The organism is Yeosuana sp. (genome assembly GCF_057126245.1).
Genome location: NZ_DBNGMQ010000077.1, coordinates 1 through 186,430, shown reverse-complemented (window position 1 = coordinate 186,430; position 186,430 = coordinate 1). Strand labels below are relative to the sequence as shown.

Below are 186,430 nucleotides of genomic sequence, written 5' to 3'. Positions count from 1 at the left end.
CTGAATGTCGCCGGTTCGAACCCGGTCTCCCGCTCTTTTTTAAAGCCGGTGTAGCTCAGGGGTAGAGCGTTTCCTTGGTAAGGAAGAGGTCACGGGTTCAATTCCCGTCATTGGCTCTATCAAAGTTAGAAACGTACACACTAATATTATTATATAACTAAGATTAAATAAATTAAACATGGCAAAGGCAAATTTTGATCGTTCAAAACCACATTTAAATATTGGTACAATTGGACACGTAGATCACGGTAAAACAACTTTAACTGCTGCTATTACTTCTGTATTAGCAAATGCAGGATTGTCTGAAATGAGAAGTTTCGATTCAATCGATAATGCTCCTGAAGAAAAAGAAAGAGGTATTACAATTAATACGTCTCACGTTGAGTATTCAACTGCAAATCGTCACTATGCGCACGTTGACTGTCCAGGTCACGCGGATTACGTAAAGAACATGGTAACGGGTGCTGCTCAAATGGATGGTGCAATTTTAGTGGTTGCTGCAACTGATGGTCCTATGCCTCAAACGCGTGAGCATATCTTATTAGGTCGTCAGGTAGGTATTCCTCGTATTGTTGTATTCATGAATAAAGTGGATATGGTTGATGATGAAGAGTTACTAGAATTAGTAGATATGGAAATTAGAGATCTATTATCGTTCTATGAGTATGATGGAGATAACGGGCCTGTAATTGCCGGTTCTGCCTTAGGTGCACTTAACGGTGAGCAAAAATGGGTTGATTCTGTAATGGAGCTTATGGAAGCTGTTGATACTTGGATAGAAGAACCATTAAGAGAAGTTGATAAGCCATTTTTAATGCCTATTGAAGATGTATTCTCTATCACTGGTCGTGGAACTGTTGCTACTGGTCGTATTGAAACTGGTATTGCAAATACTGGAGATCCTGTAGAAATTATTGGTATGGGTGCTGAGAAGTTAACTTCTACTATTACAGGTATTGAAATGTTCCGTCAAATTCTTGATAGAGGTGAAGCTGGAGATAATGCTGGTATCTTATTAAGAGGTATTGAGAAAACTCAAATCTCTAGAGGTATGGTAATTACTAAGCCAGGTTCTGTAACTCCACATGCTAAATTTAAAGCTGAGGTTTATATCTTGAAAAAAGAAGAAGGTGGACGTCACACGCCATTCCATAATAACTACCGTCCACAGTTTTACGTTCGTACAACTGACGTAACTGGAAACATTGTGCTTCCTGATGGAGTTGAGATGGTTATGCCTGGAGACAACTTAACTATCACTGTTGATTTAATTCAGAAAATTGCAATGAATGTAGGTTTACGTTTTGCGATTCGTGAAGGTGGTAGAACAGTTGGTGCTGGTCAGGTTACTGAGATTTTAGACTAATTAAGTATAATTATATAATAAGCTAAGGTATTCCATTTTTATGGAATGCCTTGACTTATATTTACGGGTTTAGCTCAGTTGGTAGAGCACTGGTCTCCAAAACCAGGTGTCGGGAGTTCGAGTCTCTCAACCCGTGCTTGGAAATAAAAAGTGCTTTTGAAAATAATCAAAAGATAATGCGAGATGAATGTATGATATTTTAATAATATTGAATCTCGTAAAATAAAATAAAATATAAATGGCTGGAATTGTAAATTATGTAAAAGAATCATTTGGAGAACTTAAAAATAATGTAAGTTGGACGCCATGGGCAGAAGCTCAAAGTTTAACTGTTTTAGTCGCGGTTTTTTCAATTGTATTTTCTTTAGCAATTTGGGGCGTTGATACCGTATTCAGCAGAGTGATTGCGTTTTACTTTCAATTAATTAGTTAACAGTAAAAATTCAATTCTATGTCTGAAGTAAGCAGTAAAAAATGGTATGTTGTTAGAGCAGTAAGTGGTCAGGAAAACAAAATCAAGACTTATATTGAGAATGAAATAGCTCGTTTAGGTCTTCAAGATTATGTAGATCAGGTGTTAGTTCCTACAGAAAGAGTTATTCAAATACGTAACGGAAAAAAAATTCATAAGGAAAAGGTTTTCTTCCCGGGATATATAATGATTCAGGCAAATTTAGCTGGTGAAGTTCCTCATATAATTAGATCGGTCACTAACGTTATTGGTTTTTTAGGAGAAACTAAAGGTGGAGACCCTGTGCCATTAAGACAATCTGAAGTTAACAGAATGTTAGGTAAGGTTGATGAATTATCAGTAGAGGAAAATGCTAATGTTGCAATTCCTTTTACAAAAGGAGAAACAGTAAAAGTTATCGATGGACCGTTTAATGGATTTGATGGTACGATTGAAAAAATAAATGAAGAAAAGCGTAAGCTTGAAGTAATGGTTAAAATCTTTGGAAGAAAAACACCATTGGAGTTAAGCTATATGCAAGTTGAAAAAGTATAATAATTGTTACACTATATAAAGAGATGCGGTTTTTGCTTCCAAATAAAAAACGTATCAAACTAAATTATTAAAAATGGCAAAAGAATTAGGTAAAGTAGTTAAGTTACAAGTTCGGGGAGGTGCTGCGAATCCATCGCCACCGGTTGGACCCGCTTTAGGTGCTGCTGGAGTTAACATTATGGAGTTCTGTAAGCAATTTAATGCGAGAACTCAAGATAAGCCTGGTAAAGTATTACCAGTTGTTATCTCTGTTTACAAAGACAAATCATTTGACTTTGTAATCAAAACTCCTCCAGCTGCAGTACAATTATTAGAAGCGGCCAAAGTGAAAAAAGGTTCAGGAGAACCAAACCGAAAAAAAGTAGCTAAAGTGTCTTGGGACCAGGTTAAAACTATTGCAGAAGACAAAATGGTAGATTTAAATGCATTTACTACGGAGTCTGCTATGAAAATGGTTGCTGGTACGGCAAGATCAATGGGAATAACTGTAACAGGAAAATTTCCATCTTAATCGATTAAAGACATTATAAAATGGCAAGATTAACAAAAAAGCAAAAAGAGGCTTTAGCAAAAATAGAAAAAGGGAAAATTTATTCTCTTGATGAAGCATCTTCATTAGTAAAAGAAATTACTAGTACAAAATTTGATGCATCTGTAGATATTGCGGTTCGTTTAGGAGTTGATCCTCGTAAAGCAAATCAAATGGTAAGAGGAGTTGTTTCACTTCCTCATGGTACAGGTAAAGACATGAAAGTATTAGCATTAGTAACACCAGATAAAGAAGCCGAGGCTAAAGAAGCCGGAGCAGATTACGTAGGTTTAGACGAGTATCTTGATAAAATTAAGAATGGTTGGACCGACGTTGATGTTATTATTACGATGCCAAGTGTAATGGGTAAATTGGGTCCTTTAGGACGTGTATTAGGTCCTCGTGGTTTAATGCCAAACCCAAAAACAGGCACAGTAACTATGGATGTTGCAAAAGCAGTTGCGGAAGTGAAAGCTGGGAAAATTGACTTTAAAGTTGATAAAACTGGTATTGTTCATGCTCCAATTGGAAAAGCATCATTTAGCGCTGATAAAATTGCAGGCAATGCAAATGAATTATTACAAACATTAATTAAATTAAAACCAACTGCTTCAAAAGGCACTTATGTTAAGAGCATTTATATGTCTTCTACAATGAGTCCTAGTATTGCCGTTGATTCAAAAATTGGTTAATAAGTTAAAACTTTTATTATGACAAGAGAAGAAAAATCAAAAGTAATTGAGGAATTAACTGCAGAATTAGCCAATAATGCAAATATTTATTTAACAGATATTTCAGGATTAAACGCAAATACTACCTCAAATTTACGTCGCGCTTGTTTTAAAGCCAACGTAAAATTAGCAGTTGTTAAAAATACATTACTAGAAAAGGCAATGGAAGCTTCAGATAGAGATTTTGGAGATCTTGCTACTGTCTTAAAAGGAAATACATCTGTGATGTATTCTGAAACTGGTAATGTGCCAGCTAAGCTAATAAAAACCTTCCGTAAAAAATCAGATAAACCTTTATTAAAAGGCGCATTTATTGAGGAAGCAGTTTATATTGGCGATAACCAATTAGACATGTTAGTAGATATCAAGTCTAAAGAAGAGTTAATAGGAGATATTATTGGATTATTACAATCTCCTGCTAAAAACGTTGTTTCAGCACTTAAATCAAGTGGTGGAAAACTAGCTGGAATTATTAAAACACTATCTGAAAAAGAAGGATAGTATTATCAAGTACGCACTTTATTACAATTATATTAAAATTAAAAAATTATTAAAACGATAGAAAAATGGCAGATTTAAAAGATTTCGCAGAACAATTAGTTAACTTAACAGTAAAAGAAGTAAACGAGTTAGCTACTATATTAAAAGATGAGTATGGTATCGAGCCTGCTGCTGCTGCTGCAGTTGCTGTTGCTGGTCCTGCTGCTGGTGGTGAAGAAGCCGCTGAAGCTCAAACTGAATTTGATGTGATATTAAAAGCAGCTGGAGCATCTAAATTAGCAGTTGTTAAATTAGTAAAAGAATTAACTGGTCTTGGCTTAAAAGAAGCTAAAGGTTTAGTTGATGAAGCACCAAGCCCAATTAAAGAAGCAGTTTCTAAAGACGAAGCTGAAGCATTAAAAGCATCTTTAGAAGAAGCTGGAGCAGAGGTTGAGCTTAAATAAGCTTACCTAACCAAGAACATAAAGGTTTAGGTCTGGAGGTTAACTCCAAGACCTAAACCATTTTGCGTATATAATCATTACATACGCCACAATTATTTTTTTTTAATCAAAACTCCGTCCATTGATGTTATCAACACAAGCTGAAAGATTAAATTTCTCCTCTATTGTAAATAGAACAGAGTATCCAGATTTCTTGGATATTCAGATAAAATCCTTCCAGGATTTTTTCCAATTAGAGACAAAATCAGAAGAAAGAGGAGATGAAGGTCTTTATAATACCTTCATGGAAAACTTTCCTATAACAGATTCTCGTAATCAATTCGTTTTAGAATTTTTAGATTACTTTGTAGATCCACCAAGATATGCTATTGATGAGTGTATTGAAAGAGGGCTTACCTATAGCGTTCCTTTAAAGGCGAGGCTAAAACTTTATTGTACAGATCCTGAACATGAAGATTTTGAAACTATTGTGCAAGATGTTTACTTAGGGACAATACCTTACATGACACCAAGTGGTACATTTGTAATTAATGGTGCAGAGCGAGTAGTTGTATCCCAATTACACAGATCTCCCGGTGTTTTCTTTGGACAGTCATTTCATGCAAATGGAACTAAATTATATTCAGCTAGGGTTATTCCTTTCAAAGGTTCTTGGATTGAATTTGCTACAGATATTAATCAGGTAATGTATGCCTACATTGATAGAAAGAAAAAATTACCTGTTACAACATTGTTCAGGGCTATAGGCTTTGAACGAGATAAAGACATTTTAGAGATTTTTGATCTTGCTGAAGAAGTAAAAGTATCAAAATCTGGATTAAAAAAATACTTAGGAAGAAAATTAGCAGCACGTGTTTTAAATACATGGCATGAGGATTTTGTTGATGAAGATACAGGAGAAGTTGTATCTATTGAGCGTAACGAAATTATTCTTGATCGTGATACAGTTTTAGATAAAGAGAATATAGAAGAAATTCTTGAGGCTGACGTTAAAACGATTCTTTTACACAAAGAAAGTGCTGAGCAAGGTGATTATGCAATTATTCATAATACATTACAGAAAGATCCAACAAACTCTGAAAAAGAGGCTGTTGAACATATATACAGACAACTGCGTAATGCTGAACCGCCAGATGAGGAAACAGCACGTGGTATTATAGATAAATTATTCTTTAGTGACCAACGTTATTCTTTGGGAGAAGTTGGGCGTTACAGAATGAATAAAAAATTAGGTCTTGATATTGGAATGGATAAGCAAGTGCTTACTAAAGAAGATATCATAACTATTATAAAATACTTAATAGAGTTAATCAATTCTAAAGCAGAGATTGATGATATTGATCACTTATCTAACCGTCGTGTTCGTACAGTAGGTGAACAATTATCTTCTCAATTTGGTGTTGGTTTAGCACGTATGGCACGTACGATTCGTGAACGTATGAACGTTCGTGATAACGAGGTGTTTACTCCTATAGATTTAATTAATGCTAAGACTTTATCGTCTGTTATTAATTCATTCTTCGGAACGAATCAGTTATCTCAGTTTATGGATCAAACAAATCCATTAGCTGAAATCACTCACAAACGTCGTTTATCAGCTTTAGGACCAGGAGGTTTATCTAGAGAAAGAGCAGGTTTCGAGGTTCGTGATGTTCACTATACACACTACGGACGTCTATGTCCAATTGAAACACCGGAAGGACCAAACATTGGTTTGATTTCTTCTCTGTCAGTATTTGCTAAGGTTAATTCAATGGGATTCATTGAAACTCCTTATAGAAAAGTAACTGATGGTGTCGTTGATATTAAAAATGCCCCCATTTATTTAAGTGCAGAAGAGGAAGAGGAAAAATTAATTGCGCAAGCAACCGTTAAAGTTGATGATGATGGTAAGATTTTACACGATAAAGTAATTGCTAGAATGGAAGGAGATTTCCCTGTGATTGATCCTAAAAGTCTTGATTACACAGACGTAGCGCCAAATCAAATCTCATCTATTTCGGCTTCTTTAATTCCGTTCTTAGAGCATGATGATGCAAACCGTGCCTTAATGGGATCTAACATGATGCGTCAGGCAGTTCCATTATTACTACCTCAAGCACCTATTGTTGGAACAGGCTTAGAGCGCCAAGTCGCTTCAGATTCTCGTGTACTTATCAATGCAGAAGGTAATGGTGTTGTTCAATATGTTGATGCCACCCAAATCGTTATTAAGTATGATCGTACCGAAGATGAGGCCAAAGTAAGTTTTGATAGTGATGTTAAGACATACCCCCTCGTAAAATTCAGAAAAACAAACCAAGGAACTTCTATCAATCTTAAACCAATTGTAATAAAAGGTGATAAGGTTACTAAAGGTCAAGTTTTATGTGAAGGTTATGCTACACAAAAAGGCGAATTAGCACTTGGTAGAAATATGAAAGTGGCCTTTATGCCTTGGAAAGGATATAATTTTGAGGATGCGATTGTGATCTCAGAAAAAGTTGTAAGAGAAGATATTTTTACTTCTATTCATATTGATGAGTATTCTTTAGAAGTTAGAGATACGAAGTTGGGTAACGAAGAATTAACCAATGATATTCCAAACGTTTCAGAAGAAGCTACTAAAGATTTGGATGAAAATGGAATGATTCGTATTGGAGCAGATGTGAAACCTGGTGATATTCTTATTGGAAAAATCACGCCAAAAGGTGAAAGTGATCCAACTCCTGAAGAAAAATTATTACGAGCTATCTTTGGTGACAAAGCAGGTGATGTTAAAGATGCCTCTTTAAAGGCGTCTCCATCCTTAAATGGTGTAGTAATAGATAAAAAATTATTTGCTCGTGCCGTTAAAGATAAACGCAAAAGAGCTCAAGATAAGGACGATATTGCTCAGTTAGAAGGTGTTTATGATGCTAAATTTGAAGATTTAAAAAATGTTTTAATCGAAAAATTATTCAACATCGTAAATGGTAAAACGGCTCAAGGTATTTATAATGATTTAGGCGAAGAAGTATTACCAAAAGGTAAAAAATTCACACTTAAAATGTTAAATGCAGTTGATGATTATGCGCATTTAGTGTCTGGAAAATGGACAACCGATGATCATACAAATCAATTAGTAGCAGATTTAATTCATAACTACAAAATTAAAGAAAACGATTTACAAGGGTCTTTAAGACGTGAGAAGTTTACAATTTCTGTAGGAGACGAACTTCCTGCCGGTATAATAAAACTTGCAAAAGTTTATATTGCTAAGAAACGTAAACTTAAGGTTGGTGATAAAATGGCAGGACGTCACGGTAACAAAGGTATTGTGGCTCGTATTGTTCGTCAAGAAGATATGCCTTTCTTAGAAGATGGAACGCCTGTTGACATCGTATTAAATCCGCTTGGTGTACCGTCTCGTATGAACATTGGTCAGATTTATGAAACTGTACTTGGTTGGGCTGGACAAAAATTAGGACGCACTTATGCGACGCCTATTTTTGATGGTGCTACCTTAGATCAGATTAACGAATTAACAGACGAAGCTGAAATTCCAAGATTTGGTCATACCTATCTGTATGATGGTGGAACAGGTCAACGTTTTGATCAACCTGCAACCGTTGGAGTTATCTATATGTTAAAATTAGGACATATGGTTGATGATAAAATGCACGCACGTTCAATAGGACCTTACTCATTAATTACGCAACAACCGCTTGGTGGTAAAGCACAATTTGGTGGACAGCGTTTTGGTGAGATGGAGGTATGGGCACTTGAAGCTTATGGCGCTTCTTCAACGCTACGTGAAATCTTAACCGTAAAATCTGATGATGTTATTGGTAGAGCAAAAACGTATGAAGCCATTGTTAAAGGCGAACCAATGCCAGAACCGGGACTACCAGAATCTTTCAATGTATTAATGCATGAGTTGAAAGGTCTTGGATTAGACATAAGATTAGAGGAATAATATATTGCACATCACTTGAAAAAGTGATGTGCTAAAAGTTTACAAATAATTGGATATCACCATATATTATGGCAAGAAAACAAGATAAGAATACAGTACAGAGATTTAATAAGATCTCAATTGGTTTAGCGTCACCAGAATCTATTTTAGCAGAATCTAAAGGTGAAGTTTTAAAACCAGAAACTATCAATTATCGAACTCACAAACCAGAGAGAGATGGTTTGTTCTGTGAGCGTATTTTTGGTCCTGTAAAAGACTACGAATGTGCTTGTGGAAAATATAAACGTATACGTTATAAAGGAATTGTATGTGATAGATGTGGGGTTGAAGTAACTGAGAAGAAAGTGCGTCGTGATAGAGTAGGACACATCAATCTTGTTGTTCCTGTAGCTCACATTTGGTATTTCCGTTCTTTACCGAACAAAATAGGTTATTTATTAGGCTTACCATCTAAGAAATTAGATATGATTATTTACTATGAACGTTATGTAGTAATTCAACCTGGTAATGCAAAGAATATTGATGGAGAGCCATTGCAAAAAATGGATTTCTTAACGGAGGAAGAATATTTAAATGTTCTTGAATCACTTCCACAAGACAACCAATATTTAGAAGATACAGATCCAAATAAGTTCCTTGCAAAAATGGGAGCCGAATGTTTAATTGAATTATTATCAAGAATTGATTTAGAAGCCTTGTCTTATGAATTGCGTCATAAAGCAAACACAGAAACTTCTAAACAACGTAAAACAGAAGCATTAAAGCGTTTACAAGTTGTAGAATCTTTACGTGAGTCTAACCAAAATAGAGAGAATCGTCCAGAATGGATGATCATGAAAGTGGTTCCTGTAATTCCACCAGAATTACGTCCGTTAGTACCGTTAGATGGTGGTCGTTTTGCAACGTCTGATTTAAATGATTTATATAGAAGAGTAATTATTAGAAATAATCGTTTAAAGCGATTAGTTGAAATTAAGGCCCCTGAAGTAATTTTACGGAATGAAAAACGTATGCTTCAAGAATCTGTAGATTCATTATTTGATAATACACGTAAGTCTTCTGCAGTTAAAACAGATTCTAATAGACCATTAAAATCATTATCGGATTCATTAAAAGGTAAACAAGGACGTTTCCGTCAAAACTTATTGGGTAAACGTGTTGATTATTCTGCACGTTCTGTGATTGTGGTTGGACCAGAATTAAAATTATTCGAATGTGGTTTACCAAAAAATATGGCGGCAGAACTTTACAAGCCTTTTGTTATTAGAAAACTGATAGAAAGAGGTATTGTTAAAACAGTTAAGTCAGCTAAAAAAATTATTGATAAAAGAGAGCCAGTGGTTTGGGATATCTTGGAAAATGTCCTTAAAGGACATCCGGTATTACTAAACCGTGCGCCAACTTTACATAGATTAGGTATTCAAGCATTTCAACCAAAACTTATTGAAGGTAAAGCAATTCAGTTGCATCCATTAGTATGTACTGCGTTTAACGCGGATTTTGATGGTGACCAAATGGCTGTTCATTTACCTTTAGGACCAGAAGCTATTTTAGAATGTCAATTATTAATGTTGGCATCTCATAATATCTTGAATCCGGCTAATGGATCTCCAGTAACCGTTCCTTCACAGGATATGGTTTTAGGGTTATATTATATGACTAAATTGCGTAAATCTACGCCTGAAGCACCTGTTCAAGGAGAAGGTTTAACTTTTTATGCGCCTGAGGAAGTTGAGATAGCTTTTAATGAAAAGAAAGTTGATTTAAATGCTGCTATTAAAGTAAGAACCTTAGATATTAATGCAGATGGGAAATTAGAGCCAATGATTATTGAAACAACGGTTGGACGTGTTTTATTTAATCAAAAAGTGCCTCAAGCTGCCGGTTACATAAATGAGGTCCTTACCAAAAAGTCTTTAAGAGATATTATTGGTAATATTCTTAAATTCACGTCTGTTCCTGAAACAGCTGAATTTCTCGATGAAATTAGAACTTTAGGATTTAAGTTCGCATTCCAAGGAGGTTTGTCATTTAGTTTAGGTGATATTATTATTCCACCAGAAAAAGTAGATATGATTTCTGCTGCAAATAAGCAAGTTGATGGTATAATGGGTAACTATAATATGGGACTTATTACTAACAACGAGCGTTATAACCAAGTAATTGATATTTGGACATCAACTAATGCAGCGTTAACTGAGTTGTCTATGAAACGTATTCGTGAAGATCAACAAGGGTTTAACTCTGTGTTTATGATGCTTGATTCTGGGGCTCGTGGATCTAAAGAACAGATTCGTCAGCTTACAGGTATGCGTGGATTGATGGCAAAACCTAAAAAATCTAATGCAGGTGGTGGAGAGATTATTGAAAATCCAATTCTTTCTAACTTTAAAGAAGGACTTTCAATTTTAGAATACTTTATTTCTACGCACGGTGCTCGTAAGGGTCTTGCCGATACAGCTCTTAAAACCGCTGATGCTGGTTATTTAACTCGTAGATTAGTTGATGTATCTCAAGATGTTATTATTAATACTGAAGATTGTGGTACACTAAGAGGAGTAGAAGTTGAGCCATTAAAGAAAAACGATGAAGTGGTTGAAACACTTGAAGAGAGAATCGTTGGACGTGTTTCTTTAAATGATGTTTATGATCCTATTACTGAAGAATTATTGGTGTCATCAGGTCAATTAATTGAAGATGATATCGCTAAAGCTATAGAAAAGTCACCAATTGAAAGTTTAGAAGTACGTTCCGCATTAACATGTGAAGCCAAAAAAGGAATTTGTGCTAAATGTTACGGACGTAACTTAGCAACAGGTAAAATGGTTCAACGAGGAGAAGCTGTTGGTGTAGTTGCCGCACAATCTATTGGAGAACCAGGTACGCAGTTAACACTTCGTACATTCCACGTAGGTGGTATTGCAGGAAATATCTCAGAAGAAAATAAACTTGCTGTTAAATTTGATGGTATTGCTGAGATAGAGGATCTTAAAACAGTGAAAGGCGAAGATAACGAAGGAAATATAGTTGATATTGTAATTTCTCGTACGTCAGAATTGAAATTGATTGATAAAAAATCAGGTATTACTTTAAGCACAAATAATATTCCTTACGGATCAAGTGTTTTTGTTAAGAGTGGTGATACGTTGAAAAAAGGTGATGTAGTATGTTCATGGGATCCATATAATGGTGTAATCATATCAGAATTTGCAGGTCAGGTTAAATATGAAAATATTGAACAGGGTATTACATATCAGGTAGAAATTGATGAGCAAACAGGATTCCAAGAAAAAGTTATTTCAGAATCTAGAAATAAAAAGTTAATTCCAACACTTCATGTTGAAGATGGAAAAGGAAATGTTTTACGTTCATACAATTTACCAGTTGGAGCGCATTTAATGATTGAAGACGGTGAAAAAATTAAAGTTGGTAAGATTTTAGTTAAAATACCACGTAAGTCCGCAAAATCAGGTGATATTACAGGAGGTTTACCACGTGTAACGGAATTATTTGAAGCACGTAATCCATCTAATCCTGCTGTTGTTAGTGAAATTGATGGTGTGGTTTCTTTTGGAAAAATAAAGAGAGGTAATCGCGAGATTATAGTAGAATCAAAATTAGGTGAAGTAAAAAAATACTTAGTAAAATTATCTAGTCAAATTCTTGTTCAAGAAAATGATTACGTTAAAGCTGGTATGCCACTTTCTGATGGTTCTGTAACGCCTAATGATATTTTAAATATAAAAGGGCCTTCTGCGGTACAACAATACTTAGTAAATGAAGTACAAGAAGTGTATCGTTTACAAGGTGTGAAAATTAATGATAAACACTTTGAGGTTGTTGTAAGACAAATGATGCGTAAAGTTAGAATTATAGATTCTGGTGATACTCTATTTTTAGAAGATCAATTAGTTCATAAATCAGATTTTATTGAGCAAAATGATGAAATATTTGGTCTTAAAGTTGTTGAGGATCCTGGAGAATCTCAAACTGTTAAAGCTGGTCAAATTATTTCAGCATTTCAGTTAAGAGATGAAAATTCTATTCTACGAAGAGAAGACAAAAACCTAATAGTTGCAAGAGATGCACAATCTGCAACAGCAACACCAATTTTACAAGGTATAACAAGAGCTTCACTTCAGACTAAGTCATTTATATCAGCAGCTTCTTTCCAAGAAACAACAAAAGTTCTTAATGAAGCAGCAGTAGCTGGTAAAATTGATGATTTAGAAGGACTAAAAGAAAATGTTATTGTAGGACATAGAATACCAGCTGGTACAGGAATGCCTAAATATACTAACATCATAGTTGGTTCTAAAGAGGAGTTTGATGAAATGATGCAGGCTAGAAAAGAAGTAAATTATAATTAAAAAAAGATTCCCACAATTGTGGGAATCTTTTTTATAAATATTTAATCCATGGCAGAAGATAAAAAGGAACCCAAGCAAGGACAAATTAATATTGAGTTAGATGAAGCGGTAGCTGAAGGAACGTATTCTAATTTGGCTATTATTAATCATTCGGTATCTGAGTTTGTTGTTGATTTTGTTAATATTATGCCTGGTGTTCCAAAAAATAAAGTAAAGTCTAGAATTATTTTAACGCCACAACATGCTAAGCGATTGCTCAAAGCGTTAGGAGAGAATATTGCAAGGTTTGAAAATGCTCATGGTGAGATTAAAGATTATGAGCAACCACCAATACCTTTAAATTTTGGACCAACCGGACAGGCTTAAAATAAAAAAATCCCTTTAAAATATTTAGAGGGATTTTTTATAATTTATTAATAACGCTAACAGCTTTAACTCGCTTTCTTTTTTTTATTCTTTCTGTATTTTAATGCACCAGAAGGACATCGCTTTATTTGATTAATTATTTTATTAGTTTCTGAATTGTCTAAGTTAATCCATGGGATTATAGATGTTCTAAATACAGATGACAACTCTTTGGCACATTTTTCAGCATGAATGCAAATACGAGGTTCAAAGGTTACGGTAATATCAGAATTACTAAATTCGTTTTCAAAAGAATCCATAAAGTTTATATTTGGGGTTATGAATTATTAATTTGATAATATTAATATATTATTTTAATAATAAATCATTGTTATTATTCAAAAATTGCGAATACTTAATTTATTTCAAAATTATTTCGTTAACAAGTTAGAATTCTGAGGTAAAGTGAAATTTTATACTAGGGTATTTCTGTTGGGTCATTTGTAATGAAAACGCTGAATCTGCCAAAAACACTAATTGGTTTTGTTTGTCTTTAGCCAAAAACCGCTGTTTTACTCTAATGAATTCTTTATACTCATCACTCTTTGAGTTTTTTGGGTCAACCCAACAAGCTTTATACACATTCAAATTTTCATACGTACATTTCGCTCCATACTCATGTTCAAGTCTATATTGTATGACTTCATATTGTAAAGCACCAACCGTTCCAATGACTTTTCTGCCGTTTAATTCCAATGTAAATAGCTGGGCAACACCTTCATCCATTAATTGGTCAATTCCTTTAAAAAGTTGTTTCGATTTTAATGGATCTGCATTGTTTATATATCTAAAATGTTCAGGTGAAAAACTAGGAACCCCTTTATAGTTTAATATTTCTCCTTCTGTTAGCGTATCTCCAATTTTAAAAGTACCAGTGTCTTGTAGTCCGACAATATCACCAGGAAATGATATATCTACAATTTCTTTCTTTTCAGCAAAAAAAGCATTTGGGCTAGAGAATTTTACTTTTTTGTTATGTCTTACATGTAGATATGGTGCATTGCGTTTAAATTCACCGGATACAATTTTAATAAACGCTAAACGGTTTCTATGATTAGGATCCATATTGGCGTGTATTTTAAATACAAAACCAGTAAATTTATCTTCATCAGGTTTTACTAAACGTTCTTCACTTTGTTTAGGTCTTGGCTTGGGTGCAATTTCAACGAAACAATCTAATAACTCTCTAACTCCAAAGTTGTTTAATGCAGACCCAAAGAAAACAGGCTGTAGATGTCCGTTTAAATACTCATCTTTATTAAACGTTGGATATATGCCGTCAACAAGTTCTATTTCTTCTCTTAAAGTATTTGCCGCTTTATTACCAATCAATTTGTCCAATTCCGGAGATGATAAATCTGAAATTTCGATGGTTTCTTCAATATCTTTTCTGCTATCACCACTAAAAAGATTGACATTTTTCTCCCAAATATTATAGATTCCTCTAAAGTCATACCCCATACCAATAGGGAAACTTAAGGGTATTACTTTTAATCCTAATTTTTGCTCAACTTCATCTAATAAATCAAAGGCATCTTTTCCTTCTCTATCCATCTTGTTTATAAAAACAATCATGGGGATGTTACGCATTCTACAAACTTCAACTAATTTTTCTGTTTGTTCCTCGACACCTTTGGCAACGTCAATGACTACAATAACGCTGTCAACAGCGGTAAGCGTTCTAAAGGTGTCTTCAGCAAAATCCTTATGCCCTGGCGTGTCTAAAATATTAATTTTGATACCTTTATATTCAAACGCCAATACAGAAGTTGCAACAGAAATACCACGTTGACGCTCAATTTCCATAAAATCACTAGTAGCCCCTTTTTTAATTTTATTGCTCTTAACGGCTCCAGCCTCTTGAATAGCCCCTCCAAAAAGGAGTAATTTTTCTGTTAACGTTGTTTTTCCCGCATCTGGATGCGATATAATCCCAAAAGTTCGCCTTCTATTTATTTCCTTAATAAAACTCATATTCTCTATAACAAATCGGTAGCAAAGATACTATTATTAGCGTCAATAAGAATAATTGATAAGCAGGCTTTTTAAATTTATCATAAGATTGATGTTTTTATCATTTTACTTGGTATTTTTGTTCTATTATGAAAGAAGAAAACGTAATTTTAGTTAATGAAAACGATGAGCCAATTGGACTTATGCCTAAAATGGAAGCTCATAAAAAGGCGCTTTTACATCGAGCATTTTCGGTATTTATTTTTAATAAAAAAAATGAATTGATGCTTCAGCAACGTGCTTTAGATAAATATCATTCACCAGGATTATGGACTAATACGTGCTGTAGTCATCAGCGAGAAGGAGAAACCAATATTCAAGCTGGTAGACGCCGTTTAAAAGAAGAAATGGGGTTTGTTGTAGAACTGCAAGAGTCAATTTCTTTTATTTATAAAGCACCGTTTGATAATGGTTTGACTGAACATGAGTATGACCATATTGTGATAGGTAAATATGATGGATATCCAAAAATAAACCCAGAGGAAGTAGCAGATTGGAAATGGATGTCTTTAGAAGATATTAAAAATGACATGGATAAAAATCCACAATTATATACTGAATGGTTTAAAATTATTTTTGAAAATTTTTATCAACATATAAATATATTAGGCAATGAAAGTAACAGTTAGTAGAAGAGCTCATTTTAATGCTGCCCATAGATTGTATAGAAAAGATTGGAGTTTTGTAAAAAATGATGAAGTATTCGGCTTATGCAATAATCCTAATTATCATGGACATAATTACGAATTAATAGCTAATGTTACGGGTGAAATTGACCAAGAAACGGGTTTTGTGATTGATGTTAAAATTTTAAAGAACATTATAAAGTCTGAAATAGAAGATGCTTTTGATCATAAAAATTTAAATTTAGATGTCCCCGAGTTTAAAGACTTAAACCCAACTGCAGAAAATATAGTTGTAATCATTTATAATAAGATAAAGGCTAAATTGGAAGATAAATTTGATTTAGAGGTGGTTCTTTATGAAACCCCTAGAAATTTTGTGACCTATTCTGGACAATAATTAGCAGCAATTCTAAGGAATTAAATTCTCATCGAAATTAATGCACTATTACAAGTTAATGTGTAATTTTGCAACAAATAAAATTATTAAATATGGCAAATGTTAGAGACCTAAAAAAGGATATTAATTATGTTTTAGGCGATATTATTGAAGCAGTTTATGTTTGGGAATATTCAAACACAGATAAAGACACAAAAAAAAGTGAAGAAATTATAGATGAAGCTATTGGCACCTTTGACACTTTAATTGCTAAGGTAAACGATAGAAAAGTTGAAAACAAAAAAGCACATTTTAAAGCAGTTAGTTCTGAACTTGAAGAAAAAGGAAGAGCACTTATTGAAAAAATCAATAAACTAGGGTAAATATTTATCGAACCTATTGCAAATATAATTTTTGAGATTATATTTGCATCCGTTTAAAAGGCCGATGTAGCTCAGCTGGCTAGAGCAGCTGATTTGTAATCAGCAGGTCGTGGGTTCGAGTCCCTCTATCGGCTCGTTAAAAAGTTCAGTTACATACTGAATTTTTTTATTATAATATATTTTGGTATCACACATTGGTTTAAAGTTTTACTTTAGACATATCAATCTTTATTGCCTTTAAGCCATGAAAAAAAGCCTTTCTTCTTTTTAAAAGTTTTTTTCTTCGAATCGGTACTAAAAAGGCGTTTAAAGAAGCCATCTTTTTTTGCTAACTCACAATCTAAATCTTCTATTACGTCAATTGAAGGTTTCTCAAAAGTAGCCTTAGTAATGGCGTTGTATTTTTGATCCTTATTTAATAGTTGTAAGTAGTTTGCGAAAATTGGAAGTGCAGAATTAGCACCTTGACCAATAGATGTATTACTAAAACCAATTTGCTGATTATCATTTCCTACCCAAGTTATAGTCACTAAATTTGGCATGATTCCAACAAACCATCCATCTTTATTGTCCTGGGTCGTTCCTGTTTTACCTGCAATATCATTATTAAAGCCATAAGAGCTTCTTAGCCGTTGTGCAGTACCATTATTGACAGTTGCCTTTAAAAACTCCAACATAACCTGTCTGGTGTAGTCACTAAAAGCCTTTTTAGTTGGTTGTTTCGTGTTCAGATCATTGAATGACGCAATAGTATGACCTTCTTTATCTTCAATTTTTGTGATAAAAACAGGAGAGGTCACTTTACTATCATTGACAAAACACGTATAGGCTTTAACCAGCTCTATTAAACTTAAATTTGAGGTGCCAAGGGCAATTGAAGGAACCTCTTCTATGTTACTAGAAATCCCCATATCTTTTGCCTGTGCAATTACATTATCGATACCGGTTTCATGCAGTACCTTTACAGCAATGGTATTTATTGAGTTACTCAATGCCTTTTCTAACGAATAATTCATATCATCATCTTCTGTGTCTGAGGCATTTATTGGTGTCCAATCGTCGTAATCAGTATATGTGATTGCTTTAGAAGAAAAATACGCACAAGGTTTCATGCCAGATTCTAAAGCAGCTGTATAAACAATTGGTTTAAAGGTTGAACCCACCTGACGTTTGCTTTGTGATACATGATCATATTGAAAAAAATGATAGTCAATACCCCCAACATAAGCTCTTATAGCACCCGATGTGGGATCTATCGATACGAGTCCAGAATTTAAAAATTTCATATAGTATTCTAGGCTATCTAAAGTTGAAACGGATTTTATTATATTTCCATCCCATGAGAATAACTCTTTTTCTTGATGTATTTTTAAAGAGTCTTCAATATCGGTTTCTGTTATGTTTAAAGCTTTTAAGGTCTTGTATTTTTTTAAACGTTTTTTAGAGGCTAAAAAAGCAGGTTTCTTTTTTAGCCATGGAGCATGTTGTCCATAAGCTTTTTCATAAACACTTTGTAATTTAGCCATGTGTTCCCGCATTGCAATTTCAGCATAGCGTTGCATGGTATAGTCTAATGTCGTGTGAATTTTAAGCCCATCTTGAAAAATGTTATAAGTTTCACCATTTGGTTTTTTAAACTTATCTTGTTGAAGTAAGCTGTCTAATTGTTTTTTTATTTCAGCTCTAAAATAAGGAGCTATGCCTTCATTAGGAGCATAATATTGATAATCCAATACCATATCAATAGCTATACTTTTTGTAATTTCGTCTGGACTTAAGTACCCATATCTTTCCATTTGTGTTATAACTACATCTCTTCTTGAACGGGATTTTTCAGGGAATAATCTTGGGTTATAGCTATTATTTGCCTTTAATGACCCTATTAAGGTTGCGGCTTGAGAGATATTTAGTTGTTTTGTGTGAACGTTGAAAAATTTAAGAGAGGCACTTTCGATGCCATAGGTGTTATCAGGAAAAGGTACCGTGTTTAGATAAAACGTAAGAATATCTTCCTTTGAATAGATGTCTTCTATTCTTGAGGCAACAATACTTTCTTTTATTTTATTTATAACAATACTTAATGGCCCGAAATCTCTTCTACCAAACAAATTTTTAGCCAATTGCAAGGTAATGGTACTTCCTCCTCCAGAAGATGTATCGCCTGATAAAATGGTTTTAAAAAATACGCGGAACAGACTTTTGGTATCAATACCATGATGTTTATAAAATCGAGCGTCTTCAGTAGCTATTAGAGCGTCGATGAGATGTTGAGGAAAATTAATATATGAAATGGATTGTCTATCATAAAAATAGTATTTTCCAATAAGCGTATTATTGACATCTAAAACTTGCGAGGCTTGACTTTGTTTAAGGTCTTTTAGTTGATTTATAGAAGGTACTTTTCCCCAAAAGCCAACATATATACTTGCTATAAACACTACATTTAAAACGATTAAAGCTAATAAGCCTTTAACTACGTATTTAAACCATTTGTTTTTTAATAGTTTATTTAATAACATATATTTATTAAAAAAATAGAAGTTACAATGAAGCCAATTTTTAATTTACTTTCAAATAATAATAAGGACTATAACCTTTAGTAAGTATATAAAAAAAAGAATAATGTTATTTAAGGTTGCTCTGTGTTTTTTATAGACTCAATGAATGATTGCAGCTCTTTTCCATATCTAGAGGCTTTAACCTTTGGTGCTAACGAGTTATTAATAGTGTCTAAGTATTTAACTTGAGCATTATATAATTCAGAAAGTGCTAAATAAGGGGCAACTTCACTGTCTTTATTGTTTAAGGCGAAATTTACAGTGTATAAGTATTTTCTTTTTAATAAACTTTCAGACACTTTTTGAATGCTATCAAATTTGGTTGTATCACCATTTTGTTGAGCTTCAAAATTTTCCTTTATAAGATTAAGATTTCGTTCATTAAAGCGAGACATCATTAGTTTATAGTCCTCCCAAGTTTTTTGTTGAACTGAGCCGTTTATTTTTGCATCAAAAACAAAGTTTTTTAGGCTTGTGTTTATTTCTGTAACTCCTTTAGCTGCAAAAAACGGAATCCTGTCGTTTTCACTACTATTTTTATCTAAATATAAAAAGAAGACTTCGGGAGATTCTAAATCACTATATAGTTCAAATTCAGAAACACCATTTACAGCAAACGAGTCAACTGTTATTAAAGCTGTATCGTTTACTTTTTTAAGATAAACAGTTCCTTTTTTTAATCCTTTAATGTTTGTTTTAACCGTTAAATCATGCTGTTTTTCACCACATGAAAATATTATTAATAAGACGAATAAAATAGATAGTTTTTTTATTAACATAAATATGATTTAGAAAGCAAATATCCTATAATTATAGATTTAAAAAAAATTAAGTGATGACAATATTTACAATTAGCTTATAGATGCTAACTCTAATAAAATAGTACATAAAATTGCGCCAACTGTTCCAATGGCATAGCCGCAAACAGCCAATAAAACACCTACAGTTGCTAATGATGGATGAAAAGCTGAAGCAACAATAGGAGCAGAGGCTGCACCACCAACATTAGCTTGACTACCAACAGCTAAAAAGAAGTAGGGTGCTTTAATGAGTTTGGCAACTAAAATTAATAAACCAGCATGAATGGTCATCCAGACAATTCCAATAAAAATTAATCCAGCATTATCAAATATTTGTGTTAAATCCATTTTCATTCCTATGGATGCTACGAGAATATAGATAAATACACTTCCAAATTTACTTGCGCCTGCACCTTCATAATTTTTGGCTTTTGTAAATGATAATAGGATGGCAATTAAAGTTGAGATACTTATCATCCAAAAGAACTCAGACCCTAAAAAGGTAAAAATATTTCTGGTTGTTGCAGATTCAATTCCTACTATAAGACTTTCAAAATAAGGAGCTAAATAACCAGCAAAAAAATGTGAAAAACTTACAGCACCAAACGCAATGGCAGCCATAATCATTAAATCTGTTAACGAAGGGTTTCGTTTTACTTTATTACTGAAGGTTGATACTTTTTCTTTTAGGGCTTCTATAGCGGTATTATCAGCATTTAACCATTTATCAATACGGTCTGATTTTCCAATTCCTATTAATAATATGGCCATCCAGATATTTGCAACAACGATATCAACAAATACCATACCTCCATATAGTTTTTGATTATAGCCATAAATTTCAAGCATCGCTGTTTGGTTTGCACCACCACCAATCCAACTTCCTGCAAGCGTCGATAAACCTCTCCAGACGGCATCTGGTCCTGCGCCACCAACCGTTTCTGGTGATACCATAGAGATTAGTAATATGGCTATTGGGCCACCAATGATTATACCTAATGTACCTGTAAAAAACATGATTAAAGCTTTCCATCCTAAATTAAAAACGGCTTTTAAATCGATACTTATAGTCATTAATACTAAAGCTGCGGGTAATAAATATCTACTAGAAACATAATATAAATTTGTACTATGTTTTATAGTCTCTCCAGAAGCGTTGATTGTTTCCCATTCTGGAGCTATTAGTCCCACCGTTGTAAATAAAGAGGGTATCATATAGGCTACAAATAAACCAGGAACTATCTTGTAGAATTTATGCCAAAATCCAGATGTTTTAGACTCTGTATAAAAAATGAACCCTAAACCAAGCATTAATAAGCCAAATACAACAGTGTCGTTTGTAAAAAGTGGAGAATTACCCATTATTTTTTTTTGATAAAAATACCAAAATATTATTACTAAAATAATATTAAGCTATTGTTTTGGCACAGTCATTGTACTAATAGAAGTAATTACATTAAATATTTAAAAGTTTATTGAGTGGTTACTTTAAACTTAAGGCATGTAATTATAATTTTGGTTGGTTAGTAAAAAAGCATCTCTTAAGGATGCTTTTTTTGTATTTTTATTTGATAAAACTTATTATTGTTTCTATCAGAGTCGGTGATATTTTTCTCATAACTTCATTATATGATTTTGAGTTTTCTAAATTATCACCCTCTATGGTTACTAAAACATGATTCATGTTTTCAATTAATTTTAGAGTTGAATTAGCTGCTGATTCATTAAGTAAGTTGGCTTCTTTAACATCTACTTGTAAATCCTTTGATCCATTAATTATTAAAATGGGTATTTGAAGGTTTTTAATTTCTTCTTGTGGATTGTATTTCATCCAATTCATCATAAAAGATTGGATGTCTATATTGAATACAGATGCTAACTCTGGAGGATAATTATCAGTTTTTTTACCTTTTTTTAAAATATTAAATATTCGTTTAGTATCATTTAAAAAAATAGGATATGTTTTTTCTATTTGTTCAATCACAATATTATCAATTGATTGTCCTGCACCAGAGATAGAAATAAATCCATCTACCATGTTTTCTTCAGCGGCTAACATACCAACTAAGCTTCCTTGGCTGTGCCCTAATACATATATATGATTATAGGCTTTATTATTAAAATATTTTATAACTGAACTAGCATCTTTAACAAAATCATCAAACATAATGTCGCGATCTACGCTACCAGTTTTTAATTGCTTTACTACACGTTTATCGTATCTAAAAGTTGCTATGTTATTATTAGAAAGTGCTTCGGCTAATTTTTTTAATGAATTATTTTTTAAAAAACTTTGATTTCCGTTTCTGTCCGTAGGACCAGAGCCACCAATAATAATAACTAAATTTGGTTTTTCAATTTCTTTAGGAAGTAAAAGTGTACCATCAATTAAGTAATTAACTGAAATATCTTGAGATGTAAAGTTGCTATCCTGGGAAAATGTTCTTAAAAAACCAAAAAGTAGAATAATAAATATCTTTGTTTTCATTTTTAATAACTTAATTATAGTTTATGTCGTTATAAACTGCGTAATCATTTAGTTTATTATTTGATGGTCTAAAAATATATTAAAATTAAGTATTGACTATGATTATTTTTAATAATTATAATCATTTTTTGATGATGTACTTTGTCAATAAACAGACGTTTTTATCTACAAATGTTAAAATAACATGTATTTCGTCGAATAAAAATACATTTAAACGTTTTTATTTAAATTTAATTATACATTTGATGTGTACTAAGAATTAAACTTTTTAGTTCAATGGATTAATTAATTAATATTTGCATTATGTAATAGATATAGAAACCCTAAATCTATCTTCATAATAAAAAGCAGATTAATGGAAAACCGAGATTGAGGGATCTCGGTTTTTTTATGCTTAAATTTTTTATGCTTTTAAAAATATTTCACTCTTCTTTGAATTTGAATAATTACCTTTTTATCTACAAACGTTAAAATAATATGCATTTCATCGAAAAAATATACAGTTAATCGTTTTATTTTAATTTTAATTATACATTTGACGTGTACTAAGAATTAAACTTTTTAGTTCAATGGATTAATTAATTAATATTTGCATTTTGTAGTAGTTATAGAGACCCTAAATCTATCTTCAAAATAAAAAAGCAAATAGACGAAAAACCAAGATTGAGGGATCTTGGTTTTTTTTTATGCAATAATTCTAAAAGTTAAATTAATTCGTTTTCCTATCTCTTTTTGGGTTTTAGGAAGTTGATGCAGCCAATGGGTTTGAGTAAGTCCTTTCATTATTAATAAACTACCGTGATTTAGAAATAGCTTAGCTTTAAGACTAGGTTGGTGTTTATGTTTAAAATGGAAAATACGTTCTGCTCCAAACGTAACAGACGCTATAATAGGTTGCTTTCCCAATTCTTTTTCATTATCTGCATGCCAACCATTACTGTCTTGTCCGTTTCTATATAAATTTGCCAAACAACTTGTAAAGCTTGTTTGAGTTTCTGTCTCTATTTGTTCTTTAATTTGGTTGAGTTCCTTTGTGAATGCTTTTGGGTAAAGGGTTAAATTCGAATAAGAGTATGGGTTTTTATTATTCGCATATAACGCAGTTAACCTAGGTTGTAAATAGGTTTTTCCAAACACTTTAATAGTGTCTTTTTGCCATTCAATATCTTTTAATAATGTTTTAAAATAAAAATCTGATAATTCTTGGCTAAAGAAATTTTTGTAGTACACTACGTCAGCATCTTTCATATTTAATTTAACGGCATCGTTGTAAAACATTTTAGCTATAATATTTGTTTCATGATATTAATTTCTTGCGTTTAAATTTACGTATATATTATATCCGAAAATTAATTTTTTCTAATTTAGCGCAAATGGATGTTTTTATGAAATCTAGATTGTTTTTGTTAGTCTTTGTTATATCTTTTAATGCATTTCCACAATTACCTGATGGTTTCGTTTATGTAGAGGATGTGATACCAGATATAACTGTTGAATTAAAATATTATACGTCAAATAATTTTGTTGGTAAAACCATTAACGGATATCAATCAAATACGCTTATTTTAAGTAAGGAAACAGCGGATGCATTAAGGAAAGTTCAGGAAGAATTAGAAGAACAAAACTTATGTTTAAAGGTATATGATGGTTATCGGCCTCAAAGAGCTGTGAATCATTTTATGACTTGGGCTAATGATTTAAATGATACTATAAATAAACACCTGTTTTATCCCGATGTTAATAAAAAAGATTTATTTATTGAAGGCTATATTGCAAAACGATCAGGGCATAGTAAAGGAAGTACTCTCGATTTGACTATTATTGATGGCAATACAGGAGAACCCCTAGATATGGGGAGTCCGTATGATTTTTTCGGACAAAAATCTTGGCTAAATTTTGAGGGGATTACAGAAAAACAAAAAGCGAATAGGAAATTATTACAACAAGTAATGCGAAAACATGGTTTTAGAAATTACCTAAAAGAATGGTGGCATTTTACATTAAATCAAGAACCATTTCCAGAAACGTATTTTGATTTTATTATAAAATAAAAAAACTGCTTTTAAAAAAGCAGTTTTTTTAAGTTAGTTTGATAATTAACTTATTCTTTATCTAAATTCTTGGTCATATTAAAGCCTATATATAGACCAACACCAGCCATTAAAAATATAGTAGCAGGATATACTGAGTCTGAGTCTAAATTTGAATAGGTATCTAATATTGAAGCAATAAAAGTTCCAACACCTATTCCCATTAATAATAAGGCAAGGTTTAAGATTAATACTTTCCAAATTGGTGCGGTATGACCTTTTCCTTTCATAAAAATACTTGCATCTGCGCCTTTTTCTATAAGTGCTAAACGTTCTTTGTTTCGAGTAGAAAGGTATAAGTAAAATATACCAAAGACAGCCGCAAACATAATCGGTACTATAATTAATTCTGATCCCATAATTGTTTGTTTTTAATTGTTTGTTTTTAATTGATTATTTTTAATGTGTTCATAGCTTATGACGACGCTAAATATATTTAGGTTACATTTTTTTATAAAAAATATTTTTATTTGATGTAACCTTAGGTCTGAATAAGTCGTCTTATTATTAAAATGACCACCAACGATCAACATTACATCAATTTAATTCTTAAGGGTGATGCGAATGCATTCTCCGTAATAGTAGATCGTTATAAAGATTTAGTATTTACATTAACCATAAGAATGCTAAAGAATAGGGAAGAAGCAGAAGAAGTTTCTCAGGATACATTTATAAAAGTATTTAAGTCGTTAAATAGGTTTAAAGGTGATTCAAAATTTTCAACTTGGATTTATAAGATAGCTTATAATACGAGTTTAGATAGATTGAAAAAAAATAAAAAGCATTCAAACGATGTGGCTATAGATGAATTTACGGAGCATGAACTAAATACAATAGATAATGCTTTAGTTAACTTAGAAAATAAAGAACGAGAAAAGACTATTCAAGATTGTATAGCATTATTGCCAAGTGATGATAGTTTTTTAATAACTTTATATTACTTTGAGGATCAATCCTTGGAAGAGATGTCTCAAGCTATGGGGCTTACACCTAACAACGTAAAAGTAAAATTGTTTAGAAGCAGAAAAAAGTTAGCATTTATTTTGAAACAAAAATTAGAACCAGAAATAATTGAACACTATGAAAGAGGCAGATAAGCATTTAGAGAAATTAACAGAGAAAGTATTAAAAAATGCACCATTAGAAAGGCCATCTTTTCATTTTACTACATCTGTAATGTCTAAAATTGAAACTTTAAATAATAGTGTAACGGCATATAAACCATTAATATCAAAAACAGGATGGTTTTTTATTATTGCATCCCTATTATCACTTACAATCTATTTGATTTTTTCGACAGAAACAGCATCACCAAGTTTAATAAGTTCAATGGACTTTAGTGTAATTTTTAATAATAAAATCCCTAATGCATTAACAAACTTTACATTATCTAAAACATTTACTTATGCAATTGCTCTATTTGGTTTGATGCTCTGTGTGCAAATTCCGTTTTTAAAACATCATTTTAACCAACGTTTGGAACGTTAAAAGATTAATACCAGCGCTTCTTTTTCTTCTTACTAGCTTCGCTTTTTCGCCCTTTTTTATATTTACTCTTTCCAGGAGTTTTATGAATTTCTTTTTTTGCTTTTGGGTCTAAAGGATATGGATGGTCTTCAACCACATCTAGTTGCATTTGAATAAGTTGTTGAATGGTGGTTACATATGTTTTTTCATCAGCAGAACAAAAAGAGTATGACGTTCCCGTGTTTCCTGCTCTTGCAGTTCTGCCTATTCTATGAACATAGGTTTCTGGTACATTTGGTAAATCAAAATTAATAACAGCATCTAAATGGTCAATATCAATACCACGAGCTGCAACATCGGTAGCTATTAAAATATTTACTTGTTTGCTTTTAAGTTGTTTTAAAGCAGTTTGTCTATCATTTTGATTTTTATCTCCATGCAAGCTTGTTACTTTATAACCATTTTTTAAAAGGGTTTGTTCTAGTTTCTCAACACCAAATTTTGTGCGTCTAAAAATAAGAATACTTCCTTTTATTGTATTTCGTAGTAAGTGCAAGCACAATTCTATTTTATTGCGTTTTGGCACATAATACAACACTTGATTGACGTTTTTTGAAGTAGATGAATTTGGAGTTACTTCAACGCGTTCTGGGTTATTTAAAAGTGTATTAGCTAATTGTTCCACTTTAAATGGAATAGTAGCTGAAAATAATAGAATCTGTTTTTCATTTGAGCAAAGACGCTCAATTTTTTTAACATCGTCAATAAAACCCATGTCTAGCATCAAATCGGCTTCGTCCAAAACTAAGATTTCAACATAATCTAAATTTACAATGTCTTGTTTGTGTAAATCAAGTAAACGTCCAGGGGTAGCAATTAAAATGTCAACGCCCTTTTTTAAAATATCTATTTGTGGTTCAATAGAAATACCTCCAAAAACAACTGTCGTTCTTAAATTAGTATAGGTGCTGTACGCTTTGAAGTTAGCTTCAATTTGTGAGGCCAATTCGCGAGTAGGACTTACCACCAAAGCTTTTATTTTTTTACTTTTTTTTGATGTATCTTGCTTATTAAATAATTGTTGTAAAATTGGCAAAGCAAAAGCTGCCGTTTTACCAGTACCTGTTTGAGCAGATACAATAACATCTTTTTTGTCTAATACAAAAGGAATGGTTTTTTCTTGAACCAACGTTGGATTATCATAGCCAGCTTCGGCAATTGCTCTTAAAATAGGTTTATTAAGTTGTAAGTCTTTAAATGACATGAAAAGTTATTTCGTACAAAGATAGTTTAAAATAAAAACTACATATTATATGTTATTAAAAAGTAACCAAATGGATAGTGCTTACTTTAAATGCTTTTTATAACCAATGATTAATGTTTTAAAAGGAGTTTCCTTTACGATGGGTTTTGTTATATAATCTACACAACCTATTTTATAACATTTCTCCTTTTTATCTGGTATAGCATACGCTGTTTGTATGATGACTTTCGCTTTCGGATTAATTTTTTTATATGATTAAATTTGTCTTCCAAATTTTTAATTAATTTGGAAAGGTGACATTCCCCAATAATCGGTTTAAGACTATTCGATTGGATTTTAGAAATATCAACTAAGTTATCTATAAAATTTAAAAGTTTTTTTGAGTTTGATTCAATAATTTCAATATAAAATTTTCTCTCTTGAATGGTAAGATTCTCGTTCTTTAAAAACTCTTTAAAACCAATTATACTATTTAAATTTGTCCTTATTTTGTGACTTATATTAATTAGTACTCTTAATTTAAAGGTATAATCTTATTTTATTAATGGATGACAATATTTGTTAGTTTAATTTATTAAATAAATATGCTTGTTTTTTATTTTTATATTAAACTATTTAGTTAAAAGAATTGCTAATTTTTTTCTCTTTTTTAAAGGAATAGCCTCATTGATAATGACTCTTTCTATTAGATTTTTATCTTTTTCTTTTGAAAACAGTAGGTTAAAAAATTGAAATGTCGTTAAGCTGTTTTGTGCTTGATCAATAAGCAGAAACTCATCACCATTTTTTACAAAGCCTTCTTTTAATACACGCACGTAAGTGCCAGACAAACCATTATCTATAAATTGTTTAAGCACAGATTGACTGCCAAATTTATATGCAAATTTAAAACAGGGTTCTCTGGGTTGCGTAATTTGAACTAATGCATCGCCAATTTTATATATATTCCCAATGATTAATTTCGTTTCATCAAGATTAGAAACAGTTAGGTTTTCTCCAAACATTCCATAATTCCAATCTAGATTAGGATATAATGTCTTCCAATATTCATAATGATTTTCAGAAAACAAATAGCAAGCTTTAAATTCACCGCCATGAACTTTTTTATCTGAGATTTCATCACCTTTTACACTATCTTTATGCAAATAAATTGGTTTTTTTGTGGGTGTTTTATAGATGCCTGTAATTACCTTTTCATTATTCCAGATAATGGTAGTTGGTTTTGCTATGTTTGTAGAGATAATTTGCATACCTTAAATGTAACAAAAAAACCACCTTGTTTTTTCAAGGTGGTTTTTTAACTAGATTTATTGAGTTTTTTAATCTAGAACGGTTACTAAATCTTCTTTACTTTTTCTTACTTTAGAAAGGTGACCCAACCAATCATTTTCACTATCTCCATAGCTAACGGGAAGCATGACACAACTTCTAAGTTCTTTTACCTTTAGATATTTCAGTTAATTTATATTCATCAAATTTACTAGAACTCCTTTAGGTTATAAATGTTGAATTTATCGGGTTTGTAATTGCGACAGCAGCAAATTCCAATGGATTATTATAGTCAATTATTGTACCTGTAATATTTTGAGACCAATGAATCGTATAACGCAGCATTAATAGAAGCAAGAACCCTTTACAAATAATATAATTGGTTCGTTACTATGTATTAAAATTTAAGTATTTAAGCCGTTTGGAGTTAAATTATAATATAGAGTTATCGCTCTTATTTTCCTCTTTCTAATCTTAATGTTAAAAAGAAGAAAATAAGAGCGATTAGAAATTTTTCTAATCTAAAATAATTTTGAAATAGTTTTGATTAACGATATCTTGAATTAAAATGCTCCAGAATCACAGTACCATCTAATTTGAGTTCCATCACCATCTATAATCATATAATAATCGGTTGTTATTTTTTTGCCTTTTTGGGTAATATTAAAAACTCTCTTCTCATTTTCATAAGGATTATAAGGTAGATTGTGTCTCCATATTTCCTTGATTACATAATTTTCTCCAGTGGTTTCTCCAACGGCATCTACCTTCATATTTGAATGGTAGAACTTTTTATTTATAACCTCATGCCATGCATAAGTCAATATTAACTCTTCCCCTGCACATGGACAGTAAAAAGAACCTTCACCATAATCAACTTGAGAAGAATTTCCTTGAGCATTTACATTTGTTGTTATAAAAAAACAAGAAACAACAAGACTTGCCATTAATAATTTTAAATTTTTCATCATATTTTAATTTTAAATTTGTGTAATAAAATTAAACAGAATAACGGATTGAAATGTATCAACTCTGCTGCAAAAACTTATACGTTTTGATGTAATTGTTGTAATTATGAAGTATTTAACTATTTTAAAAGATAAGAAAAGATTTATCTATAATTTTTGCATAGACAATCAAATCTTTATAGTTTCTGAAATCAAAATGATAAAAAGCTGTTTCAGAATATACTAAAACAGCTTATACTAATTTTAATAATTAATCAAAATTTTATGGGTTAACTTGAATATTTCCATTTACGATATTATCCATTGGAGCACCTGGCCAATCACCGCAGTAGTAAAAATCAAAATTCCAATAACCTGAAAATTGATCAATGGAGGATGTGCCTTCGCCATTATCCCTTACCTTAAACCATATTTCCGTTCCAACTGGAATATCACCAAACACACTTCCACTTGCAACTTGTGTCATATACCCAGCCATCGCTGCTGTATTATCATCAATAAAAATCAAGCAATCAATAGTACCGTGTGTTCTTAATTCTGACCCTGGGGCATGCGCTTCATAAGAACCGAAAACATTACCGTCGGCATCTTTTATTGCATGAAAGGCAAAACTTTCGAAACTCCCATTCCAAATTAATCCGGCCTGTCCGCTTGCAAATGAAACTTTCTTTTTTGAAAATGTTTTTTCAAGGATTGTTTTACTTACTTCCTCATTTTGAGGTATGTTTAAGTCGTCCTGTGAGCAGCTGTTAAAAGTAAAAATCATTGCAATTGCCAGCGCATAAAAGCACAATTTGTAAAGTTTAGTTTTCATAACTATAATATTTAAAGTTTATACATTAAAATTAAATAGAATAGCTTCTTGCAAAGTATTAACTGTGCAGCAAAACCTTATGCTTTTTGATATAAAAATTATAATTAAAAAGCATTTAATTATTTAAAATGGGAGAGAAAAGGGTTAATCTTTAAAATTAGTGTCAAAAGGTTTCATAAGGAAATTAGTATTCATTGTTACCCCTGTTTTATTTACCAGTCGTTTAAATCTGGGTTCTATATGTAGGCTTTTGAACTCAGGTCTAAATAACATTGTAGGTAAATATTCAAAGTGATAATTATAAGCAATTTCCAGATATTCTAAGGCTTCTTCTTTTTCATCCATAAGCATGTGCACTTGTGCCGTTAAAATAGGGTAGGAGCAATACTTTGGATTACTCGTCTTGACATTAGAAAGCCAGAACCTAAAAACATTCTCCATGGGTTCTTCATTATAGGCTTTTACCATTTCATAGTTACCCCGAATTTCTTGTAACTTTATGAAGGAGTTCTTCGAATCATTTCTTTGCCCGTTGAGATATTGAACGAATCCTAATTCACTTAAAACGCTTCCATAATTTGGGAAAATTTCCAGCACTTTGTGGAATTGTCTTATGGATCTTTCATAGTCGTTGGCCATACTATAAATGACACCAACCCAAGTTCCTATATATGGATTCATTGGATCGAGTTTTTCAGCAACTAATGCTTCCTTTATGGCCATATCAAAATTATTATTCAACAAATAATAATCAGATAACAACTTATGTCCATAAGCATTGTTGGGGTCTAGTTTAAGGCCTTTTTCCACCAAATTTTTCATTTCCTCCCAATTCCAGTCACATTTCCCTAAGATATTCCCTTTGGTAATATAAGCTGCTGCTAAGTTATTATCCAGTTCTAATGCTTTTTTGATGGCGTTCCTACTTTTTTCTCTGTTTAGAGGCTTTTCTTCGTTATTGTTTATGAATTTATTTAAAGTTAGATAGGCCTCTGCTAGTGTTACATGGGCAGGTGCAAAGCTTGAATCCAGCGCGATCGATTTTTGCAAGTTCTCTATGCAACTAATCATAGTTTTATCAGATTGTTGATTCCATAAATGAAGGCCTTTTAAGTAATAGGTGTAAGATTCCATATTAACTTTATAAATATTAGGAACTATATCTATTGGCGAAACTTTTGCGTTGATCTCTTTCGAAATTTGGTTTGAAACGCTACTAACAAGTTGTAAAATATTTTCGAACTTCTGATGGTAACTTTCTTGCCAGATGTGTTTTTCTTCAGGGAAAGGCTTTATAAGTTGAACGATTACTTTTATGCTGTCTCCACCAAATAAAACGGAACCCTCTAATAAATAATCTACATTAAGCTCATTCGCTATGTCACTGGAAAGTTTAACACCTCCCTTATAACTCATCGAAGAAGTTCTTGATATAACCCTTAAAGCGTCAAATTTTGATAACTCTAATGTTATGGCTTCCGTAATTCCATCTACAAAGTACTCTTGGTTGTTATTATCTGATAGATTTAAAAATGGCAGTATGGCAATTGAAGCTGACTGAAATTTTGTTTCTTTTAGTTGGTTAATTGAATTGCTATATAAGAAGTAACCAACAACAGCAATAATAATTACGGGTATCGTATAAAATAATTGACTTAATTTATTTTGATGAACTTTTTGGGTAACCTCGACCTTTGTTATACTTTTAATTATATCGCTGCCTTGATTTTTAAATTCTCCAGGAGTAAAACCAAAACGATTAAGGAAACACTTACTAAAATAAGAGGGGCTGCTAAATCCTACCAGATACGATATTTCAGACGCCGTATAATTAGAATTCTTAAGCAGTTGGGCCGCTTCTTCCAAGCGTATTTCCCGAATTAAATGATTGGCGGATTTACCTGTTAAGGATTTAATTTTTCGCAATAATTGTGACCTGCTCAAACCTATTTCAGAGGCTAACTGGCTAACACTAAATTTTTCCTCTTTAATATGTTTCAGTATGGATTGCCGGATATTATTTAGAAAAATATCATCCATCACTAAAATAAAAACTAATTCAATTTAGTTTATAGGAATCAATTTACAAAAAAATAATTGGACCTTAGTGGATTGCGAGTTTAAAATTACATTGTATAATAGGAATTCTATGAACTTATAAATAATTTATTTCTTTAGGATTACTATAAGACTCAAATATTGTAGTATTGACGTTAGAATAAAATACTTGTTTATTCTTTTATATAAGTAAGCAATCGATTCTTGCAGGTTAAAAATAAAAAAACCACCATGATTAAAGGCGGTGGTTAATTCAATGGCTGTTAAAATTTTCTGCGATACAAATTATCTTATCAATTGTTAATTAGGTTTCAAAACCATGTTATTTAGTATATGAATTACCTATCAATTTTAAAATTGTCAAGATTTATATCATCCATACCAACATTATCAAAAGGATATTCTAATTGATTTTGAATATTGTAAAGAGATATTAGAATAAATTCTGTAATTAAAACAATAAAATAAGCAATCCATGGGGAATTATTTGAGCCAATGCTATAGATAATAGTTGGTGCATAAATAAAAGGGAATATATAAATAAAAATTTGACAATAGGCTTTTAAGCTTATAGGTGTTCTGTGGGTATGTATAGCATATACATTTTCAATAGATTCATGCAGATCTTTCAAAAACCTAAAGACTTTATCACGTAAATTTCTGGTCATGAATTCTTTTTTATTTACAGTAAACAGATATACTTTATCAACAATGTCGTCAAGATCTTTAATAGTGCAATCTTTATTTCTTAAATGAGCTAAAGTATCCTGATTTATCTCAAGTAAAATTTTCTGAATTTCATTTTTATCTTCTATTGATAAACGTTCATGTCCCATAAAAAAATAATGCAAAGTTTTAAGTGAACTTCTAAAATCACTCAAATGTTCTAAGGCATTTTCCCGACGTCTAAATGATCCTCTAATGGTAAAAACCAACGGGAATATAATGGCAATACTTAAGAGCGTCAAATCTAAATTAAAGCTAATATTGAACATAAAGAAACAATATGTTGCAACAAAAGCAATTATCAAGGCTAGATAAGTTCTGAAATTTATTATGGATAAATATTGTCTGATAGGCTATTTTTAAATTGTTATATTTGATAAAGTTAAGGTATTAATATGAAAAAGCAAATAGCTTATCTCTTCGTTTTAATAACTGTGTTACTTTTTAATGATGCTTATTCTCAAGATGCTTTAAAAAGTGAGGCTTCTAATGTAAATTCAGGAATCTTTTCAGAAGATAATATTTTGCACATAAAATTATCTTATTCCATGAATCAGCTTAAAAAGGAATCGAATGATTCTACATATATAGATTCTAATCTGTCTTATCAACTTAATGATAGTTCTTGGTTAAGCCTGCCTGTAAAGTTAAGAGCAAGAGGAAATTATAGACTGAAAAACTGTTATTTTACACCTTTAAAAATTAAAATAAAAAAATCTGTTTCAAATAACACACCCTTTGAAGGAAATAAATCTTTAAAAGTAGTATTACCCTGTTTGCTTAAAAGTGATAATGATGATAATGTGATAAAAGAATATTTAGTATATAAATTATTTGAGGCTATTTCTCCATATCACTTTAAAACTAGATTAGTTGATGTTGATTTTGAACAAATAAAAAATAATAAAACCAGAGCTCATCACTTAAAGGGATTTTTTATTGAAGATGATAAAACCTTAGGCAAAAGAATTGAAGGAAGGATTTATGATAGGTTTGTACATCCCTTAAATCAAGATGATTTAACATCGGTACGTAATGCGTTTTTTCAGTTTATGATTGGTAATACCGATTTTTCACAAGCGTATCTCCATAATGTTAAACTCTTTTTTATCAATAAAAAAATGACTCCCGTACCTTATGATTTTGATATGGCGGGTTTTGTAAATGCTAGTTACGCTGTAGTGTCTCAGATAAATGGAGAAAGTTTGGGTACCTCATCAGTTAGAGACCGGAAATATAGAGGGTTTGTTAGAGATGAAACTATTTTTGAAATGGTAAGACAAGAGTTTATTTCAAAAAGACAAGAATTGTTGTCGGTTTTAGACGATAATAAGAATTATTTTGAAGACCCTACGGCTTTTTATGTTGCCAAAGACTATATCCTTAGTTTTTTTGATATCATGATTAATGATATTAGATATAAAAAAGAAGTTTTAGACCAAGCCAGAAAAGAGTAGAATTTAATTTGAAATTTTGGTTGATTAGTCCAGTTGAATTATTTCTCCATTCATAGTATGGCGATAATACTTTCCATTTTCAATAAAAAGCATTTCCCCATAAAGACCGTTTTTGATACTAGAATCGACCGCCAATATTTTTTTGTGAAATAAAGATTTAATCTCTTTTTGTGATGTATGCCCAATAATAATGTGTTTTACATCAAGTTTTCTCAAAAGTTTATTTATGTCTCTTTTTCTAAAATCTGCACTAAAATATCCACGATACCAAATAGGGCCATTATTGTCAAAATATTTGTCATATAATGCATGCCACACAGGTTCATTGTCGTCATCAAATAATGATTGTCTTATTTTTTGATTCGTTTCTTCTAAGTTAAATCCTTTAGAAATAAATACTTCTGAAATACCTGCATGTAAAAATAAATTGTTATTTATGTTTAATATTGTGTTTTTTGATCGCAACCACCTTCCAAGTGCTGTTTCCTTTCCATAAAGTTCATTATAAGGTGTATTTAATAGTTTAGCAGTCAACCAATATTTTTTATTAATATATCTTAAATCATTTTGCATCACCATAAACTCATGATTGCCCAAAATAAAGTGTACTTTTCCACCATTCTGTTCGGCCTTTTTTTCAAGATTAAATACAAACCATAATAATTCAGTTACTTTAGGGCCTCTGTCAAAAATATCGCCAACAATAACTAATTGTCCTTTTCCGAATACCCAATTTAATTTTTCGTCAATAATATGGTTGTTTTTTAAAATTTTTACAGTCAAATCATACTGTCCGTGAACATCACTTATAACAGCAATTTTTGCCACATTATGGTAAATAAATGGTTCAGATTCAAATTCAGTATTTATTGTATTTGACGTTAATATTTTAGTCTCTACATTACCATTGACAATTTTTTTTTCAATTATTTTGTCTTTATCTATGAATATATATGGGCCGTCATTATGCTTTAGACTATCAACAATACGATTGGTCTCAATGTTCTCATTTATACTATCAGATTTTACATTTAAATTTGTTTGCGAAACCAACATAAGGCTGACAAAAAAAAGGCATATAAAAGAAAGGCGTTTCATCATTTTTTAAAGTTACTTGGAATATAAATTCGTTGCATAAATTATTCCAAACTAGTTTTACGAAGTTACTATTATTTTATACTAAAATAAAAAAACCACCTTTTAAAGGTGGTTTTTTAGTATAATAGATTGCTGAAACAATTCAGCGTGACAACTTATTTTATCATGTCGTAACTACGTTTGATAAAGTTTGTTAGTTCTTCTCCTTTTAATAAACCTTGAGATAACCGTGCCAAATCTAAACTTTGGTTTATAAGGCGTTCTTGTTTCTTCTTGGTTTTTGTATTTAAAATTTCATTAACCAATTCTGAGTTTGTATTAACAACAAGATTGTACATTTCTGGCATATTACCCATGCCAAACATACCGCCGCCGCCAGTTGCCTGCATTTCTTTCATACGACGCATAAACTCTGGTTGTGTGATAATAAACGGTGATGCATTACTATCCATAGCTTCTAATTGAACCATAAATTTTTCAGAAGGAATAACCTCTTTTAATAATTCATCTAAAGTTTTTTTCTGGTCTTCATCTAATTTAGAAATTGTTGTTTCATCTTTTTTGATCAGGTTATCAATATGATCACCATCAACACGCGCAAAAGAGATGTTTTCTTTTGTGCTTTCTAATTTCTGAATTAAATGAGATACAATAGGAGAATCTAGTAACAACACTTCATAATTCTTTGCTTTTGCAGCTTCGATATAACTGTGTTGTTCATCTTTATTAGAAGCATATAAAATAACTAGCTTATCATCTTTATCTGTTTGATTTGCTTTTATTTTATTAAATAGTTCTTCGTAGGTATAATACGTGCCATCAACTGTTGGGTATAATGCAAACGCATCTGCTTTTTCAAAGAATTTTTCTTCAGAAAGCATACCATATTCAATCACGATTTTAATATCATTCCATTTTGCTTCAAAATCTTCACGATTAGAATTAAATAATGATTTTAATTTATCGGCTACTTTACGTGTGATATAAGATGATATTTTTTTAACAGCGCCATCGGCTTGTAAATACGAACGCGATACATTTAACGGAATGTCCGGTGAATCTATAACACCGCGAAGCATGGTTAAAAATTCTGGAACAATACCTTCAACGTTATCTGTTACATAAACTTGATTTTGGTAAAGCTGAATTTTATCCTTCTGAATTTGCATGTCGTTAGACATTTTTGGAAAGTATAAAATCCCTGTTAAATTAAAAGGATAATCAACATTTAAATGAATGTGGAACAACGGCTCTTCAAATTGCATTGGGTACAACTCTCTGTAAAAGTCTTTGTAATCCTCATCTTTTAAATCGGTTGGCTGTTTTGTCCAAGCAGGATTAGGATTGTTAATTATGTCATCAACCGTAATTTTTTTATGAGGCTCAGTCGTTTCTTTGCCATCTTTGTCTTTTGTAGTTTCAGGCGTAAAGTCTGGATCGTTGATTTCCTTAGTTCCAAATTTAATTGGAATAGGCATAAACTTATTATATTTTGTAAGAAGTTCACGAATTCTTGCTTCTTCTAAAAATTCTTCAGAATCATCAGCAATATGAAGGATGATTTCTGTTCCTCTTTCTTTCTTTTTTGCCTCAGTAAGACTAAATTCCGGACTTCCATCGCAAGTCCAGTGCGCAGCAGGTTCATCTTTAAATGATTTGGTGATAATTTCTACTTTTTTAGCAACCATAAAGGCGGAATAAAAACCGAGACCAAAATGACCAATAATTCCAGAATCTTTAGCTGAATCTTTGTATTTATCTAAAAATTCTTCAGCGCCAGAAAATGCAATTTGGTTGATGTATTTTTCAACTTCTTCAGCTGTCATGCCTAATCCTTGGTCGATAATATGTAATTTTTTTCCTTTCTTATCTACCTTAACTTCAATTTGAGGATTGCCATATTCTACTTTAGTGTCTCCTAAAGTTGATAAATGTTTTAGTTTTAAAGTCGCATCTGTAGCATTACTAATAAGTTCACGTAAAAAGATTTCGTGATCACTATACAGGAATTTTTTTATGAGTGGAAAAATATTTTCTACTGATACATTAATATTTCCTTTTGTCATGTTATATATGTTTTAATTATATTTATTAATACAATGGCTTAAAGACAAAAAAAGTACCAAGTATGAAAATATGACAAACTGACACTATCTAAAATAGTTTTAACATATAAAAGCTATTTTAATCGTTGTATTTTAAACTTTAAATTTTGTACTTTGCTTAAACAAATTAAACAGGTTATGTACAATTCAAAGATTACAGGTTTAGGAAAATATGTGCCAGATAATGTGGTTACAAATGGTGATTTATCTAAATTAATGGATACCAGTGATGAATGGATTCAAGAGCGCACTGGCATTAAGGAAAGACGGTGGATTCCTGAAGGAAGTGAGGATACATCCGCTACTATGGGAGCTAAAGCAGCTATAATAGCTATTGAAAGAGCCGGATTAACAAAGGATGATATAGATTTTATTGTTTTTGCAACCCTAAGTCCTGATTATTATTTTCCTGGATGTGGTGTGCAAATCCAAGATTTGTTAGAGATGCGAACCGTAGGAGCCTTAGATGTTAGAAATCAATGTTCTGGATTTGTGTATGCCTTATCTGTAGCAGATCAATTTATTAAAACAGGCATGTATAAAAATGTTTTAGTAATAGGCGCAGAATATCACAGTAATGGTTTAGATAAAACAACAAGGGGTCGAGGCGTTACTGTTATTTTTGGTGACGGAGCAGGGGCGTGTGTGCTTTCTAGAGAAGAAGATAATTCAAAAGGAATTTTGTCTACACATTTGCATAGCGAAGGAAAGTATGCAGATAAATTAATTGTTGCCTCACCTAGTATTAAGCATTGGGTTCCTGAAATTATTGAATCAGGTGAAGATGACATTTCTTATTATCCATATATGGATGGCACGTTTGTTTTTAAACATGCTGTGGTACGATTTAGTGAAGTGGTTATGGAAGGATTGACAAAAAATAATCTGACGAAAGAAGATATCGACATGTTTATTCCGCATCAAGCTAATTTAAGAATCGCTCAATTTATACAAAAGAAGTTTAGATTAAGAGATGATCAAGTTTTTAATAATATTATGAAATATGGTAATACTACGGCCGCTTCTGTTATTATTGCGTTAACTGAAGCCTGGGAAGAAGGTAAAATTAAAGAAGGTGATAATGTAGTATTAGCTGCTTTTGGTAGCGGATTTACTTGGGCAAGCGCTATTATTAAATGGTAATTCTACTAATAAAAAATCCGAAACTTTATGAGTTTCGGATTTTTTTCAGCTATTAATCAACTTCTTCTAACACTACTACGGAAGTCTATTAATCACTATGACGTTAAAAGGATTAATTTATTGCATGTTTTTAAAGATTTAACACGTTTTTAACGTATACTATAAAAACAAAAAAACTCGAAAAAAAAGATATTTCGAGTTTTAAGAGAAATTTTTTAATAATACTAACTATATTAACGTTTAAGGAAATTTTTATAGCTGACTAATTCTAAATAAAATTATAAAACTACGTTATAATATAGATGGTATTACATTTTTTAACGTAGGGATTTTATTTTTATTGTATAAAATTTTAATTTTAACATATTTGGTTATGTTTTTTTATAAAAGAAAGCTCAAAGTTTTTACACTTTGAGCTTTTGTATTTAATAACCTAACATTACACTAACCATCAACTATTATGAAGGTTATTAAATAATTATACTATAGAAAACCACCACCAGATTTTACATTGTTGTCGCGCTGTTTTCTTGACTTGGCTCTGTATTTTCCACCTCCAAAACGATAGTTTAAGCCAATATTCCAAGTATTGCTTTCCCAATTAAACTCAAGATTTTGCTTAAATGGTCGGTTTGCTTCCCCTGCAAATTTCATTGTATTGAAAATATCATTATAGCTAAAACTAAATGTAGCTTTGTTGTTAAGGAAGTTATATCTCATTCCTAGGTTAACAAAATACATTGGGTCTACATCAAATTGAATACTTTTATTTTTTCCTCTATAAAATCCAAATGCGGTGAGAGTTAAACTTTTACTTACACTAAAATTGTTAAATACTCTGAAGTTATAAGCGACATTATCAACTTTAAATGTTTCTAAAATAATATCACTTTCCGTTGCCACCTCAGGTGATACCGTTAATAATTCACTAATACTTTTTTGTGTTTGAGAGTACAAGTCAAAGCTGCCATTTAGGCTCCACCATTTTGCTGGGCGATAATTAGTTGATAATTCAAAACCATATGATGAGGTTTTATTAAAGTTGTCATCTGTTAATATGAGTCTATTGTAATCGGCTCTATCAACTTTTACTACCGTTGAAATTTCATCCTTTATTATTCTGTAAAATACTCCGGCAGTAATACTTCCTTTTTTTAATTTTCTTGTGTAATTTGATTCAAAAGAATTAGTGAATTGTGGAACTAATTCTTGATTTCCAAATTTAGAAATCAAAGGAGTGTTAAATTCTGGTAATGGGTTAACTTGACCAACTCCCGGTCTGTCTACACGTCTGCTATAACTTAACTGATACGAATTTTTATCAGAGGCTTCGTATGTTATAAACGCCGAAGGATAAACTTCAAAATAGTCATTGTCAAATGGTATGTTAGTCGTTATATCTGTCGTTAAATCAGTTTCTTTTGCCAATGTCGCTACATTTACGCTTTCGGCGCGCAATCCAGCTTGAAAATTCCATTTGTCTATTTTTTTATTATAATTTACATAGGCAGAATAAATATCCCTACTATAATCAAACATTGTTTCAGAAGGAATATATTCACCAGCCGTATTTTGAGAGCGTCCATTAGATTCATAATTTATGGCGTTGTTAAAAAGTCTCGCTTGTAACCCTAATTCTAATTTTGAATCCTCATTTAAGGGATCGACATAATCTAAATTTATAGTTGTTCTGTCTCGTTGAGAATCATTAATTTCAAAAAAGTTAGATCTGTTATTCGCATTTCCCGAAAACAAATTTTCTGTTCTTGAATTGCCACTATATTCATTGTAATCTATTTCGAGTTCAATATTTTGTCCCTCTTTATTGAAGTCTAACTTATAGTCGAAGTTATATTGATTTGACGAATTAGTATCATCATTCAAAAAACGCTGATTTTGAACACTGCTATCACTATAAAATATGTTTGTTCCACCACCCATGCCTCCGTTATATGAGTTTTGATTTGTAAAAATTGATATGGTATTCTTATCATTAAGATAAAAGTCTAAACCAACTTTGTAAACATAAGCTTTTGAATTATTTAGGATATCTACTGTTTGCAGTGTGTTTTGTTCAAATCTATCAACGAAACCGTAATTTACATTTTTAGAAATATTAGTACTACCACTACCGTACAAATTAAATTTACCATTTCGGTAATTCATGTTTAAAGAACTATTGAATTTTGGTTCTAATTCGTAGCTCATTCCAACACTCGTACTACCATTAAAACCTACCATGGTGTTTTTGTGTAATACAATATTTATGATACCACTCATACCTTCTGGATCGTATTTAGCAGAAGGATTGGTGATTAATTCAATTGATTTTATTGAGGTTGATGGTATTTGCTTTAGTAATTGAGCGGTTGGAATATTAGAGAGTTTTCCGTCTACCATAACACGAACATTTGAATTGCCTCTCATGCTAATATCTCCAGTTTGGGCATCTATACTAACAGAAGGTATACCTACCATGATATCTGAAGCCGAACCACTGGCTGCTAAATCTTTTCCTATTGTAATAACTTTTCTATCAACTCTTTGTTGAATGGTAGAGACTTCGGCTACTACCGTAACTTCGTCTAAACCCTCAGCTTCCTCTTCTAAATTAATATTGCCTAGGTTTATCCTACGACTCCCTTTTTCTAAACTAATTTCTTTGGTGATGGTTTTAAATCCTATGTATTGAATGCTTACAAAATATTTGCCATCTGGTATATCAACAATTTTGAATTCACCTTGTTCATCCGTAATTCCACCTGTAACAATATTACCACTTTCGTTTTTAATAATTACATTTACATAAGGTAGCGGAGTGCTCAAACTTAAATCTATTACTCTACCTGTGATAGTACCATCTATATCATTATCAGTTATTAAATTTGATGCTTGTGATTCTATAATAGTGAGAATAGAAAGAAAACATACTAAAAGTATTTTTTTCATTTTTTGATTGATTATTATTTTGATTTGTTTTTTTAAAAAGAACTGATTAGGTTCTTAGTGGATAGACGACTAATGTGGTAGTATGTTACTTGTAATAATTGTCTTAACATTTTTTTAACATTATGAAACAGAAAAAAACTTTGGTTTTAGGAGCTTCTTTAAAACCTCATAGATATTCTCATTTAACGGTGCAAAAGCTTGTGAATCATAAATTTGAAGTTGTTGCTTTTGGGTTTAAATCGGGTATAATTGAAGGTGTTAATATTGATACAGAATTGTTGCCATATGAAAATGTCCATACGGTAACTTTGTATTTAAATCCTAAAAGACAAAAAGAGTATTATGATTATATTGTTGCTTTAAAACCTGAACGCGTCATTTTTAATCCTGGAACTGAAAACCCTGAATTTTATAAAATTTTAAATGAAAACAATATGTTTTATGAAGTGGCTTGCTCTTTAGTATTGCTTTCTACGAATCAGTATTAATCCTAAAAAAGTTAAAAATCCATTTAATATTAAAACGAAAAACCCAAATTCAAATCCAAACCAATTATAGCTATTTACACTAATAAAATAAGATATAAAAGGAGAAAGTATGGCTATTATTGGGACCAATTTATCTATTACCTGTAGTTTAGTAAAGAGCCCAAAAGCATATAAACCAAGTAATGGGCCATATGTATAGCCTGCAAAAACAAATAATTTAGCAATAACGCTTTCGTCTTTAATAAGGTATTTAAACGTTATAATAGTCAAAATTAAAATTACTGAAATTAGGATATGTATTGTCTTTCTAGTAGAAACTTGTTTGTTAATACTATATTTTTTTTCAATATCTAAAATATCTAAGCTAAAAGAGGTTGTAAGTGAAGTTAAAGCACTGTCAGCACTGCTATAGGCAGCAGCAATTAAGCCTAAAATAAAAAAGGAAAGGATACCAAAGCCCAAATGACTTTTTGCTAAGATTGGAAATAGATTATCTTTATGGGCGTCAATACTATGTTGTTCGGCGTAAACGGTTAAAAGTAATCCTAGACTTAAAACCAAAAAATTTACAATAGTAAGAATAATCGTAAACCAAAACATATTTTTTTGAGCATCTTTAAGGGATTTACATGTCAGGTTTTTTTGCATATTATCTTGATCTAAACCTGTCATAACAATAGCAATAAAAGCACCAGAAATAAATTGTTTCCAAAAATAGTTTCCTGCTTTATAGTCATCAAAAAAAAAGGTTTTAGATAGATCATTATCTAAAATATAACCCAGTAAATTTCCATTATGTATTCCAAGGTCACTACTAACAAAGTATATAGTAATGCCGATAGCTATTAACATAAATAATGTCTGCAAGGTATCGGTCCATATAATTGTTTTCATTCCCGATCTAAAGGTGTATACCCAAATGAGTAGCACGGTAATACAAACTGTTTGCCAAAAGGTAATTCCAAGGTCATTAAAAATAATGGTTTGAAGTACGTTGGCCACTAAGTACAATCGAAAACTAGCTATAACTATTCTGGAAATTAAGAAAAATGAGGCGCCAGTTTTATAGGAAAACGTTCCAAACCTTTGCTCTAGATAGGTGTATATAGATGTTAGGTTCAGTTTATAATAAAGCGGTAATAAAATAGTTCCAATAACGATATATCCAATAATATAGCCTAAAACGACCTGCATATAACTAAATTGAGAGGCTTCTACCCAGCCTGGAACTGATATAAAAGTAACTCCTGAAAGTGAAGCACCAATCATACCAAAGGCTACAATATACCAGGGAGCTTGCTTATTAGCATTAAAAAAAGTATTGTTGTCTGATTTTTTTCCTGTAAAATAGGATATTAAAATTAGCAAGCTAAAATAAGCAGCTATTAAAAATATAATTGTGTTTGAAGACATCTACTCTTTAATTATGTCCGAAATTAATTCTTTTATATTATAAATTTTAAAAAAACACTTTTTAATTTACCATAAGTAAAAGCATTTTTTTAAAATTAAGTACCTTCGCATTCATGGAATTTTCTTCAAAATTATTAGAACGAGCGGTAAATGAGATGTCTCAACTTCCTGGCATAGGAAAACGTACTGCCTTGCGTTTAGTTCTTCATATGTTAAAGCAGCCTAAAGAGCAGATAATAGCGTTATCTGAGTCTTTGCAGACCATGAGAAATGATATTAAGTTTTGTAAGTCTTGCCACAATATAAGTGATGTAGAGCTTTGTGAAATTTGTTCAAACCTTAACAGGAATAAAGAGATTATTTGTGTTGTTGAGGATATTAGAGATGTGATGGCTATCGAAAACACTAGTTCGTTTAAGGGTTTGTACCATGTTTTAGGAGGAAAAATTTCACCTATGGATGGTATTGGTCCTCATGATTTAAACATAGAGTCACTTGTTAATAAAGTAAAACAGGGACATATTAAAGAACTTATTTTTGCCTTAAGTTCTACTATGGAAGGTGATACCACTAATTTTTATATATTTAAACAAATACAAGACTACAAAGTAACGACATCAACTATTGCTAGAGGAATTTCAGTAGGTGATGAATTAGAATATGCAGATGAAATTACTTTAGGACGCAGTATTTTGAATAGGATTCCTTTTGAAAACACTTTAAAACTTTAATCTCTCATTTGAAATTATTTAAATTCAAATAAAAAAGTATGTAATTTTTTAATAAATAATGATTTCAATTTGTATTCCAATTTATAATTTTGATGTTACAAGCCTTGTAAAGTCTTTGACTTTCCAGGCACAATTATTAGATGTGCCCTCTGAAATCATCATTATTGATGATTGTTCTGATAATTCTTTTAAAATGCTAAATGAATATTATTGCAAAAAAGAAATTTATATTCAATTACATAAAAACATAGGGAGATCAGCTATTAGAAATAAGTTTCTTGAATATGCAAAATATGATAAGCTTCTTTTTTTAGATTGTGATTCTACTATTCAAAAAGACAACTATTTATCTAATTATATTGACGCAATTAAACTACATCCAAATCAATTGATTTGTGGAGGTAGAAATTACCCTAAATCATGTCATGAATGGTCTAAGAAGCTTAGGTGGAAATATGGAATAATTAAAGAAAGTAAACCTTTTGAGATTAGAAATAAAAATCCAAATAAGTCATTTATGACAAATAATTTTGTAATTAGCAAGGAAATATTAGATATAATAAAATTTGATGAAAGGCTCGTTAATTATGGACATGAGGACACCCTATTTGGTTACCAATTAAAAAAAAGAAATATTACTATTCTTCATATTGATAATCCTGTATTGAATGGAGGCCTTGATGACAATGCAAAATATATATCTGATACAGAAAAAGCAATTAGTAACTTGATACAGATACTAAAATTTATAAACTACGATGAAGTTTTTATTCAAGATGTTGCGCTTTTACAAATCTATTATAAGTTCTTTAAATTTAGGAAATTGATTTTATTGGTATTTATTATTTTTAAACCAATAATCAAGTTTTTATTATCTAAAGGATTTGTTAATCTTTACTTATTTGATTTTTATAAATTAGGCACATTAGCTTTGAAGATGAATAAAAGGCATTAATATGAAAGTTATCACCTTAAATCGAGAGGCTTTTTTAAAAAAAAGTGTTGATTTAATTTCTAAATTGGATTTCGAGCCTCAACTTGTAATAGGAGTTTTAAATGGAGGGGGTTTTTTAATTGAAGAATTAAGAAATCATAATTATTTTAAATCTATGAATTTTGAGTTGGTTAAACTTCAAAGAGATCATAAAATAAAAAAATTTAAATTCGTTCAGTTTCTTCTAAAATTTCTGCCTTATAAAATTTCTAACTGGTTGAGAAATATAGAATCTAAAAAGGTGAGAAAATCTATTAAAAGTTTCCATTTAATGGAGATATCAAGTCAAGAAATTGAATTGGAATTTTGTTCAAATTTAGTAAAGCCAATTCATGATATTTTGATTGTTGATGATGCAATAGATACAGGTAAAACAATGTTTGTTGTTAAAAACAATGTAAGTAAGTTGTTTCCAAATGCCAATATTATAATAGCAGTTATATCATGGACATTAGAAACGTCTATTGTAAAACCAGATTATTATATTTTTAAAAATGTATTGGTTAGGTTTCCATGGTCTAAAGATTATAAAGGAAAAGATACATTTTGAATAAAAAAGTTTTAGTTGTCGATTTAGATGGGACATTGTATACAATAAATACGTTTCATTATTTTATAAAGTATTTGCTGCTTTTTTGTATTAAAAATTTAAATTTAGTTTTGTTAGTAAAAGTTGGAATTACACTTTTTTTTAGGATGCTAAAATTATGTTCGCATGCTAGAATGAAATATGATATTTTAAACTTAATATCTTCAAGAACTGATATAGATTATCAAAAATTTGTAAATAGTATTTCATCAAAAAAACGGGACATCACAAAAGTAAATGATGCTACTTTTGATATTAAGATATTAGCGACCGCAGCGCCATCATGCTATGCTAATATTATCGCAGAAAATGATCAATTTCAAGTTTGTTTGGGAACCAATTTTTCTGCGTCAAGTTTCAATAAAGAATTTGAAAATATTAGAGACATGAAAAAGAATAATGTTATGGCTTATCTAATGAGTAAAGGTATTACTGAAATTGATACGCTTATAACAGATCATATAGACGATTTACCCTTAATGAAGCTAGCTAATAGGAATATAATTATAGAACCAAATGAATTATTTCTAAAGCAATTAAATCAAAATCTAATTACCTTTGAAATAATTAAATAAAGGAATCATTGAAATAAAAGCATAATATGGTGCATAAAACTTTAAAATTATGAGAATAGTTAATATAAATAGCTTCTTTTTAAGTAATTTTGCAATCGGAAATAAAAAAATGAGTATTACATTATAGATATGGCAAGATTTGAACTGAAGTTACCAAAAATGGGAGAGAGTGTTGCAGAAGCAACAATCACATCATGGTTAAAAGAAGTTGGAGATACTATTGAACTCGATGAGGCCGTTCTTGAGATAGCCACAGATAAGGTTGATAGTGAAGTGCCAAGTGAAGTTGATGGCATTTTAGTTGAAAAATATTTTAATGTTGATGATGTTGTTCAAGTAGGGGCAGTATTGGCTGTGATTGAAACCGATGATATAGATTCAATAGTGACGGCATCTGAAAAAACAGATGAAACTGAAGATGTTTCTGCTGAAGTAATTTCAAAAGTTGAAGAAACTGTAGTTTCTGCTCAAGATACAATAGCACCAATATCTTCAAGTGAAAATCGTTTTTATTCGCCTTTAGTAAAAAATATTGCGAAGCAAGAAGGGGTTTCTCAAGCAGAATTAGATGGTATTAAAGGAACAGGAAAAGATGGAAGAGTTACAAAAGACGACATTCTTAATTATATAGAAAATAAAGGAGTAAGTACACCGGTTGCTCAGGAAGTAAGTGGTTCTGCTATGAAAGAAGAACCTAAAAAATCTGTTGAACCAGTTGAGGTTCCAAAAGTTGAAAAAGCAACAGTGGTATCTAGTGGGAGTGATGAAATTATTGAAATGACCAGAATGGGTAAACTTATTGCTCATCATATGGTAGAGTCGGTTCAAACATCTGCACATGTCCAAAGTTTTATAGAAGCAGATGTGACTAATATATGGAATTGGAGAAAAAAAGTTAAAGATAGTTTTGCCAAGCGTGAAGGTGAAAACTTAACATTTACACCGATTTTTATGGAAACTATTGCGAAAGCACTTCGTGATTATCCTATGATGAATATATCTGTTCAAGGTGATGCCATTATAAAAAAGAAAAATATTAATTTGGGAATGGCAGCCTCGCTAGCAGATGGAAATTTAATAGTGCCTGTTATTAAAAATGCAGACCAACTTAATTTGGTTGGTATGACTAAACAAGTTAATGATTTGGCAAACAGAGCAAGAACAAACAAATTAAAACCAGATGAGATTCAAGGTGGTACATATACAGTAACTAATGTGGGTACTTTTGGAAGTATTATGGGAACACCAATTATTAATCAACCTCAAGTTGGTATTTTAGCACTTGGAGCCATACGAAAAGTCCCTGCTGTTATTGAAACACCAGAAGGAGATTTTATTGGTATTCGTTACAAAATGTTTTTATCGCATTCTTACGACCATCGTGTGGTTAATGGTGCGCTAGGAGGGCAGTTTGTAAAGGCTGTTAAGGATTATTTGGAAGCCTGGGATAATAATAGAGAAATATAAAACAAAAATTAACTATATAATCAAAACCTAACCTTAAACTGGTTAGGTTTTTGTTATTTTTGTAAATAACAACTTTAAAATATAAAGATAATAGCTGCATGAATCTTAATCTTTCAAAACCTATTTGTTTTTTTGATCTCGAAACAACAGGTGTAAATATTTCTAAAGATCGAATTGTGGAAATTTCTATACTAAAAGTATTTCCTGACGGAAAAGAAGAAACTAAAACTTGGTTAGTTAATCCAGAAATGTCAATCCCGAAAGAAGTTATCGCTATTCATGGTATTACAGATGCAGATGTAGCAGATAAGCCAACATTTAAAGAGGTTGCCAAAGAGATTTATAATATGATTAAGGATTCAGATTTAGGAGGCTTTAACTCCAACAGATTTGATATTCCACTTTTAGCTGAAGAAATGTTACGTGCTGAGGTTGATTTTGATATGAAGAATAGGTTAGCGATAGATGTACAGACTATTTTTCATAAAATGGAACAACGTACATTAAGTGCTGCATATCAGTTTTATTGTAAAAAAGAGTTAGAGGGAGCGCATGGTGCTGAAGCAGATACTAAAGCAACGTTTGAAGTATTAAAGGCTCAAATTTCAAAATATGATGATATTGAAAATGACACCAAGTTTTTAGCAGAATTTAGTTCAAGAAAAAAGTTTGCTGATTTCGCTGGTTTTATAGCATATAATAAAAAAGGGGAGGAATGTTTTTCATTTGGAAAGCATAAAGGAAAACTAGTAACGGAAGTTTTAGAATCTGAGCCTGGTTATTTTGGTTGGTTACTTAATGCCGATTTTCCTTTGTATACAAAAAAGGTGTTAACCGCAATTAAATTGAGAAATTTTAATAATAAAATTTAACAGAAATAAGAATCAAGAAGAAAGAGAAAAGACTTAAAATGTCTTGTTTCTTGCAGAGAAACGGTCTTTGTTCTTTTATCTAGAAGATAATGAAACTCATTTGTATTGGTAGAAATTATACAGATCATATTAAAGAACTTGAGAATGAAAAACCAACAGATCCTGTTGTGTTTTTAAAACCAGATACAGCTATTTTACTTAAAAAACAGCCATTTTTTATTCCGGATTATTCAGATGATGTGCATCACGAAGTAGAAGTTTTAGTTAAGATTAATAAAGTAGGTAAACATATAAACAAAAAATTTGCACATAAATATTATAATGAGATTGGTTTAGGAATTGATTTTACGGCTCGAGATTTACAAAAGCAATTAAAGGATAAAGGCTTGCCTTGGGAAAAAGCAAAAAGCTTTGATGGGGCGGCAGTTATTGGAAGCTGGATATCGGTTAAAGAGGTTAATAATGTAAACGCTATTGAATTTTCCTTAAAAAAGAATGATAATATTGTACAATTAGGAAATACAAGTCATATGTTATGGAAAATTGATGAATTAATAGAATATGTGTCAAAATATTTCACATTAAAGATAGGAGATATTATATTTACGGGAACTCCAGCGGGAGTAGGCAGAGTAATTGCAAATGATAAATTAAAAGGTTTTATAGAAGACAAAGAAATGTTTTCAATAACAGTAAAATAAATGGAACAGCACTACAAACTATTTAGAGTAAGGGAATTAGCTGATAACGATGAAGATTTCATTGCAGCTTTGGCGCAAGCATTTTTAGAAGAAGTCCCAGAAGATGCAGAAAAGCTAAAAAAAGCCGTTCAAGAAGAAAACTATATGGCGGCATATCAATCAGCTCATAAAATGAAACCTACAATAGATTTGTTTGAGTTAGGGGTTCTAGATACCTTAATAGAAGTTCAAGATTGGGGTAAGTTTGAAAAGAGAGATTTAGATATTAAAGACCAATTGGAAGTTGTTTTAAATGCAGTTGATAAAGCAACAAATGAAATACGATCAGACTTTAATTTATAATGCTTGCAGAGATAATCACCATTGGAGATGAACTACTTATAGGTCAGGTTGTAGATACTAATTCTGCTTTTATAGCCAAAGAACTAAACAAGATTGGTGTATCTGTCTACCAAATCACATCGGTTCAAGATGACAAATCGCATATATTAAAGGCATTTGAAGATGCAGAAAGTCGGGTTGAAATTATTATTATTACTGGTGGTTTAGGCCCTACAAAAGATGATATCACAAAAAAAACAATCGCTGAATATTTTAATGATACTCTAGTTTTAAACCAGTCAGTATTAAGCAATATAGAAAATATATGGAAACAATATGTAAGGCAAACGCTTTTACAAGTTAATAAAGACCAAGCATTAGTTCCTTCAAAAGCTAAGGTTCTAATGAATACCATTGGTACTGCGCCTGGGATGTGGATTGAAAAAGGCAAAAAAGTATTCATATCCCTTCCTGGAGTTCCTTTTGAGATGAAAGGACTTGTTCAAAATGAAGTCATACCAAAACTCACAGAAAAATTTCACTTACCGTTTATAATTCACAGAACTTTAATGGTATATGGTTTAGGAGAAAGCACATTGGCTGCAAGAATTGAATCATGGGAAGATGCGTTGCCAGATTTTATAAAATTGGCTTATTTACCAGACTTAGGAAGGGTTCGTTTAAGATTATCGGCAAAAGGATTTGATAAAGAAAAAATCCTAGCAGGTGTTCAAAAACAAGTAGATGCTGTTTTACCATTAATTAAGGATGAGTTTTATGGCTTTGAAGATGATGAAGGTATTGTAGAATCTATTGTGGCAAAACAACTAACTAAATTAAAACAAACAGTTGCAGTTGCAGAAAGTTGTACGGGAGGAAAAATAGCAGAACGCTTTACTGTACATCCGGGAGCTTCAAATTATTTTAAAGGAAGTGTTGTTTGTTATGCTACAGAATCAAAGACTAGCGTTTTAGGCATACCAAAAGAATTGATAAACACCTATTCTGTAGTGAGTTATCAAGTAGCTGAAGCGATGTCTAAACAAGTTTTAACATTGTTTAATTCAGATTTTGCAATAGCAACAACAGGAAATGCTGGACCAACTAAAGGTGATTCTGATGCAGAAGTAGGGACTGTTTTTATAGCTATAGCAACGAGAAATTCAGTATATTCAGAAAAATTTATACTAGGAAATCACCGTTCAAAAGTGATTAATAAAGCCGTAAATAAAGCCTTTGAAATGCTTTTAAAAGAAATTTTTAAAAATTGATAAAAATTAAATTGTCATAAATTAAAGATTTTGTATATTTGCACCTCGTTTTTAAACAACAAAAATTTAAAGTTAGAAAATAATGTCAAGAGTTTGTGAACTTACAGGTAAAAAGGCAATGGTTGGAAACAACGTGTCTCACTCATTAAACAGAACTAAACGTAAATTTAATGCTAATTTATTAAAGAAACGTTTTTACATTCCTGAGGAAGATAGCTGGGTAACTTTAAAGGTTTCAACATCTGCTTTAAAAACTATCAATAAAATAGGTATTTCTGCAGCTATAAAAGATGCTAAACAAAAAGGGTTTTTAAAATAATAGCTGTATTTAATAAGTAAAAGAAATGGCAAAGAAAGGTAATAGAATACAAGTAATTTTAGAATGTACTGAACATAAAGAATCTGGACAACCAGGAACTTCAAGATACATTACAACTAAAAACAAAAAGAATACGCCTGATAGAATGGAGATAAAGAAATTTAATCCAATCTTAAAACGTATGACAGTTCACAAAGAAATTAAATAATTAGAGATTTTTACGTAAAGTAAGAATGTCAAATAACTTATAAGTCATGGCAAAGAAATCAGTAGCATCATTACAAACAGGTTCAAAAAGATTATCAAAAGCGATAAAAATGGTTAAGTCTCCAAAAACAGGAGCTTACATGTTTGTTGAATCAATTATGTCACCAGAACTAGTAGACGATTTCTTGAATAAGAAATAAGCATTACTTTTTATATAAAATATTAAAGCCACTTTATTTAAAGTGGCTTTTGTTTTATATTTACATTCTGTTTTAATGACATATTTTCAGCATTGTAATAAAGGCAAGAAAATTGTTAATACGGATTTAAAGATGTAGCTTTTCCGAATTATATAATTCCAAAATGCTAAGTAGAATAAATAACCAACGAATAGTATTGTAATAAAATGAGCTTTTTTAAAAAGATATTTTCTTCTGACAAAAAAGAAACCCTTGATAAAGGGTTAGAAAAAACAAAATCTAGTTTTTTTGGTAAGTTATCAAAAGCAGTCGCAGGAAAGTCTAAAGTAGATGATGAGGTTTTAGATAACCTTGAAGAAATATTGGTGTCTAGTGATGTAGGTGTAAACACAACTTTAAAAATTATAGAGCGTATTGAAGAACGAGTTTCTAAAGACAAATACCTCGGGACAGAAGAGTTAAACCAAATTCTAAGAGAAGAAATAGCCAGTTTATTATCTGAAACTAGCAGTGGTGAAGAAACAGAATTTACTGTACCTAAAGATAAAAAACCTTATGTCATCATGGTTGTTGGTGTTAATGGTGTCGGTAAAACAACAACTATTGGTAAGTTAGCCTATCAATTTAATAAACAAGGCTTAAAAGTAGTCCTTGGTGCTGCAGATACCTTTAGAGCAGCCGCTATCGATCAGTTGCAAGTTTGGGCAGACAGAGTTGGAGTTCCTTTAGTAAAACAATCTATGGGAAGCGATCCAGCTTCGGTAGCCTTCGATACCTTAAAAAGTGCGGTTTCTCAAGATGCCGATGTGGTTATAATTGATACGGCTGGAAGACTTCACAATAAAGTAAACTTAATGAACGAACTTACCAAAGTAAAACGAGTCATGAAGAAGGTTATTGATGATGCCCCGCATGACGTTTTATTGGTATTAGACGGTTCTACAGGTCAAAATGCTTTTGAACAGGCAAAACAGTTTACCGCAGCAACGGAAGTAACATCTTTAGCTGTCACAAAATTAGACGGAACTGCCAAAGGTGGTGTCGTAATTGGTATCTCAGACCAATTTAAAATACCTGTTAAATATATTGGAGTAGGCGAGGGTATTGAGCATCTTCAGGTGTTTAATAAATATGAATTTGTTGATTCCTTTTTTAAATAGGTAGTTTCTTAGTTAATTTTTTTAGAAAAAAAACAGCAATGAAACGATTTATTTTATGTTTGACTTTGTTTAGTATTTGTTCGTGTAAAAATACAACGGTAGTTAATCCAGTAACATCAGCAAATTCTGATACGATTACCGTAAAAGATTTTAGAGAATTTAAAGTGCTAGATTCTAAATATATTGATGTTTCCTATCTTTGGAAACCCTTTAACCATGCTTTAGAAAATTTTACAGAAGACGAATATAATCGTTTAAAACCTCTTGTTTTAGAGCAAGATATTCCAACATTACAAAAAAATATTATTGAAGGTAAACTTTCTTATGAGACCTTGACAAAATTCTATTTATTCCGAATTCGAAAGTTTGATAGAGAAAACAGCTTGTCGTTAAATGCTGTTATAGCTTTGAATCCTAATGTTATTGAAGAGGCTAAAGAAAAAGACAGAGGACTTTTAAATAGAAAATTAAAGCATCCAATTTTCGGAATGCCAATCTTGCTAAAGGATAATATTAATGCGCAAGGAATGCCAACAACCGCTGGAGCTGTTATTTTAAATAATAATAATACAGATGATGCTTTTATCGTTTCAAGATTAAAAGAGCAAGGTGCCCTAATATTAGGTAAAACTAATTTAAGTGAATGGGCATACTTTTTTTGTGGTGATTGTCCAAGTGGTTATAGTGCTGTTGGCGGTCAAACCCTTAATCCATATGGCCGAAGAGCTATCGATACAGGAGGTTCCAGCTCGGGAAGTGGTGTTGCCGTAGCGGCAAATTTTTCCGTGGCAGCGGTTGGTAGTGAAACATCAGGCTCCATTTTATCACCGTCGAGTGCAAATTCTGTTGTAGGTTTAAAACCAACCATCGGGGTATTAAGTAGAAGTGGTATTGTGCCAATTTCTTCAACCTTAGACACACCTGGACCAATGACTAAAAGCGTAATAGATAATACCATTATGTTAGAGGCTATGGCTGGTAAAGATGAAAATGATGAAAAATCAATAAAGCCTTATTTTATAAACGGAATGTATTCTGAAATTTCGAATGTTAACGATTTGAGCGGAAAACGATTTGGAGCCTTTAAACGATTAATGGAAGACTCCTTATACCTCGACGCTATTGCCGTATTAAAAACGAAAGGTGCTGAAATTATCGAGATTGATGAAGAAGATGTAGACTTGCCTAATTTTAGAAGATTACTAAATTTAGATATGAAAAAGGGTTTACCTTCGTATCTTTCATCGTATGCAGATGCCTCAATTACAATTTCTTCAGTAGAAGATGTTATTGAATTTAATAATGAAGACTCATTAAAAAGGGCGCCATACGGACAAAAATTATTTAAAGGAATAGTCACAGACAGCAACAGCGAAGACGATTTTAAAGCGATAAAAGATACGCTTAAAACCAATGGAAGATTATTTTTTGATAAACCAATGAGCGCGTATCAGTTAAACGGATTTTTATCAATAAATAATTATCATGCGGGATTTGCCGCTGTGGCCGAATACCCTGCCATTACGGTGCCTATGGGATATCGCGAAAATGGTCAGCCACGAGGTTTAACTTTTATTTCAAAACCACTTTCTGAAACAGAATTATTATCTTGGGCATACGTTTATGAACAAGCATCAAAAATGCGAAAAGCTCCAGGAAATTATAATTAATTAATCAAAGTATTAATTTTTCTCCATAAATCATTATCAAAATTAGATGAAGCAAAGGTTGGGTTGCTGGTGTCAGCAACTTCTCCCATTCTAACAATCACTAATTTTTTACTAGGAACTACATAGATTTTCTGATCATTTTTCCCTAAATCTGCAAACATATCATCTGGAGCATTCGGAATTAAATTTCCATTAAACTCTAATTGGGTTTGGGGTAAATGATAACTCGATTTTCCGTTTAGCCACCATAAATAACCATAGGCTTGGTTAATATTTTGAGACGAATTTGTAGCTTTTTGTAAAAAAGATTCTTGTACAATTTGAGTGCTTTCCCATTTTTCATTAGCGTAAATCATAAGTCCGAAGCGCCATACTTCTCGTGTTACTAGCATAAACACTTAAGCCACCTAAATTTAGCCAGTTTCCAGACATACCAAGGTTATCTCGTAATTTAGAGTTAAAATAATGAATCCAAGTTTGATTACTCGCCGTAGCCACCACCTCTTGCATTTTTACATACACGTTGTGATAGGCCCATCGCGTTCCTGCATCGGCTACATACTGTAAATTTTCAGGAGACACATCATCTCCCAAAGCATCATCTAATCCGCTATCCATCGACAATAGATTTTTACAAGTAATCAGGTTTTCTTTTTCAAGTGAAACACTCGTCCAACCAGTTCCTAAATAATCAGATACTTTGTTATTTATATTAATCAAACCTTCATCCTTAGCAATTCCCGAAACAGCAGTAGTTAATGTTTTTCCTGCGCTAGCCCAATACCAATTTGAATTTTCTGTATGCCCATTTAGATAGTTTTCAGTGCCTTCAACAATTTTTCCGTTGTAAAGAATCATGAATCCTTTGGTGTTTTTTTCTTCTATAAAATCAATCAATGGTTGAAGTTCACTGCTATTCCATCCCAAATCTGAAATTGAAATAGTTTCCCAAGTTTCAGGATTTAAGGGTGGAAAATATATGTTTTCAATAGTTACGATTGGGTCAATGGGATTTTTATCAGAGGAACAACTAATAAATGATATCATACTTAGGAGCAGTAAATATTTTAATGTTTTAATAACGTAGATTTTTTAAGTAGGATAATCAAATATATAAAAGGTTTAATAATAATTAATATTCGGCATTTGTTAATCGTTGTTCTACATTAGTAAATCCACAATCATTATGTATCTTTGCACCCTTATTTAAAGAAGGTATGCGCACAAAATCAATAAAGAAAAATAGAATTAACGTAGTTACACTGGGCTGTAGTAAAAATGTTTACGATAGCGAAGTATTAATGGGGCAATTAAAAGCTAGTGGTAAAGACGTGGTTCATGAAAAGGAAGGTAATATTGTGGTTATTAATACTTGCGGATTTATTAACAATGCTAAAGAAGAAAGTGTGAATACCATTCTTGAGTTTATGCAAAAGAAGGAAGATGGTGACGTTGATAAGGTGTTTGTGACAGGCTGTCTTTCTGAGCGTTATAAGCCCGATTTAGAAAAGGAAATCCCGAATGTTGATGCCTATTTTGGAACGACAGAATTACCAAGTTTACTTAAAGCCTTGGGGGCAGATTATAAACATGAATTAATAGGTGAACGTTTAACGACTACTCCAAAAAATTATGCCTATTTAAAAATTGCTGAAGGCTGTGACAGGCCTTGCAGTTTTTGTGCTATTCCTTTAATGCGTGGAAAACATAAAAGCACACCTATTGAAGATTTAGTTACAGAAGCTGAAAAATTAGCCGCTAAAGGCGTTAAAGAATTGATTTTAATTGCACAAGATTTAACCTATTATGGGTTAGATATCTATAAAAAAAGAAATCTGGGAGAATTGCTTGAAGCGCTGGTTCAGGTTGATGGGATTGAGTGGATTCGATTGCATTATGCTTTTCCAACCGGATTTCCAATGGATGTTTTAGATGTAATGAATCGTGAACAAAAAATCTGTAATTATTTAGATATTCCATTACAACATATTTCAGATAGTATCCTTAAAAGTATGCGCAGGGGAACTACTAAAGAAAAAACAACGAAATTACTAAAACAGTTTAGAGTAGCGGTTCCAGATATGACCATCAGAACGACTTTAATTGTTGGTTATCCGGGAGAAACCGAAGAAGATTATCAAACGCTTAAGCAATGGGTTCAAGAGATGCGTTTTGAGCGTTTGGGATGTTTTACCTATAGCCATGAAGAAAATACCCATGCATACAACTTAGAAGATGATGTACCTGAAGAAATAAAACAAGAGCGCGCCAATGAAATTATGGAAATTCAATCGCAGATTTCTTGGGAATTAAATCAGGAAAAAATAGGGAAGATCTTTAAGGTAGTGATTGATAGAAAGGAAGGGAACTATTTTGTAGGTAGAACAGAATTTGATTCGCCAGATGTAGATAACGAAGTTCTCATTGATGCTACGAAAATGTATTTAAAAACGGGTGAGTTTACTACTGTTAAAATTACAGATGCTGCTGATTTTGACTTATATGCGGAAGTTATATTAAGTTAAGCTCATTATTTGTGAATTTGACTATATAAAAAGAATTTTTATATCATGCGGTTTAAATCGTAGGAAAATTTTAAATCAGCATAATTCTACCAAACATCATTTACTAACCATTGGGCAGCTTCTTCAATATAAGGAGCGTAATTACAAGGTTCAAAATGGTTTAAGCCGGGTGCTATAACAAATGTAATATCAGAACCAGCTGATATTGTTGCATTAACCCAATCTTGAGTTAGTTGCAGAGGGAAATAGTCGTCATCTTCTCCATGAATTACATAAAAAGGAATTTCCATTAACCTTGATACACCGCCGGTTGTTGTATTATAAGAACTTGAAATAGGTATTGCGGCAGAAAAAACATTCGGTTGAGATTCTCCTAAAAACCAACTTCCATTCCCTCCAGCACTATATCCAGTGATAACTATTTTTGAGGCATCTACTGGTAAATAGGTAACGGCTAAATCAACTAACGATAAAATTTGTTCTTGATTAATAAGATCTTCCCATAGATTATTACCAGCATTTGGGCTAATTATTATGCCATCTAAACTTGAAAATCCTGTTTGAATATAGCAACTTGTAGTTTTATGAGCATCAGTATTATCTCCCGAAAAACCGTGTAAATCAATAATTAATGGTCTTTTATTATTAGTGAAATCAACATTAGGTATATTTACTCTAAACGACCATAAAAAATTATTTACACTTAATAAAGTGACATCATTTACGCCTTCATTGAATACTAAACTGCTAAAATCTGAACGAACATCATTATAAGTTCTTTGGTTATAAGGACTATCTTCTTTAGTGCTGCATGAAAATGAAAATAATAAAAGAATCAGGAAGTATTGTATAGATTTCATAGCAAGAAGAATTGTTTAGATTAGATAGTTTTTTCTAAAATAAGTAAAAATTTTAATAATTGAAATTAAATACTTTAAATAGTAATTAGTTAAAAACTAACATAATATAAATATTTAGTATCAAAAAGTTTGTTAATCAAAATTTTCTTTGCGCTATTTGAGATGTTAGATGAAGCTAGTTTAAACATATTTAAATAACTTAATGAGATATCAAATAGTTTTAGTTTTTAATAGATAAAAAAGATACTTACTTTTAGCTATAGTTTAAAAATTCAATAATTATGAAGTACCGAATATTAGGAAAAACAGGCTTTAATATTTCAGAGGTAAGTTTAGGAACGTGGCAAGTTGGTGGCAAATGGGGACAACCGTTTAGTCATAAAAATGCCGATTCTATTTTAAATACGGCCATTGATAATGGTGTGAATTTTATTGATACGGCTGATGTTTATAGTAATGGAGAAAGCGAAAAAGCGGTAGGTAGATTACTTAAAAACCGAAGTGAGCGTGTTTATGTGGCTACAAAATGTGGGAGACAGTTAAATATACATACCAGCGAAGCTTATACACCAAAGGCTTTAAGAAAGTTTGTTGAAGCTAGTTTGAATAATATGCAATTGGAATGCTTGGATTTAATTCAGTTGCATTGTCCACCTGCGGAGGTGTTTTACAGACCTGAAATTTTTGGTTTGTTTAAGGATTTAAAAAAAGAAGGTAAAATTTTAAACCTAGGGGTAAGTGTTGAAAAAGTCGAGCAGGCTATAAAAGCAATTGAATTTGATAATGTAACAACTATTCAAATTATTTATAACATGTTTAGGCAGCGCCCAAACGAATTATTTTTCAAGCTAGCAAAACAAAACAATGTGGGTATAATTGCTCGTGTGCCTTTGGCTAGTGGATTACTTACTGGGAAATTTTTAGAACATTCTATCTTTTCAAAAGACGACCATCGCTTTTTTAATAGAAACGGAGAGCTATTTGATAAAGGAGAAACCTTTTCAGGTATAGATTATGCTGCTGGAATACAAGCAGTTAATGCTTTAAAACAAGCTTTTCCTGATAAGAATTTGACTTTGTTAGCATTAAAATGGATTTTAATGTTTAATGAAGTGAGCTGCGTTATTCCTGGCGCCTCAAGAGTTGAGCAAATACAATCTAATCTTCAAGTTGACGGCATATCCGCCTTGACCGATGGAGATATGGAGACTATAACATCTATCTATTCTAATTTTATAAAGCCACAGGTTCACCAATTATGGTAAATAATCTAACTTTCAGGGCGTTCTAGTTTTTTGTTTATTTTTTTAATCGCTGCTTCTATAGATTTTTCTGGCTCAATGATATTGTATTCACCCCAAAATTCAGGATCAGCAAAACCAGAGGCCTTGTCTGTTAAAATCACAGAAGGTTTTAGCTTTTCGCCTTTTGAATTAGTTTCTTCACTTAGTTTCCAGTCTGTAATAGCCATTTCGCTACTTAAGGTATAAACATTATTAAATAGTTTATTTTTCCAGTTAACTTTAAACGTTAACTGGATATTCCCATAACCGTAATGCCATTTTCCATTTCTAGTTCTATAATCAACTCTGTATGAGGCTTCTGTAGGATATACTCTAACTCTTCTGGGTTTCTTTCTAACAAACATTTCACTAGCCAAGGTTTTGTCTTTAACATTTAAATTATATACGGCGCTAGTTAATGCCAATGTTTCTGCATCGATATAAAGTTTTCCGTAATACAAAGGAGCGTTATTATCGATGCTCTGTTTAAAGTTAACTACATATACTGGTCTGTCATTGATTTGTGTAGAAGCATCAAAACTGAATACATAATCTGATAAATTATCTCTATTAAAAATATATTCAGGATATTTAACCATATCTGTATATAATGTGCTAAAAGGACCGCCTTGTAATTTTAAAGCAATCGTATCTAGCTTAGAATAGTCGGTATTTTTTCTTGATTTTAAAAGCGTGACATCGTCACGTTTTGAATTTGAATAAGGCTGTTTGTTAATTTGTATAATAGCTTCAGATAAAGAGGCATTTCGATTACGTTTTTTTATAGTTTCTCTATAAAAAGCGGTCATAACCGTATTCTCATTGTAGTAACTTTTATTTTTTCTGTTTAATGCGGCACGAACTAAAGATACTGCATCTTTTGAGCCGTAAATACTAATAAAGTTTAATTCGGTTAAAGATTCTCTTAGTAGTATTTTAAAGTTTTCTTTTTTAAATTCTGATAATGGAATTTCTTTTTTCTCATAACCCAAAAGTGATACAACAACATGTTTATCTAAATATTTATTAGGAACTTTTAACAGAAATTCACCTTCATTATTAGTTATGGTCCCAATATTAGTTCCAAGAACATTAATATCAACATAAGATAAAGGGTCTTTAGTTTTACTGTCAAGTATAACGCCTTTAAATTCATTGATTGTTTTAGTACTTTGATTGACTTGTTCTTGAAAGAAAGTGCTAGCTTGTGTATTAAAAACAAATCCGGTTAGAAGGAAAAACAGCATAGAAATCCGCATCAATGTTGTGCTTTTATAAGATTTTTTCTTTTTCATAATTAGAACACTTAAATTGTTACAAATAAACACATTAAGTTACTGAAATAGCATCAAAAAGGCAAGGGTTTTTAGTTAAAAAAAGTGTTAAAACTTTATGAATAGTTGTTTTTTAGTTATTAAAGAAAATAGCATTAGCCAAAAACAGTTTTCCATTTTCCCAAAAACTCCTGTACAAGATATCATCTACCAAATAAATGATGTTTCCTTTTCCTAATCGTTCTTCACCAAACACTAAGGTGTTTTTTAATTTACTAAAGGTTTTACTACCCGAAAATCCAGCAACTGGTGTAGTGTCATCTTCTAAATAAGCTACATTATAATTAGCTTCTCCCAAAAGGTCATAGCTGGCGCTTGTGTCTTTTAAAGAATAGTAGGTATTTGAATACCCAAAAGCCAATGGATGTGTATTGTCAACCTTAACTTTATAAATCGCTCCTAAAACTTCAGATTTAACACTATTGCGTTTTCTATCAGCATATGGAATTAAATGACTGTTGTTTTTATTTTCTTGTTTTTTTAACATCAAAGAGTCTCTTTTTTGTGTTGTTTTTAGTTTAAACTCTTTTTTATCGCTAAAAATCTTTAACGCATTACCAAAGGCAATAACTTTTCCACCGGATTTAATCCAAGATTGTAATTTTTCTAGCACTTTTTCATTGAATATACTTTTATAATTCCCATCAGGAATAATGAGCGTGTTGTATTTATTTAAATTAATAGTACTAATATTGCATTCAGGTAATGAGGTAAGAGGATAATATAGTTGAGTTTCAAAGAAATGCCATAGTTCTCCATAATTTAGTGAGGATGTTTTATCTCCAAATAATATGGCAACTTTAGGTTGATGTATTAATTTGACACTATCAGACCCTAAGTCTGGGCCACTTGTTGAAAAGCCAGACATGACAGGGTTTAGCCTTCTATTAAACTTTTTAGCAGATTTAAGTAGGGTATTGTCAAAGTCTTTATTGGTAATGTTGTCACCTCTGTATATGATGAGTGAGCCTCTGTTATACGCTATATCCTCTGTTGTTAATGGTTTTTCGGTAAATCTAACTTTAATTTTTTGTTGTAATAGATCAGCCAAAAATACAGCATCTTTTAAGTTATCCCATTTTACAATATACCCAACAGCATTTGTGCTCATTGTATTTGCAATAATTGTTGTTATTTTTGGTTTTGAGGCGATTAATTTTTCACTGGCTATGGTCTCTAATCCGTAAGCATACGGTAGGCTCCAAGCGGTAATGTCATAGGTTAAGGAATCTGTTAATTTAGTATGGGGTTCAAAAAGTACATGCACTAAAGCGCCTTTTGGTTGATTAGTGCTAACGACCAGATCATTTAATGTTGAGTTTATAGCTCCATTGGATTTTTTAAAATAATCATATCCAGAAATTTTTCCACGAATATCACTATAACCGTAGTTTATTTCGTGTTTATCAAGCAACTCTTTTAGAGCCTCAATTTTATCTGAATTACCTTGAAGCACATAACTTTTATATTTTAAATTAGAGGTACTACTAAAGAATATTTTAAACTCACTATTTAACTTTTCTGCATTTTGCGAACTGACTTCAACAGTTGATATTCCCGCTGTATAATGATGCTCTATTCTGTCTAGAAGCGTAAGTTCCTCTCCTTCATCATTTATAACACTTAAACCTCCTTTTTCACTTCCAGATTGCTCAAAAGTCATTCCAATAGCCCCCAAATAGGTTGGGTAGGTATCTCCATAACTTGGATAAAGTAAATCGAAATATTCCTTTGTAAAATATAGCCATCCCTCTTTATCAAAATACTTAGCATTATTTTTCCCAATTTGAGTTTGAAAATCTCGCTGCCAATCAGTGATTATTTCGTGAAAGGGTTCTGCTGCCGGTGCAAAATAATAGTGGTCGTTAATACCTTGTTCATGAAAATCAACATGCACGTGTGGTAACCATTTGTTATAAATTTTTAATCGATATTGGCTTTCTTTTTGTGTTGCCCATGCCCAATCTCTGTTCAAATCAAATAGATAATGATTTGCCCTTCCACCAGGCCATGGTTCATAATGTTCACTTGCTTGTTGATCGTTGTTATATGGGGCGCTTGCTGTTCTATTATACCAATTAACATATCGGTCACGTCCATCGGGATTTAGGCAAGGATCAATAATAACAACCGTGTTTTCAAGTAAGTCTCGCTTTTTAGTGAGTAATGCATATAACGTTTTCATTGACGCTTCAGAACTTGAAGCTTCGTTACCATGCACATTATAACTCAACCATACAAAAGCTGTATTGTTTGATGTAGAATTTCCTTTTAACAGTCCCGCGTTTTTTAGATTATTTTGCCTTATAACTTCAAGGTTTTGTATGTTTTGTTTTGAAGAAATATAGACTACGTATAAAGGTCTTCTTTCATAAGTCTCACCATATTGTTCTAATTTAACATGATTGGGCATTTGGGAAGCAACATATTTGAAATAGTCAACAACTTCATGGTGTCTGGAAAACTGAGTGCCCAACTCATAACCTAAAAACTCAGAAGGAGATACTACATTTTGTGATGAAATTTGAATAGATATTAAAAATAAATATAAAAAATTAAAGATATATGTAGATTGTCGCATAATATGTTTTTAAAAATTTCAAAGCTAATTTACTTAAATATCTTGCATAAGAACTCTTTAACGTATTTTTTAGAATTTAAAAATTGAATAACCGTATATTTACGTTTAAAATTGGACTCAATTAATATGCCTTCGGAAACCATATCATTTAAAAAAACAGGGTACTTCTCATCGCTTATTTGTGATTATTTAGATGAAAAACCAGAACTACAACAGTTTTATAATCAGTTTCCAAAACTTAAAAATTTCAAAGTACAAATTGATGAAAAGCAGAAATCTTTTTTAATAGATATAAGAACAACATTGGTGTCTGTTTTAAAAAGGCAATATCAAAATATAAGTACATCTCAGTTAACTTTAAGCCATATTGAAAGTTTAAAAGCGGAAAACACATTTACCGTAACAACAGGGCATCAGTTAAATCTGTTTACAGGGCCTCTTTATTTTTTATATAAAATTGTTTCTACGATAAATCTTTGTAACGAATTAAAACAGGCATATCCCGATTCTAATTTTGTTCCCATATACTGGATGGCAACAGAAGATCACGACTTTGAAGAAATAAATTATTTCAATTATAAAGGAAAAAAAATACAATGGAATAGAGAATCCGGGGGCGCCGTAGGTGAATTATCAACAGAAGGACTAGAAAAGGTTTTTGAACACTTTTCTAAAGATTTAGGATTAGGTAAGAATGCGGATGAGTTACGACACTTGTTTTATGAAGCCTATTTAAAGTATAAGAACCTTGCAGATGCCACACGCTATGTAGCTAATGCTATTTTTAAAGCGTATGGATTGGTTATTTTAGATGCTAATGAAGCTGATTTAAAAAAACAATTTATTCCTTATATAAAAGATGAGTTGCAAAATGAAACCTCATTTAAATCGGTTTCTGAAACTAGCAACAAGATAAATGAATTACCTGAGAACTATAAGATACAAGTAAATCCACGCGAGATTAATTTGTTTTATTTAAACCGAAATTTACGTGAGCGCATTGTTTTTGAAGATGAAATATATGGTGTTGTAGATACCGATATTACATGGACAAAGGAAGAAATTTTAAAAGAGGTAGATTCTAATCCAGAACGTTTTAGTCCAAATGTAATTATGCGTCCGCTATATCAAGAGCTTATTTTGCCAAACCTATGTTATATTGGTGGTGGTGGTGAATTAGCCTATTGGTTTCAGTTAAAGGATTTTTTTAATAAAGTTGCCGTTCCATTTCCAATGTTGTTATTGCGAAATTCAGTATTGATTCAATCAGAACAACAACAACAAAAACTTCAAAAATTACATATAACAAAGGAGGACATCTTTTTAAAGCAGGATACCCTTATCAATAATAAAGTAAGAGAAATTTCAGATATTGATATTAATTTTTCATCTCAAAAAGAACATTTAAAAAAACAGTTTGAAGATTTATATAAACTCGCAAATCAAACTGATAAATCGTTTTTCGGAGCGGTTAAAGCCCAAGAAGCAAAACAATTAAAGGGATTAGATAATCTTGAGAAACGGTTATTAAAGGCTCAAAAAAGAAAACTATCAGATTCCGTTTATAGAATGACAAACATTCAAAACGAGCTCTTTCCAAACCAAAGTTTACAAGAGAGAAATTCTAATTTTTCTGAGTTTTATCTAGAATATGGAGAGCAATTAATTCATGAATTAGTAAAAAACTTAAAACCTCTTAATACTGAGTTTTTAATTTTAACACTTTAACAACATGCATAAAATAGATATTGATTTAGTTAATATGACATTAGATGTCATGAAGTATGCTATTGATAGAATATCAGAAACTGAACCTAAAATAGGAATTCCTAAAAAGGCCGAAGAATTAAAAGCGTTGGTAGGAGAAACCGTGACTGAAAAGGGAATTGGAGGCGAAGTAGCTTTCAACTTATGGAAAGATCATTTAGTGAAAGCTAATGTTTCTATAGACCATCCAAGACATTTAGCATTTGTGCCTGCGTCACCAACCAGAGCAGCTATCATGTTCGATTTAGTGACATCAGCCTCCAGTATTCATGGAGCATATTGGATGGAAGGTGCTGGTGGTATTTTTTGTGAAAACGAAGCCATGAAATGGATTGTGTCTCTCACAGGATTGCCCGATGGTGCATTTGGGGTTTTTACTAGTGGCGGAACAGCAGCAAATTTGTCGGCAATAGTTACTGCCAGGGAGTATTGGCGTAGTTTAAATGACCAAAATAAAGTAGAAAAAGGCATAATTATTACTTCTATCGGAGCTCATTCTTCAGTAAAGGCTATGGCTAAAGTAGTTGATGTTGATGTGTTTTTAGTGGATACTGAAAATAGATTAGAAGCAGATGCTTTGCAAGAAACCATTGATGGATTACCCAAACATCAAAGACAACGTTTATTCGCAGTAGTAGGAACAGGAGGAACGACTAATGCGGGTATTATTGATGATTTGGCTGGAATAGCAACAATTTGTGAAAATGAGTATTTGTGGTTTCATGTTGATGCTGCTTATGGGGGAGGCGCTTTAGCAGCAGACTCTGTTCGTCATTTATTTAATGGGATAGAAAGAGCAGATAGTATTACTATCGATCCTCATAAATGGATGTTCTCACCTTACGATTGTGGAGCGGTTATTTATAAAAACCCAGAATTAGCCAAGAAAGCCCATTCGCAACAAGGGTCTTATCTAGATATTTTTAAGGATGAAGGTGCTCATGGTTTTAACCCAACCGATTATCAAATACAGTTAACAAGGAGGGTTAGAGGGTTGCCTTTGTGGTTTTCTTTAGCCATGCATGGTACAGATAGATATAAAGAAGCTGTAGAACGCGGATTAGAACTGGCACAAATAGCTGGGAGATTAATTGAAGAAAAACCTTTTGTAGAGTTGGTAAGAGAACCTAGTTTGTCATGTGTTTTATACCGAAGAATAGGTTGGAAGCCTGACGATTATACAGATTGGACCTATAAGAATCATAGAAATGGCTTAGCTCTTGTGACACCTACAAAATGGAAAAAAGGGGATAGTTTTGAAACGGTTTCACGTTTTTGTTTTATAAATCCTGATACTACTGAAAATGATATTGAAATGATTTTGAATTCGATGTCTTAAAAATTAATAAAAAAAATATTAGTCGTAATTCGTCATTCTAAAATCAATTCCTATTTTTGCGCATGCAACACAACAAGGTACTTATTTTAGATTTCGGGTCACAATACACTCAGCTTATTGCCCGTAGAGTTAGAGAACTCAATATTTATTGCGAAATCCATCCGTATAATAAAAAACTATCAAACATTGCAGAATACAATGCTGTTGTGCTTTCTGGTAGTCCGTTTTCTGTGAGAGGAGATGATGCGCCGCACCCAGATTTAACTGAAATACGAGGTAAAAAACCAATACTAGCGGTTTGTTATGGTGCTCAATATCTAGCGCACTTTTCTGGTGGAGAAGTTGCTCCATCAAATACCAGAGAATATGGTAGGGCAAAGTTATCGTTTATTAAAAAAGAGGACTCGTTTTTTGAAGGGATACAAGAAGGTAGTCAGGTTTGGATGAGTCATAGCGATACTATTAAGCATTTACCAACCAATGCGGTACTTTTAGCAAGTACTCACGATGTAGAAAATGCCGCTTATAAAATTGAGGGCGAAGAAACCTATGCCATTCAATTTCACCCTGAAGTTTATCATACAACCGATGGAAAACGATTACTAGAGAACTTTTTAGTAAATATTGCAGGCGTTCATCAAGATTGGACACCACAATCTTTTGTTGAAGAAACGGTTGAAGAGCTTCAAAACAAAATTGGAAATGATAAAGTCGTATTAGGACTTTCTGGTGGCGTTGATTCCTCAGTAGCGGCTGTTTTACTTCACAAAGCGATAGGAAAAAATTTATATTGCATCTTTGTAAATAACGGGTTGCTTCGTAAAAACGAATTTGAAAGTGTTCTAAATCAATACGAAGGTATGGGGCTTAATGTAAAAGGTGTTGATGCTTCCAAAAGGTTTTTAGATGCTTTGGCAGGTATTGAAGAACCAGAAAAAAAACGAAAAGCTATTGGAAATTCGTTTATCGAGGTGTTTGATGATGAGGCGCATCAAATAGAAGATGTAACATGGTTAGCTCAAGGCACTATTTATCCTGATGTTATTGAAAGTGTATCGGCTACCGGCGGACCATCGGCAACCATAAAAAGTCATCATAATGTTGGAGGCCTGCCAGACTTCATGAAACTTAAAATTGTAGAACCACTAAAATCCTTATTTAAAGATGAGGTTCGAAGAGTAGGAGCGACTTTGGGTATTGATCCTTTGCTGTTAGGTCGTCATCCGTTTCCTGGTCCTGGTCTAGGTATTCGTATTTTGGGCGATATTACAGCTGAAAAAGTGCGTATTCTCCAAGAAGTAGATGCTATTTTTATAAATGGTTTGCGCGAATGGGGGTTGTATGACAAAGTGTGGCAAGCAGGTGCCATGCTATTACCAGTCAACAGTGTTGGTGTTATGGGCGATGAGCGTACTTACGAAAAATGTGTTGCACTAAGAGCTGTAGAAAGTACTGATGGTATGACTGCCGATTGGGTAAACTTACCGTATGAGTTCTTACAAAAAACATCAAACGACATAATAAATAAAGTAAAAGGCGTTAATAGAGTAGTATATGATATTAGCTCAAAACCACCTGCAACTATAGAATGGGAATAAATAATAAGGTGGGCTTTTGGTTTTTTTGAGTCATAGTATATGTCAATAAGTTGAGCGTTACAATATTTTTAAACTATTTTTATACTTTTAGGGTGGTCTTAAAAAATCAAAATATCGTATATACTTAAGAGCTTTAAAAATAAATATTGTCAGGCTGTTCGCTGAATCTTTTATTTTTTGGCATGCTATATGATTTATATCAAAAATAAAAGGATGTTGCTGCCATCCTTAACGCAATTTTAAAATTTAGATTACATGATTAAATTCTTTTCTATTGTTTGTTTCGTATTTCTTTTTAGTATTAACGCGTTAACAGCACAAAATTATACAACTCATAAAGTAAAACAAGGAGAGACTATCGAAAGTATATCTACTAAGTATTTAGTGACACCTTTTGATATTTATGCATTAAATCCAGACGCAAAAGAGGGTTTAAAATTAAACTCAGTTTTAATTATTCCAAAGTCAAAAGTAAGTATTGAACCTAAAGTCACTATTGTAAAAGAGTTAAAAGGTTTTAAAAAACACAGAACGGGTAAAAAAGAAACATTATACAGTCTTGCTAAAGCGTATAATGTTACAGAAGACGATATTAAAAAATATAATACGTTTTTATATTCTAATGTTTTAAGAAAAGGGGATAAGCTACAAATACCTATTTTTAAAATAACCGAAGTTGTAGAGACCATCGAGTTAACAAGACCCTATACAGTTTTACCTAAAGAAGGCAAATGGCGCATTGCTTATAAATTTGGAATTACACTTTCTGAATTACAAGCGCTAAACCCCGAGATGAGTGAGGTTTTGCAAGAAGGTGAAATCATTAATGTACCTAATATTAACGAGACAGACGAAAAAATAATTGATGAGCAATACAGTTACTATAAAGTATTACCAAAAGAAGGTTTTTTTAGATTAAAACTTAAATTAGGTTTAGATGAAGAACAATTAGAAACATTAAACCCAAATCTTAAAGAAACTGGTTTAAAAAACGGGATGATTTTAAAAATACCCTTTGATAGAAATTTAGAAAATTTGCAAAATGCAACAAGCGCTACTAATTTATTAAGTAAAATTAGAGATTATGAGACCAAGCATATTGCGGTGCTGTTACCTTTTCGTTTAGATCGAGTAAATTTTGACTCTATTTCAGGTACTAAGGAAAGTATTATAAAAGACCCTTATTTAAATGCATCTTTAGATTTTCATACAGGTATTTTGGTAGCGGTTGATTCTTTAAAAAAGTTAGGAATCTCTCTTAAGGTAGATGTTTATGATACTAAATATCAGGTTAGTGAAGTTAGTAGAATTATTGAAAATAATAATTTTGAAGATGTAGATGCTGTCATAGGTCCATTAACACCAAATAATTTTGACAGAGCAGCATCAGAGTTAAGAAGAAATAACATTCCAATAGTATCTCCTATTGGAGAAAATTTAAACTTGTATGATAATGTATTTCAAACGAGACCTTCATCAGAGCTATTACGTAGCAAGATTGTGAGTTATGTGAAAACAATGCCGGAAGAAAAGAATATTATCATCATTTCTGACAGTAAAAACACGACTATTGCCAATGAGATTAAACAAGAGTTTACATTTGCTCGACAAGTAGGATCTAGGAAAAACAAAGAAGGTAAAGATGAAAATTATGTTTTACTTGATGATATTTCTGGTGTTTTAAAACCAGGATTAAATATGGTGTTTTTAGAAACTCAAAATGAAGGTTTTGCTTCTAACGTGACTAGTATTTTAAATTCACTGATTCAAGAAGAAAATATTGAAGAGAAAAAACAGCAAATTGATATAATTTTATTAACTACCAATGAAAATGCAGCTTTTGAGGGTGATGAAATATCGAATGAGCATTTATCAAATTTACAATTTACGTTCGCTACCATGTCTAAAAGTATTGCCAGTGACAGTAATAATTCCTTTATAAAAAGATATCTAAAAACCTATCATATAACACCAAACAAAAGAGCTATTCGCGGTTTTGATTTAACCATGGATGTTGTTTTACGTTTAGTAACTTCTGATGATTTGTATATGTCGGTTAAAGAAAGCCCAATGACCGAGTATGTCGAAACTAAATTTGAATATAAAAAGAAACTATTTGGTGGCTTTTATAATGATACAGCTTATTTAGTAAAATATAATGATTTAAGAATTGTTGAGGTTGATTTAGTAAATGAAAGTCCTTCTGAGAAGTTAGGCGGTTTTTAAGTATTTTGTTTTTTAATTAGTCTTATTGATAACAAATGTGTCCTTATGATTATATAAACAAAATTACGTAATTAACTATTAATTTTCTATTAAACTGATGCATCAACTTAAACCCGATAAAAATTTTCTAATTACATTAGCGCATACCAAAATGCCATTTGGAAAATATAAAGATCGTTATCTAATAGATTTACCTGAATATTATGTGGTATGGTATCATAATAAAGGATTTCCTAAGGGTAAGTTAGGCGATATGCTGCAAACAGTTTATGAACTCAAATTAAATGGTTTGGAAGATTTAATTAGGAACATTAAAAGGCAGTATCCTAAGTAGTTTTTTTGATTTTGTTAAATGTGTTTGTGAGTAATTAATTATATTTTGTGAGTCTATCGTTAATATTTTAGCTCATATCAAATTAATTGTAATAATTCATTTATTGACTCTCTTATCTGTAAAAGATAATTTTTATCTATAGACAATACTCCAAAAGTATCTTTGCATTCAGCGAGGAGTTCAGGATAATGTTTTTTAAACAGTTCAGGATTTACGTTTTTAACTAAACTAAAGTGTGGTTTATACTCAACAATAAATCCTATTTTTTTCGCAGCACTGGACCAATCTGATAATGATATTTATGGTCTATTATAGCATCCGTGTTTTCGTATTGTTTGTACTGATAATCAAAAAGATTAATCAGTAATGCTTTTATTTCTTTTGATTGGAGTAAGTCCATTCCATTGTTAGAAACGATTAGGTTGTAAATTCCAGTCTTAGGAAAAAAACTCATTACACCTATCATAATTTCTTCAGCTAAACTATCTAGGTTTTTTTCATCAAATTCAATGTGTTCTTGAATTGAATCATTTAATATTAAGTTTCTTATCGTCTCTACGCTTTTTGTTTGTAATGTAATTATTTGTTGAACCTCAGCAGAATCTTGTCACAGTGAAGTCAATAAATTCTTATAGACATCATTGCCATTATTTTAGATTTCCTATTTTCATTCCAATGATTAATTGACAGTGCAATTAAAATTCCAATAACAACAAGTACAATTTCACCAATGGCATATTTAAAGTATTTTCATGTTTTATTCCCCCCCATTAAATCGTAACGGATTTTTCTAAAAAACTTTATCATGTGTCAGCGGTTGGTCGCAATGAAGGCTAATTTTAATGACATTGAATAGTTTTAATATTTTCTAAAATAATTGTCTCGTAATCCTATTCTAAACTAAAGCTTAATTACATTCTTGATGTGTTACTTGGCCATCAGTAATTACTAGACATACATGTGTTAAATATTCAAATGGATCTCCATCAAAAATTACAATGTCTGCATCTTTTCCTTTTTCAATGGAACCAATTCTATTTTCTTGTCCTATAATTTTAGCGGCATTAATAGTTATAGATTTTAAGCCATCATTAAATGACAATCCATTGGCAACTGCTATAGCCGCTTCATACAATATAACTCTTGTTTTTGGCACATACGATTCATAACCACTTTGAATAGCGACGGGTATTCCAGCATCGGTTAATTTTGAGGCAGTTTCCCAGGACATATTTTTCATATCGCTATAAGACCTGGCTTTCGTTGGATGTAAAATAATTTCGGCCTTAGATTTCTTTATTTCATCAATTAATAAATAAGACTCTGCCCCTCCATCAATTACTAATTTTAAATTAAACTCGTTAGCTAGACGAATTGAAGTCATTATTAAATTGGCAGAATTAACAGTAACAAGGGCTTTGGTTTTTCCTTCTAATAATTCAACCAAAGCTTCCATTTTAAGATTTCTACTTGGTTGTTTACCCTTTTCGGCATTTACCATTTTCTTTTGATATTCTTGAGCTTTTAATAGCTCTGTACGTAGCATGGCAATTTCTTTAGCCGAAGTTCCTGGGCTTTTAAAATTACTTCTAACACTAGGGCCAATAGTTATTGCTAACATGGTAGCATCATCTATTTTTGCCTCATCAACTGTCTCTCCATGCGTTTTTGCAATAAAAGTCTGACCACTTATAACGGCGCCAGGACCATGCCCCGTATGCACTGTAGTTACTCCTTTTGTATTTAAATAGGAGACAAGTTCTTCTCTTGGGTTATAAGCATCAATAGCTCTTAATTCTGGTTGTATTGGAGATGATTTTTCTAATTGCATTTGATCTTCAGGTTTATTATAAATTCCTGAAAAACCAACAGTAGCATGAGCATCTATTAGTCCGGGTGTTATAACCTTTCCTTCATAAATTTTAAAATTATTCGGAATTTTAACCTTGGAAGCCTCGCCTACTTTTGTAATTTTCCCTTTTTCTATCAGGATAACGCCATTTTTAATAGGATCACCAGAAACGGTATAAATTGTTTCTCCTTTTACTGCAATTTGTGCAGTAGACCATTGAACGACCAGAATTAACTGGATAATTACTAATATATTCTTAATCATATCTTTTTTATTAATCATGTACATGTGTTGTAGCTTCAGGATATACATTATATCCTCCAACGGCATATAATTTATCTTTTTCATTCGATCTGTCAAATACTTTTGCGCCTTCTATCCATGTTTGCTCAACATGAGTATAAACACTCATTGGGTCTCCAGAAAGGATAATAAAATCTGCATCTTTTCCTTTTTCGAGAGAACCAATTCTATCATCTAATTCTAGCATCCTAGCTCCAGCAAGTGTTAAGCCTTCTAGGGCTTTTGGTTTTGACATACCTTCTCTAACTGCTATTGCAGCAGAACGCATAAAAAGTCTAGAATCCGTAATTGGGTCATCTGTATGAAAAGCAACATCGACTCCAGCTTTTTCTAATACAACACCACTTTTAGGGTCTAGGTCTACAGCTTCCATTTTTCCGCCAGGAGAATCAATAAGAATCATTGAAACTGGAACTTTAGCTTTTGCAATTTCGTCAGCTACTTTCCAAGCTTCGCTAACATGATGTAACACAATTTTAAATCCAAATTCCTTTGAAATCCTGATAGCAGTTAGCACATCATCGTGTCTATGCGTATGAAAGTGTACAATTCTTTTACCATCTAAAACCTCAATAAGTCCTTCCATTTTCAAATCTCGTTCCGGAGCCTCTGAAGGTTTAGCTTTAGTGTTTATTAATTTTTTCTGATACTCTTGAGCCTTAATAAATTGCTCACGAACCATTGCAGCAGATTTGGCTCGAGTTCCTGGAAAAGGAGTATCCTTTATTGAGTTTGTTCCATTTGCCATTTTCATTCCACCACAAATTTCTGAAGAAACATTTTTGCAAATTGTGAGGTCCTCAATAGTCTTACCTTTTTTTGTTTTTATATATACAGTTTGGCCACTCATGAGGTGCCCTGAACCCGGCATAATATTAACGGTTGTTAGGCCACCAGATCGCGCTTTCATTAAATTAACAGCCATAGGGTCTAGAGCATCTAACAGACGAACATCAGGGTGTAGAGCGCTTGACCTGTCGCCACCAGACCCATTACCTAAATGAGAATGTGTATCAACAAGACCAGGCATAATAACTTTTCCTTTAACATTAATGATTATTGAGTTTTTTGGAATTTTTATATCCGTTCCAACTGCTAAAATTTTTCCGTTTTGTATAATCAATGTTCCGTTTTCTAATGGATCACCATTAATCGTATAAATGAGTGCGCCTGTATAAGCGGTTGGTGTTTCTTGCGAGAATGAAACAAATGAGTTCAAAACAAAAAGCAAGACAAGAGTTATTTTCGTTGGCATAAGCAATATTTATGTTAAAGATTTTTTTTAAATATAAGTAAATTATGTTAGTTTAATTTAGCTGGTTTAGAAAAAGGAGGAGGTGTCATATCAGGTTCCTTTATGTTTTTTAATTGCTTTAATAATTCTTCCACAGCACGTTCTAGTTGAGGGTCTTTCCCTTCGTTTAAAGATTTAGCATCTTGCCTTACTTCAATATCTGGAGAAATACCTTTGTTTTCACCGATCCATTCTTTTTCAATGGGGTCAAAAACGGCGTTGTCAGGTGCGGTCATCCTTCCTCCGTCTATAAATAAATAGTGTGTTGATGATTTTACTAACCCACCCCAAGTAGTTTGTCCAATTAATTTTCCAGCATTTTGATGTCTAAACACCCATGGGAAATAATCACCACCAGATCCAGCAAGTTCGTTTATTAGTAAAACTTTAGGACCGTGAATTCCCGCAGGTAGTTTAAATGCCTTTCCATTTGGAACTTCATTCGTTATAGCTGCTCGTAAGTCTCGGGTAAGCAAATCCACCATGTAATCATCAAGTAGACCACCACCATTAAACCGCTCGTCAATCACAGCTCCTAATTTATCTTGCTGAGCAAATAAATACCTATTGAAATAGGTGAATCCAGGACCACCAGTATTAGGTACCCAAACATATGCTAATTTTCCACCAGATAAATTATCAACTTTTCTACGATTGTCTTCTATCCACGCCCGTTGACGGAGTCCATTTTCGCTTCTTATAGGTTCTACTATTTCTTTCCAAGATCCTTCAAAATCGGGAGATTTATTAATATATAAAACGGTTTGAACTCCTTGAGTTCCTTGCAATGCTTTAAATATATTATCGGTTGATTTAAGTTCTTTACCATTTACACCAACAATGTAATAACCTTCTTCTACCTTAATTCCAGGTCTGCTTAACGGGCTAGATAAGTTCGGATTCCATGATTCAGTTGTGAAAATACGTTCAATACTCCAGCGATTGTTTTTAGCTATTAGATTGGCCCCTAATAATCCTGTTGGGTATTGTTTTGTATCAGGAAAATCACCGCCACTTACAAAACTATGTCCTACAGAAAGTTCACCGTTCATTTGATCAAGAATATAATTTAATGATGACCTGTGTTTTACATAGGGTAGAAGAGGAACATATCGCTTATAAACTTTGTTCCAGTCTCTCCCATGCATGTTAGGGTCATAGAAATAGTCTCTTTGATAACGCCAAGCTTCTTCAAAAATTTGTTTCCATTCAGCTTGTCTGTTTAAATGCATATGAAGAATCACTTTTAGTGCCTCCCCTTTGTCTTCATCTTTAGAAGTTTTATATGTTTTCCATGCACTACCAACTCTGGCAATGGCTTTATTACCATCTGCTGATACTGAAAATTGATTCACACCATCTGCAAATATTTTAGACTCTCTGTCTTCTAATTTAAATTTATTGACTTTAGATCCAGGGTTGCTTTCAGTATATTGTACAATAAAAACAGATCCTTTTGGGCCTGGTACCGTATAGCCATAGCGACCTTGAGGTATTGGTAATGCAATTGTACGCTGCTCAATACCATCAAAATCTATTTTTATGTTTTTATCATCTTTCTCCTTCTTTTTGTCTTTGTCTTTGTTTTTATCTTTTTTACTATCTTCTTCAGTTTTATTTTCTTCTTTTTTAATTCCTTCTTCATCACTTCTAAGTTCAAAAGGAGATGGATCTTCTTTTGAAAGATTTACGACATAAGCATTAAATTCGGGATCTGACATCATAGAACTGGTATTTGCCCACCCCGAGCCTAAAGCTAAATTAGTAGTTGAAATAAAATAAAGATGCTTACCGTCTAGATCCCAAGAAGGAGAAACACTATGAGCTAATTCATTGGTAATAGGTTGTGTTTTATTTGTATCTAACGACCAGATATAGATGCGTTTAAAATTATTTGGTGAAGTTTTTGAATAACTTAACCACTTAGAGTCTGGAGACCAACTTAATCCTAAGTTACCTCGCTCTATATTTACCCCACCTACGTCAATGGTGTTAATTTTTTCTGTTTCAATATTAAGAACTCTAATTCTAACATCGTCATCATTAAATGCAATATATTTGCCATCTGGTGACCAAGTTGGTTCCCATCCTAATTTTGATTCTCCAATAGATATATCTTTAATATCTGATAATCCATCCTGATTAGCAATTCTCAATACATATCCTTTGCCAGAGGCGTCTGTAAACCATGCAATTTTATTTCCTATAGGAGACCATACTGGAGATCTATCTGCAACACCTGAACTATTGGTAATATTTCTAGAATCTCCGTGTTCGATTGGGACCGTAAAGATTTCTCCACGCGATTCCATAATAGCTCTTTTTCCTGATGAAGAAAGAGATACATTACGAACTGTTTTGCTTACATCTTCCCATTGTTTCTCTGCCCATGGGAAATCACCTGTAACCTTTATTTTTAATTGTTCAGATGTTTTAGTTTCCAAATTAAATAAGTGAAATGATCCCTCTCTTTCATAAATAAGCTCATTTTTGTTTCCTTCTAATGATTTAATATCGGAACCTCTAAAAGAAGTAAGCTGTTCAAGTTTAGTATTTGAAGTTGAATAACTCCAGATATTCATGGTTGAGTCTCTATCTGAAAGAAAGTAAATATGGTCTTTAATCCATATTGGGTTTACATCTGTTGTTTTATTATGAGGTAATAATGTTTCACTTTTATCGGTCAAATTTAAAATAGAGATTGGTGTGTTTTGACCACCACGATAGACACGCCATTCCTTATCCCACTTTCTAATTCTATCTACGACCATCTTAGTTCCGTCAGGTGAATATGAAGCATCTGCGGCCCATTGCAAGGTTAATCCAGTTTCCGGCCCACCATCTTTAGAGACTTTCCATAACCTATGAAAACCTGTAGGTGATGTTTCTCTTGATGACGCGTAAAAAATAAACGAACCATCATTTGACCAGCCTCTAACATATGATCCTGAAGGATGATATGTTAATTGTGTTGGATTACCTCCATCAGTTCCGACAATATAAACGTTTGGGGTACCAGTTCTGTTGGATGTAAAAGCAATCATTTTTCCATCAGGTGAAAGGTGAGGGTCACTTTCAACAGCCGAGGTGCTTGTAATTCTTTTAGCCTCATTTTCGTCAATTCCAACGACCCATATGTCACCTGCATAAACAAAAGTGATATGGGTTTCATTTAAATCAGGCTGTTCTATTAGTAAGGTGGCATCTTCTTGAGAAAATAATGATATACTAAGTATTGAAAATAAAAAGAGAAATAATTTATTCATTTTGATTGATTTTGATTTTTTGAAAGATAGAAAAAATATTGATAAATTAGTTGATAAAATTATTGATGTATTATAACTTCTTTTTTTTGAAATGAAATAAATTTGTTTAATCAATAAAACTATAATAGATTAAATGTTTTGATTTACTTTTCTCTTAATTCTATTGTTAATAAGCCCTAATAAATTATCTAAAAACTTATTCGCTAATAACTGTTTTAATTTTGTAAATTTGCCTGCGTTTATAAGCGCAACATGACAAAAACAACCAAATACATATTTGTAACCGGAGGCGTTACCTCATCTTTAGGAAAAGGAATTATAGCGGCTTCTCTGGCCAAATTACTTCAAGCACAAGGATATAGAGTAACTATTCAAAAATTAGACCCATACATTAATGTTGACCCAGGAACCTTAAACCCTTATGAGCATGGCGAATGCTATGTGACTGCAGATGGTGCTGAAACTGATTTAGATTTAGGTCATTATGAGCGTTTTTTAAATGTACCAACAAGTCAAGCAAACAATGTTACTACAGGTAGAATTTATCAAAGTGTGATTGAAAAAGAAAGACGTGGTGAGTTTTTAGGTAAAACGGTTCAAGTGGTTCCGCATATTACAGATGAGATAAAAGACAGAATTCAAATTTTAGGGAATTCTGGTGATTATGATATTGTAATTACTGAAATAGGTGGAACGGTTGGTGATATTGAGTCACTACCATATATTGAAGCTGTAAGACAACTGCGTTGGGATTTAGGTGAACATAATGGAATTGTGATTCATTTAACCTTGGTGCCATATCTATCGGCTGCTGGTGAACTTAAAACCAAACCGACTCAACACAGTGTAAAAACACTTATGGAAAGTGGAATTCAAGCTGATGTTTTAGTTTGTAGAACGGAGCATGATTTACCTATTGAGTTACGTAAAAAATTAGCATTGTTCTGTAATGTTCGTGAAGAAGCGGTTATTCAATCTATTGATGCTTCAACTATTTATGACGTACCTAATTTAATGTTAGAACAACGTTTAGATAAGGTTGTCCTTAAAAAATTAAATTTGTCAAGTATCAAACCAGATATGGCAAAATGGAACCAATTTATAACGAAGCTTAAAAATCCAAAGACTGAAGTTACTATTGGTTTAATTGGGAAATATGTAGAGTTACAAGATTCGTATAAGTCCATTTTAGAATCTTTTATTCATGCCGGAGCAGCGAATGAGGTTAAAGTGAATTTAGAATCGATTCATTCTGAATATTTAAATGATGATAATATCAAATTAAAATTATCTCATTTAGATGGTATTTTAGTAGCACCAGGTTTTGGTGAGCGTGGGATTGAAGGAAAAATTGTGGCCGTGAAATATGTACGAGAAAATGACATGCCATTTTTCGGGATTTGTTTAGGGATGCAAATGGCGGTTATTGAATTTGCTCGTCATGTGTTAAATTTACCGGAAGCAGATTCTACAGAAATGAATCCTAAAACCCCAGATCCTGTAATTGATTTGATGGAAGAACAAAAATCTATCACAGACAAAGGAGGTACTATGCGTTTAGGTGCTTGGGATTGCGACTTGAAAATTGGTAGCAAGGTAAGTGATATTTATAAAGCTAAAAATATAAAAGAGCGTCATAGACATCGTTACGAATTTAATAGTGATTATAAAGAACAAATCGAAGCGGCAGGAATGTTAGCTACTGGATTAAACCCAGATACAGGATTAGTTGAAATTATTGAAATACCAACACATCCATTTTTTATTGGTGTTCAATACCATCCTGAATATAGTAGTACCGTTGCTAGTCCACACCCCTTGTTCGTGGCATTTGTAAAAGCAGCCTTAAAATTTAAAAATAGTAAGAAAGGTGCCAGTGTGTCACAAAATTAAAATTGGATAGTTTTTTGATTAATACAGTTGTCCTCGCCAGAAAGTAGGATTAATATATAACCAATGGAAGAAAAAAAATTAGATATTAATTCGGTAATAGGTTTTGTCCTCATTTTCGGAATATTAATGTATATGCTTTGGCAAAATCAACCAACGCCAGAGGAACTTGAAGCTCAAGAAAAAGCAAAACAAGAACAAATTGTTACCGAAGAAAAAGCCAGTACACAAGATGATGTATTGCAAACCACAGCGGAAGATTTTTCTGTAGCGACGGTTACAGATTCAGTTGGGTTACAAACTTTAAAAAATAAGCTTGGCGCGTTTGCATATTCTTCTACACTATCTTCGGCAGATTCTAGCAAAGAAACGCTTGTAGAGAATGATGTGTTAGCCTTAAGATTTAGCAGTAAAGGTGGTTATCTTTCTGAAGTAAGATTGAAGAATTTTGTGAATTATGATTCGATTCCTATCTATTTAGTAAAAGACAATAATGCTGATTTTAATATTAATTTTGGAACGACAGATAGTCGTATTTTAAACACAAAAGATTTATATTTTCAACCTACAATTACTCAAAACGGAGATAATACGGTTGTTTCTATGAAGCTTAAAGTTTCAGAAACTAAGTTTCTAGAATATAGATACGAGATTAAGAAAGATGATTATATGATGGATTTCACTATCAAATCTCAGGGTCTTGATAATATTATAAATAGTTCCCAAGCCATTAATTTAGATTGGAAAATAAAAACGTATCGTCATGCAAAAAGTGTTTCTTATGAAAATCGTTATACTGAATTAATTTATGAATATGAAGACGGTAAAGATGATTATCTAGGCCAAAGTGAACTTTCTGAGGACACAGCTGATGATGTTACTTATGTAGCCTTTAAGCAACATTTTTTTACGTCTATACTATTATCAGATTCTCCATTTAAAACAGCAGATTTAAAATCTAGTAATTTAATTAAAGACGAAGAAATTGATACGGTTTATACAAAATCATTCGTTGCTAAATTGCCATTAGAACTTACTGGTGGAGAGCTTAATAAAACCATGGATTTATATTTTGGTCCATCTGATTATAAAATATTAAATGCATATAACAGAAATTTAGATGAGGTCGTACCACTTGGTTGGGGAATTTTTGGATGGATTAACCGATATGTATTCATTCCAACATTTGGGTTTTTAAGTTCATTTTTGCCTTTCGGATTTGCGATTATAGTAATGACTATTTTGGTAAGAATCGTCATGTCTCCTGTAACCTATAAATCATATGTGTCTCAAGCTAAAATGAAGGTGTTAAAGCCAGAAATAGCTGAGATTACTGAAAAGTACAAGGATAATGCTATGAAAAAGCAGCAAGAGACTATGGCATTGTATAGTAAGGCTGGAGCAAGTCCCATGGCTGGTTGTTTACCTGCTTTGGTGCAATTACCAGTTTTTTACGCATTGTTTCAGTTCTTTCCATCGGCTTTTGATTTAAGGCAAAAAAGTTTTCTTTGGGCGGAAGATTTGTCTTCATATGATACCATAGCAGAACTACCATTTCATATACCATTTTATGGTGATCATGTAAGTTTGTTCCCCATATTAGCTTCAGTTGCTATTTTCTTCTATATGCAAATGACGACAGGGCAACAAATGGCATCTCAACCTACGCAAGAAGGTATGCCAGACATGAGTAAGATGATGAAATATATGATGTATTTTTCACCATTAATGATGTTATTCTTCTTTAATAATTATGCTTCCGGATTGAGTTTGTATTATTTTGTTTCCAACTTAATTACCATCGGTATTATGCTTGTGATTAAGAAATATATTATTGATGAAGATAAAATTCATGCTAAAATTCAAGAAAACAAAAAGAAGCCTAAGAAGCAAAATAAATTTCAACAGAAAATGAAGGATATGATGGAGCAGGCAGAAAAACAAAAACAATCACAAAAACGTAAATAAAAAAAAGCTGCCATTTGGCAGCTTTTTTTTTTACACAATTTTCATAGTTACTAATCGTTAATTAAAATATGAAAAACGCGGTCATATTATTTTTTTTATTTTTTTTTAATCTACTAGTATCTCAAAGTATTAATCAATTAGATGCTGAAGGAAAGCGTCATGGTATTTGGAAAAAGTATTACGACGACACTACCGTTTTGAGATATGAAGGTGTGTTTAATCATGGTAAAGAAATGGGGTTGTTTAAGTATTATAAAAATGTTGATAAGAAAGCATCATTAGCGGCAACAAAACAATTTAATCAAGCAGATAATAAAGCTTATGCTACCTTTTACACTTCTAATGGAAAAGTGATTAGTGAAGGAGAAATGGATGGTAAAATTTATATAGGTGTATGGAAGTATTACCAAAAAAACTCTACTCAATTATTAACTTTAGAAAACTATGACAATCAAGGTCTTCTTGATGGCGAACGTATTGTGTATTATGAAAATGGTCAAGTAGCTGAACAACAATTTTATAGTCATGGTAAACTTGAAGGGCCTTCAATTTGGTATTCAGAAAAGGGTGTTATTTTAAAGGAGTTTTATTATGTAAACGGGGAGTTGCATGGTTTATCAAAATTTTATAACCCAAAAGGAGAATTACTCATTGAGGGATTTTATAAACAAGGCAAAAAGCATGGCATTTGGAAATATTATGAATACGGCGAGTTGCTTGAAGAAAAAGATTTTTCATTTAAACCAAAACGAAAATCACCTAACTAAAAACAAAAAGGCCCTTTAAATTAATAAAGGACCCTTACATTTATTTAGACCTAGACATTTAATCGGTCTAAATCAAACAAACCAAACTAAAACTTAATTAGTTCTTATTATATTGTTGGTATTGCTACCTTATTAATTACGTGTATAACACCATTTCCAGCTTGAACATCAACTTTTATAATACCTATATCAGATGCTCCAGAACCATCAGTCATGTTGGCAATATTGTTAGCAGTTCCAGGTAAAGTTATAGTAAGGTTATCACCCTCTAAACTCGGTGCTACTGTATCTCCATCAGGATTTAAATCTCCAGATGTTACATTAAGATCACCGATTACATGGTGTAATAATATACTCGTTACGACAGATTCGTCAGAAGGAACTGTAATTGCAGCGAATGCATCATCAGTTGGAGCAAAAACAGTAAAAATAGCGTCCGGGTCAGATAAAGTCGTTACAAAATCTGTTGCAGGAGTTAATGTTGTTAATGCTGCAACTAGCGTAGAGAACGTAGAATCTGCAGTAGCAAAAGTTACAACAGTCGGTATTCCTATTACTGCATCAACCGCATGTATAATTCCGTTTGTAGTTACAACATCTGCAGAGGCAACTGAAGAAACACCATTAAATCTAACACCCTCTGTACTGTTAAAATATAAACTTAAATTATTAGCACTAGGACCTGTAGCTAATGTATTTGTATAGCCAGCACCTAAACCAACTAAATCAGAAGAGGTTACAACACTTCCTAATACATGATTTAATAAAATATTAGCTAGAGCATCAGTTGGAACATCCGTTAAAGAGGCACCATTTAAAAATGTTGTGAAAGCATCATTGTCTGGAGCAAGCACAGTAAACGTACCTTCTCCACTTAAAACACTAACTAAATCTCCATCAGCAGCACTTAAAGCACTAACTAAAGCAGAAAATTCGCGATTCGCTAAAGCATGGTCAACTATAGTTGGAAGTCCAATTACAGCATCAACTACATGAATAATGCCATTAGTTGCATCTACATCTGGTATAATAACATCTGAGACACCATTTAGAGTTACACCTGCAGAAGTATCTATAAACATACTTAGGTTTAAATCTGAATTAGCTTGAGTAGCTAATGTACTAACGTAGCTAGTTGATAAACTAGTTGAAGGAAATTCTCCAACCACTACATGGTTTAAAAGAATTTGAGTAAGATCAGCATCAGACACATCATCTAAAGATGCACCATTTAAAAATGTAGTGAAAGCATCATTTGTTGGAGCGAATACGGTGTAAGACCCAGCCTGATTTAAAGTAGCGGCTAAATCAACTCTTACTAAGGCATCAACTAAAATACTTAATTCTGGAGTAGCAATGGCTAATTCAGTAATAGTCTCCGGTTGCATAACAGGAGTTGGATTATCGTCATTGTCACATGATAATGTCACTAACGATACAATTGCAATAAATGCAAGGTTTCTAAGGTTTTTGAATAATTTCATATTTTTATTGGTTTAAATGTTTAACAAATTTATAAAATAATTAAACAAAATACGTAATGTTTAAAAATTTTAACAAAACTTTAAACAAAATATTTCTTTGTCGAATTTCAAACTTCCATTCACTGTAGTTTTTCGCTATTAGTTGTAACTTTGCATATAAAAAAAGATATTCTATATATGAAAAGAGTCGTTGTTGGTCTTTCAGGTGGTGTAGATTCTAGTGTAGCTGCTTTTTTATTAAAACAACAAGGCTATGAGGTTATTGGTTTGTTTATGAAAAACTGGCATGATGATTCTGTAACTATCTCTAATGAATGCCCTTGGTTAGATGATAGTAATGACGCTATGTTGGTTGCAAATAAGTTAGGAATTCCGTTTCAGACTGTAGACTTGAGCGAACAGTATAAAGAGCGCATTGTTGATTATATGTTCAAGGAATATGAAAGCGGAAGAACACCAAACCCGGATGTGCTATGTAATCGAGAGATAAAGTTCGATGTCTTTATGAAAATTGCTTTGGAGCTTGGTGCCGATTTTGTTGCTACGGGTCATTATTGTAGAAAATCTGTCATTAATAAGGAAGGTAAAGAAATATATCAACTTTTAGTAGGCGAAGATGTTAATAAAGATCAGTCATATTTTTTATGTCAGTTATCACAAGAACAATTATCCAAATCCTTATTTCCAATTGGTGAATTAACAAAACCAGAAGTACGTGAAATAGCGTCAAAATTAGATTTAGTAACTGCAGAAAAAAAGGATTCTCAAGGGCTTTGTTTTATTGGAAAGGTTAAATTACCAGATTTTCTTCAACAGCAATTAAAACCTAAAGAAGGACAAATTGTTGAAATTCCAAAAGATAGTGCCATTTACGCTTTAACTGAACCAAAATTTAATAATGAAGAAGAACGACTCGAATTTCTATCTCGTAAACTTGAATATCATATAGAAGATGGTAACATTATTGGTAAGCATCAAGGAGCTCATTATTTTACTAAAGGGCAGCGTAAAGGATTAGCAGTTGGAGGTCATGTGGAACCATTATTTGTTATTGAAACCGATGTCAAGTTTAATGTCATTTACACAGGTGAAGGAAAGGAACATCCTGGTTTATATAAAACAGCCTTATTTATTAAAGAAGAGGAATTGCATTGGATACGTGAAGATTTATCTTTAAACACAAATGAAAGTATGCCAGTTATGGCTAGAATTAGATACCGTCAGCCTTTGCAAAAAGCAAAGCTTTATAAAGTAGATTCAGGGCTTTATGTAGAGTTTGAAAGTCCACAATCTGCTATTACAGAAGGTCAATTTGCTGCTTGGTATATTAAGGATGAATTAGTTGGTTCTGGAGTAATTTCTTAACTTGTAGTACCCTAAATGTATTGTTATGAGATTTAATATATTATTAATTGTGAGCATATTTTTTTCATTTTCTTGTTTTTCACAACAAGAAGATGCATGGATATATCTGGAAGATAAACAAAACGTTACAGCCTCTATAGAGAATCCTACCACCATTCTTTCACAAAAAGCCGTTGATAGGAAATATGCGCATTCCGTTGTTATTGATGCCCGTGATGTACCCGTTAACGAAGATTATATTTCACAACTTAAAAGTCAAACAGGCATTACTGTTTTGGCAAAATCAAAATGGTTAAATGCTGTTCACGTAAGAGGAACTGAAACCAATATTAATGCTCTAGAAAGTTTAATGTTTGTTAACTCAATAGATTTTGCCGATAAAAGTTTAAACACATTAAAGATAGAACAGGTAAAGAAAGTTTCGAAATTTCAAGAAACGTTTACAACATTTAATTATGGTAATGCTCTTAATCAAATACAGATGTTTAAGGGAGATCAGTTGCACTTGTCAGACTATACAGGAGATGGCATGACTGTAGCGGTGCTTGACGCCGGATTTCCAAATGTAAATACGATGTCTTCGTTTCAAAGATTAATAGGTGCTGGTAAGGTTTTAGGCCATTATGATTTTGTAAATAGAGAGGAAAACGTTTATACAAACACAGAGAGCAATCATGGTACGTTAGTTTTAAGTACTATGGCAGGCTATGTTGAAAATGATTACGTGGGAACTGCACCAGATGCATCCTATTATCTATTTATAACTGAAGATGGGCCAAATGAAAATCCTGTTGAAGAAAGTTATTGGGTAGAAGCAGCAGAAAGAGCTGATAGCTTGGGCGTTGATGTGATTAATTCATCTTTAGGGTATGGTAGTTTTTATGATAAAACATCGTACAATTATCATCCTTTAGATTTTGATGGGCAAACAACTTATATAACAAGAGGAGCTAATATAGCTTTTGAAAAAGGGCTTTTAATTGTAAACTCAGCAGGAAATGAAGGTTTAGATGGAATCAATGCGCCTGCAGATTCAGCAGATGTTTTATCAATAGGAGCCGTAAATTCAATAGGCGAATATGTGACATTCAGTTCTGTTGGAAGTTCAATTCAACCAACTCGAAAACCAGATGTTGTTGCGCAAGGATTAGCAAGTGTGGTTATTAATGAATCTGATGGGATAGGTACCGCAAATGGTACTTCCTTTAGTTCTCCCATTATGGCTGGTGGTATTGTTTGTTTATGGCAAGCATTACCCTACAAAACAAACGCTGAAATTATGCAATTAGTAAGAGAATCTGCTTCACAATTTAACAGTCCGGATTATTTTTTGGGCTATGGAATTCCTAATTTACAATTGGCTTTGAATAATGCATTATCAATGAAGGATTCTGAAGGAAATAATTTAGACATAAAAATATTTCCAAATCCGATTTCAAATATTTTAAACATAGCAGTACCTTCAAATGATAATGAATCAAAAGGTATATTTTATAATATTCTTGGGAAAAAGGTTCTAGAAATAGATTTAGATAAAAATAAAAGTCAATTGAACCTTTCTTTTTTAAGTAGCGGATTGTATATGTTAAAAATAGAGTCTCAAACTTTTTCACAAACATTCAAAATTGTAAAGAACTAAACATGCCTAATAGAGTTACAGAATTATTCAAAATAAAATATCCTATAATACAGGCTGGTATGGTTTGGAATAGTGGTTGGAAATTGGCATCGGCGGCGAGTAATGCAGGTATTTTAGGTTTAATAGGAGCAGGATCCATGTATCCAGAAGTATTGCGCGAACATATTCAGAAATGTAAAAAGGCTACTAGCCATCCCTTTGGCGTCAATGTTCCCATGTTATATCCTAATATCCAGGAAATCATGGATATTATTGTTGAAGAAAAGGTTGAAATAGTGTTTACTTCTGCAGGAAACCCAAAAACATGGACTACTTGGTTAAAAGAACGAGGTATTACGGTGGTTCATGTAGTAAGTAGCGTAAAGTTCGCATTAAAAGCGCAGGAAGCTGGTGTGGATGCTATAGTGGCTGAAGGATTTGAGGCTGGCGGACATAATGGTAGAGATGAAACAACTACTTTCACCTTAATTCCTATGGTCAAAGAACAAATTCATATTCCCTTAATTGCTGCTGGTGGCATTGCAACTGGCAGAGGGATGTTGGCGGCTATGGTTTTAGGAGCTGATGCTGTTCAAATAGGCAGTCGTTTTGTAGCAAGTGAAGAATCATCTGCCCATCAAGCATTTAAGAAATTAGTGGTCGATTCAAAAGAAGGAGACACGCAGTTAACCTTAAAAGAATTAGCGCCGGTGCGCGTGATAAAAAATAAATTTTACAATGATGTTCAAGAATTATATAAAACATCACCAACTTTTGAAGCATTGAAAACCTTACTTGGAAGAGGAAGAGCTAAACGAGGGATGTTTGAAGGTGATTTAGAAGATGGCGAATTGGAAATAGGTCAAATTTCAGGCTTGATTCATGATATAAAACCGGTTTCTGAGATTGTTGAAGATATCATTCTTGAGTTTAATGACGCAAAAAAACAAGTAGGGCATTTTCTAATTTAATAGGAATGCAAAGCAGGAAATTTTGTTTCTCTTATTTTCAATTGAAACCTTGAGTTTATAATTTAGTAATTCCCTTAAAATAAAACATTGTTGATTATTAGGTTGTGCCAAATTATTAACTAAATTTTAAATATTGTTAATTCTACATTAAGAAAATAGGCAAAAGCAACGCCTAAGGGTTACATTTGCAAAATGTTTTTAAAAAATTACACAAAAGAATTTAAATATAATTGGCAACTAGCAGCTCCTGTGATGTTAGGAATGCTAGGGCATTCTTTTGTTAGTTTTGTTGATAATATAATGGTTGGTCAATTAGGTACTGCAGAATTAGCAGCCGTTTCTTTAGGTAATAGCTTTATGTTTATTGCGATGTCATTAGGGATTGGTTTTTCAACAGCCATTACCCCTTTAATTGCAGAAGCTGATGCCGAACAGAATTTCATAAAAGGTAAGTCTTCTTTTAAACATGGTTTATTTTTATGCACTGTTTTAGGAATCACTATGTTTTTAATGGTATTTTATCTAAAGCCACTGATGTTCTTTATGAAACAACCGGTTGAAGTGGTGACTTTGGCGATACCATATTTAAATTTAGTAGCATTCTCTCTAATTCCTCTCATTGTTTTTCAGGCTTTTAAACAATTTAGTGATGGGCTATCTATGACAAGATATCCCATGTATGCAACCCTTTTAGGGAATATTGTGAATATCGTTTTAAACTATCTGTTGATTTTTGGAAAATTCGGTTTCCCAGAATTAGGTATTGTTGGGGCTGCATATGGAACCTTAGCTTCACGATTTATAATGGTCGCCCACCTGTGGTATTTACTTAAAGGAAAAGAAAAGTCTAAAGCTTTTGTAACCAATATTAAGTTTTTTGTTTTAGATATGTTAATGCTTAAAAAAATCATAAACTTGGGTGCACCAAGTGCCATGCAAATGTTTTTTGAAGTGGCTATTTTTACAGCGGCTATTTGGTTAAGTGGCACTCTAGGTAAAAATCCTCAAGCAGCTAATCAAATAGCTTTAAATTTATCTTCTATGACCTTTATGGTCGCTATGGGATTAAGTGTTGCAGCAATGATTAGAGTTGGAAATCAAAAAGGATTGCAAAATTATTATGAATTGCGTCGTATCGCTTTCTCAATATTCCTTTTTGGCATTCTTTTAGCTTTTGTGTTTGCCGTCTTATTTTTTAGCTTTCATAATTTATTACCTAAAATTTATGTTGATTTTGATGATGCTAAAAATTTATTAGATAATATCGAGGTTCTTGGAATTGCCTCTAAACTTCTAATAGCCGCGGCTATTTTTCAAATAAGTGATAGTATTCAGGTGATTGTTTTAGGAGCATTAAGAGGGCTTCAAGATGTTAAAATCCCAACGCTAATAACCTTCGTGGCATATTGGGTGATTGGATTTCCGGTGAGTTGGTTTTTAGGTAAAGAAGATGCCTACGGAAGTTTCGGTATTTGGTTAGGACTGCTAGCAGGATTAACCTCGGCAGCAATTTTATTGTATTTTAGATTTAATTATCTAACCAAAAAGCTAATTTTGTCGAACAGTTAAAAAAACAAAAAACATCATGGAGCTTCCAAAATTTATATTAGGCGATAATACCGATTATCCTAACGCTATTTTTGTAATTCATACAGAATTTCCTCGATTTATTATTAACCTTGAAAATGATGAGGTAGAATGGTTTGAAGATTTTGATCAAGATGATGAAAACGAATTAGCGTCAGAAACAGAAAATGCTATAAAATTAGCTACCGAGTTTTATGATAGAGAAGTTTCTTTATACGAAGAGTAATGATTGAACAACTTTTAGAATACGATACCACACTTTTTTTATATTTAAATAATTTAGGATCTTCTGCTTGGGATAATTTATGGCTTATTATTACCTATAAGTTTACATTTATTCCCTTGTATGCTTTCTTATTATTTCTTATTTACAAGAAATATGGTTTAAAATCACTTTTAATTTTTGTGGTTGTTATCGTTTTAATGATAACATTTACAGATCAAATAACGAATATTTTTAAACGTGGTTTTGAAAGACCACGGCCATGTGGCGAAGAGAGTCTAACTGATCAAATGCGTTTTATTGCAGTGCGTTGTGGTAAATATGGTTTTTTCTCTGGGCATTCTTCTAATTCTATGGCTGCGGCTGTTTTCGCCGGTTTATTGTTAAGGCCATTTTATAAAAATTTAATTTTTATTTTGCTATTTTGGAGTGCTGTAGTCGCCTATAGTAGAATATATGTTGGAGTTCATTACCCGTTGGATATTGTTTGTGGTTTAACATTTGGTGCTTTATCAGGTTTCGTTTTTTATAAACTAGGAAAGTTTCTAGTAAGTAAGTTTAACTAAAATATATTACCTGTTTCTATATCGGGTTATGCAATTACAGTTAATGCCTTTACTGATATTGATATAGTTATAGTATTTGTTTCAAGTAAATGATATTCGCCATCAATTTGCATTTTAAAATGATTGATACCTCCTCTGCTAAGAGACATGTTTTTTGTTTGAAATCTTTTTACTTCTTTTATCAGATGATGCTTTTTAAAAACCATTAAAAAACTAAATAAGACTATTTTAAAAGCATTTAACTTAGAGACTATTAGGATATCTAATAGCCCATCTTCTAAAGACGCTTTAGGTGTAAGACTAACTTTATAACCCAACTCATTAGAATTAGAAATAAAAATCATAAAAGGTTTTAAACGAAACGCTTCTTGGTTAACATTCACTTCAATTTCGCGTGTATTATTGATGCTTTTTAAAGCTTTAAAAAATGCTTTTATGTAGCTTAAAAGTTTTCTGCTATTCGATTCTTCATAATTTTTAATAACATAGGCATCAAACCCAACACCTGTATTACTGAAAAAATATTTATTATTTAAACGACCAACGTCTATTGTTTTAGTTTGTTGACTTTTAATTATAGCAATAGCCTTATTTATTTTTTTTGGTATTTTAAGGTTCGAGGCCAAGCCATTTCCCGAACCCAATGGGATAATTCCAAGCAAAATAGGTTTATCGATTATGCAAGATGCAACTTCGTTAATGGTCCCATCCCCACCGCAAGCAACAATAATATCTGGATTTTGAGCAACAGATTCAAGCGTTAACTGAGTTGTATGATTTTTATATACAGAAAACTTAACCGTTACATTGTAAAAGGCTTTATCAAAAAAGGATTCTAGGAACTCTTGATTAATATTATGATTGCCAGATCCAGCAATTGGGTTTATAATAAAGTGTATATGTATCAAATGGTTTATTTTATTTTAAGGCCGTTATTTCTATATAAATTATCGGCTACTTGGTAATATGAAATCGTTTCATTTAAAAATGAATCGTCAGTTGGTATTTCGGTTAAGCTGTTATCAGTTGTATTCCATTTATAAAAACTTGATTGATTTTGTTCATTCAGTACCATTATGTTTTCACCTTTTAAAAGCCCTAATTTTCTATAGTTACCTATAAAAGCCCGTTCATCGTCAGGCGACATTTTTAAAACGTCTTCACCAAAAAAATTACTGGTATAATCCCAATGAAGTAATCCGAAAATAGTTGGGAATAAGTCAATTTGAGAGCACAGTTTATCAACTTTTTGAGGTGCAATAATTTGAGAGTTGTAAATAATACAAGGAATACGATAATTTTGAACATCGAGTTCCCAACGTCCTGAGCTACTGGCGCAATGATCTGCCATAATAACAAAAATGGTATTTTCAAACCATGGTTTTGTTTTAGCATTTTTAATAAATTGACCAATGGCATAATCGGTATATTTTACAGCGCCATATCGTCCGGTTCCAGATGGAATGTCTATTCTGTTTTCAGGATACGTGTAAGGTCTATGATTGGATGTGGTCATGATAAAATCAAAAAAGAGTTTTCCGTCTTCATACGCTTTATCCGCGTCTTTTATCACTTTTTTATATAGATCTTCATCACAAACACCCCAAGCATTTTCAAAAACAACTTCACTATCTTCAATATTAGTTCGTTTAGTTTTAATAGTATTGTCTAATAAAAAACCACGGCCTCTATCAACAATATTAAAACCATTACCTCCAAAGTAGGTATTCATATTATCAAAATATCCATCACCGCCATAAAAGAAATTTCTTTCGTAGCCCTGTTGTTTAAAAACTTCACCAACCGTAAATAAATCGTGATTACCAGTTCTCTTTACAATACTTCTTCCAGGCGTTGGCGGAATCGAAAGTGTAATAGCTTCCATACCTCTTATAGTCCGTGTTCCTGTGGCAAAGAGGTTGTTAAAAAATAATCCATTATTTGCTAATGAATCTAAATGTGGTGTAATGTTTAAATCACTTCCTAAAGAATTCAAAAATTTACCACTTAAACTTTCAACACAAATAAATATGACATTCGGTTTTCTAGGTATATTTATTGAATCTGCATTTTTAATAGTTCTTAATATGTCATGTTTATTAGGTGAAATAAATTCTGCGTCGTCATGCGCCAAATGTTCTTTTAGCGTATCAAAAGCCACATCATCATCAAGAGATTTGTAAAATTTCAAATAAGGTAATTCATTATTTCTGAAGGCTGAAAAGAAGGAATAAATACCAGTTTTAGAAAGTTCATTATTATATCTGTTATTAAATTGTTCTGAATCTTTGTTAAGAACAAAGGCTGAGAAAACACAAACAATAATACCAAAAATCAAGGTTGGAATAAGCTTCTCTTTAAAGGTGCTGTTGCTTTGAAACGTTTTTTTAAAGGCTCCTTTTTTAATAGTGAAAAAAAGAAGAATCAGGTATGCTATAAATATGGCAACGAAGAGTAACGGAATAGGATATGATTCATTAATATTTTTTATAACTTCATTAGTATAAATTAAATATTCTACCGCAATAAAATTAAATCGTCTTTTAAATTCTTCCCAAAATGTAATTTCAGCAAAGAACGAAAATAAAAATATTATGATTCCTAATGAGTAAGCAAAGTAAGTAATAGCCTTATCTAATAGCGAGCCATTAATTTTTTTTGGAACAGTTAGAAGATATATCGCATATGGTAATACAAAAAAGGAAACGGTTCCCACATCAAAGATAAAACCAATTAAAAATGTAAAAATTAAATTAAAGATAGACGTATCGGTTTCAGAGATACTCCAGACGAAGAAGATAATTCTAACAAAAAATGAAAAAATTAAAAAGATTAAAATATAAGCTTTAAGCAACGAAAATCTTTCTGGAAACAATTTTTTCCACATGAATTTAGTTTTTTTGTGTTGTACAAAAGTAATTTGATAAGCTTAAAAAAAAACTAAGTATTCCCTTTATATTGTCTTAAAAAGCGTTTTTTTATTTCGTTGTTTTCGAGGTTTCTAAAGGAACTGCTATTTTAGTTTGGTCCCACGCCATGGTGAGTTTTAATTTGTCGGTACTGTTATCAAAACCAATGGTAAATTCTTCTACTACCGTATCTAATTTCTCAACGGGAACATCAATTTCTAACAAATCATAATTAGGGTCCCACATAGGTTTCATTTCTTCATCTACACCCCAGGGATATTTTTTTGTATTAAACATCACTTGCCAAACACTATCTCTTGGCACAGTCCAAATCGTATATTCTCCTGCAGGAATCGTAAAACCTCTAATAAACAAAGGTTGATTAGTTGTAAATGTAGTAGCCTCGTTAGCACCAGTACGCCAGACTTTATTATAAGGTACTAAAGCTCCAAAAATCTCACGTCCTTTTTTAGATGGGCGGTTATAAGTAACTTTCACTTTTAAATCATTTAACTTAAACTCAACACTGTCTTTCGGACTGAGACGAGAGGTAAAAATATTTTCAACAAAATAGGAGTATAAAAAAAGACCTAATGCGATTACTGTTAAAATAATAAGGGTTCGTTTTAAAAACGTATTCATAGATAATTAAAAATTTAAACGCTAAAGGTATATTAAAATGATATATATGAAAAATACTTAACGTATAATTATAAAAATTTGTATGAATTCAGAAAAAAAATATCAAATTTTGCAACACTCCTATTTTTCTATCGTCTTTTAAAAAGAACTAACTAAGACCAAAAAGAGTATAAGCATGTTTCAAGTTGACATTATTGAACAATGTAAACAAAACAACAGAAAAGCACAATTGCAGTTATACAACCAGTACTGCGACGGGATGTATATTGTTGCTAAAAGGTTTTTGAAAGATGCTCATGATGCTGAAGATGTAGTACAAGAAGCTTTTATTAAAGCGTTTACTAAACTACATCAATACAAAGCAGAGGTTACTTTTGGAGCTTGGTTAAAACGTATTGTCGTTAATAAAAGTATTGATTTCTTAAAATCTGAAAAACAACGGTTAGTTGATTTGGAAGAGGTGCACCTCAAAGTTGTTGATACCGCGCATGATGACAAATGGTTAGTAGAGGATGCTATTACAATTGATGATGTGAAAAAGGCTATTGAAGAATTGCCTGATAAGTACCAATATGTTTTAATGTTGTATTTAATTGAAGGTTATGACCATCAAGAGATTTCAGAAATTTTAAATATCACAGAAGTAGCATCACGAACGCAATTATCTAGAGGTAAAGTAAAATTACAAGAACTGTTAACACTTAAGAAAGATGGCACAAGATATTAGAGAGTTATTAAAAAATGAGCAAAGATTGACTCAAGAAAAGATGCCTTCAAATCATCAAAAAAGGTTTCTAAAAAAGTTAGATGAAGCAATGTCTGTTGAAAAGAAAAGAAATTTTAATTGGTTGCAAATAGCTGCAAGTATTGTTTTGTTATTAAGTTTCAGTTTTGGTGCTTTTAAATATTTTAAACCGCTTAATGGTGATGATAAAGCATCGTCAAATACTGAGGTCGCTAATTTAGATACGGTTCAAACAAAATCATTAGGAGACGTGTCTCCTGGCTTAAAGAAAGTTGAAGACTATTATTTAGCTAGTATCAATCTGGAGTTGTCGAAAATGGAATATAGTCCAGACAATAAGGATTTAGTCGATGGGTATTTAGAACAACTTGACGAATTAAATGATGAATACAATCGCTTGTCTTTAGAGTTAACAGAAAATGGGCCGAGCGAGCTCACCGTAAATGCTTTAATTGATAATTTAAAATATCGATTAAATCTTTTATACAGATTAAGAGAACAATTAAAGGAATTTAGTGCTTCAGAAATTCAAGAGGAAGCATCACAATCAATCTAAAAAATCAAAAAAATGAAACAGTCAATTATATTAAAACTAAAACTATTAGTGGTTTTTGTTTTTATGGTCGGAAATATGTCGGGTCAACAAAAATTAACCAAAGTATCACAGAAAATTAAAGTAGATAAAGATGTAACAATCGATTTAAATACAAGTAATTGTGATATTGTATTTGATACATGGAATAAAAATGAGGTGTCTATAGAAGCTTATATTGAAAGTGACGAACTTTCAAAAGAAGAGTTACAAGCTACCCTTAAAAATTGGGATGTTAACGTTAATGGGTCTTCTAATTTAGTGTCTATTTCAAGTAAAGCGAATGCAACAAACTCATGGGATGTAGTTCATAGTGATGGAAATGATCATATTGTTGAAGTTGTTTTAGGAGAGCTTAAGTACGAATTAGCAGAAATGCCAGAGATGAACTTCAATTTTGTTATGTCGGAAATGCCAGAGATGCCAGAAATGCCAAATATGCCAGAATTACCAGAATTGCCAGAAGGAACTAAAAACTTCTATTTTGATTATGGTGCTTATAAAAAGGATGGAGAAAAGTATTTGGAAGAATATACTAAAAAATTTGAATCCACTTTTGGAAAAGACTATGCAAAAAAAATGGAAGCATGGGGGGAAAAATTCGGAAAAGAATTTGAAGAGAAGTATGGAAAAGACTATGCAAAAAAAATGGAAGCATATGGAGAACGTCTTGCAGAAAAAATCAAACACAATGAAGGGAGAATAGAAGCTTACGTAGCAAGAATTGAAGATCAAAAGGAAAACCGAGAGGACGAGAAGAAAAAAGAATTAGAAGAGCGTTTAAAAGTAAGGGAAGAACGCGCAAAAGAGCGTTCCAAATTATCTGAAGAAAGACGTGTTAAAATTGGAAAATTAATTCATGGTAAAAGCGATTCAAAAGCTAAGAAAACAATCATCATAAAAATGCCTAAAGATTCTAAGTTAAAACTTAATGTTAAGCATGGTGAACTTAAGTTGACATCTGTTATTAATAATATTAACGCAGAACTATATTACTCTAAACTACTAGCTAGCAGCATTAATGGAAGTACATCTTCCATTAATGCTTCCTACTCAACTTTAAATGTGACAAATTGGAATTTAGGGTCGCTAGATTTAAAATATGTGAAAAAAGCAGAAATAAATAATGTTAAGCGACTAATGTTAAACTCAAAATCTTCTGATATTTCAATTGGTAATTTAATTAATAGTGCTATTATAAATGGGAGTATAGGTACTTTAACCATATCGAAAATTGATGATTCTTTTAATAATTTAAATATTACAATTGAAAACAGCGATGCCATTATAGAACTTCCACATGTCAATTATAATTTACAGTATACTGGCAATAGATCAAGGTTTTCGCATCCTGAAAAGGTTGAAAAAAACAACGTTTCAACTTTTTCTGCTGGAGATTTGAGTAGTCAAAAGACTATTGTTGTTAATGCAAAATACAGCAATGTTGTCATGCAATAAAAGTTGCTAATCCCAATAGTTTAATGCCTACGCTACTTGTCGTTCAATCTGCCTGATAGATTGATTAATATCTCTCAACACATTTCTTCTTTAAATATATATTCTGATAACTTTTAAATAGATAAAGTTCCTTGTAAAAGATCTATACCTTTTGTAATAAAAGTTTGAAGCGATATTAAGTTTGTTTTGAAATAAAATATATGTCTGAAAATTTTTAAAAAAAAATTGATGACATTTTGACATTTTTATAATAATGGCAGTACTTTTGCCAACTAACTTTTGTATTTGTATAAATTAGAGTTTTACAATGAGTAAGAAAGATAAAAATGACCAAATTGATAAAGAACAAGTTGAAGATGTTCAAAATCAAACGGAAACCATAGAAAACCAAGAGCAACAAGAACTATCTGTTGAAGAAAAATTGCAAGAAGAAATAAAACTAGAAAAAGATAAATTCTTAAGGTTATTTGCTGAGTTTGAAAATTACAAAAGACGTACCTCAAAAGAGCGTATAGAACTTTTTAAAACGGCGAATGAAGATGTAATAAAAGCATTACTTCCAGTTTTAGATGATTTTGACAGAGCTTATAATGAAATTTCGAAAACTAAAGAAAAAGACCTTTTAAAAGGCGTTGAGTTAATTAGTAATAAACTTAAATCAACTCTGGAGCAAAAGGGCTTGTCTTCTATTGAGGTGTCTAATGGTGATGCTTTTAATGCAGATAATCATGAAGCAATTACCCAAATACCTGCTCCTTCAGAAGATTTAAAAGGAAAAATTATAGACGTTATTGAAAAAGGATATGCTTTAGGTGATAAAGTAATTCGTTTCCCTAAGGTTATTATCGGACAATAATATATTTACATGGCAAAAAGAGACTATTACGAAATTTTAGGAATCAGTAAAGGAGCTTCTTCAAGCGATATAAAGAAGGCTTATCGAAAGATGGCAATTAAATATCATCCAGATAAAAATCCAGATGATAAAGAAGCTGAAGCTAAATTTAAAGAAGCAGCTGAAGCCTATGAGGTATTAAGTAATGCTGATAAAAAAGCACGTTATGACCAATATGGACATCAAGCCTTTGAAGGTGGTGGTGGTTTTAACGGTGGCGGCATGAATATGGATGACATCTTTAGTCAGTTTGGTGATATTTTCGGCGGTGCTTTTGGCGGTGGGGGAGGTTTCTCAGGTTTTGGCGGTGGTGGTGGTCAACGACGTGTTAAAGGAAGTAATTTACGTATAAGAGTGAAATTGACTCTTGAAGAAATTGCCAATGGGGTTGATAAAAAAATAAAAGTTAGGCGTAAAGTTCAGGCTCCAGGCACTACTTATAAAACATGTTCTACATGTCATGGTAGTGGTCAAGTAACAAGAATTACCAATACCATATTAGGTAGAATGCAAACAGCATCGCCTTGTAATGTGTGCGGTGGAGCAGGACAATCAATCGATAAAAAACCTTCTGATGCTGATAATCAAGGATTGAAAGTTGCTGAAGAAACAGTTTCAATTAAAATACCGGCTGGTGTGGTTGATGGTATGCAATTAAAAGTTGCAGGTAAGGGAAATGAAGCACCAGGAAATGGTATTTCTGGAGATCTTTTAGTTGCTATTGAAGAAGAAGCGCATGAAACTTTACAGCGTGAAGGCGATAATTTACATTATGATTTATATGTAAGTTTACCAGATGCCATTTTAGGGACATCAAAAGAAATTGATACAGTTACCGGTAAGGTTCGTATTAAAATTGAATCGGGCGTTCAATCTGGAAAAATTTTAAGATTAAGAGGTAAAGGTATTCCAAGTATTAATGGTTATGGTAAAGGTGATTTGTTAGTTCATGTAAATGTATGGACACCAAAAACATTAAGTAAACAGCAAAGAGAATTTTTTGAAACTATGAAAGAAGATGAGCATTTTACGCCTAAGCCAGAGAGTACAGATAAATCTTTTTTTGAAAAAGTAAAAGATATGTTTTCCTAATTCAAACTGTTTTAATCTCTATTTGAATAAAAGTTATCTTATAATTTTATTAATTATTTAATAAAAAACATTATATTTGAACATCACTAATTTTTAGTGATATTTTCTTTTTCATAGCAATTTTTTTCCCATCCTTAATTTTTTTAAGGGTGGGTTTTGTTTTTTAACCCGTTTAAAAACTTTATCATTTTATTATAAATGTTAATAGTATACATTTAATATATTTACAAAACTTACAATTAATAACGAGAATGAATAGCATATTAGAAGTACAAGAAGTCTCTAAGAATTTCGGTTCATTTACCGCTCTCAATAAAGTTTCTATTTCCGTTCCAAAAGGTAGTATTTACGGTCTGTTAGGTCCAAATGGTGCCGGTAAAACAACGCTTATTAGAGTTGTAAATCAAATTACCATGCCAGACGCTGGCAAGGTTATTTTAGATGGAGAACCCTTGAATTCTACGCACATAAAAGATATAGGCTATTTACCGGAAGAACGCGGACTTTATAAGTCTATGAAAGTGGGTGAACAGGCGCTTTATCTAGCCCAATTAAAAGGCTTAAGTCATAAAGAAGCAAAAACACGACTAAAATATTGGTTTGATAGACTTGAAATAGGTGACTGGTGGAACAAAAAAATTCAGGAGCTATCAAAAGGAATGGCTCAAAAAATCCAATTTGTTGTAACAGTTTTGCACCAGCCAAAACTTTTAATTTTTGACGAACCTTTTTCTGGCTTTGACCCTATAAATGCTAATTTAATAAAAGATGAAATTTTAAAATTGAGAGAAGATGGTTCTACGGTTATTTTTTCAACGCATCGAATGGAATCGGTTGAAGAACTTTGTGATGATATTGCCTTAATTGACAAATCAAATAAAATACTTGATGGGAAACTAATTGATATTAAAAGGCAATATAAAACCAATACTTTTGAAGTTGGAATTTTATCAAATAATAAACAAAGTTTACAACAAGAACTCTCAGATAAATTTCATGTTTCGCGAGCTAATTTTAAAACAATAGGTGATGAATTAAAACTTAATATTAAGCTTTCTGAAGGTGAAAAGTCTAATGATTTATTGAATTTTTTATGCCATCAAGGAGAAGTTTCACATTTTGTTGAATTGATACCTAGTGTTAACGACATTTTTATTCAAACAGTAAAGAATAATTAATTATGAATCATTTACCACTTATTATAAAGCGCGAATATTTAACAAAGGTTAAAAACAAGTCATTTATTGTTATGACTATTTTGAGTCCGATGATTATGATTGGACTTATAGCGCTTGTTGCCTATTTATCTCAACTTAATAATGATAAACAAAGAGTTATTGATATTTTAGATGAAACAGGTTTAGTTCAAGATACTTTTAAAAGTGAAGATAATACAACGTATAATGTTTTTGAAAACATGTCTTTGAATGAGGCTAAAGAGTTGGTTAAGCAAACCGAAGCTTATGGTTTATTGCATGTTCAAAATACAACGAATCTTGATTCAATCTCAAATCATATTAAGTTTTATTCTAAAGAATCTCCTTCGTTAACAGTAATTTCAAGTTTAGAATCTAAAATTGAAAAGAAAATAGAAAATTTAAAACTACTTGATCAAGGTGTTGATCTTGAAATGATTAAAGCAATAAAAACGAACATCACTATTGCGCAAGAAAGTTTTGATGGTGAGAAAACATCTAAAATAGATAGTATTATTAAACTAGCTTTTGGAGGCGCTGCGGGTTATTTGTTATTTATGTTTATTATCATTTATGGTAATATGATTATGCGCAGTGTTATTGAAGAAAAGACCAGTAGAATTATAGAAGTAATTATTTCATCCGTTAGGCCTATGCAATTAATGTTAGGTAAAATTATTGGAACTTCCTTAGCGGGCATCACACAGTTTGTAATATGGATTATTATAGGTGGTGTATTAATGTTTGTCGTTTCTGCAATTTTTGGTATCGATATGGCGCAAATGCAAACAGGGAATCAACAACAAGCACTGCAGCAGGCGATGGAAAATCCAGATGTAAATATGCAAATTCAAGATTTAATAAATGCATTTTATAATCTACCGATAGCTAATTTAATTATAGCCTTTATTTTATTCTTTATTGGTGGGTATTTGTTATACAGTTCGTTATATGCTGCCATTGGTGCTGCTGTTGATAATGAGACTGATACACAGCAATTTATGTTGCCAATTTTAATGCCTCTTATCTTAGCAGTTTACATTGGGTTTTTTACAGTAATAGAAGATCCTCATGGTTCTGTTTCAACAGTGTTCTCGTTTATTCCATTTACATCACCAGTAGTTATGCTTATGAGAATACCGTTTGGCGTTCCAATATGGCAGCAGTTGGTTTCATTATTGTTATTAATTGGCACATTTATATTAACCGTGTGGTTTGCTGCAAAAATTTATAGAGTCGGCATTTTAATGTATGGAAAAAAACCTAGTTACAAAGAATTGATTAAGTGGATAAAATATTAAAATGAATCAGGAATTAGAGAAAATAGAAAAGGCGGTAGAGAAAAGTTCCATTTGGGAAAATATTACATCTTTTTTAAACCAATATATAGATTTTGGAAAAGATATTAGTATTTCAGTCAAAGATGTCTTAATTATTATTACAGTCATTTTTGTAACAACGATAATACTCAGGCTCATATTAAAGTTAATTACAAGAAGACTGCCTGTTGATGATAAAGCCAAATTTAAAGTCGTATTTGGTTATTTTAGATGGCTTATTTATTTAATTATTTTTTTGGTTACATTAGATAGTATTGGTGTTAATGTTACAACAGTTTTAACGGCATCTGCAGCATTATTAATAGGAATTGGTCTTGCGCTTCAAACCTTGTTTCAAGATATTATTTCGGGTGTTTTTATTCTTATTGACCAAACCGTTCACGTAGGTGATATTATTGAAATTGATGGAAAAATAGGAAGAGTTGAAGAAATTAAATTAAGAACAACAAGAGCAGTAACCATTGGTAATAAGGTTTTGATAATTCCCAATCATTTATATTTAGAAAACAGCCTTTATAACTGGACACAAAACGGATTTACAACCAGAGAAAATGTAGAGGTTGGTGTTGCTTATGGCAGTGACGTACAATTAGTAAAGAAGTTATTAATACAGGCTGCAAATTCCCAGCCCGATGTTATAGACCATTCAGACACTTTAGTTCAGTTTACAGAGTTTGGAGATAGTTCCCTTAATTTTAAAGTGATTTTTACTTTAGAAGATAGTTTTAATGCTAATAACCCCAAAAGTGATATTCGCTTTGAGATCGATAGATTATTTAGAGAAAATAATATAACCATACCATTTCCTCAAAGGGATGTTCACTTATTTCAAAACAAAAGTTAAACAATATGCCAAAAATTTTAATAATAGAAGATGAAGCTGCTATCAGACGCGTGCTAGTTAAAATTCTTTCAGAAGAAAACGACACCTATCAAGTTGAAGAAGCAGAAGATGGATTAGAAGGGGTTGAGAAAATTAAAAAAGATGATTTTGATTTAGTGCTTTGCGATATTAAAATGCCTAAAATGGATGGTGTTGAAGTTTTAGAAGCCGTAAAAAAAATTAAACCAGAAATTCCTATTGTAATGATCTCTGGTCATGGCGACCTAGATACAGCTGTAAATACTATGAGAATGGGAGCTTTTGATTACATTTCAAAACCACCAGATTTAAATAGACTTCTTAATACTGTTAGAAATGCTTTAGATAAAAAGGAGCTTGTTGTTGAGAATAAATTATTAAAAAAGAAAGTTAGCAAAAACTTTGAAATGATAGGCGAGAGTAAAGCCATCTCACATATTAAAGACATTATTGAAAAAGTCGCACAAACAGATGCCCGTGTGTTGATTACCGGGTCGAATGGAACAGGAAAAGAACTTGTGGCCCACTGGTTGCATCAAAAAAGTGAGCGTTCTTCGGGACCTATGATCGAGGTTAATTGTGCAGCAATACCAAGCGAACTTATTGAAAGCGAATTGTTTGGTCATGTTAAAGGCGCTTTTACGAGCGCAGTAAAAGATAGGGCAGGAAAATTTGAAGCGGCTAATAAAGGCACTATTTTTTTAGATGAAATAGGGGATATGAGTTTATCAGCTCAAGCAAAAGTATTACGTGCGCTTCAGGAAAATAGAATTCAACGTGTTGGGAGCGATAAAGATATTAAGGTAGATGTTAGAGTTGTTGCTGCTACTAATAAGGATTTGAAGAAGGAAATTGAAAACGGAAACTTTAGAGAGGATTTATATCATCGTCTGGCTGTTATTTTAATACAAGTACCATCATTAAATGAGAGAAGAGAAGATATTCCGCTTCTTATAAATCATTTTACAGAAAAAATTGCGAGTGAACACGGAACATCAAAAAAGATTTTTACAGATAAAGCCATTAAATTATTAAAAGATTATGATTGGACTGGAAATATTAGAGAACTTAGAAATGTTATAGAACGGTTAATCATTCTAGGTGATAAGGAAGTCACTGAAAACGATGTTAAACTATTCGCGTCAAAATTATAGACATTAAATGAGTATTTGGCCTAATTTACATGGCATTGATTAAGTTTTTCTAAATAGTCGGCGTTCATTTTTTTAGTTATATTAAGGTAATAGGTTTTAATATCATCAATAGATTCATAAACTAAAGTGGTGTTATTTTTATCATAATCAGTCAATTTTGAAGTGCAGTTATATGTTTTTAAAACCTTATTGCACGTTGTGATGTTTAATCTAAGCACGGCTTTAAAGTCCTTTATAAGCGTTTCCTTTTGTAATAGATTTTCTTTATTTTTTTGAGTATCAAGCTTTTTTAATAGTTCCTGTTCTTTAATTTTAAGAGCTAATTGTTGCTGTTCTAATTTTTCTTGTTCCTTAAGTAAGGTCTTTAAATCATCATCATCACTTTTTTCTTCGGCAATCACAGGTTCCTCTAATTCTTTGAATGAAGGAATGGTACATTTGTTTAATTCGGTAATGCAATTTTGGGTTATTTCTTTAGCTCTTTTTACATAAAAGCGACCATCTTCAAATGTGTTTGTTGCTTTAACTTTTGCCATAAGTTCTTTTGCATTATAAGCTAATTCAAAAGCAGGATCACAACCACATTTTTTTAAACTTCCTTTCGCTTTTTCAAAAGATTTCAATGATTTGTCTGAATAATATTTTAAATGTTGAATATTATTCGCCTCGTAGGCATCTTTTACATTTGAATAGGCATATATCAGAAATGAATCGGCAGACATACATGGTGTGTTTTGTGCTTGAATTTCTGAAAAAACAACAAAAATCAATGAAAATAAAAAGATTTTTTTCATGGTAATTAGATTTGGTTCATGGGTTGGTTAATCGAATTTACTAATTTTTTAGAGATAGATAAGCTTATTGAAGAATTTAATGTTTTAGTATATTTATCAAAATTTTGATAATTCTAGATATTTATGAAAAATATTTCGCCTAACGAGTTTAAAGTAACTTCAAAAATCTCACTTAAAAATAGTCAAACAAAATTAGTCATTGAGGATGCCGATGATAAGCTAAAAAAAGTTAGCAAAAAATTAAGCAAGTTACAAGACACTATGTATGCACATGGTAAATATGCTGTTTTAGTTTGTCTTCAAGGTATGGATACTTCAGGTAAGGACAGTTTAATTCGCGAAGTATTTAAAGAATTTAATTCGCGTGGGATTATAGTACATAGTTTTAAAGTACCTACTGAATTGGAATTGAATCATGATTATTTATGGAGACATTACATTGCGCTTCCTGCACGTGGTAAATTTGGTGTGTTTAACAGGACACATTATGAAAATGTGCTTGTAACCAAAGTACATCCAGGTTATATTTTAGGTGAAAATTTACCATCAGTAAATTCTATAGATGATATTAATGAGGCGTTTTGGGATGTGCGTTTTCAACAAATAAACAATTTTGAAAAACATATTACCGAAAATGGCACCATTATTTTTAAATTCTTTTTAAATCTTTCAAAAGAAGAACAGAAAAACAGATTATTGCGTCGATTGGAAAAACAAGAAAAAAACTGGAAATTTTCTCCAGGTGATTTAAAAGAGCGTAAACTTTGGGACAAGTATCAAGAATGTTATGAAGACGCCATTAACAGAACGTCTAAATCGCATGCGCCATGGTATAACATACCGGCTGATGATAAAGATTCAGCGCGCTATTTGGTAGCAAAAATCATGTATGATGCGCTAAAAGAATATAAGGATATTAAGGAACCAGAGCTTGATGATGATATTAAAGCCAATATAGATTTGTATAAAAAACAACTAGAAAATGAGAAGTAGTCAGAACAATTCATCATTTAAGATTTATTTCACATAATTAACATGTTATATCGTTTATCTTTAAAACTTAAAAATTAGTATATGAACAGGTTAAAACCAGCCCTTTTATTTTTTTGTATTTTATTTTCAATAACTTCCTATTCGCAAAATGATGAAGAAGTCATTAAAGAGATATATAAACAGTCTTTAACCAATGGAAAAAGCTATGATTGGCTAAATTATTTATCAAATCAAATAGGAAGCAGGTTGTCAGGGTCGTTAGGCGCAGAAAGAGCTGTTGAATGGGGCAAAGAAGAACTTGAAGCATTAGGACTAGATAAAGTATGGTTACAGCCTGTCATGGTTCCTAAGTGGGTTCGTGGAGCTAAAGAATATGCTTTTATAGAAACGAAACCAGGAAAAACAACTACTGTTAATATTTGTGCTTTAGGAGGTTCTGTGGCTACCCCATCATTAGGAATAAAAGCCAATGTTGTTGAGGTTCATAATTTTGAAGAATTAGAAGCTTTAGGAAAAGAACATATTGAAGGAAAAATTGTTTTTTATAACAGACCCATGCAAGCCGATTTAATTCAGACACATCAGGCGTATGGTGGATGTGTAAATCAGCGATATCAAGGGGCTGTTGAGGCCGTAAAATATGGTGCTGTTGGTGTTATCGTGCGTTCAATGAATTTAAGATTAGACGATTTGCCTCATACTGGAGCGATGTCCTATAATGATGTTCCTGTTACTGAACGAATTCCATCGGCGGCCATAAGCACCAATGATGCAGAACTTTTAAGTACGATGTTAGAACTTGATAAAAACGTACAGTTTTATTTTAAACAAAATTGTAAGCAACTTAAAGATGTCCAGTCGTATAATGTCATTGGGGAAATTACCGGTAGCGAATTCCCAAAAGAATATTTGGTTGTTGGTGGGCATTTAGATTCTTGGGATTTAGGTGATGGTTCGCATGATGATGGCGCTGGTATTGTGCAATCAATGGAAGTCTTAAGACTATTGAAAGAGTTAGGTATAAAACCAAAACGTAGTATTAGAGTTGTTTTGTTTATGAATGAAGAAAATGGTTTACGTGGAGGAAATAAATATGCTGAAGAAGCTAAGTTAAAAGGAGAAAACCATGTATTTGCTTTAGAAAGTGACTCTGGAGGCTTTACTCCACGTGGTTTTTCATTTGATTGTAGTGATGCTGCTTTTAATCAAGTATTAGGCTGGCAACCCTTATTCAAACCGTATTTAATTCATTATTTTGAAAAAGGAGGCAGTGGAGCAGATGTTGGTCCTTTAAAAAATGAGAATAATGTACTTGCAGGATTACGCCCAGATTCACAACGTTATTTCGATTATCACCATGCAAGTAATGATACGTTTGATGCTGTAAATAAGCGAGAGTTAGAACTTGGTGCAGCTACTATGACTAGCTTAATGTATCTATATGATAAATACGGGGTTAATCCTATTTCAGGCACAACACGTTTAAAAGATTAAGTTATGAAAACCCTTATTCATATTATTATACTATGTTTTGTTACTAATTTTTATGCTCAAGAAATGATGGAAAAAGAATTACCATATTATGAAATTCCAGAATATCCAGAATCGTATTCCGCAGGTGCTGTTACGGCAAGAATGTTAGATGGATTAGGTTTTAGATATTATTGGGCAAGTGAAGGGTTAAGAGCTGAAGATCTGGTTCTTAGGCCTAATGATATGGCACGTACTTCAGGAGAAACGATAGACCATATTTACGGATTATCAAAAGTTATTGTAAATGCTACTTTAAAAAAGCCTAATGGTGGAAATAATGAAGAAGGCGACATGGCATTTGAAGAAAAACGTAAACAAACCTTAATAAATATTAAAACAGCTGCAGATATTTTGAGAACTTCAGAGGATATCTCACAGTTTAAATTAATCTTTGGAGAACGCGAATTTCCTTTTTGGAATAATATTAACGGACCCATTGAAGATGCTATATGGCATTGTGGACAGGTGGTATTATTAAGACGATCTTCAGGGAATCCTTTTAATTCAAAGGCTAGTCTCTTCTCTGGGAAAGTGAAAGATTGAAACTATAGTAAAATTTGTGCCAAAACACACGACAAGGTTAAGCTTAATAAGATTTCGGCTAAGAAATCAACAATTAGTTTCATTTTTATGAAGCTCGAGTCTAATCTTGTGTGTCGTCTTTCGTATTATTATCTCTTTTCATTTTTATATAACCAGTAACCAACCTTACACCTAATCTTGCAAAAAGGATAATGGCAATAACCATAACAATGTCAAAACCGTTCATAAAGACAAGATACCAATTTCTATCTCAAATTTTTTACAAAAAATTAATTTTTCATTTCTCTTTAGTCCGGTAATCATTAAAATTTCACCAATTGTGCATTTAAAGTATTTAGTGGATTTGTATTTTTTTAAGTTTTTTTCAAATGTTTTTAACGAGTTTAATTAAATATTAAAACTCATATTCCAATTGTAAAAGCGCTATGAGTTCATGTGCATCCTCAATTATTTCTGGCATTTCTTTAAAGGCACGAGTACGATAGTTATCTTGTATTAATATAAACGTATTTACAAATTGTTGAATGAGGTCTTCATCATAGCGCATAAGTTTTAGGTCGTTTTCTTTTGAAGTTCTATATTCTTCAGTATCGTAGATATTGAAGTTAGGATTATTAAAATTGGTATTTTCACAAACAATAATTTCAGAAATAAAAGTTGAATTTAAATTTAGAAGCAATGCCATTATGTCGTCTCCTTTCTCAGCATTGGACTTATCGAATTGAAAGTCTTCATCTAAATGGTTTGAAAAACTTTCATAAGCCACTAGTTTTTTTTGCAAACTATCATTGGTAATATAGCGAAGCCCTCCTGAATTTTTTAATTCATTTAATGTTGCGCGGTTCCAAAGGTAAGGACGATACATAATATCATGAGCGATAACATATAAAAAGGTGTTGGATAAGTTTGATAGTGGTGTAAGATTAACGTATTGTCTTAAACTATCTATATACATGAATTTTTTTTCAGCCTGAAATTGACTCACTTTAAGCATCTTAATATCATTTTTTAAGTCTTGAACCAATGATTTTGCATATTGCCTGATTCTTTTTTGTTCTAAACGTGTTTCATTCCAGTTGTTCACTTGCAAAGCAATTAAAATCCCAATAACCACAAGTACAATCTCACCAATGGCGTATTTAAAGTATTTGGAGCTTTTGTTTTCCATAATTAAGTTTTGGCGTATATGACGGAAAAATTTAATCATATAGTTATTTATAATTTTTATTTAAATAGTCAAGAATTTCTTCCCCTTTACGTTGTAATGTAGCAATTCCTGACTCAAAATAAGTTCCATTACTGTCAATATATCTGCAAATTGGTAAAACTCTCTTGTCATTAAAAATAGTATTGTAAGTATCTTTGTTAGGAGCTTTAGGCGTTTTCGTCGGGAAAAACTTTCTATGTTCTGAATCTGTAAAAAGTTCATATTTTAATTTCCGAAGTTCTAAGCGACTTGGTGTTCCTGATTTCAATAAACCTTCTGAAACTTGATTAAATTTGGTGTAATATCCTTTAAGCATTTTTTGAAGTTTTGAATCTGGAAATTCTGATACTATTCCAGTAGAATTTAGAAAGTTCCAAGTGTTTGTGCGTTTAGGAATATTTGCAGTTGTTGTTAACGACTGAAAATCTAATATAAACTTAAGAGAATCTTTTACGATTCTATTTTCTGATTCCATTATAGGAATGATGTTTCTGCCTGCTTCTTTTTGACGTTTCAGAATACTTTTAATTCTTTGAAAATCAAAAATTTCAGTCTGAATATCTTCTTTAATAGAGCTGATATTTATAAGCATTTGTTGTTTGCTTTTTCTGTTTTCATTCCAATTATTAATCTGTAATGCAATTAAAATACCAATTATTACTAGCACAATTTCGCCAATGGCATATTTAAGGTAATTAGTGGTTTTGCCTTCATTGAGTAATTGCTTCCTAATATTTCGAAATAATTTTAGCATATGTTCTTATTTATAATTTGGTGCAAAAAAAGTGCCTATTTCAACCAAATGTTCAATAAACATGTGTATTTACTTCGTAAAATTTTATTTTGATAATGGATGTTACGACGGATATTTATCATGATTTATTAGCTTTTATGATTAGTTTTCTAATCTCAGAAATTTTTTCGAGTGCTTTTTCTCCATTTCTAACTGAGCCACTTCTGTTATCATTGAATAACTTAAATAGCGTAATGGTAGATGGCTTTTCAAAGAATTCTTTAGAATTTGTCGGCTGACAGTAAATAGTCCATTTAAAATCTGAAAACTCTTTTTTTATTAATGGAGTCCAATCGTTGTTAAATGATAATTCAACGTCATTTAAACTTTGATAAATGCGATATAAGCTTTCATCATAATAGGATATTAGCGCCATTTGAAGTGTTTTATCCGAGATATTTTCCAGACCTTTTGCCTTCAACATTTCATAAGCGCTGGATTGAGATCTAAAACGCTCAAAACAAATAATCTTCCCCATCCATATATTTAAGCTGTCGTTATAATTTTTTAATGTTACTTGATCTAATAAACGATCGGTTAACTTTATGGCCAGCTTTGTGTTTGAGAGTTCAAAGGACAATGAAATAGAGTCTTGCTTAAGGTTTTGGTCGATAAGTGAAAGAATCTCGTATTCAAACTTTTTGTCCTTTCTTCCTTCATTCCAATTATTTACTTGAAGCGCTATCAAAATCCCGATGACCACCAATACAATTTCCCCAATAGCGTATTTTAGGTAGTTCGTGGTTTTGCCTTCTGCTTCTATTTTTTTACGAATGTTACGGAAGAGTTTTATCATGGTTGATTATTTTATTTTAATTCTTGATCAATATGTTGTAGAACAATGTAACAGCTATTTATCAATTCTTGGTAATAGGTATTGCTAGCACTCTGATAAAAAGCTGTTGCAGCAATTGCTTTAACAAACATTTTAAATCTTGAATCTTCTTTATTATTTAAAAAGGAAAAATCATTTTCATTTAGCATTTCAGGTGACGTAAAAATATCAGAAACGCCATCATTAAATTTTAAAAAATCTGTTTGTATAGTCTCTTCAGTAGCAACTGTAATCATCCATTTACCTATTCCAGATAATATTGCCTTTTTTTGATCGTATTCACTATAAAGATCGATAATTTCTTCTTTTAACCCTAGATTTTGAATCAGTCCCAAAGCTCCTGAACTTACCATACCCCGATAGGTATTATCATTTGGAGAAAAAACTTGGTCTAAGGCTTGATCATAGATAGCACCTATATATTTAACTTGTTCTATATTGTCAATACCCTGGTATAAAGTATCAAGCGCGCTTTTAATATCTTCTCTCAAAACATTATTAGAAGTGATTATGCCTCTGAATTTAGTGGTGTCCTGAACTATATCGCGATGGATTCTTAACAAATAATCTTCACCTAATCTATAGTCTTTGGTTTCTTGGTTCCAGTTGTTAACTTGTAATGCAATCAAAATGCCAATAACCACCAATATAATTTCACCAATAGCGTATTTAAGATAGTTGGAAGTTTTGCCTTCTGCTAATAGTTTTTTACGAATGTTACGGAACAGTTTTATCATGGTTGGTTATGTGTCACTTTATTTCATTCTTTTCTCAAACCAATTTCATAATTAATTTTATCAACTAATATTTGCATTTTAGTCATTACTTCTGAGTACATTTCGATGCCTCTTTTCCGTTGTCTTATAAGATTACTCAAAATATTTGAGAATTCTTGGTTTTTTTTAAGACTTTCAAAATCGTTTGGCCTGGCAACTCTTAATGATTTGTTTTTGAGCCTTTTTACATGCTTTATTAAAAATGGTTCAACTATTATTGTGTTCAGTTGACTCTCTCCTTGTTGGTAATCTTCAGTAAGTTTTTTGAGATTCGACTCATACATATCAGCTATATCCTTCTTAAGGGTTTCATTTTTAATCAGGTCCAGACCTTTACTTTGCAATGAATTATACGCTGTTGCCGTTATGTACGTATTGTTCCAGAAAGTTAATATTCCAAACACACTGTCTAGTTCATTTGAATAAGGTAAATCATTAGCTATATAATTTTCTATTTTTTCATATTGAACAATATCACTGGAATTTGAAAGAGTATCAGCACTAAATGAAACTAACATAGTTTGTAAATTATTTTTAATATCACTCAAAACGATAAGTTCCTCTTTTTGAAGTTTTCTATTTTCGTTCCAGTTATTTATCTGTAATGCAATGAGAATACCAATTACCACTAGCACAATTTCACCAATGGCATATTTAAGATAATTGGCAGTTTTGCCTTCTGCAACTAGTTTTTTTCGGATGTTACGGAAGAGTTTTATCATAAAAGAGTTATAATTAAAACCAATATTCAATTCATTAAAATTAATTTACTATTTGAATAAAGTTTTAGATGATATTAAGTAATTCTAAAAGGTTGTTTCTTTTGATATGTTAAAGAACGCCAAAGCCACTCAGCGGGTCCATATAAGAAATATTTAAGCCAAATAGGACTAAAGATTAATTGAATAATCCAAATAGCGCCTACAATATAATACAACTCATATCTTTGAAGTTGACCGAATAAGGCAAGCCCATCACCATAAAAAATTATGGAGGTAACAACACTATGCGTTAAGTAATTGGTTAAAGCCAATTTCCCAACAGCCGCCAAAGATTTTTGTAAAAAGCCTAAAATACCAGACTTGATAAATAACATAAAGAGACCAATATGACCTAAAGTAGTAAACAAACGTCCTATTTGATACGTTTGATCTACCTTGGAAATTGTGACAACATCGAAATTACTGTCAATAAGTATTTTGGTTTCAATATAATTTATGCTAAGTCCGACAAGATAACCTGTTACAAGTAGTATGATATAAAATAAATTACTGCGTTCACCATGAAATACGCGAAGTTTAAACAATGCCATTCCTAAAAGCATAAAACTTAATATATCCCAAACCCATAATCTGTATGGTAACCAGGTTTGCATAAATTGATTACCCTTTACTTTTTCCAGAAGTACAGACCAGTAGCCTTGTTGCATTTTTTCAATTTTCTTTTGTACTTCTTCTGGTGTTTGCTTGGTACTTAGCTTCTCCCATTTTTTTAAGTCGTTTTCCTGATTCTCACTTAAAGTGACACCTTGCTCTTGCAGGGTTTGCATTTCAATACCATTTTTCTGAGTTTCAAGATTATTGCGGTAATCACTTATATCCCATAATACGCCAATGCTTATCAAAACGCATCCTACTAAAAATAGATTTTTAACACTTGCGTTCCGAAAGGGAAAAAGCATTAATCCAAAAAGAGCATACGGATATAATATATCACCATGCCAAAGAAAAATGTATACGTTGATAATTCCGAAAACAAGTAACCAAAGTATTCTTCGGTAATAAATATCTGCGGTGGTAATTCCGGCGCCATTTTTTTCTAATCTACTCGTTAATAAAATTGCTCCTGCACCAAAAAGCATGGTAAACAAGCCTCTCATAGTACCTTCAAAAAACATGTTATTAGCAATCCATACTTGTAAATTAAGACCTTCTGATCCACCAGAAATTGTTGGGTCTGAATATGCAAAAGGGAGTCCCATGCCATTAATATTCATTAATAAAATGCCTAATAAGGCTATTCCTCTGATAACATCAAGGGAATTAATACGTCCACTCGGTTGGGTGGGTTTAAATTGAGGTTGGTTGGTTGTAGTCATATTTTTTTAGTTATAAATCCTGAGTAAATATTTAAAAATTAAGAAGTTCCTGTTACTAGTCAGGAGTTGAGAATAATTTATTAGTCATTCTTTTTCCTAAATAACTTTTTGTAGGTTAATTGTCTCCATAGCCATTCCATTGGTCCGAAACTATGTGATTTTAACCACCACATACTTAGTAATACTTGTATGCTATAAATTAAAATAGCTATTCCAATAATCACGGTGAACCCAAGCTTACCGGCAAAGCTAAATCCTATACCGTAAAAAATGGTAATTGCTAATGCTGTTTGAAATAAGTAATTAGATAATGCCATTTTGCCAACAAAAGCAAAACCGTTTAAAAATGGAATTTTTTTATAAATAATAGCTAGCAAAGCGGCGTAACCCATAGCTAAAGGAACAGTACCCAGGGCATAAGAGATTGTGTATAGGAGTTCCCATATTTCTGTTTTATCAGCAAAAAACGTAATATAAGCTCTAAAAGCACTAATAGGTAATCCGATACAAATTCCCCAAATAACGACCTTTTTTAAAAAAGTTGTGTTTTCAAGTAAGTTTTCGGTTAAAATTTTTCGACCAGCCCATAAGCCAATTAAGAAAATTCCTAACACTTTAAAAACACGTCCTTCGTTAAGAATACCTCCAATCCTTAAGAAGGTATTGCCAATATTCATTTTAACGAAATCAATAATATTTTCATTTAAAATGTAGGCTCCAAAATTTGATCTTTTTATACCATTAGTTTCCATTATCGGTAAATTAAAATGTTCGTAATATTTTGAATTTAATTCAAAAAAGAACTGTGGATAATGCCAACCTATTACATTTATAACTAACCAATTTAAAATGGGTAATAGTATTAATACAATAGCCCATGTTATGAGTTGTTTGTTTTTAAAATTCACAAATAGAATGAGTACAAAACCTAATAATGCATATAAGGTTAGGATGTCTCCTAACCAAAATATATGCAAATGAATGAGCCCAAATATTAAAAGCCAAAACATTCTATGTTTAAAGAATGGAGCAAAAGGTTTATTGTGTTTTGTTAAATTATGATGTTGAATAGCGAAACCAATCCCAAATAGCAAAGAGAATAGGGAATAGAATTTACCATCAACTAATGTATAAAGAATAAAATCTAACGTTTTATCAAAAATAAAAAGTGTTGAAGGTAAGCGGCCTTCCTCGGGAAATGTAAAATGCCCAGAGAAATAAACAATATTGGCTGAGAAAATAAAAAAGATAGCAATACCTCTTAAAATATCAAGATAAATGATTCTATTTTCTTTTTTTATTGGTTGAATTGGGTTGGTTGAATTGGTCATATAATACTCTTTATATTAATTTTTTTAAAATTGAAAATAGATGAATTGTTCGCCGCTTCCTTGGGCTATAATAATTAAAAAGAACATAATAGCCCAAACAATGCCAAGAGCCCATGGCGACATTTTTAAGGACACTTCTTTTAATGATGTATTACGCATAAACCAGTGGCAAAGAAAAAGTAGCCCAATCACAGTGCTTACTTTTATAATAGAAAATGTGTCAAGAACTTTTTCTCCTTCTGTTTGCATGTAAAACATAGACTTAATCATGTTCCAAGCTGTTTCAAATTTTCGAGCTCTAAAAAATACCCAAGTAATATTGACACATGAAAAAGTTATAAAAGCCAGAAATATTCCATTCCATGCCGTTATTTTAAAAGGAATATATTCTCTTTGTAATCTTTCTAATATAAGATAAGTTCCGTGTAAGCCGCCCCAAACTATAAACGTCCATGCGGCACCATGCCATAGCCCGCCTAATAACATTGTAATCATTAAAGCGGCATACATTCTCACCACACCATGACGATTGCCTCCTAATGGAATGTATAAATAATCTCTTAACCAAGATGATAACGTAATATGCCAACGTTTCCATAAATCTGAAAAACCTAAAGACGCATACGGATATTTAAAGTTGTCTGGTAATATAATACCGAGCATTAAAGCGATACCGATAGCGCAAGTTGAATAACCGGCAAAATCAAAAAATATTTGTCCGGAAAATGCAAGAGTTCCAACCCAAGCATCAATACCGTGAAGTAATTTACTTGATCCGAAAACAGTGTCTGCAGTTTCTGAAAGTAACGTGTCTGCCATGACTACCTTTTGAAATAACCCTATAGTAAGTAAAAACAAACCCCAGATGAATTGATTTACTGTTGCTTTCTTTTCTTCATAAAATTGGGAAATTAAATCTTGTGCTCTAACGATTGGACCTGCTACTAATTGAGGAAAAAATGTAACGTACAATGCGAAATCTAAAAAGGTTTTGGCACGTTCTGTTCGTTTTAAGTACATGTCTATAGTATACGACATGGTTTGAAAGGTATAAAATGAAATTCCCATAGGTAGAATGATATCTACTGGTTGTGCTTTATAGCCATAGCCATACGTATTCACAACCGTTGTAAAATTATCTACCAGGAAATCGCGATATTTAAAAAAGACTAAGAACCCTAGGTTCACAACCATACTTAGGATGAGCCAAAATTTTCTTTTTCGCTCATTATCTTCAATGGCTAATTTTTTCCCTGCTGTCCAATCTACCATCGTTGAAATCCAAAGCAAGATAACTAATGGGGGATTCCATAAGCCATAAAAAACATAACTGGCTAACAATAACATTGCTTTTTTAGAATTCCAATTTAAAAACTTAGAATAGTAAAGCGCTAAAACTATTACTAAGAATAGTACAAAACTTAATGAGTTGAATAACATAATTAGTTGGTTTTAAGGTTGGTTAATGCACCATCTGCTTTCATTATTTTAATAAGCTCTTTAGTGAAAAAGCGTGCGTCTTTAACGGCTAAATGTGACCATTCAGGTAAGAATAAATTTTCAAATTGTTCATAATCTAAATAATTGTATGCTTTTACTCCAGACTTAGCTACAAGTTCGTCCCAGAATAGTTCTTTTGAAAATGCCATACTTTCTATTTCCTTAAAAAGTCCGGATGACGGACATCTTACCAATATTAAATTACCACCTCTTTTTTTGAATCTCTCTGCTAATTCAACAAAAGCTGCTGTCGTAGATTCTTTGTCAGGTGGAGGTAAATCGCTCGTTAAAATTGCTTTCCAAACTTTTTTTACGGTATTCGCGTATGCTGTATCTGTCACCATTCTTTCAGGCATTTTCATATGTCTGTCGAGAGAAATCTCTTCAAAATTATTAAATGGAGGATATAATGGTCCGGATCTTTTACCGATGTGAATTTGCTTGATTAATGTTTTTAAATCAACATCTGAATCCCATCCTTCATCACCATCTCTAATAAAGGCAAAATTTTGTTGTAGAGGCACAGACAACTTATGATTCAGTATTTGTGCATAGGTTCGCTTTTTATAGTATTCAACTAACGACTGTGAACGTTTTATAAATTCAGCCTCAGGATATGTAGTTGAAAAGAATAATGGTGGTGTTACGCCTACTAAAAGCGTACCATTAAACTTAGTATTTTCTACAATATCCTTCATTACCGGAATTGGAGAAGCACCTTGAGTGGCTAACATCACAGGGTCTGTTTGTGTTTCTTCTTTCCAGATGTCTAATTGAATGTCATAAAGAATTCTTGAAGAGCCAATAAAAGCGACGGTGTTATCATTAAAATTATCAAGTTTTTTTCGCTGATTGGCCCATAAGTTTTTATTGTCATCAATGTTGGGTTGAAGGCCTTGAGAGCGCCAAAAGACTTCCCAAGCCGTGATGCTAATTACACTAAGTGTTATCGCAATGATTAAAGCTTGTTTTAATTGCATAATTGATTGGTTTTAGTTGAATTTTACTTTATAATGTTTAATACTTTTCTAAGGTTATTAAATGCTTTTTAATACTAATCTTCCTGAAAATAAATAGACTCATAAATGGAATGATTGCAATAATAAGAATGATAGTTGCCCATACAAGGGATTCTTTTAGGTATCCTAAAAACCACGCCCCAAAGGAGAAGCCTAAATTGTTTAAAGTCATGTATAGTGTGAATTGAGATGCAGATACTTTTTTCCATGACAGTTTCATGCCTATGGCCATTATGGCAATGGTTAAAAGTGTCGCCATTAAGTAATATAATATTACAAAACTGTAAATTAGAGTTACATTTTCCCAAAAGTTTGAAAGCATGGCAAAACTGCCTAATAAAATAATGATAATTGAAAGTAAAATAATGGTCATTTTTTTGGTTCCTAAAAAATCTATTATTACACCACCTACAAACATTCCAAAGAATCCTCCAATTAATGTAGCGGCTGAGGAGACTTGTGAATAGGATATGTTGGTCCAATCTAATTGCTGTACTGTAAAAATGGGAAGTAGTGTATCAACTAAACCTGTTAGCATACCAGTAAAGAAAATACCAAAACATAATAACAAGCTTGATGGTAGAATAACTACTTTTAAGAGGTTTTTTAAAAGTTCTCCCCAATTTTTAAATTGTGTTTTTTCTGAGTCTTTAGATGACTTTCCTTTGGTCCATGGCATTAGTTTTTCACCAGGCCGTTCTCTAAAATATATAGGAACAAGAATTAGAATTATTACTATTAAAGCCATAGATGAAATAGCATTTGTAAATCCTACAATATTGATAAGGGCTGAACCAATAAGGAGAGATAAGGACTGACCAATTATTCTTGACCCCCACATGATTCCGTTTGCTCTAGCTTGCTGATTTATTGGTATTATATCTACCGCCATACCATCAATGGCAATATCTTGAATGGAACCAAAAAGATTAATAACAAAGCCAATAATTATGAGGGTGCTTAAGTTGCCTAAAGGATCAGGTATAAATCCAAAACCCAAGAAACTGAGCATTAAGCCGATTTGTCCAAAAATTATCCATGGCCGTTTTCTTCCCATAGAGAGAATGGTGTACCTATCCATGAGAGGTGCTATAATTATTTTAAAACTCCATGGAATCATAATTACTGCTATATAACTAGCAATTTCAACAGGAGGTATATTGTTCATAGCTAACCAAGCTGGAATAGCAAAAAACATGATTCCTATTGGAATGCCTTCAGAAATGTATAAAGCAGAAAAAACTAAGTATCTTAAAATTGTACTTTCAGAAAGAAAACTTTTCTTTTTTAATATAAGAATTTCATCATTTACTGATTCTTCTTTCATTTTGGTTGGTTGGTTTTATAAATGTAATCAGAAAGTTTTATTATCTACATTTTTAAATTTTTCATTTTCGGCTATCCTGATATTTAATCTATAAGTTTGTTTGAACGGTTCGTAGTATTACTGAAAACATCTATAATATATGTGCCAATTAATTTATTACTTCCATAATTTAAATCGTATTGTTATTCACTTTCAGTTCAAAAAACAACCAATCCAATAAGGCGTCTTTAGGGTTATATTTTAATTAAAAAAAAGTCTTATCTAGCATTAAGGCCAAAGTCCTGTTCAACAGATTTATACCAGTCTTCATCATTAGCTGCATTCCAATCTACCCATTGTTCATCAGACATGGAGGCACGCCATTGTATAAATGGTTCTGAGTCTGGTCCAACAGGATGTCTTAATTTCCAGGTTTTACTTTCTGAAATTTCCAATATTTTTTCGGCTACTAAAGTTGGTGGAGTTGGTGTTTTAAGCGATGCTGCAAAAAGGCCTCCAAAACGATTTACTTGAGGATAAATAGATTTACTTTCAGATGCACCTTTAATATCCAGAGCCATTTGTGTATTAATAATCCCTGGTTCTACAATGGCCACTCTAATATTAAAAGGTTTTACTTCCTGTGCCAAGGCTTCACTAACTGCTTCCAGGGCAAATTTACTTGCAGCATAAGCACCTAAGGGACTGTTTGAAATATGACCAGAAACAGAAGCCACATTTATAATGCAACCATTTTTATTTTTTCTCATTATAGGAAGTACACCTTTGGTACAGCGCAGTACGCCAAAATAATTAGTTTCCATAACTGATTTAAAATCTTCCATGCTGAGTTCTTCAATAGATCCATGACGTTCTATACCGGCATTATTTACTAAAACATCTACTTGGCTATGTTTATCGATAATAGCATCAATGCATTTTTTAACAGAGACATCAGAGTCTACATCCATTTCAGATATGGTGATATCTAGAGATTCGTTAGCTATTGTTTCTTTAAAATCTTTAGACATTGCAGTATTGCGCATGGTAGCGAATACTTTATAGCCTGCTCTCGCAAAGGCAAGTGAGGTTTCTAGGCCGATACCTTTGCTTGTTCCTGTTATTAATGCTGTTTTCATTGGTTGGTTAGTTTTTAAAGTGTTTAAAATTGTTTTTATGTTAAATAAAAATTTAAGATACTAAAAATGTAATGACATAAAAAACATTATTTTTTCTCCGCATCAGCGAGCTTTTTCGTATCAACGTACTGTTGGAAAGCACTTACTTTTCCGTCTTTAAGCGTCCAAAGGTGTGCTACTTGTGCATCAAATGTAACACCATTCTTTTTCAATTTGGCCTGATAACGTAAGGTAGCAAGTACTTGATTGTTCGACATGTCATGAAGTTTTATATTAGCAAGGTTAAAATACTCATAGTCCTCTCCAACACGAGCAAAAACCCCATTTAAAACAGCTTCTGGCCCAATGTATGGATTACCATCAGCATAGGCATTTCCTTCTGCCTCATTCCAAACAACATTGGCATCCATTGCGGCTAGGACATTTGGGATATCACCGGCACCAAATGCTTTATAAAGGCCATCTATAACACTAACATTTTCAGGGTTGGATACAATTCCTAATTGTTGTAGAAATATCATATTGTCCATAAAATCTTGCTCTTGAGCAATTTTTCCATCTTGCATTTTAACTAGGGTCGTGCCTTCAACATCAACCATATTTCCGGTTGCAGGAATACCAAAGAATTCGCCAGTGTGTTTGCCTTTAAAATTCCAATGTTTTACTATTTTGTCACCTTGACCAAAGATATCTTTTATGGTAAATTCAACATCTGAAAATCCAGTAACAAAGTTTGAATAATAGTCTTTAAACCCGTCAATACCTACAATATTTTCGGGGCTCATAATCATTGTAATATTATCGGTGAAATTAGTGTTATTAATAAGCTCTAGATTACCTGTGTTAATAATGTCATCCCAGGTTTGGGAGTACATTTTTATATTTTTTTCAACCTTAGCATTTTCGCATGATGTGAAGCCAATACATAATATGGCAAATAAAAAAATAATGGAGTTTTTCATGATTATTTAATTTTTAAGTGTTTTATTATTTAATTAAGATATATTAAATTTTTGAATTGTTTTTCTATGCTTAGTAAAATTTAGAAATTGAATGACTAAAATAATTAATAATGTAGGTATTGCCATTAATAAAAAGATAGTATCCCATGAAATATGTTCTTTAAGGGTGCCTACAATTCCAGCACCAAATGCAGCTCCCATATTAGTAATGGCCATATAAAGTGTGAATTGAGTAGCAGCAACAATTTTCCAACATAACTTCATAGCTCCTGCTAATAGGCTAATAGTAATAAAAGTGACCAAGAATGTGTATATTGAATAAAACACAAAAATGAAGGTGTCATTTACCCAATAATTTTGAAAGAATCCCATACTACAAAGTAGAAGTGCAAAGACGCTAAAGTAAATAGTTAGCATTCTTTTTTCACCATATTTGTCAACGAGAAATCCACCTATAAACATTCCAAATATACCAGCGACTACGTCTGAAATTGAGGTTATTTGAGAAAATGAAGTATTCGTCCAATCAAGATCCTGAATTGTAAGTATGGTAAAAGAAGTATATACTAAATTCTTTAAAAAGCCTAAATAAAAAACCGCAATTATTATTAATAGGCTAGAAGGTAGAATTACGACTTTGAACAAATCTTTTAGAATCAATATCCAACTTTTTGACTGTTCCTTTTTCGAATTTTCAGAAATTTCACCTTCAGTCCATGGCATTATTTTTTCGCCTGAACGTTCTCTAAAAAAAATAGGCGCTAATATTATAATAGCCACTGCAAATGCTAAGAAGGGAATTGCTGCTGAAAACCCTAAGGTGTTTATTAAAACGGTGCCAACTACCATGGATAATGAGTAGCCGATTGTGACTGAACCCCACATGAGTCCATTGGCACGAGCCTGCTCATCAATTGGAACAACGTCTATAGCCATTCCATCTGTTGCGACATCTTGAAATGCGCCGAAAAAATTGATAAAAAAACCAGCTATCATTAACCATTTTAAATTATTTATAGGATCGGGTACAAATCCAATGGCTAAAAAACTAATGATTAAACCTAATTGACCGAATATCACCCACGGCCTTTTACGACCCATTGATAAAATAGTATATCGATCCATGATTGGTGCTATTAGGATTTTAAAGCTCCATGGGATACCCATAACTGCAACAAAACTTCCTATTTCTGCAGGTGTTTTATTATTCATTGCTAACCATGCTGGAATGGCAGCTAATGTAATTCCTTGTGGTATGCCTTGTGCAAAGTAAAGTACCGAAAACGTTACATATCGTAAAACTGAATTTTCGGTTAATATTAAATTAATTTTTTTTAAAAAATTATTATCCTCATTTATTAAAGTGGTTGGTTCTAATTTCATGTTGGTTAGTTAATCTTGGTTAAGGTTTTAAATGTAAAGAATATTATTCAATAGTACCTACCAACATTGTTACACCTCCAGTAGCAAAATTATGAAGATCATCTGCTGTGGCTTTTCCTTCAGGAGAGTCCATGGCTTCCTGCATGGCTTCAGGACTGTGATACCAGAACTCAGCCATACGATAATAATCTGATTTATTACTATCAGAATTACTTAAAAACTTAGTGAGTTCAAATTTTTCATGTCCGGTCATTTTTGCAGCTTTAGGCAAGTGGATGTTTTCATAATAATCTTCGAATGCCTTATCGTCGGTTGGATGTTTATATAGTACAGTTAGTTTAATCATTATTTATTTTTTTAAGTCTATTATTATTCAGCTATAGCGGGTTCATTATTACTCCACATACCGTAAAGAGAAATCCATTTGCCTTCGGAGTTGCGTTTCAATATTTCAGTGTATTTTCCTACATCAATAATAGTATCTCCTTCAGGAGTTAAAAACTTCAATTCAAAGGTTCCAATTTCATAACCCAAATTACCATCGCTACTTGCATCAATAGTTTTTACTGACGCAGCTATTAATCCAGCATCAATAGCTCCTTGCCAATAATTTTTAATGTTTTCTCGGCCACTTATTATTGGTTCGTTAGGTGGTAATAGAGATGCATCTTCTGTATATAAATGAGCAGCTGCTGTCGCATCTTTTGCAACTAATGCTTTTGCGAAGTCCCTGTTCATTTGGCCTAATTCTTCAAACGTTGCGGGTTTTACGGTTTCTAAAGTTTCTACAACTTGTTCCTTGCAACCTGCTAATGAGATTACTACTAAAAAACCTAGCACTATAGGTCTTAAAAATTGTATTGGTTTCATATTTAATAGTGTTTAATTGGTTATTATTTACTTTAAAAATAGCTTAATGCTTCTTGTTTAAACTGAAAACAACTTCTGTAATGAGTAAAGGGATAGTCCAACTCAACCAAATAACAGTTGGACCTCTTTCTTCAAATGAATCCATTAAATTGATGGTAATGGATAAACTTTCTATCCAACGAAACATTACAAAAGCAAATGTTACAACATAGCTACGTATCATCCATTCTTTGTGTTGCGCTAGCTGTTTTCTCCTAATCGAAATATACGCCATTGCAGAAGTGATGATCCAGGCAAATGCGAGTCCCTGTAGGCTAAAAGCCCAAGAAAAATTCACTTTTATACCAGTAGTCCAAGCTAATATTGTAGAACAGATAGTACCGATTAAAATTGCTATTAAATATATACGACCCAACCACCTATGGAACGTTAAATATTTGTTTCTAAATGTTTTCCAAAATTGAAATGGACCAATAATTAACGCCAAAAGACCACTTGAAACGTGCCCAATTAAAGCCCATTTAAAATCCCAATACCTACCAAGAGCCTCTTGTGTAAATTGAAAATAAGGAAACGCATCATTAATCACAAATTTTCCGGCAAATAGAATTAACAAAATCAAAATCAGTAATTTAAAATAAGATTTAGGTTTTATTAATGCAAAAATATTTGACTGTTTCATAATTAAAAAATTAATTTGAGTACTGATTTAATGTTTCTTTTACCGACTCAAAATTAATACCTAATTGACGCTCAGCCATTTGGTTTTGGTAGATGATTTTTGCTTTATTTTTTGGTGGTTGACCATTAAGCATGAGGGTTACGTCTGAAACAGGGTAAGTTTCACTTGAGAGTAAATAGTTTTTTCCATGTAGTCCTGAAATAGTGGCTGCTTTATAAATACATTTAGCAACGTCTTTAACATTAACAATAGCAAACTCAGCATCAGTGTCAAAAAGCATTTGTACAAATGGGTTTGGAGCAATCTCGTTTTTAAATAAAAACTGTAATCCTGTTGAGGTAGAATCTTCTCGGTTAGATAAAGATTTTCCAAATACTGCTACGGGTGAGACACTAGTGATTTCAAAATCGAGATTCGAGTGGCTTTTTATAAATTCATTAACCGTCTGGTTGGCAATAAATTTCGCTTGAGCATATGGGTGACTTTCTTCACTCATAAAAGGCGTATCCGTTTCACTAATCGTATCTGTTATTGATTTATCTCCTGAAGGCATGGGGAAGTTTGTATTATAAGCAGCTACCGAAGCAATAAATACTACTTTTTCTATACTTGGGGTATCATTTATAACTTCTAAAAAGTTTTCGGTGCCTTTGATAGTTGGATCAAATAATTCGGTTTTGGGGTCCTTAACATCTAACAGAAACGGTGTGCCACCGTGTATAACAATATCACAATCTTTTACAAATTCACGTAAAGCAGATTTATCTTCAACATTTAATTCGCTTATATATAAATGGTCAGATTGACTAAACTCCATCAAATGTTCATATTTGCTTTCATTTGAAATATCTGTTGCAGATACCTTGACTTCAAAACCGTTGTTTAAAAATGCCTTTGTAACGTGGCTTCCTATAAAGCCAGACCCCCCTATAACTCCTACTTTTTTCATGATGTTTTAGATTACTAAAAAAAACAGGCAATTGACAATAGTTTTGGTGACTAACTCAAAAAAACATTATAATGATAACGGATTATTACTATTGCCAAATATTATTCTCCCAAAAAATTTGCCTGTTATTCTAATTTATTTACTTAGTTTATTCTTTTTGTATGTTTTTGCTTGTTTCTATAATTTGTATATCCATTATTAATTTAGAGATATCCCAATAACCGTCTTCTCTTACAATTTTACCGTCAATAAAGCGAGTTGTAATATGAGCAGGTATCACATAAAGTTTTCCATTCGCTTTTAAAGTAGCTTCCCAATGTCCCCAAAAGTTTACCCAGGTTTCACCTTTGTCAGTGACAACCATTTCATATTCCTCACTTTCTGGGTCGTATTTCCAAGACGAAAAAAGCGTTGCGTCTTCTTTGTTTTGCGCAATTAATTCAGCTACTGTCTGTGAATCTTTATCGGTGACATTGTTTAAAATCTTTGCAGTATCGGCATAGTGACTTGCCAAGGCGTTCCAATCTTGTTTTTCATAAGCTTCGATAACCTTTTTATATGTATCTATTTCTGGTGATTGTTGCGTATAGCGAACGTTTTGTTGGCATGCGCTTAATAAAATGAGTGATGTGAAGATTAAAAAGAACGAGTTTTTCATTATCTCTTGTTATAAAAACCTCACAATCTGATAAATTAGATTAGTGAGGTTTATTGGTTGGTTAGGTTGAATCTAAAATGATTCTGTTTCTAAGTAACTAAAAATCATAATAAAAAGAACGGGATTTAGGACGAAACCTGCAATATTTTGTCCGAAGACATCCTTTTATTTATCAAAACAACTTTTTTAATTAGACTACGTCTATATAAAAATTTATATCGTTTGTAATCTGTTGAGCAGCTCATCTTTTAGAGCTTTACTAACAGGAATGGCTTTTTTGCCAATTACAATATGACTTGTGGCTACTTCATCTATTTGAGATAGGTTCACAATAAATGAACGGTGCACTCTTATAAAATGTTTATCTGGTAATTTTTCATCGAGATCTTTTAATGTCATTACCAATAAATACTCTTTCGATTTTGAGTAAATTCTACAATAATTACGTTCTGCCTCAATGTATAAAATATCTTTAATATCCACTCTTACCATTTTTTCATGATGCTTTACAAAAATACTATCACTTAAAATAAAAGGCGCTTCTTTTTCTGCGGAAGGGTTAACTTGTTTCGTTTCGGTTTGCACTCTTTTTACTGTTAATTCTATGGCGCGTTGTAAATCTAGTTTTTTAAATGGTTTTGAGATAAACGCATATGGATTTGTTGTCTTTGCCCTTTTAAAATGCTCTTCGTCTGCATTAGCTGTTAAATAGATAATAGGAATATTGTACGATTTTTGCATCATTTGAGCCGTTTCAATACCATCTATTTTTCCCTTTAATTGAATATCTAATAAAACAATATCGGGTTTGTTTTCTTTTATTTGTAATAGGGCTTCTTCACCTCTGGGAATTATACCTGTAATCTCATAACCAAGCGTAGTAAGTTGTAATGATATGTTTGCAGCAATAATCATTTCATCTTCAACGATTAATATTTTTGTAGTTTGGCTCATTTATGCGGCTGTGTTTAATTTAAAATGAAATAAAATCGAGGTTCCATTTTGAGTGTCTTCTTTCATAACACCATTAAGTTGTTGCGTTAACAGTTTAACGAGCTGAGAACCAAAGCCCGTACCTTTTGGAGCTAAGCCAACCGTTTTTCCAATACCATTGTCTGATACTTTTAATGTTAAGGTTTCTGGATTCGATTTTGATAAACTAATCATAATATTTCCTTTAGTATCATCAGGAAATGCATATTTTAAAGCATTAGTAAGCAACTCATTAACAATTAATCCAATAGGAACGGCGGTGTCAACATCTAATTCTAAATGTTCCATAGCACATTCTATTTTCACTTTGTCATCTTTATTAAAGGTGTCTAAAATGCCTTCACCAAGATTTAGGAAATAGTCTTTCATTTCAATGCTACCAAGGTTATCACCTTGATAAAGTTTTTGATGAATAATGCCCATAGATTGAACTCGGTTTTGACTGGCAATCATAGCATCTTTTGTAGCGGAGTCTTCTAATTGCGCAGACTGTAATGAAATTAAGCTTTTAACAAGTTCAAGGTTGTTTTTTACGCGGTGATGGATTTCTTTTAATAATAATTCCTTTTCTGCGTTTTGGATATCTAATAAAATATTTTTGTCTTTTAATTCATTATTTGTTTTTTCAAGTATAAGACTAGATTTTCTTTTTAGTCTATAATTGCGATATACTAACCCTAATAACAGACCTCCAATTAACAGAGCGATAATAAATATTTGTTGTTGAAACTGTTTTTGACCTAATTCTTCTTTTTGGTTACTTAAATTCACTTTTAATTCATTTTCGCGCAAACTTCTTTCATTCGTTTCTTTTTCAAAATCAAGTAATTCTAAATAATGTTGTTCTTTATATTTTAATGCATTTATTAAGTCTCCTTTTTTTTCATAAGCATCACCAATATATAAAAGCATCATTATTGCTGGTTTTGAGTTTTTATGCTCTAAATAATACTCCCTAGATTTTTTATAATAAGAAATGGCAGTATCGTATTTTTTGTCTTTAAGGTTAAGATCGGCAAGTAATCCAAAACAATATGGATAAATACCGGTTTCCTTATTATAGGTTTCCATAATTTCTATAGATTTCATAATACTTTTTTTACCTTCCTCATATTGTGCACGACTAATACTATCTTTCCCTGTTGGCGGATGTGTAATTAATTCGCGCCCGATGGCAGCATAATACGATGAGTAAGCAAGAGGAGTTTTATAATTTTTTAGAATGGACTTTATGTTTGCCCTGTAATAACTTACTGAATCGTTATTTTTATCTGTATGATAAGATGCCAAGGCATAATTTATTCTAAAAAACCTCCAGTTATTTTTCTTTGAAATATGGTTACGGTAATAATTATAACTTTTCAATAAATATTGATATGCCGTTTCCCGTTCATCTTTAAGAGCATATTTATAATAAAAAATACCCTTGTACATAGATATCCTTGCCTGTATATCATTATTTTCATCAGCTTTCAGATAATTCATTGCTTTTGTAAATAATTCTAAAGATTCTTTTGGTCCTACGACGTTTAATTTTATGATGATTGTCCACAATGCCAGATAGTCAAATTTCAGAATCCGATATCTATCTATCTCATCAGGTAACTTTGAAACAAATTCCCACCCATGTTGCGCATTTAAGTCCAATTCATCATTATAGGTTGAATAAATAATCATATCCATATAAATATTTCCCAATTGCTCTAAATGGGTTATTTTATTTTCATCAAGATGATGTATTGCTTTATTAAAATAATGACGACTACTATCTTGATTGTATTGGGGTATAAAATTAAACCACACTGCTTTATTTTGATATGTTTTACTTTGGTTTAAAGTCACATCTGCATCATTTTGTCCAAAGGCAAAATTAATTACAAGAACTAAAAAGAAGCTCAATTTTATTTTCATGTTAAATTTGCTATGCTTTTTATGTTTTTTGTGTTTGTAAGTAGTTATTGTTATTTTTTAAGCTGCTGTGTTTAATTTAAAATGAAATAAAACGGACGTTCCGTTTTGAGTGTCTTCTTTCATAACTCCATTAAGTTGTTGCGTTAATAGTTTAACGAGCTGAGAACCAAAGCCCGTGCCTTTTGGAGCTAAGCCAACCGTTTTTCCAATACCATTATCTGATACTTTTAGTGTTAAGGTTTTTGGATTTGATTTTGATAAACTAATCATGATATTGCCTTTAGTATCTTCGGGGAATGCATATTTAAGGGCATTGGTAAGTAATTCATTTACAATTAACCCAATAGGAACGGCGGTGTCAACGTCTAATTCTAAATGTTCCATGGCACATTCTATTTTTACTTTATCATCTTTATTAAAGGTATCTAAAATACCTTCACCAAGATTTAGGAAATAGTCTTTCATTTCTATACTGCCAATATTATCACCTTGATATAGTTTTTGATGAATAATACCCATAGATTGTACGCGATTCTGACTCGCAATCATGGCATCTTTTGTTGCAGAGTCTTCTAATTGAGCAGATTGTAATGATATTAAACTTTTTACAAGCTCCAGATTGTTTTTTACACGATGATGGATTTCTTTTAACAGTAATTCATTTTGCTTGTTTTTCGCTGCCAGCAATTGGTTGGTTTTTGTCCGAATTCTATAACTTCTATATCCAAAAAACAGAAAACCTAATAGTAAGACAACCACACCTGCTGCCAGCCATTGCACTAATTTTTGTTGTGCAAGTTGTAGTTTTTGAGCAGCTATGGTATTTTCTTTTTTTTCGGTTTCGTATTCTGTCAGCAGTTTAGACATGTTTTTATCACTTTCAATAGCGACCGTTTTATCTCTAATTTCTCTCGCTTTCCTTTCGTATTCCAATGCCTTAGCATAGTCTCCTAATTTTTCATAAATGGTACTTGTGTGTCCGTAATTTTCAGTTAAGTTTGAATAATCTTTATCTTCTTCTTGAAATTTTATGGTTTCAAGTTGGTATTTTAAGGCCTCTTGATAATTACCAGTGAGTAAGTTAATCTCGCCCAAATTAGCTGTGAGTGCAGTAATAGCATTTTGGTAATTTGTTTGTTTCGCTAACAATATGGCATTTTCATATTGAACTAAAGCCTCGTCGTATTTGCCTAGTCTTTTAAGTGAATTACCAAGATTATTGGTGAAATCACATAAATTCATAGGATTGAAACCAATCGATTTTGCGAAGCTTAATGCTTTCTCAAAATACATATAGGAGTCTTGAAAATTACTCATACCCATACACGCATCTCCAGCTGATGTATAGGCGTAAACTAATTCTGTTTCAAGGTTGTTTTTTTTGCAAAACTCAATGCTTTTTATAGCATAATCAAGCGCTTCTTCATTTCGTTCTTGTCTATATAAATCTTCAGATATTCTACTGGTAGCACCTGCTATTCCAATATTATCATTAATAGCCTCCATGAGGCGTAATGCCTTTAAATCTAGTTCCAAGGCTTGTTCTAATTCCCCTTTCTTTTTATGAACCCAGCCTATTTTAAAATACGTAGTTGCTTGTCCTTTTTTATTGTCGACCGCAATATATCCGTTCAAAGCTTTATTAAAATGATACGAAGCAGAGTCTAACTCTAGTAAGTTAGCGTGTATTCTTCCTTTCATTTCATTGAACTTAGGCATCCAATTTTTATCGTTTAATTTATTAGAAAGGTTCATGCCTTGCCTTGCGTAATTTAAGGCTATAGTTAAATTTTGTGTGGATTCGATCGTTACAATATCACTTAACAAGTCTAGTTTAGAACTGTTTTTTGTTTCTTCAGAAAGTAAATGAGTAAGACTATCAATAGATTTGTTCTGTGCAGAAATAATTGGTGATCCCATAAGAAGAATCACTATAGAAGTAAACCTAAGTATAAATCGAGATATATAAGTAGCAATTAACATATAGTCTTTTAATTTAAAATATCATTATTAAAAAAACTAGAGGGAATACTTGTTAAATATAATAAAAATCTGAAATATTTTTTAAATAAAGCCATCGATAGCCTTTCTCTGTTTTTTAAAGTTTATATACCTGATAAAGAAAATGGTTAAGAATGGTGAAATTGCCGTACACAATAACACATATTCCCAGGACATCATTTCTTTAAATGTACCGACTAATCCAGAACCAGCGGCTCTACCCATATTAGATAGTGCCATAAAAAGTGTAAATTGTGTCGCCGCGACTACTTGCCAACATAATTTCATGCTAGCTGCAAACATAGCGATACAAAGGAACGTGTAGAATAGATAATAAAGTAAAATAAAACCGAATATGAATTTATCGTTTTGCCATAAATTGGGTAATACAGCTAGACCAATTATTAAAATCGTTGTAACAATGAGATAAATAATTATCATTTTTTTGTTACCGAAGAAATCAACTAATGCCCCACCTGCAAACATTCCAAAAAAACCCCCAACAACTGTTGTAATTGAGTAAACTTGTGAATAGGTGGTGTTAGTCCATCCTAATTCTTGAATAGTAAAGATGGGCAAAAGGGTATCAATTAAACCATACATTATTCCATTAATGAGGGTTGCCATTCCCATAAAAATGGTTGACGGTAAAATCACAACTTTAAAGATGCTTTTAAAAATTTGAGACCAATTTTTTAACTGTGCATTTGCAGATTCTTTAGAAGCCTTCCCTTCTGACCAAGGCATTATTTTTTCTCCGGGTCGTTCTCTAAAAAAAACAGGAACTAACATAATGCATGCGACCGCAATTGATAGCGAAGCGATGGCAGTACTAAATCCTATTAAATTAATTAACGCCGTTCCAATGACTAATGATAAGGCTGTACCTATAGTTTTTGATCCCCACATGAGCCCATTGGCCCGCGCTTGTTGATTAATAGGAACCACATCTATTGCCATGCCATCTGTAGCGACATCTTGAAATGCTCCAAAAAAGCTTATGAAAAATCCCGCGATCATTAAACCATCTAAATTATTTAAAGGATCTGTAACCAAGCCAATAGATAAAAAACTAATGATTAAGCCTAATTGGCCAAAGATTACCCAGGGACGTTTTCTACCCATTGATAAAATAGTAAACCTATCCATTAAAGGTGCTATAAGAATTTTAAAACTCCATGGTATACCAATAACAGCAACAAAACTTGCAATTTCAATAGGTGTTTTGTTGTTCATCGCTAACCACGCAGGAATAGCAAAATAAGTAATTCCTTCGGGAATTCCTTGGGCAATATATAATGCAGAAAACGTTAAATAGCGTATTACTGAGTTTTCAGTTAGGAATAAATTACGCTTTTTAGATGTTATTTTCTCATTAAATTTAAGAGTATCATTATTTAATTTCAAATGGGTTGGTTTTGGTTGGTTAGTTTTTGGTTTTATTGATTATATCTATGTTATGAAAATAAGACTTGCCGAGTGGTTAAATCTAAATAATATTTGATTAATATTTGCGGTTTTGATATTAAAATTAAAAAGTTCAACAAATTGTTGAACTTTTTAAAAATGACGTATATCGTTTAATATAAATGATAGATTAATTAGATAACTCTTTATTTAACGTATAAATGTAAGACCAGTCACTTGAAATAGAAGCTCTCATTTTTGCGCTTAATGCGTCTGTTTTAGACTTTCCATTCGCTTTTTTGTAAATTTCCCAAATACCATCTCTATCAACATCTAAGTCTGCAAAGTTTTTAAATGGAATAGCTACAAAATAGTCTGCAACTTCAGGAGATCCACCTTGAACGTCGTACCACGTGCCTCTACTATCACCTTCGGCTTTTTTCATGGCAGATGTTAATTCATCAACACACTCTTTAAAATCAGTTGAATTACTTGTTTTAGCATTATATACCCAAACAAGTTCTGTGCCTTCAGGCATTCCAGCTTTTCTACTTGCTTTCGGTACAGATCTGGCAATATTATAATGCACGCTTTTAACATGTGGCATTATAAAATTAACAACAATCATTCGGCATTCTTTTCCTGCTGCATCGCCTTCTTCGTCCATCTCAGCCCAATTTGCCATATTACTGGTCATGGTATATACAGACCCTTCTCCTTGAACTCTGCGCCACATGCTCCATTTGTCTTCACCTTCGTTTTCAAGGTAACATTCTTTCCATGATTTCACCCCTTCTACAAATTGTGCGTCATGACCTGGTTTTACAGTAATTTCAGATAAGTTTAATAAAAAACTTTCATTTTCTTGTGATACCGCTAATACTGGTATTAATAGCATCAAATACAATAATTTTCTCATAATTTCGGTTGGTTTTAATTGTTAATATATAATTGCTTGTTAGACGTTTTTCTAACAAAATTGGTATTCAAAATAAAAAACACAGATTATGTATTAGGTTAATAGCTTTGCATTCAATAAATTAAAATAAATTAAGTTGTTAGTTTAATTAATTTTTGCCATTATCATTATTAGGGAGGTAATAAATATACTATTTTTTTTGTTTTAACACTGTTTTTGCTACAAATAATAAAAAAAGGCCTAGCGTTAGTTAATTATTTATTGAGATATTAACCAATTTTTATTAGCTAAAACTTTATCTTTTTTTGAAAAGAAATTAATTTCAACCTGATTTTTAATTATTACATTTAACGTTTCATAATTTCTTATAACATGTGCCACGTTTTTTACATGTTTTAATTATTTAACATCCGATTTAAGTAGTTTTTGATATTGTTTTATGGTAAGAGTGCTTCCATCATGGCTCCAACCAGGTGCGCCAAACGCATACATAAATTTATGATACCAACTTTTAGATTTTTTTATATCATTCCAAATATCCTTGTATTCATGAGTTAAAATAATTAATGGATTGTAAGAGTTTGGTGCATTTGTAACGCCGTATTTAATATCTATGTTTTCATCAAGTTCTTTCCACGTACCAAAAAGTTTGTCAAAAATATTTAAGAAACCACCATGATTTTTATCCATATATTCCAAGTTTTGGGCATGATGTACTTGATGCATCGTATGGGTGTTAAATACTTTTTCAATAATCCCTAATTTTGGAACATATACCGAATGTAATTGAAATTGCCATAAAGCCTCAACCCCTAAGCAAACGACAACCATTTCTGGAGGGAAACCCAGTGCAGGAATCCACATATAAAAAAAAGGTTTGTAAAATATAGTGAACCAACCATTTCTTACTGCTGTTCCTAAATTAAAATTATTTGAAGAATGATGTACAATATGTGCAGCCCATAGAAAACGGATGTTGTGGTTTTGTCTATGGAACCAATAATAACTAAAATCATCTAGTAATTGACAAATTATCCAAATATACCAAGCATAACCAAAAGATTTCCATCCCATAATATTGGTGCGAATACCATCTATTTCTGGATTGAAAATGTCATAAATAAAATTAAAAAGTACGATAGCTGCAATAGTTTTGGTTAAAGGAGCTAGAATAGTCGAGCCTATACCCATGGTAAGACTAGCGGCTAAATCTTTCCATTTGTATAAATCTTTTTTTTCTTTATGATGCTTGCTATATGTTAATTCTAGTAAGATGAGTCCCAGAAAACAAGGAACTCCATAAACTAAGGGATTTGTAAAATTCATAAAATTTTTTATTCAAAAATAGACACATTTTATCTTTTAAATAGAAATAAATGTAATTTATTTAAAAGAAAACCCTCTTTAGTAATAACAGTAAAGAGGACTTATAACTAAAAATAAGGAAATTATTTTGCGAATATTATTTCTGTTTCTTTTTTAAAATCAATTTCAACTTGATTTTTTATAATATCTTCAAAAGTTTCGCGCCTTCTTACAAGGTGAGCTGTTTTATTAAACCATAATATCTCTGCTGGACGAAATCTTGAGTTATAGTTACTGGCCATTGAAAAGCAATAAGCTCCGGCGTTTTTAAAGCATAAAATATCACCTTCATTAATTTCATTAATACGCCGATTATTTCCAAAGGTATCCGTTTCACAAATGTAACCTACTACCGTATAAAAACGTTCTCTTCCATTTGGATTTGATATATTGATTATTTCGTGATGAGACCCATAAAACATAGGTCGTATTAAGTGATTAAAACCAGAGTCTACCTGAGCAAAAACTGTCGATGTTGTTTGTTTTACAGCATTTACTTTGGTTAAAAACTTACCAGATTCACTTACCAAAAACTTACCAGGTTCGAAGGCTAATATTAAATCTTTACCGTATTCTTTGCAAAATGCATTAAATTTTTCGCTAAGTTTTTTTCCTAATTCTTCAATATTTGTTTCAATATCGCCTTGTTTGTAAGGAACTTTAAAACCAGAACCAAAATCAATAAACTCGAGATTTTTAAATTGTTTTGCAGTTTCAAAAAGAATTTCACTAGCATATAAAAATACATCTATATCTAAAATATCACTACCAGTATGCATATGTATACCGTTTATATTCATTTTAGTATTTTCAATAATTCTTAACAAATGTGGTATCTGATGAATTGAAATTCCAAATTTAGAATCAATATGACCCACAGAGATATTACTGTTTCCACCTGCCATAACATGTGGATTAATTCTAATGCAAACGGGAATATTTGGATGTTTTGTGCCAAATTGCTCTAAAATAGAAAGATTATCAATATTAATTTGAACACCTAGTTTTGTTGCTTCTTCAATTTCTCCCAGTGAAACTCCATTGGGAGTAAAAATAATTTGTTCAGGTAAAAAACCTGCAGCTAAACCTAATTGGACTTCTTGAATAGAAACCGTATCAATGCCAGATCCTAAAGTTTTAAAAAACTTTAATATCGAGATATTTGATAGCGCTTTAACAGCATAATTAATTTTAAGGTGTTTAACATCCTTAAATGCATCAGTTAATCTTTTAAATTGTGAAGCAATTTTTTCGGTATCATAAACATAAACAGGACTTCCAAATTCTTCCGTTATTTTAAGCAATTGTGAACTTGTCATAGAGTAATTCATTTTTTGGCAAAGTTAATTTTTTTACTAAAACTGAAAACATTTATCTAAATTATTATCTAAATAAAACAAATTGTTAATTATATAACAATAAGTTATATAATTAATACTACTTTATTAGTAAATAAAACATTAGTGTAATTAACAGGTATTATTTACATTTGTTATTCTTAAAATATTAAGCAAATTATGAATTTACACGAATATCAAGGAAAGGAAATTTTAAGCAGTTTTGGTGTGCGCATTCAACGTGGTATTGTAGCTCAAAGTGCCCAGGAAGCTGTAACAGCGGCTAAACAATTATCAACAGAAACGGGAACAAGTTGGTATGTCATCAAAGCTCAAGTTCATGCTGGTGGACGTGGTAAAGGTGGTGGTGTTAAACTTGCCAAAAATTTAAATGAAGTTGAAGAAGTTGCAGGAAAGATTATAGGGATGAATTTAATTACGCCGCAAACATCTGCTGAAGGAAAGAAAGTTCATCAAGTATTAGTTGCAGAAGATGTTTATTATCCTGGAGAAAGTGAAACTGATGAGTTTTATATGTCTGTATTATTAAATCGGGCTACCGGAAGAAATATGATAATGTATTCTACTGAAGGTGGCATGGATATTGAAACTGTAGCTGAAGAAACGCCACATTTAATTTATACAGAAGAAGTAGATCCTAGTGTCGGTTTAATGCCATTTCAGGCAAGACGTATCGCTTTCAATTTAGGATTATCTGGAAATGCCTTTAAGGAAATGACAAAGTTTGTTTCAAGTCTATATACTGCTTATGTGAAATCAGATTCTTCACTCTTTGAAATAAATCCAGTTTTAAAAACTAGTGATAATAAAATTATGGCTGTTGATGCCAAGGTGACAATTGATGATAATTCACTTTACCGACATAAAGATTATGTTAATTTAAGAGATTTACGTGAAGAGAATCCAATTGAAGTTGAAGCCGGAGCCTTAGGTTTAAACTATGTTGATCTTGATGGAAATGTCGGTTGCATGGTTAACGGCGCTGGTTTAGCTATGGCTACGATGGATTTAATTAAACAAGCAGGTGGAGAACCCGCAAACTTCTTAGATGTTGGAGGAACTGCGGACGCTGCTCGTGTGGAAGCTGCTTTTAAAATAATTTTAAAAGACCCTAATGTGAAAGCAATCCTTATTAATATTTTTGGTGGTATTGTACGTTGTGATCGGGTAGCGCAAGGTGTTATTGACGCTTATACAAACATGGGTAATATTAATGTGCCTATTATTGTGAGATTACAAGGAACCAATGCCGACATTGCTAAAAAGTTAATTGATAATTCAGGTTTAGATGTAATGAGTGCTACGGAATTCCAAGAAGCCGCTGATAAAGTGCATATGGTATTAGCATAAATAGTATTAAATATATAAAAGTGTTACATAAATTTTGTGTAACACTTTTTTTATACACGCATTTTAAAATGCTAAAATAAAGCTTAAAGTATTGTTTTCTATATAGTTAATCATTTGTTAATTTTTGTAGGTAGATGTAACAATTGATAGTTTTTATCGTCTCTAAAGTATAAATCAATTAAAAATCAAACAATTATGAGAACTTTAAAAACTTTAGCGCTATTAGTTGCATTTACTTTTAGCACAGTACTTTTTGCAAGTACAAATCCAAAAACAGTAAACCCTACTAGTTTAAACAAAGAAATTACTAAATTATTAGAAAACCCAAAATTTGGCATTACAGAAGAAATAGAAGCTGTGGCTGTCATTACACTTAACAAGTATAGCGAAATTGTAGTATTATCCGTAGATTCAAAAAATCTGGAAGTAGTTAATTTTATCAAAAAAAGATTAAACTATCACAAAGTAAAATCTAATTTAAATGCAGAAAAAGTTATTGTCCCTGTACGATTAGTTAAGAATTAATCACTATTAATATTTTAAAAAAGCTCCTGTAATTAGGAGCTTTTTTTATTCTTATTATCTTTTTTAGGCATAGGTCCTCTAAGATGAATCACCAAACCATTCAAGAAATTTCTTAAAATTTGATCACCGCATTCCATGTATTTTGGATGATCTTCACTTCTAAAGAAAGCTCCAAGTTCACTTTTCGAAATTCTAAAGTCAACAAGTTCTAAAATTTTTACAATGTCATCATCTCTTAGTTTTAAGGCAACACGTAATTTCTTTAAAATATCATTATTTGTCATATTGGCAATGCTTCTAGACTGAGAAACTAATTTAGTACAAAATTAATTGAATACTGAGCTTTTTCTAGCGTTTTTGTAAATTTTATTAAGAAACTAAAAAAGTTATGATTTATTATTTAAAACACTTTATTAGAAATCTAGTTAAATAAAAGATTATCAATACCTTATATGTTTTATTTTATTTTTTATTTTCTTGAATATGCTAACGGTTTTAAATGGTGATAATAAAAAAGTATGATGAAATAAATAAAATTATCGATGAACAAACCCAGTGTTTTCGATAAGTTACACAATATCTACGATTATAAAAGAAGAGTACTGTTGTAACTTTATAGTGTAATTATTTAATTCTCCCTACAATGATTAATAGAGTAGAAAAATTAAGTCTTTTATCTGAAATGATTGCTTTTGCAAAATATGATAAAGATCTAAAAAATATAGAATACAACTTTTTGTTAGGTGTTGCAAAACAACTTGACATTTCTCGTGAAGATTTTGATTACCTCATAGATAATCCTATTAACTATATTCATTTAAAGTCTCATAGTGAGCGCATTGTACAATTTCATAGATTGGTGTTGTTAATGAATATTGATGGAGAAAGTGATAGTAATGCTAAGAATATTATAAAGCTTTATAACTTTGGCTTGCGCATGGGTTTAAGTCATGAGTCTATAACAAAAGTACTTTATTTAATGGAAAGTTTTCCAAATAAAATTGTGCCACCAGATGTGTTGATAGACATTTTTAAAACACAATATAACTAAGAATTATTTGCTAGGATTAATTAGAAGTGCTCATAACCAATAGGATTATCAACAGAAAAGCTAAACGTTTTATTCGTTTAGCTTTTCTAATTTATGTTGGTAGTTTTTAATTTCGTCACGAAGTTGTGCTGCTATTATAAAGTCTAGAGCTTTTGCTGCTTGTTCCATAAGTTTTCGTTTATCTCTAATTTTCTTTTCTAATTGTGGTTTAGATAAATAGGCGCTTTCAGGTTCTGCAGCTTTTGCAGCTTCAAGTTTATAACTATAAGTACTTACTGAGTTTTTCGATAATGCATTGTCTAAACTTTTATTCAATGCTTTTGGAACTAAATTATGTTTTGTATTGTAGGTAATTTGTTTTTCACGTCTGTAATTTGTCTCATCAATAGTTTTTTGCATACTATTGGTAATTTTATCGGCATACATGATGGCTTTACCGTTCAGATTTCTTGCAGCTCTACCAACCGTTTGAGTTAATGAACGCGCTGAACGTAAAAATCCTTCCTTATCGGCATCTAAAATAGCGACTAAAGAAACTTCGGGTAAATCTAAACCTTCACGCAACAGGTTGACACCAACCAATACATCAAATAGACCTTTTCTTAAATCCTGCATTATTTCTACACGTTCTAAGGTATCAACATCACTATGTATGTATCTGCACCTAATTTGAATCCTATCTAAATACTTAGTTAGTTCCTCAGCCATACGTTTAGTAAGCGTTGTTACTAAGGTCCTCTCGTCTTTTTCAACACGTTGCTGAATTTCTTCAATTAAATCATCTATTTGGTTTAGACTTGGTCTTACTTCAATAACTGGATCTAATAGACCGGTTGGACGAATCACTTGTTCTACATAAACACCATCTGTTTTTTGCAATTCATAATCTGCTGGCGTAGCACTTACATATATTACTTGATTTTGAAGCGCTTCAAACTCTTCAAACTTTAAAGGACGATTATCCATAGCTGCAGGTAATCTAAAACCGTACTCAACTAAGTTTTCTTTTCTGCTTCTGTCTCCACCATACATCGCATGCACTTGCGATATCGTAACATGACTTTCATCAACAACCATTAAAAAATCTTCAGGGAAATAATCTAATAAACAGAACGGGCGAGTCCCTGGTAAACGTCTGTCCAAATAACGTGAGTAGTTTTCGATACCAGAACAATATCCTAATTCTCGAATCATTTCTAAATCGAATTCGGTGCGTTCTTTTAAGCGCTTAGCCTCAAGATGTTTTCCGATTTCTTTAAAATAATCGTATTGTTTTACTAAATCGTCTTGAATTTCTTTTATTGCACCTTGTAGCACATCTGGTGAGGTTACAAACATATTTGCTGGATATATAGTAAGCAAGTCGTATTTTTCAATAACTTGATTTGTTTGAATATTAAAAGATTCCATGTCTTCAATCTCATCACCAAAAAAGTGTATTCTGAAGGCATCATCGGCATAACTAGGAAAAATATCGACCGTATCTCCTTTTATTCTGAAATTACCATGATTGAACTCGCCTTCAGTTCTTGAATATAAACTTTGAACGAGTCGGTGTAATAATTTAGTTCGTGAAATAACTTGATCGCGTTCTAATGAAATCACATTTTTTTGAAACTCAACAGGATTTCCAATACCATAAATACATGAAACAGATGCAACAACAAGGACATCTCTGCGACCTGAAAGAAGGGAAGATGTAGCGCTTAAACGCATTTTTTCTATTTCTTCGTTAATCGACAAATCTTTTTCTATATAAACTCCAGAAACTGGGATGTAGGCTTCAGGCTGGTAGTAATCATAATAAGACACAAAATATTCAACTGCGTTATTTGGGAAAAACTGTTTAAACTCAGAGTATAACTGAGCTGCTAAAGTTTTATTATGGGCTAAAATCAAAGTCGGTTTTTGAACTTCTTCAATAACATTTGCAACCGTAAAGGTTTTACCAGAACCCGTTACACCAAGTAACGTTTGATATTTTTCGTTAGAATTTAGACCACTAACCAATTGTTTTATTGCTTGAGGCTGGTCTCCCGTAGGATTAAAGTCAGATTCAATTTTAAATTGCATTTTGCAAAATTACATAAAATATATGGGTTATCTTTTTAATGTGAAGTGACCCATGAATGCTCTACCATCTTCGAGATATACTTTAAACCAATAATCATCAGTTGGCAATAAAGCGCCTTTAAATGTCCCATCCCATCCGATCGATTGGGGCATTAATTGTTTAAGTAGTTTACCATAACGGTCAAATATGTAGATGTTACTATTTGGTTGAAACTGAGAACTGACTCCTTGAATTTGCCAAAAATCATTGTTCCCATCATTATTTGGTGTGAAGAATTTTGGGTATCCAATAATTGATATTTCAAGAAATGTTGTGCCACAGCCGTTTTTATCCCGAACATATAGTTTATAGAGGCCTCCTTTTTTACGATTAAAGACTAAACCGTCTTGATAGTTAAAAAAGTTTTCATCCTGTAATGTTGAAGAAGCGTCTTCTAAGGCATATTCATAATCACCTAGACCTAAACCAGAATCAGTAATGATAAGGCTATTGTTATCTGAGATGTCTATAATGCTAATATCATTTTTGGTAATGGTAGCTAATTCTGAAGCATTCACAAAAACATCTTTGGTTCTGGAGCATCCGGTTCCATCTGTTTTTGTTAAGGTAACAGAATAAGTGCCTGGTGTGGAAACAGATAAGGTTGAAGTTTTTGAAAGTGGTGTGCCATCTTGAAATGTCCATTCATAATCAAATACTTCTGAGGGATTATCTTCGAGCGGGTCTAAAATAACTGTAAAAGTAGTGTCTGAAGAGCAAACAATTTGCGGAGTGTCAATTTCGAATTCTGGTAATGGATTCACTTTTAATTCTATAGTAGTTGATGCTAAACAGGATGTATTTATAGGATTTATCACTTCTGCTTGAATAGTTTGTGAGCCTGATATTAGCGGGTTTGGTAATGATGGACTATTCGTAACAAGATTGCCGAATTCGTCAACATAATCAAAATAAACTTCCATTCCAGTTTGTCCTTGTAGAATCGTGTTTTTATAGGTTGAGGTATCAAAAGGATATAGAGCATCGTTATCTATATCATCTGCATCACCATCACACGCAATTTGAGGAGAAACTGGATTTGCAACGGGTTGAACATCTACAATAAATTCCAGAGTGGTTGTATCATAGCAGGGACCATCTGGTGCAGAAGTAACATTGTTAGTCACGCGAATTGTAATAATCTGGCCAGTAGTTAAAAATGGATTTGGCAACGGGCTTAGTTCATTACCATTTTCATCATAATAGGTGATGGTTACATCGGCTGGGTTTTGCGAACCAAGTAAGATACTTTCTATTTGAGAGGTGTCAAAAGGATAGGATAGTTGTGAGTCTGACGTGTCATAATCACATTGTCTTTGTATTGTCACTGGGTTTGCATATGGTAAGGACTCAACAATCAATAAATTTTCAAACTCTTTCAAGCCAAGGCAATTGTTTCCCAAATCACTTTTTACACGCACCCAAATATTTTGAGAGTCGCGAGAATTGCTGTTTTCGTGGCTAGCTATGTTAATGATTTCATTAATTTCCAATTCGGCATCTAATTGTGTTTCGTAAAAATAAACGGTTACATTAATAGAAGAAAAAATGATATTTGTAATATGATTTTGTATTGCAGTCAAGTCAAACGTTGAAACGCCATCCCTAACGTTAGGGCCGTCATCACATTGGTAAATAGAATTTGGGTTATATAAATCTAAATGAGCACTGGAAGGTGTAACTTCTAATGTAAGGGGCACAATCCTAAAACAACCATTGGTGTTTTCAACTCTAATCCAAACGGTTTCGGGTGTAAAGCCTAATGCATCCTGGTAACTCGTGGGGTTAGCAATTGCTATGCCATCTGTTAGCGCTTCATTTTGATCTTGGTAGTACTTGAAAGTAAGTCCTTCTGTTATAAAATTTGAATTGATTTCTTCCTTAATACTATTTAAGGTCAGATTAAAAAATGCTTGCCCATCATTGGAGGCGTCATCACACTGTGAATAGGTGCTTGGATTATTAACTGTAGGTAACGAATTAACCGTTAATGTTATTTCATTTGAAAAAATTCCACAGATATTATCCGTTCTATTTAAAAAAGCCCTGTATTTGTAATTGTTATATGTTAACGGCACTGCTAAAACATTTAAATTACTGGATGATGAACCACTGTAAAGTGCATCATCTGTTATAGGATTCCAATTATTACCATCATCCGTGCTGAGCTCCCATTTGATGATATCTACTGGACTACTAATTAAAGAAATAACAGTATCAGATGTATCACATACTTCAGTATCCAATGGTTGGGTGGTGATTATTATGGTTCCGTCAATTAAATAGACGCTATTTGGTAATTTGTACCCATCACTTGCATTAATAACTAGACCTTGTCCTGTAGCAGAATCAGCTGTTAAATCAACTACAGCCATGCTATCACCTAAAAAATCATCATTATTGCCATCCGAAAAACCAGCTTCAATAACATCGCTGCATCCATCTCCGTCACTATCTGAATCGATATAACTAAAAATAGTATCCCCATCTAAATCATTAAGTGTATATCCAATCATATTGCTATCAGAACTAGTTTCAGCAGTATCTACCCAGCCATTAATTCCAAATGGAACTCCGGTATCTACAATTCCATTTAAATCGGTGTCAGACAAAAGACCTAATTGTCCAGTTTCTTCTAAATCTGTAATTCCATCATTATCACTATCCAAATCATAAAAATCTGGAACGGTGTCGCCGTCAGTATCAAGAGGTGTTCCAGCTATATCATACATATCGTCCAAACCATTAGAGTCTACATCAACCCCAGAAAGTGGTTGAAGGATTCCTGTATTTTCAATAAAGTCTGGAATTCCGTCATTATCGCTATCTAAATCTAATGCATCTTCAATTCCATCAAAATCATTATCATTTGCGACACAAGTAGCTGTTAGTTTGAAAGTTGCCTGATTACTGTTAGTGTCGGATGTGTTTTTGTGAATATATGTAAAGGCATCAACACCATTTGCAGAAAAACTAAACGTCCCAGTTCCTAAAGCTAAAGATGTTCCATTAAGTTTAAAACGTATTTCGAAAGCTGAAATTTGTGTTACCCCAGTTTCATAAACACCATCGAAATTAGTATCGACTAATAACTGGTCATCTGGATCTAAAAGGGTAATTGTTTTTGTGTTGGGTACCCGAATAATAAACTCTTCATCGATGGTAAGTAAACCGTTACCTAACGCTGTGGAAGTTGCGTATTCAAATAATAAATTTAATTTATTATTGAAAACTAAATCGTAAGTAACACTTGCTTCAGTAGTGTTATTTCTACTTGGTATTTCGCTCATAAAAGTACCATTAGTTGTTCCAATAAAAGGTGTTGCTGCAGAACTACCAATATGGTCGATAGATCCTATATATGAGTATCCACCAACTGGAATACTTCCTGAAGTGGGATTAGATAAGTTAATATCTTGATTACCGCCTGATTCAGTACAATTCAAAATACCGTCATTATCGTTATCAATATCTATATTATCTGGGATGCCATCGTCATCAATATCTTTAGGACAAATACTTACTGGAACCTCAAGGGATTCCAATGTGGTACCAGTGCAGTTTAGTGTGCCAACTAATTTATATGTTCCAGATTGATTAGGTGTAAATTGCAAAGAAGTATTGCCTGTTGTAACAAAACCAGTTCCGTCGTCAAAAAACCATTCAAAACTATCAAAACTACCAGCATTAGCGACTTCTAGAGTAACGTTTGGTATGCATACACCTAATGTGGTAAATATAGCATCAAAATTTATTTCTGGAGGACTAGGAAATCCTGAATAAAAACTTCCTGATGTAGCGGAACCGTCATAATTAAAATAAGCACAGTATAGTTCGTCTGAACTTTGAACTGAAATGTTTCCAGACAACCTTAGAATTTTATAAGTTATATAATCTGTTTTTCCTGTAACGCTATATGGACCTATTGTAGTAAAATTAGATAATGGTATATTATTTATAGTAACTGTTGCGCCAACTTTTGTAACTATTGTGACGCCTCCTGAAAAGATTCTGCCTCCAATATTTTCAATGTTAGCAATATTATCTATATTACCACGTGTTTCACAACTTAAAGGAGGTACAAAAAACATGCCTTGGTTTGCTTCATTGGGAGCTCCATTATTCCCTAAACCACCAACACCTTGATACGCAAATACAGGTTGCGAAGTTTCAATATACATATTTCCATTTACGCTATAAAAGTTGCCCTCTATAACGTAATATTCTCCTGCATTTATAGTTGTAATTGGAGTGTTACCGTTTATGCTAATCGTGGTATTATCTGTATGAGCTACAATTAAAACATTTTCCCAAGTATTATCTCCATCACCTCGAACAAAAATATATTCAGTACCAACTTTTGATAATCCTACAATTTGATCAATTCCATAATCTCTACCTCCGCCGTTGCCAAAACTACCATTTGCAGAACCACAGTTTACTACAATTGGTTTATCTGAATTAACTAAAGCACCTATTAATCCATCTCGATTTATTACAGAGGAATTACTATTGGTAGCTATGGTATAGCTTTCTCCTTCATTTAAGCTCACTAGAATCGGTGTTGCGCCAGAATAGTTTTTTATCACCAGTCCAGTTGGTAAATCGCTAAATGTAACTTGGGTATTATCTTCAGTTGCCATTACTGAAACAAAATTTAAATAATTGTCTTGTGGAGTTTCATTTGTATAGCTGCCAACTCTAAAAGTTGTACCTAATGCAGCTAAACCTTTACTAACCAAAGCACCTGCCTGGGCACCATTCCCTGCATTCATTCTCACAGATACATATATTGTTCCTTCAGCCTCAATAATATAGCCTCTATTGTTAACAACTGTACTGGTTTGAGGAGAGGGAATAAATAGTTGTCCATTTCCAGTGCCTATGAATATTTCTTGAGGATTGGTATTTGATACTACACCATTTAAATAACTTGTGATAGGTTGACCTACTGGAATAATCGTGTAATTAATAATAGCAGCACTTGGTGTCGATATATAGATGTATTGTTCTTCTGGATTAGCATTACCAAATTCAGCACTTGTTAATGGAGGAATGTAATGTGTTTTACTCAGTTGAGCGAAACCTTGAAAACTTAGAAAAAGTATAATTACTGAGAATAGTCCTTTATAAAATTTGGATAAATTCATTTGTTATAATGAAAAATGCTATTAATATATTGATTCAAAACATAAGGTTATACTAAAATATAGTATTAATTTATATTTAGACTAAAAAATGATGTACGGTTTAGTCTTTTTAGATGAAAAGAATAAAAAAGCTACTAATAAGTAATATTGATATCCATTTATAGCCTTTTAGAAAAAAAATCAAAATTAACGTTTCAATGCAAAATGTCCATTCACGTCAAAATCCACGCCGTCTTTTTTTACTTTAGCAACAAACCAATAGTCGTCTGAAGGCATATTTTCTCCTCGAAAAGTTCCGTCCCAGCCAACTGAGTTTGAAGGTAATGTTTTTAGAAGTTTCCCATGTCGGTTATAAATATAGACAATAGTACCAGGAAGTTGTTCAATCCCAATAATATGCCAAGTGTCAAAATAACCATCATTGTTTGGTGTTACAAATTTTGGTACATCAATAACCACCACTTCTTTTGAAACATCGTTACAACCGTTAATATCTCTAATCGTAACGGTATGAAGACCGAAAGTAACATTTTCAAAAACATTAGAAGTTTGAGGATTTTCATTATCCAGAATATAAACATAATTACCAATACCACTTACATCGACTGTAATACTATTTGGATCCGCAAAATCGACTGTTGTTGTAAAATTTATTGAGGCCTCTTCAGATTCTATAACAGAAAAAGATTTTGTTGCTACACAGTTATTAGGAGTTGTAATACTTATCCAATAACCTCCTAAGTCTTCTGGTTGAAGTTGTATTGCTCTTGTAGTTTCACCCGTAGACCATAAATACGTATCTCCGGAATATCCAGTATCAGCATCAATTATTAAGGGCAAGTTATTACATAAAGGAACAATATCTTCAATATTTATAATAGGTAATGGATTTACAATAATATCAAAAGAAGTGGTATTAAAACATCCGGTAGTATTGTTTTCCATTCTAGCGTAAACAATTTCCCCGTTAACGGCAGAGTGGGAATTACTTAAAGGATTTTCATTGATTTCAGCATCCTCCATGCTTGTAAAATATGATACTGAAAAATTGGTTGGGTTTTCAGTACCAACAATCGTATTTTTTTGTTGTGATAAATCAAATACTAAAAAACCATCATAATCGTCATCACAACCTTCTAAATTTGGAGGTGAAATAGGTACAGGATTTGGATTTATTTGTAAATTAAAGCTAGGATAAATCACACAACCTGTACTTGGGCTTTCTACTCTGGCATAGAAGTTATGGATATTACTTGTGTAGTTAAAAATATTTGGTAAACTATTTGAGTTGTTTTCAGCATCGATTAGACTTGGATGGTAAGTCAATATTACTGCATCAGGGTCATCAACAATCATTGTGTTTACTTGAGATAAGTCGTACGTTTTTGAGATATTGTCACAAATTTGAATTGTGCCTATAAAATTAGTTTCTGGGGGTGTGTTTACAATGAGGTCTAAATGCCTAACACTGTAACAACCTGTTAACGTATTGGTGACTTTTATATATACAGTTTGCGGATTATTAGTATTAATATAATTACCAGAATCTGTTATTTCTTTAGAGATATCTTCAATATCATCTTCATTCTCAAAATAGTTTATAACTAAATCACTTTGGTCACGGTCTAAAAGCTGAAAATCTGCATTGGTTAAATTAAAAGTAGTATTACCATCATAATCAGTGTCACATTGAATAAAGGGTGTTGTTTCAGAAACATCTGGAGCTTCTAAAATATTTAAAATTAATTCTTCAGTTGTAAAACATTTAGACAAAGATTCTTGAATTCTTACATAAAGGGTTTGTGGGTTATTGGCATTGGTATATTGAGAAGGTAATGGATCAGTATTATTATCAGCATCATTTTGACTGATATGAAAAGTTACATTTAACGTGGATGAGCCTTGCGATATTTCGGTTATTTTATCATTTAAATTAAATATGTGTTTTTCATCATTACTAATATCATCACAAACGCCAAAATTGGTGAATAATTCATTATATACAGGAATTGGAGATACTTCAATAGTAAATGAGGAGTCCCCATAACAGCTTGTGTCAATGGTGTTTTGAACTCTTACATAAATGGTTTGAGGACTCGTTATATTTTCATAAACCATAGTTTTATCTATAGGAATGGTATAACTAGAATCTTCAAAATACAAAACTTCTTTTCCGGCTTGACCATTTAAAATCTCGTCATCCTTATCCAAAAATAAAAACGGTTCTTTTCCATCATTATCAGTTTCGCATATTTCGAAATTACTAATTATTGGAAACTCTGGTTGTGTGCTGACTATAACATTTATATTGGCGATACTGTAACAAGGAGAACTGCTATTTTGAATTTTCGCAAAAATAGTTTGCGTATTAGAACTATAAGTCGTTGGATTTGGTATATGATTTGTATTAGCTTCTAAATCAGTGATATTATCAAAGAAACTAATGTTTAAGCCCGAAGTATTAACAACAATCTCAGGAATTTTGTCTTCGAGATTAATAATTGAAATACCATCTTGATCATTGTCACAAACTATAAAATCAACAGTGGGTGTTAATAAAACTGGTGAAGGGATAATAACGATATCAACACGATTTTCTGTATGACAGCTTGAATTAATATTTTCAATTCTAGCATAAAATGTTTGAGATCCTGTAACAGAATAAAATGATATTTCGTCATTGGCATTGTTATCTATAGCCTCTTGTTCTGTTAGGAAATAATGTACTTCAAAATTGGTGTTTCCACTGTTTACTATGTCATCTAATGAATGTAAATCTACGTTTACCGTTCCGTCATCGTCATCATCACAATATTCTTGTGGTGCTACTTGATCAAACAATAAAATAGGATTTACTAATAATTTTATCTCACCCTGTTCAGAACAACCACTAACAGTGTCTTCAATTTTAATGAATAAGGTTTGTGGGCTCGTTGCTGTATAAGGCAAGTTAGTATCTAGCGCATTTGCAGTATTACCATTAATTAAATCATTTTCGTCTTCATAGTAAGTAACTTCTATATTAGGTAGTTCATTAGCAATATAGTTTGAAATTGTGGTAAGGAAAAAATCAGCGATACCATCATTAGAAGCATCGTCACATAATGCAAAATCTTCAATATTTGTTCCTGTTAACAATAGATTCGTATGAACTTCAATAGGCACTATCGTCGGGCAGCCAGTTGCATCATCTTCAACTCTTATAAACACAGTTTGTACGTCTGGATAGGAATTTAAAAAATTTGTTGGATCTGGAATAGGATTAGTGCCAGACTCTGCATCTTCATAAGTTTCATGAAAACTCGGCGTAACGCCTGTTAGACCATGTAAAATATTAGGTATAACTTCGGTTAAATCAAAACTTGCAAAACTATCATGATCAGTATCGCAAGCATCAATAAACTGGGTATCTGTATTTACAATTGGACTGTTTATAATATCTACATTTAACGTTGTTTTACTAACACAACCAGTTTGAGAATTAATAACTCTAACATAAAATGATTGAAAGTTTGGAGAACTATTATTTACATAGGGTGATATGATTGGGTTGTCACCAGAATCTGCATCAGTTGGCGTAAAATGATAACTCACCAATAGATTAGTTTGCCCCGAAGTAATTAAATCGTCCATTTCTGTGAGATTTATATCTGTAATACCATTAGGTGTGGCATCATTATCACAAACTTTAAAGTTTGATGGAGTTGTAATAGTTGGTAAAGGATTAACAATTAAGTTAAAAGGAGCATAAGAATAGCATCCCGTATCTAAATTTTCTATGGAAATATATACAGTCTCGGGGTTAGTACTATTTGCAATTGGCGCTATTATTTCATTAGTATTTGTTCTCGCATCAACTTCTGTAGGAAAAAATAATATATTATAATTTCCCGTTGGAAGAACACTATTGATTTCTGAAATTCTTGTTTGAAGATTAAACTCCTCTATACTATCTCCACTTAAGTCATCACAGAGTTCATAATTGGGAATTGGATTTACGACAGGTTCAGAATTTAAAGTAACCTGAATCTCATCTTCCATTAAACAGTTACTACTTGGAAGAGGTACCGAAATTTCAACTTTATATGTACCACTTTGCGTTGCATTTATCGTTGAATTTGTTTCGCCAGGAATTGAACTACCGTTTAAAAACCATTCGTAAGAGGCTTGAGGGTTTTGAATATCAGCATCTAACGTTTCAGAATTTAAACAAGTCACAATATCTTCACCTAAATCTAGGTTATCAAAGCTAATGGCCTGAATAAATACCGCAGAATCATACGTTAAGTCAGATTGATCTGCTATAATAAGTTTAATATGATATTGAACATAGGGTATAATAGTTGTAGAAGCTGTTAAAGGCAACGTTCTTCCATTATAATTAGTGTCACCTATGTTATAGCCATCAAAATACTGTTCATTTTGACTAGCGCATGCAACGCCTACTTGAGTAACAATCTCTTCATGAATGGTGCTAACATTTACTGGAATATTTGTGGATGGAATAAGTGCTACATTTTGATATGGTAATGGACTTCCTGTTTGCTTAATAAGAAAAGCAAAACCATCTGAATACTTACACGGAAAAGTACCTGAGTACTCTTCAGAAGCTAATAAATAATTAAACTGAACTTGAGTTGAACTTGAAATTAAATCAAATTCAATAGATGTAGCATTAAGTGTATTACTAATTCCTAAAGCAGTTTCTAAATCTGCATCTGTACCCCAAATGGATGAACCCTCACTTAATGTTGGTGTTGTTTCAGAATTTCCGCCAGAAGTAGCATTTCCTGTTGAAAGCATGACACCATCTTGAAATGGAAATCCTGAATTACCTCGATTAAAATAAGCAAAACTAGAGAAGCCATAAGGAGCACCATTTACATTAGACTCTATATTTGAAATTTCAACACAGCCCTCAATAAGATTATTTAATATTAATTGATTTAAAGGAACAGAATCATCAATCGTTATTTGTTGAGAGAACATAAAACTGCAACCATAAAAGAATAGTGCCAAAAAAGCATAATTATGTAGGTGTCTTTTCACTTTGCTAATTGGGTAAAGCAGCATGGTGTTTTATGATTATTTCAAATTGAAAAATAGCTAATATTTGTATGAAACACAAAATAAATCATTGAAATGCATGTTTGTTGGTTTTTAGGTGAATGTTCCTTCAATATTTAAGAGTAAAATGACTTTTAAAAACTCGGCCATCTTGAAGTGTTACATGAAACCAATAGTCATCTGTTGGAAGTTTTTTACCATTTAAAGTACCATCCCATCCTTTTTCCGAGGGATTGAGTTGTTTTAGTAATTTACCGTAGCGGTCATAAATATATATTTTTGAAGTGGCTTGGAAAGATCCTGAAATTCCATAAACCTGCCAAGTATCATTATCGCCATCATTATTAGGTGTAAAGTATTTTGGAAAGCCAATTACAGATATTGCTTCATTCACGATACCACAATCATTTTTAAAATCCCGAATATTCAAAGTATAAAAACCAGGTCCTACATTTTCAAAAATATTATTTAATTGATATTCTCTAATTAAAATATTTTTTTCATCATAAAGGGCATATTCATATTGCCCTTCACCTGTAACTAAAACAGTAATAACATTATTAATAGATGGATCTATAATATCAATTGATTCAATAGAGGCAATATTGGATGATTCTACCATAATAGTTCTAGTTTTTGAACAATTATTGGAATTAATTACGTCTACACTATATGTGCCAGGTTGATTAATATCAATACTATACGTAATTTCGCCTGTTGACCAATTGTATGAATAGTTTGAAGGAGAGTCATCAATTAAACCAGCATCAATAGAAATAGTTGCTGGAAAAGTGTTTAAACAATAGATTACAGTTTCCTGTGTAATTAAATTAGGTAGTGCATTTACATTTAAATGGATCTCTCCTATACCACCACAATTGTTACCATCCTCTGCAAGCGCATAAATAGTTTGAGTATACGCTACTTCATTCTCATAAGGCGAACTAATTTGATTCTGTCTTAGCAAAGCTTCTCTTCTAGACTTATAAAAACTAATTGGATATGAGATGGAGTTTTGTAATTGAACTTCTGATGCTATTTGGTTAAAATCAAAAGCACTAATACCATCTTGTGATTCAATGTCATCGCAAACACTGTAATATAAGTTTCCTAAACTAGTATTAACAACTTCTAAAGTAACCTCTGCATAGCTATTGCATGCGGTAGAAGTGGGATTAGAACTGCTGCCATCAGGGAGGTTTCCAGTTAATAAACCATTATTAATAGCTGAGGCATAAATTGTTTGAGGGTTTGAAGTATTAGTGAAATCACTCGGATTTAATTTGTTTTCATTATTAACTGCGTCTTGCAAAGTTAAAAAGTAAGTTACTGTTATATCCCCAGGTCTTACTAATATGTCATCAGTAACGTCATTTAAATTAAAAGTTGTCCTTCCATCAATTACGTCATCCTCACATTGTGTAAGAGCTGCATTATCTACTTGAGGAAAAGTCACAAATTTAATGTTAGCTTGTCCTTTTGTTGTATTACAATCAGTAGGGTCATCTTCTATATCGACTTCATAATTACCTGATTCTGTAACATTTAGGGTATTAGTTGTGTTATTAATGTATTTTCCGTTCAAAGTCCAAGTGTAAACGGCATTGGGTATAACATCTGCAACAAGAGTATAGGATTCTCCTTGGCAAAGTGTTAAAGAAGTACTAGAATATCCATTTCTAATAATATCCATTTTTTCAGTGAAAATAGACTGAACAAAAGGAGGGAGCCCTTGGGTTGAGACACCATCACCTAAAAAAACCGCATTATGAATATAATTAGCTCCAACTCCTTTAGTGTTGGGATTATCAATAACGCCTAAATAGTTAGATCCAACTTCATAAGTAGCACTTAGTGCTCGATATATTTTTCCGTCTGGACCTAGTTGCAATGCACCTCTAAATAGCTGTCTTTCATCTAAAATAACCTGGCTTCCACTAATGTTAGAATTAGTTAAATCATATTGTAATAAAACGGAATTGTGACTATTTGGGTTGGATTGATCATCTCCGAAATTATCATTTGAAGAGGTTGCATATAAAAATTCACCATTAGGAGAAAATTCTATACCATATGGTTTATTGTTTGGATTATATATTTGGAGTACATTTAAATTACTTGCTTGACCTGTTAAGGTGTCAAAATCACATATAAATAAGCCGTCTTGGACATTTGCACAGGCTAATTTAGTGCCATCAGGTGACAACTTTAAATATCCTCTAACATCTACGATGTTAATATTAAATGTTGATTTAACAGAAATATTATTAAGACCTAAAGGCGTTAATTCAAAAGCATGAAACGTATTATGAATTTCAGGTGGATTTACAGGAGAAATACCATTTTGATTAGAAAAGGCTATAATCCATATAGATCCAGAGGAGCAATCTTTTACAACAGCTGATATTTTTTCTGAACAATAGCTTAAAAGATTGATGTTTTTTGATGATGTGACTGCCCCGTTTCCACTGTTCATACTCATATCTACAATAGAGTATTTTAATCCGTTGGCGTTTTGATTAGATCCAACTGTAAAAATGTAATAAAGAGATGGGTTTTCTGGCATGGGTACTATAATAGCAGATTGAGAACTGGATGAATCTCCAAGTAATCCCGAACCATTGGCCATTACAAAATGGTTTTTATTATAAACCGTTATACCGTCAGTGTAGAAAAGTAAATTTCCGTCTTCATCTGAAATTGTAGCATTACCCTCTTTTGTTTGTATAGAACTATCACTTAAAAAACTAACTGTACCATCGGCGCTATTAAAATTAATTCCGGAGTTTTCACCAAAATACCAATTAGATGCTTGTTCTTGACATAATACAATAGAGTAACATAGTACAGCAATATAAAATAATTTAATTTTCATCTTTTTGATAGCAGTTGCGAACAAATATATTATAAATCACGCATTTTTAACAATCTGTACGATAAAAAGATGAATATAGCAGTCCAACCCAAAACAATAACAATTTCATACCAGTGGACAGCATAGTCAAAATCGAATTTTTCACCAACTTGGTTTGCCATAGTTTGAACAGCACTTAACCTTGAAAAAGGTTGTTTTATTAAGTTTGACATGGCATTTAAAGGAAAGAATGCCAAGATGTTTGTTGCTGTATCCGGATCTGTTTTCCAACGTAACAACCCAAATACAATACCTTCAATAAATTGCCATACAAATAAAAAGCCTAGAGCAAAAGCGGATCGTTTAACCAAAACACCTAAAAATAAACAAAAAGAAAAGAAGCCTACGAGTTTAATAAAAAAGGCTAATAGAAATTCTAAATCTGAGAAAATAATGCTTAGCTCTGTATAATTTGAAAAAATGAGTCCTAATATGAATGACACAATAAATATAAATAAGGTTGAAACTATGGATAAAACGATAACGGTGTAGAATTTAGATAGAATAAATTCTTTTTTACTTAATCCATCTATTAGATTTTGCTTTAAGGTTTTATTGCTATACTCATTCGCCATCATAGATACAATAACAATGGCTAAGAATAATTTAAAAATAGCTGCAAAATAGCTGTTAAAATGCCATATATATGGGAAATTAAAAATACCCATTTCTGCCAAATGAAATTTTACAGGACCAATATCAAACTTAATAGCAGCAATAAGTGCTATAGATGTAAGTAAAACGAAATAAGCAATAATTAATATCTTACTTGCTCTACTATGCATTAGTTTTTGAAACTCAATATTTAATAATCTGTACATGCTTTTATTGGTTGTTGGTTAGTGTTAAGAATTGTTCTTCTAGACTTTCTTTTCGTTGCACTAAATATGATAATACGAATCCATTTTCGAAGAGCAATTTATTAAAAGCTCCAGATTCAATGGGCTCATTTAAAAATGCTGTTACTAAATCACCTACTATTTTTACTTTTTCGATTAATTCATAATCTTCTAAAAATTTAACTAACTCTTCTTGATTATCACATTTCAGTTCAAAGAAGCCAAAACTAGAAATCATTTCATCAACTCTTCCTGAATATAGCTTTTCGCCTTTTCTTAATACGACAACATGTGTACATACTTTTTCTACCTCATCGAGTAAATGAGAGGCTAATAAAATAGTGGTTCCTCTAGATGCAATCTCTTTGATTATTTCTCTAATTTGATGAATTCCCTTTGGGTCTAAACCATTAGTTGGTTCATCTAAAATTAAAATTTCCGGATCGTTTAAAAGCGCAGAAGCAATCGCTAATCGTTGTTTCATACCTAATGAAAAGGTACTAAATTTGCTATCTTTTCGGTCTAATAAATCGACAAGTTCAAGCTTTTCGTCTATTTTATTCGAATCAACCTCTTTTATTTTGCATACCAATTTTAAATTTTGATAGGCAGTCATATATGGATAAAAATTAGGACGCTCTATAATGGCGCCTACTTTTTTTAAGGCATTATGTGTAGAGGTATTACCATCAAACCAATGAAAATCCCCCGATGTTTTATTTACAACATTTAGTACGACACCTAATGTGGTAGATTTACCACTTCCATTCGGTCCTAAAATGCCATAAACATTTCCTTTGTTAATTGTAAAAGATAGATCTTTAACAGCTGTTAAATAACCAAATTTTTTTGTTAGATTGTTAATTGTTAGGATTGGCTCCAAGATATTTTATTTTTTGGTGTTGACAGATAAAATCAACAGGTTAGTTAAAAATATGACGACAGTTGTTTAAATTTGTTACAAATAGGTCTAAAATAAGTTTTAATTTTTAATAGTATATAATGGAAGATTTAAAAATATCAAAAAAGAAACCTTCTTACCAGGTAAGTGATGATTTACATAAATATCTTTCCAAATACAATAGAAATGTAAAGTTACCTGTTTTTTATGACGATTTACTCAGGTTTCAAGGTTCTGTAACGGTTTATGATAAAAATGATAAGGATACGCTTTGGATCCGGGTATATTATAATGATTTTGAACGTGAAGAAATAGATTTAAGTCTTAAAAAAATATATACAATTTTACATTCAGATGGTAGCGAGAAAACAAATCCTTTTTTAAATGTAGATGCCATTGATTATTGCACGTTTGGTAATTCTAAACCTTTTAGAATTAAGGTTAGAAATATTTTGAATGATAACTTTACGTATTTCTATATTAAAAAAGCTGATGCTTCAAGAATTTATGGGTTAGAATTGGAACATATGCTTTCTCCTTCAAACATTCACTTTCTGGTTTATAAGGATACATTGATTGAAGAGCATATTTCTGGGATTCCGGGAGATGAATTTATTAAGGATATGCTGCCAGAAAGAACTAAATCTGAAAAAGCGCAAATAGCCAAAGAGTTTATAAAATTTAATGAACGTTGTATGATAAGGTTATTGGGGGATATGCGTTCATACAATTATGTTATTATTCCTATTCATGATTTTGACCAAGTCGTTTATAAAATTAGAGCTATTGATTTTGATCAGCAATCTTATGAAGGAAAACTGAATATTTATAGGCCGCAATTTTTTAAAGAGAATTTTGATATGGTTGATTTAGTAGCAAAAATTATTCAGAAGGAATCTTTAGATCAGTATGTTTTAGAGGAACGATCGGCCATAGCGAAACGTTTAATTAGTTACAATAATAGAATGAAATTCATGTTGGAATGCATGATGTCTGACAATATTTCTAAAAAAACCAATATTGATTTGCTAAAATCACAACTCTATGATTATACACACGATTTAAACTTTAAACGAAGTAAAAATATGGGGGAAATTTTATATAGTGCTTTAGATTTTGTAAAACGAAATTATGAAAACATAAATACTAATTATTTAAAGTAAGCTTAATTCCAGTTTTCCTCAAAATCTAAATGGTCATAATCATCAATATCCAAATCATCGTCAAACTCATCAAAGTCATCAACGTCTTCAGATTCAAACACTTTCTCTGGAGCGGAATCTGGTATTTGTCCTTTTGAAAACATGAGGTTTGGATAAGTAAAACCTTCAATCTCATCAACAATTTCAGCTAATTCAACATAAAACGTCCATAAATTAAAGAAATCATAGACATAAATTAACTTGGGTTGCATTTCAAAAACAATACTTTTAATTTCGGTTTCGTTCATCAACTTTGCAGAAGTATCTTCACTTAAATCAAATAAAGAAATTTCTTCACCTTGATTCCACTGCTCATCACTCACATAAAAAGAAGCCATTTCGGTTCCATCGAAGCCAAAAGATTGCGTAATAGCATTATGTAAATCCTCTAAAGTATCAGTTTCACGAATTTCTAAATCACGAAAAACATCCTCATCTGTATCATTATCTAGTATTACTCTAAATCTGTAAATCATATTGTTTAATTAAGTTGCAAATGTAAAGGTTTTGAGTTATTTACTAAAACGATGTAAGGTAAATATCATAGCGCTTAACAATATAAAGGCACCCACTTGATGAGCTACGCCAAGCCAAACAGGAACTTGTAATAATATGGTATATACACCGAGTAAAAATTGAACTCCTAACATAAGTAGTAATGCTGTAATACCTTTAGATTGCATATTTGATAAATCTAATTTTCTAGATTTTATCCAGATAGCAAAAACAACAATAGCCACAACATAAGCTAACATTCTATGTGCAAATTGAACACCACTTTTACCTTCTAAAAAGTTTTTATACCAAGGTTGCTTTTCAATAAAAACAGTTTCATGCATAAACTTACCTTCACTCATCATAGGCCAATGGTTATGAATAAAACCAGCATCTAAACCTGCTACAAATGCGCCATAAATAATTTGAATTAGTAAAATAGCTAAGGCATATCTTATAAAATTTCTGAAATCAATATTAATTACTTTTCTATTTGGAAACATTAAATCTAAAGCGATCCAAAACGTATAAGCAAATGTTACAAATGCTGTGGTTAAATGTGCTGCTAAGCGGTAATGACTTACATCTGGGTTATCAACTAAACCACTTTTAACCATATACCAACCCATAAAACCTTGAAATGCGCCTAGTCCAAGTAATACAACTGACTTTCTTATTGTTGCCTTAGTAAGTTGTTTGGTGAATAAAAAATATAAAAACGGTATAAGAAATACTACCCCTATAAACCTGCCTATAACACGGTGTAACCATTCCCAAAAGTAAATATCTTTGAAATCTTCTAATTCAAAATGATTATTGAGCTTCTGGTATTCAGGATATTGTTTGTATAAATCAAAAGCGTGTTGCCATTCAATATCATTCATCGGGGGGATGACGCCAGATATTAATTTATAATTTGAAATTGATAAACCTGAATGGGTTAACCTAGTAATGCCACCAACAACAACCATGATGAATATTAGTAAACATCCCGTTAATAACCAATAAATTACTTTTTTGTTATCTCTTTTCATATTAGCCACGAATACATGTATTTATTTTTTAGTATATATTGTTACTTTAAAGTAATAGCTTTTTAAGTCCTAATTTTTCACCTTCTTTTAACATTAATTTATAAGCAGCATCAAATTCATTGGGAATTTCTCCTTCTAGTATAGCTTCTTTTATAGCTTCTTTAATAATTCCAATTTCCTTTGAAGGTCTTAAATTAAAAGCTTCCATAATTTCTTCTCCAGATATTGGCGGTTGAAAATTCCTTACATGATCACGCTCTTCAACTTCAATAATTTTTTCTCTAACAGTTTTGAAATTATTATGATATTTATTAAATTTTTTAGGATTCTTTGTAGTTATATCTGCTTCACAAAGCGTCATTAGATCGTCTACATATTCTCCGGCATCAAAAACTAATCGTCTTACAGCAGAATCAGTCACTTCATTATTAGCTAAAACAATGGGTCTAGAACTCATAAACACCATTTTTTGAACAAATTTCATTTTATCATTTAATGGCATTTTTAGACGTTTAAATAGGTGGTATACCATTTTTGAACCTTCAAACTCATGTCCATGAAAAGTCCAACCAACTTTTTTGCTAAATTTTTTAGTAGGTGCTTTACCTATATCATGCAATAATGCCGCCCAACGCAACCATAGATTATCTGTTTTTTCAGAAATATTATCAACGACTTCAAGGGTATGATAAAAATTGTCTTTATGGCGTTGCCCTTCAATTTCATCAATGCCTTTTAAAGCCGTTAACTCTGGTAAAATATAGTCTAATAAACCTGTTTCTTCAAGCAGTTTAAAGCCAAAAGAAGGTTTTTTGCTTTCAAGAATTTTATTGAGTTCGACAACAATACGTTCGCTGGTAATTATTTTAATTCGATGACTGTTTTTCGAAATAGCTTTTAAAGAAGTTTCTTCAATTTTAAAATGTAATTGAGATGAAAAGCGAATAGCTCGCATCATACGTAATGGATCATCGCTATACGTTATATCAGGGGCTAAAGGCGTACGTATAATTTTGTTTTTCAAGTCTTCAGCTCCATTAAAAGGATCCAGTAAATCCCCATAATTTTCTTCTGATAAATTTAAAGCTAAAGCATTAATAGTAAAATCTCGCCTGTTTTGATCATCTTCAAGAGTTCCATTTTCAACAACAGGGTTTCTACTGTATTCATTATATGATTCCTTTCTGGCACCAACAAATTCAATATCAATACCATCATAATTAAGCATAGCGGTACCATAGGTTTTAAATACTTGAACTTTGGGTTTATTAGGTAGGTTATTTGCGACCATTTGGGCTAGCTCAATACCACTACCAACAGCAACGATATCAATATCTTTAGTTATTCCGCGCTTAAGAATAAAATCACGTACAAATCCGCCAATAACATAACTGTCTAAATTTAACTGTTTAGCAGATTTGGAAATTATTTTAAAAATTGGGTTCTGTAATGCTTCTTTGTAATTCATCAATTAAATTCGTGCCTTTATTCTCGAATTATATTAACAATACCATTGTTATTCAATTTAATAATTGAAGATGGTTTATTGCAATTTTTTTCTTGATGCAAATTTACGACATAGTCTACACCTTTTAAAACCTCTTGAGATATTTCTTTAAACGATTTTGGTGTTGGCATGCCACTTATATTAGCTGAAGTTGAAACGATGGCTCTGTTAAATCGTCTCAATAATTGAAAACAAAAATCATCATTAGGAATTCTTATAGCAATGGTATTATCTTTAGCTACTAGGTTCTTAGCTAAATTCTGTGCGTCTTCATAAATAATGGTAATAGGATTGTCTGAAACATCTAAAAGATTATAAGCAACTTCTGGTATTTTTTTAACATAATTTTTTAACATTCTATCATCAGCCACTAGACATATTAGAGTCTTGCTGTCATGACGTTGCTTTAATTTATAAACAGTTTCTACAGCCTTACTATTTGTTGCATCACAACCAATTCCCCAAATAGTATCAGTAGGGTAAAGAATAAGCCCACCTTCTTTAAGGGTTTTTAGGGCTTTGTTTATTTCTTCGTTCATTTTTCTATCATATATTTGCAAGCGTACAAATATATGATAGAAAAATTTAAATGTATTTTACTCAGCTTGTTAAGGTTTTGATAATCTATGAAAGAAAAAGAAGTTAAAATATTTAATAATTGTGATAATGATTTTGAAAATTCACTTACTGAGATTATTCATAATTTTGAAGATTATAAAGGGGGAGTTGGGAAAAGAAACACGATTAAAGTTATAAATTATAATGATCTTAAACTAAATATCAAGTCTTTTAAAGTGCCTCATGTTTTTAATAAAATTGTATATAAATTTTTCAGAAAGAGTAAAGCACAACGTTCTTATCAATATGCAAACAAGTTATTAGAATTGGAAATAGGAACTCCTAAACCAATCGCTTATTTTGAATATTCGAGCTCGTTTTTTTTTGGTAAAAGTTATTATATAAGTGAACATTTAGATTGTGATTTAACTTATAGAGAACTTACTACAAATTTTGATTATCCAGATTACGATAATATTTTAAGAGCCTTTACCAGATTTACTTATAGCTTACATGAAAAAAACATTCAATTTTTAGATCATTCTCCTGGTAATACTTTGATTAAAAGGCATGGTAATGATTACGATTTTTATCTAGTAGATTTAAACCGAATGAATTTTGCTCCCTTGGATTTTAATACGAGAATTAAAAACTTTTCAAGGCTTACTATTCACAAATCAATGGTTGAAGTTATGAGTGATGAGTATGCTAAATGTAGTGGTGGTGATTATAACAAAATTTTTGATTTGATGTGGAAGGAAACTGAGACCTTTCAGGAGAAATTTCAAAGAAAAAAGCGATTAAAGAAAAGGTTTTTAAAAAAATAATAATCTAGCCTTTAGCTTTCCAAAGCCTATATAGTTTGATGTATTTTAAGAACGTAATATTATATGTTTGTACACAAATAATCAAACCATTTAATCCATCTAAAAAACCTAATCTTAAAAAATAAGCTTTAAAAAAAGCCCATGCTGGCCTGTAAATTATTTTCCAAATAGATGATTTTTTTCCTAATTTAAAATATGCTTCAGAAGATATGGTTGAAAAGCGTTCTATCTTCAAATTGTGTTCTGAGTAATCTCTATAAATCCAGTGTAATAAATCACCATTAAGTTTTCCGTGTTTAATCCCTTTTTTTAATACGTACGAGTCATGCGGATTTATTCCTTTCCATTCACCACTACCTTTTTTAAAGAGTCTTAATTTTTTATCAGGATACCAATCAGAGTGCTTAATCCATTGTCCACAATAATTATTGAGTCTGTTACAGAAATAACCATCAAATTGCCAATTTTCTTTAACCTTTAAAATGCTTGACTTTAAACTCTCAGAAAGAGCTTCATCACCATCAAGAGATAAAATATAGTTATAATTAGCTAAAGAAACAGCATAATTTTTTTGTTCAATATAACCTTCAAATAGATGTTGATAAAAAATAACATTATAAGCTTTACAAATGTCGGCAGTTTTGTCTGTTGAAAAAGAATCTACAACTATAATCTCATCAGCAACATCGATTAAAGAACTTAAGCATTTTTCTAAATGTTCTTCTTCATTATAGGTAATAATAACAGCTGAAAGTTTAATCATTGTTGTTTTTTAGTTCTATCGTATAAGCCTTGTTATGGCTTTTGAAAGTGAAGTAACCCAAACGTTTTCTTATTTTATATTTCCTGATTAGGTTTAATGGTTTACTTTTTAAATAACTCTTGTCTTTGTGTAAAAATGAAATACAAGCATCAACAACACGTTTACTCGATTTTCCATCGGAATAAGGATGTAATTCATTTATATATAAACATAGTTTATTTAATAAATCATTAGAAGGGTTTAAGGCCATTTTAAAAGCATTTTCTATATCCTTAGCATCCTCAATATTTATTAAAAAATCTTCATGCACTTTATGCTTAAATGTGACAATTGCTTTCTTCTGAAGTACAAATTCTTGAATTGCAGAAGTTGTGTCTGCAAAAAGAATATCTGCTTTAAAAAACAATGGTGTTAAGTCTGTAGTATCAAAAAAAGTAAAATTTTTATTAGTTAATAATTGCCATTTTTCAATGATATGAGTTGGCAATTTTGGATGTAAAACCATGATGAATTTATACGCATCCGTATTTGATAAGCGCTTAATTTCATTAAAAATACTATCATTATAAGCTAAACTTAGACGCTCTGTAAATGTTGAAGCAATCATTATAGTAGGAGGAGGGTCTGTATTAAAATTATCAGTTTCTTCAGGTTTTTTTTCTAAAGGAAACATAGTATCGACTTTACTCCAACCAGTCTCAATAACTTCAAAATATTTTAACTCTTTTGAGAGACGAGTAAATTCACTTGTGGTGCTCGGACCTTGTGTGCAGTATAAATCAAAGAATCCCCTAATTCTAAAATGGTAAAATCTACCATCTTTTAAAGGTCTTTTTTTAGCAAAAAAACCATGAAATATTTGAACTTTTAATCCAGTTATAAAATCGGGTACATCATCGGTTGCCGTTAGAACAATATCGGGTTTATATTCTATGACCTCTTTAATAGTGTCAAGTAAATTATCTTTATTATAAAGGGCCTTTTTTCCGTTGTCTAAATCACTAAACCATTTAACAGTATAGCCACGACTTATAATTTCTCGCTCTAGAGGATTCCCAATAGGGACAGCATAGCTATAAGATATATATATTAAAAACTTATATAGCATTTATATATTTGATTTATTCAATTCTTTTGTTTAGCCAATTTAAAATATAATTTAGACTTTTAGTATTGGCAAGTTCTAAACTTTGACAGGTTATAAAAATTTTATTTTTGTTCATTTCAAACCAAAAGAGCTTGAGTTTTACAATAAAATGGTTTTTGTAGGACCTAAAATAAGTCAATTTTGTTTTTCTTTTAAATATGAATGTATTCTGTTTAAATTCTAAATGTTCTGTTAACGATGATATTATAAATTGAGTTTCGTGTCTAAACTTATGTTTTATGTTATTTTTGAGAATATTATTTTTATTGAAAAAATTTATTTGAGTAGATTTTCTAATGGGTATAGGTGTATGAAAGCGTCTAATAAATTTTTTGCAACCAACTAATTTGGCGCTATTTTGCATCACCTTTTTGTTCCCTGAACGTTTTTTGTTTTTTGAAAAACCTAGTTGGATAAGAAAATTAAGTATGAGATTTTTAACTATTTGGTTTTCATAAAAATGCATCCATTTACCTCTTATTACGGGATATCCATTTACAAAAAAATCTTCAATTTTGCTTTCTCTCATTATAAAGGTGTCATCATTGAATATAACGTAATGCTCTGAAAGTTTTGGTATTTTGAAAAGTACAGATTCTATGGATCGAGAATTGAAGCACGGAAGAAATTCTTCAAATCCTTTAAATATTACCTTATGATCAATTATTTCTAAATTGATTCCTGATGATTTTCCCAATTCTTTCAGTTTATTAAATGAATCAGGTATTTGACTATCGGTTACTAAGTATATGTTTTTAAAAAAAGGCGCATATTTAATAATTGATTTAATGACGATATCTATTTCTCCAATAGAATTAAAACGGGAGCTCTCTTTCTTTTTGTTAAAATCTATTTTATTCTCTAAATGGTTATTTATTTTCTCTTGCCATTTTTCATCACTGCCATTAACCCATGGAATTACAGCATCAACTTGAATGTTTGTAACTGTATTTCCCATGGTTTAAGGTATTAAATTTGTTAACATTTTATTATTCTATAGTATTAAGTGATTATAGAATTAGGTGAATTTTTTCAAACACTTAATTTTGCTTAAACAGCTACATCATTTTCACGAAGCGCATTGTTTAAGGATGTTTTTTTATCAGTACTTTCCTTGCGTTTTCCAATTATTAACGCACAAGGTACTTGATAGTCGCCAGCGGCAAAGGTTTTTGTATAACTTCCGGGAATTACAACAGATCTAGCGGGTACTCTGCCTTTCATTTCAATAGGTTTATTACCGGTAACATCTATTATTTTTGTGCTCATGGTCAACACAACATTAGCTCCAAGAACGGCTTCAGTTTCAACGCGTACACCTTCAACAACAATACATCGGGATCCTACAAATACGTTATCTTCGATTATAACAGGAGATGCTTGCAAGGGTTCTAAAACCCCACCAATACCAACACCGCCAGATAAATGTACGTTTTTACCAATTTGTGCACAACTACCAACTGTCGCCCACGTATCTACCATAGTTCCTTTATCTACATATGCGCCAATATTTACATAACTCGGCATTAAAATAGTGCCTTTAGAAATATAAGAACCATGTCTTGCTACGGCATGAGGTACAACTCTAATACCTTTTTCTTTATATCCCTTTTTTAAAGGAATTTTATCATGAAATTCAAAAGGTCCTACCTCAATCGTTTCCATCGTTTGAATTGGGAAATATAAAACAACTGCTTTTTTTACCCATTCATTTACTTGCCAACCGTTATTAATAGGTTCCGCAACTCTTAATTCTCCCTTATCCAATAAATCAATAACCTTTCTTATAGCAGCTATGGTTTGGTTATCTTTTAAAAGTTCTCTGTTTTCCCAAGCTTTTTCTATGGTTAGTCTTAATTCAGTCATTTGTATTTTTATTTTGGACAAATATAATAGGTATCATTTAAAAAACGAGAATGAAATAACTATAATATCAACTTTTAAATAGTATTAAAATAATGACATTTTTCTGATTGTTTTTGTGAACTTCAATTTGATTTTACCCTTGAAATAAATAAAATATCTGATAAAATGTATTTTGAGTGCTTTTTGTCTTTTAAAATGTGTCTTTTGTCTATTTGTCGACAAAAATTTACCACTAGACTACTAATCGAAATTTCAGCGTTATACAACTAATTTTTTGTGTGTTAGGGTTATACTGTATCTATATTTGAACTATCAAAATAACACATATTAGATGAAAACAAATTTTTACATATTCTTAATTTTATTGCTTTCTTTTTCTGTTGCTAATGCTCAGGAAAGAATAACTGAAGTTAAAGTTGCTACTGTAATTGAATTAAATGTAGAAAATAATGTTTCAGAAATTAATAAAGAAGTTTCTAATACTAAAGATATTCAAACTACTGTAGAAGAAAATAAAGACTCTAATACTACTAATAAAGTTATTGTAAGAAGTAGCAGTGATATTAGAATTTATTTAAACCGTGTTAGAAATGTGGATAATATCAATTTATTATTCCCTAAAATATATAAAGAAAAAGTAGCTTAATACTAAAAAATTCATATCCAAAGCTAAAAAGGAGTTGTCAATTTTGACAGCTCTTTTTTTATTATCTATTTTTACCTAAAACTTTATTATGTCTAGAATACTCGCCATTGATTATGGTTTAAGAAGAACAGGAATTGCTGTTACAGATGAGTTACAGATGATTGCTTCTGGATTAACTACAGTTGCGACAAAAGATATAATTACCTTTTTGAAAGATTATACTAATAGGGAGCGCGTTGAATTGTTTTTAATTGGTGAACCTAAACAAATGGATAATACACCTTCAGAAAGTGAAACTTTAATTATTCCATTTATTAAAAAATTAAAAAATTCATTCCCTAAGATTCCAATAAAAAGAGTAGATGAACGATTTACTTCAAAAATGGCATTTCAAACCATGATTGATAGTGGGTTAAAAAAAAGTCAAAGAAAAAATAAAGAGCTGGTTGATGAAATAAGTGCAACGCTTATTTTACAAAGTTATTTGTATTCTAAGTAAGTTTTTCTTTTAAAAGTTTACAATAAATACTAAGTATTGTATTTTTGCATAAAAATTATCAAAAAGCAACCATGATTTTACCAATAGTAGCTTATGGAGACCCTGTTTTAAAAAAAATGGGTTCATCAATTACAAAAGATTATCCTAATCTAGACACTCTCATTGAAAACATGTTTGAGACCATGTATAATGCCTTTGGGGTTGGTCTTGCTGCACCTCAAATAGGATTACCAATAAGATTGTTTCTTGTTGATACAACACCATTTGCAGAGGATGATGAGCTGTCAGAAGAGGATCGAAATTTTTTAAAAGATTTTAAACAAGTTTTTATTAATGCTAGAATTATAGAAGAAGAAGGTGAAGAATGGGCTTTTAATGAAGGGTGTTTAAGTATTCCAGATGTTAGAGAAGATGTTTTTAGATATCCAAAATTGAAGATGGAATATTTTGATGAAAATTTTAATAAGCATGTTGAAGAGTTTGATGGTTTAATAGCTAGAGTTATACAACATGAGTATGATCATATTGATGGAATTTTATTTACCGATAAATTATCAGCTTTAAAAAAGCGCTTGTTAAAAGGTCGCCTAAATAATATATCGAAAGGGAAAATCACAGTGGATTACAGAATGCGTTTTCCAGATCAAAAAAAGAAACGATAATACTTGCAAAACACTATTAAACAGTTGATATTTGCCCTTTTTAAAAATAATGTATGAGCTTAGAAAAAATAATATCTATTGCGGGAAAACCAGGACTATTTAAACTCGTTACTCAAACCCGTGTTGGCTTTGTAGCAGAATCATTAATTGATAAAAAACGCTTATCAGTAAGTATTCAGCAAAATGTAAGTGTTTTAAGTGAAATAGCCATTTACACGCTAACAGAAGAAGTGCCTTTAAATAATATTTTTGTTAAAATTAAAGAACAAGAAAACGGTGAGCCAACAAGTGTTGCTGCAAAAGATAGTAAAGATAAATTAGAAGAATACTTTTTTAATATTTTACCAGACTATGACGAAGATAGAGTATATGTAAGTGATATTAAGAAAGTTATTCAATGGTATAATTTGCTACAAAAGCATGGTATGCTTGATTTATTGGAAGCTACTGATATTGATAAAAAACCAGACGAAGAAGAATAAATATTGAATTTTCATATATTAAATGAAACCTCTATGATTTTGGAGGTTTTTTTATGTTTTGTTGTTAGATTTGTTACGTATTACCGACATAAAGATTACCTTATTTTTAATTTATGAAAATTTCTAAATCTCAACGAAGTAACTTGTTTTTTTTATTAGTTGTTGTGTTACTAATAATTCCTCAAACAAGAAAGCCTATTCAAGTTTTTTTAAATAAGGGGCTAGCTTTAATTAGTCCATCTATAGAAAGCAAAGAAAATCAGACCTCATTAGAAAGTTATGATTGGAAATTAAAAGATAAAGATGGACGTATTTTTGATTTTGAAAGCACAAAAGATAAAGTTGTTTTAATAAATTTTTGGGCAACTTGGTGTCCGCCATGTATTGCCGAAATGCCAAGTCTTCAAGAACTTTACAATGATTATGAAGATAAGGTTGTGTTCCTCTTTGTAACGTCTGATTTGTATACTGATGTAAATCCTTTCATGGATAAGAATAATTATACTTTTAAAGTGTTTAGACCTTTAACTAGCGCGAGTTTGTTTGATGTCCCCAGTATTCCCAGAACATTTTTAATAGATCAAAATGGTTATATCGTAATTGATGAAAGTGGTGCTGCTAATTGGAATAGCGACAAAGTAAGAACTACTATTGATAATTTATTAATGCCATAATGTTTTAAAAAAAGCTTTTATAAAGGTAGAAGAAAATAAAGAACTCATTATTTTTAATTCCGATTTGAAACTTGATTCTTCATCTAAAAATTCAAACATATTTTTAACTGAGTTTTTTGAGTAAAACTGTTGGAAAACCCATTCTCCTTTATGGTTATAGTCTTTCAATACTTTTAAAAACACAGTATCATAAAACTGATATTTTCTTTTGAATACCCCTTCTGAAGGCGACTTTTCTTGCTTTAAATTTTCAATAATATGAGCTACTTTTTTTTCTGTATGTTTAAAAGAATAGCCCGTTGAACCTTTAACCCATCCACCTGCAGTTCCTATTTTAGTAAGATTCTTATTAGAGTATTTATTAAAAGGGAAATTGGTCATAGGAATGTTACCACTTTCACTCTCAACAATGTCAAAATATTTTATATTTAAAATATCCGATATATATTGTTTTAAATACATATCGTAAGTGTCATCTTTTACTAAATCGGGCGTAAAGTATGTAAATTCTATTAATGCCTTATTTGCTGAAAATGGTAAAACATAGGTAAACGTCGTTTGATCACCGTCTTTTAACCGGTAATCCATCATGGTAAATTCCTCGGTATTAAATATATCCTCGTCTGTTTTTATAACCCAACCTTTAAAGTGCTGTTGTATTGTTATATATTTATTTTTATCTGTTTTAAATTCTTGAGGTATTCTGCTGTCAAATATATGATTTGAGGTATATTTAAAATTTTTAGTATGTACGAACGCATTGTCTTTTATATCAACATCAATTACTTCGTCAACTATGAAGTGTATGTTGTCTTTTTTAGATAACACAGATTTAATTTCCTTATAAAAATCTAAGGAACGAATCATTTTGTAGGTGTAAGGTTTTAACTTTAGAGACAGGTGTTTTGTAGAACTTATAAAAGATGCAGCATGCCACGATTTAAAAACAATATTATCCCATTGTCCGTTTCCTTGTTCCCAAAAGCACCAGGTTTTATCGTTAATGCTTTTGTTCGATTTATCAATTAAAGCAATCTGCTTGGTATCAAAAAATGACTCTTTTGAAAGTTGATAGGCAAGTTGAAGCCCTGCTAAACCATTTCCAATAATTATATAATCGAAATGGGAATTAGTCGTCATTTACGTTTTCAGGAATATATTATTTTTTGAAGAATTTAAAAGGAACGAATAACATTCCAAAACATTCACCTTCCTCTTTTCCAATATGCTTATGATGGATTTTATGAGCTCTTCTTACACCTTTTGCATACCATCCGTTGGCATTTCTAAAGAGTTTAAATCTTTGGTGTATAAATATATCGTGCACTAAAAAGTAAGCAGCCCCATAAGCCATAATTCCAAGTCCAATTGGCAGACAATACCAAATATTCTCGTAACTCCATAAGTAAAAACATGTCATACTTACAATGGCATAAAAAAGAAAAAAAGCGTCATTACGTTCAAACCAACTATCATGGTCTTTTTTGTGATGATCTTTATGTAAACTCCATAAAAACCCATGCATGATGTATTTATGAGTAAACCATGCCATAAATTCCATAAAGCAGAAAACAGAAACAAAAACGAGTATCCAATAAATAATTTGCATAGTATAAAATTACAATAAATTTAATTGATATTTAACATAACTGCGCATTAGAAGTTCAAATTTTTTATGATTTCTAACTCTTATTCTAGCTTGTTTAATTTGAAGTGCTGGCGTTTTTTTTAGTTTTTTTAATAACTGCGAATAGTATCTGTAAGCCACAAAAACCCCAAATTTAGCTTCAATAGGTAGTTGTTTAATTCCTTGTAATCCTTGAGCAAAGTCATTTTCAATATCGTGTATAATATCTTGTTTCGATTGCTCGTTAAGATTATTTAAGTCTGCATTAGGGAAATAACTTCGTTCTAATCCTTCAAAATCGGCTTTTAAATCTCTTAAGAAATTCACTTTTTGAAAAGCAGACCCCAAAGACATTGCAGAATCTTTTAACTCATTATATCGAACATCATCTCCTTTTACAAAAACTTTTAAGCACATTAATCCGACAACATCTGCAGAGCCGTAAATGTATATTTTAAACTCTTCTTCAGTAAGATAATTAGATTTGTGTAAATCTAGTTTCATACTTTTCATAAAAGCATCTACCAAACTTTTATCAATCCCATATTTGTGATACGTATATTGAAATGAATTAAGGATTGGGTTTAGACTTATCTTGTTTTCTAAAGCTTCCTCTAAATCTCTAGAGAAATTGTTAAAAAGTAACTTTTTGTCGTAATCGTGAAAAGTATCAACAATTTCATCCGCAAATCTTACAAATCCATAAATGTTATAAATATCATTTCTAATTGGTTTTGCAAGCATTTTTGTAGCGAGTGAAAATGATGTACTGTATGATTTGGTAACAATTTTACTACAGTGATATGATACGTCATCAAATAAAGCTTTCATCTATGTTGTTATTTATGGTTGTTGATTTTTAGATGTTACTCTAATGTCTAATTTTGGTTGTGATGCTTGTTTATTAATTCTGCAACAAGTTTACCTGAAATTAGTGATGGCGGCACTCCAGGTCCTGGCACAGTTAACTGTCCTGTAAAAAAAAGATTTTCTACTTTTTTACTTTTTAGTTTGGGTCTTAAAAATGCCGTTTGAGTAAGGGTATTAGCCATACCATAAGCATTTCCTTTGTATGAATTATAATCTTTTATAAAATCATTAATACAAAACGACTCTTTAAATATAACATGTTTTTTTATTTTTTGGGAAGTTAATGTCTCAAATCGTATCATTATTTTTTCGAAATAGCGCTCTCTTAATTCTTTCGTGTCTTCTAAACCTGGTGCTAATGGTATTAAAAAGATACCAGCTTCTTGTCCTTCAGGAGCTGAATCAGTATCTGTTTTACTCGGAAAACTTGCATAAAACAATGGGTTTTCTGGCCATTTTGGATTATCATAAATAGCCTCAGCATGAACATCGAAATTGACATCAAAAAATAATGTATGATGATTAACATTTTTAAGTTTCTTATCAAAACCTACATAAAAGAGTAAAGAGGAAGGTGCAAAAGTCTTTTTGCTCCAATAGTTTTCACTGTATTGTCTGTCGGATTTCTCTAATAATGTTTCTGTATGATGGTAATCAGCACCACTTAAAACAATATCACTTGAATATGTTTTTCCATTTGAAACTATTCCTGTTGCTTTACCATTATCAACTATAATTTTTTCAATCGAACTTTTCGTTTTAATAGTTACCCCAAGCTCTTTAGCTAAAGATTCCATAGCCAAAATAACTTGATACATTCCTTTTTTTGGATGAAAAGTGCCCAGTCCAAAATCAGCATAATTCATAAAATTATAAAAAGAAGGAGTGTCACTTGGCTTTGCTCCTAAAAACAACACAGGAAACTCTAATATTTTTGACAGACGTTCATTTTTAAATTCTTTTCTAACGTCTCTTTTTATGTTACTAAAAAATTGATTTATTTTTAAAATTGTTGCCGGCGTAACGAGTTCTAATGGTGAAACACCAGGATTGTATACTAAATCTTTAATAGCTATATCGTAGTTACTCTTGGCATTAGTAATGAATTTTTTTAGTTTTATTGAAGACCCTTTTTCCTCTTTTTCAAAAGCAATTAATATTTTTTCTAAAGTATCCTCGATGGTTATGTAATCATCTTTTCCAAAGTAAACACTGTAGGCAGGGTTTAATTTTTCTAATGTATAATAATCCGATGGGGATTTATCAAAATCTAAAAAAAAACGTTCAAAAACATCAGGCATCCAATACCATGTTGGACCAATGTCGAAAGTAAACCCATCTTTTATAAGCTGCCTTGCACGGCCGCCAATAGTTTTATTTTTTTCAAATATAGTAACATCATGGCCTGCTTGTGCTAGATAACACGAAGCGGCTAGTGAAGAGAATCCCGAACCTATTATAGATATATTCATATGTTTAACAAACATACAAAATAGTTAAACAATAAAATTAAATTTTAACTTAACTTTTTAATTTGCTAACTAAACTTTCTATCGACGTAAATGCTTTAATATTATTTGGTAGTGAATTGATGTCTATAAATTTTAGCATATAACCAAGAATCCATAATTCATTCTTATTTCCTTCCAAAAGATTTTCTTGAAATTCTTCTAAAAAATTTTGAAGGTATTCTTTTTCAGGTTTGACTGTTAAAAAAGTAATAAACGTTAAGTTATCATAAAATTTCAGTAAATCTTTCAAATTGATAGTGGGTATACTTTGTCCTAAGAACAAGGTTTGGTAGCCATTGCTAATCAACTCATAATTAATAAAAAGTAATCCAATATCATGAATTTCATTCTCTGGCAGAAAAAACACAAATGTAGTTTTGTTATTATTTGGTTCTACGCCTTGATATTTCTCAATATTTAATAATATTTTTTGTTTGATTCGAGTCGAAATAAAATGCTCATGAGCAGGAGTAATTGTGTCTGTTTGCCATAAAAGTCCAATTTCGTTTAAAAAAGGAATAAATGTATCATAAAAAATTTCTTTGAATGATTTTATTTTGATTAGTTCTTTGTAAGTTTTAGAAAATAGGTGCTGGTCAAAAGTTAACATAGCAAGTTTAAATGCGTTAATTGAATTATCATCTAACTTTTTATCCTTTGCTGCAACTTCTTTTACCAAGGCAGAAATATCTTCATCCTTTAAATTTGAAATTTTAGAAATTTTATAGCCATTATTGTTTAAAAAAGCGACATTTAAAATTTTTTGAAGGCTTTCAGTAGAGTAATATCTTATATTAGTATCGGTCCTATTAGGTTCTAATAAGTTATAGCGTTTCTCCCATATTCTTATCGTATGAGCTTTGATTCCACTTAGATTTTCTAAATCTTTAATACTAAACTCTGTTTTTATATTGTTCATTGAATCCTAAAAATTATTAAACAAAACTAAGAATAATTATCTTTTGTTCAACATAAAAGCCAAGTATTTTTATTTAAAATGTAAATTATAAGAAAAAATTAACAGGTTATTTTTTTAGCTTTTGTTTTTAATTAGGAGAAATATTAGCTTCTATTAAGAATGGATTAAGGAATTATTAAGAATCGTTGATAAATAACAAAAAGACCTTTATCTCTCAATAAATTTGAGATAATAGTGCGCACGAGAAGATTCGAACTTCCACATTCTAAGCGAATACTAGCCCCTCAAGCTAGCGCGTCTACCAATTCCGCCACGTGCGCATATAAACAGTGTAAAAATAAAAAAAGTTAAGCATATAGCTTAACTTTTTTTTGTGACCGGGCTGGGGCTCGAACCCAGGACCCTCTCCTTAAAAGGGAGATGCTCTACCAACTGAGCTACCAGGTCAAAATGTTTTTCTCTAACGAGGGTGCAAATATAAAATGTTTAATTAATAAAACAAGGCTTTTTTTGAAGATTTTTTTGTTTTTTTGTCAAGCTTTTGTGTATGTTTTTAATAATCAATTCAAAACAAGTTTATGATTGTAATATTAATTGGGTATATGGCTTCTGGAAAGTCTACCATTGGAAAGATTTTAGCTAAAAAATTGAATTACGATTTTATTGATTTAGATGATTATATTGAAAATAAAGAAGGAATGACCATTCAAAGAATCTTCGATAAAAAAGGGGAAATATATTTCAGGAAGCTTGAAACCTCTCTTTTAAAAGAGATTGTTTTTAACGAAAGTCATGTTGTATTGTCTTTAGGTGGTGGAACACCTTGCTATTCTAATAATATGACTGTTATTCAAAACACGAGTCAGGTTACAAGCTTTTATTTAAAAGCTTCAATTCTTTTTTTAGTTGATAGATTGAAAACAAGAAAAAGTAAACGGCCTTTAATTTCTCATTTGGAAACAGATGAGCAGTTAACAGAATTTATTGGTAAACATTTGTTTGAAAGATCCCCTTATTATGAGCAAGCTGGCTTCAAAATTTCTATAGATAATAAAACTAAAAAGGAGATTGTTAAAGAAATATTAAGTTATTTAATCTAAATAGGCTTCAAATACTTTACCTTCTAGCGTAACTTCTACATGTTCATGTAAAGATGTTGAAAGTGATATTCCTTTAAAATCAGCCTTTACTGGATATTTTTTATGGTTTCTATTGACAAGCACAGCCGTTTTAAATTGTTTTAAAGGCACATTTAAAAAGTGCTTTACCCCATAAATCAGGGTAGTACCAGAGTTTAAAACATCATCTACCAAGATTAAAGATTTGTTTTGATATTCGCTTGATGGAATAGATGTTTTTATATCTTCTATCGGATTTTTTTTGTTGATGCTTACTTTACAAAGTATCGGATTAATATCAGAAATTTTCTGGATAGTAGTTTTTAGTTTTTTTGCAAATGTGAAACCGTTTTTATCAATACCAGCTAAAATGATTTCTTTTTCATTTACATTGCCCTCATAAATCTGAAAAGCAATACGTCTAATCTTATTATTGATTTGATTGTGCGTTAGAATTATGTTTTTTTCAACGGTCATAATTTCTGTTGTTAAATTAAAGTATAAAATTACTCATTTTTATCTGTATATTATATATTTTTTTAAAGAGACAAATAGAAAATGCATATGGTCATTTTATATAATTAAATTTCAGTATTGGATGTGTCATCTGTAAAATCATCAATATTCCTTCTGTCCTTTTTCGTAGGTCTTCCAACACCTTTTTTTCTGTAATAATCTTTTGAATATTTTAAAAGTTCTCTAGCTTCAAAGGCCTCTTTAGGTGTTTTATCAATTCTATAAATATCTACAAGTTTAGCCCCAATTCTGCTTTCAGGAATATCATTAACAATTAGTTTATAGTTAATTTGGTCTTTTCTTATATCTATTTGGTCTTGAGGGTAAACGTCTCTACTGGGTTTTACAATTTCATTGTTAATTCTTACATGTCCCTTTTTACATGCTGTTGTTGCAAGAGACCTTGTTTTGTAATACCTAATGCACCATAAATACTTATCTATTCGCATATTATTTATGTGAAATCTACGTTAATGTTGTTATGCAAAATTATATTTAAATTGTATCTTGCGACCCAAAAATAAGCAATAATGAGAATAAGAAAAGTCACTTTATATTTTTTATGTTTAACTCTAAGTATTTTATCTTGTAAAAAAGATGATAATACTACAACCCCAACTATTGAAATTAGAGATAGAGTTGAACAACAAATTGTTGATAATGACTCTTTAATAGGGTATTTTGAAACACATTATTACAATTCTAGTGATTTTGAATCTAATACAGACCCTAGTATTAGCGACTTAGAAATAACTGAACTTTTAGATGGAGAAATGGTACCTACTGGTTTTACATTATTAATGGATGCCGTCGAAACAAAAACTACCGTTTATGCTGAAACAGATTACCAATTTTACATTCTTAAATTACATCAGGGAGGAGGTGATTCACCAACGTTTGTTGATAAAGTCCGTATTAATTATGAAGGACGATTACTTAATGAAACAGTTTTTGATGCTACAGCTACTCCGGTTTCATTTAATTTATTATCTCTAATTCCAGGGTGGAGCAAAGTAATGCCTAATTTTAGTGCTGCCGAAGGTTTTGTTGATGTTGGTGATGGTACCATAGATTATGTGAATCATGGGGTTGGGGTTATGTTTTTGCCTTCCGGATTAGCATATTTTTCAAGTGCAACTGCAGGTATTTCAGCTTATTCGCCTTTAATCTTTGAGTTTGAATTATTTCAAATATTTCAAAATGATGATGATTTGGATGGAATTCCTTCATATTTAGAGGATTTAAATGGTGACGGAGAGTTTTCGCTAGAATTCGATGATACAGACAGTGATAATATACCAAATTATGTTGATACAGATGATGATGGAGATGGCGTTTTAACTGAAAATGAAATTACCATTACTACTTTTAATAAAGCGACACTAGCAGAAGTAAAGAATATGTCATTGCAACCTAATGAAGTACTTCTAAATAAAATAATACGAGAGCAAGATGGCACTTTTACAGGAACCGTTATAACTTTTACTGATACCGATGGTGACGGTATCGCAGATTATTTAGATAGCGGCGAATAAAAAATACATAAAGAAAACAAAAAGTCTCGCATTTGCGAGGCTTTTTGTTTGTGATTTTTTTCCTAAAGAATTAATGATAGTCCTAAAATTAATTGATTAGGTCTTGTATCTAATGTACTGGTGCCAATACCATTATTACTTAAAAAATTAGCTTCGTTGTTGCTAAAACCGCGTTCATATCTTAAATCAATACCAATTTTTTTAATATTCAGAGCTATCCCAAAATTAAGGCCGACAGAAAAGTCATTTTCCACATCATTAATTGAAATGCCATCAAATTCTGAATCTAAAATATATTGAAACGATGGACCTGCAAATACACTAATAGGACCAAGAACTTTTATACCCACTAATAACGGGGCATCAAGTTTTTGCATTTTAAAGCTATCTGAATCATAATCACTCTTAGTGCTTGAATAGATTAGCTCAGGTTTAAAATAGATTTCATTACCAATTTTACCAAAGAGTCCAAAATGATAGCCCACGTTTCTGTCTGGGTGTTGGGCATTTGAGCCAATTGATTCAAAATAATCACCATTAGCATTGTAATTTAAACCTGCTTTAATACCAAGGCCAGTTGCTGTTTGAGCATAAATGGCAGTTGAAACTGAAATAAAAAATAATGCGAGAAAAAATACATTTTTACCCGCATTAAATTCACTTTTTAAATTTTTCATAATATTCGCTTTTTGAATTTGATTTATATAATATCAAAAACGTTGCCAAACAAATATTATTTTCTTTTTATAACTTTTTCTGCTTTAGAAGTAATAGCAGCGCTATTCAGTTTATATTTTTCCATTAATTGCGCAGGCGTACCAGATTCACCAAAAGTATCGTTAGTGCCAACAAATTCTTGTGGTGTAGGTTTATTAGTCGCTAGAACTCTTGCAACACTTTCTCCCAAGCCACCAATAATATTATGCTCTTCAGCGGTTACAATACATCCAGTTTTTGCAACAGATTTTAAAATAGCAGCGTCATCTAAAGGTTTGATAGTATGAATATTGATGACTTCAGCTGAAATACCTCTTTCAAGTAACACTTTTGAAGCTTCTAAAGCTTCCCAAACTAAGTGGCCAGTAGCTACAATGGTAACATCAGTTCCCTCAGTTAATATGATAGCTTTACCTATTTCAAATGTTTGATCTGCCGGTGTAAAAATGGGTACAGAAGGTCTTCCGAAACGCAAATAAACTGGGCCTTCATAGTCAGCAATAGCGATGGTGGCTGCTTTCGTTTGATTATAATCACAAGGATTAATAACAACCATTCCAGGAAGCATTTTCATCAATCCTATATCCTCTAGAATTTGGTGTGTTGCACCATCTTCACCTAAAGTCAAACCGGCATGCGATGCACAAATTTTTACATTTTTACCAGAATAAGCTATGGATTGTCGAATTTGATCGTAAACTCTACCTGTTGAAAAATTTGCAAACGTGCCAGTAAAAGGAATTTTTCCTCCTATAGTTAAACCAGCAGCAATTCCCATCATATTGGCTTCAGCAATGCCTGTTTGAAAAAAACGCTCTGGGTTTTCTTCAATAAATGTATCCATTTTTAAAGAGCCAATCAAATCCGCGCAAAGCGCTACAACATTAGGGTTTTTTCTTCCCAATTCTGCTAACCCTGCACCAAATCCACTTCTTGTATCTTTCTTTTCTGTATATGTGTATGTTTTCATTTTTTTCTTTGATTGGGAATTAATAATCTCCTAAAGTTTCAGGGTTTTGGCTTAAACCAATGGCAAGTTGCTCATCGTTTGGTGCTTTACCATGCCAAGCATGCGTGTGCATCATAAAATCGACGCCATTACCCATGACTGTTTTTAATAATACACAAACAGGTTTGTCTTGACCCGTTTTAGATTTAGCTTCTGCCATTCCTTTTAAAATAGCTTCAATATTATTTCCTTCTTCAATTTCTAAAACAATCCAACCAAAGGCTTCGAACTTTGCTTTGATACTTCCCATAGGTAGCACATGGTCCGTAGAACCATCAATTTGTTGTCCATTCAAATCTACAGTAGCAATAAGGTTATCTACTTTTTTAGCGGAAGCATACATAATAGCTTCCCAGTTTTGCCCTTCTTGTAACTCACCGTCACCATGAAGCGAATACACCAAATGAGTATCACCATTTAATTTTTTTGCTTGTGCAGCACCCAAGGCTACCGATAAGCCTTGACCGAGCGAACCAGAGGACATCCTTACACCTGGTAAGCCTTCATGCGTAGTAGGGTGACCTTGTAAACGAGAATCTATTAATCGAAATGTATTTAATTCTTCAACAGGAAAATATCCAGCATGAGCTAAAACACTGTAAAAAACGGGGGAAATATGTCCGTTAGATAAGAAGAAAAGATCTTCCCCAATACCATCCATATCAAAGCCTTCCTTTCTGTCTATTATAACATTATATAATGTTACAAGAAATTCCGTGCATCCTAATGAACCTCCTGGATGACCCGAGTTTACTTTATGAACCATTCTTAGAATATCTCTTCTAACTTGAATGGTTAAATCTTCTAATTGTTGTGTGTTTGGCATGTTTTAATAGTTTGTTTTTAACGTGACAAAAATAAGTTATTATGATAGTTTCACAAATTAATAATGTTCTATTTTAGGTCTTCGCATCATTAGTGTTAACAAGTTTGATTTTTGTTAATAACAATCAACATAGTTATCTTTACTTCTATGTCTTAATTAGGATAAATTTGAATTGGTGAACCTTTATATTAATTGGATAAAATTAAATTAAAATTAAAAAAATATGTAGGTTTGCCGACTGACGATTTTATGAATATGCAATTTCAATTAAAAGCAAAAGATAATCATTCAAAAGCGAGGGCAGGGAAGATAACTACTGACCATGGCGTAATAGAAACCCCTATTTTTATGCCTGTTGGTACGGTAGCATCGGTAAAAGGGGTTCATCAGCGTGAGCTTAAAAATGATATCAATCCGGATATTATTCTTGGGAACACCTATCATTTATATTTAAGACCTCAAACAGATACTTTGGAAAAAGCGGGAGGACTTCATAAGTTTATGAATTGGGACCGTAATATTTTAACAGATTCTGGTGGATACCAGGTATATTCATTATCGGCGAATAGAAAAATAAAAGAAGAAGGCGTTAAGTTTAAATCGCATATTGACGGCAGTTACCACACATTTACGCCTGAAAATGTTATGGAAATACAACGAAGTATTGGTGCTGATATCATTATGGCTTTTGATGAATGTACGCCATATCCATGTGATTATAATTATGCAAAAAGATCAATGCATATGACACATAGGTGGTTAGATAGATGTATAAATCATCTAGATAAAACACCTTTAAAATATGCGTATGATCAAACTTTTTTTCCAATAGTGCAAGGAAGTACTTATAAAGATTTACGAATGCAATCTGCGGAATATATAGCCAATGCAGGAGCACTAGGTAATGCTATTGGAGGTCTGTCGGTAGGGGAGCCCGCTGAAGAAATGTATGCAATGACGGAAGTTGTTTGTAATATTTTACCTGAAGATAAACCAAGATATTTAATGGGAGTAGGTACACCTATAAATATTTTAGAGAATATTGCGTTAGGTATTGATATGTTTGATTGTGTCATGCCAACAAGAAATGCCAGAAATGGGATGTTATTTACAGCTCACGGTACTATAAATATTAAAAACCTAAAATGGAAAGATGATTTTTCTCCGGTTGATGAAATGGGAATAACGTTTGTAGATATTGAGTATACTAAGGCATATTTAAGACACTTATTTTCTGTAAATGAGTTGTTAGGAATGCAAATTGCAACCATCCATAATTTAGGGTTTTATTTATGGTTGGTTAGAGAAGCAAGAAAACATATCTTAGCAGGAGATTTCAGTACATGGAAAAACCAAATGGTAAACCAAATGAATAAACGCTTATAAACTTGAAAATTCTAGATTGGTACATATTAAAGCGTTATCTCTTTACATTTTTTATGATGTTGCTGTTGTTTATTCCTATAGGAATTACGGTTAATCTAGCTGAAAAAATTGGAAAGTTATTAGAAAATGAAGTACCATTTAAAGAAATAGTTATTTACTATTTAGACTTTACAGTTTATTTTGCACATTTATTATTTCCCCTATTTTTATTTCTATCGGTCATATGGTTTACGTCTAAACTGGCAAATAATACAGAAATTATAGCATTTTTAAGTTCAGGAGTGTCATTTACACGATTTTTAAGACCGTATTTAATAGGGGCTACTATTATTGGTGGACTGGCGTTATTTTTAGGAATGTACCTAGCTCCAATAGCCAGCAAAGGTTTCAATGAATTTGATTATAAATATTTACACCCTACCAGAAAAACAACTCAAGATAGAAATGTTTTTAGGCAAATTAATGATAATGAATTTATCTACGTTAGCAGTTTTAATGCAGAGAATAAGCAGGGTACAAATTTTACCCTTGAGCATATTGAAGATAACAAGTTAACCTATAAGATTAGTGCAAAAAGCATTAAGTATATTGAAAAAGATACAACATACAGACTCGTTGATTATGTAAAAAGAACGGTTGGAGAAATTGAGGATGATTTGGTTATTGAAAGGAGTAAAGACACGCTTTTCTCATTTGACGTAGAAGATCTTACTCCTGTTATCTACATTGCTGAAATATTACCGTATACAGAATTATTAAATTTTATCGATAAAGAAGAAAAAAGAGGATCTTCTAATATTGGACGCTATCAATTAGTGCTTTATCGAAAATGGAGTCTTCCGGTTTCTGTATTTATATTAACGATAATTGCTGTAGCCGTTTCATCTATTAAAAGACGTGGTGGAATGGGAGTAAACTTAGCAGTAGGAATATGTATTGCTATGGTGTTTGTCTTTTTTGATAAAATTTTCGGAGTGATGGCTGAGCAATCAAATTTTCCTCCAATTATCGCTGTATGGTTTCCTAATGTCATTTTCGGTATCTTAGCTATTTACTTGTTAAGAAATGCTAAACGTTAAGTTAAAGAATTACCTGCATCTTCATTTCTTGGTTTTTATTGCTGGGTTTACTGCTATATTAGGAGAACTGATAACCATTACAGCCATACCGTTAGTTTGGTTTAGAATGGCAATAGCATTAGTGTTGTTCTTTGTTTATATTAAAGCATTTAAAATTGATATTCATATCTCTCTCAAAGCCGTTCTTAAGCTTTTTGTAGCAGGCATTATTATCGCCCTTCATTGGATTACATTTTTTGGCTCTATAGATGAATCCAATGTTTCTATTGCGTTATCTATGTTTTCAGCAGGTGCTTTTTTTGCTTCCATTATTGAGCCAATTATCTTTAAACGTAAAATAATCTGGTATGAAATTATTTTCGGAATACTTGTTGTTATTGGTTTATTAATTATTACTCAAAGTGAGATTAAATATTTTAATGGCATTGTTTTAGGAATATTTTCTGCGTTTTTATCATCATTATTTGCAGTACTAAATGGTAAATTTTTACGTCATCATTCTGCAACAGTCATTACATTTTATGAATTTATTAGTGGTATGTTATTTATTACCCTTTTTATAATCATTTTTAAAGGTGGTTTTTCTTTTGAATTCTTTAATTTAAGGGTTTCAGATTATAGCTACTTATTTATTCTAGCATCAGTTTGTACTGCTTATGCTTTTATAGCTTCAGTTCATGTTATGAAAGTTATTAGTCCATATACGGTTGTCTTAAGCTATAATTTAGAACCTATATACGGTATTATAATAGCACTAATTCTATTTCCGGAAACGGAAATAATGAGTGCTAACTTTTATTATGGAGCAATACTTATTCTTACAACAGTATTGCTAAATGCATTATTAAAAAATAAGAGATTGTTAAAGCGAAAACGTCTTTAAACGTTTAGTTGTTTATAAATATTTTATGTGTTATTTTGTAATAATTTTTTTTGAAATTAAGATTAATGTAACCTATATTTAATGTTTTTGCTTTAATTAAAAAGAAAAAAATATGTACGTTTGTATGCTAACTAAACATAATTTAAAATTCTTATGGAATATTTAGAATTTGAACTCCCCATAAAAGACCTAGAAGACCAGCTTCAAAAATGTAGAATCATTGGAGAAGAAAGTGAAGTTGATGTCACTGAAACATGCTCACAAATAGAAAAAAAGCTTAAGGAGGCCAAAAAAGAGATTTATAAAAACTTAACACCATGGCAACGTGTTCAATTGTCACGTCATCCTAATAGACCTTATACTTTAGATTATTTTAGAGCTATTTGTGGAGATTCATTTTTAGAGCTTCATGGAGATAGAAATTTTAAAGATGATAAAGCCATGATAGGTGGTTTGGGGAAAATTGGAGATCAAAGCTATATGTTTATTGGTCAGCAGAAAGGCTATAACACTAAGACAAGGCAATATCGTAATTTCGGTATGGCAAATCCTGAAGGATATAGAAAAGCATTACGATTAATGAAGTCTGCTGAAAAGTTTGGTATCCCTGTAGTTACTATTTTAGATACACCTGGTGCTTATCCTGGTTTAGAAGCTGAAGAGCGCGGGCAGGGAGAAGCCATTGCTAGAAATATTTTAGAAATGACACGTTTAAAAGTGCCAATTATTACTATAATTGTAGGTGAAGGAGCTTCTGGTGGTGCCCTTGGAATTGGTGTTGGTGACCTTGTTTTAATGTTAGAGAATACGTGGTATTCAGTGATTTCTCCAGAATCTTGTTCTTCCATATTATGGCGTAGCTGGGAATATAAAGAGCAAGCAGCTGAAGCGTTAAAACTTACAGCTAAAGACATGAAGCGACTTAAGTTGGTGGATGAAATTATTAAAGAACCTCTGGGTGGTGCTCATAGAGATAAGGAACAAACATTTTTAACAGTAAGCAATACCATTTCTAAATCTTATGAAACACTTAAAAACTTATCACCAAAAGATTTAGTTGACAAACGAATGGAAAAATATTTAAATATGGGAGTCTTTAAAGGCTAACCCTTTTAAAATCATAACATAGTAAAAATCTGAAGTGAAAACTTCAGATTTTTTTATGGTTATTGACAATTTTTTCGAGTTATTAACAGTTAGATTGTTAATGAGTGGTTCATAATCGAAATTCAATATTTCTTTTAAACTTCTCTCATTTTAGTTACTTTCGTAGTTATGGAACAACCGAATCAAATTAAAGGATATAAAGTAGATAGAAGTACCTTAATTAGTCTTGAAAAAGGAAAAATACCGCCTCAAGCACTTGATTTAGAGGAAGTTGTTCTTGGAGCAATGATGATTGATAAAAAAGGTGTTGATGAAGTCATTGATATTTTAAGTTCAGAAGCATTCTACAAAGAAGCACATCAACATATTTTTGAAGCTATTTTTCAGTTGTTCGAAAATAGCGAACCGGTTGACTTATTAACCGTTTCTACGCAATTGAAGAAAAATTTAAAACTGGAGATTGCAGGTGGCGATTTTTATCTTATTTCTTTAACACAAAAAGTATCCTCTTCTGCACATATTGAGTTTCATGCCCGTATTATTTTACAAAAATATATTCAACGTAGTTTGATTAAAATTTCAAGTGAAATTATTGAAGATTCTTATGATGAAACCAAAGATGTTTTTGATTTATTAGATAACGCTGAAGCAAAACTGTATGAAGTTACTCAAGGAAATATTAAAAAGTCTAGTGAAACAGCTCAAAGTTTAGTAATTCAGGCTAAAAAGAAAATTGAAGAAATTTCAAACAAGGAAGGACTAAGTGGTATTCCTTCAGGATTTGACAAGCTTGATAAGCTAACCTCAGGTTGGCAAGAAAGTGATTTAATTATTGTGGCTGCAAGACCAGGTATGGGTAAAACGGCTTTAACACTTTCTATGGCCAGAAATATTGCTGTAAACAATAATATTCCTGTGGCATTTTTCTCTTTAGAAATGGCATCAGTACAGCTTATTACACGTTTAATTTCAAGTGAAACTGGATTATCATCAGAAAAGCTGCGTACAGGCCGACTAGAAAAGCATGAGTGGGAACAACTTAATGTTAAGGTAAAAGGGCTCGAAAAGGCACCATTATTTATTGATGACACCCCTTCACTTTCCATATTCGATCTTCGTGCAAAAGCAAGAAGACTCGCATCACAGCATGGTATTAAGCTAATAATTATTGATTATTTGCAATTAATGACCGCAGGTGGAAGTCAAAAAGGAGGAAATAGAGAACAAGAAATTTCAACCATTTCTAGGAACTTAAAAGCGTTAGCTAAAGAATTGAGTGTACCAGTAATTGCTTTGTCGCAGTTATCCCGTGCGGTTGAAACACGTGGTGGAAGTAAAAGACCTTTGTTAAGTGATTTACGTGAATCGGGTGCGATAGAGCAAGATGCGGATATTGTATCCTTTATTTACAGACCAGAATATTATAAGATTGAAGAATGGGATGATGATGAGCGTTCTCCGACAGAAGGTCAAGCAGAATTTATTATTGCAAAACACAGAAATGGTGGACTCGATAATATTCGATTAAAATTTATTGGGCATTTAGGTAAGTTCGATAATCTGGACGATTTTGATTCACCTTTTGAATTTCATAGCAAAATGAATGCTGCCGCAAATGATGATACCTTCAAATCAGATACTTTTAAAGCAAATCCAGATCAGGCCTTTGGAAGTTCGTTTAACGACGATGACAATAGTGATGTGCCATTTTAATCCTTAATATTTACTTAATCTATTTCGTTCAGCATTAATTTTTAAGTATCTTTCAATCTATGAGAAGGCCCATTATTTTTATAATACTCTTATTTTTTTCGGTAAAGACATTCGCGTCTTACATTTTAATACCGATGGATGCAGATAGCCAGAATAATCATTTAAAGGCTTATGGAATTACCTATTGGGTTTTAGAGAAACAACTTAAGGTGAAGTGGTTGTTAAATTATAGAGGGGGTTCTTTTTTATTACCAGATATTGAAGATATTCATAGAGAATGTCAAATTAGAGGTGTTTCTTTTGAACTGATTTCAGATTCTAAAACAGAACAAATCTTACAAGAAATTAATAGTCCTAGTCAAAACATGGAAGCTGTCATTTTAGAAAAAGCACCCAAAATAGCGGTATATACACCTTATGGCAAACAGCCATGGGATGATGCCGTAACCATGGTATTAACGTATGCCGAAATTCCATATGAGACTGTTTATGATGAAGAGGTGTTAAATGATGGGCTTCTTTTATTTGATTGGTTACACTTACATCACGAAGATTTTACTGGGCAATATGGGAAATTTTATGGTATGTATAAATCTGCAGCTTGGTATATTGAACAAAAAATAGAAGCAGAAGCTTTAGCAGATAAATTGGGATATAGTAAGGTATCAGAAGAAAAATTAGATGTGGCCTTAAAAATTAGAGATTATGTTGTTGGGGGTGGTTTTATGTTTGCTATGTGCAGTGCTGCAGATAGTTTTGATATAGCATTGTCTGCACAAGGTGTTGATATTTGTGAACCAATGTTTGATGGTGATGCTAGCGATGCTAATTACCAAAGTAAAATTAGCTATAAGCAGACCTTCGCATTTACTGATTTTAAATTGGAAAGAAATCCATCCATCTATGAGTTTTCATCAATTGATATGACCCAAAAACGCCGCATTTCAAGAACGGTTGATTATTTTTCTCTTATGGATTTTTCAGCTAAATGGGATCCTATTCCTACGATGCTATGTCAAAATCATACCGCGTTGGTAAAAGGATTTATGGGGCAAACGACAGCTTTTACGAGAGACGAAATTAAATCTAACGTTTTAGTTATGGGAGAAAATAAAACTAATGGAGAAGCCAAATATATTCATGGAATTAAAGGGAAAGGCTTTTTTACGTTTTATGGTGGTCATGATCCTGAAGATTATCAGCATAGAGTAGGAGATGCCAAGACCGAATTAGATTTACACCCAACTTCTCCCGGATACCGATTAATTCTAAATAATGTATTGTTTCCGGCTGCTAGAAAAAAGAAACAGAAAACGTAATAGATTATTCAATTACTGTGGTTAAAGAAAACGTATAGATAAAACCATCTGCACCGCTTCCTTCAGAAGTCTCATTTCCATTTATGATGAGATTGTTTGTTATGTATTCTAATGACCCCAATTCATTTGAATCTACAATTAGAAAAGAATTACCCCCACTATTCAAAACAGAATAGTTGTAATCTCCAGAATCTAAACCATCTTGTTTAGTGTTGTCAATATTTTCATTTACAACGGTTAATATTCCTGTTTCATCATTAAATGTCCAAGTTATGGTTCCTAATTCAAAATAGTCATCAACACCTTCTATGCCTCCACTAACGTTTATTAAATTATAATAAACTCTAACAACGTCGGGCGTTGTATTATCATTTTTAATAGAACAATTAGTAAAAATAAAAAAACAAGTAAATAAAATTAATAAAGTGTGTCTCATGTTTTTAATTGTTTTGCTATATATAGATGAGTATAAGGTAGAATGGTTGCGTTTAAATAGTATTATTTTATAATGTACATTTGAAAATCATAAAAATGGACATATGAAGTTTTTTCAAAAACAAATAACATTAAAACCTCACCCAAGAGGCTTTCATTTAATAACGGATGTAATAATTAAAGAGATCTCAGAAATAAAGGAAATAAATATTGGGCAATTACAAATATTTATTAAACATACATCAGCAAGTTTAACAATTAATGAAAATGCAGACTATACGGTGCGAATTGATTTTGAAAGTCATTTTAATGTCATGATTCCAGAACATGCGTCTTATTACGAACATAGGTACGAGGGTTCTGATGATATGCCTGCACATATTAAGTCATCAATATTAGGTTCTTCAGTACAAATACCAATTACTAAGGGAAAATTAAATTTAGGAACTTGGCAGGGCATTTATTTATGTGAACACAGAAATAATGGTGGTAGCAGGCAATTGGTGCTTACAGCATTTGGTAGTTAAATTAAAATAAAAGCTCAAAACTTGTTACCCTTTTTTTGATGCGATAAGTTTTTCTAAAATGAGTTCAACTCCAAAATCATTATTACTTTTAGTCTTAAAGTTGGCAATTTCTTTCACATTTGGATGAGCGTTTTCCATAGCAAAACTATAGGATGCAAGTTTTAGCATCTCCAGATCATTGTTATAGTCCCCAAAAACTAAAGTTTCTTCTATTGAGATATTAAAAGTTTTTTGAAGTAATTCTAAAGCATGTCCCTTATTTGCTAAATCATCTGATATGTCTAGCCAGTTTTTTCCTGATATTTTTATTTTATATTCAGACTCAAGTTCTTTAACAAAAGGATAAATATACCTTTCAGAATCTTCATCATGGTAAAGGGCAATTTTTATGATTTCTTCTTTAATATCTACGATGCGATCAATCACAGTAAAGGTTGGATAATATTCTGATAATAATTTGATGTAACCGTTTGAAGCACTCTTAAAATATGCTTTTGATTGTGTGCAAAATACTGCGTGAATATGATTATTACAGTCAATAATTGATTCTACTTGAGACAAATTATCTTTTTTAATAGGCGTCGACATCATTAGTGTATCCTGTTTAGCAACGATTCCACCGTTTTCTGCGACAACTATAATATCATTTTTAATAGCACTTAATTTATCTATAATACTGTAATAGGGTCTTCCGCTAGCAGCAACAAATAAGATGTTATGTTTCTTAATTTCTTTAAATAGTTCAAAAAATAAGTTGCTTACTTCGTGATTAGAATTAAGCAACGTGCCATCCATATCGGTAGCAATTAATTTGATTTGAGATAAATTCATTAAATAATTAATTTGGTGGCAAAAATAGGGTTTCTAATTTTATTTAATGTTTAGGACCGATTATTTATAAAAAAATCCGATTCTTTCGAACCGGATTTTTT

At 31.7% G+C, this 186,430-nt stretch carries 164 protein-coding genes, 5 tRNA genes and 2 pseudogenes; 83 read left to right on the top strand and 88 right to left on the bottom strand.

Annotated elements, in window-relative coordinates; translation table 11 throughout:
* The first annotated feature begins 44 nt into the window (after positions 1–44).
* The 12 genes from AC15TD_RS10585 to AC15TD_RS10530 all read left to right on the top strand — a co-directional run bounded on the left by AC15TD_RS10585 (position 45) and on the right by AC15TD_RS10530 (position 13,249).
* Positions 45–116: transfer RNA gene (locus tag AC15TD_RS10585), tRNA-Thr, on the top strand.
* Positions 117–178: 62 nt separating this feature from the next.
* Positions 179–1,366, top strand: coding sequence for an elongation factor Tu (gene tuf, locus AC15TD_RS10580; RefSeq protein ID WP_484452112.1), 1,188 nt, complete (start codon positions 179–181; stop codon positions 1,364–1,366).
* Between the two features lie 63 nt (positions 1,367–1,429).
* A tRNA-Trp gene (locus tag AC15TD_RS10575) sits at positions 1,430–1,502 on the top strand.
* 102 nt (positions 1,503–1,604) lie between these two features.
* Entirely contained in the window at positions 1,605–1,799 is a 195-nt protein-coding gene (gene secE / locus AC15TD_RS10570; RefSeq protein WP_484452111.1) for a preprotein translocase subunit SecE, read from the top strand.
* Between the two features lie 18 nt (positions 1,800–1,817).
* Complete coding sequence (gene nusG, locus AC15TD_RS10565; RefSeq protein WP_484452110.1) at positions 1,818–2,372, top strand: transcription termination/antitermination protein NusG; 555 nt, start codon at positions 1,818–1,820, stop codon at positions 2,370–2,372.
* Positions 2,373–2,445: 73 nt separating this feature from the next.
* Entirely contained in the window at positions 2,446–2,883 is a 438-nt protein-coding gene (gene rplK, locus AC15TD_RS10560) for a 50S ribosomal protein L11 (protein WP_237231066.1), read from the top strand.
* Between the two features lie 20 nt (positions 2,884–2,903).
* Positions 2,904–3,593 carry a 50S ribosomal protein L1 gene (gene rplA, locus AC15TD_RS10555; protein ID WP_484452109.1) on the top strand — a complete coding sequence of 230 codons (690 nt, stop codon included), beginning with the start codon at positions 2,904–2,906 and terminating at the stop codon, positions 3,591–3,593.
* 18 nt (positions 3,594–3,611) lie between these two features.
* Positions 3,612–4,133 carry a 50S ribosomal protein L10 gene (gene rplJ / locus AC15TD_RS10550; RefSeq protein WP_484452108.1) on the top strand — a complete coding sequence of 174 codons (522 nt, stop codon included), beginning with the start codon at positions 3,612–3,614 and terminating at the stop codon, positions 4,131–4,133.
* A gap of 65 nt (positions 4,134–4,198) precedes the next feature.
* Entirely contained in the window at positions 4,199–4,576 is a 378-nt protein-coding gene (gene rplL, locus AC15TD_RS10545) for a 50S ribosomal protein L7/L12 (RefSeq protein ID WP_484452107.1), read from the top strand.
* A 124-nt stretch (positions 4,577–4,700) separates the two neighbouring features.
* Positions 4,701–8,513, top strand: a complete 3,813-nt coding sequence (gene rpoB / locus AC15TD_RS10540; RefSeq protein WP_484452106.1) for a DNA-directed RNA polymerase subunit beta — start codon at positions 4,701–4,703, stop codon at positions 8,511–8,513.
* Between the two features lie 68 nt (positions 8,514–8,581).
* The gene (gene rpoC / locus AC15TD_RS10535) at positions 8,582–12,883 is read left to right on the top strand and encodes a DNA-directed RNA polymerase subunit beta' (protein ID WP_484452105.1); all 4,302 of its coding nucleotides are present in this window, start codon (positions 8,582–8,584) and stop codon (positions 12,881–12,883) included.
* Positions 12,884–12,931: 48 nt separating this feature from the next.
* Positions 12,932–13,249, top strand: coding sequence for a DUF3467 domain-containing protein (locus AC15TD_RS10530; RefSeq protein WP_484452104.1), 318 nt, complete (start codon positions 12,932–12,934; stop codon positions 13,247–13,249).
* Between the two features lie 65 nt (positions 13,250–13,314).
* On the opposite strand, the gene AC15TD_RS10525 is transcribed toward AC15TD_RS10530, so the two are convergent.
* Entirely contained in the window at positions 13,315–13,548 is a 234-nt protein-coding gene (locus AC15TD_RS10525; RefSeq protein WP_484452103.1) for a (4Fe-4S)-binding protein, read from the bottom strand.
* A 127-nt stretch (positions 13,549–13,675) separates the two neighbouring features.
* Positions 13,676–15,262: a peptide chain release factor 3 gene (locus AC15TD_RS10520; protein WP_484452102.1), complete on the bottom strand. Its 1,587-nt coding sequence runs from the start codon at positions 15,260–15,262 to the stop codon at positions 13,676–13,678.
* A gap of 128 nt (positions 15,263–15,390) precedes the next feature.
* Here AC15TD_RS10520 and idi point away from each other — a divergent pair, with 128 nt between their 5' ends.
* The 4 genes from idi (at position 15,391) to AC15TD_RS10500 (ending at position 16,820) form a co-directional block, all read left to right on the top strand.
* Positions 15,391–15,930: an isopentenyl-diphosphate Delta-isomerase gene (gene idi / locus AC15TD_RS10515; RefSeq protein ID WP_484452101.1), complete on the top strand. Its 540-nt coding sequence runs from the start codon at positions 15,391–15,393 to the stop codon at positions 15,928–15,930.
* Positions 15,914–16,324, top strand: coding sequence for a 6-pyruvoyl trahydropterin synthase family protein (locus tag AC15TD_RS10510; protein WP_484452100.1), 411 nt, complete (start codon positions 15,914–15,916; stop codon positions 16,322–16,324). Before idi ends, AC15TD_RS10510 begins: the two co-directional genes overlap by 17 nt.
* A 92-nt stretch (positions 16,325–16,416) precedes the next feature.
* Positions 16,417–16,686, top strand: a complete 270-nt coding sequence (locus tag AC15TD_RS10505) for a hypothetical protein (RefSeq protein ID WP_484452099.1) — start codon at positions 16,417–16,419, stop codon at positions 16,684–16,686.
* A gap of 60 nt (positions 16,687–16,746) precedes the next feature.
* Positions 16,747–16,820 (top strand) — tRNA-Thr (locus tag AC15TD_RS10500).
* A gap of 87 nt (positions 16,821–16,907) precedes the next feature.
* Here the strand turns inward: AC15TD_RS10500 and AC15TD_RS10495 are convergent.
* From AC15TD_RS10495 to AC15TD_RS10475, 5 genes are all read right to left on the bottom strand, one after another.
* Positions 16,908–19,205 carry a transglycosylase domain-containing protein gene (locus AC15TD_RS10495; protein ID WP_484452098.1) on the bottom strand — a complete coding sequence of 766 codons (2,298 nt, stop codon included), beginning with the start codon at positions 19,203–19,205 and terminating at the stop codon, positions 16,908–16,910.
* 110 nt (positions 19,206–19,315) lie between these two features.
* Positions 19,316–20,023 (bottom strand): DUF4369 domain-containing protein, encoded by a 708-nt coding sequence (locus tag AC15TD_RS10490; protein ID WP_484452097.1) that lies wholly within the window; start codon positions 20,021–20,023, stop codon positions 19,316–19,318.
* A gap of 72 nt (positions 20,024–20,095) precedes the next feature.
* Positions 20,096–21,406: a DUF819 family protein gene (locus AC15TD_RS10485; protein ID WP_484452096.1), complete on the bottom strand. Its 1,311-nt coding sequence runs from the start codon at positions 21,404–21,406 to the stop codon at positions 20,096–20,098.
* A gap of 202 nt (positions 21,407–21,608) precedes the next feature.
* Positions 21,609–22,532, bottom strand: coding sequence for an alpha/beta hydrolase (locus tag AC15TD_RS10480; protein WP_484452095.1), 924 nt, complete (start codon positions 22,530–22,532; stop codon positions 21,609–21,611).
* Positions 22,533–23,216: 684 nt separating this feature from the next.
* Positions 23,217–23,780 (bottom strand): alpha-ketoglutarate-dependent dioxygenase AlkB family protein, encoded by a 564-nt coding sequence (locus AC15TD_RS10475; protein ID WP_484452094.1) that lies wholly within the window; start codon positions 23,778–23,780, stop codon positions 23,217–23,219.
* A 137-nt stretch (positions 23,781–23,917) separates the two neighbouring features.
* Between AC15TD_RS10475 and AC15TD_RS10470 the strand changes: the two genes are divergently transcribed.
* Positions 23,918–24,583, top strand: coding sequence for a M15 family metallopeptidase (locus AC15TD_RS10470; RefSeq protein WP_484452093.1), 666 nt, complete (start codon positions 23,918–23,920; stop codon positions 24,581–24,583).
* A gap of 50 nt (positions 24,584–24,633) precedes the next feature.
* Here the strand turns inward: AC15TD_RS10470 and AC15TD_RS10465 are convergent, their stop codons facing one another.
* Positions 24,634–24,981 (bottom strand): DUF6249 domain-containing protein, encoded by a 348-nt coding sequence (locus tag AC15TD_RS10465; protein WP_484452092.1) that lies wholly within the window; start codon positions 24,979–24,981, stop codon positions 24,634–24,636.
* A 153-nt stretch (positions 24,982–25,134) separates the two neighbouring features.
* On the opposite strand from AC15TD_RS10465, the gene AC15TD_RS10460 reads away from it, so the two are divergent.
* Both AC15TD_RS10460 and AC15TD_RS10455 read left to right on the top strand, forming a co-directional pair.
* Entirely contained in the window at positions 25,135–25,719 is a 585-nt protein-coding gene (locus tag AC15TD_RS10460; RefSeq protein WP_484452091.1) for an RNA polymerase sigma factor, read from the top strand.
* Positions 25,703–26,110, top strand: a complete 408-nt coding sequence (locus AC15TD_RS10455) for a hypothetical protein (protein WP_484452090.1) — start codon at positions 25,703–25,705, stop codon at positions 26,108–26,110. Before AC15TD_RS10460 ends, AC15TD_RS10455 begins: the two co-directional genes overlap by 17 nt.
* A 4-nt stretch (positions 26,111–26,114) precedes the next feature.
* On the opposite strand, the gene AC15TD_RS10450 is transcribed toward AC15TD_RS10455, so the two are convergent.
* The 7 genes from AC15TD_RS10450 to AC15TD_RS10420 all read right to left on the bottom strand — a co-directional run bounded on the left by AC15TD_RS10450 (position 26,115) and on the right by AC15TD_RS10420 (position 33,457).
* Positions 26,115–27,353, bottom strand: a complete 1,239-nt coding sequence (locus AC15TD_RS10450) for a DEAD/DEAH box helicase (RefSeq protein ID WP_484452089.1) — start codon at positions 27,351–27,353, stop codon at positions 26,115–26,117.
* Between the two features lie 167 nt (positions 27,354–27,520).
* Complete coding sequence (locus tag AC15TD_RS10445; RefSeq protein ID WP_484452115.1) at positions 27,521–27,859, bottom strand: histidine kinase dimerization/phospho-acceptor domain-containing protein; 339 nt, start codon at positions 27,857–27,859, stop codon at positions 27,521–27,523.
* A 105-nt stretch (positions 27,860–27,964) separates the two neighbouring features.
* Positions 27,965–28,603: an MOSC domain-containing protein gene (locus AC15TD_RS10440; RefSeq protein WP_484452088.1), complete on the bottom strand. Its 639-nt coding sequence runs from the start codon at positions 28,601–28,603 to the stop codon at positions 27,965–27,967.
* Between the two features lie 582 nt (positions 28,604–29,185).
* Positions 29,186–29,593 carry a hypothetical protein gene (locus AC15TD_RS10435; RefSeq protein WP_484452087.1) on the bottom strand — a complete coding sequence of 136 codons (408 nt, stop codon included), beginning with the start codon at positions 29,591–29,593 and terminating at the stop codon, positions 29,186–29,188.
* Positions 29,594–29,852: 259 nt separating this feature from the next.
* The gene (locus AC15TD_RS10430) at positions 29,853–30,404 is read right to left on the bottom strand and encodes a hypothetical protein (RefSeq protein WP_484452086.1); all 552 of its coding nucleotides are present in this window, start codon (positions 30,402–30,404) and stop codon (positions 29,853–29,855) included.
* 144 nt (positions 30,405–30,548) lie between these two features.
* Positions 30,549–32,444, bottom strand: a complete 1,896-nt coding sequence (locus AC15TD_RS10425) for a helix-turn-helix domain-containing protein (protein WP_484452085.1) — start codon at positions 32,442–32,444, stop codon at positions 30,549–30,551.
* A gap of 356 nt (positions 32,445–32,800) precedes the next feature.
* Entirely contained in the window at positions 32,801–33,457 is a 657-nt protein-coding gene (locus AC15TD_RS10420) for a hypothetical protein (RefSeq protein WP_484452084.1), read from the bottom strand.
* 126 nt (positions 33,458–33,583) lie between these two features.
* Between AC15TD_RS10420 and AC15TD_RS10415 the strand changes: the two genes are divergently transcribed.
* Positions 33,584–34,645, top strand: a complete 1,062-nt coding sequence (locus AC15TD_RS10415) for a hypothetical protein (protein WP_484452083.1) — start codon at positions 33,584–33,586, stop codon at positions 34,643–34,645.
* Between the two features lie 24 nt (positions 34,646–34,669).
* On the opposite strand, the gene AC15TD_RS10410 is transcribed toward AC15TD_RS10415, so the two are convergent.
* Both AC15TD_RS10410 and htpG read right to left on the bottom strand, forming a co-directional pair.
* The gene (locus AC15TD_RS10410) at positions 34,670–35,701 is read right to left on the bottom strand and encodes a metallophosphoesterase (RefSeq protein WP_484452082.1); all 1,032 of its coding nucleotides are present in this window, start codon (positions 35,699–35,701) and stop codon (positions 34,670–34,672) included.
* Positions 35,702–35,898: 197 nt separating this feature from the next.
* Positions 35,899–37,809 (bottom strand): molecular chaperone HtpG, encoded by a 1,911-nt coding sequence (gene htpG, locus AC15TD_RS10405; protein ID WP_484452081.1) that lies wholly within the window; start codon positions 37,807–37,809, stop codon positions 35,899–35,901.
* Between the two features lie 177 nt (positions 37,810–37,986).
* Here htpG and AC15TD_RS10400 point away from each other — a divergent pair, with 177 nt between their 5' ends.
* Positions 37,987–38,991, top strand: coding sequence for a 3-oxoacyl-ACP synthase III family protein (locus tag AC15TD_RS10400; RefSeq protein ID WP_484452080.1), 1,005 nt, complete (start codon positions 37,987–37,989; stop codon positions 38,989–38,991).
* Between the two features lie 483 nt (positions 38,992–39,474).
* On the opposite strand, the gene AC15TD_RS10395 is transcribed toward AC15TD_RS10400, so the two are convergent.
* Positions 39,475–41,940, bottom strand: coding sequence for a TonB-dependent receptor (locus tag AC15TD_RS10395; protein ID WP_484452079.1), 2,466 nt, complete (start codon positions 41,938–41,940; stop codon positions 39,475–39,477).
* A gap of 122 nt (positions 41,941–42,062) precedes the next feature.
* Here AC15TD_RS10395 and AC15TD_RS10390 point away from each other — a divergent pair, with 122 nt between their 5' ends.
* Positions 42,063–42,428: a CoA-binding protein gene (locus AC15TD_RS10390; protein ID WP_484452078.1), complete on the top strand. Its 366-nt coding sequence runs from the start codon at positions 42,063–42,065 to the stop codon at positions 42,426–42,428.
* Here the strand turns inward: AC15TD_RS10390 and AC15TD_RS10385 are convergent.
* Positions 42,399–43,841: a sodium:solute symporter gene (locus AC15TD_RS10385; protein ID WP_484452077.1), complete on the bottom strand. Its 1,443-nt coding sequence runs from the start codon at positions 43,839–43,841 to the stop codon at positions 42,399–42,401. The two genes, AC15TD_RS10390 and AC15TD_RS10385, sit on opposite strands and share 30 nt — an antisense overlap.
* Positions 43,842–43,954: 113 nt before the next feature.
* Between AC15TD_RS10385 and recR the strand changes: the two genes are divergently transcribed.
* The 14 genes from recR to AC15TD_RS10315 all read left to right on the top strand — a co-directional run bounded on the left by recR (position 43,955) and on the right by AC15TD_RS10315 (position 54,918).
* Entirely contained in the window at positions 43,955–44,572 is a 618-nt protein-coding gene (recR, locus tag AC15TD_RS10380) for a recombination mediator RecR (protein WP_484452076.1), read from the top strand.
* Positions 44,573–44,630: 58 nt separating this feature from the next.
* Positions 44,631–45,527, top strand: a complete 897-nt coding sequence (locus AC15TD_RS10375) for a glycosyltransferase family 2 protein (RefSeq protein WP_484452075.1) — start codon at positions 44,631–44,633, stop codon at positions 45,525–45,527.
* A gap of 1 nt (position 45,528) precedes the next feature.
* Complete coding sequence (locus AC15TD_RS10370; RefSeq protein ID WP_484452074.1) at positions 45,529–46,116, top strand: hypothetical protein; 588 nt, start codon at positions 45,529–45,531, stop codon at positions 46,114–46,116.
* 146 nt (positions 46,117–46,262) lie between these two features.
* Entirely contained in the window at positions 46,263–46,730 is a 468-nt protein-coding gene (locus AC15TD_RS10365) for a hypothetical protein (RefSeq protein WP_484452073.1), read from the top strand.
* A 129-nt stretch (positions 46,731–46,859) separates the two neighbouring features.
* Entirely contained in the window at positions 46,860–48,197 is a 1,338-nt protein-coding gene (locus AC15TD_RS10360; protein WP_484452072.1) for a dihydrolipoamide acetyltransferase family protein, read from the top strand.
* 98 nt (positions 48,198–48,295) lie between these two features.
* The gene (locus AC15TD_RS10355; RefSeq protein WP_484452071.1) at positions 48,296–49,069 is read left to right on the top strand and encodes an exonuclease domain-containing protein; all 774 of its coding nucleotides are present in this window, start codon (positions 48,296–48,298) and stop codon (positions 49,067–49,069) included.
* 89 nt (positions 49,070–49,158) lie between these two features.
* Entirely contained in the window at positions 49,159–49,770 is a 612-nt protein-coding gene (locus AC15TD_RS10350) for a fumarylacetoacetate hydrolase family protein (protein WP_484452070.1), read from the top strand.
* On the top strand, positions 49,771–50,112 hold the full coding sequence (locus tag AC15TD_RS10345) for an Hpt domain-containing protein (protein ID WP_484452069.1): 342 nt from the start codon (positions 49,771–49,773) through the stop codon (positions 50,110–50,112).
* Positions 50,112–51,362, top strand: coding sequence for a competence/damage-inducible protein A (locus AC15TD_RS10340; protein ID WP_484452068.1), 1,251 nt, complete (start codon positions 50,112–50,114; stop codon positions 51,360–51,362). Before AC15TD_RS10345 ends, AC15TD_RS10340 begins: the two co-directional genes overlap by 1 nt.
* A gap of 82 nt (positions 51,363–51,444) precedes the next feature.
* Positions 51,445–51,681, top strand: a complete 237-nt coding sequence (gene rpmB, locus AC15TD_RS10335) for a 50S ribosomal protein L28 (protein WP_484452067.1) — start codon at positions 51,445–51,447, stop codon at positions 51,679–51,681.
* A 25-nt stretch (positions 51,682–51,706) separates the two neighbouring features.
* Complete coding sequence (gene rpmG, locus AC15TD_RS10330) at positions 51,707–51,889, top strand: 50S ribosomal protein L33 (protein ID WP_007648529.1); 183 nt, start codon at positions 51,707–51,709, stop codon at positions 51,887–51,889.
* A gap of 46 nt (positions 51,890–51,935) precedes the next feature.
* Positions 51,936–52,088 (top strand): DUF4295 domain-containing protein, encoded by a 153-nt coding sequence (locus AC15TD_RS10325; protein WP_484452066.1) that lies wholly within the window; start codon positions 51,936–51,938, stop codon positions 52,086–52,088.
* Positions 52,089–52,294: 206 nt separating this feature from the next.
* A complete protein-coding gene (gene ftsY / locus AC15TD_RS10320) occupies positions 52,295–53,248 on the top strand; it encodes a signal recognition particle-docking protein FtsY (protein WP_484452065.1) in 954 nt (317 codons plus the stop codon).
* Between the two features lie 38 nt (positions 53,249–53,286).
* Positions 53,287–54,918, top strand: a complete 1,632-nt coding sequence (locus AC15TD_RS10315; protein WP_484452064.1) for an amidase family protein — start codon at positions 53,287–53,289, stop codon at positions 54,916–54,918.
* Here AC15TD_RS10315 and AC15TD_RS10310 read toward each other — a convergent pair.
* A pseudogene (locus AC15TD_RS10310) lies at positions 54,915–55,965 on the bottom strand (serine hydrolase domain-containing protein). The gene AC15TD_RS10315 and the pseudogene AC15TD_RS10310 overlap by 4 nt on opposite strands.
* A gap of 170 nt (positions 55,966–56,135) precedes the next feature.
* On the opposite strand from AC15TD_RS10310, the gene rimO reads away from it, so the two are divergent.
* Positions 56,136–57,443: a 30S ribosomal protein S12 methylthiotransferase RimO gene (gene rimO, locus AC15TD_RS10305; RefSeq protein WP_484452063.1), complete on the top strand. Its 1,308-nt coding sequence runs from the start codon at positions 56,136–56,138 to the stop codon at positions 57,441–57,443.
* Positions 57,444–57,529: 86 nt separating this feature from the next.
* Here rimO and AC15TD_RS10300 read toward each other — a convergent pair whose 3' ends face one another.
* Positions 57,530–58,303 carry a carboxylesterase family protein gene (locus AC15TD_RS10300; protein WP_484452062.1) on the bottom strand — a complete coding sequence of 258 codons (774 nt, stop codon included), beginning with the start codon at positions 58,301–58,303 and terminating at the stop codon, positions 57,530–57,532.
* Positions 58,304–58,584: 281 nt separating this feature from the next.
* On the opposite strand from AC15TD_RS10300, the gene AC15TD_RS10295 reads away from it, so the two are divergent.
* Positions 58,585–59,568: an aldo/keto reductase gene (locus tag AC15TD_RS10295; RefSeq protein WP_484452061.1), complete on the top strand. Its 984-nt coding sequence runs from the start codon at positions 58,585–58,587 to the stop codon at positions 59,566–59,568.
* A gap of 5 nt (positions 59,569–59,573) precedes the next feature.
* Here AC15TD_RS10295 and AC15TD_RS10290 read toward each other — a convergent pair whose 3' ends face one another.
* On the bottom strand, positions 59,574–60,881 hold the full coding sequence (locus AC15TD_RS10290; protein WP_484452060.1) for a carboxypeptidase-like regulatory domain-containing protein: 1,308 nt from the start codon (positions 60,879–60,881) through the stop codon (positions 59,574–59,576).
* 112 nt (positions 60,882–60,993) lie between these two features.
* Entirely contained in the window at positions 60,994–63,501 is a 2,508-nt protein-coding gene (locus AC15TD_RS10285; RefSeq protein WP_484452059.1) for a M14 metallopeptidase family protein, read from the bottom strand.
* A gap of 126 nt (positions 63,502–63,627) precedes the next feature.
* On the opposite strand from AC15TD_RS10285, the gene bshC reads away from it, so the two are divergent.
* The 5 genes from bshC (at position 63,628) to AC15TD_RS10260 (ending at position 70,765) form a co-directional block, all read left to right on the top strand.
* Positions 63,628–65,229: a bacillithiol biosynthesis cysteine-adding enzyme BshC gene (bshC, locus tag AC15TD_RS10280; protein WP_484452114.1), complete on the top strand. Its 1,602-nt coding sequence runs from the start codon at positions 63,628–63,630 to the stop codon at positions 65,227–65,229.
* 4 nt (positions 65,230–65,233) lie between these two features.
* Complete coding sequence (locus AC15TD_RS10275) at positions 65,234–66,607, top strand: pyridoxal phosphate-dependent decarboxylase family protein (RefSeq protein ID WP_484452058.1); 1,374 nt, start codon at positions 65,234–65,236, stop codon at positions 66,605–66,607.
* Positions 66,608–66,669: 62 nt separating this feature from the next.
* Positions 66,670–68,205, top strand: coding sequence for a glutamine-hydrolyzing GMP synthase (gene guaA, locus AC15TD_RS10270; RefSeq protein WP_484452057.1), 1,536 nt, complete (start codon positions 66,670–66,672; stop codon positions 68,203–68,205).
* Positions 68,206–68,460: 255 nt separating this feature from the next.
* Positions 68,461–70,431: a LysM peptidoglycan-binding domain-containing protein gene (locus AC15TD_RS10265; RefSeq protein ID WP_484452056.1), complete on the top strand. Its 1,971-nt coding sequence runs from the start codon at positions 68,461–68,463 to the stop codon at positions 70,429–70,431.
* Positions 70,432–70,528: 97 nt separating this feature from the next.
* Entirely contained in the window at positions 70,529–70,765 is a 237-nt protein-coding gene (locus AC15TD_RS10260; protein WP_484452055.1) for a DUF3820 family protein, read from the top strand.
* 259 nt (positions 70,766–71,024) lie between these two features.
* Here the strand turns inward: AC15TD_RS10260 and AC15TD_RS10255 are convergent, their stop codons facing one another.
* The 5 genes and pseudogenes from AC15TD_RS10255 to AC15TD_RS10235 all read right to left on the bottom strand — a co-directional run bounded on the left by AC15TD_RS10255 (position 71,025) and on the right by AC15TD_RS10235 (position 77,480).
* Positions 71,025–71,231 carry a hypothetical protein gene (locus AC15TD_RS10255; protein WP_484452054.1) on the bottom strand — a complete coding sequence of 69 codons (207 nt, stop codon included), beginning with the start codon at positions 71,229–71,231 and terminating at the stop codon, positions 71,025–71,027.
* A 191-nt stretch (positions 71,232–71,422) separates the two neighbouring features.
* Positions 71,423–71,572 (bottom strand): annotated as a pseudogene (locus AC15TD_RS10250) (DUF6090 family protein); the annotation flags it as partial.
* A 100-nt stretch (positions 71,573–71,672) separates the two neighbouring features.
* On the bottom strand, positions 71,673–72,899 hold the full coding sequence (locus AC15TD_RS10245; protein ID WP_484452053.1) for an amidohydrolase family protein: 1,227 nt from the start codon (positions 72,897–72,899) through the stop codon (positions 71,673–71,675).
* Complete coding sequence (locus tag AC15TD_RS10240) at positions 72,892–74,175, bottom strand: amidohydrolase family protein (protein WP_484452052.1); 1,284 nt, start codon at positions 74,173–74,175, stop codon at positions 72,892–72,894. The genes AC15TD_RS10245 and AC15TD_RS10240 overlap by 8 nt, the downstream gene beginning before the upstream one ends.
* A gap of 47 nt (positions 74,176–74,222) precedes the next feature.
* Positions 74,223–77,480, bottom strand: a complete 3,258-nt coding sequence (locus AC15TD_RS10235; protein WP_484452051.1) for a S41 family peptidase — start codon at positions 77,478–77,480, stop codon at positions 74,223–74,225.
* A gap of 252 nt (positions 77,481–77,732) precedes the next feature.
* On the opposite strand from AC15TD_RS10235, the gene AC15TD_RS10230 reads away from it, so the two are divergent.
* The 3 genes from AC15TD_RS10230 (at position 77,733) to AC15TD_RS10220 (ending at position 82,105) form a co-directional block, all read left to right on the top strand.
* Positions 77,733–79,373 carry a CTP synthase gene (locus AC15TD_RS10230; RefSeq protein ID WP_484452050.1) on the top strand — a complete coding sequence of 547 codons (1,641 nt, stop codon included), beginning with the start codon at positions 77,733–77,735 and terminating at the stop codon, positions 79,371–79,373.
* Between the two features lie 63 nt (positions 79,374–79,436).
* Positions 79,437–81,338 (top strand): membrane protein insertase YidC, encoded by a 1,902-nt coding sequence (gene yidC / locus AC15TD_RS10225; protein ID WP_484452049.1) that lies wholly within the window; start codon positions 79,437–79,439, stop codon positions 81,336–81,338.
* Between the two features lie 68 nt (positions 81,339–81,406).
* Complete coding sequence (locus AC15TD_RS10220) at positions 81,407–82,105, top strand: toxin-antitoxin system YwqK family antitoxin (RefSeq protein WP_484452048.1); 699 nt, start codon at positions 81,407–81,409, stop codon at positions 82,103–82,105.
* Between the two features lie 107 nt (positions 82,106–82,212).
* Here the strand turns inward: AC15TD_RS10220 and AC15TD_RS10215 are convergent, their stop codons facing one another.
* Positions 82,213–83,589: a fasciclin domain-containing protein gene (locus AC15TD_RS10215; RefSeq protein ID WP_484452047.1), complete on the bottom strand. Its 1,377-nt coding sequence runs from the start codon at positions 83,587–83,589 to the stop codon at positions 82,213–82,215.
* A gap of 177 nt (positions 83,590–83,766) precedes the next feature.
* On the opposite strand from AC15TD_RS10215, the gene mnmA reads away from it, so the two are divergent.
* The 6 genes from mnmA (at position 83,767) to AC15TD_RS10185 (ending at position 89,919) form a co-directional block, all read left to right on the top strand.
* On the top strand, positions 83,767–84,954 hold the full coding sequence (gene mnmA, locus AC15TD_RS10210) for a tRNA 2-thiouridine(34) synthase MnmA (protein ID WP_484452046.1): 1,188 nt from the start codon (positions 83,767–83,769) through the stop codon (positions 84,952–84,954).
* 25 nt (positions 84,955–84,979) lie between these two features.
* Positions 84,980–86,593 carry a S8 family serine peptidase gene (locus AC15TD_RS10205; RefSeq protein WP_484452045.1) on the top strand — a complete coding sequence of 538 codons (1,614 nt, stop codon included), beginning with the start codon at positions 84,980–84,982 and terminating at the stop codon, positions 86,591–86,593.
* Between the two features lie 2 nt (positions 86,594–86,595).
* Positions 86,596–87,543: an NAD(P)H-dependent flavin oxidoreductase gene (locus tag AC15TD_RS10200; protein ID WP_484452044.1), complete on the top strand. Its 948-nt coding sequence runs from the start codon at positions 86,596–86,598 to the stop codon at positions 87,541–87,543.
* 192 nt (positions 87,544–87,735) lie between these two features.
* Positions 87,736–89,112, top strand: a complete 1,377-nt coding sequence (locus AC15TD_RS10195) for an MATE family efflux transporter (protein ID WP_484452043.1) — start codon at positions 87,736–87,738, stop codon at positions 89,110–89,112.
* Positions 89,113–89,128: 16 nt separating this feature from the next.
* Positions 89,129–89,356, top strand: a complete 228-nt coding sequence (locus tag AC15TD_RS10190) for a hypothetical protein (RefSeq protein ID WP_484452042.1) — start codon at positions 89,129–89,131, stop codon at positions 89,354–89,356.
* Entirely contained in the window at positions 89,356–89,919 is a 564-nt protein-coding gene (locus tag AC15TD_RS10185) for a phosphatase PAP2 family protein (protein WP_484452041.1), read from the top strand. Before AC15TD_RS10190 ends, AC15TD_RS10185 begins: the two co-directional genes overlap by 1 nt.
* A 26-nt stretch (positions 89,920–89,945) precedes the next feature.
* On the opposite strand, the gene AC15TD_RS10180 is transcribed toward AC15TD_RS10185, so the two are convergent.
* From AC15TD_RS10180 to AC15TD_RS10170, 3 genes are all read right to left on the bottom strand, one after another.
* Positions 89,946–90,827, bottom strand: coding sequence for a diacylglycerol/lipid kinase family protein (locus tag AC15TD_RS10180; RefSeq protein WP_484452040.1), 882 nt, complete (start codon positions 90,825–90,827; stop codon positions 89,946–89,948).
* Positions 90,828–90,832: 5 nt separating this feature from the next.
* Complete coding sequence (locus AC15TD_RS10175) at positions 90,833–92,806, bottom strand: LTA synthase family protein (protein ID WP_484452039.1); 1,974 nt, start codon at positions 92,804–92,806, stop codon at positions 90,833–90,835.
* A 91-nt stretch (positions 92,807–92,897) separates the two neighbouring features.
* Positions 92,898–93,470: a DUF2911 domain-containing protein gene (locus AC15TD_RS10170; protein WP_484452038.1), complete on the bottom strand. Its 573-nt coding sequence runs from the start codon at positions 93,468–93,470 to the stop codon at positions 92,898–92,900.
* Between the two features lie 175 nt (positions 93,471–93,645).
* Between AC15TD_RS10170 and AC15TD_RS10165 the strand changes: the two genes are divergently transcribed.
* The 9 genes from AC15TD_RS10165 (at position 93,646) to AC15TD_RS10125 (ending at position 102,804) form a co-directional block, all read left to right on the top strand.
* Positions 93,646–94,197 carry an RNA polymerase sigma factor gene (locus AC15TD_RS10165; protein WP_484452037.1) on the top strand — a complete coding sequence of 184 codons (552 nt, stop codon included), beginning with the start codon at positions 93,646–93,648 and terminating at the stop codon, positions 94,195–94,197.
* Positions 94,181–94,771, top strand: a complete 591-nt coding sequence (locus AC15TD_RS10160) for a hypothetical protein (RefSeq protein ID WP_484452036.1) — start codon at positions 94,181–94,183, stop codon at positions 94,769–94,771. The genes AC15TD_RS10165 and AC15TD_RS10160 overlap by 17 nt, the downstream gene beginning before the upstream one ends.
* 12 nt (positions 94,772–94,783) lie before the next feature.
* Positions 94,784–96,265, top strand: a complete 1,482-nt coding sequence (locus AC15TD_RS10155) for a hypothetical protein (RefSeq protein ID WP_484452035.1) — start codon at positions 94,784–94,786, stop codon at positions 96,263–96,265.
* 307 nt (positions 96,266–96,572) lie between these two features.
* Entirely contained in the window at positions 96,573–97,121 is a 549-nt protein-coding gene (locus AC15TD_RS10150) for a nucleotide exchange factor GrpE (protein ID WP_484452034.1), read from the top strand.
* A 9-nt stretch (positions 97,122–97,130) separates the two neighbouring features.
* Positions 97,131–98,252, top strand: coding sequence for a molecular chaperone DnaJ (gene dnaJ / locus AC15TD_RS10145; protein WP_484452033.1), 1,122 nt, complete (start codon positions 97,131–97,133; stop codon positions 98,250–98,252).
* Between the two features lie 251 nt (positions 98,253–98,503).
* Positions 98,504–99,430 (top strand): ABC transporter ATP-binding protein, encoded by a 927-nt coding sequence (locus AC15TD_RS10140; protein WP_484452032.1) that lies wholly within the window; start codon positions 98,504–98,506, stop codon positions 99,428–99,430.
* Positions 99,431–99,432: 2 nt separating this feature from the next.
* The gene (locus AC15TD_RS10135) at positions 99,433–100,749 is read left to right on the top strand and encodes an ABC transporter permease (protein WP_484452031.1); all 1,317 of its coding nucleotides are present in this window, start codon (positions 99,433–99,435) and stop codon (positions 100,747–100,749) included.
* Between the two features lies 1 nt (position 100,750).
* A complete protein-coding gene (locus AC15TD_RS10130; protein WP_484452030.1) occupies positions 100,751–101,632 on the top strand; it encodes a mechanosensitive ion channel family protein in 882 nt (293 codons plus the stop codon).
* Between the two features lie 5 nt (positions 101,633–101,637).
* A complete protein-coding gene (locus AC15TD_RS10125) occupies positions 101,638–102,804 on the top strand; it encodes a sigma-54-dependent transcriptional regulator (protein WP_484452029.1) in 1,167 nt (388 codons plus the stop codon).
* Positions 102,805–102,824: 20 nt separating this feature from the next.
* Here the strand turns inward: AC15TD_RS10125 and AC15TD_RS10120 are convergent, their stop codons facing one another.
* On the bottom strand, positions 102,825–103,598 hold the full coding sequence (locus tag AC15TD_RS10120; RefSeq protein ID WP_484452028.1) for a hypothetical protein: 774 nt from the start codon (positions 103,596–103,598) through the stop codon (positions 102,825–102,827).
* Between the two features lie 123 nt (positions 103,599–103,721).
* On the opposite strand from AC15TD_RS10120, the gene AC15TD_RS10115 reads away from it, so the two are divergent.
* The 3 genes from AC15TD_RS10115 to AC15TD_RS10105 all read left to right on the top strand — a co-directional run bounded on the left by AC15TD_RS10115 (position 103,722) and on the right by AC15TD_RS10105 (position 106,667).
* Positions 103,722–104,591, top strand: coding sequence for a PPK2 family polyphosphate kinase (locus AC15TD_RS10115; protein ID WP_484452027.1), 870 nt, complete (start codon positions 103,722–103,724; stop codon positions 104,589–104,591).
* An 81-nt stretch (positions 104,592–104,672) separates the two neighbouring features.
* Positions 104,673–106,085: a M20/M25/M40 family metallo-hydrolase gene (locus AC15TD_RS10110; protein WP_484452026.1), complete on the top strand. Its 1,413-nt coding sequence runs from the start codon at positions 104,673–104,675 to the stop codon at positions 106,083–106,085.
* A gap of 3 nt (positions 106,086–106,088) precedes the next feature.
* The gene (locus AC15TD_RS10105) at positions 106,089–106,667 is read left to right on the top strand and encodes a hypothetical protein (RefSeq protein ID WP_484452025.1); all 579 of its coding nucleotides are present in this window, start codon (positions 106,089–106,091) and stop codon (positions 106,665–106,667) included.
* A gap of 100 nt (positions 106,668–106,767) precedes the next feature.
* On the opposite strand, the gene AC15TD_RS10100 is transcribed toward AC15TD_RS10105, so the two are convergent.
* The 26 genes from AC15TD_RS10100 to lysA all read right to left on the bottom strand — a co-directional run bounded on the left by AC15TD_RS10100 (position 106,768) and on the right by lysA (position 134,102).
* Positions 106,768–106,893 (bottom strand): hypothetical protein, encoded by a 126-nt coding sequence (locus tag AC15TD_RS10100; protein WP_484452024.1) that lies wholly within the window; start codon positions 106,891–106,893, stop codon positions 106,768–106,770.
* A 168-nt stretch (positions 106,894–107,061) separates the two neighbouring features.
* Entirely contained in the window at positions 107,062–107,835 is a 774-nt protein-coding gene (locus AC15TD_RS10095) for a DUF6090 family protein (RefSeq protein WP_484452023.1), read from the bottom strand.
* A gap of 43 nt (positions 107,836–107,878) precedes the next feature.
* Positions 107,879–108,628 (bottom strand): DUF6090 family protein, encoded by a 750-nt coding sequence (locus tag AC15TD_RS10090; RefSeq protein WP_484452022.1) that lies wholly within the window; start codon positions 108,626–108,628, stop codon positions 107,879–107,881.
* A 118-nt stretch (positions 108,629–108,746) separates the two neighbouring features.
* The gene (locus AC15TD_RS10085; protein ID WP_484452021.1) at positions 108,747–109,463 is read right to left on the bottom strand and encodes a DUF6090 family protein; all 717 of its coding nucleotides are present in this window, start codon (positions 109,461–109,463) and stop codon (positions 108,747–108,749) included.
* A gap of 11 nt (positions 109,464–109,474) precedes the next feature.
* A complete protein-coding gene (locus tag AC15TD_RS10080) occupies positions 109,475–110,239 on the bottom strand; it encodes a DUF6090 family protein (protein WP_484452020.1) in 765 nt (254 codons plus the stop codon).
* Positions 110,240–110,262: 23 nt separating this feature from the next.
* Positions 110,263–111,000 (bottom strand): DUF6090 family protein, encoded by a 738-nt coding sequence (locus AC15TD_RS10075; RefSeq protein WP_484452019.1) that lies wholly within the window; start codon positions 110,998–111,000, stop codon positions 110,263–110,265.
* A 74-nt stretch (positions 111,001–111,074) separates the two neighbouring features.
* Positions 111,075–112,376 (bottom strand): DUF418 domain-containing protein, encoded by a 1,302-nt coding sequence (locus AC15TD_RS10070; RefSeq protein ID WP_484452018.1) that lies wholly within the window; start codon positions 112,374–112,376, stop codon positions 111,075–111,077.
* Between the two features lie 80 nt (positions 112,377–112,456).
* Positions 112,457–113,707, bottom strand: coding sequence for a DUF418 domain-containing protein (locus AC15TD_RS10065; RefSeq protein WP_484452017.1), 1,251 nt, complete (start codon positions 113,705–113,707; stop codon positions 112,457–112,459).
* Positions 113,708–113,731: 24 nt separating this feature from the next.
* Positions 113,732–115,147: an MBOAT family O-acyltransferase gene (locus AC15TD_RS10060; protein ID WP_484452016.1), complete on the bottom strand. Its 1,416-nt coding sequence runs from the start codon at positions 115,145–115,147 to the stop codon at positions 113,732–113,734.
* A gap of 2 nt (positions 115,148–115,149) precedes the next feature.
* Complete coding sequence (locus tag AC15TD_RS10055) at positions 115,150–116,187, bottom strand: hypothetical protein (protein ID WP_484452015.1); 1,038 nt, start codon at positions 116,185–116,187, stop codon at positions 115,150–115,152.
* Positions 116,188–116,224: 37 nt separating this feature from the next.
* On the bottom strand, positions 116,225–117,553 hold the full coding sequence (locus AC15TD_RS10050) for an MFS transporter (RefSeq protein ID WP_484452014.1): 1,329 nt from the start codon (positions 117,551–117,553) through the stop codon (positions 116,225–116,227).
* A gap of 257 nt (positions 117,554–117,810) precedes the next feature.
* Positions 117,811–118,671: an SDR family oxidoreductase gene (locus AC15TD_RS10045; protein ID WP_484452013.1), complete on the bottom strand. Its 861-nt coding sequence runs from the start codon at positions 118,669–118,671 to the stop codon at positions 117,811–117,813.
* A gap of 86 nt (positions 118,672–118,757) precedes the next feature.
* On the bottom strand, positions 118,758–119,633 hold the full coding sequence (locus tag AC15TD_RS10040; protein ID WP_484452012.1) for an ester cyclase: 876 nt from the start codon (positions 119,631–119,633) through the stop codon (positions 118,758–118,760).
* A 33-nt stretch (positions 119,634–119,666) separates the two neighbouring features.
* Positions 119,667–121,016, bottom strand: coding sequence for an MFS transporter (locus tag AC15TD_RS10035; RefSeq protein WP_484452011.1), 1,350 nt, complete (start codon positions 121,014–121,016; stop codon positions 119,667–119,669).
* A gap of 43 nt (positions 121,017–121,059) precedes the next feature.
* Positions 121,060–121,362: an EthD family reductase gene (locus tag AC15TD_RS10030; protein ID WP_484452010.1), complete on the bottom strand. Its 303-nt coding sequence runs from the start codon at positions 121,360–121,362 to the stop codon at positions 121,060–121,062.
* 23 nt (positions 121,363–121,385) lie between these two features.
* Entirely contained in the window at positions 121,386–121,886 is a 501-nt protein-coding gene (locus AC15TD_RS10025) for a YybH family protein (RefSeq protein WP_484452009.1), read from the bottom strand.
* A gap of 43 nt (positions 121,887–121,929) precedes the next feature.
* A complete protein-coding gene (locus AC15TD_RS10020) occupies positions 121,930–122,568 on the bottom strand; it encodes a DUF2306 domain-containing protein (RefSeq protein WP_484452008.1) in 639 nt (212 codons plus the stop codon).
* Positions 122,569–122,578: 10 nt separating this feature from the next.
* Positions 122,579–123,517: an NAD-dependent epimerase/dehydratase family protein gene (locus AC15TD_RS10015; RefSeq protein ID WP_484452007.1), complete on the bottom strand. Its 939-nt coding sequence runs from the start codon at positions 123,515–123,517 to the stop codon at positions 122,579–122,581.
* Positions 123,518–123,665: 148 nt separating this feature from the next.
* Entirely contained in the window at positions 123,666–124,175 is a 510-nt protein-coding gene (locus AC15TD_RS10010; RefSeq protein WP_484452006.1) for a nuclear transport factor 2 family protein, read from the bottom strand.
* A gap of 213 nt (positions 124,176–124,388) precedes the next feature.
* A complete protein-coding gene (locus AC15TD_RS10005; RefSeq protein WP_484452005.1) occupies positions 124,389–125,129 on the bottom strand; it encodes a LytR/AlgR family response regulator transcription factor in 741 nt (246 codons plus the stop codon).
* Positions 125,130–127,079: a sensor histidine kinase gene (locus AC15TD_RS10000; protein WP_484452004.1), complete on the bottom strand. Its 1,950-nt coding sequence runs from the start codon at positions 127,077–127,079 to the stop codon at positions 125,130–125,132.
* A 57-nt stretch (positions 127,080–127,136) separates the two neighbouring features.
* Complete coding sequence (locus AC15TD_RS09995) at positions 127,137–128,999, bottom strand: tetratricopeptide repeat-containing sensor histidine kinase (protein ID WP_484452003.1); 1,863 nt, start codon at positions 128,997–128,999, stop codon at positions 127,137–127,139.
* A gap of 144 nt (positions 129,000–129,143) precedes the next feature.
* The gene (locus AC15TD_RS09990) at positions 129,144–130,487 is read right to left on the bottom strand and encodes an MFS transporter (protein WP_484452002.1); all 1,344 of its coding nucleotides are present in this window, start codon (positions 130,485–130,487) and stop codon (positions 129,144–129,146) included.
* 190 nt (positions 130,488–130,677) lie between these two features.
* Complete coding sequence (locus tag AC15TD_RS09985) at positions 130,678–131,406, bottom strand: hypothetical protein (protein WP_484452001.1); 729 nt, start codon at positions 131,404–131,406, stop codon at positions 130,678–130,680.
* 399 nt (positions 131,407–131,805) lie between these two features.
* Positions 131,806–132,732: a sterol desaturase family protein gene (locus tag AC15TD_RS09980; protein WP_484452000.1), complete on the bottom strand. Its 927-nt coding sequence runs from the start codon at positions 132,730–132,732 to the stop codon at positions 131,806–131,808.
* A gap of 122 nt (positions 132,733–132,854) precedes the next feature.
* The gene (gene lysA / locus AC15TD_RS09975; RefSeq protein ID WP_484451999.1) at positions 132,855–134,102 is read right to left on the bottom strand and encodes a diaminopimelate decarboxylase; all 1,248 of its coding nucleotides are present in this window, start codon (positions 134,100–134,102) and stop codon (positions 132,855–132,857) included.
* Between the two features lie 186 nt (positions 134,103–134,288).
* Here lysA and sucC point away from each other — a divergent pair, with 186 nt between their 5' ends.
* Positions 134,289–135,479, top strand: a complete 1,191-nt coding sequence (gene sucC / locus AC15TD_RS09970) for an ADP-forming succinate--CoA ligase subunit beta (RefSeq protein WP_484451998.1) — start codon at positions 134,289–134,291, stop codon at positions 135,477–135,479.
* 195 nt (positions 135,480–135,674) lie between these two features.
* On the top strand, positions 135,675–136,004 hold the full coding sequence (locus AC15TD_RS09965) for a hypothetical protein (protein ID WP_484451997.1): 330 nt from the start codon (positions 135,675–135,677) through the stop codon (positions 136,002–136,004).
* 32 nt (positions 136,005–136,036) lie between these two features.
* Here AC15TD_RS09965 and AC15TD_RS09960 read toward each other — a convergent pair whose 3' ends face one another.
* Positions 136,037–136,288, bottom strand: coding sequence for a DUF1456 family protein (locus AC15TD_RS09960; RefSeq protein WP_484451996.1), 252 nt, complete (start codon positions 136,286–136,288; stop codon positions 136,037–136,039).
* A 359-nt stretch (positions 136,289–136,647) separates the two neighbouring features.
* Between AC15TD_RS09960 and AC15TD_RS09955 the strand changes: the two genes are divergently transcribed.
* The gene (locus AC15TD_RS09955) at positions 136,648–137,055 is read left to right on the top strand and encodes a TerB family tellurite resistance protein (protein WP_484451995.1); all 408 of its coding nucleotides are present in this window, start codon (positions 136,648–136,650) and stop codon (positions 137,053–137,055) included.
* Positions 137,056–137,124: 69 nt separating this feature from the next.
* On the opposite strand, the gene uvrB is transcribed toward AC15TD_RS09955, so the two are convergent.
* The 6 genes from uvrB to AC15TD_RS09925 all read right to left on the bottom strand — a co-directional run bounded on the left by uvrB (position 137,125) and on the right by AC15TD_RS09925 (position 154,021).
* The gene (gene uvrB / locus AC15TD_RS09950; protein ID WP_484451994.1) at positions 137,125–139,128 is read right to left on the bottom strand and encodes an excinuclease ABC subunit UvrB; all 2,004 of its coding nucleotides are present in this window, start codon (positions 139,126–139,128) and stop codon (positions 137,125–137,127) included.
* Between the two features lie 27 nt (positions 139,129–139,155).
* A complete protein-coding gene (locus AC15TD_RS09945) occupies positions 139,156–144,318 on the bottom strand; it encodes a T9SS type B sorting domain-containing protein (protein ID WP_484451993.1) in 5,163 nt (1,720 codons plus the stop codon).
* A 186-nt stretch (positions 144,319–144,504) separates the two neighbouring features.
* Positions 144,505–149,367, bottom strand: a complete 4,863-nt coding sequence (locus AC15TD_RS09940; RefSeq protein ID WP_484451992.1) for a T9SS type B sorting domain-containing protein — start codon at positions 149,365–149,367, stop codon at positions 144,505–144,507.
* A gap of 127 nt (positions 149,368–149,494) precedes the next feature.
* Complete coding sequence (locus tag AC15TD_RS09935) at positions 149,495–152,260, bottom strand: T9SS type B sorting domain-containing protein (protein ID WP_484451991.1); 2,766 nt, start codon at positions 152,258–152,260, stop codon at positions 149,495–149,497.
* A gap of 29 nt (positions 152,261–152,289) precedes the next feature.
* On the bottom strand, positions 152,290–153,120 hold the full coding sequence (locus AC15TD_RS09930) for an ABC transporter permease (protein ID WP_484451990.1): 831 nt from the start codon (positions 153,118–153,120) through the stop codon (positions 152,290–152,292).
* A gap of 4 nt (positions 153,121–153,124) precedes the next feature.
* Positions 153,125–154,021 carry an ABC transporter ATP-binding protein gene (locus tag AC15TD_RS09925; protein ID WP_484451989.1) on the bottom strand — a complete coding sequence of 299 codons (897 nt, stop codon included), beginning with the start codon at positions 154,019–154,021 and terminating at the stop codon, positions 153,125–153,127.
* 119 nt (positions 154,022–154,140) lie between these two features.
* Between AC15TD_RS09925 and AC15TD_RS09920 the strand changes: the two genes are divergently transcribed.
* Positions 154,141–155,202 (top strand): hypothetical protein, encoded by a 1,062-nt coding sequence (locus tag AC15TD_RS09920; RefSeq protein WP_484451988.1) that lies wholly within the window; start codon positions 154,141–154,143, stop codon positions 155,200–155,202.
* A 2-nt stretch (positions 155,203–155,204) separates the two neighbouring features.
* On the opposite strand, the gene AC15TD_RS09915 is transcribed toward AC15TD_RS09920, so the two are convergent.
* The 4 genes from AC15TD_RS09915 to AC15TD_RS09900 are packed head-to-tail and all read right to left on the bottom strand — an operon-like array spanning position 155,205 to position 158,816.
* Positions 155,205–155,717 carry an IS1096 element passenger TnpR family protein gene (locus AC15TD_RS09915; protein WP_484451987.1) on the bottom strand — a complete coding sequence of 171 codons (513 nt, stop codon included), beginning with the start codon at positions 155,715–155,717 and terminating at the stop codon, positions 155,205–155,207.
* 36 nt (positions 155,718–155,753) lie between these two features.
* Positions 155,754–156,770 (bottom strand): COX15/CtaA family protein, encoded by a 1,017-nt coding sequence (locus AC15TD_RS09910; protein WP_484451986.1) that lies wholly within the window; start codon positions 156,768–156,770, stop codon positions 155,754–155,756.
* A 46-nt stretch (positions 156,771–156,816) separates the two neighbouring features.
* The gene (locus AC15TD_RS09905) at positions 156,817–158,238 is read right to left on the bottom strand and encodes a CCA tRNA nucleotidyltransferase (RefSeq protein WP_484451985.1); all 1,422 of its coding nucleotides are present in this window, start codon (positions 158,236–158,238) and stop codon (positions 156,817–156,819) included.
* Between the two features lie 17 nt (positions 158,239–158,255).
* A complete protein-coding gene (locus AC15TD_RS09900) occupies positions 158,256–158,816 on the bottom strand; it encodes an L-threonylcarbamoyladenylate synthase (protein WP_484451984.1) in 561 nt (186 codons plus the stop codon).
* Between the two features lie 87 nt (positions 158,817–158,903).
* Between AC15TD_RS09900 and AC15TD_RS09895 the strand changes: the two genes are divergently transcribed.
* Entirely contained in the window at positions 158,904–159,662 is a 759-nt protein-coding gene (locus AC15TD_RS09895) for a Kdo domain containing protein (RefSeq protein ID WP_484451983.1), read from the top strand.
* Between the two features lie 4 nt (positions 159,663–159,666).
* On the opposite strand, the gene AC15TD_RS09890 is transcribed toward AC15TD_RS09895, so the two are convergent.
* The 4 genes from AC15TD_RS09890 to AC15TD_RS09875 all read right to left on the bottom strand — a co-directional run bounded on the left by AC15TD_RS09890 (position 159,667) and on the right by AC15TD_RS09875 (position 163,438).
* Complete coding sequence (locus AC15TD_RS09890; protein WP_484451982.1) at positions 159,667–160,425, bottom strand: glycosyltransferase family 2 protein; 759 nt, start codon at positions 160,423–160,425, stop codon at positions 159,667–159,669.
* Positions 160,418–161,533, bottom strand: coding sequence for a CDP-glycerol glycerophosphotransferase (locus AC15TD_RS09885; protein WP_484451981.1), 1,116 nt, complete (start codon positions 161,531–161,533; stop codon positions 160,418–160,420). The genes AC15TD_RS09890 and AC15TD_RS09885 overlap by 8 nt, the downstream gene beginning before the upstream one ends.
* Positions 161,534–161,546: 13 nt before the next feature.
* The gene (locus tag AC15TD_RS09880; protein ID WP_484451980.1) at positions 161,547–162,530 is read right to left on the bottom strand and encodes a Stealth CR1 domain-containing protein; all 984 of its coding nucleotides are present in this window, start codon (positions 162,528–162,530) and stop codon (positions 161,547–161,549) included.
* Positions 162,531–162,622: 92 nt separating this feature from the next.
* Positions 162,623–163,438, bottom strand: coding sequence for a 2,3,4,5-tetrahydropyridine-2,6-dicarboxylate N-succinyltransferase (locus AC15TD_RS09875; protein WP_484451979.1), 816 nt, complete (start codon positions 163,436–163,438; stop codon positions 162,623–162,625).
* Between the two features lie 331 nt (positions 163,439–163,769).
* On the opposite strand from AC15TD_RS09875, the gene AC15TD_RS09870 reads away from it, so the two are divergent.
* The 5 genes from AC15TD_RS09870 (at position 163,770) to AC15TD_RS09850 (ending at position 166,401) form a co-directional block, all read left to right on the top strand.
* Positions 163,770–164,084 carry a hypothetical protein gene (locus tag AC15TD_RS09870; RefSeq protein WP_484451978.1) on the top strand — a complete coding sequence of 105 codons (315 nt, stop codon included), beginning with the start codon at positions 163,770–163,772 and terminating at the stop codon, positions 164,082–164,084.
* Between the two features lie 88 nt (positions 164,085–164,172).
* Positions 164,173–164,583 carry a Holliday junction resolvase RuvX gene (ruvX, locus tag AC15TD_RS09865; RefSeq protein WP_484451977.1) on the top strand — a complete coding sequence of 137 codons (411 nt, stop codon included), beginning with the start codon at positions 164,173–164,175 and terminating at the stop codon, positions 164,581–164,583.
* 71 nt (positions 164,584–164,654) lie between these two features.
* Positions 164,655–165,245, top strand: coding sequence for a peptide deformylase (gene def, locus AC15TD_RS09860; protein WP_484451976.1), 591 nt, complete (start codon positions 164,655–164,657; stop codon positions 165,243–165,245).
* A gap of 53 nt (positions 165,246–165,298) precedes the next feature.
* The gene (locus tag AC15TD_RS09855) at positions 165,299–165,727 is read left to right on the top strand and encodes a DUF5606 family protein (RefSeq protein ID WP_484451975.1); all 429 of its coding nucleotides are present in this window, start codon (positions 165,299–165,301) and stop codon (positions 165,725–165,727) included.
* Positions 165,728–165,840: 113 nt separating this feature from the next.
* Positions 165,841–166,401: a TlpA family protein disulfide reductase gene (locus AC15TD_RS09850; protein ID WP_484451974.1), complete on the top strand. Its 561-nt coding sequence runs from the start codon at positions 165,841–165,843 to the stop codon at positions 166,399–166,401.
* On the opposite strand, the gene AC15TD_RS09845 is transcribed toward AC15TD_RS09850, so the two are convergent.
* From AC15TD_RS09845 to AC15TD_RS09815, 7 genes are all read right to left on the bottom strand, one after another.
* Complete coding sequence (locus AC15TD_RS09845) at positions 166,390–167,541, bottom strand: lycopene cyclase family protein (protein WP_484451973.1); 1,152 nt, start codon at positions 167,539–167,541, stop codon at positions 166,390–166,392. The two genes, AC15TD_RS09850 and AC15TD_RS09845, sit on opposite strands and share 12 nt — an antisense overlap.
* 19 nt (positions 167,542–167,560) lie before the next feature.
* Positions 167,561–168,010: a sterol desaturase family protein gene (locus AC15TD_RS09840; RefSeq protein ID WP_484451972.1), complete on the bottom strand. Its 450-nt coding sequence runs from the start codon at positions 168,008–168,010 to the stop codon at positions 167,561–167,563.
* 9 nt (positions 168,011–168,019) lie between these two features.
* Positions 168,020–168,859: a phytoene/squalene synthase family protein gene (locus tag AC15TD_RS09835; RefSeq protein ID WP_484451971.1), complete on the bottom strand. Its 840-nt coding sequence runs from the start codon at positions 168,857–168,859 to the stop codon at positions 168,020–168,022.
* 47 nt (positions 168,860–168,906) lie between these two features.
* Positions 168,907–170,370, bottom strand: coding sequence for a phytoene desaturase family protein (locus AC15TD_RS09830; RefSeq protein ID WP_484451970.1), 1,464 nt, complete (start codon positions 170,368–170,370; stop codon positions 168,907–168,909).
* A gap of 49 nt (positions 170,371–170,419) precedes the next feature.
* Positions 170,420–171,328: a MerR family transcriptional regulator gene (locus AC15TD_RS09825; protein WP_484451969.1), complete on the bottom strand. Its 909-nt coding sequence runs from the start codon at positions 171,326–171,328 to the stop codon at positions 170,420–170,422.
* 235 nt (positions 171,329–171,563) lie between these two features.
* A tRNA-Leu gene (locus AC15TD_RS09820) sits at positions 171,564–171,648 on the bottom strand.
* A gap of 54 nt (positions 171,649–171,702) precedes the next feature.
* Positions 171,703–171,775: transfer RNA gene (locus AC15TD_RS09815), tRNA-Lys, on the bottom strand.
* 131 nt (positions 171,776–171,906) lie between these two features.
* Here AC15TD_RS09815 and AC15TD_RS09810 point away from each other — a divergent pair.
* Positions 171,907–172,428: a shikimate kinase gene (locus AC15TD_RS09810; RefSeq protein WP_484451968.1), complete on the top strand. Its 522-nt coding sequence runs from the start codon at positions 171,907–171,909 to the stop codon at positions 172,426–172,428.
* Here the strand turns inward: AC15TD_RS09810 and AC15TD_RS09805 are convergent.
* Together AC15TD_RS09805 and AC15TD_RS09800 are read right to left on the bottom strand one after the other, a co-directional pair.
* Positions 172,420–172,923, bottom strand: a complete 504-nt coding sequence (locus AC15TD_RS09805) for a phosphoribosyltransferase domain-containing protein (RefSeq protein WP_484451967.1) — start codon at positions 172,921–172,923, stop codon at positions 172,420–172,422. The genes AC15TD_RS09810 and AC15TD_RS09805 overlap by 9 nt on opposite strands.
* A 104-nt stretch (positions 172,924–173,027) precedes the next feature.
* Complete coding sequence (locus tag AC15TD_RS09800) at positions 173,028–173,411, bottom strand: RNA-binding S4 domain-containing protein (RefSeq protein WP_484451966.1); 384 nt, start codon at positions 173,409–173,411, stop codon at positions 173,028–173,030.
* Positions 173,412–173,492: 81 nt separating this feature from the next.
* Here AC15TD_RS09800 and AC15TD_RS09795 point away from each other — a divergent pair, with 81 nt between their 5' ends.
* A complete protein-coding gene (locus AC15TD_RS09795) occupies positions 173,493–174,497 on the top strand; it encodes an FKBP-type peptidyl-prolyl cis-trans isomerase (protein WP_484451965.1) in 1,005 nt (334 codons plus the stop codon).
* Positions 174,498–174,559: 62 nt separating this feature from the next.
* Here the strand turns inward: AC15TD_RS09795 and AC15TD_RS09790 are convergent, their stop codons facing one another.
* From AC15TD_RS09790 to AC15TD_RS09780, 3 genes are read right to left on the bottom strand one after another with little or no spacing between them, the layout of a single operon-like run.
* Positions 174,560–175,174, bottom strand: a complete 615-nt coding sequence (locus AC15TD_RS09790) for an outer membrane beta-barrel protein (RefSeq protein WP_484451964.1) — start codon at positions 175,172–175,174, stop codon at positions 174,560–174,562.
* 56 nt (positions 175,175–175,230) lie between these two features.
* Positions 175,231–176,184 (bottom strand): transketolase family protein, encoded by a 954-nt coding sequence (locus tag AC15TD_RS09785; RefSeq protein ID WP_484451963.1) that lies wholly within the window; start codon positions 176,182–176,184, stop codon positions 175,231–175,233.
* 19 nt (positions 176,185–176,203) lie between these two features.
* Positions 176,204–177,049, bottom strand: coding sequence for a transketolase (locus AC15TD_RS09780; RefSeq protein ID WP_484451962.1), 846 nt, complete (start codon positions 177,047–177,049; stop codon positions 176,204–176,206).
* A gap of 255 nt (positions 177,050–177,304) precedes the next feature.
* Here AC15TD_RS09780 and tgt point away from each other — a divergent pair, with 255 nt between their 5' ends.
* The 6 genes from tgt (at position 177,305) to AC15TD_RS09750 (ending at position 184,536) form a co-directional block, all read left to right on the top strand.
* Positions 177,305–178,435: a tRNA guanosine(34) transglycosylase Tgt gene (tgt, locus tag AC15TD_RS09775; RefSeq protein ID WP_484452113.1), complete on the top strand. Its 1,131-nt coding sequence runs from the start codon at positions 177,305–177,307 to the stop codon at positions 178,433–178,435.
* A gap of 2 nt (positions 178,436–178,437) precedes the next feature.
* Complete coding sequence (locus tag AC15TD_RS09770) at positions 178,438–179,514, top strand: LptF/LptG family permease (RefSeq protein WP_484451961.1); 1,077 nt, start codon at positions 178,438–178,440, stop codon at positions 179,512–179,514.
* Positions 179,501–180,397: a DMT family transporter gene (locus AC15TD_RS09765; protein ID WP_484451960.1), complete on the top strand. Its 897-nt coding sequence runs from the start codon at positions 179,501–179,503 to the stop codon at positions 180,395–180,397. The genes AC15TD_RS09770 and AC15TD_RS09765 overlap by 14 nt, the downstream gene beginning before the upstream one ends.
* A 153-nt stretch (positions 180,398–180,550) precedes the next feature.
* Entirely contained in the window at positions 180,551–181,504 is a 954-nt protein-coding gene (locus AC15TD_RS09760) for an acetyl-CoA carboxylase carboxyltransferase subunit alpha (RefSeq protein ID WP_484451959.1), read from the top strand.
* Between the two features lie 168 nt (positions 181,505–181,672).
* Positions 181,673–183,217 carry a replicative DNA helicase gene (gene dnaB / locus AC15TD_RS09755; protein WP_484451958.1) on the top strand — a complete coding sequence of 515 codons (1,545 nt, stop codon included), beginning with the start codon at positions 181,673–181,675 and terminating at the stop codon, positions 183,215–183,217.
* 134 nt (positions 183,218–183,351) lie between these two features.
* Positions 183,352–184,536, top strand: a complete 1,185-nt coding sequence (locus tag AC15TD_RS09750; protein WP_484451957.1) for an asparagine synthetase B — start codon at positions 183,352–183,354, stop codon at positions 184,534–184,536.
* Positions 184,537–184,540: 4 nt separating this feature from the next.
* Here AC15TD_RS09750 and AC15TD_RS09745 read toward each other — a convergent pair whose 3' ends face one another.
* Positions 184,541–184,972, bottom strand: a complete 432-nt coding sequence (locus AC15TD_RS09745; RefSeq protein WP_484451956.1) for a hypothetical protein — start codon at positions 184,970–184,972, stop codon at positions 184,541–184,543.
* Between the two features lie 103 nt (positions 184,973–185,075).
* Here AC15TD_RS09745 and AC15TD_RS09740 point away from each other — a divergent pair, with 103 nt between their 5' ends.
* Complete coding sequence (locus AC15TD_RS09740) at positions 185,076–185,498, top strand: secondary thiamine-phosphate synthase enzyme YjbQ (protein ID WP_484451955.1); 423 nt, start codon at positions 185,076–185,078, stop codon at positions 185,496–185,498.
* 24 nt (positions 185,499–185,522) lie between these two features.
* Here the strand turns inward: AC15TD_RS09740 and AC15TD_RS09735 are convergent, their stop codons facing one another.
* Complete coding sequence (locus tag AC15TD_RS09735; RefSeq protein ID WP_484451954.1) at positions 185,523–186,329, bottom strand: HAD family hydrolase; 807 nt, start codon at positions 186,327–186,329, stop codon at positions 185,523–185,525.
* Between the last annotated feature and the right edge of the window lie 101 nt (positions 186,330–186,430).

Bases quoted from the DNA above. Each gene is read 5' to 3' on its own strand.
- AC15TD_RS10190 (WP_484452042.1), top strand. From the start codon at position 89,129: ATGGAGCTTCCAAAATTTATATTAGGCGATAATACCGATTATCCTAAC.
- rplL (WP_484452107.1), top strand. From the start codon at position 4,199: ATGGCAGATTTAAAAGATTTCGCAGAACAATTAGTTAACTTAACAGTA.
- AC15TD_RS10355 (WP_484452071.1), top strand. From the start codon at position 48,296: ATGAATCTTAATCTTTCAAAACCTATTTGTTTTTTTGATCTCGAAACA.
- guaA (WP_484452057.1), top strand. From the start codon at position 66,670: ATGCAACACAACAAGGTACTTATTTTAGATTTCGGGTCACAATACACT.
- sucC (WP_484451998.1), top strand. From the start codon at position 134,289: ATGAATTTACACGAATATCAAGGAAAGGAAATTTTAAGCAGTTTTGGT.
- AC15TD_RS10410 (WP_484452082.1), bottom strand. From the start codon at position 35,701: ATGTTGGTTTCGCAAACAAATTTAAATGTAAAATCTGATAGTATAAAT.
- AC15TD_RS09895 (WP_484451983.1), top strand. From the start codon at position 158,904: ATGAAAGAAAAAGAAGTTAAAATATTTAATAATTGTGATAATGATTTT.
- AC15TD_RS10525 (WP_484452103.1), bottom strand. From the start codon at position 13,548: ATGGATTCTTTTGAAAACGAATTTAGTAATTCTGATATTACCGTAACC.
- AC15TD_RS10265 (WP_484452056.1), top strand. From the start codon at position 68,461: ATGATTAAATTCTTTTCTATTGTTTGTTTCGTATTTCTTTTTAGTATT.
- AC15TD_RS10350 (WP_484452070.1), top strand. From the start codon at position 49,159: ATGAAACTCATTTGTATTGGTAGAAATTATACAGATCATATTAAAGAA.
- AC15TD_RS09830 (WP_484451970.1), bottom strand. From the start codon at position 170,370: ATGAATATATCTATAATAGGTTCGGGATTCTCTTCACTAGCCGCTTCG.
- AC15TD_RS09790 (WP_484451964.1), bottom strand. From the start codon at position 175,174: ATGAAAAATTTAAAAAGTGAATTTAATGCGGGTAAAAATGTATTTTTT.
- AC15TD_RS10140 (WP_484452032.1), top strand. From the start codon at position 98,504: ATGAATAGCATATTAGAAGTACAAGAAGTCTCTAAGAATTTCGGTTCA.
- nusG (WP_484452110.1), top strand. From the start codon at position 1,818: ATGTCTGAAGTAAGCAGTAAAAAATGGTATGTTGTTAGAGCAGTAAGT.
- AC15TD_RS10260 (WP_484452055.1), top strand. From the start codon at position 70,529: ATGCATCAACTTAAACCCGATAAAAATTTTCTAATTACATTAGCGCAT.
- AC15TD_RS10120 (WP_484452028.1), bottom strand. From the start codon at position 103,598: ATGAAAAAAATCTTTTTATTTTCATTGATTTTTGTTGTTTTTTCAGAA.
- AC15TD_RS09840 (WP_484451972.1), bottom strand. From the start codon at position 168,010: ATGCAAATTATTTATTGGATACTCGTTTTTGTTTCTGTTTTCTGCTTT.
- AC15TD_RS10440 (WP_484452088.1), bottom strand. From the start codon at position 28,603: ATGCAAATTATCTCTACAAACATAGCAAAACCAACTACCATTATCTGG.
- def (WP_484451976.1), top strand. From the start codon at position 164,655: ATGATTTTACCAATAGTAGCTTATGGAGACCCTGTTTTAAAAAAAATG.
- yidC (WP_484452049.1), top strand. From the start codon at position 79,437: ATGGAAGAAAAAAAATTAGATATTAATTCGGTAATAGGTTTTGTCCTC.
- rimO (WP_484452063.1), top strand. From the start codon at position 56,136: ATGCGCACAAAATCAATAAAGAAAAATAGAATTAACGTAGTTACACTG.
- AC15TD_RS10080 (WP_484452020.1), bottom strand. From the start codon at position 110,239: ATGATAAAACTGTTCCGTAACATTCGTAAAAAACTATTAGCAGAAGGC.
- AC15TD_RS09735 (WP_484451954.1), bottom strand. From the start codon at position 186,329: ATGAATTTATCTCAAATCAAATTAATTGCTACCGATATGGATGGCACG.
- AC15TD_RS10395 (WP_484452079.1), bottom strand. From the start codon at position 41,940: ATGAAAAAAATACTTTTAGTATGTTTTCTTTCTATTCTCACTATTATA.
- AC15TD_RS09800 (WP_484451966.1), bottom strand. From the start codon at position 173,411: ATGCGAATAGATAAGTATTTATGGTGCATTAGGTATTACAAAACAAGG.
- AC15TD_RS10125 (WP_484452029.1), top strand. From the start codon at position 101,638: ATGCCAAAAATTTTAATAATAGAAGATGAAGCTGCTATCAGACGCGTG.
- AC15TD_RS09985 (WP_484452001.1), bottom strand. From the start codon at position 131,406: ATGAGAAAATTATTGTATTTGATGCTATTAATACCAGTATTAGCGGTA.
- AC15TD_RS09845 (WP_484451973.1), bottom strand. From the start codon at position 167,541: ATGACGACTAATTCCCATTTCGATTATATAATTATTGGAAATGGTTTA.
- AC15TD_RS10075 (WP_484452019.1), bottom strand. From the start codon at position 111,000: ATGATAAAACTCTTCCGTAACATCCGAAAAAAACTAGTTGCAGAAGGC.
- AC15TD_RS10520 (WP_484452102.1), bottom strand. From the start codon at position 15,262: ATGAGTTTTATTAAGGAAATAAATAGAAGGCGAACTTTTGGGATTATA.
- AC15TD_RS09850 (WP_484451974.1), top strand. From the start codon at position 165,841: ATGAAAATTTCTAAATCTCAACGAAGTAACTTGTTTTTTTTATTAGTT.
- AC15TD_RS10370 (WP_484452074.1), top strand. From the start codon at position 45,529: ATGAAAGTTATCACCTTAAATCGAGAGGCTTTTTTAAAAAAAAGTGTT.
- AC15TD_RS10360 (WP_484452072.1), top strand. From the start codon at position 46,860: ATGGCAAGATTTGAACTGAAGTTACCAAAAATGGGAGAGAGTGTTGCA.
- AC15TD_RS10255 (WP_484452054.1), bottom strand. From the start codon at position 71,231: ATGATAGGTGTAATGAGTTTTTTTCCTAAGACTGGAATTTACAACCTA.
- rplA (WP_484452109.1), top strand. From the start codon at position 2,904: ATGGCAAGATTAACAAAAAAGCAAAAAGAGGCTTTAGCAAAAATAGAA.
- AC15TD_RS10060 (WP_484452016.1), bottom strand. From the start codon at position 115,147: ATGTTATTCAACTCATTAAGTTTTGTACTATTCTTAGTAATAGTTTTA.
- AC15TD_RS09740 (WP_484451955.1), top strand. From the start codon at position 185,076: ATGAAGTTTTTTCAAAAACAAATAACATTAAAACCTCACCCAAGAGGC.
- AC15TD_RS10300 (WP_484452062.1), bottom strand. From the start codon at position 58,303: ATGAAATCTATACAATACTTCCTGATTCTTTTATTATTTTCATTTTCA.
- AC15TD_RS10195 (WP_484452043.1), top strand. From the start codon at position 87,736: ATGTTTTTAAAAAATTACACAAAAGAATTTAAATATAATTGGCAACTA.
- AC15TD_RS10530 (WP_484452104.1), top strand. From the start codon at position 12,932: ATGGCAGAAGATAAAAAGGAACCCAAGCAAGGACAAATTAATATTGAG.
- AC15TD_RS10115 (WP_484452027.1), top strand. From the start codon at position 103,722: ATGAAAAATATTTCGCCTAACGAGTTTAAAGTAACTTCAAAAATCTCA.
- AC15TD_RS10345 (WP_484452069.1), top strand. From the start codon at position 49,771: ATGGAACAGCACTACAAACTATTTAGAGTAAGGGAATTAGCTGATAAC.
- AC15TD_RS10315 (WP_484452064.1), top strand. From the start codon at position 53,287: ATGAAACGATTTATTTTATGTTTGACTTTGTTTAGTATTTGTTCGTGT.
- AC15TD_RS10165 (WP_484452037.1), top strand. From the start codon at position 93,646: ATGTTTCAAGTTGACATTATTGAACAATGTAAACAAAACAACAGAAAA.
- AC15TD_RS09825 (WP_484451969.1), bottom strand. From the start codon at position 171,328: ATGAACAATATAAAAACAGAGTTTAGTATTAAAGATTTAGAAAATCTA.
- AC15TD_RS10365 (WP_484452073.1), top strand. From the start codon at position 46,263: ATGCTAAAATTATGTTCGCATGCTAGAATGAAATATGATATTTTAAAC.
- AC15TD_RS09875 (WP_484451979.1), bottom strand. From the start codon at position 163,438: ATGACTGAATTAAGACTAACCATAGAAAAAGCTTGGGAAAACAGAGAA.
- AC15TD_RS10205 (WP_484452045.1), top strand. From the start codon at position 84,980: ATGAGATTTAATATATTATTAATTGTGAGCATATTTTTTTCATTTTCT.
- AC15TD_RS10000 (WP_484452004.1), bottom strand. From the start codon at position 127,079: ATGAAAATAAAATTGAGCTTCTTTTTAGTTCTTGTAATTAATTTTGCC.
- AC15TD_RS10285 (WP_484452059.1), bottom strand. From the start codon at position 63,501: ATGCGACAATCTACATATATCTTTAATTTTTTATATTTATTTTTAATA.
- AC15TD_RS10130 (WP_484452030.1), top strand. From the start codon at position 100,751: ATGAATCAGGAATTAGAGAAAATAGAAAAGGCGGTAGAGAAAAGTTCC.
- AC15TD_RS10055 (WP_484452015.1), bottom strand. From the start codon at position 116,187: ATGCAATTAAAACAAGCTTTAATCATTGCGATAACACTTAGTGTAATT.
- AC15TD_RS10050 (WP_484452014.1), bottom strand. From the start codon at position 117,553: ATGAAAGAAGAATCAGTAAATGATGAAATTCTTATATTAAAAAAGAAA.
- AC15TD_RS10015 (WP_484452007.1), bottom strand. From the start codon at position 123,517: ATGAAAAAAGTAGGAGTTATAGGGGGGTCTGGCTTTATAGGAAGCCAC.
- AC15TD_RS10155 (WP_484452035.1), top strand. From the start codon at position 94,784: ATGAAACAGTCAATTATATTAAAACTAAAACTATTAGTGGTTTTTGTT.
- AC15TD_RS09965 (WP_484451997.1), top strand. From the start codon at position 135,675: ATGAGAACTTTAAAAACTTTAGCGCTATTAGTTGCATTTACTTTTAGC.
- AC15TD_RS09960 (WP_484451996.1), bottom strand. From the start codon at position 136,288: ATGACAAATAATGATATTTTAAAGAAATTACGTGTTGCCTTAAAACTA.
- AC15TD_RS10135 (WP_484452031.1), top strand. From the start codon at position 99,433: ATGAATCATTTACCACTTATTATAAAGCGCGAATATTTAACAAAGGTT.
- AC15TD_RS09905 (WP_484451985.1), bottom strand. From the start codon at position 158,238: ATGAATTACAAAGAAGCATTACAGAACCCAATTTTTAAAATAATTTCC.
- AC15TD_RS09750 (WP_484451957.1), top strand. From the start codon at position 183,352: ATGGATGCAGATAGCCAGAATAATCATTTAAAGGCTTATGGAATTACC.
- AC15TD_RS09745 (WP_484451956.1), bottom strand. From the start codon at position 184,972: ATGAGACACACTTTATTAATTTTATTTACTTGTTTTTTTATTTTTACT.
- AC15TD_RS09980 (WP_484452000.1), bottom strand. From the start codon at position 132,732: ATGAATTTTACAAATCCCTTAGTTTATGGAGTTCCTTGTTTTCTGGGA.
- AC15TD_RS09935 (WP_484451991.1), bottom strand. From the start codon at position 152,260: ATGAAAATTAAATTATTTTATATTGCTGTACTATGTTACTCTATTGTA.
- AC15TD_RS10105 (WP_484452025.1), top strand. From the start codon at position 106,089: ATGAAAACCCTTATTCATATTATTATACTATGTTTTGTTACTAATTTT.
- AC15TD_RS09900 (WP_484451984.1), bottom strand. From the start codon at position 158,816: ATGAACGAAGAAATAAACAAAGCCCTAAAAACCCTTAAAGAAGGTGGG.
- AC15TD_RS10040 (WP_484452012.1), bottom strand. From the start codon at position 119,633: ATGAAAAACTCCATTATTTTTTTATTTGCCATATTATGTATTGGCTTC.
- tuf (WP_484452112.1), top strand. From the start codon at position 179: ATGGCAAAGGCAAATTTTGATCGTTCAAAACCACATTTAAATATTGGT.
- rpoB (WP_484452106.1), top strand. From the start codon at position 4,701: ATGTTATCAACACAAGCTGAAAGATTAAATTTCTCCTCTATTGTAAAT.
- AC15TD_RS10415 (WP_484452083.1), top strand. From the start codon at position 33,584: ATGAAAAAGCAAATAGCTTATCTCTTCGTTTTAATAACTGTGTTACTT.
- AC15TD_RS10490 (WP_484452097.1), bottom strand. From the start codon at position 20,023: ATGTTAATAAAAAAACTATCTATTTTATTCGTCTTATTAATAATATTT.
- AC15TD_RS10385 (WP_484452077.1), bottom strand. From the start codon at position 43,841: ATGTCTTCAAACACAATTATATTTTTAATAGCTGCTTATTTTAGCTTG.
- AC15TD_RS10090 (WP_484452022.1), bottom strand. From the start codon at position 108,628: ATGCTAAAATTATTTCGAAATATTAGGAAGCAATTACTCAATGAAGGC.
- tgt (WP_484452113.1), top strand. From the start codon at position 177,305: ATGCAATTTCAATTAAAAGCAAAAGATAATCATTCAAAAGCGAGGGCA.
- AC15TD_RS10010 (WP_484452006.1), bottom strand. From the start codon at position 124,175: ATGAAAAACTCGTTCTTTTTAATCTTCACATCACTCATTTTATTAAGC.
- AC15TD_RS10460 (WP_484452091.1), top strand. From the start codon at position 25,135: ATGACCACCAACGATCAACATTACATCAATTTAATTCTTAAGGGTGAT.
- AC15TD_RS09765 (WP_484451960.1), top strand. From the start codon at position 179,501: ATGCTAAACGTTAAGTTAAAGAATTACCTGCATCTTCATTTCTTGGTT.
- AC15TD_RS10030 (WP_484452010.1), bottom strand. From the start codon at position 121,362: ATGATTAAACTAACTGTACTATATAAACATCCAACCGACGATAAGGCA.
- AC15TD_RS10450 (WP_484452089.1), bottom strand. From the start codon at position 27,353: ATGTCATTTAAAGACTTACAACTTAATAAACCTATTTTAAGAGCAATT.
- AC15TD_RS10160 (WP_484452036.1), top strand. From the start codon at position 94,181: ATGGCACAAGATATTAGAGAGTTATTAAAAAATGAGCAAAGATTGACT.
- rpmG (WP_007648529.1), top strand. From the start codon at position 51,707: ATGGCAAAGAAAGGTAATAGAATACAAGTAATTTTAGAATGTACTGAA.
- AC15TD_RS10295 (WP_484452061.1), top strand. From the start codon at position 58,585: ATGAAGTACCGAATATTAGGAAAAACAGGCTTTAATATTTCAGAGGTA.
- AC15TD_RS10170 (WP_484452038.1), bottom strand. From the start codon at position 93,470: ATGAATACGTTTTTAAAACGAACCCTTATTATTTTAACAGTAATCGCA.
- AC15TD_RS09760 (WP_484451959.1), top strand. From the start codon at position 180,551: ATGGAATATTTAGAATTTGAACTCCCCATAAAAGACCTAGAAGACCAG.
- AC15TD_RS10085 (WP_484452021.1), bottom strand. From the start codon at position 109,463: ATGATAAAACTCTTCCGTAACATTCGTAAAAAAATAGAAGCAGAAGGC.
- htpG (WP_484452081.1), bottom strand. From the start codon at position 37,809: ATGACAAAAGGAAATATTAATGTATCAGTAGAAAATATTTTTCCACTC.
- AC15TD_RS10065 (WP_484452017.1), bottom strand. From the start codon at position 113,707: ATGACCAATTCAACCAACCCAATTCAACCAATAAAAAAAGAAAATAGA.
- AC15TD_RS10510 (WP_484452100.1), top strand. From the start codon at position 15,914: ATGAAAGTAACAGTTAGTAGAAGAGCTCATTTTAATGCTGCCCATAGA.
- AC15TD_RS10425 (WP_484452085.1), bottom strand. From the start codon at position 32,444: ATGGATGATATTTTTCTAAATAATATCCGGCAATCCATACTGAAACAT.
- AC15TD_RS10175 (WP_484452039.1), bottom strand. From the start codon at position 92,806: ATGTGGAAAAAATTGTTTCCAGAAAGATTTTCGTTGCTTAAAGCTTAT.
- AC15TD_RS09910 (WP_484451986.1), bottom strand. From the start codon at position 156,770: ATGAAAAGAGATAACAAAAAAGTAATTTATTGGTTATTAACGGGATGT.
- lysA (WP_484451999.1), bottom strand. From the start codon at position 134,102: ATGAATTACTCTATGACAAGTTCACAATTGCTTAAAATAACGGAAGAA.
- rpoC (WP_484452105.1), top strand. From the start codon at position 8,582: ATGGCAAGAAAACAAGATAAGAATACAGTACAGAGATTTAATAAGATC.
- AC15TD_RS09930 (WP_484451990.1), bottom strand. From the start codon at position 153,120: ATGTACAGATTATTAAATATTGAGTTTCAAAAACTAATGCATAGTAGA.
- AC15TD_RS09880 (WP_484451980.1), bottom strand. From the start codon at position 162,530: ATGGGAAATACAGTTACAAACATTCAAGTTGATGCTGTAATTCCATGG.
- AC15TD_RS10470 (WP_484452093.1), top strand. From the start codon at position 23,918: ATGAAATCTAGATTGTTTTTGTTAGTCTTTGTTATATCTTTTAATGCA.
- AC15TD_RS10430 (WP_484452086.1), bottom strand. From the start codon at position 30,404: ATGAAAACTAAACTTTACAAATTGTGCTTTTATGCGCTGGCAATTGCA.
- secE (WP_484452111.1), top strand. From the start codon at position 1,605: ATGGCTGGAATTGTAAATTATGTAAAAGAATCATTTGGAGAACTTAAA.
- AC15TD_RS10095 (WP_484452023.1), bottom strand. From the start codon at position 107,835: ATGGAAAACAAAAGCTCCAAATACTTTAAATACGCCATTGGTGAGATT.
- AC15TD_RS09920 (WP_484451988.1), top strand. From the start codon at position 154,141: ATGGAAGATTTAAAAATATCAAAAAAGAAACCTTCTTACCAGGTAAGT.
- AC15TD_RS10480 (WP_484452095.1), bottom strand. From the start codon at position 22,532: ATGAAAACAAAGATATTTATTATTCTACTTTTTGGTTTTTTAAGAACA.
- AC15TD_RS09835 (WP_484451971.1), bottom strand. From the start codon at position 168,859: ATGAAAGCTTTATTTGATGACGTATCATATCACTGTAGTAAAATTGTT.
- AC15TD_RS09915 (WP_484451987.1), bottom strand. From the start codon at position 155,717: ATGATTTACAGATTTAGAGTAATACTAGATAATGATACAGATGAGGAT.
- AC15TD_RS10420 (WP_484452084.1), bottom strand. From the start codon at position 33,457: ATGTTCAATATTAGCTTTAATTTAGATTTGACGCTCTTAAGTATTGCC.
- ftsY (WP_484452065.1), top strand. From the start codon at position 52,295: ATGAGCTTTTTTAAAAAGATATTTTCTTCTGACAAAAAAGAAACCCTT.
- AC15TD_RS09780 (WP_484451962.1), bottom strand. From the start codon at position 177,049: ATGCCAAACACACAACAATTAGAAGATTTAACCATTCAAGTTAGAAGA.
- AC15TD_RS09995 (WP_484452003.1), bottom strand. From the start codon at position 128,999: ATGGGATCACCAATTATTTCTGCACAGAACAAATCTATTGATAGTCTT.
- AC15TD_RS10025 (WP_484452009.1), bottom strand. From the start codon at position 121,886: ATGAAACCAATACAATTTTTAAGACCTATAGTGCTAGGTTTTTTAGTA.
- AC15TD_RS09785 (WP_484451963.1), bottom strand. From the start codon at position 176,184: ATGAAAACATACACATATACAGAAAAGAAAGATACAAGAAGTGGATTT.
- AC15TD_RS10240 (WP_484452052.1), bottom strand. From the start codon at position 74,175: ATGCCAACGAAAATAACTCTTGTCTTGCTTTTTGTTTTGAACTCATTT.
- AC15TD_RS09890 (WP_484451982.1), bottom strand. From the start codon at position 160,425: ATGATTAAACTTTCAGCTGTTATTATTACCTATAATGAAGAAGAACAT.
- rplJ (WP_484452108.1), top strand. From the start codon at position 3,612: ATGACAAGAGAAGAAAAATCAAAAGTAATTGAGGAATTAACTGCAGAA.
- AC15TD_RS10390 (WP_484452078.1), top strand. From the start codon at position 42,063: ATGAAACAGAAAAAAACTTTGGTTTTAGGAGCTTCTTTAAAACCTCAT.
- AC15TD_RS09855 (WP_484451975.1), top strand. From the start codon at position 165,299: ATGAGCTTAGAAAAAATAATATCTATTGCGGGAAAACCAGGACTATTT.
- AC15TD_RS10150 (WP_484452034.1), top strand. From the start codon at position 96,573: ATGAGTAAGAAAGATAAAAATGACCAAATTGATAAAGAACAAGTTGAA.
- AC15TD_RS10070 (WP_484452018.1), bottom strand. From the start codon at position 112,376: ATGACTACAACCAACCAACCTCAATTTAAACCCACCCAACCGAGTGGA.
- bshC (WP_484452114.1), top strand. From the start codon at position 63,628: ATGCCTTCGGAAACCATATCATTTAAAAAAACAGGGTACTTCTCATCG.
- AC15TD_RS10485 (WP_484452096.1), bottom strand. From the start codon at position 21,406: ATGGGTAATTCTCCACTTTTTACAAACGACACTGTTGTATTTGGCTTA.
- AC15TD_RS10185 (WP_484452041.1), top strand. From the start codon at position 89,356: ATGATTGAACAACTTTTAGAATACGATACCACACTTTTTTTATATTTA.
- ruvX (WP_484451977.1), top strand. From the start codon at position 164,173: ATGTCTAGAATACTCGCCATTGATTATGGTTTAAGAAGAACAGGAATT.
- AC15TD_RS10220 (WP_484452048.1), top strand. From the start codon at position 81,407: ATGAAAAACGCGGTCATATTATTTTTTTTATTTTTTTTTAATCTACTA.
- AC15TD_RS09945 (WP_484451993.1), bottom strand. From the start codon at position 144,318: ATGAATTTATCCAAATTTTATAAAGGACTATTCTCAGTAATTATACTT.
- AC15TD_RS10275 (WP_484452058.1), top strand. From the start codon at position 65,234: ATGCATAAAATAGATATTGATTTAGTTAATATGACATTAGATGTCATG.
- AC15TD_RS10375 (WP_484452075.1), top strand. From the start codon at position 44,631: ATGATTTCAATTTGTATTCCAATTTATAATTTTGATGTTACAAGCCTT.
- AC15TD_RS10475 (WP_484452094.1), bottom strand. From the start codon at position 23,780: ATGAAAGATGCTGACGTAGTGTACTACAAAAATTTCTTTAGCCAAGAA.
- mnmA (WP_484452046.1), top strand. From the start codon at position 83,767: ATGAAAAGAGTCGTTGTTGGTCTTTCAGGTGGTGTAGATTCTAGTGTA.
- idi (WP_484452101.1), top strand. From the start codon at position 15,391: ATGAAAGAAGAAAACGTAATTTTAGTTAATGAAAACGATGAGCCAATT.
- AC15TD_RS10230 (WP_484452050.1), top strand. From the start codon at position 77,733: ATGACAAAAACAACCAAATACATATTTGTAACCGGAGGCGTTACCTCA.
- AC15TD_RS09870 (WP_484451978.1), top strand. From the start codon at position 163,770: ATGAAAACAAATTTTTACATATTCTTAATTTTATTGCTTTCTTTTTCT.
- AC15TD_RS10340 (WP_484452068.1), top strand. From the start codon at position 50,112: ATGCTTGCAGAGATAATCACCATTGGAGATGAACTACTTATAGGTCAG.
- AC15TD_RS10110 (WP_484452026.1), top strand. From the start codon at position 104,673: ATGAACAGGTTAAAACCAGCCCTTTTATTTTTTTGTATTTTATTTTCA.
- AC15TD_RS09805 (WP_484451967.1), bottom strand. From the start codon at position 172,923: ATGACCGTTGAAAAAAACATAATTCTAACGCACAATCAAATCAATAAT.
- AC15TD_RS10200 (WP_484452044.1), top strand. From the start codon at position 86,596: ATGCCTAATAGAGTTACAGAATTATTCAAAATAAAATATCCTATAATA.
- AC15TD_RS10455 (WP_484452090.1), top strand. From the start codon at position 25,703: ATGAAAGAGGCAGATAAGCATTTAGAGAAATTAACAGAGAAAGTATTA.
- AC15TD_RS10005 (WP_484452005.1), bottom strand. From the start codon at position 125,129: ATGAGCCAAACTACAAAAATATTAATCGTTGAAGATGAAATGATTATT.
- AC15TD_RS10235 (WP_484452051.1), bottom strand. From the start codon at position 77,480: ATGAATAAATTATTTCTCTTTTTATTTTCAATACTTAGTATATCATTA.
- AC15TD_RS10505 (WP_484452099.1), top strand. From the start codon at position 16,417: ATGGCAAATGTTAGAGACCTAAAAAAGGATATTAATTATGTTTTAGGC.
- AC15TD_RS10245 (WP_484452053.1), bottom strand. From the start codon at position 72,899: ATGATTAATAAAAAAGATATGATTAAGAATATATTAGTAATTATCCAG.
- AC15TD_RS10465 (WP_484452092.1), bottom strand. From the start codon at position 24,981: ATGGGATCAGAATTAATTATAGTACCGATTATGTTTGCGGCTGTCTTT.
- AC15TD_RS10100 (WP_484452024.1), bottom strand. From the start codon at position 106,893: ATGAACGGTTTTGACATTGTTATGGTTATTGCCATTATCCTTTTTGCA.
- AC15TD_RS10400 (WP_484452080.1), top strand. From the start codon at position 37,987: ATGTACAATTCAAAGATTACAGGTTTAGGAAAATATGTGCCAGATAAT.
- AC15TD_RS09955 (WP_484451995.1), top strand. From the start codon at position 136,648: ATGATTAATAGAGTAGAAAAATTAAGTCTTTTATCTGAAATGATTGCT.
- AC15TD_RS09795 (WP_484451965.1), top strand. From the start codon at position 173,493: ATGAGAATAAGAAAAGTCACTTTATATTTTTTATGTTTAACTCTAAGT.
- AC15TD_RS10325 (WP_484452066.1), top strand. From the start codon at position 51,936: ATGGCAAAGAAATCAGTAGCATCATTACAAACAGGTTCAAAAAGATTA.
- AC15TD_RS10290 (WP_484452060.1), bottom strand. From the start codon at position 60,881: ATGAAAAAGAAAAAATCTTATAAAAGCACAACATTGATGCGGATTTCT.
- AC15TD_RS10435 (WP_484452087.1), bottom strand. From the start codon at position 29,593: ATGATGAAAAATTTAAAATTATTAATGGCAAGTCTTGTTGTTTCTTGT.
- dnaJ (WP_484452033.1), top strand. From the start codon at position 97,131: ATGGCAAAAAGAGACTATTACGAAATTTTAGGAATCAGTAAAGGAGCT.
- recR (WP_484452076.1), top strand. From the start codon at position 43,955: ATGGAATTTTCTTCAAAATTATTAGAACGAGCGGTAAATGAGATGTCT.
- AC15TD_RS09810 (WP_484451968.1), top strand. From the start codon at position 171,907: ATGATTGTAATATTAATTGGGTATATGGCTTCTGGAAAGTCTACCATT.
- AC15TD_RS10215 (WP_484452047.1), bottom strand. From the start codon at position 83,589: ATGAAATTATTCAAAAACCTTAGAAACCTTGCATTTATTGCAATTGTA.
- rpmB (WP_484452067.1), top strand. From the start codon at position 51,445: ATGTCAAGAGTTTGTGAACTTACAGGTAAAAAGGCAATGGTTGGAAAC.
- AC15TD_RS10495 (WP_484452098.1), bottom strand. From the start codon at position 19,205: ATGTTATTAAATAAACTATTAAAAAACAAATGGTTTAAATACGTAGTT.
- AC15TD_RS10045 (WP_484452013.1), bottom strand. From the start codon at position 118,671: ATGAAAACAGCATTAATAACAGGAACAAGCAAAGGTATCGGCCTAGAA.
- rplK (WP_237231066.1), top strand. From the start codon at position 2,446: ATGGCAAAAGAATTAGGTAAAGTAGTTAAGTTACAAGTTCGGGGAGGT.
- AC15TD_RS10020 (WP_484452008.1), bottom strand. From the start codon at position 122,568: ATGAAACAGTCAAATATTTTTGCATTAATAAAACCTAAATCTTATTTT.
- AC15TD_RS10035 (WP_484452011.1), bottom strand. From the start codon at position 121,016: ATGAAATTAGAACCAACCACTTTAATAAATGAGGATAATAATTTTTTA.
- dnaB (WP_484451958.1), top strand. From the start codon at position 181,673: ATGGAACAACCGAATCAAATTAAAGGATATAAAGTAGATAGAAGTACC.
- AC15TD_RS09885 (WP_484451981.1), bottom strand. From the start codon at position 161,533: ATGCTATATAAGTTTTTAATATATATATCTTATAGCTATGCTGTCCCT.
- uvrB (WP_484451994.1), bottom strand. From the start codon at position 139,128: ATGCAATTTAAAATTGAATCTGACTTTAATCCTACGGGAGACCAGCCT.